Genomic DNA, 226,342 nt, shown 5'->3' with positions numbered 1-226,342 from the left:
TCGGGCCTCGGCCAGCTCGCCGACAAGGTCGAGGATGCGCTGACGATCCCCTATGCCGAGGTCGCGGGCTTTCCGGTGTCCACGGCGCCCGGCCACAAGGGAGCATTCGTCATCGGGACGCTGCACGGCAGCCGCGTCGTGATGATGCAGGGTCGCCTGCATCTCTATGAGGGCTGGGCGCCGCGCGACATAGCGCTTGCGGTCTACCTGCTGCAGCGTCTCGGTGCAAAAACGCTGGTCGTCACCAACGCGGCGGGTTCGCTCAATCCGGATTATGCGCCCGGCGACGTGATGCTGATCGAGGATCACATGAACTTCACCGGCCTCAATCCTTTGGTCGGCCAGAACGACGACGCCATTGGCATCCGCTTTCCCGACATGTCGCGCGCTTACGATCCCGAGCTTCTGGTCGTGGCGCGTGCGGCAGCGAAGGCGGCGGGGATCGCCCTCCGCCAGGGCATCTATGCTGGTGTGCTGGGTCCCTCGCTCGAGACCTCCGCCGAGCGCCGCTTCTACCGGGCCTCCGGCTCCGACGCCGTGGGCATGTCGACCGTGACCGAGGTTATCGCCGCCGGTCATTGCGGGCTGCCGGTGATCGGCCTGTCAGCCATCACCAACGAAGCGACCGGCGGGCCCGACCAGCAGGTCGATACCATCGAACATGTCTTCGCCAATGCCGAAACGGCAGGCCGCAAGATCGAGGCGATCCTCGGGCACTTATTGCCTGCTTTGAAGGGAGCCTGACCCATGTCCGGTTCGATCCCGCCCGTCGCCGGCCTGCTGGACCTGACGGGCCGCACGATCATCGTCACCGGCGCGAGCGGGGGGATCGGCGGCGGCATTGCCGGCCGGCTGGCCGAAGCCGGGGCGAACCTGGTCTGCCACTATCACGGCAATCGCGCGGGCGCCGAGGCAGTCGCGGCGGCGCTCGGCGAGCGTGCCATCATCGCGGGCGGCGATCTGTCCGGTGAAGCGGATGTCGCCGCCGTGATGGCGACCGCGCTGGAGCGGTTCGGCACGGTGCATGGCCTCGTCAACAATGCCGGCTTTCAGCCCGTCGCCGCGCTCGCGGACATATCGCAGCAAGACTGGGCGCGCATGATGGCGATCAACACCGCCGCTCCGTTCCTGCTGACGCGGGCCTTCGCCGCGCATGTCGCGACGCGGGAGGGCGGCGGCGCGGTCCTCAACATCGCGTCCATCGAGGGGCATCAGCCGGCGTCCGGCCATGCGCATTATGCTGCCTCTAAGGCAGCGCTGCTGATGTTTACCAGGGCGGCCGCGCTGGAACTCGGTGCGCTTGGCATCCGCGTCAACGCCATCTCCCCCGGCCTCGTCCATCGCGACGGGATCGAGGAAGGCTGGCCGGAAGGCGTCGGTCGCTGGAGGGCGGCGGCGCCGCTCGGGCGCCTCGGCCAGCCGCAGGATATCGGCGACGCGGCACTGTTCCTCCTCTCCGACGCTGCGCGCTGGGTGACCGGCGCCGATCTTGTCGTCGACGGCGGCGTGAGCACCCGTCCGACCTGGTGAATTGGATTCACGATCAAGCACTTGGGGCGAACACCGGAATCACCGTCTGAAACAGTTGAATCATTCCGGGAGCAACCGACGCCCGGCCATTTGAGGGCAGGGCGGCTCGGTCGCTTTTCGGCGCTATTGTCCTGGGTTTCCTGACCGCCGGAACGGCCGGCGCCTCCTGCCCCGAGCGCCGGACCCTCGACGAAAGCGATTCAGAATCAGTGCGTTTCGCCCCGGACCTGAATCACGTTGCGAGGTTCAGGCCGCGTCTGCCTTGGCCCGGTCGGGGAAGAGCTTGGCGAGGCCATCGGCCGAGGCGGTGGCGATGCCGCGCTCGGTGATCAGGCCGGTCACGAGCCGCGCCGGGGTCACGTCGAAGGCGGGGTTTCCGGCGGGCGTCGCCTCCGGCGAGATGCGTACCTGGCGCACCGCACCCGCCTCGTCCTTGCCCCAGACCAGAGAGACCTCGTCGCCCGACCGCTCCTCGATCGGGATTTCCTTCACCCCGTCGCGCACCGTCCAGTCGATGGTCGGCGAGGGGAGCGCGACATAGAAGGGCACATCGTTATCCTTCGCCGCCAGCGCCTTCAGATAGGTGCCGATCTTGTTGCAGACGTCGCCGTCGGCGGTCGTCCGGTCGGTGCCAACGATGACCATGTCGACCATGCCGTGCTGCATCAGGTGGCCGCCCGCATTGTCGACGACGAGCGTGTGCGGCACGCCATGGCCGGCCATCTCCCAGGCGGTGAGCTGGGCGCCCTGATTGCGCGGACGTGTCTCGTCCACATAGACATGCACCGGAATGCCTTCTTCCATCGCATGATAGATCGGCGAGGTCGCGGTGCCGTAGTCCACGGTGGCGAGCCAGCCGGCATTGCAATGGGTCAGGATGTTGACCGGCTCGCCGGGTTTCTTGCGCGCAGCGATCTGGCGGATGATCTCGAGCCCGTGCCTGCCGATGCTCCGGTTGAGCTCGACGTCCTCGTCGGCGATCTCCGCCGCGCGGGCATAGGCCGCCGCCGCGCGCTCCGCCTCGGGCAGCTTGCGCAGCAGGTCGCGCATCGCGTCGAGCGCCCAGCGCAGGTTGATCGCCGTCGGGCGCGTCTCGTGCAGCGTCTCCCAGACATCGTCGAGCGCCTTGTCCGAGGGATCCTCGGCCATGCGGATCGCCACGCCATAGGCGGCGGTGACGCCGATCAGCGGCGCGCCGCGCACCCACATGTCGCGGATGGCGGTGGCGACGCCCTCGACCGTGCCGACGGTCTCGACGCGCAGTTCGTGCGGCAGCCAGCGCTGGTCGATCAGGTCGACGGAGCGGCCGTCCTTGCTCAGCCAGATGGTGCGGTAGTGCTTGTCGGCGACCTTCATGACAGTTTCCTCTGGTCCAGTGCCTGCGCCAGCGCGTCGAGCTCGGCCAGCGATTGTATCGTGTTGCGGTTGACGGTGACGTGGCGGCCGAATTTCAGCGCGGCTGCTTCGCAGGTGGCGTGCAGCGTTTCGTCGGCGATCTCCTCGAAATCGGCATTGTGGGCGAGACCGAGGATGCGCCGATGCATCTCGATGCCGGCGAAGCCCAGCATGTCCGTCCACAGATCGTGGATGACATGGTTCAGCGCCTGCTCGGCGGCAAGCCCGTCATCCTGGTCTTCATATAGGGCGGCTTGATAGAGAATCCCGTTGCGCTCCGTACGCCAAAGCCGCGCGAACTCGTCGCGGAAGACGTGCCAGGTCTCGTCGACGACGCCGAGCAGATAGGCGCGCATCGCGTTGCGGCTCTCGTCGCCCTCGTGGCCGCGCTGCGCGAAATAGGCCATCCAGTAATTGGCGAGCAGCATCCCGACATCGAACGCCATCGGCCCGTAGAAGGCGAATTCCGGATCGATCACCTTGGTCTCGTCGTCGGTCACCATGACGGAACCGGAATGCAGATCGCCGTGCACCAGCGTTTCCGCCCTCGTGGCGAAGGCATGCTTCATGCGCTGGGCGGCGACCTTGAGGTCGCGGTCGGCGCGCAGTTCCTTCACCAGACCGTCGAGGCCCGGCGTGTGCCGGTTCATCGGCGCTTCGAAATAGGGATCGGAGAAGACCAGGTTCTCCGTGATGTCGCACAGCTCCACATTGTCGGCGAACAGCGCCAGATCCGCTTTGCGCTCCGACGCCTTCATGGAGAGGTCGGAGCCACGGAACAGCGTGCGGGCCATGAACAGGCCGAGGTCCCGGCCGATCTTCGGCAGCTGCCGGCCCTCGATCAGCGCGCGCCGCAGGATGATGTGCGGCGAGAGGAACTCCATGACGATCAGCGCCTGCGTCTCGTCGAAATAGTGAAGCGCCGGAACCGTGCCCGGCGCGCGCGCCTGCTGGCGGGTCAGCGCGTGATACTCGAAGAACGACCGCTTCAGCGGCAGCGGCCAGCTGTCGCCGACGAGCCGCACATAGGGCAGCGCCTGCTTGACGATGACGGTTTCCTTGGCGCCTTCGACGATGAAGACCAGGTTGAGATTGCCGTCGCCCACCTCGCGGACCTTCCAGCCGGAAGGCGCGCCGCCGACGCGCGTGGCGATCTCGGGGATGGCGCTCAGCCGAGCCGGCAGGGTCTCTACCGTGAGGGCCTCGAAGGCGTCGTCTTTCATGCTTCCCGTCTCCTCCATGCGCGCTCGAACGCGTGACGCTCGCCCCTCACCCTTACCCTCTCCCCGCCTGCGGGGAGAGGGGGGCGTCCACGTTGCGGCCATCCTCCTTCTCCCCGCAAGCGGGGAGAAGGTCCCGGCAGGGGGATGAGGGGCGCACGCCACCATAGCCGTCACGCTACCAAGGCTCTGTCATTTGTCAATGATGTTGACAAATGCTTGCCAACTGGTAGCGTCACGATGGGAGGAGCGCATGGGCGACGACGCCGTCTTTCGCATTGCCGGCCTGACCAAGGCCTTTGGACCCAACGCCGTGCTGCGCGGCGTGGCGCTGGACCTGTGCGCAGGCGAAGTCACGGTGCTGATGGGCGCCAACGGTGCGGGCAAGTCCACCCTCGTCAAGATCATGAGTGGCGTTCATCGGGCCGACCGTGGCGCGATGATGCTCGGCGACAAGCCGTTTTCGCCGGCGTCCCCGGCGGAGGCGATGCGCGCCGGCGTGGTGACGGTGCATCAGAACATCAATGACGGCGTGGTCGGTGCGCTCGACGTCGCCAGCAATCTCGTGCTCGACCGGCTGAACGGCGCCGGCCGCGGCCTGTTCTTCAATCCGCGTCGCGTCCGGCGCGAGGCGCGCGAGGTGGCCGACCGCATGGGGCTCGGCATCGATCTCGGCGCGGAAGTAACCAATCTCCCGCTGGCCGACCGGCAGATGGTCGCCATCGCCCGCGCTATGGCGCACGAGCCGCAGGTGATGATTCTCGACGAGCCGACCTCGTCGCTCTCCAGCAATGAGGCGGAACGGCTGTTCGCCCTGATCGACCGCCTGCGGGCGCGGGGCGTCGCCATTCTCTACATATCGCACCGCATGTCCGACATCCGCCGGTTGGCGGATCGCATCGTCAGCCTGCGCGACGGGGCCATCGCCGGAAAGTTCGAGGACAAGCCGCTCGACTACGAGGGCGCGGTGAACGCCATGCTCGGCCAGAATCTCGCTCAGAATCTTGGCCGCCACAGCATCGACGCGCGCGATGCGGCAGAGCCGGTGTTCTCGGCCTCCGACATCAGGATTGCGCCAGGCGCTAGGCCCCTGTCGCTGGCGCTGGGCGCCGGCGAGGTGGTTGCGGTAACGGGTCTGGTGGGCGTCGGCAAGACGCGGCTGGCGGAAACCCTGTTCGGCATCCATCGACCCGTGGCGGGTACCATGACGCTCGATGGCCGCAGCTACGCGCCGCGCAATGCGGCTGATGCCATCGGCCGCGGCGTGTTCCTGGTCGCCAAGGACCGCGCCTCGACCGGCATCGTGCCGGAGTTCAACATATACGAGAACATGAGCCTGCCCTTCCTGCCACGTTTCTCGCGCCTCGGCGTCGCCAGCCGCCGCGTCGAGCGGCAGACCGCGCGCGATCAGATCGGCGATCTGAAGATTGTCTGCCGGTCCGAGCGCGACGATCTGGCGACCCTGTCGGGCGGCAACCAGCAGAAGGTGACGGTGGCGCGCTGGCTGACCCAGCCGTCGCGGCTGCTGATCCTCGACGAGCCGTTCCAGGGCGTCGACATCGCCGCCCGCCACGACATCGCCGCCAAGCTGCGCGAGGGTGCCGGCGGCCGGGCGACCCTTCTTTTCCTGACCGAGCTGGACGAGGCGCTGGAGACGGCTGACCGCATTCTGGTGATGTCGGAGAACACGGTTGTCGGCGAGCACCGCAACGCCGACGTGGACATGGACAGGTTGCTGGCGGACGTCGCCGGAAGGCATCACGAAACCGCAAGGAGCGTTTAGAGAATGGACAGCCGCATGGCGGAAAAATCCTCGGTCGAAGCACCCCGGCCGTCGCCGCGCCTCTCGGCGCGCGAAGTTGCGATCCGCTACGGCTTCCTGACGCTGCTCTTCGGCCTGATCGTTTTCTTCTCGCTCGCCACGCGTGGCTTCACCTCGCCGCAGGCGGCGGTGTTCATCCTGCAATCGGTGTCCATCACGGGCATTCTGGCGCTCGGCGTGACCGCCACGCTGGTGGTGGGGGGCTTCGATCTTTCCATCGGCTCCATCGCCACCAGCTCGATGATGGCGGCGGCCTATGTGATGGTAGTGCTGGAGCAGAACGCGCTGGTCGCGGTTCTGGTATGCCTTGCCATCGGTGCTCTGGTGGGACTGATCAACGGGCTGATCATCTGCTACATGCGCGTGCCCGACCTGCTCGCCACGCTCGGCATGATGTTCCTGCTGATCGGCCTGCAGCGCATTCCGACCGAGGGGCGCTCCATCGCCACCGGCATGACCATGCCGGACGGCTCGACCGCTGAAGGCACGTTCAGCCCGGCCTTCCTGGCGCTCGGGCGGCACCGCTTCGACCTCGTCATCGACAATCTCGTGCCGGCCTCGGTGGTGGTGCTGATCGTGCTCGCCATCGTCATCTGGTTCTTCCTCGAATACACGCGCTTCGGCCGCATGATGTATGCGGTCGGCTCCAATGAGCGGGCGGCGGAATTCGCCGGTGCGCCGGTCAGGGCCTACCGCATCTGGGCCTATGTGATCTCCGGCGTCTTCGCCGCCATCGGCGGCATCCTGCTCGCCGCGCGGCTCGGCCGCGGCGACATCGCCTCCGGCAACAACCTGCTGCTCGACGCCGTCGCCGCCGCGCTGATCGGCTTTGCCGTCCTGGGCGCGGCCAAGCCGAACGCCTTCGGAACCGCCATCGGGGCGCTGTTCGTCGGCGTCCTGCTGCAGGGGCTGACGATGATGAACGTGCCGTACTACACGCAGGATTTCGTCAAGGGCGCGGTGCTGGTCATCGCGCTCATCTTCACCTTCGCGCTTCTGGGGAGGAGAGCCCGGTAGGCGCCCGGCTAAGGCCGCACCACATCGACTGCAACAAACGTAACGGAGTGGAGGAAAACATGGAAATTTCACGCAGACTGCTGGGCAAGATGGCTGCTGCTCTGGCCGGCGCCACGATGCTCCTGCCGGCGGCGGCGATGACGCAGGACAAGCCGGCCCCGTTCGACAATCCGGGCGACGTCGAGATCGCGCTGGTCCGCTACCTGTCGACCGGCGATTTCTTCCAGGCCTATCTGTCGGGCGTCGAGGCGCAGGCCAAGGCGCTCGGCGTCAATCTGCGCGTGCTCGACAGCCGCCAGGACGCCGCCCTTCAGGCCGATATGGTGGACCAGGCGATCGCGCTCGGCGTGGACGGCATCATCATCCAGCACGGCCTGACCGAATCGATGAAGGAGGCGGCCCAGCGCGCGGTCGATGCCGGCATCAAGGTCGTCGCCTTCGACGTCAATGTCGAGAACGAGGCCATTCCGCAGATCGAGCAGTCCGACCGCGATCTGGCGCGCCTGGCGCTCGAGCAGGCCATCGCCGACAATGGCGAGAGCTGGAAGGCAGGCTACGTCTATGTCGCCGGCATCGCGCCGCTCGACCGCCGCGACGAGACCTGGCGCGAATTCAAGGAGAAGTATGCGGGCATCGAGGAAGTGGCGATGTTCGGCACGCTCGACAATCCCATCGCCAACTCGGTCGCCAACCAGGCCCGTTCGGTGGTGACGGCGAACCCGGACATCCAGGTGATGTTCGCGCCCTATGACGAGTTCGCCAAGGGCGTGAAGATCGCCGTGGATGAGGCGGGCCTGTCGGACAGCGTCAAGATTTATTCGGCTGACGTATCGACCGCCGACATTTCGGCCATGCGCGAGCCGGGCAGTGCCTGGGTGGCGACCGCTGCGACCAATCCGGCGGTGGTCGGCGAGGTATCCGTGCGCGCGCTCGCCATGCTTCTGGCCGGCGAGGAGCCGGGCAAGAGCGTCATCGTTCCGCCGACCCTGATCACCCAGAAGGCGCTCAACGACGGCGACATCAAGAACATGGAGGAACTGGCGCAGAAGCTGCCGCAGTTCGCCCATGCGGATGTCGCGGTGCCCGCCTGGATGCCGCTTCCACCGCGCGACTAAGGCGCGAGGGGGTTGAAATGGAAAGGGCGGCTCTCGGGCCGCCCTTTTTGTTTGTGCTGATTGTCGGGGCACGCGCCGACGCCGCTGCTCCTACCGCAACGCCGCCGCGATGTTGCCGCCATCGACGGTGGTGACGTCGGCCGTGGTGCGCTCGGCGAGCGCCTGGTGCAGGAAGGCCTGCGCCACGTCCTCGGCGCGCACTTCGAGGCCGAGCAGGTTGCCGCCCATATAGTCCTTCTCCGACAGGCCGCGCGAGGTGGAGCGGCTGGCGATCATCGCGTCGGTCAGGAGGCCGGAGCGGATGCGGTCGGCGTTGACGGCGTTCGAGCGCACGCCGATCGAGCCGTAGTCCAGCGCGTACTGCCGCGACAGGAACAGCGTCGCCGCCTTCGGCAGGCCGTAGGCGCCGAAATTCGCCCCCGGATTGACCGCCTGCTTCGAGGCATTAAACAGGAGCACACCGCCCGTGCCCTGCTGCTTGAACAGCCGGACCGCATTCTGCGCGACGCTCTGATGGGCGAAGAAGTTCAACTCGAAACTCTTGCGCAGCGTGGCGTCTTCCAGCTCGCCGATCTTGCCTTCCCAGGCGGCGCCGGCATTCGAGATGACGATGTCGACGCCGCCGAAGGTCTCGCGCGCCTTGTCGAAGGCGGCGCGGACCGCCGCCGGGTCCGTGACGTCCGCGCCAAGGCCGATCGACGCGTTGCCGGCTGCCTTGGCGACATCCTTCGCCTTGTCGCCGTCCAGGTCGACCACCACCACATGCGCGCCCTGCGCGGCGAACAGCTTCGCCGTCGCGGCGCCGATGGCGCCCGCGCCGCCGGTGACCAAGGCCACCTGGCCGGAGAGCGGCTTCGGCTTGTTGGAGGCGAGCTTGGCCTGCTCGAGCGACCAGTATTCAAGCTCGAACAGATCGGACAGCGCCAGCGGGTGGAACGAGCCGATGGCCTCGGCGCCCGTCACCGCCTCGACGAGCATCTCGCCGACATCGGCGGCGATCTTCGCTTCCTTCATGCTGCGGCCATGGCCGAACAGGCCAAGCCCGCGCACGAGCGTCAGGCGGGGCATCGTGTCGAGCATGGTCCGCTCGACATCGTCGGCGGCGTTGTTGGTCTCGAAATAGTCCTTGTAGCGGGCGGCGTATTCCGCGACCTTCTCGCGGATCATCTTGCCGTACTGATCGAGCTTTCCCGCTTCTGGTGCGGGCAGGACCATCGGCCCGGTCTTGATGCGGATCGACAGGTCCGGGGTCGAGACGCCGCGCTTGGCGAGATCGTCCGCCGTGTCGGCATTGACGTAGTCGAGGATCTTCGGCGAGGTGCGGAAGTCGCAGACCATGCGGCCGAACTTGCCGTCGCCTTGGGAAACAGCGATGGCGCCGCGCAGATAGGGTTCGATCTCGGCCGGCGAAGCGAGCTGGGCGGGCAGGGCGACCGGCTTGAACGGCGCCTTGCCGTTATGCGCGACATAGTCTTCGGCCATGGTCACGTAGTCGATCATCAGATCATAGGCCTCCTTCGCGGTCTCGGCGAAGGTGAAGATGCCGTGCTTGTCGAGGATCAGTCCGTCCACGTCCGGATTGGCGTCGTAGATGTCGGCCGCCGCCTTTGCGAGGTCGAAGCCGGGCTTGATGTAGGGAACGAAGCCCATCTTGGCGCCGAACACCTTCTTGCACAGGGCTTCGCTCTCCTCCTGGTCGACCAGTGCCAGGATTGCCGTCGAGTGCGTGTGATCGACGAATTTGTGCGGCAGGAAGGCGTGCAGCAGCGTCTCGATCGACGGGTTGGGAGAGCCAGGGTCGATCAGGCTGGCGCGCTGCATCGCCACCATGTCCTCGTCGCCGAGCGCGTCGAGCCCGCGGGCGGCCAGCAGTGCGTCCATCTTCACCGCCGGCAGGCCCGCCGGCTCGATGACGCCCATGTCCCAGCCGCTGCCCTTGACGCACAGCACGTCCCATTCGCGGCCCAGAATGTCGGTCGCCCTTGTCTTCAGCGAGGTGTTGCCGCCGCCATGCAGCACCAGCCGCGGCTCGCCGCCCAGCAGGCGCGTCGTGTAGACCCGCAGCGCCAGATCGCGGGCGACGCCCTTCTTCGCATAGTCCTCGACCAGTTTTTCGGCGTGGCTGTCGTTCCAGAGATTCTGCATGGTCTTCCCGTGTGCTGATTTGCGTTTGCTTGCCGCCCCGAGCAGATCGACGATCAGGCCGGCATCGGTTGTGTGTGATGCTCGACAAGCCGCGCGGCCATCGAGGATGTGGTCACCAGATGGGTGAAGAACCCGCCGGCGATGGCCGCCAGCAGCGGCTCGAACTTCTCGTCTTCCTGAACGACCATCAGGCGTCTGGGAATGGCCCGGATCGCGTCGAAATCGGCGGAGATCATGCGCCGGTTATAGTCGCAATCGAGCAGCTTGCCGTCGGCGCCGATGATCTGCCCGGCGATCACGCCGGTGGCGCCCATGGCTTTCAGCCTGGCCAGTTCCTCGACGCTGAGCGCGCCGCATTTGATGACGTGGCTGTCCGTGTCGAGCGCGCCGACCGTGAACAGGGCCAAATCGCAATCGCCGATGCCGTCGAGTTGTTCGCGGATCACCGGTTCTTCGCGCAGCTCGCGCGCGAGCTTTTCCGTGCTGAGCACCAGCGGCGCGTAGAAGTTCAGCCCCCTGGCATTGAGGCGCCGGGCGATCTCCATCGTGCACTGGTCGGGGCGGTAGGAATAGGGAGAGCCGAGATTGCCGCACATCTCGACGACGGTGACGCCTTCCCGGTCGGCATAGTTCATCGCATCGGCGATGGCATAGACGGTGCGGCCCCAGGCGACGCAGACCCGTCCGCCGTTCTCGACCATCTCGACGAACACATTGGCGGCGAGGGAGGGGATCTCGGCAGCGGGCGTGGCATGGAGGCCCTCATTGCCGGTCAGCCAGACCGTGTCCAGCCCGAACGCATCCTCGACGCGGCGCGCCAGACGGTCGTCGCGGAAGAGATGGGTCGATGTGGAGATGTTGACGATGCCGGCCTCGCGCGCCTTGCGCAGATACAGCGCGACGGAAGCACGCGAAATGTTCAGCCGCTGCGCCACTTCGTCCTGACGCAGGCCATGCGTGTAGTAAAGCCAGGCGGCTTTATGAATGATCTGATCCGTGGGACGATAAGCCATTCCGCTCCCAGCCGCGCCGCTTCTTGTCTCGACATTATTCATGTCGATTGACAAAAGTCAATTCGACGCAGTGCACAGCGGTTGAGGCGTGCGCATGTGATGAAGACAGGGATGCGAGAAGACAGGAATATGAAAAGGCCGGGATGCGGAACATCCCGGCCTTTTGCTTCAGGCCGTCCTGAGACGGTTTCTGATGCTGCGATCAGTAACCGCGCGGGCAGCGCGCTTCATAACGGCGGCCATACTCGTCGCGGTAGATGCAGCGGTTCCTGTTCTCGGAAGCGCGACCGACAAGGGCGCCCGCGACGGTGCCGATGGCGCCGCCGATGATTGCGCCCTCGACCTTGTTGCCGGAGGCAAGTGCGCCAATGGCCGCGCCGCTTGCGCCGCCGAATGCCGCGCCCTGTTCCGTTGGCGTGCAGGCTGCGATGCCGAGAAGCAGTGCCGGTACGAGAAGAATGCTCTTTTTCATGGGTCCTCTCCAGGTGTCCTTCAGTCGTAAGTCGCATGCGGCGATTTGGTTCCGCAAGCTGTTCAGTCTCAACACATGTCCCTATAGCGACATAGTTTAGGAATTAAATCAGGCCAAATTCCGACCCACAAGCACAGTTTGCCTCGACTTGTAGGCATTGCCGCTGCGTTAGCAGTCGGTTGAGCCGATTCTTCGGTTGGCGGAATTTTGGCAAGTTTTAGGCAGATTTTTGTCCGTCGGGGGTTCCATCCCGGCTCCATATGTCCGAGTCTGGTCTCAATCCACACCTTCGAAGTCGCATTCAGGCCATGCGCGATGGCGCTTTTCGGCCACGCTTTGATTTGTGGAGGAATGTTCCGGCGGCGGGCGGCTTTAAGAGTCGTTTGCCTCCAGCCATCGGACAGAAATGGAGTAAAAAATATGTCTGAGACAACCCTCGAGGAGGATCACGGACTAGAAGCCGGGCAGGACAATGTGCGTGTTCTCGGCCTCGATGTTCATAACCCCGTTTTCTTCGTCTCCGCCGTTCTCATCGTCGCGTTCGTGATCGTGACGCTGATCTTTCGCGACGCGGCCGGCGACGTACTGGGCGGGTTACGCACCTGGCTGACATCGACCTTCGATTGGGTCTTCATGTTGTCGGCCAATCTTTTCGTACTGTTTTGCCTGGTGGTAGCACTGTCGCCCTTCGGCAAGGTCAGGCTTGGCGGCAAGGATGCGGTTGCCGAATATTCCTATTCCGGCTGGTTTGCCATGCTGTTTGCGGCCGGTATGGGCATTGGCCTGATGTTCTTCGGCGTGCTTGAGCCGATGTATCATTTCAACAATCCGCCCCTCGGGCTGGAAGCGCCGGTCGTCGATGGTGCGCTCGTTGCCGAGGCAGTGCCCGCGGCGCGGGAGATGGGCATGGCGGCCACGATCTTCCACTGGGGACTGCATCCCTGGGCGATCTACGCCGTTCTCGCCCTGGCGCTGTCGCTGGCGACCTACAACAAGGGGCTGCCCCTCTCGATCCGCTCGGCCTTCTATCCGATCTTCGGCGAGCGCATCCGGGGCTGGGTCGGTCATGTGATCGACATCATGGCGGTCTTCGCCACGCTGTTCGGTCTGGCCACATCGCTGGGGTTCGGCGCCTCGCAGGCGCTTGCCGGCCTGAATGAGCTCTACGGTGTGCCCAACACGGACACGATGAAGGTGCTGCTGATCATGGGCATCACCGGCGTCGCCCTGATTTCGGTCGTCGCCGGTCTCGACGCGGGCGTGAAGCGCCTTTCGGAGATCAACATGGTGCTGGCCCTGCTTCTGCTGGCCTTCGTCATCATTCTGGGGCCGACGCTGGCCATCGTGACGGGCTTCTTCTCCAACACCTGGTCCTATGTGAAGGAACTGCCGGCGCTGTCCAACTGGATCGGCCGCGAGGACACCGGCTTCATGCATGGCTGGACCACCTTCTACTGGGCCTGGTGGATCTCCTGGTCGCCCTTTGTCGGCATGTTCATCGCCCGCGTCTCGAAGGGGCGCACGGTGCGCGAGTTCATCACCTGCGTGCTGATCATCCCGACCCTGGTGTCGATCCTGTGGATGACCACCTTCGGCGGCACGGCGCTCGAGCAGTACCTGACGGAGGGATACAACGGCGTGCAGCAGACGGTCGTCGATTATGTGCCGGAGCTGTCGCTGTTCGCCATGCTGGCGGACCTGCCTCTGGCCGGCGTAAGCTCGCTGATCGGCATCATCCTGGTGATCGTCTTCTTCGTGACCTCGTCGGATTCCGGCTCGCTGGTGATCGACACGATCACCGCCGGCGGCAAGATCGACGCTCCGGTCGCGCAGCGTGTGTTCTGGGCGCTGTTCGAAGGACTGGTGGCGATCGTGCTGCTGCTGGGCGGCGGGCTTGCGGCCCTCCAGGCGGGAGCGATCGCGACGGGCTTCCCCTTCGCCATCCTCCTGATGGTCATGCTCTACGCCACCTACAAGGCGCTGCTTTCCGAGCACCGGGCCTGACCCTGGCGACATTGGAAGAAACGGCCCCGGCGCTCTGCGCCGGGGCTATTCGTTTCACGGTCAGGTGCCGCCGTTCGCGGCGGTTCCGGCCTGCCGGTCGAGATAGTCGCGATAGCTCACGCAGCGCACGTCCTTCCTGATGCAGACATCGCGCGCGAAACGCTCCATCGCGTTCCAGTAGGCGCCATCGTTCATCAGGGTGAAGTGGAAGCCCAGTTGCACGGGCGTCCGTTTCCCGGCGTATTCTTTCTCGAAGCTCGTCATGAAGGCCTGGTAGGCGCGTTCCTCGAAGGCCGACGCATTCTCCGGCTTCTCCTTGCCGCCCGAATGGCGGACATAGAGATTGTAGTCCATCGCGATGACCTGCTTTTCACGCGGCCCCTCGGGAATGAGCGGCAGGGAGAAGCGCGTGACGCCGCCGCGCGTCCTGGGAAGAACGGGACCGCTTGAGACCGTGCTGGCATCGTAGTCGAAGCCGCGCGCGCCCAGCGCCGCGAACAGGGCGGGGCTGGACGAGAGATAGGGTGCCCGAAACCCGCGGATGTCCTTGCGGACAAAATCCTGCCAGCCCTTGGGTTCGCCGTCGATCCCGTTCAGCTTCCATGCATTGGCGGCGATCGCCGTGAACTGGTCGAACTCGGCCTCCCAGTCTGCGGCGCTCCAGTCCTTCCCGTCGAAATGGCCGCAGGCGTGACTGGCGATCTCGTGGCCTTCCGCGCGCGCCGTCCATATCTGCGAGAGCCGTCCTTCCACATCGGCGCGGGAATAGCCGCTGCCGACATTCGAGCGCCCGCGTGCCATGCCGGGCGCCTGATACGCGCGCCGCGTTTCCGGCGACAGCAGATAGACGCAGGACAGGAAGAAGGTGAAACGGGCGCCCGTCTCCTGTCCCAGCGCCCGGCTGCGCTGCCACTGCTCCAGATGCAGCGCGCCATCGAAGGAGATGATCACATATTGCGGGGGAGGGGCTGGCGGAGCCGAGGCGTCATTGGCAAAACAGGACCCCGTGAACGCCAGTGCCGCTGCGCCGGCGCAAAATGATCTCAACATGAAATGAACTTCCGGAAAACGCTGATTCTTCTGAACCTTGTGTATCGTGAGAATATGGCCGAGTTTGGAGCGGACGCGCCTTCGGCGAAAACCGTCCTTGCAAAGGCCGCAAATCGGCGGAATACCCATGAAATGCCCGCGCCCCCTTCCATGGCGGCGAATTTCGTCTAAAAAGCCGGGCGATGAAGTCATTGCGGGGGAGACCCTGCCAGAAGCGGTTCGCACATGTCCGACGACAGTTTCATTCGCGAAGTCAACGAAGAGCTCCGCCAGGATCAGCTCAAATCCATCTGGCGCCGTTTCGGGCCGATCGCCATCGGCGCGGCGGTTGTGCTCGTCCTGGCGACCGCGGCCTATGTCGGCTACGAGCGCTGGACCGCCTCGCGGGCCAACGCGTCGGGCGATGCCTTCTCCCAGGCGTTGGACCTGGCGCGCCAGGGCGAGAACGACGAGGCACTGGCGGCTTTCAAGGAACTGGAGGCATCCGGCCATGGCTCCTATCCGCTGCTGGCGCGCATGCGCGCCGCCACGGTGCTGGCCGCCGATGGCGACCCGCAGGCAGCCGTCGCTGCCTTCGACGCCATCGCCAACGACAGGGCGATCACCGACGTCATTGCCGATGTCGCGCGGCTGCGGGCCGGCCTTCTGCTGGTCGATCACGGCTCCTATGCCGATGTGGCGGCGCGGGTCGAGACGCTGACGGCAGACGGCAATGCGCTGCGCCACTCGGCGCGGGAGGCCCTCGGCCTGTCCGCCTGGAAGGAGGGCAAGCGCGAGGACGCCCTGCGGCTGTTCGGGCAGATCTCCGGCGATGCGGCCGCGCCCCGCAACATTCGCCAGCGCGCCGAGCTGATGTCGGAACTGATCGCCGGGTCAGGCCCCGCCGAGTGATACCCGGAGCCGGGGTGACCCCATGACATTCAAGCTCGCGATCATTGGCAGACCCAATGTCGGCAAGTCGACGCTGTTCAACCGCCTGGCCGGTCGCCGCATGGCGATCGTCGACGATACGCCGGGTGTCACGCGCGACCGCCGCTCCCATCCCGCACGCCTGCAGGATCTGCGTTTCGAGGTGATCGACACGGCGGGTCTCGAGAGCGCCGCCGCTCCGACGCTGGAGGGGCGCATGCGCGCCCAGACGGAACTGGCCATCGACGAGGCCGACATTGCGGTCTTCATGATCGATGCGCGCGCCGGCATCATGCCCGACGATTCCACCTTCGCCAATCTCCTGCGCCGCAAGGGCAAGCCGGTCATCCTTGTCGCCAACAAGATCGACGTGAACGCCGCCGCGGCCGGTGTTCTGGACGCCTGGGAGCTTGGCCTTGGCGAGCCGGTCGCCGTCTCGGCCGAGCACGGCCTCGGCATGTCCGACCTGCGCGACGCCATCGTTGCCGGGCTCGGCGAGGAGGTGGCGCTGGCGGAGGACCCGGAGCCCGTCGCCCTGCCGGGCGAGGAGATCGCCGTCGGCGAGGACATCGACCCGGATGCTGAGCAAGTCCCCTACGATTCGGGCAAGCCCCTGCGCATCGCCGTCGTCGGCCGGCCGAACGTCGGAAAATCGACTCTCATCAACGCGCTGATCGGCCAGGACCGCATGCTGACCGGCCCCGAAGCGGGCATCACGCGTGATTCGATCTCGGTCGACTGGCTGTGGCGCGAGCGCAAGATCAAGCTGTTCGACACGGCCGGCATGCGGCGCAAGGCGCGGGTGCAGGAGAAGCTGGAAAAGCTCTCCGTCGCCGATGGCCTGCGCGCGATCCGTTTCGCCGAAGTGGTGATCGTCGTCTTCGACGCCACGATGCCTTTTGAAAAACAGGACCTGCAGATCGCCGACCTCGTGATGCGGGAAGGCCGCGCGCCGGTGCTGGCCTTCAACAAATGGGACCTGATCGAGGACCGTCAGGAAACCCTGGCGGAGCTGCGCGAGAAGACCGAGCGCCTGCTGCCGCAGGTGCGCGGCCTGCAGGCCGTGCCGATCTCGGGCGAGACCGGCCGCGGGCTCGACAAGCTGATGGAGGCGGTCGAGCGCACGCACCGGACCTGGAACAGCCGCGTGTCCACCGCCCGGCTGAACCGCTGGCTGGAGGCGGCCACCGCGCAGCATCCGCCGCCCGCGGTTGCGGGCCGTCGCCTGAAGGTGAAGTACATCACGCAGATCAAGGCCCGCCCGCCGGGCTTCGTGGTCTCCTGCTCTCGGCCCGACGCGATGCCGCAATCCTATGTCCGCTATCTGGTCAACGGCCTGCGCGAGACCTTCGGCCTGTTCGGCGTGCCGATCAGAATCGCCCTGCGCACTTCCGAAAACCCCTATGCGGGACGCGCGAAGAAGCGCGGCTGACACAACTTTTCCTGCAACGTCCGCGTTTCCTGAGCCAACGGGCGGAGTGCGTTCCGCATTGCCGTTAACCAGCGGTCAAGGTTAACCAATTATCTTGACGGCAACTGGGTCGAGTTGCGTTGCGGAGAGTGCGGGTGCTTCGTCGGAGTGGAAGAACGTCGCGTGCGGCGAAGGGGGATCATCGTTCTGTTCTGGCTCCGGCGCTGGTCGCGCTTGGCTTCTGGATCGGCTTTCCCGGCATCGTCGCGCATCAGGACATGGCGAGTTTCATCTCCGGTGACGAGCGCGGCGCCGCCCGCTGGTCGAATTTCGTCGAACGTTCCGTCGCAGGTTCCGTGCACAAGGCCGAAATGCCCTTCGTGGACAGCGGCCTGAAGACCGCCGGCATCTCCGGCTCGGGCATGCGCGCGCCCGGCATCGGTGCCGTGGCGCTACGCAGCGAGAAACGAGTCGCGCCCGAGACACCGGACGAGGAGCGGATCAACCGCGCGGAGAAGAGCGGCCGTCTGGTCGAGGTGGCGCCGATGCTGCCCCCCAAGCTGTTCAATGCGGGATCGATCTTCGAACAGCACACGTCGCTGCTGCGGCAGATGCCCACGGATGGTGTCCGCATGACTTTCGTCAAGCCGGAGATCAAGGGCAAGGAAGTCAGCATCGCCTCCGCCTTCTACATGAAGCGGGAGAAAAAGAGCGCGGGCGGCCTGCCGACGGCGATCGCCGAACTGGTCAACAACGACCGCCCCGATATTCTCGCCACGGCCTATGCGCCGGTGAAGCCGGACTATGCGAAGGCCTCGCCCTTTGCCAGCATCCTGCGCGAGGAGCAGCCCGATGCCGGCCGCTTCATTCCGCCGGTCGGCGCAAAGGACCATCCCTGGGCGCGCAAGGCCCTTCCGGCCAGCGTCTTTTCGGAGAGCGAGCAGCGCTGTCTCGCCGCCGGAATCTATTTCGAGGCGCGCGGCGAGAGCGTGAAGGGCCAGGCCGCCGTTGCGCAGGTGATCCTCAACCGCGTGCGCAACCCGACCTATCCCGGCAGCATCTGCGGGGTGGTCTATCAGAACGAGAAATGGCGCAATCGCTGCCAGTTCTCCTTCGCCTGCGACGGCATTCGCGACCGCGTCCAGAGCCCGGCGCATTTCAAGATGGCGCAGGACGTCGCCATGGCCACCACGGCGGGCAAGATCTGGCTGCCGGAGGTGGGCTCCGCCACGCATTACCACGCGACCTATGTGCATCCGCGCTGGGCGAATGCGATGGAGCGCATGAAGAAGATCGGCCAGCACATCTTCTACCGCACCTATGGCGGCGGCTGGAACTGATCCGCGGGAGGAAATGCCTCCGCCGGCATCTGGAAACCGCCGAAGTTCCGTCGCGATTCCCGCCTGCTCGGCCCGCTGACGCGGCGCGCGCTTTGTCGCACTTGTGTAATATTCTGATTTTATTGATTTTTCTGCCTTTGTTGATGGCGATATCAGCGGCTTGACTGGGGCGAGGGCGCTCACTATGTTGCGCGCGACTTTTAAGCGGAGAGCTGCTGACCAGCAAACCCGGTACGGAGATTGCAGTGGCCAATCAGGATCGACCGGACGATTTGGAACGTCGGAGGCGCGATCTGGAGACAGCCCTCGCGTCGAAGATGCCGGACAAGCCAGATGGCAGCGCGGGGAAGGCACAAGGTGGCATGGCGGGCTTCGGCAATGCGCTGAGGCTGTCCAGTGAGTTCATTGCCGGCGTCGCCGTCGGCGCGGGGCTTGGCTGGTTCATCGACCGGATGGCCGGGACGTCTCCTTGGGGCCTGATCATTTTCCTGCTTCTCGGGTTTGGGGCAGGCGTTCTCAATGTCCTGCGCTCCGCGGGGCAGATTGCAGAATTCGGGGCCAAGCCGCCTGCCGGCGGCAAGGGTTCCGACAGGAAATAGTCGGCGCCAGGCGCCAGCCAGAAACGAGGGGGTCCCGGTGGCCAACGATCCGATCCATCAATTCCAGATTTCCAAATGGATTCCGATCGAGATCGGCGGGCTGGATTTCTCGTTCACCAATTCCTCAGCCTTCATGGTGGCAACTGTTGCCGCCGCGGGCGCCTTCCTGTTTTTGACCACGTCGAGCCGCGGCCTGGTGCCGGGCCGGCTTCAGTCGATCTCGGAAATGGCTTACGAGTTCGTCGCCTCCATGCTGCGCGACGCGGCGGGATCGCAGGGGATGCGCTTCTTTCCCTTCGTGTTCTCCCTGTTCATGTTCGTTCTGGTGGCCAACCTGCTTGGCCTGTTCCCCTACTTCTTCACGGTGACCAGCCACATCATCGTCACCTTCGCGCTGGCGCTGCTGGTGATCGGCACGGTTCTCGTCTACGGCTTCTGGAAACACGGGCTGGGCTTCCTGAAGCTCTTCGTGCCCGAAGGCGTTCCCGGAGTCCTGATTCCGCTGGTCGTGCTGATCGAAGTGGTTTCGTTCCTGTCGCGTCCCATCAGCCTCTCGGTGCGTCTCTTCGCCAACATGCTGGCGGGCCACATCACGCTGAAGGTCTTCGCCGGTTTTGTCACATCGCTGAGCGCGCTCGGCGCGGTCGGCATTACCGGCGCGGTGCTGCCGCTCATCATGACGGTGGCGATCACCGGCCTCGAGTTCCTCGTGGCTTTCCTGCAGGCCTATGTCTTTGCGGTGCTGACATGCATGTACCTCAATGACGCCCTGCACCCGAGCCACTGATGCATGATGTGAGAGGCGAGGGACATCCGACGCTGCCCGGCGCAGGAAAAACTGAGTTCACCGGCGGTTATCGCCAAGTCTGAAGAAAACGCATTTAATACGGATCACAAGGAGTTTCAAAATGGAAGTAGAAGCAGCAAAGGCCATTGGCGCGGGCATCGCCTGCCTCGGCATGGGCGGCGCCGGCATCGGCCTCGGCCACATCTTCGGCAACTACCTGGCGGGCGCGCTGCGCAATCCGTCGGCTGCCGACGGCCAGTTCGGCCGCCTGATCTTCGGCTTCGCCGTGACCGAGGCGCTCGGCATCTTCTCGCTGCTCGTCGCCCTGCTCCTCCTCTTCACCTAAGCGCACCTGGCGTGCGGGGCCGGTCGCACGGATGCGCGGCCGGCCGGTTTTAAAAGAGGTAGACTATGTTTGTGGCATCGGCATTCGCAGCCTCGGCGCAGGGCGCCGCGGACGCGACCCATACGGAGACCGGCGTCGCGTCGGAAGGCGCACACGCGCCGAACTTCCCGCCGTTCGATTCGTCGACGTTTCCTTCGCAGCTTCTGTGGCTGGCGATTACCTTCGGGCTGTTCTACCTGTTCCTGAAACGCGTCGTGCTGCCACGCATCGGCGGCATTCTGGAAGTGCGGCGTGACCGCATCGCCCAGGATCTCGACCAGGCGGCGCGCATGAAGGAAGAGGCCGATCAGGCGGTCGCTGCCTACGAGCAGGATCTGGCGGAGGCCCGCAAGAAGGCGAATGTCATCGGCCAGGAAGCGCGCGATGCCGCGAAAGCGGAAGCCGATGCCGAACGGCATGGCGTCGAGAAGGAACTCGAGGCCAAGCTCGCCGACGCTGAAAAGCGCATCGGCGCGATCAAGGACGCCGCCATGAAGGACGTCGGTGCGATCGCGGAGGAAACCGCGGCATCGATCGTTCAGGAACTGGTTGGCGGACGTCTCGACAAGACCGCCGCGGCAGCCGCCGTCAAGGCTGTGAAGCAGTAAGGGAGAACGCCAATGGACGCGACATTCTGGGCTTTCATCTCCCTCATTCTTTTCCTGGCCGTGCTCGCCTATTACAAGGTTCCGGCGATGATCAACGGTGCGCTCGACGCGCGCGCCGACCGGATCCGCAACGAGCTGGACGAAGCGCGCAAGCTGCGTGAAGACGCCCAGCAGCTGCTGGCCGAGTATCAGCGCAAGCGCCAGGAAGCCGAGCAGGAGGCGCAGGACATCGTCGGCGCCGCCAAGCACGAGGCCGAGCTGATCGTCAAGGAAGCCAAGGAGAAGACGGACGAGTATGTTGCTCGCCGGACCGCCCTGGCCGAACAGAAGATCGCCCGGGCCGAGCAGGAGGCTGTCAACGAGGTGCGCGCCAGCGCGGTCGATCTGGCCGTGGAGGCAGCCCGCAGTGTGCTGTCCGACAAGGTCGACGCCAAGACCGGCGGCGACCTGTTCAAGGCCTCTCTTCAGGACCTGAAGGCGAAGCTCAACTGATTTCGGGCAGACCGCAACGAATGTGAAGGCCGCTGGTTCTCCGGCGGCCTTTTCGTTTCTGCCGAAGCGTTTTGCAGCCGGGTGGAATGACCTGAGCCCGCGTAAACGCGGCAATGGGCCCGTTCATCGTTGCGCAAGACTTGAGGGCCTGCGTCAGCCGTCTGGCGGCGCATAGGCGATGTCGAGCAGGCGGCAAAGCTCCTGCAGGCATTCCTCGTAGATCGGCGTCATGTCCGCATAGGCGAAATCGATCTGCCGGAAGATCTCCATGCAGAGAAGCCCGTAGAGCCGCATCCAGCACGCGAGGTAGACGGACGCGGCCTCGGCCGGTAGGCGCCCGCCAAGCCGCTCGCTGAAGGCACGCAGCTGTTCTGCTTGTATCGCCGGCATGTCCTCGATGCTGGGAACGGGAAAACGCTTTGCCTCCCAGATGGCCAATACCTGCTCGAGGAACACCTGGCCGAAAGCATGTCCCATCTCGCTCTTGATGGGATCGCATGCGCCGGGTTCCCGGTTGGCCGTCGGACTGGCGAACAGCCAGCCGAACTCGGCGGGGTGCGCCAGCGCCCAGCCGCGCAAGGACCGGGACATTGCGAGCAGGCCGCTGCCGGGCGCATCACCGGCACCGTGTGACGAGGCCTGCCGCATGGCCGCGATCAACTCGCCGTAAAAATCCGCGCGCAGCGCGTCGATGAGCGCAGCCTGGCTCGGATAGTACCTGTAGAGGGCCGGACCGCTCAGGCCCATCCGGCGGGCGATGGCATTGATGGTGACGGCGGCCCCGCCCTCATCGACGAGCAGCCCGCGCGCCGTCGCTCGGATCTCCGCCTGCATCGTCTGCCGCTGCCTTTCCTTGCGGTCCACCGGCGCGGTTTCCTGCGAATCATCGACAGTCTGCATCTTGACTCGTTATTCCCTCTAACTTTAGTTAGAGTATATAAATTTCCACTCTGCTGCAAGCGATCCGGAGGCTCCTGGCGGGGCTTTCACGGCTCGACTGGGGGCTTTCATGTCGGTGCTCATACTCGGTCTCGTCCTGTTTCTGGGCATCCATTCGCTTCGCATCGCAGCGCCGCAGATGCGGGCGCGGGTCATCGCGCAGAGGGGTCTTCGTGCCTGGCTGCTGCCTTATGCGCTCGTCTCCTTCGCCGGCCTGGCGCTGATCGTCTGGGGCTATGGGCTGGCGCGGCTCGATCCGCTCGTCCTTTATGCGCCGCCGCCGTCGTTGCGGCACCTGGCGCTGCTCCTGCTCCTGCCGATCTTCCCCCTGCTGATCGCTGCCTATGTGCCCGGGCGGATCAGGAGGGCGATCGGCCATCCGATGCTCGCGGCGACCGTACTCTGGGGCCTGGCGCATCTGCTAGCCAACGGCACGCTGGCCGATCTGCTCCTGTTCGGCGGCTTTGCCCTCTGGGCCGTGATCGACTGGGGCTCGGCGTCGGGTCGGCCTGCCACGACGCAAGCCTCCGCCGGCGGAAGCTGGAGCGGTGATGCCATCGCCATTGGCGGAGGACTGATCCTCTATGTCCTGTTCGTGGGCTGGCTGCACCGATGGCTGATCGGCGTTGCGCCGATATAGGGCGTTTGCAGTCTGGTAAAATCACCTGACGTCTGCATGAACGCGGAAAGACGAGGGGATAGGTCCGCTGCTTTCAGGCGGAAGCCTCCGCGCCGCATGCCTGCGGGAACCTGCCCCGGTCACGCAGTCTGCTTCAGTGGAGCAAAGCTCATCCTGTGCAGGCGGACGATCGGACCGTGCTCGGTGATGGCCAGACGGTGGCGCTTGGTGGCGTAACCCATATGCGCCTCGAAGCCGTGGTGCGGGGCGACCTGGGCGGCGCGCGCCATCATTCGGTCGCGCGTCACCTTGGCGATGATCGAGGCGGCGGCAATCGACTGGCTGCGCTGATCGCCCTTGACCACCGAGCGCGCGGGGCAGGGCAGGCCGGGGGGGATGTCACGCCCGTCGGCGAGTGCGAAGCGCGGCGCGACGCACAGGCCGAGCGCCGCCCGCCGCATCGCCTCCAGGCTGGCGCGCAGGATGTCGGAACCGTCGATACTCGAGGCGGACAGCGACGCCACGGAGACGCTGAGCGCTGTATCGATGATCATCTGGAAAAGCAGCTCGCGCGCTTCCATGGACAGGCGCTTCGAATCGTCCAGCCCCTCGGGCAGGCGGTCGGCATCGAGAATGACCGCCGCGGCCACCACCGGGCCAGCGAGCGGGCCGCGACCGGCCTCGTCAAGGCCCGCCACAGGCATCTGTCCCTCACGCATCAGGCCGGCTTCCATGTGGAAGTCGGGGCGCACGGGCAGGTCGAAAAGAGCAGGAGAATCGGAACGCGTACGAGCCATGGTGCGGCGATGCTCGCATCGGTTCCGATTCTCCGCAAGGTCTTCCCGGCAACGAGGGGCGGAAGGCGCCGGGAAGCTTCCGTCAGTCTTGCGGGGACAAGAACCGGACGGGAACCCTGCGCCGCCTTGCGGCGGCGATAATTGTAGGACTACAGAAGAACGAGCTGTTTCCCCTGTGGCTGCGGCGGTGTGAACAGATCATGTCGAAGCTTGCGCTTCTCGACATTGAGGCCGAGCCGCCTTGCAGCGATCTCGAAACGGCGGCCGATCTGCCAGGCGTAAGGGCCGCTTCCCTTCATCCGTTTGCCCCATTCGGCGTCGTAATCCTTGCCGCCGCGCATGGAACGGATGAGCGACATCACATGCCGGTAACGGTCCGGCGCATGGCGCAGCAGCCAGTCCTTGAAGATCGGGCTTACCTCCAGCGGCAGCCGCAGGATGATGTAGCCAGCCTCGCGCGCGCCGGCGACCGCCGCCGATTCCAGGATGCGCTCGATTTCGCAATCGGTCAGGCCCGGAATGACGGGGCCGATCATCACAGAGGTGGGAATGCCGGCGTCCGTCAGCGCCCGCACCGTCTCCAGCCGGCGCGGCGGCGTCGCCGCGCGCGGTTCCATCGTGCGCGCCAGCTTGCGGTCGAGCGTGGTGACGGACAAGGCCACCTTGGCAAGTCCCTGTTCGGCCATGCGCGCCAGAATGTCGATGTCGCGCAGCACCAGCGCCGATTTGGTGACGATGCCGACCGGATGCTTGTGCGCTTCCAGCACCTCGAGAACCTCGCGCATGATGCGGAACTTCTTCTCGATCGGCTGGTAGGGATCCGTATTGGTGCCGATGGCGATGGTGCGCGGCTGATAGCCTTCCTTCGCCAGCTCGCGCTCCAGGAGACGCGCCGCGTCCGGCTTGGCGAACAGCCGGGATTCGAAATCCAGTCCCGCCGAAAGCCCCATATAGGCGTGGGTCGGACGCGCGAAGCAGTAGACGCAGCCATGTTCGCAGCCCCGATAGGGATTGATCGAGCGGTCGAAGGAAATGTCCGGCGACGTGTTGCGGGTGATGATGGTGCGCGGACGCTCCACCTGCACTTCCGTCTTGAAGGCCGGCAATTCCTCGATGGAACCCCAGCCATCGTCGAAAACATGCCGCGACACCGGCTCGTAGCGGCCGGACGGATTGATGCCGGCGGCCCGCCCGCGGCGGCGCTCCGCATCGATGCGAACCCCCGATTGATCGATCATTGCATTGGCCATGGCGGCACCGCCGCTCTCGAAGGCTGCAACGTCCGCGCTGACAATCTGTTCCATTGGGGGCTCCATGCTGGGCAGGGTCGAAACCGCCGGCTTTCCTCAACGCGGGACCTGAAGCGGGCGGATCGGCTCTGCCGCCGATGAATCTATTCCTATTTCAGGAATGAGAACAAAGCAAGAACTTTATGCGCGATGCGATGCCTGCCCGGCTTATCCACAGGCGGACAGGGGACGTTGAAAAGGGAAAGCGAAATGGGAGGTAGCGAACGGATCGGTCAGGCAGGCTTGCCGGCGCCGCGCTTCAGGTGCTCGGCCAGCCGCGGCATGATCTCCACGAAATTGCAGGGCATGTGCCGGTAGTCGAACTGATCCTTCAGGATCCCGTCCCATGCGTCGCGGCAGGCGCCGGGCGAACCCGGCAGGGCGAAGACGAATGTCTGATCGACCAGCCCGGCGGTGGCGCGGGACTGGATCGTCGATGTGCCGATCTTGTCGAAGGACAGGCGATGGAACACCTGCGAGAAGCCGTCCATGCGCTTATCGAACAGCGGTTCCAGCGCCTCGGGCGTCACGTCGCGTCCGGTGAAGCCCGTTCCGCCCGTCGCGATGACGGCGTCGATCTCCGGGTCGGCGCACCACAGGCTGACCGCCATGCGGATCGCTTCGATGTCGTCCGGCACGATCTTGCGGTCTGACAGCAGATGGCCCGCCGCTTCGATCCGCTCCGCCAGGGTCTGGCCGGAGCGGTCGTCCTCCAGCTGGCGCGTGTCGGAAACCGTGAGCACGGCAAAGCGGACGGCGATGAAGGGGCGTTCCGTCCTATCCTGCATGCTATGCCTCCGCCGCCTGCGTTTCCGTCGCCAGAATGAACCAGTCGGGATGCGCCTCGCCCAAGGTTTTCTCGGCACGCCTTGCCATGAACAGCGAAGGGAAGATGCCGAAACAGGTGGCGCCCGAACCGGACATGCGCGCCGTCAGCGCGCCGGCATCGGCAAGCGCCTCGAGCACCTCGCCCACCTGGGGCACCAGGCTACGCGCGGCGGGTTCCAGATCGTTCCGCGCCATGTTCAGCCACGCAGCGGCGCCGGCGATGTCGTCCAGCGCCTCCAGCGCCTCCAGCGCGGGCAGGGGGGCGTTGTCGCGCTTCTCGAGCGCGGAGAACACATCGGCGGTCGCAAGCGGAATGCCGGGATTGACCAGAACCAGCGGCAGCGGCGGAAAGCGCGGCAGTTCTTCTATGGCGTCGCCGATGCCGCGCGCCATCAGGGGCCTGGCGGCGAGGCACATGGGCAGGTCGGCACCGAGCCGCAGGCCGAGCGCTGAAAGCGTGGCTGGATTGGCCGGGATGCCCCAATGCGTGCACAGCAGGCGCAGGGCCGTCGCAGCGTCGCTCGACCCCCCGCCAACGCCGGACGCGACGGGAAGGTTTTTCTCCAGATGCAGGCGGACCGGCGCGCCCGCGCCGAACGATCCGCGCAGAAGATCGCGCGCCCGGGCGATGAGGTTGCCGCCGCCGATCGGCACATGGGCGGCGAAGGGACCCGACACGACGATCTCGTCGGTCTCCGCCGCTTCGACGTCGATCCGGTCCCCCGCATCGGTAAAGGCGACGAGGCTGTCCATCAGATGATAGCCGTCCTCGCGCTGCCCGGTGATGTGCAGCGCCAGATTGACCTTGGCCGGTGCGGTCATGCTCGCGCGTGGAGGCAAGGCGTTCACGCCGCGCTCGTCAGTCCTTGGCGAGACGGTATTCGCCCGTCTCGGGGTCTTTCACGAGCGTCCCCATGCTGCCGTTCGCCGCTTCCTGCCTGGCGCGGCGCGCCTTGGCGGTGACGCGTTCCGCCTCGCGGACGAATTTCCGGTAGCCCATAAAGGCGACCACGCCCACCAGTGCGAAGAAGATCAGTTGCGGCATCGCAGAGCCTCCGGTTTCATGCCACATAGCATTTTGCAGTCAGGTGGAACCACCTGACGTCCGCATAAATGCGGAAGCGTAAAGAAATAGGGCGGAGCAGCGTTTCCCTGAAACGATGAGCCGATCCGATACTATTCGTGCTGGCTTCGGGATCAAAGCCCGAAGCGCCGCCACAATGCCTGTTCCTCGACCGCTTCCAGAAGCCCGGCCGCCGCGCCGCTGGCCAGCGATGCGCCGAACTCCGGCGAGGCGGGGCCGCTGCCGAACACGCCGAGCTTGCGGCCGAACAGCCCGCGCGGCTGGGTGATCAGGCTGAGGCGCGTCTTCTCGCCATAGCGTTCCTTGAGGAAGGAGCGCATGTCGCCGATGCCATCGACCAGGCCGAGCGCCACGCCGCGCCCGCCGGTCCAGAACAGGCCAGTGAAGAGGTCCGGATCGTCCGCAAGCCTGGCGCCGCGGCGCGCCTTGACCATGTCGATGAATATCTCGTGGATCTCGAGTTGCAGCGCCTTCAGGCGCTCCACATCGGCTTTCTTCTCCGGCTGGAACGGGTCGAGGATCGCCTTGTTCCGGCCGGCCGTGTGCACGCGCCGCTCGACGCCGATCTTCCGGATCATTTCCTGGAAGCCGAAGCCGGCCGACACCACGCCGATCGAACCGACGATGGAGGAGGGATCGGCGATGATCTCGTCGCCGGCGAGCGCGATCATGTAGCCGCCGGAGGCGGCGACATCCTCGACGAAGACGAAGACCTTCTTGTCCTTCTCCTCCGCCATATCGCGGATGCGCTTGTAGATGAGCCGCGCCTGCACCGGCGAACCGCCCGGCGAGTTGATGGCGATGGCAACGGCCGGCGCCTCGGAGACCGCGAACGCCTTTTCGAGGACGCCCGCGACGGAAGCCAGCGACAGGTTCTGCCGCATCGGGCTGTTCGACGGCATGATCGCGCCGGCGAGCCGCACGACGGGGATGGTGACCGCATCGCCGCGCAGGCGCTTGGGAACAACTCGGCTGAGAATGCGTCGCACGGTCTGGCTGTCTCCTGCGGGTTTGCTGCTGTTTGCGTGCAAAGCATGTAGGCATTCGCGCCGGTAGCGCAATGGCGCAGCGCCGGTGGACCGGCAAAAACGCTGCTCAATCGGCAAAAAGCGTTGCGCGCCCGTTGGTCAGCGCATCGGCGCGTGCGGTAACCGCCCCGTCCGCCTCATGCAGGATCAACGGCGGCGCGAGCGCCAGGCCGGCGCGGCTTCCCTTTCGCGCCCGGAGCAGGATGCGGATGGCCGCCCGTTCGGCGTCCGGATGCACCGGCATCACCAGTGCGCCGCCGAAACGCCGCTCGAGCGCCGCCAGGATCGGCGCCAGCGAGGCGGGGCGGGCGATCAGCGCCAGCAGGCCGCCCGGCCGGACGATGGCCGCGGCGGTCCGGATCCAGCGTTCGAACAGGTCGTCCGGCATGACATGCGCGGCCCGTTTCAGCGCGTCGGGCGTCGCCCGGTCGCTCGCCTTGTTGAAGGGGGGATTCATGATGGCGGCGTCGAAGGCATTGCTGGGAAGGCCGGCTGCGCCTCGCTGCGTCCCCGACAGGGTCACGTCCGCCTCGAGCACGGTGAGGCGTTGCCCGAGATCGGCATTGTGCGGCAGGGCGATGCTCCTGCGCGCGCAGTCGGCCATTGTCGCGGCCTGCTCGACCAACGTCACGCGGACCCCAGGGCAGCGCGCGGCGACGGCGAAGCCGGCAGCGCCCGCGCCCGCGCCGAGGTCGGCGACCGTTCCCGAAAACCCGTCCGGCAATGCGGCAGCCAGAAGCATCGCGTCGATGCCCGCGCGATGGCCGTTGCGGACCGGCTGCACCAGGCGAAACGCATCACGATGAAAGGAATCGACGCTGAAACGGTCGTCGGCGTCCGGATCAGCCATCGCCGTGCGGTGGCCTTGCCTCGTCGCCGATCCCGGCATCCTTCAGCAATTGCCGGGCGCGCTCGGCGTCGTCCTTGTCGATCATGACGCGGCGCGGCAGGATCCCGAGCGAGCCTTCCATGATGCTCATGTTCTGGTCGGCGACGAAGAAGCCGATGTCGGAATCCCGCAAGAGGCTTTCCACGAAGGAAATCAGCACGGGGTCGTTGGTGCGGATGAGTTCGAACATGCGGCGACGTTGACAGTTTGCGTGCCGGCTGTAAACGGTCTCGTGACGGCGGCAGGCTGCCGCCGCGCGCATTCGCCGCTTGCCCCGAGTGGTACGCCGGCTCTAAAGTCGCGGTGAGTTCGTCGATCCTGTTCCGGTTGCGATTGGAGGTCCCTCTGTGGGTGTTGTGTTGAATCTCGATGGCAAGCGTGGAGCGGCCTCCGTCGCCAGTCTGGTGGGGCTCACCAGTGACGAGATGGGCCGCGTCAACGAGCTGATCCTGTCCAAGGCCGGCTCCGACGTGGATCTGATTCCGGAACTCGCCAAGCACCTGATCGATTCCGGCGGCAAGCGCCTGCGCCCGATGGTGACGCTCGCCGCCGCCCAGATGTTCGGCTATGCCGGCGAGGGCCATGTCAAGCTGGCGACCAGCGTCGAGTTCATGCACACGGCGACCCTGCTGCACGACGACGTGGTGGACGAGAGCGACCTGCGCCGCGGGCGCAAGACCGCGCGCATGATCTGGGGCAATCAGGCCAGCGTCCTAGTCGGCGATTTCCTGCTCGGCCAGGCCTTCCGCATGATGGTCGACGTCGGTTCGCTGGAGGCGCTGGACATTCTTTCCGCCGCCGCCGCGGTCATCGCCGAGGGCGAGGTGATGCAGCTCGGCGTCGCCAAGAATCTCGAGACGACGGAGGACGACTATCTGGCGGTCATCAAGGCCAAGACGGCGGCGCTGTTCTCGGCCGCGGCCGAGGTCGGCCCGGTGATCGCCGAGGCGTCGCGCAACGACCGCGCCGCGCTGCGCTCCTACGGCACCAATCTCGGCCTCGCCTTTCAGCTTGTCGACGATGCGCTCGACTATGGCGGCAAGAGCAGCGATCTCGGCAAGAATGTCGGCGACGATTTCCGCGAGGGCAAGGTGACCCTGCCGGTGATCCTCAGCTACCGGCGCGGCAGCGCCGAGGAGCGCGCCTTCTGGAAGGGCGCCATCGAGGAGAACCAGTCCGACGACGCGGCGCTGGAAAAGGCGATCGGGCTGATGAAGCGCAACGGCGCGATCGGCGACACGATCGCCCGGGCGCGCCATTTCGGCGAGATCGCCCGCGACGCGCTGGCGCCCCTGCCGCAGACCCCGCAGAAGGACGCTTTGCTGGACGTCATCGATTTCTGCATCAGTCGGGTGATGTAGGGCCATTCCTTAATCGGCGCGGGCGGCATTGAAGCGCCACCGCAAAAAGGCCATGCTTGTCTGCAAGTAGAGCGACAGATTCCTTTCGTCTTCGCATCTGCGGAGAGAAGAAGACACGAGGACCGCATGCGGCAGGACGGCATATGAGCAGGCGCTACAGTTCCAGATTGCTGGCGACGGTCGGCATGGCCGGTATGCTGGCCTTTTCCATGCCGGCGGGCTTTGCCAAGGAGGGAACCGGGGCCAAGGATGTCCTGGCGATTTCCTCCTTCTCCGGCGCATTCCTGGCCGCGCGCGCGGCGGAAGCCGACAACGATCTCGACAGCGCCATCAGCTATTACGAGCGCGCGCTGACCTATCAGCCGGACAACCGGGCGATCCAGCAGAGCCTTCTGCTGGCGCTCATATCGCAGGGCCGTTTCGAGGCGGCGCTGCCGCATGCGCAGGCGCTGAAATCGGTGCCGGAAGTCGAACGGTTCTCGCGCCTCGGCCTGGCGGTCGATGCCCTGCGCAAGGAGCAGTTCGCCGATGCCGAGAACTGGCTGAAGCTCGTTCTGGAATCGGATTTGGACAGGCTCATCACGGAAGTGATGACCGCGTGGGCCAAGGCCGGACAGGGCGAGACGGAAGCCGCTTTGGCCGATCTCGAAAAGCTCGAAGGTCCTGAATGGTACGGGCTTTTCCTGCGCTACCACCGGGCGCTGATGGCCGCGCAGAAGGGCCTGGACGACCGTGCGGGCGAGGAATTCGAAGCGCTGGTCAAGGCTCCGGCGGCGGGGTCCGCGGCGCCCGATACCTATATGCGGGCTGCCGAAGCCTATGCCGCCTGGCTTGCAAGCCGCGGCGAGAGGGACAAGGCCCTGGCCGCCCTCAATGAATCGGAAGAGTTCATCACCGGTCGCGCCGCCACCGAGATGCTGCGCGAGACCATTCGCTCGGGCGGGAAGGTGGAACCCCTGATCGCCGATCCGCGCGCGGGCGCGGCCGAGATCCTGCTGAACATTGCAACCGCGCTCAATCGCGGCGGCGGCGAGCCTTTCGTCAAGCTCTATCTCAACTACGCTCTGGCGCTGCAGCCGGACAGCGACGACGTGCTGATCCAGCTCGCTTCGGTGGCCGAGCAGCAGAGCGAGCCCGAACAAGCCATCGCCTATTACGAGCGCATCGAGGCGGATTCGCCCTGGCGGCGACTGGCCGAGTTGCAGACCGGGCTGAACCTCGCCGATCTCGACCGGCACGACGAGGCGGTGGCCTTCCTGGATGCGGCGGTCGCCAAGGACCCCGACGACATGCGGGCCTATCTGTCGCTCGGTCGGGTGCATGCGGTGCGCAAGGACTATCGCGCCGCAGCCGACGTGTTCGACCGGGCCGTCGCGCGGCTGAAGGACCCGCAGCGCGAGGACTACGCGATCTACTATCAGCGGGGCATCGCCTATGAGCGGCTGAAGGAGTGGGACAAGGCGGAGCCGAATTTCCACAAGGCGCTCGAGCTCTATCCCGACCAGCCGCAGGTGCTGAACTATCTGGGCTATTCCTGGGTCGACATGAACATCAAGCTTGAGGAGGGGCTGGCCCTGATCCGCCGTGCGGTCGAACTGCGCCCGAACGACGGTTACATCGTCGATTCGCTCGGCTGGGCGCATTACCGGCTTGGCAGCTACGAGGAAGCGACCCGCGAACTGGAGCGCGCGGTCTCGCTGCGGCCCGACGACCCGGTGCTGAACGATCATCTGGGCGATGCCTACTGGCGCGTCGGCCGGCGGCTGGAGGCGACGTTCCAGTGGTCGCATGCGCGCGACCTCGACCCGGAGCCGGATCTCCTGGCCGAGGTGGAGAAGAAGCTGAAGGACGGGCTGCCCAAAGCGGAAGTCAGGAAACTGGCCGAGGCGGCAACCCCCGAAACGGCGGTGACGGACGGCAGCACGCCGGCCGTGGGCGATCGGGCGGCAGCGGACGCGCCGGCGGTTCAGGAGCCTGCGCCGTCCTCCGAAGCGACCGGGGCCGGCGCCGCCTACGTCATCAAGCCCGGCGAGACATTGTGGTCGATCGCTGTCGATCAGCTCGGCAACGGCGAGCGCTTCCGGGAGATCCTGGCGATCAATCCGGCGTTGCGGCGCAATCCGGACCTGCTGCGCGCGGGCCAGGAAATCCGGCTGCCGGAATAGGTCTGGCGGCTTCAGCCGTGTCGCAAATGGCCGGGCACCGGGCTGCCCGCCTTGACGCTCGCCGGGGCGCGGAATAGGACGGGCCTGCATCCATCCGGAGAAGCGCCGTGAACGCCCCCAGCACCAGCCTGCCCAACACCCATCCGACCCGTTCCTTCCAGGGCCTGATCCTGACCCTGCACAATTACTGGGCCGCGCATGGCTGTGTCATCCTCCAGCCCTACGACATGGAGGTGGGCGCCGGCACGTTCCATCCCGCGACGACGCTGCGCTCGCTGGGGCCGAAGCCGTGGAACGCGGCCTATGTCCAGCCCTCGCGTCGACCAAGCGACGGTCGTTATGGCGAAAACCCCAACCGGCTGCAGCACTATTACCAGTATCAGGTGATCCTGAAGCCCAACCCCTCGAACCTACAGGAGCTCTATCTCGGCTCGCTGGAGGCGATCGGTCTCGACATGGCCGTGCACGACGTCCGCTTCGTGGAGGACGACTGGGAAAGCCCGACGCTCGGCGCCTGGGGGCTTGGCTGGGAATGTTGGTGCGACGGCATGGAAGTCTCGCAGTTCACCTATTTCCAGCAGGTCTGCGGCATCGAATGCGCTCCGGTCGCCGGCGAACTGACCTACGGCCTCGAGCGGCTGGCCATGTATGTCCAGGGTGTCGACAATGTCTACGACCTGAACTTCAACGGCCTCGAGGGCGATGCCAAGGTGACCTATGGCGACGTCTTCCTGCAGGCCGAGCAGGAATATTCGCGCTTCAACTTCGAATACGCCGACACCGACCTCCTGTTCCAGCATTTCAAGGACGCCGAGGGCGAATGCCGGGCGCTTCTTGCGGCCGGCGCGCCGGGCGAGAGCGACGACCGGCGCCTGCACAAATGCGTCCTGCCGGCCTACGACCAGTGCATCAAGGCCAGCCACATGTTCAACCTGCTCGACGCGCGCGGCGTCATCTCGGTGACTGAGCGGCAGAGCTACATCCTGCGGGTGCGCGAACTGGCCAAGGCCTGCGGCGAGGCGTTTTTGATGACGGACGCCGGCGGGGCGACGCGGGTCGAGGCGGCGTGAGGGACGGCGCCATTTCCCCCTCACTTGCGATTTCTAACACTTAGCCTTCGGCTAAGATGTTGAAATCACTTTCTCTCCCGCAAGGGGAGAGAGCGCGCACAACCCTTGATGCCGGCATATCTCTCCCCTTGCGGGAGAGAAAGCAAATTCCCGGGCTTAGCGAAGCTAAGTCCTTGGAATTTGCAAGAGAGGGGTAAAAGCCTCGCGCTTGGCATCCGAGGCGGAAAGCGCGTGTTGCGCACCGTCCACCTCGACAATCAGATGCGCCTGGAAGCAGATGAAATCGGCGACATATCCATCGAGTGGAACCTGACGGCGGAACTTCAGCCCCTCAAGCTGTCTGTTGCGTAGTGCTTGCCAGAGCATGTTCTCGGCTCGCGTCGCATCAGCCCGCATCGTACGGGCAAAGCCGCGGTGTGACGGTGGAACGGATTGATGCGGCATTGGTGCTTTTCGCCGGTTGATACCCCTCTCTTGCAAATTCTAGGACTTAGCTCCGCTAAATCCCAGAATTTGTTTTCTCTCCCGCAAGGGGAGAGATAGGTGCGTATTCCGTCTATGACGGCGTCTCTCTCCCCTTGCGGGAGAGAAAGCGATTTCAACATCTTAGCCGAAGGCTAAGTGTTAGAAATCGCAAGTGAGGGGGAAGCAACGACGATGACGAAGACGGTCGACTTGTCCATCGTCTGAAGGGCGCGGCGGATGCCGGACGGCTGCTCGGCGGCGCCGGGAACTGCCTGGATTGTCAGGCAGGCGCTGAGCGCGAGGGAGTGCAGAAGGTTCGTTGCGGTTGTCATTGTTCCGATCCGGTGGTGAACTGATGACCGTCAGTCGCCGCCGGAGACGAAAAGGTTCATTCGCCACCCCCCGCCGGGTGACATTGCCCGGCGGAGTTGCTATTGCCGCAGCCGACGCAGCCTTCCTGTCCGAGACCCCGATGCCCGATCTTCTTCTTGAACTTCGCTCCGAAGAAATTCCCGCCCGCATGCAGCGCAAGGCCGCCGGCGATCTGAGGAAGCTGGTCACCGACGGTCTGGTGGACGCCGGGCTGACCTACGAAGCAGCGACCGAATACTGGACGCCGCGCCGGCTGGCGCTCGACATTCGCGGCGTCACCGCCCGCTCGAAGGACGTGCGCGAGGAACGCAAGGGCCCGCGCACCGACGCGCCGGAGAAGGCCATCGAGGGATTTCTGCGCGGCGCCGGACTTTCCTCCGTCGATCAGGCCGAGATCCAGTCGGACCCCAAGAAGGGCGATTTCTACGTTGCGGTAATCCAGAAGAAGGGCCGCGCGGCGGAAGAGATCGTGGCGGACATCATGCCCGGCATCATCCGCGATTTCCCCTGGCCGAAATCCATGCGCTGGGGCGCCGCATCGGCGAAGCCCGGCAGCCTGCGCTGGGTGCGGCCGCTGCAATCGATCCTGTGCACCTTCGGCCCGGAGACCGAGGAGCCGCTGGTGGTCGATTTCGAGATCGACGGCATCCGCGCCGGCAACGTCACCTATGGTCATCGTTTCCACGCGCCCGGGGCCATCGCCGTGCGCCGCTTCGAGGACTATGTGGAGAAGCTCGAAACCGCCAAGGTGGTGCTCGATCCCGACCGCCGCAAGCGCATCATCCTCGACGACGCCAAGAACCTGGCCTTCGCCAGCGGTCTCGAACTGGTCGAGGACGAGGGGCTGCTGGAGGAGGTGTCGGGGCTGGTCGAATGGCCGGTGGTCCTGCTCGGCGCGTTCGAGGAAGACTATCTGTCGATCCCGCCCGAAGTGATCAGGCTCACGATCCGCGCCAACCAGAAATGCTTCGTCTGCCGCCCGCAGGGCGAGACGGAGAAGCTCGCCAACCGCTTCGTCATCACCGCCAACATCGAGGCGACGGACGGCGGCGCGGAAATCGCCCACGGCAACGGCAAGGTGGTGCGGGCGCGCCTGTCGGACGCGCTCCATTTCTGGAAGACCGACCAGAAGAACCTGCCGGACCTCGGCAGGCTGGAAGGCTCGGCGGAGAAATTCGGCCTCGACCTGGCAAAGCCGCTCGACCAGCGCATGGCGCGGCTCGACCATCTGGGCGTGACCTTCCATGCGAAGCTCGGCACGCAAGGGCAGCGCGTGACGCGGATTGCCGCGCTGGCAGCGGAACTGGCGCCTGCGGTGGGCGCCGATCCGGCGCTGGCGGTGCGCGCCGCGCATCTGGCCAAGGCGGACCTCCAGACCGAGGTGGTGGGCGAGTTTCCCGAACTGCAGGGCTTCATGGGCCGCAAATATGCCGGCCTCCAGGGCGAGGCGGAGGCGGTGGCGGCCGCCATCGAGGATCACTACAAGCCGCAGGGCCCGAACGACGCGGTGCCGACCGAGCCGGTGGCGGTGGCCGTCGCGCTGGCGGACAAGCTCGACATGCTGACGGGCTTCTGGGCCATCGACGAGAAGCCGACGGGCAGCAAGGACCCCTATGCGCTGCGCCGGGCGGCGCTCGGCGTGATCCGGATCGTGATCGAGAACAAGGTGACGCTGGGCCTGTCCAGATGGGCCGATGCAGACCTGCTTTCCTTCTTCCATGACCGCCTGAAGGTCTATCTGCGGGATCAGGGCATGCGCTACGACCTGATCGACGCGGTGATCTCGCAGGATACGGACGACCTCCTTCTCATCGTGCGCCGCGTCGAGGCCCTCTCGGAGTTCCTCGCCACCACCGACGGCGAGAACCTCGTCGCCGGCACCAAGCGGGCGGCCAACATCGTCGCCGATGCCGAGAAGAAGGGCACGAAGATCGCCGGGACCGTCGATGGGAAGCTGTTCGAGACCGACGAGGAGCGGGCGCTGTTGGACAGTCTTGAAGAAGCGGAGCGCTTCGCGGGGGACGCCATCGCCGCCAACGATTATGTCAAGGCGCTGTCCTTCCTGGCGCGGCTGCGTCAGCCGGTCGATGCGTTCCTCGACGGGGTGATGGTCAATGCGGAGGACGAGTCTTTGCGCGCCAACCGGCTCGGCCTGCTCTCCCGCATCCGCGGCGCCACCGCACAGGTCGCGGATTTTTCAAAAATCACCGGCTGAGGCGGCGAGCCTCAGCCAAATCCATAGAATCTGAGGCGGCGAGCCTCAGCGAAAGCCATAGAATCCGACGCGTCGCACCTCAGCCGAACACATAGACCGCCAGCGCGACCGCCAGATAGGACGCAAGGCCGGCCAGCGGCCCGAGTTTCTGCAGCAGGGCGGGCGGCGGGCTCCCCGGCTTGGCGCGCCTGATGGCCAGGAACCCGGCGACGGCGACTGCCAGGATGAAGGCGGCCGCAACGAGCTTGGCGATGAACGCGCCGCTCAGGAACGCCCCGTCATAGCCCACCAGCCACAGCCAGAGGCCGGTCAGCCAGAGCAGCAGGACGCCGGCCAGCGTGATGGTGGAGAAACGGGGCCTGAGCGCCAGAAGCGCGGGCGCCGGCGCGCCCTCGGCGCGCTTGGCCTGGATCGCCACCATCATCCCGCCCAGTCCACCGGCGGCCCCCAGCATCAGGCCGAAGAAATGCAGGATTTTCACGAAGGTCATCATGGGTCTCTCCTTGCGGCTCAAGCGCGCGGAAGGTGATGCGGAACGGCAGGAACGTCAAGCTGCCCACGGCAGGATGCTGTCAGTCTGCGTCAGGAGCCTCAAAGCGGCGCTCCCGGTTTCGTTGCCGGCCGGGTGGGTTCTTCCTTCTCCACGTCGTCCTCATCCGTCTCCGGTTCCACTGGTTCCTGTGCCTGGGCGGCCCTGCGTGGCGGGGTGATGGCGTGCAGCACCGGTTCGCTCTTGACGCCGGGGCGGATGAGCACAGGCGGCAGGACGAAGCCGCGTCTGTGCTTCGCTGCGACGGCGCCGGTCACGTCGTCGGTGGCGATGGGAGCATCCGGCAGCCCGGCGCCCGCGGCGATCATCGACCGGGTGAGGCGGAACGGGTCGGCATGCGGCGCGGCGGCGAGCGAGGGCGTAGGATAGGACAGGGGAGCGGCTTCGTTCGATGCCGGACGATCAGCGGCCTCGCTTTCGAGCGCGATCATGGAGCCGCCATGTTCGGGCGACGATTGGGCGATGGACAGGATCGACGATGCCCGCGGGCTTCCCGTGGCAAGCATGACGGCCAAAAGTGCAAGTCCAAGCAGCCGCATCCCGACCCCCCGTGAAGCGTTGATGCCGACAGCAGATCGTGAGCCGGCAAGCTTTATACTTCCGTTTCGCAGACCTTTAGCATCTCAGGAATTAACAAATGGGTGACGCCGCGGAACTTGCCGCGGCCGCGCTGGCGCTATAGGCAGCTTGCGGGATGTGACAGGAGAAAGTGTTGGCGGAGATCCTGCCTGAAAGCGAAGCGCTGCCGCGCGCCCTCGATCTGCTGGGCGCGGGCGCGGTCGTTGCGATTCCGACCGAGACGGTCTACGGCCTGTCGGCCGACGCCACCAATGGCGAGGCGGTGGCGCGCATCTACGAGGCCAAGGGCAGGCCGCGCTTCAACCCGCTGATCGCCCATGTCGCCGACATCGCGATGGCCGAGCGGCTCGCGCATTTCAGCCCGTTGGCACGAAAGCTTGCGGAGGCCTTCTGGCCGGGGCCACTGACCTTGGTCCTGCCGCATCGCGGGGGTTCCGGCATCCATCCGCTGGTGACGGCGGGCTTGGACACGATCGCGCTGCGCTGCCCGCGCGGTTTCGCGCCCCGGGCCATCGCCGCGCTCGACCGACCTCTGGCCGCCCCCAGCGCCAATTCGTCGGGCCGCATCACCGCCACCACGGCGGCGGCTGTGGCGGCCGATCTGGGCGATCGCATCCCGCTGATCGTCGATGGCGGCGCGACGTCCGTCGGACTGGAATCGACCATTCTCAAGGTCGAGGATGAGAAACTGACTTTGCTGCGCCCGGGTGGCGTCGCGGCGGAAGACATCGAGCGGGCGGCCGGAATGAGCGTGGCGCGCGGGGCGACAGGCATACAGGCTCCGGGCATGATGGTCTCGCACTACGCCCCCCGCGCGGCGATGCGGCTGAACGCCGGTGCGGTGAATCCCGGAGAGGCGTTGCTGGCCTTCGGGCCGCGCCGCGCCGAGGGCGCCGAACGGGCGGCCGCGATGCTCAATCTTTCCGAGGGCGGCGATCTGCGCGAGGCGGCCGCCAACCTGTTCTCACACCTGCTGGCGCTCGACCGGGTGGGCGCGGCGTTGATCGCCGCGGAGCCGGTGCCGCCGGAAGGGCTGGGCGAGGCGATCAACGACCGCCTCGCGCGCGCCGCCGCGCCGCGCGGTTCCTGAAGAGAGGCTTGCCAGCAGATGACCATCGACCCCGCACTGCTCGACCGGTTCGCCGCCATCGTCGGAGCTGCGCACGCGCTGCGCCAGGCGGACGACATCGCGCCCTACCAGGAAGAGCCGCGCGGCCTTTTCGGTGGGGTGACGCCGCTGGTGCTCCGGCCGGGCTCGGTGGACGAGGTGTCCCGCATCATGGCGCTGGCGAGCGAGACGGGAACGCCGATCGTGCCGCAGGGCGGCAATACCGGGCTGGTCGGCGGCCAGATGCCGGATGAGAACGGCGAGGAGATCGTCCTGTCCCTGTCGCGTCTCAACCGCATCCGCGAGATCGACACCAGTTCGAACACGGCGACGGTCGAGGCCGGCGTCGTCCTGCAGGTCCTGCAGGAGGCGGCGGCGGAAAAGGACCGGCTGTTCCCGCTGGCGCTCGGTTCGCAGGGATCGTGCCAGATCGGCGGCAATCTGTCGTCGAACGCAGGCGGGGTCGGCGCGCTGGCTTATGGCACGGCGCGCGACCTGTGCCTCGGCGTCGAGGTGGTGCTGCCGACGGGCGAGGTGTTCGACGATTTGCGCAAACTGAAGAAGGACAACACCGGCTACGATCTGAAGGATCTTTTCGTCGGCGGCGAGGGAACGCTCGGCATCATCACGGCGGCGGTGGTCCGGCTGTTTCCCATGCCCAGGGGGCGTGAGCTTGCCTGGGTGGCGCTGTCCTCGCCGGAGGATGCGCTCGCGCTGTTCGCCATGGCCAACGACCGGGCCGGCGGTGGCCTGACCGCGTTCGAACTGATCGAGCGGACGCCGCTGGCCTTCACGCTGGCGCATGTGCCGGGAACGAGCGATCCGCTGGCGGAGGCGCATCCCTGGTATGTGATGCTCGAAATCTCCTCCGGCCGCTCCGCCGAAGACGCCCGGGCATCGATGGAGGACCTTTTGACCGGCGCCTACGAGGCGGGACTGGTGGCCGACGCGGCGATCGCCCAGAACGAGACGCAGGCGGCTTCGTTCCGCCATCTGCGCGAATCCATGTCGGAAGCCCAGCGCCCGGAGGGCGGTTCGATCAAGCACGACATATCGGTTCCCGTCGCCGCCATCCCCGCATTCATTGCGCGGGCGGGCGAAGCGGTGCAGGCCGTGTCGCCCGGCTGCCGGGTCGTCTGCTTCGGCCATATGGGCGACGGCAATCTGCACTATAACATCAGCCAGCCGGTGGGCGCCGACAAGCGGGACTATTTGGCGCTGTACCGACCGATGAACGACGCTGTCCACGCCATCGTGCGCGATTTGGGTGGCTCCTTCTCCGCCGAGCACGGCATCGGCCGGATGAAGCGCGACGAGCTGATCGCCACGCAGCCCGCCATCGCCACCGACCTGATGCGCCGCGTCAAGCGTGCCTTCGATCCGGCGGGCATCATGAACCCCGGGAAAGTGATCTAGCCGCACGCCGGTTAACGCCCCGGTGACGTGTCTTGCCAGCCGGTTAAGCCCGGTGTCAAACCGCTAACCAATTGTATGATCAGCAAAATTTAACCGACTTTCTAAGCCTGACGGTAACGCCTCCGCGCTAGGGTGATCTCCATAACGAGGCCGCAAAAGGCCCGGCGAGAGAACCGGAAAACCGGCTCTCAGGAGTAACAGGAAGGCTAACGATGAACAGTGGGCTCAAGCCAGTCTGGGCGGGCCGCGCAATGCGGCTCGACCCGTTTCGCCTGCCGCAGGCCGTCAGCTACGCGGCGATGGACGATTTCGGCGAAATATCCTTCAGCATAGACAAGCGCGGCGTGCGCATGAAGCGCGTCCTGAGCCGCAGCGGCCTGCCGGTCACCTTCGCGTTGCCGCCGCGCGCCTTTCGTGGCGTCGCGGCTCGCGCCATCGAGGATGATTTCGGCGACGTCACGGTGACGCTCGAACTCCACCATGTGGACCCGATGCTGTGCGTGCCGCTGCTCGTGGCCGGTGATCTGGACGACGTGGCGGCGGACTGGCGCGCCTGGTCGGATGCCTACGGCCTGCCGATGCTTCTCATCGAGGCCGACGGCATTGCCCGGGCTCTCGAGGAGTCCATCGGCGAGGTGAAGGCCGGCCCGCCCGCCGAGCGCCGCCAGGGACGACCCGTCCGCGCCCGCCGCCCGCGCTTCCTCGCGCGGCGCAAATGCGGCACGCTTGGCGTCCGCGTTGTCGTCGGCGGCGACGAGATCATCGCCCGCGACTGACCCGGATTCGGCTGTTGCTCAGAAGTGTGGGCTGATCACGGCCCACACGCCGCCGCCGATCAGTCCCAGGAAGATCAGCCAGCCAACCACATTGTTCGACTTGAACAGCGCCAGGCACTGGTCGGGATCGTCGATGTCGAGCACCCGGACCTGCCGCGCCATGTGCGCGCCGGCGGCGACCAGCCCGGCAAGCGCCGGCATCGGTACTTCCGCCAGGGCGAAGGCGACCGCGAAGAACAGCAGCGCGCCGCCGTAAAGCGCGATCAGCCACTGCTTCGTCTTGTCGCCGAACAGGCGCGCCGTCGAGCGGACACCGACCAGCGCGTCGTCCTCCTTGTCCTGATGGGCATAGAGCGTGTCATAGCCGATCACCCAGAGGATCGACCCGCAATAAAGCAGCAGCGGCGCGAGCGTCAGGCTTTCGAAATGCGCCGCCCAGCCCATCAGCGCGCCCCAGGAAAAGGCGAAGCCGAGGAACAGTTGCGGCCAGTCGGTGAAGCGCTTGGCGAAGGGATAGATGGCGACGGTCGCCAGCGAGGCGAGGCCGAGCGCGATGGCGAAGCCGTTGAACTGCACCAGCACGAGCAGGCCGGCCAGCGCCTGCGCCATGAGAAAGGCGACGGCCTGGCCGCGCGTCACCTGGCCCGAGGGCAGGGGGCGCGAGCGCGTCCGCTCCACGGCATCGTCGATCTTCTCGTCCACCAGGTCGTTATAGGTGCAGCCCGCGCCGCGCATGGCGATGGCGCCGACGAGGAACAGGGCGAGGTGCCACAGCGAGGGCAGCACGTCGAGCAGCGCCGCGCCGGGCCTGGCGAAGGCGCTCGCGGCAAGCGCCGTCGACCACCAGCAGGGCCAGAGCAGCAGTTGCCAGCCGATCGGCCGATCCCAACGGGCGAGCTGTGCATAAGGCCACAGGCCGCGCGGCAGCATGCGGTAAACCCAATGTCCGGACGGTGCATCGGCGACGCGCCCTTGGCCCTGCCGGGACTGGATCTCTTCCATGCTGCGCCTTTCGACTTCACGCTCGTGATATCTTAGCATGGAGTGGCAAGGCGGGCGCGGTGCGTCAAGCCTTTCTCTTGAGGGAAGTTGCGTTCAATGCCTTGACCTGCGGCAGGATCGGCCATAGCCCCAAGCGACCATTCAAGGAGCGGGAATAGTAAGCATGAAGGTTCTTCTCATCGGGTCCGGCGGTCGCGAGCATGCGCTGGCATGGAAGCTTGCCTCCTCTCCGGTGCTGACCGCGCTGTATGCCGCGCCGGGCAATCCGGGCATGCAGGCGGACGCCGAATGCGTTGCGCTCGACATTACGGATCATGCGGCGATCGTCGATTTCTGCCTCGGCAAGGCCATCGACCTGGTCGTGGTCGGCCCTGAGGCTCCGCTCGTCGCAGGACTGGCCGACGCGCTTGCCGATGCGGAGATCCGCGTCTTCGGGCCGAGCGCGGCCGCCGCCCAGCTCGAAGGATCGAAGAGCTTCACCAAGGAAGTCTGCGACCGCTTCGGCATCCCGACCGCTGCCTATGGCCGGTTCGACAACGCGCTTGCCGCTCGCGAATACGTTCGCAAGCATGGCGCCCCGATCGTCATCAAGGCCGACGGGCTGGCCGCTGGCAAGGGCGTCACCGTGGCCGCGACCGTCGATGAGGCGCTGGCGGCGGTCGACGACTGCTTCGACGGCAGCTTCGGTGCGGCGGGCGCCTCGGTGGTGGTCGAGGAATGCCTGGTCGGGGAGGAGGCGAGTTTCTTCTGCCTGTGCGACGGCACGACGGCGCTGCCCTTCGGCACCGCGCAGGACCACAAGCGCGTCGGCGAGGGCGATACCGGACCGAACACCGGCGGCATGGGCGCCTATTCCCCGGCGCCGGTGTTGAGCGAGGCGCTCATCGCGCGCACGATGAAGGAAATCATCGAACCGACGATGCGGGGCATGGCGGAGATGGGGATGCCCTTCACCGGCGTTCTCTACGCCGGCCTCATGCTGACCGAGGACGGTCCGAAGCTGATCGAATACAATGTCCGTTTCGGCGACCCCGAATGCCAGGTGCTGATGCTGCGGCTGAAGGAGGACCTCCTGCTGCTGCTCAACGCCGCGGTCGACGGACAGCTGGCGCACATGTCGGCGCGCTGGCGCGACGAGGCGGCGCTGACCGTCGTCCTTGCGGCCAAAGGCTATCCGGAGAACCCGCAGAAGGGCAGCGTCATCGGCGGTGTGGCGCAGGCGGCGGAGGGCGACGACACGGCGATCTTCCATGCGGGCACGGCGTTACGCGACGGGGCGCTGGTCGCCAATGGCGGGCGCGTGCTCAATGTGACGGCGCTGGGCAAGACCGTAACCGAGGCGCAGAAACGCGCCTATACGGCGGTCGACAGGATCGACTGGCCCGAAGGCTTCTGCCGCCGCGACATCGGCTGGCGGGCGGTGCAGCGCGAGGAATAGCCCGTCACGGGAGCGTTCCGCGCCGGCACTGGCTGGCGGCGCGAAAACCCGATGCTCAGTCCCGCCGGAAGACCGGGTCCGTTTCGAAAGGATCGGGCGCGGGCTTGTCCGGCACCGTTCCCTCGGCAAGCCGCTTGCGGTGATGCGCCAGCGAGCACTGGATCGAGCACAGCACACCGCGATCCGCCCAGTAGGCCGGGCCGTTCTCGATCAAGCCTTCATGATAGGCGAAGCCGGGCGCGCCGAACGCCTTTCCGCATTCGATGCAACAATGCTTGTCCGGGCGTGTCAGCATCTGCTTGTCCTCTTTGCCGGTGCTTTACCCGGAGCGGCTGCCGCAGGCAATCATCGCAAGATTGACGTTTACGTAAAAAGGAATTAGCACTCTTGCGCGAAGGTATCATGGCGAGCCGCGTTCCCGGCGGTTGAAGCACTCTGCGGTTGGTCGGGATCACCTGACATCCGCATGGCCGCGGAACGGGAGGGTGGAGCGGGCCAGGGTTTCCGTGAGACGATGAACCGGTTCAGGTTCGCTGACGCAGCCAGGAGGAGAACAGCATGTATAGTGCGCCGGTCGATGAAATCGCCTTCACCCTCAAGCATGTGACGGGTTTCGCCTCCGATCTGGAGGCCGGCCGCTTCGGCGACCTTTCCGACGATCTCGTCGACGCCATTCTGGGCGAGGCTGGACGTTTCGCCGCCGAGGAGATCGCGCCGCTCGCCAGGATCGGCGATGAGAAGGGCGCCGTGCTCGAGGACGGCGCGGTGACCACGCCGCCCGGCTGGGCCGATCTCTACCGCCGCTGGTGCGAAGGCGGGTGGAACGGTCTCTCGGCGCCCGAGGAATTCGGCGGTCAGGGCCTGCCGACCCTCTTGGCCGTCGCCGCGATCGAGATGTGGAACTCCGGTTCGATGGCGTTCGCCATCGGCCCGACGCTGACCATCGGCGCCATCGAGGCGCTCGACAGGCACGCGACGCCCGAACTGCAGGCGGCCTATCTGGAAAAGCTCGTTTCCGGCGAGTGGATGGGGACGATGAACCTGACCGAGCCGCAGGCCGGCTCCGACCTCAACGCGCTGAAGGCGCGCGCCGAGCCGGCGGGCGACGGCACCTACCGGATTTTCGGTCAGAAGATCTTCATCACCTATGGCGAGCACGATTTCACCGACAACATCGTGCACCTGGTTCTGGCGCGCCTGCCGGATGCGCCGGCGGGAACCCGCGGACTGTCGCTGTTCCTGGTGCCCAAGTTTCTGGTCAACGAAGACGGCTCGCCGGGCGCACGCAACGACGTGTTCTGCGCCTCGCTCGAGCACAAGCTCGGCATTCACGCTTCGCCGACCTGCACCATGATCTATGGCGACGGAAAGTTCGGCGATGCGCCGGGCGCCATCGGCTGGCTGATCGGCGAGGAGAACCGGGGTCTGGCCTGCATGTTCACAATGATGAACAATGCGCGCCTGGCTGTCGGCATGCAGGGCGTCGGCATCGCCGAGGCAGCGACGCAACGCGCGCTGGCCTATGCCCATGAGCGCCGGCAGGGCCGCGCGCCGGGCGCCTCGGGGGGGGCGGGGGACAGCATGAGCCCCATCGTCGGCCATCCGGACATCCAGCGCATGCTGCTCACGATGAAGGCGAAGACGCAGATGGCGCGGGCCATCGCCTATTGCTGTGCCCATGCCATCGACATGGCGCGCATCGCGGAGGGCGATGAGGCAAAAACCTGGCAGGCGCGCGCCGACATCCTGACGCCGATGGCCAAGGCGTTCTCGACGGATATCGGCGTCGAGGTGGCCTCGCTGGGCGTTCAGGTACATGGCGGCATGGGCTATATCGAGGAGACGGGCGCGGCGGTGTTTTATCGCGATGCCCGGATCGCGCCGATCTACGAGGGCACCAACGGCATTCAGGCCATCGATCTCGTGATGCGCAAACTGCCCCTGCAGGGCGGCGAGGCGATCGCCGCATTCCTCGCCGGACTGCGCGCCGACCAGAAGGCCATCGCGGAAAGCGGCAATGAACGGCTTGGCGCCACGGCGGAACGGACCGCCGCAGCCCTCGACGATCTGGAAGCGGCGACGGCGTTCCTGATGAAAACCGCCGGTGAAGGCGGGGTTGAAACCGCGCTCGCCGGAGCGACGCCCTATCTGCGGCTGTTCGCCCTGACTATCGGCACGATCTTCAACGCGCGCGCCGTGGCCGGAAACGACGATCCGGGCCGCGCGCTGCTCGTCCGCTTCATGGCGGAAAACCTGCTGGGCGAAACCACGGTGCTGAAAGAGCGCGTCGTCGGCGGCGCGGACAGCCTGATTGCCGCTGCTGAAGCGGTTCTCGGAAACTAGGCGCGTCAGGAGGAGATGGCGGTGAACGACCATGTGACGACCGAGCGGCGCGGCGCTCTGCAGGTGATCCGGCTCAACCGGCCCGAGAAGAAGAATGCGATCACCCGCGCCATGTATGCGGCGATGGCGGCGGCGCTCAAGGCCGGCGACGCCGACGATGAGGTCCGCTGCCATGTGATCCTGGGACGCGAGGGCGTCTTCTCGGCCGGCAACGACCTGGCCGATTTTCTCGCGGTTGCGACCGGCGGAGAGGGCGGGCAGGAGGTCTATGACTTCCTTCTGGCGCTCGCCAATGCCGAAAAGCCGCTCGTCTCGGGCGTGGACGGGATCGCCGTCGGCATCGGTACGACGATCCACCTGCACTGCGACCTGACTCTGGCGACGCCCGGCACGGTCTTCTCGACGCCGTTCGTCGATCTCGGCCTCGTGCCGGAGGCCGGTTCCAGCCTGATCGCGCCGATGATCCTCGGTCACCAGCGCGCCTTTGCCCTTCTGGCGCTGGGGCAGGGTCTGCCGGCCGCGGAGGCTAAAACCGCAGGCCTGATCCACGCCGTGGTCGAGCCCGATGCGCTCGAAGGCGCCGTCTTCGCGGCAGCCGAAGCGCTGGCCGCCAAGCCGCCAGAAGCGCTGCGCATCGCCCGCGACCTCATTCGCGGTCCGCGCGAGGCGGTCGTCGCGCGCATTCAGGAGGAGGCCACGCATTTTCGCGCGCGCCTCAAGTCGGACGAGGCACGCCAGGCATTCATGGCCTTCATGAGCCGGAAATAGCTCGGGGCACCGCGCTCTACGGATAAAGCCGCTCCGTCCGCCATCCACCGTCCTCGCCGCGGCTGAACACGACGCGGTCGTGCAGGCGGAAGGGGCGGTCGTGCCAGAATTCGATGGTCTGCGGCAGGATGCGGAAGCCTGACCAGTAGGCCGGGCGCGGGATCGTCCCGACGGCATATCTCGCCGTGTATTCGGCGACCGCCTTCTCCAGCGCGAATCGGCTTTCGAGCGGGCGCGACTGTTTCGATGCCCAGGCGCCGATGCGGCTCCCGCGCGGCCGGGAGGCATAGTAGGCGTCGGCCTCTTCGTCGCTGACCTGCTCGACGGGGCCGCGCACCCGCACCTGGCGCCGCAGGCTCTTCCAGTGGAAACACATGGCCGCCTTGCCCCCCGACAGGAGTTCGCGGCCCTTGGCGCTTTCGAAATTGGTGTAGAAGACGAAGCCGCGCTCGTCGAACCCCTTCAGGAGCACCATGCGCACATTCGGCAGGCCCTCCGGATCGACGGTCGCGAGCGCCACCGCGTTGGGGTCGTTCGGCTCCGACTGTCCGGCATCCTCCAGCCACTCGGCAAACAGCCGGTAAGGCTCGTTGCGCTCCGTGAAGTCACCGGATTTTAACCTGTCGTCAATCATGATGAATGCCTGGATCATTGAATCGTACGGGGAGCATGCCGATTGCCGGGGGCAACGCAAGCGCCAGTTTGGGGCAGAGCCTTGGGTCTGCGTTTTCCGGGCAGCGTCGTGTTGCTGTCCCTGCTGCCGCTCATGGCTGGCTGCACGACGGGTGCACTGGATCTCGGGCGGCAGGATGTGGACCGCACGATGGTGACCGGCGCGATTCCCCCGGCCGTGCCGAAGACCTCTCCTTCTCCCGCCATTTCCGGAACGCCGGCCCTTATGGCGGCGCTTGCCGGGGCCAGCGCCGATGATGCGGTCCCGATGCCACTCGCATGGAACGATCCCGAGAGCGGCGCGCGCGGCGCGGTAACGCATCTCGCCGGCGGTCCGGGGGATGTCTGCCGCACCTTCGTCACCACCCGCGAGAGCTTCGACGGGGTCGGCCTTTACCGGGGAGAATTCTGTGCCGCCGGCACCGACGGTTGGCAAATCCACGGATTTGCGCCTCTATAGGGCCGAACATGCCGCTCGGTCTGGAATTTCTTCCTAGCCGACCGCATATTATGGGCGATATCCCGTTTTCACGACCTTCTTGCCGTCCGACATGCGACGGTCAGCGACAGAGCAGCAGATGCGCGATCCATACGACATACTCGGTGTGGCGAAGAATGCCCCGGCCAAGGACATCAAATCGGCTTATCGCAAGCTGGCGAAGAAGTATCATCCCGATCAGCAGCCGGACGATCCGAAGGCCAAGGAACGTTTCAACGAGATCGGCCAAGCCTACGAGATTCTCGGCGACGAGAAAAAGCGCGGGGCTTTCGACCGTGGTGAGATCGACGCCGAGGGCAAGCCGCGCTTCCAGGGATTTGAGGGCGCCGGCGGCGATCCCTTCGCCGGCTTCCGCCGTTCCGCCCGCGGCGGCCCGGGCGCGCAGCATTTCGAGTTCCGCACGGGCGGCGCCGATGGCGCGGGCTTCGGCGGCGCGGATATTTTCAGCGAGATCTTCGGCCAGGCCTTCTCGCAGGGTGGCGGCCGGTCCCGCCAGCCCGGCGGCGGGCGTCCGAGCGGCATGGGCGATCTCAACGCCACGCTCGACATCGATATCGAGGATGTGGCCCAGGCCGCGAAGGTGACCGCCGTTTTCCCCGGTGGCCGCCGCATCGCCGTCAAGCTGCCGCACTATGTCGAGGATGGCCAGACGATCCGCCTGAAGGGGCAGGGCGACGAGACACCGTTCGGCGAACGCGGCGATGCCCTGGTCAAGCTGCGCTTCAGAAAACACCCGCGCTACAGGATCGAGGGCCGGGACCTGCATGTCGATCTGCCGGTCAGCCTGCGCGACGCCGTTCTGGGCGCCAAGGTGGCGGTGGAGACCCCGACCGGCAAGCTTGCCGTGACGGTGCCGGCCTGGTCGAGTTCCGACCGCACGCTGCGGGTTAAGGGGCGTGGATTGCCGCGCAAGACGGAGGGGAATGGCGACCTCTACGCCCATGTGCAGATCATGTTGCCCGACGGCGGCGACCCCGCTCTGGAGGCTTTGTTCCGCCAATCCGCTTGATGCGGCCACTGGGCTATGCGATAGGGCTGCCGGCTTGTAGCATCGCCGGCGGGGGAATCGCCTCGCCCGCGGATGCAGGGATACGGAGTGAAGAAGCGCTGCGCTGCCGGATCGGCGCCGTGTGCTTCTGCAGGAGATTTCGGAGAACCATTCCATGGCAAACGGCAATGGCCTGATGGCCGGAAAGCGCGGCCTCGTTCTGGGGGTTGCCAACAATCGCTCGATCGCCTGGGGCATTGCCAAGGCGTGCGCGGCGGAAGGCGCGGAACTGGCCCTGACCTATCAGGGCGATGCCCTGAAGAAGCGCGTCGAACCGCTGGCCGAAGAGCTGGGCGCGATCGTCGCCGGCCATTGCGACGTGACCGACATGGACAGCGTCGATGCGGTGTTTAGGACGATCGAGGAGAAGTGGGGCAGGCTGGACTTCCTCGTCCATGCAGTCGCCTTTTCCGACAAGGACGAACTGACCGGCCGCTATGTCGAAACGACGCGCGACAATTTCCTGCGCACCATGGACGTCTCGGTCTATTCGCTGACGGCGGTGGCCAAGCGCGCCGAGCCGCTGATGACCGATGGCGGCTCGATCCTGACGTTGACCTACTACGGCGCCGAGAAGGTGATGCCGCATTACAACGTGATGGGCGTCGCCAAGGCAGCGCTCGAGGCGAGCGTGCGTTATCTGGCGGTCGATCTCGGCGGCAGCAACATCCGCGTCAATGCCATTTCGGCCGGTCCGATCAAGACGCTGGCTGCCTCCGGCATCGGCGACTTCCGCTACATCCTGCGCTGGAACGAGTACAACTCGCCGCTGAAGCGCGTCGTCACCACGGACGAGGTAGGGGATTCGGGCCTCTACATGCTGTCGCATCTGTCGCGCGGGGTCACCGGCGAGGTGCTGCATGTGGATTCGGGCTACCACGTGGTCGGCATGAAGGCCGTCGATGCACCGGACATCTCCGTCGTGACGGAATAGAAGCGGCCGCATCTTGCTTCCACTCCTGTACATCATTCGCCACGGGCAGACCGACTGGAATGCGGAGGAGCGTCTCCAGGGCCGGGCCGACAAGGACATCAATGCCGTCGGCAGGGCACAGGCCGATCGCAACGGCGAGCGGCTGGCGGAACTGCTGGGCGACGCATCGGGTTTCGACTTCGTATGCAGCCCGCTGCGGCGGACGCGTGAGACGATGGAGCGGGTGCGTGCGGGGATGGGGCTCGATCCTGCGGGCTACCGCACCGATCCCCGGCTGATGGAGCTGCATTTCGGCGACTGGCAGGGCCTGACCTACAAGGAACTGGAAGCCGCAACGCCGGGCAGCACTGCGGCGCGCTCGACGGACAAATGGCGGTTCGTGCCACCCGGCGGAGAAGCCGAGAGCTACGAGATGCTGGCCGTGCGCGTGAAGACCTGGCTTGACGAAGTGCGACAGCCGACGGTGTGCGTGACCCATGGCGGCGTGATGCGCGCGCTGCTCTACCTGAACGGTTTGGTGTCGTCGGACGAGGCGTCCGGCCACGAGATTCCGCAGGACCGGTTCCTGCGGCTTCGGGACGGCCGGGCCGAGTGGCTTTGAAGCATCTTGCAGCCGGGGATCGCTGATTCTCCGCTTGAGCGCGGAGAACGGGAAGATCGGGGCGGCGCTTCCTCGAGAGGATGAATGGCCTAGCTTCTATTCCGGAAGCAACATATCCGTGATCTGTTTCACGCCGTTCTCGACCTCGCGATAGGCGACCACCACGTCCATGCCCTGCTCGATCACCGAGACGTCCATTTCCGTCGGCAGTTTGTAGGTCTGGCCGTTCTCTAGCGTGATCGTCAGGTTCTCCTGGTCGATCTTCGTGATCTTGCCTTCCGCATCGGCGGCGAGCGCCGGAAAGGCGAAGGCACATAAGGCGAGTGCTGCTGCAAGCTTGCGCATTCGGAACCTCTTTGGATTTGGCTTCAGCGTCAAGCGCCCAAAGCGCGGAATCACTAACTCCTATAGGATAATTGAAATGTGTCAAAACTAACGCTGGGCGTGGGGATTTGCGCCCTGCCTTCCCTTCCCCGGCGATCACGTCTCGCAACGGGAAAGATCATGGTCGCGACGAAGCCGGGACGGCCTGTGCCACAGGGCGGCTGATGGCGGTCTGCGGGACGTAATCCGGTTTGACCGCGCGCGGAAAGGCCAATAGAAGCAGGGCAATCGGGCCTGGCCGGTCGGCTGGCTACCGAAAACCCCGCCTGCTGGATGCTCGTTCATGTCGCACAACACCTTTGGCCACCTGTTCCGCGTCACCACCTGGGGCGAGAGCCACGGGCCGGCGATCGGCTGCGTCATCGATGGTTGCCCGCCCGGCATCCGCTTCACGCAGGCCGAGATCCAGGCCGATCTCGACAAGCGCAGGCCCGGCCAGTCCCGCTTCGTCACCCAGCGCCGCGAGCCCGACGAGGTGCGCATCCTGTCCGGTGTCCTGCCGGACGAGGACGGCGAGACGCTGGTCACCACTGGCACGCCGATCTCGATGCTGATCGAGAATGTCGACCAGCGCTCGAAGGACTATGGCGAGATCGCCCGGCGGTTCCGGCCGGGTCATGCCGATTTCACCTACGAGACCAAATACGGGCTGCGCGACTATCGCGGCGGCGGCCGGTCCTCGGCGCGCGAGACGGCGACACGGGTTGCCGCCGGCGCGCTCGCCCGCAAGATCGTGCCCGGGATGCAGGTGCGCGGCGCGCTCGTCGCCATGGGCGACAAGGAGATCGACCGGGCCAACTGGGACTGGGATTTCATCGGCGATGCGGAAAACCCGTTCTTCACGCCCGACCCGCAATCCGTGCCGGTCTTCGCCGACTATCTGGACGGCATCCGCAAGGCCGGTTCCTCCGTCGGCGCCGTGATCGAGTTGGTGGCCGAGGGTGTGCCGGCGGGTCTCGGCGCGCCGATCTATGCCAAGCTCGACCAGGAGATCTGCGCCAACCTGATGTCGATCAACGCGGTCAAGGGCGTCGAGATCGGCAACGGCTTCGAGGCCGCCCGCATCACCGGCGAGGAGAATGCCGACGAGATGCGCATGGGCAATGACGGCCGGCCGCATTTCCTGAGCAACCACGCCGGCGGCATTCTGGGTGGCATCTCCACCGGCGAGCCGATCGTCGCGCGCTTTGCCGTCAAGCCCACCTCGTCGATCCTGACGCCGCGCCGGAGCGTCGACAAGGACGGCAACGAGGTCGATGTGCAGACCAAGGGGCGGCACGACCCCTGCGTCGGCATCCGCGCCGTTCCCATCGGCGAGGCGATGCTCGCCTGCGCCATCGCCGACCATTATCTGCGTCATCGCGGCCAGACCGGCCGTATCTAACGGAGTTTCACCGATGCCCTACGATCAGAAGAAGGTCGTCGAAGCCCTGCGCGCCTTCGAGCGCGGCGAGATCGTCGTGGTCATGGACGATGACGGACGCGAGAACGAGGGCGACCTGATCGTCGCGGCGGTGCATTGCACGCCGGAGAAGATGGCCTTCATCGTTCGCCACACGAGCGGCATCGTTTGCGCGCCGATGCCTCAGTCGGAGGCCAAGCGCCTCAACCTGGCGCCGATGGTCGCCGACAACGATGCGCCGCATTCGACGGCCTTCACCGTCAGCGTCGATTTCAAGCACGGCACGACGACCGGCATTTCCGGCGAGGACCGCACGCTGACCGTGCGCAACCTCGCCAATCCCAATGTCGGCGCCGGCGATTTCGTGCGCCCTGGCCACATCTTCCCGCTGGTCGCCCGCGAGGGCGGCGTGCTGATGCGCTCCGGCCATACGGAAGCGGCGGTCGATCTGTGCCGGCTCGCCGGCCTGCCGCCGGTCGGCGTCATCTGCGAGCTGGTCAATGACGACGGCACGGTCATGCGTGGCCCGCAGGTTTCGGCCTTCGCCGGGACCCACGGGCTGAAGCAGGTTTCCGTCGCGGACCTGATCGCCTACCGGCAGCGTCAGGAAACGCTGGTGGAACGGGTGGCGAGTTTCGACATCGACACGCCGAGCGGCCCGGCGAAGGCCCATGCCTACACGCTTCCCTGGGAATCCATGCAGCATGTGGCCGTGGTTTTCGGCGATATCCGGGATGGCGCGGACATTCCCGTCCGGCTGCACACCGAGGACGTGGTGACGGACGTGTTCGGCAGGGAGGAGCGTTTGCGGGAGGCGATGCAGCGCATGGCGGGCCTCGGGCGCGGCGTGCTCGTCTATCTGCGGGAAGGCTCGGTCGGCGTCGCCCACCAGAACCGCCGCCGCCCGGCGGGCGGCGAGGACCATGACGAGGCGTTGCGCCGTGAGAGCGAGTGGCGCGAGATCGGCCTGGGCGCCCAGATCCTGAAGGATCTCGGCATCTCGTCCATCAAGCTGATGGCCTCGCGCGAGCGCCACTATGTCGGGCTCGAGGGTTTTGGCATCGAGATCGCCTCCACGGACATTATGTAGAAAAAACCGCCCGCCTCGCGGCCGGCGGATTTTCCCAACAGGCCGGAACGGCTTTAGGCAATGGCTGCCTCTGGCGCCGCGGTGCGGCCCGGAGCCTGCAGCACGCGGTAGCCGAGGAGTGCGGTGGCGAAGGCCACGCCGCTGGCCGTGATCGAGACCCAGAAGCCGTTCTGCGCGCCAAAGGTGTCGATCACGAAGCCCGAAATGAAGGAGCCGGTCGCCATGCCGATGCCGATCCCGGTCATGGCCCAGGTGATGCCTTCCGTCAGCTTGGCGGGCGGCACCAGGCGTTCGATCAGGCCGAAGGCCGTGATGAAGGTGGGCGAGATCGAAGCGCCGCCGATGAACAGGACGACGGCCAATGTCGGAATGTTCCAGACGGCGAGGAGCGGCAGCGCCGCGACCATGGCGAAAGCGATCGCCAGCAGGAACTGCTTCGCGAGCGGCATCTTGAGCTTCAGAGCGCCGAACACCAGACCGACCAGCAGCGAGCCGGCGGCGTAACCGGCGAGCACCAGGCTGGCATATCCCTGCTGGCCGAGCTCCTCGGAAAAGGCGATGACGGTCACCTCGGCGGTCCCGAACATGGTGCCGACCGCGATCAGCGTGAAGGTGAGAATCTGCAGCGGCGCCAGCGCTATGGCCGAACCGCGGCTGATCGTTTCCGGCGCGTGAACCGGCGGTTCGGTCGATTTCTGCGCCACGAAAAGGACCGTGCCGATCGCCAGGAATAGTGTCGACAGCATCGGCCCCGCTTCGGGGAACAGCGCTACGCTGAGGCTGATGGCGAACACCGATCCCATCATGTAGATCACCTCGTCCAGCACGGATTCGAACGCGAAAGCCGTGTGGAGCATGGGCGTGTCGCGGTAGAGCGCGGTCCAGCGGGCGCGCAGCATGGCCGGCATGCTCGGCATCACGCCGGCCAGCAAAGCGAAGAGGAACAAGAGCCAGTTGGCCCAGCCGTAATGCGCGGCGGCAATGAGGCCGCTGAAAGCCAGCACCGATATGGTGACGGCCGGGGACAGGACGCGGCTTTGGCCGAACCGGTCGACGAGCCGCGACACCTGCGGCGCCAGCACGGCGTTGGTGAGGGCGAAGGTGGCCGAGACGGCGCCGGCCAGCCAGTATTCGCCATGGGTCTGCGAAAGCATGGTGACCGTGCCCATGGTGGCCATGGAAAGTGGCAGACGCGCGATGAATCCCGCTGCGGCAAAGGCTTTGGTGCCCGGTGCCTTGAAGATCTCGCTGTAGGGGTTTGGCATTGGTGTGGTCCTGGATGCGGAGTTGGGGCGGTTGGCGGAAATTGCTTGCGCCGGACGGTCGATGGCGAGTGCCGCCGCACCGGCCCCGAAAGGAACCGGTATTGCCGTCGCGGCGATGGGCGTTGTCAGGGGAAGGCTGGCCCCGGTTTGCCGGGGCCAGCAGGGAAAGGGCTTACTGTGCGGGCTGGGACGCGGCCGCTGGCGCGATGTCGGCGCGCTCGCCGGAGAGGGCGCGCTGGCCGATCAGCACCGTCAGGAACGATGCCGTTCCGGCCGCAACCGACACCCAGAAGCCGTTGCGCGGGCCGTAGACATCGACCACCCAGCCGGCGACGAAGGCGCCGAGCGCCATGCCGATGCCGATGCCCGTCATCACCCAGGTGATGCCCTCGGTCAGCATCGCTTCCGGCACGCGCCGCTCGATCAGGCCGAAGGCGGTGATGAAGGTCGGCGAGACGGCCAGGCCGCTGACGAATACGGTCAGGGCGAGCAGCGCCACCGTGTCGGCGAAGAGCAACGGCACCGTGGTCAGCGCGATGACGGAGACGGCGATGGCGAGCTGCCGCTGCAGTGGCGTCCTGAGGTTCAGCGCGCCGAGGATGATGCCGACGACGAAGGAGCCGACGGCATAGACGCCGATCACCAGGCTGGCGGCGCCCGGCTGGCCGAGTTCCTTGGTAATCGCCACCGCGCTCACCTCGGCCGTGGCGAAGATGGCGCCGACGAAGACCAGAGCGAGCGTGATGATCTGCACCGGCCGCAGGCGGATCGCCGAGCCGGCGCTGACGCCCCCGTACGGGCGCACGCGCGGTTCGGTCGAACGCTGCAGCACGAAGGAGGCGATGCCGAAGGCGAGGAACAGCGTGCTCGCCAGCATGCCCGCCTCCGGGAACAGGGAGACGCTCAGCCCGACCGAGAGCGACGCGCCGGCGATGTAGACCAGTTCGTCGGCGACGGATTCGAAGGCGAAGGCGGTGTTGAGCTCCGGCCGGTCGCGGAAGATCTCGGTCCAGCGCGCCCGGACCATGGCCGGGATGCTCGGCATTGCGGCGGCCAGAAGGGCCGAGGCGAACATCGTCCAGACGGGCCAGTCCTGGTTGGCGGCGAGGATCAGGATGAGGAAGGCGGCCACGGAGATGATGCTGCTCGGCACCAGCAGGGCGGTCTGGCCGTGCCGGTCGACGAGCCGCGAGATCTGCGGCGCGACGAAGGCGTTGGTGAGGGCGAAGGTCGCCGACACGGCGCCGGCCAGCCAGTATTCCCCGTGCGTCTGCGACAGCATGGCCACGATGCCGATCGGCGCCATGGCGATGGGGAGCCGGGCGACGAAACCGGCGGCGGCGAAGCCCTTGGTGCCCGGCACCTTGAAGATTTCGCGATAGGGGTTCGGCATTGGAGGGGTCCTTGATGCGGGGGTTGAACGAGTTTACATACGGTGCGTATGCAAACTCAGATAGTGACATACATGGCGTATGTCAATTGATATACGTAACGTATGTGAAAGAGAAGAAGATGGCGCGCAAACCACGCAGCGAAATGATCGCGGAAACCCGGGCCAAGCTCGTTTCGGCCGCCCGCCAGGCGTTCGGAACCGTGGGCTACGCCGCTGCTTCCATGGACGACTTCACTGCCGAGGCCGGCCTGACGCGCGGCGCGCTCTACCACCATTTCGGCGGCAAGGAAGGGCTTCTACGGGCGGTGATCGCAGAGGTCGACGCGGAGATGAGCGAAAGGCTGAACAGCATATCTGCCAGCCATGAGGACCCCTGGCGGGGCTTCGTCGCGGAATGCGTGGCCTATATCGAGATGGCGCTCGAGCCGGAGATCCAGCGCATCATGCTGCTCGATGGTCCGGCGGTGCTGGGCGATCCCTACAACTGGCCGAACCAGCCGGGCTGCATCCGCTCCCTGTCGCGGAGCCTGACCCGTCTTGAGGCGGCCGGGCTGCTCAAGCTGGTCGATGCGGAGGCGACGGCGCGGCTGATCAACGGTGCCAGTCTCTACGCGTCCCTGTGGATCGCCAATTCGGACGACCAGGAAGCCACATCGAAGAAGGCCGTCGAGGCGTTCACAATCCTGCTCGATGGATTGCTGATTCGATCGCAGCGCCTCCATTCGGACGTACGAGAGACGATCTGAACCATTGGGGAAGCCAAGAATCCGGTTGACGGAAACCGCCGGGGAAACCCGTTTCGGTTGACAATCCCGGCCCACGCTCCATCCTCGGCCAAAAGCCTGGGGGGCAGACCATGTGGGATTTCGACATCGGCAGGACGCTTGCGATCATGGCCAGGACATGGCCGTTCATCGCGTTCCGGATGATCGTCTATTTCGGCATCACCGCCGCCTACATCTTCGCCACCGGTGCCGGTGCGGGTGTCGGTTACGGCGTCGGCCATGTGACGAGCGATCCCGACGGCCCGACCTCGTTCGCGCTGTGGGGCGGCATCGCCGGCTTCGGCCTGGTGTCCGTCATCGTCTACTGGATCCGCGAATACATCCTCTATGTGGTCAAGGCCGGGCATATCGCCGTGATGGTGCATCTGATCGACGGGCGCGACGTGCCGGAAGGGCAGGGCCAGATCGCCTATGCGCGCGGCGTCGTCACCGAACGCTTTGCGGAAGCCAATGTGCTGTTCGTCCTCGACCAGCTGATCAAGGGCGTGATCCGCGTGCTGACGGGTCTGCTCGGCGGCGTCGCGGCCTTCCTGCCGATTCCCGGCCTCGACGCGCTGATACGCTTCGTCAACACGGTGATCCGCCTGTCGCTCACCTATGTGGACGAGATCATCCTTGGCTACAGCATCCGGATCGGCTCCAGCACCCCGTTCGACACGGCGCGGCAGGGCATTGTCCTTTATGCTCAGAACGGCAAGACCATGGTCAAGAACGCTGTCTGGCTGGCGCTGTTCATGTGGATCCTCGCCTTCGTCGTGTTCCTGGTGATGCTGGCTCCGGCAGCGGCCATTCTCTATGCGATGCCCGGCCAGCTCGCCGGCTGGAGCTTCGTTCTGGCGATCGTCTTCGCCTGGGCCGTGAAGGCGGCGCTGATCGAACCCTTCGCCATAGCCGCGCTGATGTCGGTCTATTTCAAGACCATCGAAGGGCAGACGCCGAACCCCGAATGGGACCGTCGCCTGAGCGACGCCTCGAAGCAGTTCCGGGAGCTGAAGGACAGGGCGCTGGGAGCGGCGGGTCTGGGCAGCGTCACTTAGAGTGTTTTTCAGTCGGGTGGAATCACCTGACGACCGCATAAACGCGGAAAAACAAGGAGACAGGCCCATCCATCGTTTCAGCGAAGCGCTGAACGGGTCTGGGATCAGGACCGTTTGGCGGGGGCCGGGCACACGAAGGCAAGCCAGAGGCTGAACGCCATCATGCCGCCGACGAGAAGAAACGTCGTGCGCATGCCTTCGGCGATTGCGGAGGCCGATCCGTGGCCTGAATCGCCGATGCCGGCGCTGACCGCAAAGACAGTGCTGATGACCGACGCCCCCGCCATGAGGCCCAGATTGCGCGACAGGCCGAGCAGGCCGGAGACGCTGCCGCGCGCTTCCTTCGCCACATCCGCCAGCACGGCCGTGTTGTTGGCAGCCTGGAAGAGTTGGTAGCCGGGCGTCAGCACGATGATCGCCAGGACGTAACCGGCAAGGCCGAGGGCATTGGGCAGCAGCGCCAGAAGGAACGATCCCGCAGTCAGCATGACGAGGCCGATGCCAAGCACCCGCCGGGTTCCCCAGGCATCGACCGCCTGTCCCGCGGGCAGGCCGCTGAGGATTGAGATCGCCGGCCCGACCGACATGACCAGACCGACCAGCGCCTCCGTCAGGCCCAGCCGGATTCCGAGATAGAACGGGCCGACCACCAGCGTCGTCATCATGACCGCGGCGACGAGGAGATTGACGAGCAGGCTCGCTGCGAGGCGCGGGATGAACATCGTCCGGATGCCGGAGCGCGACGCACCCTCCTTGCCCGCATGCGCGCGCTCGTCGCGCGGCAGGGCCATGAAAGCCGCGATAAGGGCGAGGATTGCCAGCGGCAGCGGGGCCAGGAAGACGCCCCGCCAGCCCACCGTAGCGACGAGCACGCCGCCCAGCGAGGGGCCGAGGGCCGTGCCGAGCGCCGAGACCGTGCCCAGCAGGCCCATCGCCCGCCCCAGGCGTTCCTCGCGGACGCTCGCGCGCATGAGCGCCATGCTGAGCGTCATCGCGAAGGCGGCTCCTGCCCCCTGAAGCACCCGCGCGCCGACGAGCTGCCAGATATCCGTTGCGAGGCCGCACAACAGCGATGCGCCGCAGAACAAGCCGAGGCCGGCAAGATGCATGCGCCGCAAGCCATGCACGTCACCCAGCCGCCCGACGACGACGGATACGGTAAGCGCCGCGAGATAGCCCGTGACCACCCACTGGACCTGATGGAATGGCGCGGTGAACGCCTCCGCCAGCGCCGGCAGCGCGATATTGGCGATGCTCGTGCCGAGTGAGGCCAGAAGCATCGACAGCGCCAGCGCTGCGACAATCACGCGATCCGTGCCCCGCGATGCGGCTGCTTCTACCGTTTCCATGGTCTTTCCCCTTGCCAGCGACGTTCCGGAAGGGCAGTTTGCGACTTGAAGTCAACTTGAGGTCAAGCGTGAAGTTTCTCGACATAGGAGAAGTGGCAGCGGCGACCGGGATACAGCCGTCCGCATTGCGGCACTACGAGAAGGTCGGGCTGATCTCCTCGGTTTCCCGGCACGGTCTTCGCCGCCAGTTCCCGCCCGAAGTGCTGATGCAGCTCCAGCTGGTCGCCATGGGCAAATCCGCCGGCTTCTCGCTCGAGGAGATTGCCGCGATGTTCGGCCGGAACGGCATGCCGGAGGTGCCGCGCGCCGCGCTCCATGCGCGGGCGGACGACCTGGACCGGCAGATCCATGAACTGGAGGCTTTGCGCGACACCCTACGCCATGTCGCGGACTGTCCGGCTCCGACGCATCTGGAGTGTCCCACCTTCAGGCGGCTGATGGACGTGGCGGGGCGGCGGCGCAAGGCATCGCGCCAAGCGCGCGGAAGGGGATGACCAAGGGGGGACTTGCCCCGCTGCTGCCGAACCCCGGGGTCGACGGCCGTCTGGTGCCCCGATTCGGCAGCGCTCGCGCTTCCCGCCCAAAACAGCAGCGGTCAGACGTCCGTCGCCGCCGTGAAGACAGCCTTTTGAGCGGCAAAGGCGCGTTGATAGGCCGGCCTGGCCTCGCCCCGGGCGACATAGGCGGCAAGGTTCGGACGCGCGTCGAGCAATTCCGACCCCGACAGCCTGCGCAGGACGGTCACCATCAGCAGATCGGCGGCGCTGAATGCGCCATCGAGCCAGTCGGAAGCGCCGAGGTGATCCGATAAGGCGTCGAGCCGCCTCCCGATGGTTTCTTCGAGGGCGCGCATGCGCGGCTCGAACCATGGCGCGTCACGCTCGAGGATGGAAGCGAGGCTGTGATCGAAGACCGGCGGCTCCACGGTGTTGAGCGCCGCGAACATCCATGAGATGGCGATGGCCCGGGCATCAGGCTCCTCCGGCAGCAGGCCCTCGTTGTGTTGCGCGATATAAAGGACGATCGCCCCCGACTCGAACAGGGTGAGATTGCCTTCCTCGTAGGTCGGGATCTGACCGAAAGGCTGACGCGCCATATGCGCGGCTTCCTTCATGGTGCCGAACGATACGAGGCGGACCTCGTACGGTCTGCCGACCTCTTCCAGCGCCCAGCGGACGCGCATGTCGCGGGCATGCCCCTGGCCGCCATCGGGTGAGCGTTCAAATGCGGTTATCGTTGGGATCATCGGACGGCTCCTGTTGGTTGTTTTTCCTGCGGGTGGTACCGGCCCGCCGTGCTGCCTCCACAGGACGAACGAGCCCTGCGCTTTCCGACAGCCCCCACATTTCCCGGGCTGGGGTGTCGGCACCGGATCTCCCGGTATGCTCAGCCGTTGGCGTTCGGGGCGATCCATGCAAGGATCGCCGCACCCGCGGTTCTGGCGGGCATGTGCAGGGGCGCTCTATCCCCTTGTTTTTCCGAATTCTCGCGGATGCCGGCTGTTTTCAGCCGACGTCAAGTTGCTCTAGAGTTATGGCATGAAAACCCGTTTCTATACGCACTCCATCTGCCGCGAACATCTGACGCCGCCCGGCCATCCGGAGCGGCCGGATCGCCTGCGCGTCATCGTCGACCGGCTCGACGACGAGCCCTTCGCCTATCTCGATCGGCGCGAGGCGCCGCAGGCCGATGAGGCGGCGGTTCTGCTGGCACACCCGCAATCGCATCTCGACAAGGTCAAGGCAGCGATCCCGGAGGAGGGGCTGGCGCGCATCGACGAGGACACCACGGTCAGCCCGAGGAGCCTCGAGGCGGCTCTGACGGCGATCGGCGGCGCGACCGCCGCCGTCGATGACGTGTTTTCCGGCGAGGCGGCCAATGTCTTCGTCGCGGCCCGGCCGCCCGGACACCATGCGGAGAAGACCCGGGCGATGGGCTTCTGCCTGTTCAACAACGCCGCCATCGCCGCCCGCCATGCGCAGCAGCGCCATGGCGCCGAACGGGTCGCCATCATCGATTGGGACGTCCATCACGGCAACGGCACGCAGGACATCTTCTGGGACGACCCTTCCGTTCTCTACTGTTCGACGCACCAGATGCCGCTCTATCCCGGCGGCGGCGCACGGGACGAGACGGGGGCGGGCAACATCGTCAACGCGCCGCTCGCGGCAGGTTCCGGGTCGGAGGCCTTTCGCGAGGCGTTCGACACCCTTGTCCTGCCCGCCATCGAGCGCTTCGCGCCGGACCTCATCGTCATCTCCGCCGGCTTCGACGCGCATCGTCGCGACCCTCTGGCGGAGATCAACCTGGAGGCCGAGGATTTCGACTGGGCGACGGGCGTGCTGATGGAGCGCGCCGAGCGTTTGTCACAGGGCCGCCTTGTCAGCCTGCTGGAAGGTGGCTACGACCTGCAGGGGCTTGCAGTCTCGGTAGCCGCGCATGTCGGCCGTTTGATGAAGGGATAAGAGATGGCCGAAGATGCCAACAGCGACATCAAGGGGATGAGCTTCGAGCAGGCGCTGGAGGCGCTGGAGAAGATCGTCGAGGACCTGGAGCGCGGCGATGTGCCGCTCGACCAGTCGATCCGCATCTACGAGCGCGGCGAGGCGCTGAAGAAGCATTGCGACGGTCTCCTGAAGGCGGCCGAGGACAAGGTGGAGAAGATCCGCCTGTCCCGCGAAGGGCAGCCGGCAGGCAGCGAGCCGCTCGACGAGGGCTGATCCTCCGGACGCCGGGCCGCACCGCCGGTTTGCGTTTACTTTGATCCCCCGAAGCCCTATGTCGGGATGACCATCAACAGCCGAGGTGATGCGCGTGAAATCGCCGCCCGACACGCCCCTTCTGGACGAGGTCGTCTATCCAGCCGATCTGAAGCGCCTCGCTGAGGAGAAGCTGCCGCAGCTTGCCGACGAGCTGCGGGCCGAGCTGATCGACGCGGTCTCCAAGACGGGCGGCCATCTGGGCGCGGGCCTCGGCGTGGTCGAGCTGACGGTCGCGTTGCACTATGTGTTCGACACGCCCGACGACCGCATCATCTGGGATGTTGGTCACCAGGCCTATCCGCACAAGATCATCACCGGCCGGCGCGACCGCATCCGCACCCTGCGCCAGGAGGGCGGCCTCTACGGCTTCACCAAGCGCGCCGAAAGCGAATACGATCCCTTCGGAACGGCCCATTCCTCCACCTCGATCTCGGCGGGCCTCGGCATGGCGGTGGCGCGCGACCTCAGGGGCGAGAAGCGCAATGTCATCGCCGTCATCGGTGACGGCGCCATGTCGGCCGGAATGGCCTATGAGGCGATGAACAATGCCGGCGCGCTCGACGCGCGGCTGATCGTCATCCTGAACGACAACGACATGTCGATCGCCCCGCCGCAGGGCGCGATGAGCGCCTATCTGGCGCGCCTCGCCTCCGGCCGCACCTATCAGGGCGTGCGCGAACTGGGCAAGAAACTGACCTCCTATCTGGGCAAGGGGGTCGACCGCGCCGTGACCCGCGCGGTGGAGCACGCGCGCGGCTACGTGACAGGCGGCACGCTGTTCGAGGAGATGGGCTTCTTCCACATCGGCCCCATCGACGGCCACAATCTCAAGCATCTCGTGCCGGTCCTGAAGAACGTCCGCGACAATGGCGATGGGCCGGTGCTGATCCATGTGGTGACCAAGAAGGGCAAGGGCTATCCGCCGGCGGAAGCCGCCGAGGACAAGTATCACGGCGTCAACAAGTTCGACGTGATCACCGGTGCGCAGGCCAAGGCGCCGGCCAACGCGCCGAGCTACACCAAGGTGTTCGCCCAGTCGCTGGTACAGGAAGCGCGCGCCGATGAACGCATCGTCGCGGTGACCGCGGCCATGCCGTCCGGCACGGGGCTGGACCTGTTCGGCACGGAGTTTCCCGAGCGCACCTTCGATGTCGGCATCGCCGAGCAGCATGCCGTCACCTTCGCCGCCGGCATGGCGACGGAGGGGCTGCGGCCCTTCGCGGCGATCTACTCGACCTTCCTGCAGCGCGCCTATGACCAGGTGGTGCATGACGTGGCGCTGCAGAACCTGCCGGTTCGCTTCGCCATCGACCGGGCCGGTTTCGTCGGCGCCGACGGCCCGACCCATTGCGGGGCCTTCGACATCACCTATCTGGCGAGCCTCCCGAATATGGCGGTGATGGCGGCGGCGGACGAGGCGGAGCTGCGCCATATGGTGCGCACCGCCGCGGAATACGATGCCGGCCCCATTGCCTTTCGCTATCCGCGCGGCGACGGCGTCGGCGTCGATATGCCCGAGCGCGGCGAGGTGCTCGCGATCGGCAGGGGGCGCGTCCTGCGGGAAGGCTCGAAGGTGGCGCTGCTGTCGCTCGGCGGGCGTTTGCAGGACTGTCTGAGGGCCGCCGAGGAACTCGATGCCGCGGGCCTGTCGACGACGGTTGCCGACGCACGCTTCGCCAAGCCACTGGACGAGGCGCTGATTCGCCACCTGGCGCGCGAGCACGAGGTGCTGATCACTATCGAGGAAGGGTCGATTGGCGGTTTCGGCTCGCACGTGCTGAATTTCCTTGCCCATGAGGGGCTTCTGGAAAGCGGCGTCAAGGTGCGGCCGATGACCATGCCCGACCGCTTCATCAATCATGCCAAGCCCGAACGCATGATCGAGGATGCAGGACTGGACGCGGCGGCCATCGTGCGCACCGTGTTTGCGGCGTTAGGCCAGCACGCCGAGCGCGCGGCGCGCGCCTAGACCGATCATGCGGCTTGATCAGTTCCTCGTGGAACGCGGCCTCTTCGACAGCCGCGCCCGCGCCCGCGACGCGGTTCTGCGCGGCACGGTGCAGGTTGACGGCCTGCCTGCGAGGAAACCGGGACAGACGGTTCCGGCCGGCGCCGCGGTCGCGGTGGACGATCCGGCGAGCGGCTATGTTTCGCGCGCGGCGCTGAAGCTGAAGCACGCGCTGGACGTCTTCGCGCTCGACCCGGCCGGCGTCGAGGCTCTGGACATCGGGGCGTCCACGGGCGGGTTCACCCAGGTCCTCCTCGAGCGCGGCGCAGCGCATGTCACGGCCATCGACGTCGGCTCCGGCCAGATGGATGCGCGGGTCGGAGCCGATCCGCGCGTGACATCGCTGGAAGGGATCAACGCGCGGCATCTGACACTGGACGATCTGGGCGGCAGGCATCCCGATTTTCTGGTCTCGGATGTCAGTTTCATCTCGCTCAGGCTGGCCCTGCCTCCGGCCCTGTCCCTGGCCGCGCCGGGTGCGCGGGGCGTGTTTCTCGTCAAGCCGCAGTTCGAGGCGGGGCGCGCGGCGATCGGCAAGGGCGGTCTGCTAAGGGATCCGGCGCAGGCGCAAGCCATTGCCGGCGATCTCAGCGACTGGCTCGAAACCAATGCGGGGTGGCGGGCGCTCGGGCTGGCGCCGTCGCCCATTGAAGGCGGTGACGGAAACCGCGAGTTTCTTCTCGCAGGACAGAAGGCATGATGCGCGAGACACTGACCATCGATCATCTGGGCGCGCAGGGCGACGGCGTGGCACACACTGCCGCCGGATCGGTCTTCGTTCCCTTCGCGCTGCCGGGAGAGACGGTCGAGGCGGCCGTTCACAAGGGACGTGCGCAGAAAATGGTTCTGCGGACGGCCTCGCCGCACCGCGTGGATCCGGCCTGCCGCCATTTCGGCGCATGCGGCGGCTGCTCGGTGCAGCATCTGGACGACGCGTCCTATCGCGACTGGAAGCGCGACAAGGTAGCGCGGGCGCTGGCCGCGCGCGGCGTGGAGGCCGATGTCGCGCCGCTGATGGCATGTCCCGAGGGCGCGCGCCGGCGCGTGACGTTTACCGCAAGGCGCCTGGGGCCGGATATCCTGCTTGGTTTCAACGTCCCGCAATCGCACCATATCGTCGTTGTCGAGGAATGCCCGGTTTCGGCTCCCGCGATCACAGAAGCGCTCGGCGATCTCAGGCGGCTGGCGACGACCGTTGCGGCGACGCCGAAGGCGTTTCACATGGCGGTGACGGCAACGGGCGCCGGTCTCGACATTGCGGTGGACGGAGCCGGACAGCTTGGCGCCAAGCAGCGCCGCACGGCCATCGACCTCACCCTGTCGGCCGGCTTTGCGCGCCTCACCGTGAACGGCGAAGTGGTCGTCGAAGGCCGGAAGCCGGAGGTGAACTTCGGCGGTGTCGCCGTAGCGATCCCGCCTGCCGGCTTTCTGCAGGCGACCATGGATGCGGAAACGGCGATGGCGAAGCTGGTTCGTGAGCATCTCGACGGGGCAAGATACTGCGTCGATCTCTTCGCCGGCAGCGGCACCTTCGCGCTGCGCCTGGCGCAGGCCGGCCGCGTTCATGCGGTCGAAGGGGATGCGGCGGCACTTGCCGCCCTGGATCAGGCGGCGCGCCGGACGCCCTCGCTCAAGCCGGTGACCGTCGAGAAGCGCGATCTCTTTCACCGACCGATGACGGCGAAGGAACTGAACGCATTCGACGCTCTGGTGTTCGATCCGCCGCGCGCCGGAGCGGAGCTGCAGTGCTGCCAGATCGCAAAGTCGACGGTCCGCCGGGTGGCGGCGGTCTCCTGCAACCCGGGAACGCTCGCGCGCGACCTGGCGATCCTCGTCGATGGCGGCTACCGGATCGAACGCGTCGTCCCCATCGACCAGTTTCTATGGTCGCCGCATGTGGAAGCAGTGGCGTTGCTGCGAAAGCCCGCGCCCGGCAGGAACTGAACGATCCTGAAAGAAGCAGGCCGGGTTTGCTTTCTTGATCAGAGAATTGAAGTTTCTCGTGAAAAATCAATGGTGGTGAGATTCAAGCGCCCTTCAATTGCTTGACTCCAGATTCAAGTTTTCGCTCAAAAACTTGAATCTTCGGCGCATCGTTGGAAGCTGGCTTCAACCCCTATGCCTGCCGCCCGCCCACCGTCATCTGATCCATGCGCAGATGTGGCTGGCCGACGCCGACGGGCACGCCCTGACCGGCCTTGCCGCACATGCCGACGCCGTTGTCGAGCTTCATGTCGTTGCCGACCATCGACACCCGGTGCATGGCGTCCGGTCCGTTGCCGATCAGCATGGCGCCCTTGACCGGCCGGGTCACCTTGCCGTCCTCGATCATGTAGGCCTCGGTGCAGCCGAAGACGAACTTGCCGGAGGTGATGTCCACCTGACCGCCGCCGAAGGACACGGCGTAGATGCCCTTTTTCACCGAGGCGATGATCTCTTCCGGGGTCTTGTCGCCGCTGGTCATATAGGTGTTCGTCATGCGCGGCATCGGTTCATGCGCGTAGGATTCGCGGCGCCCGTTGCCGGTCGGCCGCATGCCCATCAGGCGGGCGTTCTGCCGGTCCTGCATGTAGCCGACCAGCTTGCCGTCCTCGATCAGCACGTTGCGCGCCGAGGGCGTGCCTTCATCATCGATGGTCAGCGAGCCGCGCCGCTCGGAAATCGTGCCGTCATCGACGACAGTCACGCCCCGGGCGGCGACCTGCTGGCCCATCAGTCCGGCGAAAGCCGATGTCTTCTTGCGGTTGAAGTCGCCCTCCAGCCCGTGGCCGACCGCCTCATGCAGCATCACGCCGGGCCAGCCATTGGCGAGAACGATATCGAACGTGCCGGCGGGCGAGGGGACCGCCTCCAGATTGACCAGCGCCTGCCGCAACGCCTCGCCGGCGGCGAACTGCCAGGAACCTTCCGCCAGAAAATCGCCGAAACTCTTGCGCCCACCCATGCCGTAGGACCCGGTTTCCTGCCGGTCGCCGTCGCCGACCATGACCGAGACGTTGACCCGCACCAGCGGGCGGATGTCGCGGGCAAGCTGCCCGTCGGCGCGCAGGATCTCCACCTGTTGCCAAGAGGCGGCGAGCGAGGCGGTGACCTGGCGCACACGCGGATCCCGCGCGCGCACCCAGGCGTCGATCTCCTGCAGCAGCTTGGCCTTGGCTGCGAAGTCCGGGTCGGCGATCGGATTCTCGTCGCCATAGAGCCGCAGGTTGGTTCCCGCAGGGGCTGCGGCAAGGCTGCCGGAATGGCCCGCCTTGACCGCCGAGACCGCATCGGCGGCGCGCCTTACGGCGGCCTCGGAGAGCTCGCTCGAATGGGCATAGCCGGATGCCTCGCCGGCCACCGCGCGCAGACCAAAACCCCGATCGGTGTTGAAATTGGCGGTCTTCAGGCGACCGTCGTCGAAAACCAGGGCCTCGCCTTCGCTGTATTCCAGAAAAAGCTCGCCGTCGTCGGCGCCGCGCAGCGTATCGGCGACAAGGGTGCGGAGGCGGTCGGTGGAGCAGTCGAAGGCGTCAAGCAGCGATTTGGGCATAGTGTCATCCTGTCCAGGCGTCCCCCTCATTTAGGCAGGGACCGCCCGTCTATCCAGTCCGGGGACTCTTGATGAGAAACTGCTCCGGCGGACAGGGCGCCGGCCGATCACCGCGGCAGGGCGTCGAAGCTCTCGGCGAAGCCGTTGAGATCGACGGGAATGCCGATGCCTTCCTCCGGTGTCTGAAAGACGATGAAGGTGGCGGCCTCGCCGGTCTTCAGCGTTTCGACCAGCTGTTCCTCGAGGATCACTTCCGCGTAGCAGCCGTCCTGGAAGCAGCGGACGAAATAGGCCCGTCCGATGTCCTTGCCGTCGACATTGAGACCAAGGCCGTTGGGAAGCAGCACGCCGAGGGGGGCAAGAACGCGCAGAATCTCGGCCTTGCCGTCCGCCGTGCGCAGAACCACCACGGAAAGACCCATTTCCGGGCGGTCCTCCGCGACGACATTCTGCATCATCGCGCACTGCTCGCTCGAGGCGCCGGCCGGTGTGTCGCACAGGATCGACCAGGCGCCGTGAGTCGATCGGACGGTTCCGCTCTGCTGCGCGTTGGCGCCCAGCACGGGAAGGACGGCGAGGGCGAGCACGGCTGCAGCGCGTGTAACAAAAGGCATGATCATGTTCCTGCTCCCCGACGAATCAGGGCAATTTATCCTGCGTTGGCTGCCGCCGAAAAGGGATTGTCTCGGCACGAGGCGGAAAAACCTGTTTATCCAGGCTCCAGCCCAACATTCTAGGGCAATTCCGACGGAAATGGGACCGCTTGACGCTTTGCACTATTGCGCAGGTCCGAGCGTCGGCGCTATGAGCCGGACCTGGCAGCGCGATCCTGCGGGGACGAGAGCAGATGCGATCCTTCGGGGCGAGCCGCCAGGGCGCAAAAATGCCGCACGTGACATCCAATGCCTTCCTTGCGGTTCAAATGAGAGTATGGTTTGAACGCGCCTATAAAAAGCCAGAATTCCCTTTGCGGCAAAATCGGACCGTCCGACTTGCCGTATCGCTACGGGAGATGACGAGGGTTATGAAGAATATCGCTGTTGGCCTTGCCACTCTGCCATTTCTCGCCACAGGTGCCGTTGCTGCGCAGCCGGAGCCTTGGCAGTACCGGTTCCAGCCGGCTGTCACGAGCATCATGCATGAGATCGCCTGGTTCGAGGAATACACGCTTTGGTTCATCGTGCCGATCACCATTCTCGTGATGGTGCTGCTCGGCTGGTGCATGCTGCGTTTCCGCGCCAGCGCCAATCCGACACCGTCGCGCACCAGCCATAATACGGCGATCGAAGTTATCTGGACCGTGGGTCCGGTCATCATCCTCCTGTTCCTTGCCGTTCCGTCGTTCCAGCTTCTGACGGCGCAGTACACCCCCAAGGAAGAGCCAGCGCTGACCATCAAGGCGACCGGCGTCCAGTGGTACTGGGATTACGAATACCAGCTCGAAGAGCCGCTTTCCTTCTCCTCTCTGCTTCTGCAGGAAGGTGACCGTCCGGGCTCCGGCAAGGAAGACATGGCTGCCTATCCGCGCCTGCTGGCCGTCGACAACGAGGTTGTCGTGCCGGTCAACACCACGGTGCGCGTTCTCGTGACCGCCAGCGACGTGATTCACGCCTTCGCAATGCCGGCTTTCGGCGTCAAGGTGGACGCGGTGCCCGGCCGGATCAACGAGACCTGGTTCAAGGCCGAGAAGGAAGGCCTGTACTATGGCCAGTGCTCGGAGCTTTGCGGCAAGGATCACGCCTTCATGCCGATTGCCATCCGCGTGGTGGCGCAGGACCAGTATGATACCTGGGTCGCGGCTGCGCGCGAGGATGTCGACGGCGCCAACAAGGCGCTGATGGCTGCGATCGAGGCAAAAACGAAAGTCGCGGCTGCCGCCCAGTAGGGCAGGCAGTCGTCTGAAACATCAAATGGAGCGGTAGGAAATGGCAGGCGCTGCAACCCATGACGCCCATGGCGAACACAAGCCATCAGGCTGGACACGGTGGGTCTATTCGACCAACCACAAGGACATCGGCACGCTCTACCTGATCTTCGCCATCGGCGCGGGCATCATCGGCGGCTTCCTGTCGGTCATGATGCGTTGGGAACTGGCTGAGCCGGGTATCCAGATCTTCCACGGCCTCGCGGCCATGGTCTATGGCTATGAGGGCGACGCCGCGCTCGATGCTGGCAAGCACATGTTCAACGTGTTCACGACGGCGCACGGCCTCATCATGATCTTCTTCATGGTCATGCCAGCGCTGATCGGCGGCTTCGCCAACTGGATGGTTCCGATCATGATCGGCGCGCCTGACATGGCGTTCCCGCGCATGAACAACATCTCGTTCTGGCTCCTGCCGCCGGCCTTCATCCTGCTGCTCATGTCGCTCTTCGTCCCCGGCCCTGCCGGCGGCTACGGCACGGGCGGCGGCTGGACGATCTACCCGCCGCTGTCGACCTCGGGCCAGCCCGGCCCGGCCATGGATCTCGCGATCCTGTCGATCCACGTCGCCGGCGCGTCGTCGATTCTCGGCGCCATCAACTTCATCACCACCATCTTCAACATGCGCGCGCCGGGCATGACCCTGCACAAGATGCCGCTGTTCGCCTGGTCGGTGCTGATCACGGCGTTCCTGCTGCTTCTGTCCCTGCCGGTCCTGGCGGGCGGCATCACCATGCTTCTGACCGACCGCAATTTCGGCACCGCGTTCTTCGCGCCCGAGGGCGGCGGCGACCCGATCCTGTTCCAGCACCTGTTCTGGTTCTTCGGACATCCGGAAGTGTACATTCTGATCCTGCCGGGCTTCGGCATCGTCAGCCACATCGTCTCGACCTTCTCGAAGAAGCCGATCTTCGGCTATCTCGGCATGGCCTACGCCATGGTCGCCATCGGCGCGGTCGGCTTCATCGTGTGGGCGCATCACATGTACACGACCGGCCTGTCGCTCGACACGCAGCGTTACTTCGTCTTCGCGACGATGGTCATCGCGGTGCCGACCGGCGTGAAGATCTTCTCGTGGATCGCCACCATGTGGGGCGGCTCCATCCAGTTCCGCACGCCGATGCTGTGGGCGATCGCCTTCATCTTCCTGTTCACCGTGGGTGGCGTGACGGGCGTGCAGCTCGCCAATGCCGGCCTCGACCGGGCCATGCACGACACCTATTACGTCGTGGCGCATTTCCACTACGTGCTGTCGATGGGTGCCGTGTTCGCGATCTTCGCAGCCTGGTACTACTGGTTCCCGAAGATGACGGGCTACATGTACAACTCGTTCGTCGCCCGCATCCACTTCTGGATCACCTTCATCGGCGTGAACATCATCTTCTTCCCGCAGCACTTCCTGGGTCTGGCCGGCATGCCGCGCCGCTACATCGACTATCCGGACGCCTATGCCGGCTGGAACCTGGTATCGTCCTACGGCTCGTATCTCTCGGCCTTCGGCGTTCTGGTGTTCCTCTACGGCGTGTTCGAGGCTTTCGCCAAAAAGCGTCCGGCCGGTGCCAATCCCTGGGGCGAAGGTGCGACGACGCTGGAATGGCAGCTTTCGTCTCCGCCGCCGTTCCACCAGTGGGAAGAACTGCCGAAGATCCGCTGATCCGGCAGAGAACCGAAAAGAACAGAGGCCGCGCCCCGTGCGCGGCCCCATCAATGGGTTGAAGGCAGAAATGGCGCTGGTTGAACAAGAGCACATGAATGAGGCCGGGTACCGCCTTTCCGAGGCGTCGCCGGGCGATTTCATCGCGCTGTTGAAACCGCGCGTCATGTCGCTGGTCGTCTTCACGGCTTTTGTCGGCATGGCGATGGCGCCGGGCGTGCCGAACCCGCTTCTGGCGATGATCGCGATCGCCGCGATCGCCGTCGGTGCCGGCGCCTCCGGTGCGCTGAACATGTGGTATGACGCCGACATCGACGCCGTCATGGGCCGCACCAAGAGCCGTCCCGTTCCGGCCGGACTGGTGACGCCCGGCGAGGCGCTGGCCTTCGGATTGGTGCTCTCGGCGCTGTCGGTCGTTACCCTCGGGCTGCTGGCGAATTTGGTCGCCGGCGCGCTGCTCGCTTTCACAATCTTCTTCTATGCCGTCGTCTATACGATTTGGCTGAAGCGCTCGACCCCCCAGAACATCGTCATCGGCGGCGCTGCCGGCGCCCTGCCTCCGGTGGTGGGCTGGGCAGCGGTCACGGGAACGGTGAGCATCGAGAGCCTCATCCTGTTCCTGATCATCTTTCTCTGGACGCCGCCGCATTTCTGGGCGCTGGCACTGTTCAAGTCCGCGGACTACGAGCGCGCCGGCATCCCGATGCTGCCGAACGTCGCCGGTCACGCGGCAACGAAGACCCAGATCTTCGTCTATGCGGTGTTGCTGGCTCTGAGCGGTCTGCTGCCGGTCTGGGCGGGTTTCGCCGGCCTGGCCTATGGCGCGGTCGCCACGGTGCTCGGCGCGGGTTTCCTCTGGTATGCCTGGCGCGTCCTGCGCATGCCGGAGGGCGATCAGGCGATGAAGCCCGCCAAGTCCCTCTTCGCCTATTCGCTGCTTTACCTGTTCGTGCTGTTCACCGCGCTTCTGGCGGAACGCCTTGCGGCAGGCCTCGGGTTTGGAGGCTAGACGGATGGAGCGCGAGTTCATCAAACCGACCGAGGCTCAGCTCAAGGCGCGGCGCAGGCGCTCTGTCGCCATCGCGCTTGCTCTGGTCGCCTTCGTCATCATCGTTTATGTCGGCAGCCTCGCGAAGCTCGGACCTGCCCTGTTCGAACGCGCCATGTGAGAAGACGGATGAGCGACAGCGAAACGAAAGCCGATCCGGCCAAGGGGAACAGGAACCGCAACGCGGCGGTCTTGTGCCTCGCCATGGTCGGCGGCATGGTCGGCATGGCTTATGCGGCGGTGCCGCTTTACCAGCTGTTCTGTCAGGTGACCGGCTATGGCGGCACGACGCAGCGCGTCGAGCAGTATTCGGACACGGTTCTCGACCGCAAGATCACCGTCCGCTTCGATGCGAACACCAATGGCGTGCCGTGGGAATTCAGGCCGGTGCAGCGCGAGGTGACGATGCGCATCGGCGAGACGATGCAGATTTCCTACATGTCGCGCAATCTGTCGAACCAGCCGACGAGCGGCACTGCGACGTTCAATGTCTCCCCGCCGCGGGCTGGCGCCTATTTCAACAAGGTCGAGTGCTTCTGCTTCACGGAGCAGGAGTTGCAGCCGGGCGAGTCCTATGACATGCCGGTGGTGTTCTTCGTCGATCCGGAGATCGTGAATGTGCCGGAGTTGAAGGACATCAAGACGATTACGCTTTCCTACACATTCTTCCCGTTGGAGAAGAAGGCGCCGGTTGCCGCCGCGCCGAAGATCAACGCAAATCAGAACGACAATCTCGGGGGCTGACATGGCCGACGCGCACGCCAAGAAACACGATTACCACATCATCGATCCGAGCCCCTGGCCCTTTCTGGGGTCCGTCGGCGCGCTGGTCATGTCACTCGGCGGTATCGCCTGGATGAAGTACCTCAAGGGCGCCGAGTTCAAGCTCTTCGGCGTCGATCTCGCGGCAACGCATTTCTGGCTGTTCCTGATCGGCCTCTTCATCGTGCTCTTCACCATGTATTCCTGGTGGGCGGACACGATCAAGGAAGCGCATGAAGGGCACCATACCCGGGTTGTGTCGCTCCATCTGCGCTACGGCATGATCATGTTCATCGCTTCGGAGCTGATGTTCTTCGTGGCATGGTTCTGGGCCTTCTTCGACGCCAGCCTCTTCCCGGGCGAAGCGATCCAGGTGTCGCGCGCCGAATATACGGGAGGCGTCTGGCCGCCGCAGGGCATCGAGGTGCTCGATCCCTTCCACCTGCCGCTCTACAACACGATCATCCTGCTTCTTTCGGGAACGACCGTTACCTGGGCGCACCACGCCCTTCTCGAGAACGACCGCAAGGGCCTGGTCTGGGGCCTCGTGCTGACCGTCGCGCTCGGCGTCCTGTTCTCCTGCGTGCAGGTCTACGAATACATGCACGCGCCGTTCTCCTTCTCCGATTCGATCTACGGCGCGACCTTCTACATGGCGACCGGCTTTCACGGCTTCCACGTGTTCATCGGCACGATCTTCCTTCTGGTCTGCCTGCTGCGCGCCATGGCGGGTCATTTCACGCCAAAGCAGCATTTCGGCTTCGAGGCGGCTGCCTGGTACTGGCACTTCGTCGACGTCGTCTGGCTGTTCCTCTTCGCCTTCATCTATGTGTGGGCGTCGGCGGGCGCGACCATCGCTCACTGATCGTCCAGCGAGACGAGACTTTCGAACGGCCGGGGAGACCCGGCCGTTTTCCTTTGCGGCAGGCGCGGGAACGTTTGCCGAGCGCCGCCGCTGTCTGCCCGTGGAAGCTGCGGCATCGCGCGGTGTCGACCCCGGGGGAACGGGCATGATAGAAGGCGCCGAACCGTCGGTGCCGCGAACGCCGGAGCATGCCGGCTGGCACGGTAGGACATGGGTGCGAACATGGCAGAAAGCAGCAAGCCGCCGGCGGAAGGCGACCGGGCGATCTGGCCGCCAGTGGATCCGGTTTCGGTGGGGCTTGGCGGACGCTGCCCGCGCTGCGGCGAGGGGCGTCTGTTCTCGGGTTTCCTGAGCATCGGCAAGGGATGTAGGAACTGCGGCCTCGACTACGGTTTCGCGGATGCCGGTGACGGCCCGGCCGTTTTCGTGATTCTCATCATCGGCTTTCTGGTGGTCGGATTGGCGCTGTGGATGGAAGTCTCGATGGGGCCTCCGCTCTGGGTCCACTTTTTGCTGTGGATACCGCTGACGCTGATCCTGTCGCTCACCGCGCTGCGCCTGATCAAGGGACTGCTGATCGCCTTGCAGTATCGCAACAAGGCCGAAGAAGGGAAACTGGACCGTTCATGACCGGGACAACGCAGGCTTCACCAGCGACGACCTCGGGATCAGCGAGGACCTGGCTTCTCCTGCTGCTCTGTGCGGTGGTGTTTGCCGTGCTGCTGGCGCTCGGCACCTGGCAGGTGCAGCGTCTGCACTGGAAGGAAGCGCTCATCGCCCGCATCGAGGAACGCATCGCCGCCCAGCCGATCGAACTCGAAGCCATGGAGCGCATCTACAGCGAGAACGGTGACGTGGAGTACCGTCCGCTCCGGGTCGGCGGCGTCTTCGTTCATGAAGGGGAGCGGCACTACTTCGCTACCTGGAAGGGGCAGTCGGGCTTCTTCATCCATACGCCGCTGAAACTGGCCGACGGACGCTATATCTTCGTCAATCGCGGTTTTGTCCCCTACGATCGCAAGGATGCGCAGACGCGCGGCGAGGGACAGGTCGTCGGCGGAGTGCGCATTGCCGGGCTTGCGCGCAACGCGCCGGAACGCAAGCCGTCCTTCATCGTTCCCGACAACGATGCGGATAAGAACGTGTTCTACTGGAAGGACATGGGGGTGATGGCGGCGAGCGCCGGGCTGCCTGAGAGCAGCGCCTTCGTGCCGTTCTACCTCGATGCCGGGAATGCACCCAATCCGGGCGGCCTTCCGGTCGGCGGTGTCACGCTGATCGACCTGCCCAACAGCCATCTGCAATACGCGATCACCTGGTACGGGCTGGCCGCGGCCCTGGCCGGCGTGCTGCTGGTCTGGTGGCGGCGAAATCGCGCGCGCTCTTGACATCCCGGATACATCACCCCCAATGCCTGCCACAAGCAAAGGACACGCAATGACGGCTGCCGACAAAGCGGACAGGAAACTCACCGTGCGACTGTGCGGGCCGCGCGGCTTCTGCGCAGGCGTCGACCGCGCCATCCAGATCGTTATCCTGGCGCTGAAGAAATACGGCGCGCCCGTCTATGTCCGCCACGAGATCGTCCACAACAGATATGTGGTCGAAGGGCTTCAGGAACGCGGCGCCGTCTTCATCGAGGAGCTCAGCGAGATACCGGAAGAGCACCGGGACGCGCCCGTCGTCTTCTCCGCGCACGGGGTGCCGAAATCCGTTCCCGCGGATGCGGTTTCGCGCAACCTGTTTTATCTCGACGCCACATGTCCGCTCGTCTCCAAAGTGCACAAGCAGGCCATGCGTCACCATCGCTTGGGTCGCCACGTGCTGCTGATCGGTCATGCCGGCCATCCCGAAGTGATCGGCACGATGGGACAATTGCCCGAGGGGACCGTCACCCTGGTGGAGACCGTCGAGGGCGCCATGGCGCTCAACCCGCCGGCGGACGCGGAACTCGGATTCGTCAGCCAGACCACGCTGTCGGTCGAAGATACCGCGGACATTCTCAAGGCCTTGGAGGAGCGCTTCCCCGCCCTTCACGCGCCTGCCGCCGAATCGATCTGCTATGCCACCACCAACCGTCAGGAAGCCGTGAAGATGGCTGCCCCCGGGGCCGATCTTTTCCTGATCGTCGGCGCGCCCAACTCGTCCAATTCCCGCCGCCTGGTCGAAGTGGCCGAGCGGGCGGGCGCGAAGCGATCCCTGCTGGTGCAGCGGGCCTCTGAGATCCCGTGGGATGAAATCGGAGACCTGACGGTGCTTGGCCTGTCGGCCGGCGCCTCGGCGCCGGAGATCATCGTCAACGAGATCATCGACGCCTTTGCAGAGCGTTACGACGTCACCGTCGATCTTGCGGTCACGGCCGAGGAGACGGAGAATTTCCCGGTCATGCGCGTGTTGCGCGATGTCGAACTCACCAGTGCCGACATGGCCTTCGTCAACGGAAACGCCTGAACACATGGCGGTCTATACGGATATTTCCGAGGTCGAGCTCGAGGCGCTTCTGGCCGCTTACGACGCGGGGTCGCTGCTGTCCTACAAGGGGATAGCGGAAGGTTCGGAGAACTCGAACTATTTGTTGCACACAACGAAGGCGGCATTCATCCTGACGCTTTACGAACGGCGCGTCGACAAGGCCGATCTGCCGTTCTTTCTCGGCCTGATGGAGCATCTGGCAGAGCACGGCGTGTCATGCCCGTTGCCGGTGCGCCGGCGCGACGGCGAGGTGATCAGCGAGATCGCCGAGCGGCCCGCGGCACTGATCACCTTCCTGGAGGGAATGTGGCTCAGGCGACCGGCGCCCCAGCATTGCCGGCAGGTCGGGCGGGCCATCGCCGGGCTGCATCTTGCGGCACAGGGCTTCGCGCTGTCACGCCCGAACGCGCTGGCGCTGGACGGCTGGCGCGATCTTTGGAGGAAGGCAGCTCCGCGCGCCGACGAGGTGGAGCCCGGCCTGAGCGAAGAGGTGGAGGCTGATCTGGCGACGCTCGGGCGGGCCTGGCCGGGCGATCTGCCGACCGGCATCATTCATGCCGATCTCTTCCCCGACAACGTCTTCTTCCTGGGTGGGGAAGTGTCGGGCATCATCGACTTCTACTTCGCCTGCAACGATCTCCTGGCCTATGATGTGGCCACCTGCCTGAATGCCTGGTGTTTCGAGAAGGACGGCTCCTACAATCTCACAAAGGGGACGGCCCTGCTGGCAGGCTATCAGGAGATCCGGCCGCTGGAGCCTGCGGAGATCGAGGCGCTGCCTCTCCTGGCGCGTGGCTCGGCCCTGCGCTTCATGCTGACGCGGCTGTACGACTGGCTGACCATTCCCGACGGGGCGTTGGTCAACAAGCGCGACCCGATGGAATATGTGCGCCGGCTGCGGTTCCACCGCCAGATCCGCTCGTCCTCCGAATACGGGATCGGCATCACGTGACGCATGTGGAGATCTTTACCGATGGAGCCTGCTCCGGCAATCCCGGCCCCGGCGGCTGGGGCGCCTTGCTGCGTCATGGCGGCGTCGAGAAGGAGCTGTCGGGCGGCGAGGCGGAGACGACCAACAACCGCATGGAACTGCAGGCGGCGATCGAGGCGCTGAACGCGCTCAAGCGGCCGTGCTCGATCGATCTCTACACGGATAGCGTCTATGTGCGTGACGGGATATCCGGCTGGATCGAGGGCTGGAAACGCAACGGCTGGAAAACCGCCGCCAAGAAGCCGGTGAAGAATGCCGAGCTGTGGCAGGCGCTGGACGAGGCCCGCCGCCGCCACAAGATCAACTGGCACTGGATCAAGGGCCACGCCGGCCATCCGGAGAACGAAAGAGCCGACGCGCTGGCGCGCGCCGGCATGGAACCCTTCAAGAAGAGGCGGTAGGCCGCCTCCGCCACAGCCACGAGCTACAGCTGTTCGAGGATGCGCGCCGCGCCGCTCGTCACGGCCTCGCCCGGGTTTTCCTCAATGTTGATCTTGGTGACGGTGCCGTTCTCGACGATCATCGAATAGCGTTTCGAACGGTTGCCGAGACCGCCCTTCGACAGATCGATGTCGAGGCCCAGCGCCCGCGTGAAGTCGCCATTGCCGTCCGCAAGGAAGGTGAGCTGGTCCTGCGCACCGGTAAAGCCCGCCCAGGCCTTCATGACATGGTGATCGTTGACCGAAACCACCGCAATGTCGTCCACGCCACGCGCCTGGATCGCCTGGCGGTTCTCCACGAAGCCGGGGAGGTGATTGTTGCTGCAGGTGGGCGTGAAGGCGCCGGGCACACCGAACACCACGACCTTGCGGCCAGCGAAGAAATCCGGAGCGGACCACTCCGTTGGACCATTGGCGCCGACCTGCTTCAAGGGAGCCGCAGGAATGCGGTCGCCGACTGAGATGCTCATTCAGGAATTCTCCTAGATCAAACCGGGGTGGGAGGACTGGCCTTCAGGGGATGTCGATTGCTCCTGAGACGGACCGGCCATTGGCGACCAGCGTATAGCGCAGGCTGCTTTCTGCAAGCCCGTCATCGGAGGCTTCATGGATTTCAACAGCGAATTCCGCTGTGCCGGAACCCTGTTTCACGAGGGTCGGCGTGCCGAACAGATGGCTCTTCTCGTGATCTATGAAAAGTTCCGGATTGCTCGTGTCCTGCGGCAGGTTCGCATCGAGGGTGAGCATGCTGCCGCTGCGGCTGACCGCGTTTACGCCGAAGGTGCCGGTCGCCGGCGAGGGGAGGGCGGCATGCGCCATCTGCACGGCAAAGGCATCGCTCTGGTCGTCCGCGCCCGATCCCGGATCGAACGAGAAGGAGGCCTGAAACGGGATGCATATGGTTTCGCAGATGCCGAGAAAAACATCGACGTCGATCAGGGTCACGACATCGGCCCTGTCGAGCGTGAACGTGACCGGCAGGCGGACGGACTGCTTGTAACCCGCCCACTGTGTGTCCCCGTCATGCACGCGCACGGGCGCGGGGAACGCCAGTTCCGCGGACTTTATGTGCGGGCTGCGGGACAGGTCGATCGAAGGGGGAATGCCCGACGGGCCGGGATTGCGCCAATAGGTTTTCCATCCGGGCTTCAGCTTTATGTCCAGCGCGCCATGCAGACGGCCGTCATCGTCCGGCAGTCCGCTGGTGACAATGCGCACCGAGCCGCCTTCGCTGGTCTGCCATTGGCTGGAGGCCGCAAGGGCGGGGCTGGCAGCCAGAAACGGGAGAATGAATGCGAGGTTCCTGATCATGCCGGGACATTGCCGAGCCTTTCGCCCGAAGGCAACGCGGCGATCGCGCACGGTCCTTCATAAATGCGTGAGCGGAGCCGTCTGCGCGGGCGCGTCGCCGCGCACATCCGTCTTTCATGCCCGATTGAAACGCGCTACCCTTCACGCATGAGCAGCGACACGAACGGCGGACGCGCAATGTCCGTCCCATACCTGGAAAATCACTTCCTGATCGCCATGCCCGGCATGCGCGACGAGCGGTTTTCACGTTCCGTGATCTATCTGTGCGCGCACAGCGACGACGGTGCGATGGGGCTGATCATCAACCGCCCCCAGCAGCTTGCGTTCCCGGACATTCTCGTACAGCTCGGGATCCTCGATCAGGAGGAGGCGATCCGCCTGCCGCGCGAGGCCCGTGATCTTCCCGTCCGCAATGGCGGGCCGGTGGACCGCAGCCGCGGCTTCGTGCTGCATACGGACGATGTGGTGGTCGAATCGTCCATGCCGGTTTCGGAGAGCATCTGCCTGACGGCGACGGTCGACATGCTGCGGGCGATTTCGATGGGCCGTGGCCCGCGGCATGCGCTGATGGCGCTCGGCTATGCCGGCTGGGGCGCCGGGCAACTCGAGAGCGAGATCAGCGGGAATGGCTGGCTGACCTGCCCCGCAACGCCCGAACTCCTGTTCGAGGGCGAGATCGAGCGGAAGTATGACGGCGTCCTGGCGGCCATCGGCATCGACGCCGCCCATCTGAGCCAGGCGGCCGGCCACGCCTGAAGCCCAGGCGCCGGGCGTTCCCACCCCGAGAAGAATATTTCTTACGCCTTGGCGGCTGTCGTCTGCTCGAACAGAAGTTTCTGGATTCCATCGGCGCTTTCGGGAAGGCCGAAGAGGAAGCTCTGGGCATATTCGCAGCCCATCTGCTTCAGCTGCTCCGCATCGTGCTCGTCTGCGACGCCCTCCGCCACGACGGAAAGACCCAGTTCGTGCGCCATCTTGACCACGGAGCGGACGAGCACTGCACCTCTCGGCGTCGTGTCCTCGAGAAAGCTCTTGTCGATCTTGATCGTGTCGAAGGGGAAGCTCGACAGATAGGAAAGCGATGAGTACCCGGTGCCGAAATCGTCGAGGGAAAGGCCGATGCCGATCTGCTTCAGCTTCTGCAGGACATGCGCCGACTGCTCGGGATTGTCCATGACCAGCGATTCGGTGAGTTCAAGGCGGAAACTCTCCGGCTGGATGCCTGAGCGGGCGATGACCGACCGCACGTCGCCGACAAGGTCGCGCCGGATGAGCTGGCGGCTGGACAGATTGACCGACATGGTGAGGGGCAGGTCGCCCGCCTGCTTCTGCCAGCGGTAGAGGTCTTCCGCGGCCTGCTGCATGGCGAACAGGCCGAGCGGCACGATCAGGCCGGAACTTTCGGCGACCGGGATGAAATCGGCGGGCGCGATGGTTCCGCGCCGCGGATGCTCCCAGCGCAGCAGCGCCTCGAAGCCTGCGATGGAATGATCCGAGAGCCGGATGATCGGCTGGTAGGCAAGCTTCATCTCCGAACGTTCGATGGCGCGCCTGAGATCGGACTCCACCCGCAGCCGGTTGTTGCCAATCGAGCGGAAGGCCGGCCGGAAAGGTTCGATCCTGTCGCCTCCGAAGCGCTTCGCCTGGTACATGGCGAGCTCGGCGTCCTTCAGCATCTCCTCGGCGGAGGTCTGCGCCGAGGTCCAGGAGATCAGGCCGATCGACGGCGTCAGGATGATCTCGCGGCGGGCAAAGGTGACGGGCGTGCGGATCGCCTGCTTCACCGCGTCGGCGACGGCGGCAATGCGCGCCGGCTCCTGCTCCGACAGGAGGATCATGGCGAACTGGTCGCCCGACAGGCGGCAAAGCGAATCGCGCGGCTTCAGCAGGCGGTGCAGCCGGCGCGCGATGGTCAGGAGAATGGTGTCGCCGACCGAGATGCCGAGCTCGTCATTGACCTGCTTGAAGCGGTCGATGTCGATGACGAAGGCGGTCGGCCGCACCTTCTGCTCCGTCCGCGCGATGGCGATGATCGCGTCGAGCCGGTTGAGGAACAGCTCGCGGCTCGGCAGGCCCGTGAGGTTGTCGTGCACCGCATCGTGCAGGAGACGCTCTTCCGCCTTCTTCTGCTCGGTCACATCGACCATCGTGCCGACGCAGCGGATGATCTGCCCGTCGGAACCGATCACCGGCCGCGCGCGAAGGGCGAACCAGTGATAGTGTCCGTCGGCACCGCGCAGGCGAAAGCTCTGCGAGATGCGGCCGCGCCGGTGTTCAAGAACCACGTCGAGCGTCGTGCGGAACGTGTCGCGGTCGTCGGTGTGGAGCAGCGACAGCCAGTTGCGGGCAGGGCCGTTCAGACTGCCGGCCGGCAGGCCGAGCTGCTTGCTGACGTCCGGCCGGGTGATGACGCGGTCGCGCGCCACGTCCCAGTCCCACACGGCATCGCCAGAGCCTGTGAGTGCCAGCGCCTGGCGCTCCATGTCGCTGAACAGGCCCTGGAAAATGGCGCCGCCGGCGAAGGCGTGCTGCATCACCGTGAAGCCGATCAGCAGGATGATCAGGATCAGGCCGCCGCCGATGGCCGGCTGCACGATGTCGTTGTCGAGCGTTCCGGTAATGGCCATCCATGACCCGACCAGCCAGGCGATGATCATCACCCAGCTCGGCACGAGCATGATCGCGCGGTCATAGCCCTGCAGGCTGAGATAGACGATGATGCACAGGCCCACCACGGCGGTGGCGGCGAAGGACAGGCGGGCGATGCCGGCGGAAGCGGCCGGGTCGATGATCGCGAAGCCGGCGATGATGAAGAGGCCGAGGATCCAGGCCAGAACGCCATAGCTGAAGTGATCGTGCCAGCGGTTCAGGTTCAGGTAGGCGAAAAGGAAGACGACCAGGGTCGCGGCGAGGCCGACCTCTGTTCCGGCGCGCCAGATCTGCTCGTTGCCGGGGGAGATCTCGATGACCTTGCTGAGAAAGCCGAAATCGATCGAGATATAGGCGAGCACCGCCCAGGCAAGCGCCGCCGTGGCGGGAAACATCGAGGTTCCCTTGACGACGAAAAGGATGGTCAGGAACAGCGCCAGAAGGCCGGCGATGCCGATCACGATGCCGCGAAACAGCGTATAGGCGTTGACGGTATCCTTGTAGGCGGCCGGGTCCCACAGATAGACCTGCGGAAGGTTCGGCGACGACAGTTCTGCGACAAAGGTGACGACCGAACCGGGATTGAGCGTGACCAGGAATTCGTCCGCGTCGGGGCTGTCCTGCCGGTCGAGCGTGAAGCCGGCGCTCGGCGTGATGGCGGCGATGCGCTGCGAGCCGAGATCCGGCCAGAACAGGCCGGAACCGACGAGGCGGAAATGTGGCGCGACGATGAGGCGGTCGATCTGCTGCTCGGTGGTGTTGGCGAGGGCGAACACGGCCCAGTCGCCGCTCGAACGCGCGTCCTGCGCCTCCACCTCGATGCGCCGCACGATGCCGTCGACATCGGGCGCGGTCGAGACCTGGAACACGTCGCCCTGTCCGCGATGGATTTCCACAGCTTTCGACAGGTCGAGAGCCACGTCATCGCGGGCGATCTTGATCGGCTCGATGGCCAGGGCCGACGTCGCGGTGACGGCCAGTCCGACGAGCACGGCAAGCATTGTCGCCAGGAAAGCGTGGATATGGGATCGTGACAAAAGATCAGCCCCGTTCTTCTGATGCAGGCACGCGACGCTCCTCGGCAACCAGCGCATAGAGATAGTGATCGCGCCAAGAACCGTTGATCCTGAGATAGGATTTGAGAAGGCCTTCGCGCTGAAATCCGGCTTTTTCAAGTAAGCCCACCGAACGATCATTGTCTGGAATACAGGCGGCCTCGAGACGGTGCAACCGCAACGTTTCGAAGGCGAAGGGAATGACCATCCGGACGGCCTCGAGCATCATGCCCCGGCCCGCGAAGCGCTGGCCCATCCAGTAGCCGATGCTGCCCGTCTGCGCGACGCCGCGGCGGATGTTCGACAGGGTGATGCCGCCCGTGAGGGTGTCGCTGCGCGCATCGAACAGAAAGAAGGCAATGCCCGTCCCCTGATCGAATTCGCTGCGGTAGCGGCGCAGCCTTTGCCGGAAGGCCGCCCGCGACAACTCGTCGGGCGCCCAGCGCGGTTCCCAGGGCTCCAGGAAGGAACGGCTCTCGTTGCGCAGCGCCGCCCAGGCGGCGTGATCGCCCATCGTGGGCATGCGCAGGATCAAACGCTCTCCCTTGAGCGCCGGGGGCTGGCGGCGAAGGAAGGGGACGTCCAGCATTCCGTCCGTATGCCTAGACGGCGAGCTTGCGCGGCATGGCCACCTGATCGGCAAGCGCGTCCCGGATGGCCTCGAACGGCGCCAGCGTGCCGACGGGGCCGATCGCCGTAACCGTCGGCTTCGAGCTGAACAGGCGCGACGACAGGTCGGTGAGCCGGTCAACCGTCAGGTTCGACAGGCGCTCCATGAGTTCGTCCACGTCGATGGGACGGCCGTAGAGCAGGAGCTGGCGGGCGATCTGCGAGGCGCGGCTCGCCGGATTCTCGCGTGCCATCATCAGCCCCGCGCGGTACTGGGCGCGCGCCCGGTCGAGCTCGTCCTGGCCGATCTCCTGGCCGACCTTCTGCAGTTCGCCGAGGATCAATGGCACGAGCGCTTCGATATCCTCCTTGCCGGTCGCCGCATGGACGCCGAAGATGCCGGTGTCGGAGAACCCCCAGTGGAAGGCATAGATCGAGTAGCAGAGGCCGTGCTTCTCGCGCACCTCCTGGAACAGGCGCGAGGACATGCCGCCGCCGAGGATCGATGACAGGACCTGCGAGGCGTAGAAGTCCCGCATGTGGTAGGCGCGCCCCTCGAAGCCGAGCATGATCTGCGCGTCCATCAGGTCGCGGTGCTCGCGATAGTCGCCGCCGACATAATTTGCGTATTGCGGCATCGCGCCGTCCGCCTTGGCGCGGAAACCGCCGAGGCGGCTCTCGATCTCGCGCACGAAATCGTCGTGCTTGAGGCCGCCCGCGGCGACGATGACCATCCGGTCGGCGGAGTACTGGCGCTCCAGAAAACCGCGTAACTGGTCCGAGGTGAAGGATTGCACGGTCTCCGGCGTACCCAGCACCGAACGGCCGAGCGCCTGATGGCGGAAAGCCGTCTCGGTGAAGCGGTCGAAGACGATGTCGTCGGGCACGTCATGCGCGGCGCCGATCTCCTGCAGGATCACGTGCTGCTCGCGTTCCAGCTCGCGCGGATCGAACTTGGAGTCCGTCAGGATGTCCGCGAGGATGTCGACCGCGAGCGGCATGTCGGCGCTCAGCACGCGGGCGTAGAAGGCGGTGGTCTCGACGCTCGTCGCCGCGTTGATTTCGCCGCCGACATCCTCGATGTCCGTGGCGATCTGACGCGCGGTCCGCTTGCCGGTTCCCTTGAAGGCCATGTGCTCGAGCAGGTGAGCGATGCCGTGCTCGTTGTCCTGCTCGTTGCGGGAACCCGACTTGACCCAGATCCCCAGTGCGACGGTTTCCAAATGCGGCAGGGTTTCGGTTGCTACCGTCAGGCCGTTCGACAGACGGCTTACCTCAACACCCATATTGACGTTACTCCCTGGACAGACTTAACGCGCCGCCCTTGCATGGCGGATCACATGATCTTCTATCATTTTCAGGTCCGATGGAAGGACCGTAAACGTTTCTTCGCGCTCCATCAGCCCGTCGAGCCAGTCGGGAAGCGGCGGTTCCACGCCGCTTGCCTGTTGTACGGCGAGCGGAAATTTTGCCGGATGCGCGGTCGCCAGCACGACCATCGGCGTCCGCTCCTCGGCGAGCGCGCGGGCGACCTTCACGCCGGTCGCCGTGTGCGGGTCGAGGAGATAGCCGCTCGCCGCGCGGACATCGCGGATGGTCGCCGCCGTCTCGTCCATGGTGGAGCTCTGCGCCGCAAAGTCGGCGCGGATTGCCGCCAGCGTCTGCGGAGCGACGGGAAAGCTGCCCGACTGCTTGAGCGTTTCCATTGAGCGGCGGACTTCGTCGGCATTCTCGCCGGAGGCGAAATACAGCAGGCGTTCGAAGTTCGACGAGACCTGGATGTCCATCGACGGCGACGTGGTGGCGATCACGCCGCGCGTGGAATACTCGCCGGTGGCGAGCGTCCGCGCCAGAATGTCGTTGTCATTGGTGGCGATCACCAGGCGACCGACGGGCAGGCCCATCCGCTTGGCGGCGTAGCCCGCGAAGATGTCGCCGAAATTGCCTGTCGGCACGGTGAAGGAGACGGTCCGGTCGGGAGCGCCGAGCGACAGGGCCGAGGTGAAATAGTAGACGATCTGCGCCATGACGCGGGCCCAGTTGATCGAATTGACGCCCGACAGCGAGACATGGTCGCGGAAGCGGTGATCGTTGAACATGTCCTTCAAGAGCGCCTGGCAATCGTCGAAATTGCCCTTGATGGCGAGCGCGTGGACATTGGCGGCATTCGAGGTGGTCATCTGCCGCTGCTGGACGGGGGAGACGCGTCCTTCCGGGAACAGGATGAAGACATCGGCCCGCTCGGTGTTGGCGAAGGCCTCGATCGCCGCGCCGCCCGTGTCGCCCGAAGTGGCGCCGACGATGGTGACCCGCTCGCCGCGGCTGGCGAGCACATGGTCCATCAGCCGGGCGAGCAGCTGCATCGCCACATCCTTGAAGGCGAGGGTGGGGCCGTGGAACAGTTCGAGGATGAATTCGTTCGGCCCGGTCTGCACCAGCGGGCAGACCGCCTCGTGACGGAACGTGGCGTAGCTTTCCTCGATGATGCGACGCAAGGTCGCGGCGTCGATCTCCTCTCCCACGAAGGGGCTGAGCACCCGGAAGGCGATTTCCGTATAGGGCAGGCCGCGCATGTCGCGGATGTCGTCGGCGGAGAAGCTTGGCCATTCGCGCGGCACGTAGAGGCCGCCGTCGCGGGCCAGCCCCGCCAGCATAGCATCGCAGAAACCCAGCGCCGGCGCATTGCCGCGCGTACTGATGTAGTCTATCGCCATTCTTCGCTTTGCCTCATGACTGCGAGGGAGAGCGGCCTTTGCGGATGCCTGGAGCCGGTCGCATTGTGGCCGCGCGTTTGGTATAGAGCATGTTTTGGACGGGTGGGAACCGGTTTTCCACTCACGCAGTGCGGAAATTGACGGGATGTGATGGGGATGTTGGCGTTTTGCCGCGAAATCTGTCACATGGTTTCAACTTCGCCGAGGTCGAGCAGTTTTACGGGGCGTGTCACTTGATCAACCATCGTTCTTTAATCGGTTCCTTCCTGCTTTCCGCAATCGCCGTCGTGTCGGGCTGCCAGTCGGGGGAGCCGCTCGGCGCCTTCAACATGGACAAGAGGAATGCCCAGGAGACCGCGCAGGTTGCGGAAGCGGCGCCTGATGCCGTGCGCGAGAGCGAGCTGAGGGCGTATTGTCCCCCGGCGACGCTTCGCGATGGAACGTCCTTCTTCCGCACCTATCAGAAGGGTGGGCAGGACGATCCGAGCAAGATCATCTACCAGGCCTCGATCACCGACATAACACGCACCTGCCGCTACAACGACGGCTCCTTCGGCATGACGGTCGCGGTTGCCGGCCGGATCGTTCCCGGGCCTGTGGGCACCACCGGTTCGGTCACCATGCCGATCCGCATCGTCGTGGTGCAGAGCGACCAGGTCGTCTACTCGCAACTCTTCCAGCACAACGTCGCGATCACCGAGACGGCCGGCGCGACGCAGTTCGTCTTCAGCGATTCGAACATCGTCGTTCCGGGTCAGGCCGACCGCAGCATCCAGGTGATCGTCGGCTACGACGAAGGCCCGGCGAGCAAGCGATAGGCGAGGGTCTCAGACCGCGCCATCCCATTCGGAGAGAGCGGCAAGCACGCCGGCCAGATCACGGAAGCGGTGGATCACCGTTTCCGCGCCCGCTTCCATCAGCCGGTCGGCGTGGCCGGGCTGGATATGCGCCCCGCCGGTGAACCCGATCACCCGCATCCCCGCTGCGCGTGCGCCGGCGACGCCATGCACGGAATCCTCGATGACAAAGCAGTGCGCCGGATCGGCGCCGTCCTTCTCCGCGGCGAACAGGAACACGTCCGGCGCCGGCTTCGGTAACCCGGATGGCGTATCCAGCGACGAATAGATCGCGCCCTCGAAGAACGGCAGCAGCCGGGTCTTGGTCAGCGTCGCCTCGAGGCGCTGGCGGCTCGAATTCGAGCAGATGCATTTCCTGCCGGTGACGCCGACAACGGCCTCATGCGCGCCTTCCACGGCGCGGATGTCGGTCTTCAGCTTCCGGTCGACCTCCGTTTCGGCCAGCTCGATCAGCGATGCCTGCAGCGGAAGCTCCGACTCCTTCTCGATCGCCAGCAGGATGTCCTTGAAGGTGAGGCCCGCATAACGTTCGGCCAGTTCTTCGGCGGTGATCTCGAACCCGGCTTCCGTCAGGAGGCGCGCCTCGACGCGCGCGGCGATGATTTCGGAATCGATCAGAACACCGTCGCAGTCGAAGATGACGAGTTCGGGAGCGGGCATGGCGACACCTGTGGTCTGGTGAAAGGAAAGCGGCTCCAGGGCATAGCCCCGAAGCCGTCTTCAAAGCAACCGGCCTTTGAGAGGCAATTGCTATTCCACCGTCACCTCGGTGCGCTCGCCTGCCGTGACGGTAACCTTCTGGCGCTTCTCCGCCTTGTCGCCTTCATAGATCACCAGCACTTCGTATTCGCCCGGATGCATCGTTTCCTGGGCCTCTTCGCCATAGGTGCCGCCGAATTCCTTCTGCTTGCCCTGGATGTCCTTCTTGGCGCTGTAAAACTCGATGCGGTACCCGCCCGGGGCGGCGACGGCGAGCACGCCGGCATTGATGTTGACCGACGCCTCGGTGCGTTCGCCTGCCTTCACGGTGATGGGCGCCTCGGCCTGCGCCAGACCGAGGCGGGCGGAGAGCACATAGTCGCCGGGCGGCACGTCCATGCCGCCTCCCGAGCCGTACTGGCCGGCCAGCGTGTCACGCTTGCCGCTGATGTCGGCCTTCGCCTCATGCACCTCGAAGCGGATGCCGCTGTCCTCGACCGCCGGTCCGCCCTCGGCATAGACGGCGGACGGCACGACGATGCCGGAAGCGATGACGAGATCGGTCCTCACGGTCTCGCCGGCCTTCACCGTCAGCGTCTGTTCAGCCTGTGCCGTGTCGATCCTGCCGGTGACGGTCACGGAACCTGCCGCGACATAGGCATCCATCGGGCCATAGCCGCCATCGTCGCCGCCTTCGAATGCGATGTCGATCCGCGCGCTGTCGTCGGGATCGCCGTCCGGCGTTCTCTTCGGCGTCACATGGAGCAGGCCGGCATCGAGCACGGCAACCAGTTCCGTCTGCTTGTCGTCGGTGAGATCGACGGTCAGCTCCCGGTGCACATTGCCGATCCTGACGCGCACCAAATAGCTGCCGGCGGGCGCGTTCTCCTCGATCACGCCGCCATAGGCGCCCGTGACGTTGTCCTTGCTGGCCTCGCCGTTCGCGCCGATCGGGAACAGGTCCCAGCGGACCGCGCCCACATCGACGAGATCATCCCCGCCTTCCACCAGTCGGGCGATCCCCTTGAAGTTGTGCTCGACAGCGGCGGGCTGCGCCGGTTCCGGCGCCGGCTCGGGAGCCTGCGCCACGGTCGTCGCCAGCGCATCGGCGAGCTGTCCCGCGTCGTCCGCCTTCAGATAGAGGCCTCCAGTGTTCTCCGCGAGGCAGGCCACCTGCCTGCCTTCCTCGTCGGACAGGCCGAAGCCGACCACATGGGCGGTGAAGTTCACGCCGGAAGCCTCCAGCTCGCGGCCGAGCGCGCAGGGGTCGGCATTGCAGGTCTCCAGGCCGTCGGTGACCAGGATGACCGTCGCCTCGTTCTCCTCGATGCGCAGCTCCGTCGCGGCGACCCGTACCGCGTCCGTCAGCGGCGTCTTGCCCTTCGGGTTGAGACCGTCGGCAAAGCTGCCGATGGCCTCCGCCGTTCCGGTGCCGGCGGGTACGGCGATCTCGATGTCGGCGCAGGAACCTTTCTCGCGATGCCCGTAGGCGACGAGGCCGAGCTCGGTTTCCGCGGGGATCGTTCCAAGCACCTGGCGCAGCGTGTCGCGGGCGATCTCGATCTTCGTCTTGCCGTCGATCTGCCCCCACATGGAGCCCGACGCATCGAGAACGATGATCGTCTTGCCCGCCGCCAGGACCGGCGTGACGCAGAACAGTGCTGCGACGAAAACGCAGATTCGTAAGCGCAACATGGGCAATCTCTCCATTCCGAGGGGTATCTGACGCTGGGGAAGATTGCATAGCTTTGCCCGAGCCGCAATTCGCACCGGGCCTTACGGAATATTTACCATCTTCCGTAACCATAACGGCAGGTTAACAGTCCGAGTGAGAGAGCAGCATATGTCCGCCGTGCGTCGTATCGAACAGCTTGCCCCGCAGCCCAAGAAAGCCGAATGGCTGGATACGATCATCAAGGGGGATTGCGTTGCCGCCCTCGAGCGCCTTCCGGAGAAATCCGTCGATGTCATCTTCGCCGACCCACCCTACAATCTGCAGCTCGATGGCACCTTGCACCGGCCCGATCAGTCACGCGTCGACGCGGTCGACGATGCGTGGGACCAGTTCGACAGCTTCGCCGCCTATGACGCCTTCACCCGCGCATGGATGCTTGCGGCGCGCCGCGTCCTGAAGCCGAACGGCACGATCTGGGTCATCGGCTCCTATCACAACATCTTCCGCGTCGGCTCGGTGATGCAGGACCTGGGATACTGGCTGCTGAACGACATCGTCTGGCGCAAGACGAACCCGATGCCGAACTTCCGGGGTCGCCGTTTCCAGAACGCCCACGAGACGATGATCTGGGCCTCGCGCGACAAGGCGTCGAAAAGCTATACCTTCAACTACGAGGCGCTGAAGGCGGCCAATGACGACCTGCAGATGCGCTCGGACTGGCTGTTTCCGCTGTGCACCGGCAAGGAGCGGCTGAAGAACGAGGACGGCGGCAAGCTGCACCCGACCCAGAAGCCGGAAGCGCTGCTCGCGCGCATCATGATGGCCTCCACCAAGCCCGGCGACGTGGTGCTCGACCCGTTCTTCGGCTCCGGCACGACGGGCGCGGTCGCCAAGCGGCTCGGCCGCCATTTCGTCGGCATCGACCGTGAGGAAACCTATATCGCGGCGGCGGCCGAACGCATCGCGGCCGTCGAACCGCTCGACGATATCGACCTCGCCCTGATGCAGGGCAAGCGCGCCGAACCGCGTGTCGCCTTCGGCAGCCTGATCGAGGCGGGCCTGATGAAGCCGGGAACGCTGCTGTTCGATGCCAAGCGTCGCTGGACGGCCAATGTGCGCGCCGACGGGACGATCGCCATCGGGGACGATGCGGGCTCGATCCATCGTGTCGGCGCCCGCGTGCAGGGTCTGGAAGCCTGCAATGGCTGGACCTTCTGGCACTTCGAGGAAGCGGGCAGCCTGAAGCCGATCGACGAGCTGCGCGCCACGGTGCGCAAGGGAATGCAGGTGGCTGCCGCCTGAGAAAGCCTGCCACCGGTTGCGGGCGACCGGCGTCGCCCGCCTAGTTCTGGGGCAACAGCCCCCGGTCGGCCAGCGCTGTCTCAAGCCCGCCGGCGCCGGTGAAATGCACCGCCTGCCAGCCGGCTGCCCTGGCACCCGCGACATTCGCCTCGCTGTCGTCGATGAACAGCGTCGCCTCGGGCTGAAGCCCGAATGTCTGCGCATGCGTGTCATAGATGACGCGGTCCGGCTTGAGCATGCCGACCTCGCCCGACACGGTGACCCCGCGCGGCCGGTTCAGGAACGAAAATCGTTCCCGCGCCTCGGCAAAGGTGTCGGCGGCGAAATTGGTCAGCATCGTCACGTCGTGGCCGCTGTCGATCAGCGTCTCGAGGAGGACGACCGTATCGTCATAGGCATGCGGCACCATCTCGTGCCAGTGGCGGCGATAGGCGCGGATGTTGTCGGCTTCCGCCGGATGCTCCGCGATCAGCAGTGCTTCAGCGTCGCTCCAACTGCGTCCACGGTCCTGCTCGATGTTCCATGCCCCGGTGCAGACCGTTTCCAGAAACCACCGCCGCTTGGCCGGATCGGGGATCAGATGCAGGTAGGGAATTTCGGGATCGTAGTGGACCAGCACCTTGCCGATGTCGAAGACGATGTGGCGGATGGAACTCATGGAGCTTGCTGTCCTCTCAGGATTTCGACGTGGCGCCCGGTATGGCAGCCTCGATTGCCTTTTTCATGACACTGGGCAGGGCTTCATGGGGAAGGTCGGCCGGACCGGACCACCAGCCGTCAGCGCCGGCGCGGGACACGGGTCCCGCCCTGAACACGGCGAGTTCCAGGGTGAAATGCGTGAAGACGTGGCGGATGGTTCCGCAGGAGCGCCACTCCGCCGCGAAGGGGGCGGCGGATGCATCCGCGACGCCGTCGGAACGGGCGTTCCAGCCGCTGGTGGGCACCTCGCTCATGCCGCCAAGCAGCCCGCGCGGCGGCCTCTTGCGCAAAAGCACCGCGCCATCCGCGCGCACCGCGACGAAGGCCGCCCCCTGCCGGGTCGGCTTCTCGATCTTGGCCGCCTTCAACGGAAAACGCTCCGCTTCGCCAAGTACGCGGCCTGCGCAATCCGTGCCAATGGGGCAAAGGACGCATGCGGGACGGCGCGGCGTGCAGATGGTGGCGCCCAGATCCATCATGGCCTGCGCGAAATCGCCCGGCCGGTGGTCCGGCACGGCGTTCGCCACGATCTCCCTGATCATCGGCTTGGCCTGGGGCAGGGGCGTTTCCATTGCGGCGCGCCGCGTGACGACCCGCTCCACATTCCCGTCGACCACGGCGGCCGGCCGGTTGAAGGCGATTGCAGCGATGGCCGCCGCCGTATAGTCGCCGATGCCCGGCAGGGCCTTCAGGCCCGCTTCCGTGTCCGGAAAGCGGCCCGCATGGTCGTTGGCGACCGCTTCGGCGCATTTCTTCAGGTTGCGCGCCCGCGAATAATAGCCCAGCCCCGCCCACGCCCGCATGACATCCTCGGTCTCGGCGGCTGCCAGCGCATCGACGGTCGGCCAGGCATCGAGGAAGTCGAGATAGTAGCGCTGGACGGCGCCGACGGTCGTCTGCTGGAGCATGACCTCCGACAGCCAGACGCGATAGGGATCGGGAAGGACCCCGTGCTTCGTCTCCGCCGGAGGCGTGCGCCAGGGCAGATGGCGATGATGCCGGTCGTACCAGGCAAGCAACGGTGCGGAGAAATCGTCGGAAGATGCGGTCGCGTCGATGACCGGCGCGTCTGGGCATGCCATACTGGACCCGAAACTCCGGTTGCAGGCAGATGTGAAGGCCAGTCATGGCAGGGAATAACACGTTCGGCAATCCCGTCGCGGTGAGCGACCTGGCTTCGGGCATCCTGGATCCCGTCATGCGCAAGCGCGCCGGCATCTCGGTCGAGCTGGTGCAGTGCTGGGGCGAGATCGTCGGCGAGCGGCTGGCGGCGAGCACGCGCCCCGAAAAGCTCGCCTGGCCGCGCCGCCGGCATGAGGACGATCCTTTCGAACCGGCGGCGCTGGTGATCGCCTGCGAGGGCGCCGCAGCTCTGCGGCTCCAGCACGAGACGGGGGAGATCATCTCCCGGGTCAACGCCTTTCTGGGTTTCGCGGCGGTCGGCCGCATCAAGATCGTGCAGAAGCCGGTTGAGCCATCCGGACGCCGGCCCGCGCCCAAGCCGCGGCCGCTGACCGGACGGGAGGAGGACAGGCTTTCGAAGCTGGTCCAGAAAATCGACGACGAGGGCCTGCGTGCCTCCCTTGCCAAGCTGGGGGCCAGCGTTTTGCGCACGGGCAAGTGACCACAATCACCAAAACGTGATATTGCGCTTGCTTCCGAAATTGGAATGCTTGACCCAAATTCGCCCGAAATGCCCGCTTGGTGATGCCCGGCGGAATACTGACAGCTCAAACAGGTGATTTCTCATGTCCGAACCGATCCAGCGCCGTAAGCTCCTTCTCTCCATGGCCACGTTGCCGGCCATCACCTTCGGGCTGGCGGCCTGCAGCGACAGCGGTTCGGGAACGGCCCAGGCCGAGGGCGCCGCAACCGACCCCGTGACCACCGCCGCGGTCGACGCACCCGCCTCGACGGGATCCGTCGACATGGCCAAGCTGCTCGAGGCCGGTGCGCTCGAGGACAAGGCGCTGGGCGAGGAGAGCGCACCGGTGACGATCGTCGAATACGCCTCGATGACCTGCGGCCACTGCGCGACCTTCCACAACACGACCTATCCGGCGCTGAAGGAAAAATACATCGATACCGGCAAGGTCCGTTTCATCATGCGCGAATTCCCCTTCGATCCGCGCGCCGAGGCCGGCTTCATGCTCGCCCGCTGCGCCGGCGACAACTACTTCGCCATGGTCGATGTGCTGTTTAAGCAGCAGAACAACTGGGCGCCGGTGCAGGACGCGCAGGCCGCGCTCCTGAAGATCGCCAAGCTTGCCGGCTTCTCGCAGGAGACGTTCGAGGCCTGCCTGACGAACCAGGAACTGCTGAACGACGTGCGTGCAGTCCGCGAGCGCGGCGCGAACGATTTCGGCATCGACGCCACGCCGACCTTCTTCATCAACGGGAAGAAATATTCCGGTGCAATGTCGATCGAGCAGATGTCGGCGCTGATCGATCCGCTGATCTGATAGCCTTCCTCAACCCGGGCCGAACCGGCGGAAGAGTGGCTGCGGCTCGCCGCAGCCATGACGGCTGTCGCCCGTGCTTGCCGCTCAGGTTTCCGCAGCCAGGCTGATTCGCGGCCTGCGCCAGCAGAAAAACGCTGGAAACGCGGGTTTTTCACAGGAGAGCTTCGCTGTTTGCTTGACGGACCGGCAACTTCCGGATGATGTCGAATGGATGCGCGACAAGGGTTTAGGGCCATTCGGCGCCCTGTCGTGCCAGGGTTCTTCATCGATGGGGTGAAGTGCACGGGAGCCATGTCGATTGACGGAATGTCGGCGATCAGCGACGGCATGCGGTAACGGGCAATCCTCTTGCCCGGCGGCCCGGCGCGCGCGTGATGGCGGCAGGCGCGCATGAAGTTCAACAAGCTGCGCCTTCTCGGCTTCAAATCCTTCGTCGAACCGAGCGAATTCATCATCGAGAACGGCCTGACGGGCGTCGTCGGGCCGAACGGCTGCGGCAAGTCCAACCTTGTCGAAGCCCTGCGCTGGGTGATGGGCGAGAACTCCTACAAGAACATGCGCGCCTCCGGCATGGATGATGTCATCTTCTCCGGCTCCGGCACGCGGCCGGCGCGCAACACGGCGGAAGTGTCGCTGTTCCTCGACAACAGCGACCGCACCGCGCCCGCCGCCTTCAACGACGCGGACGAACTCCAGGTGTCGCGCCGCATCGAGCGCGAGGCGGGGTCGGTCTACCGGATCAACGGCAAGGAGGCGCGCGCCCGCGACGTGCAGCTTCTCTTCGCCGACCAGTCGACCGGTGCCCGCTCGCCCTCGATGGTCGGTCAGGGCCGGATCGGCGAGCTGATCCAGGCGAAGCCCCAGGCGCGCCGCGCGCTTCTGGAAGAGGCCGCCGGCATTTCCGGTCTCCATTCGCGCCGCCACGAGGCGGAGCTGCGCCTGCGCGCGGCGGAGCAGAACCTGGAGCGCCTCGACGACGTGGTCGGCGAACTGGAAACGCAGATCGACAATCTGAAACGCCAGGCGCGCCAGGCCTCGCGGTTCAAGAAACTCTCCGCCGAGGTGCGCAAGGCGGAGGCCATCCTGCTGCATCTGCGCTGGTCCGCGGCGAAGACGCAGGAGGCCGAGGCGCAGTCGGCGCTTTCGCAGGCCACAGTTCAGGTGGGCGACAGCGCCGGCGCCCAGATGGAAGCGGCGAAGGAACAGGCGATCGGAGCGCGCAAGCTGCCGGAGCTGCGCGAGGCGGAGGCCGCCGCAGCCGCCGCCCTGCAGCGCCTGACCATCGCGCGGACGCAGATCGAGGACGAGGCGCGCCGCGTCCGCGCGCGCATCGACGAGTTGCGCAAGCGGGTCGAGCAGTTCGATGCCGACGTGGCGCGCGAGGAGCAGATGGTGCGCGACAACGCCGCCGCCCTGGCGCGGCTGGTCGAGGAAGAAGCGGCGCTGGCTGACGCCGAGGCCGGGGCGGACGAGCGGCAGGCCGCCCTTCTCGAAGCGTTCGAGGCGCATGCCGGCGCACTGGGCGAGGCCGAGGAGGCGCTTTCCCGGCTGACGGCGGAGAAGGCAGAGGCGTCGGCGGCGCGCAACCAGGCCGAAAGGGCGATCCGCGAACAGGCCGAAAGGCGCGACCGCCTGGCACGTCAGCTCGCCAACATCGACAACGAGCTACGCGACATTGCCGGCAGGATCGCCGGCCTGCCGGATCCCGCCGAGAAGAAAATCCTCGTCGAGGAGGCCGCCGCCTTGCTGGAGGAGGCGGAAGCGGTGGCCGCCGACTGCGAGCAGAGAGTGGCCGCAGCGCGCGAGACGGAGAACGCCGCGCGGCAGCCCCTGCAGGAAGCGCGCGCCGAGCACGGCAGGGTCGAGACCGAGGCGCAGACGCTGCGCAAGATCCTGACGGCGGGGGCGAACGAGCAGTTCCCGGCCGTGCTGGAACAGTTGCGCGTCGAACGGGGCTTCGAGACCGCGCTGGGCGCTGCTCTGGGAGAAGATCTCGATGTTCCGCTGGACGATGCCGCGCCCGCCTATTGGGGGCGGGTCGAAATCGCGGCGGACGATCCCCGATTGCCGGCGGAGGCGACGCCGCTCAGCAGCGTGGTGAAGGCGCCGGAGCAGCTGACGCGCCGGCTGGCGCAGATCGGCATCGTGGCGCCAGAGGATGGCGCGCGCCTGCAGGCTTTGCTGAAGCCCGGCCAGCGGCTGGTCGCCCGGGACGGCGCCCTGTGGCGCTGGGACGGCTATCGCGCCAGCGCCGACGCACCGACCGCCGCGGCGCAGCGCCTGGCGCAGAAGAACCGACTCGCCGAGCTGGACAACGACGCCATCGAGGCCATGGCGCGCGTGCAGGCGGCGGAGACCGCGCTTGCGGAGGCGGGGGCTGCCGTGACTGCGGCGGTCGAGGCGGAACGCCGGGCGCGCGAGGAAATGCGGGAGGCGCAGTCGGCTCTCGGCCGCGCGCGCGACGTCCTGGCAAGCGCGGAACGGGCCGCCGGCGAACTGTCGAGCCGCCGGGTCGGGCTGGACGAGGCGCGCCTGCGGCTGGCCGAGGATCACGCGGAAGCGGAGGCCGGTCTGGTCGCCGCGGAGGACGCGCTGGCGGAGGCTCCCGATCTCGGCGATCTGCAGGAAAGGCTAGACCGCCAGGGCGGCGAGGTTGCCGCCAAGCGGGCGGGTGTGGCCGAGGCACGCGCCGCGCATGAGGGGCTGAAGCGGGAAACCGAAGCCCGCCGTCGGCGACTGCAGGCGATCGCGGGCGAACGGCAAAGCTGGCAGGCGCGCGCGGAGAATGCCGACCGGCATACCGCCGCCCTGATCGAGCGCCGCGCCGAAGCGGTTGCGGAAATGGAGGAGCGCGCGGAAGCGCCGGACGAGATCGAGGCGCGGGGCCGTTCGCTCCTTTCGCAGATCGCCCAGGTGGAGACGGTGCGCAAGGAAGCGGCCGACCGCTTGCAGGAGGCGGAGAGCCGCCAGACGGTGCTCGACAAGAAGGCGACCGACGCGATCCAGCTGCTGGCATCGGCGCGCGAGCAGCGCGCCCGCAGCGAGGAGCGCGTGACGGCCGCCGAGGAGCGCCGCAAGGAAGCCGAGGCGCGCATCCAGGAAGTGCTGGCGGTTCCGCCGCACCGCGTGCTGGCGCTGGCCGAGCTGGAGCCGGACGCCCCGCTGCCGGACGTCGATGATGTGGAGCGCAGTCTGGAACGCTTCAAGATGGAGCGCGAACGGCTGGGCGCCGTCAATCTGCGCGCCGAGGAAGAACAGCAGGAGCTGAGCGAGCGGCTGGAAAGCATCGTTTCGGAACGCGAGGATGTGGTCGAGGCGATCCGCAAGCTGCGCACGGCCATCCAGAGCCTCAACAAGGAAGGCCGGGAGCGCCTTCTGGCCGCCTTCGACGTGGTCAACGTGCAGTTCCAGCGCCTGTTCACGCATCTGTTCGGCGGGGGCACGGCCGAGCTCCAGCTCATCGAATCCGACGATCCCCTGGAGGCGGGACTGGAAATCCTGGCGCGTCCGCCCGGCAAGCGTCCGCAGACGATGACGCTCCTTTCCGGCGGCGAGCAGGCGCTGACCGCGATGGCGCTGATCTTCGCGGTCTTCCTGACCAACCCGGCCCCAATCTGCGTGCTGGACGAGGTGGACGCACCGCTCGACGATCACAATGTCGAGCGGTTCTGCAATCTCATGGACGAGATGGCGTCATCGACCGAGACGCGCTTCGTCGTCATCACCCACAACCCGATCACCATGGCGCGGATGAACCGGTTGTTCGGCGTCACCATGGCCGAGCAGGGCATCAGCCAGCTGGTCTCGGTCGATCTGCAGACCGCCGAGCGCCTGCGCGAGGCAAGCTAGCATCACCTCGCGCTGTGGGGCGGTGTCGGAAACGCGATTTCCCGGGGCCATCCTCATTTGTCACTCCAGACCGCGAGCTCATTGCCGGCCGGGTCGGTGAAGTGAAACCGCCGCCCGCCGGGGAAGGTGAAGATCGGCTTGACGATGGTCCCGCCCGCCTCCTCGACGGCCTGGGCGGTCGCTTCCAGCTCCGCCGAGTAGAGCACCGGCAGCGGCGGCTTCCGCGCCGCCTCCGCGCTGTCGTCGAAGCCGCCGTCCAGTCCTTCGCTGAAGGCAGCGTAACTGGGTCCGTAATCGGTGAACGACCAGGAGAAGGCGCGGGCGTAAAACGCCTTGACGCTGTCGATCCTTCCGGCGCCCGCTGTCATTTCGATATAGTCGAGCTTGCCCGTCTCGCGCATGGGAACCTCCGTTGTTCATGATTTGTTCTTATCATGCCTGAGAAAATCCGCAAGCCTGAAGAGGTTGGACTTTCAACGGGTCTCGCTTAACGGCGTCCGTGGGCATTGCCAGAACGGCCGTCGCGTTTCACTCTCGGAAGACAAGGAAATGCGAAACTTGTCCTTGACGGAGGTTCCATGGTCGGCCGGCTCTCGCTCCGTCTTCTGGCGATCGTGGAGGCGCTGCCGCTGAAGCCCGGCATGCGGGTGCTCGAGATCGGGTGTGGACCGGGCGCGATGGCGCGCGAACTCGCCGGCCGCGTCGGTGATGGCCATGTGCTTGCCATCGACCGTTCGGCCAGGGCAATCAGCCAGGCCGAGGCCGCGTCACGGTCCGAGATCGCAGCCGGGCGGCTTTCCTTCCGGCTGGTCGCCGCCGAAGCATTTTCGTTGCTGCCGCACGAGGCGCCGTACGATCTGGCGGTCGCGGTGCGGGTCGGCGCTCTGGACGGAAGGCATCCGGAAATCGAGCGGCAGGCAAGGGAGCACATCGCCGCCGCCCTGACCGCAAGCGGCCGGTTTTTCATCGATGGCGGCGATCCGCTGACGGAACTGACCCTGCGGCCCTGACGGACCGGCCGGAGGGCGGCTGTCGATCACGTGGCGGACAGTTATTCGCTGCGGTGCAGCAATCGGTCCTGTGCGATGGGCAAAAAACCTGTCTCTTCAATCGATATAGCGACGGATCGAGGCCGTGTCGGTCTTGCCTTGACGCGCGCTGGCCCTTAACGCTGCCTCGCGTGGCCGGCGGTACCTTCCAGACGCCGGAACTGAGACCGGAGGGGTAAGCAGCATGACCAAATGGGTCTATGTGTTTGGCGATGGACGTGCCGAAGGCAGCGCGGGCGACAAGAACCTGCTCGGCGGCAAGGGCGCGAATCTGGCGGAGATGTGCAGCCTCGGGCTGCCCGTGCCGCCCGGCTTTACGGTAACCACCGAACTCTGCGCCCACTACTATGCCAATGACAGAACCTATCCGGACGAGCTGAAGCCCCAGGTCGAGGCCGCGCTGGAAGAGGTCGGCAAGGTCGCCGGCCGCCGGTTCGGCGATCCCGCGAAGCCGCTGCTGGTCTCGGTCCGCTCCGGCGCGCGCGCCTCCATGCCCGGCATGATGGATACGGTCCTCAATCTCGGTCTCAACGACAAGACGGTCGAGGCGGTCGCGGCGGAGGCCGGCGACGCGCGGTTTGCCTATGACAGCTACCGCCGCTTCATCCAGATGTACTGCAATGTGGTGCTCGGCCTGGACCACGACGTGTTCGAGGAAATTCTCGAGGAGGAAAAGGCGCGCCTCGGCTACGAGGTCGACACCGAGTTCACCGCCGGGGACTGGCAGAACGTTATCGCCCTTTACCAGTCGAAGATCGAGGCGGAACTCGGCGCGCCGTTCCCGCAGGACCCGTTCGAGCAGCTCTGGGGTGCCGTCGGCGCGGTGTTCTCCTCCTGGATGAACCATCGCGCGGTCACCTATCGGCGTCTGCACGACATTCCCGAGAGCTGGGGCACGGCCGTCAACGTGCAGGCCATGGTGTTCGGCAATCGCGGCGAGGATTCCGCCACCGGCGTCGCCTTCACGCGCAACCCCTCGACCGGTGAGAAGGCGCTTTACGGCGAGTTCCTGGTCAACGCGCAGGGCGAGGACGTGGTGGCCGGCATCCGCACGCCGCAGAACATCACCGAGGCGGCGCGGCTGGAAGCCGGATCCGACAAGCCGTCGCTCGAGAAGCTCATGCCGGAAGCCTTCGCATCGTTCATCGCGATCGCCGATGCGCTGGAGCGGCATTACTGCGACATGCAGGACCTGGAATTCACCATCGAGCGCGGCAAGCTCTGGATGCTGCAGACGCGTTCGGGCAAGCGCACCGCGAGCGCGGCGCTGAAGGTCGCCGTCGACATGGCGACCGAGGGGCTGATCACGCGCGAGCAGGCGGTAGCGCGCATCGACGCCGCATCGCTCGACCAGCTCCTGCATCCTACCATCGATCCCGATGCCCCGCGCGACGTCATCGGCATCGGCCTGCCCGCATCGCCGGGCGCCGCGACCGGCGCCATCGTGTTCTCGTCGGAAGCGGCGGAAGAGGCCAAGGCAGAGGGGCGTCCCGTCATTCTGGTGCGCGTCGAGACCAGCCCGGAAGACATTCACGGCATGCATGCGGCGGAAGGCATCCTGACCACGCGCGGCGGCATGACAAGCCACGCGGCGGTGGTCGCCCGCGGCATGGGCAAGCCCTGCGTCTCCGGCGCCGGTTCGCTCCGCGTCGACCACAAGACGGGCGTTCTGCTCGCCATGGGGCAAACCTTCAAGAAGGGCGACGTGATCACCATCGACGGCGCGACGGGGCAGGTGCTGAAGGGCGCCGTTCCGATGCTGCGGCCCGAGCTTTCGGGCGATTTCTCAACGATCATGGGATGGGCCGACGAGGCGCGCCGCATGAAGGTCCGCGCCAATGCGGAGACGCCGGCCGATGCGCGCACCGCGCGCTCCTTCGGCGCCGAGGGTATCGGCCTCTGCCGCACCGAGCACATGTTCTTCGACGACGGGCGCATCCTCGCCATGCGCGAGATGATCCTCGCCGATACGGAGAGCGAGCGCCGCGCCGCGCTCGACAAGCTGCTGCCCATGCAGCGCTCCGACTTCACCGAGATCTTCGAGGTGATGGCCGGCCTGCCGGTGACCATCCGCCTGCTCGATCCGCCGCTCCACGAATTCCTGCCGAAGACCGAGGAAGAGATCGCCGAGGTTGCCTCGGCGATGGGGGTTTCCGCCGAGAAGCTGCGTCAGAGGACCGAATCCCTGCACGAGTTTAACCCGATGCTCGGCCATCGCGGCTGCCGTCTGGCGGTATCCTATCCGGAGATCGCCGAGATGCAGGCGCGGGCGATCTTCGAGGCCGCTGCGGAAGCGGCCGCCAAGGCGGGTGCGCCGGTCGTGCCCGAGATCATGGTGCCTCTGGTCGGCATGCTGAGCGAACTCGACTTCGTCAAGGCGCGCATCGATGCGGTCGCCAAGAAGGTGATGGGCGAAAGCGGCATCGCCATTGACTATCTGGTCGGGACGATGATCGAACTGCCGCGCGCGGCACTGCGCGCCGACGAGATCGCCGGCAGTGCGGAATTCTTCTCCTTCGGCACCAACGACCTGACCCAGACGACGTTCGGGATATCGCGCGACGACGCGGCGTCGTTCCTGGAAATCTATCGCTCCCGCAACATCATAGAGCAGGATCCGTTCGTCTCGCTCGATGTGGACGGCGTCGGTGAACTGGTTCGCATCGCTGTGGAGAAGGGGCGGGCGGCCCGCGGCGATATCAAGCTCGGCATCTGCGGCGAGCATGGCGGCGACCCGGCCTCGATCCGCTTCTGCGAAACGGTCGGCCTCGACTACGTCTCCTGCTCGCCGTTCCGCGTGCCGATCGCCCGGCTGGCGGCGGCGCAGGCAGCCATCGGCAAGGCCTGATCGCCTGGGATAAGCTCCCTGCGCCGCTGGCGCACGGGGAGGATATCGCGCTCACGGGAGCGCTCCGGGCGGAGCGTTCTCTCCGCTGTGGAGGCCCGTCAGTGAGTCCGGTCGAGCGTCGCCATCAGGTCCGCATAGGTGCTAACGATCCGCGCCACCGGCAGCTGGCTCGTCTCGATGCCCTCGACCTCCAGAGAACCACTGTCAGCCTTCTGGACGACCAGCGCGAAGACCGGGCTTTCCGAGGTCTGCAGCGCGACGGCCGCGATCCAGTCGCAGTCGTCGGCCCCGTCGAGCCGCATCTGAAACAGAAGCCGGCCCTCGACCTGCTCGAGCGCGTGTCGCACCGTTCCCTCGAAGCCCAGGGCGACGCAGTCCTGATGTTTCAAGGCCAGTTCCAGTTCGACAAGTTCCAGCGGCGTGGAAAGTGTCTCTGTCGTTTCCAGGAGCGATGTTTCCATTTCAGGAACCTCACATCTTCTCCCACTCCCGCCCTTATGCCGGTATAACTGTGACGCCGAGCGTGGCCGCAATATGGCGAGGAAGCCGTGTCGTTCCGGAGCGATATGCGGATTTCGGGTCCGTTCAGGGCACCAGCCTGAATCAGTTTGCCAAGTATGGGGCGCAAGCCACTGAAGAATCAGGCATGTGCTTCAATTTTGATTCCCGTTTTCGCGCCGATGCCCTATGAGGACGGTTCCGTTCATTGCGCGGTTGGCAGGCAGGCTTCATGACGGCGAGATTGCAGCAGCGACAATCCTCCACGGGAGAGTGGAGTTTTCGGCTCGCGTCCTTCGCGGCAATCCTGCTGCTGGCCTCCGGCGCCGGGCACCGTTTCGGTCTTCTCGAAACGGTACCGTTCTGCTGGCTTCTCGGCCTTGCCGGTGTCATCGGCGGACTGGGACTGGCCGGCGGGTTTCTGGCGCTGGTGCAGGTCTGGGAACACGGGGTGACCGGTGCCGGACGGGCAACCGCAGGGATCTTCGTGGCGCTGTGCGTGCTGGCTCCCTATGGCGTCTCGCTGGCCCGCCTCATCGAGCATCCGCGGCTGATCGACATCTCGACCGATGTCTCCGACCCGCCGGCGCTGGATGCCGCGGCGGCGAAGCGAAGCGGCGCGATGAACCGCATCGCGGCGATCGCGCCGGAAGCGGCGGCTCTGCAGAAGGAACACTATCCGGAGGTCACGGGCCGGCGCTACGAACACACCGTCGAGAGCGTTCTGGAAACCGTGCGCGCCATGATGACGGAGCGGAACTGGCAGCCGCGGCAGTCGGTCTCGCCGGCACTGGCGGGCGGAGAGACGACGATCGAGGGAGAAGCGCGGTCCTTCTTCCTCGGCTTTCCGGCGGACGTGGCTGTCCGTATCGCGGATGACGGAGCCGCGACCTATGTCGATATGCGCTCCGCCTCGCGCTATGCGCTGCATGACCTTGGCGACAACGCGCTCAGGATCAACCGGTTTCTCGACGCGCTCGACCAGCGGCTGTCGGGCGAGAGCGGCGTGTAATCTCGCGGGTGTTGCAACGCACTCCGGGCGTGATGTCCAGTCAGCCCGGCAGATAGACCGCGTCGATCGACGGGTCGCCGTCCGTTTTCACGAGGCCGCGCGCGACCAGGTCTTCGAGGTGGGCTAGAACCGAAAGCGCCGCCGCGCCATGCAGGCGCGGATCCGTATCACGATAGATGCTCGCCACCATGGCGCCGACGGTGCGGTCTCCCCCGCGCACGATGCGTTCCAGGATGGCGCGCTCGCGCATCTTCCGATGCGCCTTGAGGCCGCGCAGGAAGCGGGGAGGGCGCGTCACCGGACCGCCATGGCCCGGCAGCAGCAGGCTGTCGTCGCGTTCAAGCAGGCGGTCGAGCGAGGCCATATAGTCGGACATTGCCCCGTCCGGTGGCGCGACGATCGTCGTCGCCCAGGCCATGACGTGGTCGGCGGAAAACAGGATGCCGGTGCCCTCCAGGGCGAACACGACATGGTTCGCCGCGTGTCCCGGCGTATGGATCGCGCGCAGCGCCCAGCCGTCGCCGTCCACGACGGCATTGTCGGGAAGGGCGAGCGCCGGATTGAAATCCGTGTCCGCGCTCGCGTCGAGCGGGTTGATCTCGCCGATTCTGAGGGCGCGGGCGGGCCGGTGCGGTCCCTCGGCGCAGACCAGAGCGCCCGTGGCGTTCGCGAGCCGCGCGGCCAGCGGCGAATGATCCCGGTGGGTATGGCTGACCAGAATATGGCTGACAGGCCGCCCGTCGATGGCCTTCAGCAGCGCCTGGTAATGCGCCTCGTCCTCCGGGCCCGGATCGATGACGGCCAGCGAAGAGCGTCCGACGATGTAGCTGTTTGTGCCGTGGAAGGTGAAAGCGCTCGGATTGTTGACGGTCAGGCGCAACACGTTGGGCGCGACTTCGATGCCCTTGCCATAGGCCGGGTCGAAGCGGGTTTCAAATTCGAGGGCCATGACTGGGATTCCGGAATGCTGGGAATGGGGTAGGCTACTCACCAATGCGGTTGCCGCATATCATGGAAGCGCTTATAGGAGAACCCGAACGCTTCACCCAATGAGCATGGACGGAGGAACGATGTCCCTGGCAATTGCTGCAAGACCCCTTGTTTCGATCACCCTGCCCGAGCGGGGCTATCGCCGCCTTGCCGCGCAGTTTTTCCTGGCGCTCGGCGCTACGCTGCTCCTCACGCTCTCGGCCAAGACCAAGGTCGTGCTCGGTCCGGTGGACATGTCGCTGCAGACGCTGGCGATCCTGCTGATCGCCGCCACGTTCGGCATGCGCCTCGGCATCGCGACCCTGCTTCTCTATCTCGCCGAAGGCGCGATGGGGCTTCCCGTCTTCCAGGGCACGCCCGAGAAGGGCATCGGCCTTGCCTATATGGCGGGTCCGACGGGCGGTTATCTCGCTGGTTTCGTGGCGATGGCTGCCATCGCCGGCTGGGCCGCCGACCGCGGCTGGGATCGCAATCCGCTGAAGCTCGCCGGAGCGATGCTGGTTGCCGAAGCGGCGCTGATGACGCTCGGTTTCGCCTGGCTGGCGGTGCTCATCGGCGCCGACAAGGCTTGGCAGTTCGGCGTCGTGCCGTTCATCGTGCCGGACCTGATCAAGGTGGCGCTCGCCGCCTGCCTGATGCCGGCGGCCTGGGCGCTGTTGCGCGGCCTCGGCTTTCCGCGAGGGTAGGAGCCTGCCCTTTAATTGCCGCTTTCGGTTCTAGAAATTGTGATCGGGTCAGATGGGGGTCTGGCCCGATTGCATTTGATGGGGGAATGAATGGCCGTTCTGGTAACCGGGGGCGCTGGCTATATCGGCAGCCATATGGTGTGGGAGCTGGTCGACAGGGGCGAGCAAGTCGTCGTCGTCGACCGTCTCAGCACGGGCTTCGATTGGGCCGTTGCCGAGGCAGCCACCCTTGTGGTGGGCGACATTTCAGACCAGGCGCTGGTGGAGGAGACCATCCGGCAGCACGAGGTCGATGCGATCATCCACTTCGCTGGTTCCATCATCGTGCCGGAATCGGTCTCCGACCCGCTTGGCTATTACCTCAACAACACGGTGAAGTCGCGCGATCTCATCGAGAGCGCGATCCGGTGCGGGGTGAAGCACTTCATTTTCTCCTCGACCGCCGCCGTCTACGGTAGCCCGGACAGTTTCCCGGTCGACGAGGGCGCGCGTTTGCAGCCCGAATCGCCCTACGGCACCTCCAAGATGATGACCGAGATGATGCTGCGCGACTGCGCGGCGGCGCACGACTTCGCCTATACGGCATTGCGCTATTTCAACGTCTGTGGAGCGGACCCGCAGATGCGGACCGGCCAGTCGACCCGGGGCGCCACACATCTGATCAAGGTGGCCTGCGAAGCGGCGACCGGAAAGCGGCCTCACATGGAGGTGTTCGGTACCGACTACGACACGCCGGACGGCACCTGCGTGCGCGACTACGTGCATGTTTCCGATCTCGTCAACGCGCATTACCTGGCGCTGCGCAGGATGCGTGCCGGTGGCGGCAGCCTTGTGGCAAACTGCGGCTATGGCCGTGGCTATTCGGTGCTCGAAGTGATCGACGCGGTGAAGAGGGTGGCCGGGACCGAATTCGAGGTTCGCACGGGCGGCCGGCGTCCCGGCGACGCGGTTGCCATCGTCGCCGGCGCCGAGCGCTGCCGCCGCGAGCTTTCGTGGCAACCGCGCTACGACGACCTGGACCAGATCGTCGCCCATGCGCTTGGCTGGGAAGAACAACTGAAGCGGCGCAACCGACAATGATGTATCGGGATGTCAACAGGCTTTTCACCTTCGCCTGTTTCGCGGCTCCTCCGATCCTCGGTTCCGTCGTCAGTTTCGTCTGGCATGGGGGGGCATTGTGGTGTGCCTTCGAGGTGCTGACCGGTCGCCGGCGGCTGAGCCCGGACAGGGCCATGCGCTTCATCGCGCTTGCGATGGCGGTCTATGCTGCCGCGAACATCATGTCATTCCTCGCCAACGACCCCTCTTGGGGAAGGGCCTTGCAGTTGTTGCCCCTGGCGACGTTCCTGCTGTTCTCGTTCTCCTATTCGATCTGGTCGATCTCCCAAAAGGATACGATCGCCCGCGCGGCCATCCTCGGCTCGGCGGTGGCGGGTTCCGGCGCGCTGGTCCTCGCCGTGATCCAGCATTATCTCATCGGCATGCGGGCCGAGGGGGGAGCCGGCAACGCGCTTGTCTTCGCGCATGTCGCCTGTCTCGCCGGGCTTGTCTGCCTTGCCGCCGCTCTGACGCTGGAAAGCGCGCGGTCGCGGTGGCTGCTGGTCATCTATGCCGCCAGTTTCCTGGCGGTGCTCTATTCGGGATCGCGTTCCGTCTGGGGCGTGATGATCGGGGTCACCGTCCTGCTGCTCCTGGTCTGCCGTCAAAGGGCCTGGGATATCTTCAAGGGGCGGCTGCTGGCCATCGTCATCGGCGTGGCCGTGATTGGCGTGCTGACGTCCGGACTGATCCTGCATCGCGTGGAACTGCTGAGTGCGAACTGGGAAGCGCTGGCCGAGACGTCAAATTATCGCACGTCTCTTGGCCAGCGTGTGGCGCTCTGGGAGATCGCGACGAAACTGTTCCTCGACCGGCCGATCCTCGGATACGGCATGCAGAGCACCGAAAGCCTGATCCGGGAGCACCTGATCCTGGATTACTCCCTGGATTCCGGCTTTACGCATTTCCACAACGGTTTCCTGACCGCCTTTGTCGAGGGAGGCATCTTCAGCGGCGGCGCCGTTCTGGTGATTCTTGCCGCCATGCTGGTGGTCGCAACCCGGATACTGCGTGGCGATGCTGATGAAACGGCACGCTTCGGTGCGTTGCTGCTTCTGGTCGTCTCGCTGGTCCATGCGGGAAGCGGCCTGGTGAACCTGATCTTCGGGCACGACATCATGGACAGCGTGTTCATGATCTTCGCCATCACGGGTCTTTACCTTGCCGCAGGAACGTCCATGCTGCCAGCCGAAGCCGGCGACCGGTCTCCCGCCGCCGGCGATGCCGCCGCTCAGACGCGGCCGTAGCGGTCTTCCAGTCGGACGATATCGTCCTCGCCCAGATAGGAACCCGACTGCACCTCGATGAGCTCCAGCGGGATCTTGCCGGGGTTCTCGAGGGCGTGGATCTCGCCGAGCGGAATGTAGGTGGATTCGTTCTCGCTCAGCATGATCGTCTCGGTGCCTTTCAGGACCTTCGCAGTCCCGCGCACCACGACCCAGTGTTCCGCCCGGTGATGGTGTTTCTGCACCGACAGTTTGGCGCCGGGCTTGACGGTGATCCGCTTCACCTGATGACGATCGCCGACATCGATGGAATCATAGTTGCCCCAGGGGCGGTAAACCTTGCGATGGTTGACGGTCTCGCTGCGCTTTCCGGCCTTCAGCTTCTCGACGATCTTCTTGACGTGCTGGACCGCGTCCTTGCGGGCGACCAGCAGCGCGTCGGCGGTGTCGATCACCACCAGGTCCTCGATGCCGACCACAGCGACCAGCCGCTTGTCGGCCGAGACGATGGAGTTCCGTGAAGCGACCTGCAACACGTCGCCGCTCAGCGCATTGCCGTCGGCGTCCTTGCCCATGGCATCCCAGATCGCGGACCAGGAGCCGATGTCGTTCCAGCCGGCATCCAGTGGAACGACCGCCGCCCGGTCGGTCTTCTCCATGACCGCGTAGTCGATCGAATCCTCCGGGCAGGCCTCGAATGCCGCGCGCTCCGGGCGAACGAACTGGGCGTCGGACTGCGCCCCCGCCATGGCGGTCTCGCAGGCATCGAGGATCGCCGGGGCGTACTGCCGTAGCGCCGCCAGATAGATGCCCGCACGGAAAAGGAACATCCCGCTGTTCCAGTAGTAGCCTCCATCCTTCAGGTAGGATCCGGCGGTCTCGAGATCGGGCTTCTCCTGGAAGCCCGCCACGGCAAACCCTTCCTCGCCGATAGCCGCGCCGCGGCGGATGTAGCCGAAGCCGGTCTCGGGCGCGTCCGGGACAATGCCGAACGTGACGAGGCGGCCGTCCGCGGCCAGCGTCTCGGCCTTTTTCAGGGCAGCGTGAAACGCGGGAATGTCCTGCAGCAGATGGTCGGCGGGCATGACCAGCAGCAGAGGGTCACCCCCGTTGCGGGTGGCGTGCAGCGCGGCGAGGGCGATTGCGGGCGCCGTGTTGCGGCCGGCGGGCTCGAGAAGGATCGGCGAATTCTCGATCCCGTCGAGGCGCAACTGCTCCGCCGCCAGGAAGCGGTGCTCCTCGTTGCACACGAGCAGTGGCGCGGAGGACTGGAGCCCGGAAAGCCGGCGCACCGTCTGCTGGAGCATCGTATCGTCGCCCAGAAGGCTGCAGAACTGCTTGGGATAATGTTCGCGCGAAACCGGCCATAGCCGTGTTCCCGATCCGCCCGCCATGATTACCGGCAACAACATGAAATATCCTTCTCAAAACGCGATCGTTCAAAGCACCCTCGGGTGTCCGAATTATGCTGGTTCACATGGCGTTGCCACAAGCCGAAATCCCGCCCGGGCCTCCTCGGTGCCGGTTGCATGACCCCAATCATGGATTTGAAGTGTTGATATGGGGTGTAGGCAAGCGCTCCATGGTGCGGCTTACCACTGCAAATGGGGATAGGGCGATACCACCGGACGGTTTTTTCTCCCCGCCGAACGCGCCAGGTCCGCCGCAAAGGCTTGGCCGCTCCGCCCTTTTTGGGATTCCTCGGGGTTCCGGCCGTGGAAAGGCTTGTACGCCGCCGGCCGCCCGGTCCCCACCTGCCGAACCGGACCTATGCTGACCTCGAGGAAAGCAGGGAACAGCGCGACATGGACCAGACCGCAAAGCTCGACCTACCCTACATCATGCCGTCGCAGGCGCAGAAGCACGTCACCCACAACGAGGCGCTCAGGCTTCTCGACGGGCTGGTGCAGTTGTCCGTGATCGACCGGGACCTGCCGGATCCGCCCACCGCGCCGGCGGAGGGCGACCGGTATCTGGTGTCGCCCGGCGGCAGCGGCGCATGGATGGGATGGGACGGTGCCGTCGCCCACCATGCCGACGGCGTCTGGCAGAAGCTCACGCCGCAACCCGGATGGCGCGCCTGGGTAGAGGACGAAGGGAAACTGATCGCTTTCGACGGCTCGTCCTGGCAGGTCGTGGGAGGGATTCCCGCAAGCGGGGCGCAGATCCAGAACGCAGCGCTTCTGGGCATCGGGACCGCCGCCGATGCGGCAAACCCGTTCTCCGCCAGGGTCAACAAGGCGCTGTGGACGGCGCTCTACACCGCCGAGGGCGGCAACGGGGATCTGTTCCACACGATGAACAAGGAGAATGCGGCCGGCGATGTCGGGATTCTGATGCAGAGCGGCTTCGTCACGAAGGCGCTGATGGGGCTGTTCGGCTCCGACAACTGGCGCCTCTCGGTTTCGTCCGACGGATCGGTCTTTCACGACGCCATCCGCGCCGAGGCCGGCAGCGGGCGGATCGCGTTGCCGTCGAACCCGAAATTCGTCGCCCATCTGAACTACGACCAGTATGTCGCGGCGGACAGCTGGACCAAGGTGGCCGTGAACAGCGCGGATTACAACGACCAGGGCGTCTTCGATGCAGGGACGAACCGGTTCACCGCGCCCGCCGCGGGTCTCTACGGCTTCGGCGCTGCCATCGGCTGGAAGCAGAACGGCGCCAACGTGCCCTCCGCTGCCAAGGCGAAGCTGGTGCGCAACGGGTCGCTCGACCTGACGGCGCCGCTGGTGATGCCGTCGCTTTCGGTGATCGCCACGGATGGGTCGGAGACTGTGCTTCATCTCCAGGCGATGGCACTGCTCGCAACCGGCGATACGGTCGAACTGCGGCAGCTCTTCGGCTCCTTCGACGGCTATGTGCCGCAGACGGTGACGCGCTTCTGGGGATGGTGGGTCGCCTGAGGCTGCCGTCCTCCACAAACACGTCGAAACCCGCGCTTGTCGCAGGCGCGGGCTTCTGCTATCCACCGCACGCCCGGCTTTTGGGGCGTCGCCAAGCGGTAAGGCAACGGTTTTTGGTACCGTCATTCGCAGGTTCGAATCCTGCCGCCCCAGCCAGCCCTGCCTTCCGGCAGGTCTGTCCGTGCCGTCCTTAAGCCTCTTTCTCGATCAGCCCGCGCAGTTCCGCGACCTTCGCCGCAAGCAGCGCCTCATCGCCGCGCGTTTCCACGTTGAGGCGCAGCAGCGGCTCGGTGTTGGAGGCGCGCAGGTTGAAGCGCCAGTCGTCGAAGACCATGCCGAGACCGTCAATGGTCTCAAGCTCGGGGTTCTTCGGCATGAAATGGTCCGAAACCCGGGCCTGCGCTGCCTTCGCATCATCGACGGTGAAATTGATCTCGCCGGAACAGGGATAGGCGGCGATGCGCTCCTCCAGCCGCTCGGCGAGCGTCGTTCCGCTCTTCGACAGTTCCGCGACGACGTCCAGCCAGGCCAGCATGCCCGAATCGCAATAGGAGAAATCGCGGAAATAATGGTGCGCGCTCATCTCGCCCCCATAGACGGCGTTCTCCTCGCGCATCATCTTCTTGAAATAGGCATGCCCCGTCCGGCACGGCTTGGCCACGCCGCCGGCCTGTTCGACCACCTCGATCGTGTTCCAGGTCAGGCGCGGATCGTAGAGGATGGTGCCGCCCGGATCCTTGCCGAGCAGGCTCTGGGCGATCATGCCGACCAGATAATAGCCTTCGACGAAGCGGCCCTTGTGGTCGTAGAGGAAACAGCGGTCGAAATCGCCGTCCCACGCGATGGCGAGGTCCGCGCCGTGCTCGATGACGGCCTGGCTTGCTCTGGCGCGCTTTTCCGGGAGCAGCGGATTGGGAATGCCGTTCGGCAGCGCCGGGTCCGGCTCGTGGTCGATCTTGATGAAGGTGAAGGGCAGGTGCTCTTCCAAGAGGTCGATGATCGGGCCGGCACAGCCATTGCCGGCATGGCAGACGATCTTCATCGGCTTCAGCGCCTGGCCCGCCACCTCGTTCAGCAGCCGCTCGATATAGGCGCCGCGGTCGCAGACGGGCTGCAGGCTTCCGCGCTCGTCATAGGTCGCGGCCGTGGCCAAGACGGCGTCGGAACGCATGATCGTCTCGATCGGATTGAAGGCGTTCTCGGGCGTTGCCGCCGCCGCGCCCTTAAGCACCATCTTGATGCCGTTATAGTCCATCGGGTTGTGGCTAGCCGTCACCATCAGGCCGGCATCCGCGCCGCTGGCGGCGGTGTGGAAATAGACTTCCTCCGTGCCGCAGCGCCCAACCGGCAGGACGTCGACGCCGCTGTCGAGCAATCCCTGCGTCAGGGCCTGGGCGAGGGCCGGGCTGTCGCTGCGCATGTCGTGGCCGACAACCACGGCCTTCGGCGAAAGACTTTGCCGCAGAGCCTGCGAGAAGCGGTAGGCGAAGGGAACATTGATTTCAGCCGGGATGCGGCCGCGAACGTCATACGCTTTGAAGGGGGCGCCCATGATGTGGTTCCGTGTTGGATTGTGCCGCCGAGGCCGAACAAGGCTGCTGTTGCCTGACCATTACAGCGATTGGTTGACTTTTTGTTAGATGCCGGATGGTTCGCTCGGCGTTCGTGACGGGATGAGGCAGTCTTGCATGACCACCGCCGCAACGGCACCGATACAGATTCGTTGCATCATTCCCATTCACCTCGTGTAACAGCAAAAGTGACAGTTTGAACGGCGCGGCGTGTTGCGCAACGCCGCGTGCATCCCTATTCAACGGGCGGGGTTTTCGCGGAATCATCCCCCGCATCTGATTGGGCAAACAATGCAATTCATCGATCTCGGCGCTCAGCGTGAGCGTATCAAGGACAAGCTCGCCACTGCAATCGACAAGGTGATCGCCGAAGGGCGCTACATTCTGGGACCGGAGGTCGCGGCTTTCGAACAGCAGATCGCCGCATATGTCGGCACCAAGCATGCGATCGCCTGCGCCAACGGCACCGACGCGCTGCTGATGCCGCTGATGGCCTATGGCATCGGCCCCGGCGACGCGGTGTTCTGCCCGAGCTTCACCTTTGCCGCCACCGCCGAGGTGGTTGTGCTGGCCGGCGCGGAGCCGGTCTTCGTCGAGATCGATCCCGACACCTACAATGTCGATGTGAAGAGCCTCGAAGCGGCGATAGAGCAGGTGAAGGCCGAGGGACGCCTGACGCCGAAGGCGATCATCCCCGTCGATCTGTTCGGCCTGGCTGCCGATTATCCGGCCATCGACGCCATCGCGGCGCGCGAGGGGCTGCGGGTGATCGAGGATGCCGCCCAGTCCATCGGCGGCACGCTCGGCAACAAGCGCTGCGGCGCGTTCGGCCATGTCGGCTCGACGAGCTTTTATCCCGCCAAGCCGCTCGGCTGCTACGGCGATGGCGGTGCGGTGTTCACCGATGACGACGAACTGGCCGAGGTTCTGCGTTCGATCGCCTTCCACGGAAAGGGCGCCAGCCAGTACGACAATGTGCGCGTCGGCCTCAACTCGCGGCTCGACACGATCCAGGCTGCGATCCTGATCGAGAAGCTCGCCATCCTCCCCGACGAGATGGACGCGCGCCAGAAGGTGGCCGCGCGCTATGCCGAGGGCCTGGGCGACGTGGTCAAGGTGGCGCGCATTCCCGATGGCTACCGCTCGGCCTGGGCCCAGTACGCCATCGAGACGGACAAGCGCGATGCGGTGCGCCAGCGCCTTTCCGCGGAGGGCATTCCCTCGGTCGTCTACTACGAGAAGGCACTGCACCTGCAGAAGGCCTATGAGATGTATGGCCGCGCGCCGGGCGGCCTGGCCGTTTCCGAGGAGCTGTCGCAGCGTATCCTGTGCCTGCCGATGCACCCCTATCTGAGCACTGCGGACCAGGATCGCATCATCGAGACGATCCGGGCAGCAGTCGCTGCCTGAGCGTCGCGCAACTTGGAATGAAACAGCAAAAAGGCCCGTGAAAACGGGCCTTTTTGCTGTTCTGAAATGCCTTTTCCCCATTGCCGGAAACAACGCAAAAACCGCCTCGCAAACCCGGGCCGGCTTGGGCGCCTGCGCCTTGAGAGCCCTGAAAGGCGCATGGTACCTCACTGTCAGGATCCGGCAGTGCCCATGCCGGCCGAACCCAAGCCATTTGCGAAGGCGAAGACATGCCGCTTGCCCTTACCCATCTCGACAGGCTGGAAGCCGAGGCGATCCACATCTTTCGCGAGGTTGCCGCGACCTTCTCCAATCCGGTGATGCTCTATTCCATCGGCAAGGATTCCTCCGTCCTGATGCATCTGGCGATGAAGGCGTTCTATCCCGCCAAGCCGCCTTTCCCCTTCCTGCATGTGGACACCACCTGGAAGTTTCGCGAGATGATCGCGTTTCGCGACCGGATGGCGGAGCATCTGGGCTTCGATCTTCTGGTTCACATCAACGAGGAGGGCGTGCGCGACGGCATCAATCCGTTCGATCACGGGTCCAATACCCATACCCATGTGATGAAGACGCTGGCGCTGCGCCAGGCGCTCGACAAATACGGTTTTGACGCCGCTTTCGGCGGCGCGCGGCGCGATGAGGAAAAGGCGCGCGCCAAGGAGCGCATCTTCTCCTTCCGCTCCGCCGGCCATGGCTGGGATCCGAAGAACCAGCGCCCGGAGATGTGGAAGATCTACAACACCCGCGTCGCACCGGGCGAATCGATCCGCGTCTTTCCCCTGTCCAACTGGACCGAGCAGGACATCTGGCAGTACATCCTGCAGGAAGAGATCCCCATCGTCCCGCTCTACTTCGCCAAGAAGCGGCCCGTGGTCGATCGCGGCGGCATGACGATCATGGTCGATGACGAGCGCATGCGCCTGCAGCCCGGCGAGAAGGTCGAGGAGCGGATGGTGCGCTTCCGCACGCTCGGCTGCTATCCGCTGACCGGCGCCATTCCCTCGGCGGCCACCACGCTGGAGGAGATCGTCGGCGAGATGCTGACGGCGCGCACCTCCGAGCGCCAGGGCCGCCTGATCGACCGCGACGAGGCGGGCTCGATGGAAAAGAAAAAGCGTGAGGGATATTTCTGATCATGCTCACAGCCAACAACGCGCTGCGGCGCGAAGACAATGTGGTCGACATCCGTGACTATGTGGCGGGGCAGGAGAACAAGGGTCTCCTGCGTTTTCTCACCTGCGGATCGGTCGACGATGGCAAGTCGACGCTGATCGGGCGGCTTCTCTACGACACGAAGCTGATCTTCGAGGACCAGCTGGCAACGCTCGAACGCGATTCGAGGAAGCACGGGACGGCCGGCGACGGGATCGACTTCGCTCTGCTGGTCGACGGGCTGGAAGCCGAGCGCGAGCAGGGCATCACCATCGACGTCGCCTACCGCTTCTTTGCCACGCCGAAGCGCAAGTTCATCGTCGCCGACACGCCGGGCCACGAACAGTATACGCGCAACATGGCGACCGGCGCCTCGACGGCCGATCTCGCCATCGTGCTCGTCGATGCGCGCCAGGGCATTCTGCCGCAGACGCGCCGTCATTCGATGATCGCATCCCTGCTCGGGATCCGGCACATCGTGCTGGCGGTCAACAAGATCGACCTGGTGGAGTTTGACCGGAGCGTGTTCGAGCGCATCGCCGGGGAGTATCGCGATTTCGCCGCCGATCTCGGCTTTGACACGATCCAGCCGGTTCCGATCTCGGCACGCCATGGCGACAACATCATCGACCCGTCGCCGAACACGCCCTGGTATGACGGCCCGTCGCTGATCGCCCATCTGGAAACCGTCGATGTGGATGCGCGGGTCGAGGACCGGCCGTTCCGCTTTCCGGTTCAGTATGTCTCGCGCCCCGACCTCGATTTCCGCGGCTTTTCCGGCACCGTCGCCTCCGGGCGCGTGGCACTTGGCGATGAAGTGACCATCGCCAAGTCCGGGCGGCGCTCGCGCGTCAAGCGTCTGGTGGCGCATGGCGGCGACCTCGCCGAAGCCGTCGAGGGGCAGGCCGTCACCGTCGTCCTCGAGGACGAGGTGGAACTGTCGCGCGGCAACATGCTCGTCGGTCCCGAGGCGCGCCCGCATGTGGCCGACCAGTTTTCCGCCAATCTGGTCTGGTTCGACGACAAGCCGCTGCTTCCCGGCCGGGCCTATATCCTGCGCACCGAGACCGACGAGGTGAGCGCCACGGTCAGCCAGCTGAAGCACCGGCGCAACATCAACAATTTCGCGCAGGAAGCGGCGACGAGCCTCGAGCTGAACGAGGTCGGTCACTGTCATTTCTCGCTGCAGGCGCCGATCGCCTTCGATGCCTTCGCCGACAACCGGGCGACGGGCGCCTTCATCCTGATCGACCGGCTGACCAACGCGACGGTCGGCGCGGGCATGATCCTGCGCCCGCTGCGCCGGGCGGCCAACATTCATTGGCAAGCGCTGGACGTCACGCCCCAGTCGCGCGCCGCGATCAAGCACCAGAAGCCGGCCGTGCTGTGGTTCACGGGCCTGTCCGGCTCGGGCAAGTCGACCATCGCCAGCCTGCTGGAGAAGAAGCTGCACGCCGCGGGTCGTCACACCTATGTGCTCGACGGCGACAATGTGCGCCACGGTCTCAACCGGGATCTGGGCTTCTCGGATGAGGACCGGGTGGAGAACATCCGCCGGGTCGCGGAGACGGCGAAGCTGATGGCCGATGCCGGGCTGATCGTGCTCGTCTCCTTCATCTCGCCGTTCCGCGCCGAGCGGCGCATGGCGCGCGAGCTGATCAATGACGGCGCGTTCGTCGAAATCTTCGTCGATACGCCGTTCGACGAATGCGCCCGGCGCGACCCGAAGGGTCTGTACGCCAAGGCACTGAAGGGTGAGATCCAAAACTTCACCGGTGTCGATTCCCCCTATGAGCCGCCGGAAAGGGCTGATATCCACATCCCGACCGTCGGCCGCGCGCCGGAGGAGCTGGTGGACGATGTGGAAGCCTGGCTCAAGGAACGCGGCTATTGCTGAAACCCGCGCTGCGGGAGAGATTGCGGCCCATGGGCATGGTGAGGGATGATGCGGCGCTTCTGGCGCTGTTCGAGGAACTGGCGCTTGCCGCCGGCAGCGCCATCATGGGCCATTACGCGGCGGGCTTCGCAGTCGAGACCAAACCCGACGCCTCGCCCGTCACCGTCGCGGACCGCGCCGCCGAGCGGGTCATTCTCGACGGGCTGGCGGCGGCCGGCCTCGGCACGCCCTGCGTTTCCGAGGAAGAGGCATCCGGCGGGGTGATCCCGGCCTGTGGCGACGGGCATTTTCTCCTCGTCGATCCCCTTGACGGGACGCGCGAGTTCATCGAGCGGCGGCCCGATTTTACCGTCAATATCGGCCTCATCCGCGCCGGCGAACCCGCGCTGGGCGTGGTCTACGCCCCCGCACGCGACCTTCTTTACGCCGCGCGGCCGGGCTTCGCTTGCGAGGCGGCGGTGGACAGGGGGAGGGTGGTCGCGCGGCGGGACATCCGCGCGCGCGCCATGCGCACGCCGCCGGCGATCCTTGCGAGCCGCTCGCACTGCACCGACGAGACGCGCGCCTTCATCGCGCGCCATCCCGGAGCCGAGACGGTGGCGATCGGCTCGTCCTTGAAGTTCTGCATGATCGCGCGGGGCGATGCGGACCTTTATCCGCGCTTCGGGCGCACCATGCAGTGGGACACGGCTGCGGGCGATGCGGTGCTGCGCGCCGCCGGCGGCATGGCGCGGACCCTGGATGGCGCGCCGCTGACCTATGGTCCGAAGGAAGGCGAGGGGCTGGAAGCCTTCGTCAGCCCGTCCTTCGTGGCCGAGGGTGCGTCGGCTTCAGACGGCCTCTAGCACCAGGCTCCCAGCTCCGCGCGCCAAGGCGGATTGGCGCCGGCCCGCGAGACGGTGACCGCCGCGGCGCCTGCGGCAAGGGCGAGAGCCGCTGAAATCTGATCCTCGTCGAGCGCCGCGATCTTGTCCTTCGCCAGGAGCCCGGCCATGTCGAGCGCCGCCAGAAGCGCGCCGTTGAACGTGTCGCCCGCGCCCACCGTGTCGACAACCGTGACCGGGCTGGCAGCGACGAACATTTTTTTACCGTTCGCGTAGGCGGTCGCGCCCTTGCCGCCATCGGTCAGGATGACGAGGCTGGGGCCGCCCGCAAGCCAGCGTCGGGCGATGGCGTCCACATCGCCTTCCTCGCCGAACCAGGCGAGATCGTCGGCGGATATTTTTACGATGTCGGCCATTTCGATCACGCGCTGCATGCGCGCCCGGTGCGCCGCTGCATCGGTGATGAAGGCCGGGCGAATGTTCGGGTCGAGCATGGTCACGCGCGCAGCACTTTCACGCGCCATCAGTGCCTCATAGGCGGACCCGCACGGCTCCGAGACCAGGCTGATGCCGCCGAAGAGGAGCGCCCGCACATCCGGCCCGAGGGCCGGCAGATCGGCCGGCGCGATCATGCGGCCGGCGGTGTTCTCATCGTAGAAACTGTATTCGGCATGGCCATCAGTAAGCGTGACGAAGGCTAGCGTCGTGGGGCGGCTGGAGAAGCGCGCCAGCGAGAGGTCTACCCGGCTTTCCTCCAGCCTGCCGCGCAGCATCGTGCCGAAGAGATCGTCCGACAGGCCTGAGAAGAAGCCGCAATCCACGCCGAGCCGGCCGATGGCGATGGCGCTGTTGAACACGGAGCCGCCCGCATGCGGGGCGAACAGCGGCTCTCCGGAAGCCGATTGTCGCGGCAGCATGTCGATCAGGGCTTCGCCGCAGCAAAGGATCATGAAACGCCTCCCGTTTTCCTGGGCTTAGGCAGTAGCGGGACGCGGCGTGGTTGGCAACGGCGAAGAGGTGGCTCAATGGAAGTTGCGTCCCTTCGGGAGCACACGCACGTCGCGCGGGTGACGCCAGAGATTCTGCGCGGTCGGGTGTTTTTCCTCCGCTCCGGCCTGCGCGGCCGGATCGGCCATGGCGGCCATCAGTTCCGGCGTCGTGTCGGTCAGCTTGCGCGCAACCACGTGGATGACCTCCTTCTCCTTCTGCAGGATGCCCTCGACCATCACCATGCGCGCGCCGAAGACGACACGGCGAAAGCGCTCGAAGACACGCGGCCAGATAATGGCGTTGGCGATACCGGTCTCATCTTCCAGCGTCATGAAAATGACGCCGCTTGCCGTGCCGGGCCGCTGGCGCACCAGGACGAGGCCTGAGACGCGCACGAAGCGGCCCGCCGGCGTGTCGGCGAGCATGCGGGTTTCCAGGACGCGGCGTTTCCTGAGTTGCGGGCGCAGAAAGGAAACGGGATGCGCCTTCAGCGACAGGCCGAGCGTGCCGTAGTCCTCGACCACATGCTCGCCGGGCAGGAGCGCGGGAAGGGCGACGCTCTCCTCGGCCTGGAGGGGCGTGGCGGCTGCGCTGCGGGCGCTGGCGAAGAGAGGCAGTTCCTCGGCGGCCGCGCGTACGCCCTGATGGCCGCTCAGGCCGCGCACCTCCCAGAGGGCGGCGCGTCGGTCGAGGCCGATGGAGCGGAAGGCGTCGCTCTCCGCCAGCCGGCGCAGGGAGAACATGTCGATGCCCGAGCGGAAATAGAGGTCGCGCACATTGGCGAAGCCCGCGCCGCGCGCATCCACGATCTTCAGTGCCGCCGCCTCGCGGATGCCGTCCACCTGGCGCAGGCCGAGCCGCAGCGCATGGCGGATGGCGCCGGGCTTCGAGGCCGGCTCGAGCGCGTGGTCCCAGCCGCTGTGATTGACGTCGACCGGCCGCGTCTCGCCGCCATGGTCGCGGAAGTCGCGGACGATGGAGGAGGCGGAATAGAAGCCCATCGGCTGCGAGTTCAGGAGCGCGCAGGCGAAAACATCCGGATAGTGGCATTTGAGCCAGGAGGAGGCATAGGCAAGCAGCGCGAAGCTGGCCGAATGGCTTTCGGGAAAGCCGTAATCGCTAAAACCCTTCATCTGGTTGAAGCAGCGCTCGGCGAAGTCGGGCGCGTAACCCTTGGCGAGCATTCCGCCGATGAAATCGTCGCGGAACTGGTCGATGTCGCCATTGCGGCGGAAGGTGGCCATGGCGCGGCGCAGCCGGTCGGCCTTGTCGGGCGAGAAGCCGGCGCCGACGATGGCGATCTTCATGGCCTGCTCCTGGAACAGCGGGACGCCGAGGGTCTTTTGCAGGACGGCCCTGAGTTCCTCCGACGGGTAATCGACATCCTCCTCCTTGTTGCGCCGGCGCAGATAGGGATGCACCATGTCGCCCTGGATGGGACCCGGACGGACGATGGCGATCTCGATGACGAGGTCGTAGAAATTCTTCGGCCTGAGGCGCGGCAGCATCGACATCTGCGCCCGGCTCTCGATCTGGAAGACGCCGATCGTATCGGCCCTCTGGATCATCGCATAGGTCGGCTCGTCGTTACGCGGCACGGTGGCGAGCGTGCGCTCTTCGCCGTAATGGTCGCGCAGGAGATCAAAACTCTTGCGCAGGCAGGTGAGCATGCCGAGCGCGAGCACATCGACTTTGAGGATTTTCAGCGCGTCGAGATCGTCCTTGTCCCATTCCACGATGGTGCGATCCTCCATGGCCGCGTTGGCGATGGGGACCATCTCGTCGAGGGGACCGCGCGTCATGACGAAGCCGCCCACATGCTGCGACAGGTGGCGGGGGAAACCGATCAGCTGGCTGACGAGCACGAGGGTCTGGCGCAGGCGCGGGTCGCCGGGGTCGAGACCCGCCTCGCGGATGCGGTCGCCAGCCGGCGTCTTCTCCGAATGGCCCCAGACGAGGCCGGTCATGGCGGCGACGACATCGGGCGACAGGCCCATCGCCTTGCCCGCCTCGCGCACGGCGCTGCGGGTGCGGTAGGAGATGACGGTGGCGGCGAGGCCGGCGCGGTGGCGGCCATATTTGCCGTAGATATACTGCATCACCTCCTCGCGCCGCTCATGCTCGAAATCCACGTCGATGTCCGGCGGCTCGCCGCGCTCGGCGGAGATGAAGCGCTCGAACAGGAGGTCGACCTCGGTCGGATTGACCGAGGTGACGCCGAGGCAGAAACAGACGACGGAATTGGCCGCCGATCCGCGTCCCTGGCACAGGATCGGCGGCTCCTGCGCGCGGGCGAAGCGGACGATGTCATGCACGGTCAGGAAATAGGCGGCGTAGTTCAGATGGCCGATGAGCTGAAGCTCATGGAGGATCATCGCGCGCGTCCTGTCGCTCAGACCCTCGGGGAAGCGCTCCTGCGCGCCGAGCCAGGTGAGGCGGACGAGCTCTTCCTGCGGGGTGGCGCTCTCACCGGCCGATTCCTCGGGATATTCGTAGGACAGTTCGTCGAGCGAGAAACGGCATTCGGCGGCCAGGGCCGCCGACCGGGCGATCGCGTCCTCGTGGCCGGCGAGCAGCCGGGCCATCTCCTCCGGCGCCTTCAGATGCCGCTCGGCGTTGCGCTGCAGGCGGAAACCGGCCTCATCGATGGTGCAATGCTCGCGGATGCAGGTGACGAGATCCTGCAAGGGGCGCCGCGCCGGCGTGTGATAGAGCACGTCGTTGGTGGCGACGAGCGGCGTGGCGCAGGCGAGCGACAGCGCATGAAGCCGCTGCTGGCGCCGAACATCATTGGCGCGTCGGTAAGGGGTGAGCGCGAGGAAGACGGCGCCGGGGAATGCCGTGGCCAGCCGGCGCAGGCCCTCCTCGAAACCGGCGCCGAAATCATAGGGTGGCATGGCGATAAGGCGCTGGCGGTCGCCAAGCAGGGAGAGGTCTTCGAAGTGCAGATGGCATTCGCCCTTCGCGGCGCGGCGGTTGCCGATGGTGAGCAAGCGGGCGAGGCGGCCATAGGCTTCGCGGTCGGTCGGGAAACAGAGCGCCTCGAACCGGTCCATCAACACCAGCCGGGTGCCGACGACGAGGCGCATGCCCCGTTCCCTGGCTTCCACATGCGCCCGCACCACGCCGGCCAGCGTGTTGCGGTCGGCAATCCCGATCGCGGCATGGCCGAGCCGCGCCGCTTCGGCGACCAGTTCGCGTGGATGCGATCCGCCGCGCAGGAAGCTGAAATTGCTGGTGACGCCGAGTTCGGCGAAGGGCGGGGCGCTTCTCATGCGAACACCCCGTGGATGAACCAGCGCGGCGTGTCTTCGCCGCGCTCGTAAAGCCCTTCACGGAACAGCCAGAAGCGGCGGCCGGCCTCATCCTCGACGCGGTAATAGTCGCGTGTCCTGCGGCTTGCCCCGACGGGCGCCAGCCACCATTCGGGCGCGATGCGCTCCGGCCCCTCTGCAGAGGCCACGCGATGCGCCACGCGCCGCCATTCGAAGCGCGTCGGCGGACCGTCCGGCACGCCCGCCAGCGTGGTGACCGGCTCGGGAACGGCCAACAGGAACAGCGGCCGGGCAAAGGGCGCGCCGTCCTGGACGATGCGCGCATGGGCGCACCAGTCATGGGATTTCGCGGGTTTCAGGACCGAGACGGCGCGGGCGGCCCGCTCGGGAACGTAGCTCGCATGAGGCTCTGCCCGCATCACATGGCGTGCGCCGAAGCGGTTGACCAGGCGGTCGAGGAGAGGCGCAATGTCGCCGCGCGCGCCGACCAGTGCCTCGTCGCCCAGATCCTCCTGCCGGCCGGTCAGGTTTTCCACCTGAAGGGCGCTCAGGCTCGCCGCCTCGAAGCCGAAGCCGGCACGGTCCTCGATCCGGTCGAGCCGCTCGCCAAGCAGACGGGCGAGGTGGGGGGCGTCGCGTGTGGCCGTGCTGGTGGCAAGCGGCAGCGCTTCGAACCAGCCATCGACGCGGAAAAGGCGCAGCTCCACGCGCCGCACGCCCCTGGCGGCGCGTTCGAGATCGGCCGCCAGGTCGGCGGTCAGCCGACCGATGGCGATCTCGATCGCCTCGCGGGTGATGATGGGCTCGGCAAAACGGCATGTGACAGCATGAAGAACCGGCGGGCTGAGCGGACCGAAACTCGCCTCCTCATGGCCAAGCGCCTCGTCCAGCCGGCGCAGGACCAGCGGGCCGAAGCGGGCGACAAGGGGCGCGCGCGGCTTGTCGAGAAGGTCGTCGATGCGCTTCAGGCCGAGCTTTTCGAGGGCGGGCAGGCTTGCCGCATCCAGGCAAAGGGCGGCGACGGGCAGCGGCGCGAGGGCGGAACGCAGGTCTTGGCGCGGGACGACGAGGCGGGGGCTGGCGGCATGCCGCGCCAGTCCCCAGGCCGCGCCGACGGTCGGCGCAATGGCCAGCTTCGCCGTCAGGCCGAAACCGCCGAGTTTTCGGGACAGCATGTCGAGAAGGCCCGCCTCACCGCCGAACAGATGGGCGCAGCCGGTGATGTCGAGGCTCACGCCATCGGGCGCGTCGGCCCGGGTGAAGGGAGAGAAACACTGGCACCAAAAGGCCAGCCGCATGAGCGCCCGATGATCGCCTGCGAGGTCCGCGCGGTCCACGCGCAGGGCCGGGTGGATAGCGCGCGCATCGGCCAGCGTCATGCCGGGCAGGAAGCCGAGCTGCTCGGCAGCCCGGTTGAGGGCGGTGATGCGTTGACCGCTGTCCGAGGTGGTGACGAGCACCAGGGCTTCCCCGTCACGAGGCTTCTGCCCAGGAACTGTCGATGCCGGACGCCCATGCCGGCGCTCGATCGGCCAGCGGGGGAGGAAGACGGAAAGAAAGCGTTTCATGATCCCATTCGACATCCCAGTTATCGGGCCGGCCACCGTGCCAGCCAGCAGACCAGCCATCGGACCTGCCGCCGGATGTTCCTTTCCTGCATTTGGTGAGCTTGATCTGCCAGCGCGGCGCTCCTGGCCCGAACCCCGCTCCAGCCCGGGACGTCATTCCCTCAAGCCGGCTGGGCAGGGAGGCGATTGACCAGCGCGTTTCGGCGGCCGTGGACATGCCCGGAACCTCCCGTTCGCGGAGGATGAGGGCGGTGACGCCCTGTGCCGCCGCGCGCAGGGCAAGCCGCCGGCTGGCGGGAAAATCATAGTCCCGGGCCTTCTCCGGAAGGACGCCGACCACCGCGGCCAGGGGCGCATGCCCGAGCGCTTCCTCGAGCGCCCATAGGATGTCGATCGGCTTGCGCGCCGTGACCTGGATCAGCCGGCCGGGATCGAAGCCGAGTGCGGCCAGCCCCGGCGGATAAAGCCCGCCTTCACGATGTTCCAGATGTGCCGGCACCGCCCAGAGGACCTGGCCGGCCCGGCTGCGGGCAATGCGCGCCAGCAGGCAAAAGCCGAAGCCGATGCCGGCGGCGAAATCGCCATGCGCGGCCGGCACCAGCTCATGCAGGGCACCCGTTGCAAGGCCATGCGCGGGGAGAGCGGCGTCGAGCGCCGCCGGGCCGAGGGGAACGGCCGGCCGCCTGACCGGCGTCAGGCGCTCCTGGGTGGCGATGCGTCGTCGCAGGGCTTCGATGTCAAAGGCGTGTTTCATGATGCAGATCCAGAACGCACATCATGTCGGAAGGGCAGGCGCTGGAGCATCGGACCGAAAAATGGAATCCGGTTTTCGGCTGTTCCGATGCTCTATCAATGTTTCAGATCGTCCTTTGTGCGTCCGAAAGGACGCATGGCGATCTGATGCCGGGCGCGCGGCTGCCGCGTCATGTTCGTGGATGCCGGAGAATTTTTCCGGTTCTGCGGTTTCGGCTCCCGTCTTCCCGTGCCTGGACAGGACGCTCATATCCTGTGGGGCGGCCAGCCATGCTTCGAGGCGGCGCTCCCGCCGCTCCGGCGAAGCGGCGGCTCCGGCCTCCGCACAGACGGCCCGAAACGGGCAGGCGGCGGAAAGACCTTTGGCGCAGAACTCTCTTCCGAGCTGCTGCATCAGGACATGATGATCCTCCATGTCGGCAGCCTCCCAGCGGTCCGGCGCCTGACGGTTGAGCGACCGCACCGCGCGCTCCAGCCCGGTTTGGCCGGAAAACAGGCCGAGGCAGCGGGCGGCGCGCCAATGCGCCGTGTCGACGACGAGGACACGTTTCCTGAGCGTGCTGAGATTGAGCGTGGCGGTGCTGGTCTTGGGGCCGACGCCGTAAATCCGTTCCAGCCAGACGAGGGCCGGTCCGACCGCCCAGGATTTCAGGAAATCGAGCGTCAGCTCGCCGCGCAGAGCGGTAATCTCCTGCAAGGCCCTGGGCAGGGCAACGGCCTTCCTTTCCGCGTGGTTGATACCGTCGAGCAGCGGGTCGATCTCATGGAACGATGCCGTGGCCAGCGCGATCCATCGCCCCTTGTGCTGCACCACATCGAAACGCTGAACCAGCAGGCCAAAGACGCGCAGGGCGATCTCGCTGTGCGTTCTGGCGCTGAGGATCGCGAGGATCATCTGGCTCACGGGATCGAGGCGGTGACAGGCCGGCGGCGGACCGAACGCCGCCAGCAGGCGCTGGTGAAGGCGCTCAAGCCGATTGAACGAGGCAAGGGGCAGGGTGTATTGCATCCCTCATGATAAGAACAAAAAGAGAACAAATCAATCGTCTTGCGCACCCGATCGGCTTCGCTGACGGAAACCGAAGACCGCCGCAGATTTCAGTTTGCGGTTCGCGGAGACAAAAATGCCGGGATCCCGGCACGTTCGAGAAACTGGAGACCGGGAAGAACCGTGCTGCGGAAGAAATCCACCGGGGCAGGGCTTCAGACGGCGACCTTCAGGCGGTTGCGGCCCGCTGCCTGCGCGTCGTTCAAAGCGGTATCGGCCTGCCCGAGAGCCGTCCAGAACCCTTCCTTCTGCGGCAGCGGCGTGTGGAGACCAACGCTGATGGTGAGCGGAAGGGTGACGCCGTCGATCAGGAAGGGCGCCTCGGCGACCGCCCGTTGCACGCGCTCTGCGAGGCCGAGCGCCCGCTCGGCATCATAGGCGGGAAGCACCAGCGCAATGGCCTGGCCGCCGAAACTCGCCACCATGTCCGTCTGCCTGACATTGGCCTGGATGACCGCCGCGACATGGCGCAGCGCGAGTTCTCCGACCGTACGCCCGTGATTGTCGAGAAGATTGTCGAAAGCATCGATATCGATGACCGCCATCGAGTAGGGCTGGCCGGCCCAGTTCATGGCTTCAGCCAGTTCCGGCCCCAGCTTGTCGAAGACACGCCGGTTCAGAAGGCCGGTCAACGGATCGGTGGCCGCCTCCGCGGAACGGCCGTCGCGGGACTGGAAACGACTCCGCTGCAGCCCGAGCATCTGTCCGACGATCACGACGCTTGCGGCGACGGCAAGAGTGGCGGGAAGCGTGACGGATGGGGCTGCCGCCAGAACGGAATCGACGGGCAGGACAAGGATCGCCATCAATCCGACCGCGGAGAGCAGGCCGGCGGCGGCCAGCATGCCGAGCGATATCGGCCGGCCTTTCGCCACCCGGGCAAAAACGAAGCCGATGATCGCGCACAGAACGACGCCGAGGAGCCCGCTCGCATCGCCGAGCCAGAACCGGCCGGCGGCCGCGGCGAGAATGGCGCAGATCGCCGCCCACCATCCGCCAAATGCCATGGCCAGCACGACGAACACGTTTCCGACGCCGAAGGAGAGTGCGACCGCCGGCGTGGCGGACAGGAACATGGGGATAACGCTGGCCGCGGCGAAAAGCGCGGCGAGCAGCACCTTCCTGTATGCCGCCGAGGTCGGAAGCTGAAGGAACAGCCCGTAAAACAAGGACGCAATCGCGGCAACACCCAGACCTGTCAGGAAATGGGACGCCACGGCAATCATGCTCATCAGGACAACTCCTCGGACCGTACCGATGCAGGCCCAATAGCGGCCTCAACGATACAAAGCACCAACCCCGTAATGGTTCCCATAATGCAGTATGGCCGATAGCCGAGGTCGAAAACAAGCAACCCCAATCACATATCGGCGTCCGGCTTTCAACGCCTAGGTCCTGACCCTGGATAGTGCGCGTCCATTCTGATGCACGGATGGTGATCTGAACGGTCGATTGGGCATCGGCCGAAAAGACAGCCGCGGCAGCCTTCCACAGCCGCCACAAGGCCCGATCGGCACGGGTAACGGCATCTTTACGTAGCGGAAGTATGAATGGGTCTCGGTAAGGCGATGGCGATGGGGCAAGATGCGGGCGTTATTTGATCGGTTCTACAAGCTTCGCCTCTGGGCGCAGGCGCTCATCGTGACCGCTTTCGCGGTCGCCTCCGCCGATCTTCTGACGCTGTTCTTCTACGCGATCTTCTTCTCCGACCGCCTCGCGCTCGACATTGTCCTGACGGCGATCATTACCGTTCTGGTTGCCTATCCGACGAGCTATGTCTTCCTGAGCAAGACGGCGACGGTTGCGCGCCTGGCGGCGGAACTGGACAAGGCGGCGACCACCGACTTCCTGACCGGCCTGCGCAACCGCCGTGATTTCATGCAGGCGGCACAGGATGAGATCGACCGTACGGACGGATCCGCCGGGGCGGTTCTGTTCGTAGACATCGATCACTTCAAGCAGATAAACGACCAGTTCGGCCATGCCGAGGGAGACCGCGTCCTGGTGCTTGTCGCCGAGGCGATCCGCGCCAGCGTGCGGGAGACGGACATCGCAGCGCGCGTTGGCGGCGAGGAATTCGCCATTTTCATGCCGGGCGCCGACCTGCCGACGGCGCGGCGCGTTTCGGAACGCATCTGGCTGAACTGCCGTCTGGTGGCGCGTGGCACCGACCGGGGAGGAATCACCACGACCGTCAGCATCGGCCTGTCTTTGCATCGTGTGTCCCAGTCGCTGGACGATCTGCTGAAGGAGGCCGATTCGCTTCTCTACAAGGCCAAGAAGGCCGGCCGGGACCGGGTGGTCCACACCCTGCCGCACGAGGTCGTGGCATAGGCTGACCGGCCTCGAATCGCCGTGCGTCAATTCGGATGTGGGAAGGACGATCTGGGCGATCGATGAAACCGTCTTCCCAAAAGGGAAAACGCAAAACGCAGAAGGAAATTGCCGGGAGGAAACTGGTCGGAGTGGCAGGATTCGAACCTGCGACCCCCTCGTCCCGAACGAGGTGCGCTACCAGGCTGCGCTACACTCCGTGACCAGACCGCGGGCTTATAGCGGCCACGCCGGTTCTCTGCAAGATGAAACCGTCATCAATAGGGGCTTTCGACGTCGCCCATTTCCACATAGACGGATTTGAGCTGCGAGTAGTGGGAAAGCGCGGCAAGCGCGTTCTCCCGGCCTATGCCCGATTGCTTGACGCCGCCGAAGGGAAGCTCGACCGGCGTGAGGTTGTAGGCGTTGATCCAGCAGGTGCCTGCCGACAGCGCCGCGATCACCCGATGGCCGCGCGCGAGATCGCGCGTGAAGACGCCGGCGGCGAGGCCGAAGGGCGTGTCGTTGGCCCGCGTAACGACTTCATCCTCTTCCTCGAAAGCCAGAATGCTCATCACCGGTCCGAAAATCTCCTCGCGGGCGATGCGCATGTCGTCGCGGACGCCGGTGAAGATGGTCGGCGAGACGTAGAACCCGTCCTCAAAACCCTGCAGCCGTGGCGCGTCGCCGCCCAGATGCAGCGTCGCGCCCTCATTCCTGCCGATCTCGATGTAGTGCATCACCCGGTCGTGCTGGGCGCGGCTGATCAGCGGGCCGAGATGGGTTTCGGGATCGAGCGGGTTGCCAAGGCGAATCGCCTTGGTGCGCTCGGTCAGGCGGTCGAGGAAGCGGTCGTGAATGCCCTTCTGGACGAAGACGCGGGTGCCGTTCGAACAGACCTGCCCCGTCGAGTAGAAATTGCCGAGCATGGCGCCGCCGACGGCGTTTTCCACATCCGCGTCGTTGAAGACGATCAGCGGCGACTTGCCGCCGAGTTCCATCGTCGCCTGCTTCATGTGCCCTCCGGCGAGCGCCTGGACCTTCCTGCCCGTGTCGACCGAGCCGGTGAGCGAGACCTTGGCGACCGAGGGATGCGCGACCAGCGCCGCGCCGACCGCGCCGAGCCCCTGGACGACGTTGAACAGCCCGTCCGGCAGGCCGGCCTCCGTAAAAATCTCGGCGAGCTTCAGCGCAGAAAGCGGCGTCAGTTCCGAGGGCTTGAAGACCATGGCGTTTCCCATGGCGAGCGCCGGGGCCGACTTCCAGCCGGCGATCTGGATCGGGTAGTTCCAGGCGCCGATGCCGACGCACACGCCGAGCGCCTCGCGCCGCGTATAGCCGAAGGACTGGCCGAGATCGACCTGATCGCCGCCGAAGCCGGCCACCGCACCGCCGAGAAATTCCAGCGCGTCGGCGGCGGATGGGGCGTCGGCCACCAGCGTTTCCTGCAGCGCCTTGCCGGTGTTGAGGGTCTCGAGCCGGGCAAGGTCCTCGTTGCGGTCGCGGATCAGGTCCGCGGCCCGGCGCAGGATGCGGCCGCGCTCGACGGGTTTAAGGCGCGCCCAGGCTGGCTGCGCGGCGCGCGCCGCCTCGACGGCCAGCGCCACGATGTTCTCGGTCGCCGAATGGACGCGGGCGATCAGTTCGCCGGTGGCGGGGTAGAGCACGTCGATCGCCGCGCCCCGTTCGTCCTCGACGTAGCGGCCGTTGATGTAATGGGATGCCTTGGGTTGCGCGCGCATGGTTGCTCCGCTTCAGTGTTCATTGTTGGACGATGACGGGCGTTGGCGCCTGCCCCTCATCCGCCTGCCGGCACCTTCTCCCCGCAAGCGGGGAGAAGGAAGATGGCCGCTAGGTTCAAGTCTCCCTCTCCCCGCCTGCGGGGAGAGGGTAAGGGTGAGGGGCGAGCGCCATAGCCAATCCCGTCTCGCATCACCGGTCCGCTTCCCGCCAGCGCGGGTTGATCCAGGGCTGCTGATTTGACGGGCTGAGGGGCGTCTTGTCCAGAATGTGGTCGGCGGCCTTCTCGCCGACCATGATCGAGGGGGCGTTGAGGTTGCCGTTGGTGATGCGCGGGAAGATCGACGAATCGGCGACCCTGAGGCCCTCGAGGCCGATCACCCGGCACTTCTCGTCCACCACGCTCGCCGGGTCGTTCGCCGCGCCCATGCGGCAGGTGCCGCAGGGGTGATAGGCGCTTTCGGCATGCGCCCGGATGAAATCGTCGAGTGCTTCGTCCGACTGTACGCTGGTCCCCGGCGCGATCTCGCGGCCGCGATAGGGATCGAAGGCCGCTTGCGCGAAAATCTCGCGGGTGAGGCGGATGCAGTGGCGGAAGTCGCGCCAGTCGTCCGGGTGCGACATGTAGTTGAAACGGATTTCTGGACTGGTCCGGGGATCGGGGCCGGCAAGGCGCACCGTGCCGCGTGATCTGGAGCGCATCGGCCCGACATGCGCCTGAAAGCCGTGGCCCCTGGCAGCGGCCTTGCCGTCATAGCGGATGGCGACCGGAAGGAAGTGATACTGGATGTCGGGATAGTCGACCCCGGCGGCGGAACGCAGGAACGCGCCCGCCTCGAAATGGTTGGAGGTGCCGAGCCCGCTGCCGAGGAACAGCCATTGGGCGCCGATCAGCGCCTTCGAGAAGAGATTGAGTTTTGAGTAGAGCGTGATCGGCTCGATCGATTCCTGCTGGATGTAGAGTTCCAGATGGTCCTGAAGATTGCCGCCGACGCCGGGCCGGTCGGCCACCACGTCGATGCCATGGTGGCGCAGATGCGCGGCCGGGCCAATGCCCGACAGCATCAGGAGTTTTGGCGAATTGACGGCCGAGGCGGCGATGACGACCTCGCGCCGCGCCCTTATGGTCCTGACCTTTCCGCGTGTTTCGATCTCGACACCGACGGCGCGTTGATTCTCCATGACAACGCGCCGCGCGAAGCCATTGACGAGACTCACGTTCCGCCGTTTCAGCGCCGGCTTCAGATAGGCGTTGGCCGCAGACCAGCGCCGGCCGCGATAAATGGTCTGTTCGAGCGCGCCGAACCCTTCCTGCTTCTCGCCGTTGTAGTCCGCCGTCAGTTCGAAACCGGCCTGGCGGCCCGCCTCGATGAAGGCGGCGTAGAGCGGATTGTCGCGCGGCCCGCGCCGCACATGCAGGGGCCCGTCAGTGCCGCGCCAGCCGGCCTCGCCCTCGGGTGCGTTTTCCATGCGCTTGAAATAGGGCAGAACGTCCGCATAGCCCCATCCGGCGGCACCCTGTTCGGCCCAGTGGTCGAAGTCGCGGGCATGGCCGCGCACATAGACCATGCCGTTGATGGAGGAGGAGCCGCCGACCACCTTGCCGCGCGGCGTTGCAAGGACCCGTCCGCCCAGATGCGGTTCCGGCTCGCTCTGAAAACCCCAGTCGTAGCGCGCCATGTTCATCGGGAAGGAGAGGGCGGCGGGCATCTGGATAAAGGGACCGAAATCGCTGCCGCCATATTCGATGACGATGACGGAGTGCTTTCCGTCCTCCGACAGACGGTAGGCGAGGGCCGAGCCGGCAGAGCCGGACCCGACGACGACGAAATCCGCCTCAGCCATCGCGTCCACCGCGCGCGAGCGCCATGTCCAGATAATCCTCGACCAGAGAGACGGCGCCGGACGCGTCCGCAACGCCCTCGCCCAGGGCGCGGCGCAGATAGAGCCCGTCGATCAGCGCGGCGATCCCCTGCGCAGTGCGGATGGCGTCCATCCTTTCGAGAGAGCCGAGGCCGCTCATCAGGTCGCTGTTCAGCCGCCGCACATAGATGCGGAACAGCCGGCCGAGCGCCGCATTGCGCCGCGCCTCGACATAGAAGGCGAGCCATGCCGCGATGATCTCGGGGCGGAACTGCTCGGGCGAGAGATTGACCCGGATCAGCGCCCGCACGCGCTCGGTTCCCGAAAGAGGCGCGATGGCGGGGCGGACCTCGGCTCCCAGCGCAGCCAGCACGTGGCGCATGGTGGCGAAGAGCAGGTCGTCCTTGCCGCCGAAATAGTGATGGGCGAGCGCCGTCGAGACGCCGGCCCGCCCGGCAATGTCGGACATGGTGACGTCGAGCGCGCCGCGCTCGCCGACAGCGCTGATGGCCGCGTCGATCAGCGCGCGGCGGCGTATGGGTTCCATTCCGATCCTGGGCATGGGGATGTTTTTATTATTGATTGATGAGTCAATCAAGAAAAATGGCGAACGAGAATCCGCACTGCCGCTGTGCATTTCGTTCATGCTTGAACAATATCGTGATCGTCTCTATGGTCCCTTCCATGCTATCAACCCAGGGCGGTCGGCAGGGCCGCAGGCGCCGGGAGACAGACAATGACCGCATGCATCGTCGGATGGGCTCATTCCAGTTTCGGCAAGCTCGCTGAAGAGACGCTGGAAGGGCTGATCGTCAAGGTGGCGCGCGAAGCGCTCGATCATGCGGGCATCGGTCCCGACGATGTCGACGAGATCGTTCTCGGTCATTTCAATGCGGGCTTCTCGGCGCAGGATTTCACCGCCAGCCTGGTGCTGCAGGCGGACGCCCGCCTGCGCTTCAAACCGGCAACGCGCGTTGAGAACGCCTGCGCCACGGGATCGGCGGCGGTGCGGCAGGGCACACGCGCGATCGCCGCAAGATCGGCGCGCGTGGTGCTGGTCGTCGGCGCCGAGCAGATGACGACGACGCCGGGACCGGAGATCGGCAAAAACCTCCTGAAGGCGTCCTACCTGCCCGAGGATGGCGACATTCCCGCCGGCTTCGCCGGCGTCTTCGGCAAGATCGCCGCCGCCTATTTCCAGAAACATGGCGACCAGTCCGACGCTCTGGCCCGCATCGCCGCCAAGAACCACAAGAACGGCGTCGACAATCCCTATGCGCAGATGCGCAAGGATCTGGGCTATGATTTCTGCCGGCAGGAGAGCGAGCGCAATCCCTATGTCGCCGGTCCGCTGAAGCGCACCGACTGTTCGCTGGTTTCCGACGGAGCGGCGGCGATCGTCCTTGCCGACACGCAGACCGCGCTCTCCATGCGCCGCGCCGTCGCCTTCCGCGCCAATGAGCATGTGCAGGACTTCCTGCCCATGTCGAAGCGCGACATCCTTCTTTTTGAAGGCTGCGAGCAGGCCTGGGAGCGGGCGCTGAAGAGCGCCGGGGTGACGCTGGGCGACCTCTCCTTCGTGGAGACGCATGACTGCTTCACCATCGCCGAGCTGATCGAATACGAGGCGATGGGACTGGCCAAGCGCGGGCAGGGAGCCAGCATCGCGCTCGAGGGGCAGACCGAGAAGGACGGCCGCCTGCCGGTCAACCCGTCGGGCGGGCTGAAGGCGAAGGGGCATCCCATCGGCGCCACCGGCGTTTCCATGCATGCGCTGACCGCGATGCAACTGACCGGCGAGGCCGGCGGCATCCAGGTGCCCGGCGCAAGGCTCGGCGGCATCTTCAACATGGGCGGCGCGGCCGTCGCCAATTACGTGTCGATCCTCGAGCGGATCAAGTAGGCGCGGACAGCGTCAGACCGATCCGGCCGACGCGTCCGCCGGGCTCCAGAGCTCAAGCCGTCCGAAGCCCGGTATCTTCAGCGCGGGCCGCAGCAGGTCGATGCCCGCGACCAGCCCGAGGAAGTGCAGTTCGATGCCGGTATTGAGGCCCGCGGCAAAGCCGGCAAGCCCGCCGAGCGACAGGTGGATGTCCGACCAGTTCGGCGAATGTTCAAAGGCGATGATGCCGGGGCGGTAGTCACGCCCGATGGCGGTCGGCGGCAGCTCCGCATGCAGCTCCGGCACGGCGCGCAGCACATGGGCGGCGAAGGAATTGGAGTTCGGCCCGGGCCAGAGACCGTAATCGCCGCGCCTGGAGAACGGATAGGAGGCGATCGCCGCCTCGACCCGGGGAATGAGGCGTTCCGCCTCCGGGCCCCTGACCATGGCGACGATGAACGGCGTGTTGGAATACCAGCGCGCATCCGCGGCGTAGGCGTTGCGGCGGACGGGAAGGCCCCAGCCCACCTTGTCGTAACGGTCGTAGCCGGATGCTCCGGCCTTCTTCGTCACGATCCAGCTATGCACCGAGAGGGCGCCCTTCATGCCGCCGGTGCGCGCGGCAAGGACATAGACGGCGGCTTCATCGTCCGATATGGCCGCCGGGAGAACCCCGCTGGCCGACCAGTCAGCATCCCACCACGACCCGGGACGATCCTGAAGCGCCCACCAGCCGGCGGAAGCCGCCGACGGCAGGATGAAAACCACGATCAGGAAAACGATTGCCCGCTTGAAATTTCGCATGAGGATCAGTTTATCTGGTTCCGGAACCCATCCTCAAAGACAATCCAGTCAATTACGGTGAAAACATGAACAACCCTGTTCTGGTGGAAGTGTTGCGCGGCGCCGTGGTTGAGAGCCGCCATCGCGGCGCGGCGGCGGTGCTGGACGCGGACGGCACGGTGATGGCCCGATGGGGCGACATCGACCAGCCGGTCTTTCCCCGCTCGGCGGTGAAGGCCATCCAGGCGCTGCCGCTGGTCGAAAGCGGGGCGGCGGATGCCTATGGTTTCGGCGACCGGGAGATCGCGCTCGCCTGCGCGTCGCATTCGGGAGAGCCGGAGCATGTGCAACTGGCGGCGGCGATGCTGGACAAGGCGGGGCTTGCCGTCGACGACCTGGAATGTGGCGCGCACTGGTCGTTCCGCCAGGATGTCGCGGTCGCGCAGGCGCGCGCCATCGACCAACCGACCGCCGCGCACAACAACTGCTCCGGCAAGCATGCTGGATTTCTCTGCACCTGCAGGCACCTGGACCGCGATCACCGCGGCTATGTGGCGCTCGGGCATCCGGCGCAGGACGCGGTGCGCGAGGCGATGGAGGTGGTGACGGGCGCGGTCCATTCGGTGGATTCCTGCGGCACGGATGGTTGTTCGATCCCTACCTACGCCGTGCCGCTGCGCAGCCTGGCGCTGGGCTTCGCCCGGCTCGCGACGGGTGCGGGACTGGGGCCGGAGCGTGGCCGCGCCGCACGGCGCATCTTCTCCGCCTGCATGACCGAACCCTTCTACGTCGCCGGCACCGGCCGGGCCGACACGCGGATGATGGCGGCGGGGAAGGGGCGGGTCTTCACCAAGACGGGGGCGGAGGGTGTTTTCTGCGCGGCCATTCCCGAACTTGGGCTGGGCATCGCGCTGAAATGCGACGATGGCGCCGACCGGGCGTCGGAGGTGATGGTGGCCACCGTCTTGGCGCTCGTGCTGGGGGAGGGCGATCCCCTGGCGCAGGAATTGCGCGCCATGGCGCGCCCGACGATCACCACGCGGCTGGGTTTCGACGCTGGCGGCCTGCGCCCCAGCGAGGCGTTGTCGGCATTGCCGCGCTGAAGAAGGGCAGGGTAGGCGCCACGCGCGCCCGTCAGGACGTGCGATTCCCTGCGACGGTCAGGTGGTGAATGGCCTCGCCGCCGGCAACGGCCAGATCCCCGGTGACCGCTTCGGCCCAGCGATAGCCGACGATAGCGCCGGCGGGCGTATCCTCGAAGATATTGTTGCTGACGACGGCCGAACCCGAGCCTTCCACGACGGAAACGACGACGCCGACCGGCGCCTTGCGCACGACATTGCCGGTCGCCGCGACATTGCGCAGGAACGGCCCCCAGCCCATGCGGATGCCGCACAGGGGCACATTTTCGATGACATTGCCGGTGACGGCGCTGTCCGCCTCGACATTGATGCCGACGCCGAAGCCTGCGAGCGGTGAAGGATAGGGGCCGCGCGCCGACAGGTTGCGGATGAGGTTGCCGCTGCACACGCACAGGCGCCCGCCCTTGTCGAAATTCGCCATGGAGATGCCATGCGCGCCGCCATCGACGATGTTGTCGGCAATGACGGCGCCCTGGAAGGCGAATTCGGCATAGATGGCCGTTTCGCCCGAGCGCAGGCAGGTGTTGGCGCTGACCCGGATGTTGCCGGCGCTGTTGCCGCGGATGGCGGAGAAGGCGCAATCGCTGATCTCGTTGCCGCTCACCCGGACATTGTCGGCGCGATAGGCATTGATGCCATTGCCATACTGCCCAGTGCCGCCGCGGTCTGCGCGGATGCGGGCAATGCGGTTGCCCGAAACCGATGTGCCGTCCTCGCCGGGCGCGCTGCGATGCACGAGGATGCCGCCATTGCCGCAGTCGGCGACCCGGTTGCCGGAAATGTCGAGGCCGCGCCCGTCGAGCGTGTAGAGGCCGTATTCGGCGACGTTCGCGATCCCGGTGCGCTCGATGCGGCCGGCGGCGCGTTCCAGGGCGATGCCGCTGCCGCCGCTGCCGGTGACGGTGCAGCGGTCGATGGCGAGCGCGGCGATGCCCCTGACATCGAGCAGCGCCCTTGCGCCGCCTGCGAGCGGAACACGGACGCCGTCGAGGGCGAGGCCCTCAAGGGAGAGAAGCTCGAGGTCACGGCCGGAAAGGAAGGCGGCGTTGCCGCCATGGATCAGCCGTGTGGCGCCCGGGACGCCGAGAAGCCGGGTGCGCCGGGGCAGGTCGAGCCCGGCGACCACATAGTGGCCGGGCGGCAGGAAGACGGGCAGATCCTCGCCGCTGGCGCGGTCCAGAAGCGCCTTCAACGCCGCTGTCTGGTCGCTGCCCGCATTCGGCGCGACGCCGAACTCCCCCGCGTTGACGGCACTCGCAGCGGCGAGGCCGAGGCCCGCTCTGCCGGCGGCAAAGGCGCGGGGCATGGCGAGGCCGAGGACGGCAAAGCCCGCGCTGGCCTTGAGGAGGTGGCGGCGGTTCATTCTGGCACAGCTCCCGTTGTTCTCCGGTGATCAAGCAGGTTTTATGCCGCCCTACAGCGCAACGGTATGGTCGCGGAAGAAGGCGGCCGCGCCCGTCTCGTCGATTTCACCGGCGGCGACCATCAGAACAAGCTGGATCACTTCTTCCTGCTCCGCTTCCATGCTCAGGCCATTGAAGATCAGGAAAAGGTCGGCGGCGGCAAGCCCGGTCCGCTTGTTGCCGTCCACGAAAGGGTGGTTCTTCACGATGCCGAAAAGATACGCGGCCGCAAGCGTGCAGAGATCGGGCTCTTCATAGGCTTGCTTCTGCAACGGGCGGTGCAGCGCGGATTCCAGCGCCCCCTCGTCCCGGATGCCGCTGGCACCGCCGTGCAAGCGCAATTGCTCAAGGTGAAGCGCTTCGACAAAGCTGCGCGAATGGAACTCGGTCACTTGGCGAGTACGCGATACGCAGCTTCATACTTCTTCATGCGCTCGCGGGCGATCTTCATCTTGCGTTCGAACTCTTCCGGATCGTCCGCGGGCGGGCGAAGACGCAGCTCCTGCCCGTCTTCCAGCAGGTTGAGCGTATCGCCGGCACGCAGATTATGCCGCTCCAGGACCTCCTTCGGCAGGATGACGCCCTCGGAATTGCCGATCTTGCGGATGGTGACGTTCATGGCTTTGCTCCACATGTTATAACAAAAGATATAACATGCGGCGCCGAAGAGCAAGATAACCGGTCTCGGGATGATCCCGCGGTGCTGGAACTCCCTTGATGATCCCGTCTCAGCTCTCCGCGAGCAACCGGTCGAGCAGCTTCTCCGCTGCTTCGGGAATGACCGTGCCGGGGGGGAATATCTCCGCCGCGCCGGCCTTGCGCACCGCGTCGAAATCGTCCGGCGGGATGACGCCGCCGGCGACGAGCAGGATGTCGCCGTGACCGCGCTTTTCGAGCGCTTCCTTGAGCTCGGGGATCAGCGTCAGATGTCCGGCCGCGAGCGACGAGGCGCCGATGATGTGAACGTCGTTCTCGATGGCAAGCGCCGCCACCTCCTCCGGTGTCTGGAACATCGCGCCGACGGTGACCTCGAAGCCGAGATCGCCGAAGGCGGTGGCGATGACCTTCTGTCCGCGATCGTGCCCGTCCTGTCCGATCTTGGCAACCAGGATGCGGGGAGCGGAGCCGGTCTTCTTGCGGAACCGCTCGACCTTGTCCTGCGTGCGCTCGACCGAAGCGAGTTCGCCCACCTCCTTGCGATAGACGCCCGAAATGGTGCGGATATCTGCGACATGGCGGCCAAAGACCTTTTCCAGCGCGGAGGAGATCTCGCCCACTGTCGCTTTCGCGCGTGCCGCCCGCACGGCGAACTCCAGCAAATTGCCGTTCTCCTCGGCGGCACGGGTGAGGGCGGCCAGCGCGCTTTCGGTTTCGGCCACGTCGCGCGTGCCCTTGAGCTGCTGCAGCTTGGCGAGCTGGCGCGCGCGCACCTCTGCGTTGTCGACCTTGAGGACATCGACCTCGATATCCGCCTCGGGCTTGTAGCTGTTGACGCCGACCAGCACCTGCTCGCCGGAATCGATGCGCGCCTGGGTCCGCGCCGCAGCTTCCTCGACGCGCAGTTTCGGCACGCCCTTCTCGATCGCCGCCGCCATGCCGCCGAGGCTTTCCACTTCCTCGATATGGGTCAGCGCGCGATTGGCGAGGTCGTGCGTCAGCCGCTCGACGAAGGCCGAACCGCCCCACGGGTCGATCAGCCGCGTGGTGCCGGACTCCTTCTGCAGGACGAGCTGCGTGTTGCGGGCGATGCGCGCCGAATGGTCGGTCGGCAGCGCCAGCGCCTCGTCGAAGGCGTTGGTGTGCAGCGACTGGGTGTGCCCCTGGGTGGCGGCCATTGCCTCCACCATGGTGCGCACGATGTTGTTATAGGGATCCTGCGCCGTCAGCGACCAGCCGGAGGTCTGGCAATGGGTCCTGAGCGACAGGGAGCGCTCGTTCTTCGGCGCAAAGTTCTTCTTGATGAGGGTAGCCCAGAGCAGGCGCGCGGCACGCATCTTCGCGACTTCCATGAAGAAGTTCATGCCGATCGCCCAGAAGAAGGACAGGCGCGGTGCGAAGCGGTCGATGTCGAGGCCTGCGGCGATGCCGGCGCGCGCGTATTCGATGCCGTCGGCGATGGTGTAGGCGAGCTCCAGATCGGCCGTCGCGCCCGCCTCCTGCATGTGGTAGCCGGAGATCGAGATGGAGTTGAACTTCGGCATGCGCTCCGCGGTGTAGGAGAAGATGTCCGAAATGATCCGCATCGACGGCTTGGGCGGGTAGATGTAGGTGTTGCGGACCATGAACTCCTTCAGAATGTCGTTCTGAATGGTGCCCGCGAGGTCCTTGTGGGCGACGCCCTGTTCCTCCGCCGCGACGATGTAGAGCGCCATGATCGGCAGGACCGCGCCGTTCATGGTCATGGACACGCTCATCCTGTCGAGCGGGATGCCGTCGAAGAGCTGGCGCATGTCAAGGATGGAATCGATGGCGACGCCGGCCATCCCGACATCGCCGGCGACGCGCGGATGATCGCTGTCATAGCCGCGATGGGTGGCGAGATCGAAGGCGACCGACAGGCCCTTCTGGCCTGCCGCCAGATTGCGCCGGTAGAAGGCGTTCGATTCCTCGGCCGTGGAGAAGCCCGCATACTGCCGGATCGTCCATGGCTGGCGGACATACATGGTCGGATACGGGCCGCGGATGAACGGCGCGGCCCCCGGATAGGTGTCGAGGAAACGCAGTCCCCTGAGATCGTCCTCGCCATAGGCGGCGCGAATCTCGATGCCCTCCGGTGTCGTCGCCGGAGCGGAGGAGGGGGCGGCGGATGAGGATGCGGGGACCGACCAGTCGATGCTGGAAAAGTCCGGGATCATGCACTGCCTCCGGCGGCTTCATCAATCCGCTGCGCCAAAAGCGGCCGGCACTTGACGGCGGCTTCAAACGCCAGCGATGGCGATTGCGCGGCGAGCGTCGTCACCGGCCGTTCCTGATCTGCCGGGTAGAGCGTCGTGCCGATGATCGTCTTCTCGCCCTCGTTGACATGCTCCTGCCGCCGTTCGCGCATGGCCAGCACGCGCTCCTGGATATGCCCGCCCATCAGGCTGCGCAGCACGCCGCCTTCGCTCTCGATGCGGCGAAATTCCTCCCAGGCCTTCTCGCACAGAGCGCCCGTCAGTTTCTCGATGCCGCCCGAGCCGGCGGCGGGGTCCATCACCAGGCCAAGATGGCTCTCGCCGGCAAGGATCAGCTGCGTGTTGCGGGCAAGCCGCCGCGCGGTCGCATCGGGCAGGCCATGCACCACGGTGTGCGGCAGGAGGGACAGCGTGTCCGCGCCGCCCACCACGGCCGCGAAGGCGGCGATGGTCGTCCTCAGGATGTTCGTCTCCGGATCCTTGGCCGTCATCATCCGGTAGGAGGTTTCGGCGTGGATCGTCGCCGGCGTCGGCTCGATGGAGCAGGTTTCCTGGACCCGCGCCCAGAGCCGTCGCAAGGCACGGACCTTGGCGACCGACAGGAACTGGTCCTGATCGACGGACAGCGAGAAGCCGATATGCGGCGCGGCATAGACGAGCGGTTGGCGGGCCTGCTCGAACATGCGCAGATGCGACACGGCGGAGGCGAGCATAATGCCGAGTTCCTGCGCTTCGGAAGCGCCGGCATTGTGGAACACGCGCCCGTCGCCCTCCAGCAGGATGCCGGGCAGATCCATGGCGAAGAACCCGGCGAAGGACTGCGGCATCGACGCTTCGAGCGCTTCGATCGACATGCGCAACGCGCCCGTTCCGGCGAAGGTGGCCGCGGGCGAGATGCCGAAGGATAAGGTCATGCGCGCCGGGTTGATGCGCCGCTCGGTGAAGAGCTGCGTCAGCCAGTCGACGGCGGCTCGGCTGCTGGGGTTGGAATCCATGCGCAGATGCATGTTGTGCAGCGAGATGCCTTCCAGGGCCGTGGCGAGCGCCTCGGGCGTGGCAGGAAGGCCGAAGCCGAACGCGTTCGGCGCGCCGGCCAGCACAAGCGACAGGCCCTTGGCGCCCTGGGCGATGTCCTCGCGCGCCTGCCGGTTGGCGCGGGCGGGATCGGGATCGTCGATGCGCTGGACCGCCGTCCAGCCGGGCGCGGCGCGGCCGCGCGAAAGCGGCCTGGCACCCTGCGTGCGCTGATAGAGGGGCTGCATGGAGATGCCGTCGTCGGTCTGCCAGGCAAGGGAATCGGCGTCGCCCTCGCCCTTGAGGCTGTCGGTCACCACGGCACGCCACCGCTCCTCGTCGATCTGTGGGAACTCCACCTTCTTAAGGATCGAGCGATCCATCATGCCTCCCGCTTGCCGAGTTCGAGGCGCATGCACACCCATTGCGTGTATGCGCAGCCCTGAGCAACATCCAACAGTAAACCGAGTTTATGACGCTGGATGCCGGGTCGCAATGCACCGTTGGCCGAATAGCCGTTGTGCGTTGCAAGAATGACGCGCCGGCCCCTGGCGGCAGAACGTCGTTGAGACTTTGCCAATGGCTGATTATACCGGATGTCATTGCGCCGCAGCGCGGCATGGACAGAACGAGGCGATTTTCGATGACCGCGGACGACAGACTATTCCTCGGCGCCAGCCGGCGCCCGGACGACAGCTACCAGCAGGCCGAAGAACTTCTGCTCAAATATGCAAATCGCCATGGCCTCGTTACAGGCGCAACCGGCACGGGCAAGACGGTGACGCTGCAAGTGCTCGCCGAGGGCTTCTCGAACGCCGGCGTGCCTGTCTTCTGCGCCGACGTGAAGGGCGACCTTTCCGGTATCGCCATGATGGGCGAGGCGAAGGACTTTCTCGCGAAGCGGGCGGAGACCATTCAGCTCGATCCCTACGAGTTCCAGGAGTTCCCGGTCATCTTCTGGGACCTGTTCGGTGAGAAAGGGCACCCGATCCGCACGACCATCTCGGAAATGGGGCCGCTTCTGCTGTCGCGGCTGATGAACCTGTCCGAGGCGCAGGAAGGCGTGCTCAACATCGCCTTCCGCATCGCCGACGAGGAAGGGCTGCTGCTGCTTGACATGAAGGACCTGCAGGCGCTGCTGACACACGTCGCCGAGCGGTCCGACGAGATCGGCGCGCGATACGGCAATGTGTCAAAGCAGTCCGTCGGCGCGATCCAGCGCACGCTGCTGGTGCTGGAACAGCAGGGGGCCGAGCACTTCTTCGGAGAGCCGGCGCTCAACATCGCCGACATCATGCGCACGACGCGCGACGGCCGCGGCGCGATCAACGTGCTGGCCGCCGACAAGCTGATGATGAATCCGCGCCTCTACGCAACGTTCCTGCTCTGGCTTCTGTCGGAACTGTTCGAGGAACTGCCGGAGGTCGGCGATCCAGACCGGCCCAAGCTGGTCTTCTTCTTCGACGAGGCGCATCTGCTGTTCGACGAGGCGCCGAAGATCCTGGTGGACCGGGTCGAGCAGGTGGTGCGCCTGATCCGCTCGAAGGGCGTCGGCGTCTATTTCGTCACGCAGAATCCCGTCGACGTGCCCGAAACCGTGCTGAGCCAGCTCGGCAACCGCATCCAGCACGCGCTGCGCGCCTACACGCCGCGCGAGCAGAAGGCGGTGAAGACCGCCGCCGACACGTTCCGTCCCAATCCCGATTTCGATTGCTTCGAGGCGATCACCCAGCTCGGTGTCGGTGAGGCGCTCGTCTCGACCCTCGAGGCGAAGGGCGTGCCATCCATGGTCCAACGCACCCTGATCAGGCCTCCCGCATCGCGGCTCGGCCCGATCACGGAAGCCGAGCGCGGCGCGCTGTTGAAGGAGAGCCCGGTCGCCGGCCAGTATGACAAGGAGATCGACCGCGAGTCGGCCTTCGAGATCCTGCAGAAGCGCGCGGAGGAGAAAGCCAAGGCGGAAGCCGCCGCGCAAGAACGGGAAGAACAGGAGGAGGAGGGCGAACGCGGCTCACGCTGGTCGATGCCCGATTTCGGCGACAATGGCACTTCGCGCCGGACGAGCCGAAGCAGAACGACACGGCCCAGAACCCGCACATCGAACCGGCAGACGGTGACCGAGGCGGCGATGAAATCCGTGGTGCGCTCGGTCGGCTCCTCGCTCGGTCGTGCCCTGGTGCGCGGCATTCTGGGAAGCTTGAAGAAGGGGTTCTGAGCGACCGCATTTTTTCTGCCGCGGTTGTCAGGGACAGACGATCCGTCCGACCCCCCAAGTGAAAGATCGCCGTGCGTCGTTTCCGACACACGGCGATCCAGACTGTTGGTGGAGCGGCCGAAACCGGCTTTCGCTCCGATGTTCAGTCAATGACTTAGACGCTGGGCAGGCCGGAGGTCACGAGGATCGGCGAGCCGTCCGGCACGCGGTTGTAGAGATCGATCACGTCCTGGTTGATCATGCGCACGCAGCCCGACGACACGGACTTGCCGATGGTCCACCATTCGGGCGATCCGTGGACGCGATACAGCGTGTCCTTGCCGTCCTGGAAGATGTAGAGCGCGCGTGCACCGAGCGGATTTGCCACGCCCGGCTGCATCCCGCCCAGCCACTGGTCGTTGGCCTTGTCGTACTCGGCGCGATATTTTTCGAGTTCCGGCCGGCGGTCGATCATCTCGGACGGCGGGAACCAGCGGGGCCACTGCTGCTTGAACTTGATCTCGGCGCGGCCGGCCCATTCGAAGCCGGCGCGGCCCAGGCCGACGCCGTAGCGCAGCGCACGGCCCTTGCCGCGAACGAGATAGAGGAAATGGTTTGCCGTATCGACGACGATCGTTCCTGCGCGCTCGCCCGTCGGGTCCGCCACTTCCTGGCGGTAGTAGCGGGGATTGATCTTCTGGATCGGCACCTCGGGAATGTCGAAGCCGGCATCCGTAACGGCCGCATACATGTTGGAGGTGGTGGTGATCTGCGGCTCTGGCACGCGGCTTTCGACCACGGACGGCCTGTTGTCGGCCGAGCTGACGCAGGCCGACAGGGTCAGCGACGCGGCACCCGCCGCGCTTGCGGAAAGAAACGTGCGACGGGACATCGCTTTTGCGGCACTGGGGGAATTGGACATCGGTCTCTTCGTTACTCTAGCGTTGTCAGGTGGGTGAATCCGTGCGCTGATCGATGGCGCCCGGCCTCTCCCGGGAAGGGAAAACTCCCAACGATCCTCCCTGGCACCGAATTAATCGGCATGCGTTTGATAGACCGGCCAACCGTGTCTGAAAGGTGGAAAATGGATGCCACATATAAGTTATTGGTCAACTGTGTTATAACTGCATCATTTCCCGCTATGGCGACGATCAGGAACCCAATCCGCTCAGCGAGGGCAGAATGAGGTCGGGCGGAAAGTCCTCGTACTCGTCCGGCTGGCCGGTGCGATTGAGCCAGACCGTGTGGAAACCGAAGCGCCGCGCGCCGGCGATGTCCCAGCGATTCGACGACTGGAACGACACGGCATCGGGATAGATGCGCCAGGCGTTGGTGACCATTTCGTAGACGGATTGGTCGGTCTTGAAGCGGCGCACGGTTTCGACGGAGAGGACATCGTCCAGAACCGTGTCGAGCGCGGAGGACCGGATCGCGGATTCGAGCATTGCCGGCGACCCGTTCGACAGGATGGCGAGGCGGGCGCCGCTGGCTTTCAGCGCTTTCAGGACACCCGGCACTTCCTCGTAGCAATCCAGCTGCCAGTACGCGTCGAGCAGGGGCTGCCGCAAGCGCCGGTCGACGCCCGGCATCTTCGCGAAGGCGAAATCCAGGCCGCGTTCGGTCAGCGTCCAGAAGTCGGCATAATGGCCCATGAGGGTCGAGACCCAGGAATATTCAAGCTGTTTGGCGCGCCAGAGTTCCGAGAAGAGCTGGCCCTGCGGCCCGATCTCGCCCGCATGCCGGCGCACCGCCGCATGCACGTCGAACAGCGTGCCATAGGCATCGAATACATAGGCTGCGTGTCGCATGAACACTCCCCATACCACAATGCACTTGACCGCAGACCCGCGCGACGGTCAAGAACGGCTCCTGGCCTCATCGATAGATGAACGGTAGCGATTGACGCCACCGCGCAAAGTCATTTCGATGCATGGCAGCAATGCGTTAACGTTTCGCGGCCACTGCGCGGCCACTGCGCGGCCACTGCGCGGCCAGATGCGGACATCGAAGGGAAGAAGAGGCAGAGCATGACCGTGTTGAGCAGCGTCCAGTCGACGACGTGGAACTATGTTGATGGCGACTGGCACGAGGGAAATGTTCCGCTCGTCGGGTCGCGCAGTCATGCCATGTGGCTCGGCTCGACCGTTTTCGACGGCGCGCGCTGGTTCGAGGGCGTGACGCCGGACCTCGACCGTCACGCCGCCCGCATCAATGCCTCGGCGACCAATCTCGGGCTGAATCCGACCATGACGGCGGATGAAATCGTCGGCCTGACGCAGGACGGACTGAAGAAGTTCGACGGCAATGCTGCCGTCTACATCCGCCCGATGTACTGGGGCGAGCACGGCGGCTACATGGGCGTGCCGGCCGACCCGGAATCGACCCGCTTCTGCCTGTGCCTCTACGAGGCCCCGATGATCGCGCCGTCCGGTTTCTCGGTCACCGTTTCGCCGTTCCGCCGGCCGAGCCTGGAGACCGCGCCGACCAACGCCAAGGCTGGCTGCCTCTATCCCAACAATGGCCGCGCGATTCTCGAGGCGCGCAATCGCGGCTACGACAACGCGCTGGTCCTCGACATGCTGGGCAATGTCGCCGAGACGGGCAGCTCCAACATCTTCATGGTCAAGGACGGCGTCGTTTTCACACCGGCGCCGAACGGAACGTTCCTGTCCGGCATCACACGCAGCCGCATCATCGGGCTGCTGCGCGAAGCCGGCGTGGAGGTGGTCGAGAAGACGCTCTCCGTTGCCGATTTCCTCGGCGCCGACGAGGTGTTCTCCACCGGAAATCATTCGAAGGTCGTGCCGGTCAACCGGGTCGAGGAGAATGATTTCCAGAGTGGACCTGTGGCCAAGAAGGCGCGCGACCTTTATTGGGAATGGGCCCATTCATAACCTCGATTGTGAGGTCTTTCCGGGAACAAAGGGGCGGCGCGGCTATTGTCACCACACGGGCATGACCCCATCTGCCTTCTGTAGATTTTCAACCACCTGTACGAGGGAGTTACCCCATGGCTTTTGAACTGCCTGATCTGCCTTACGATTATGAGGCGCTGCAGCCCTACATGTCGAAGGAGACGCTGGAATACCATCACGACAAGCACCACAAGGCTTATGTCGACAACGGTAACAAGCTGGCAGCCGAGGCAGGCATGGACGGCTTGTCGCTCGAGGAAGTGGTGAAGCAGTCCTTCGGCAAGCATGCAGGCCTGTTCAACAACGCGGCCCAGCACTACAACCACGTGCACTTCTGGAAGTGGATGAAGAAGGGCGGCGGCGGCAAGAGCCTGCCGGGCGCTCTCGCCAAGGCCATCGACAGCGATCTGGGCGGCTACGACAAGTTCCGCGCCGACTTCATCAATGCAGGCACGACGCAGTTCGGCTCGGGCTGGGCATGGCTCGCGGTCAAGGGCGGCAAGCTCGAGATCATGAAGACGCCGAACGGCGAGAACCCGCTCGTGCACGGCGCCGCACCGATCCTTGGCGTGGACGTGTGGGAGCACTCCTACTACATCGACTACCGCAATGCGCGTCCGAAATACCTGGAAGCCTTCGTCGACAGCCTCATCAACTGGGACTACGTCCTGGAGATGTACGAAAAGGCTGCCTGAAGCGGCAATCGCCTGATTTCACTATAAAGACAGACTGGTTCTGTATCGGAGGCCCGGGTTCGTCCCGGGCCTTTTTGTGCCTGTACCGGCTCACGAAACCGTGAACGCGGGCGCAGGAATATTCATCAGCGCGTGCTGTTGATGCAGGTATTGTCGGGAGAAATCACTGGAGAGGATTCCTATGAAGAAGCTTGCACTCGTTGTTTCCGCGATCTGCTTGTCGGTCTCCGCCGTTGCGGCCTCCGATGAACCCGTTGCCGCGCGCAAGGCGTTGATGGATGCGAATGCCGCATCGGCGGGCCTTGCCGGCGCGATGATGAAGGGCGATCTCGCCTACAATCCGGCGATCGCGAAGGCGGCGCTTCTGACGCTGAACGCGAGTGCGAAGACGTTCGGCAGCTTCTTCCCCGAGGGGTCGCAGGAAGGCGACACCACCGCGTCTCCGAAGATCTGGGAGGATGCGGCCGGCTTCCAGGCGGCGCTCGACAAGTACATGGCCGATACGTCCGCGGCCGTGGCCGCCGCCGGACGGGACGGGCCGGCCGATCTGGACGCCTTCAAGGCCGCTGTGGGTCCGGTGCTCGGCAACTGCCGCAGCTGCCACGAGAATTTCCGGGTACAGCAGAACTAGACGACGCCATGCGGAAGAAACTGCTCGTCGCCACGCTCGCCGTCTTCCTGGGCGGCGGCGTGGTTTTCTGGACCCTGAGTGCGCCGGCCTCGATCGAAGCCGGTGCTTTGCCGGACACGACCGACGCAGCGCGTGGCGAGCAGATCTTCTGGGCGGGTGGCTGCGCCTCCTGCCATGCGAAGCCGGGCTCCGATGGCGCGGAGCGCCTCGCTCTCGGCGGTGGTCTCGAACTGAAGACTGAATTCGGCACATTCGTCGCCCCCAACATCTCGTCCGATCCGGAGGACGGCATAGGCGCATGGAGCGATGCGGACTTCGCCAACGCCATGCTGCATGGCGTATCGCCGCGCGGCGAGCATTACTATCCGGCCTTTCCCTATCCGTCCTATGCGCGCATGACGACGCAGGATGTCGGCGACCTGTTCGCCTTCATGAAGACGCTGCCGGCCATCGAAGGCACAGCACTTGGTCACCAGCTGTCGTTTCCGTTCACGTTGCGCCGCGGGATCGGCCTTTGGAAGCAGCTCTACATGCAGGAGGAGCCTGTCGTCACGCTCGCTACCGATGCAAGCGACCCTGTAAAGCGCGGGCAGTATCTGGTGGAGGGGCCGGGGCACTGCGGCGAGTGTCACACGCCGCGCAGTTTCACCGGCGGTCAGGACTACGGCCAGTGGCTGGCCGGCGCGGTGGCCGCGGAAGGGGATGGTGTCGTGCCCAACATCACTCCGGGCGAGGGCGGTCTCGACTCCTGGTCAGCCAGCGACATCGCCTATTATCTGGAAAGCGGCTTCACGCCGGATTTCGATTCCGTCGGCGGGGCCATGGTCTCCGTTCAGAAGAACATGGCCGAGCTTTCCAAGGACGACCGCGACGCGATCGCCGCCTATCTGAAATCCGTGCCGGCCAGACCTAACGGCTATCCCGCTTCCCGGTGACTTTCAGCACGAAGGCATAGGTCAGCGCCTTTTCGTCGAGCCGCGAGAAGCGGCCCGACGCGCCGGCATGGCCCGCATCGAGATTGGTCTTGAACAGGACGGGATTGTCGCTTCCGCCGAGCGCGCGCAGCCGCGCCACCCATTTCGCCGGTTCCCAATAGGTCACGCGCGGGTCGGTCAGTCCGGCGAGCGCCAGGATCGGCGGATAGGGATGCGCGGCGACGTTGTCGTAGGGCGAATAGGCGGCGATGGTGTCGTAATCCTCCTTCGAGGTGATGGGATTGCCCCATTCCGGCCATTCGGGCGGGGTCAGCGGCAGCGTGTCGTCGAGCATGGTGTTGAGCACATCGACGAAGGGCACCGCCGCGACGATGCCGCCGAACGCCTCCGGCGCCAGATTGGCCACCGCGCCCATCAGCATGCCGCCGGCCGAACCACCCTCGGCGACGATGCGGTCATGGCTAGTATAGCCCTCGGCGACCAGATGGCGGGCGCAGGCGATGAAATCGGTGAAGCTGTTGACCTTCTTCTCCCGCTTTCCATCCTCGTACCAAGCATAGCCCTTTTCCTTGCCGCCGCGGATATGCGCGATGGCGTAGACGAAGCCGCGGTCGACCAGAGACAGGCAATTGGTGTTGAAAGAGGCGGGCATGGCCATGCCATAGGCGCCGTAGCCATAGAGCAGGCAGGGCGCCGAGCCGTCGAGCGCCAGGCCACGGCGGTGCACCAGCGAGATCGGCACCAGCGCGCCATCGGGAGCGGGAGCCATCAGGCGGCGGGTGACGTAATCTTCCGGATTGTGGCCCGACGGCACCTCCTGGGTCTTGAGCAGCGTGCGTTCGCGCGTGCCCATGTCGTAGTCGAAGACCTGCTCCGGCGTCGTCATCGACGAATAGGAGAACCGCAGCGTGTCGGTCTCGTATTCATAAGATCCGTGCAGGCCGAGCGAATACGCCTCCTCGTCGAAGGCGATCATGTGCTCGTCGCCGGAGGCGCGTTCGCGCACGATGATGCGCGGCAGCCCGTCCTTGCGCTCGAGCCGCACCAGGAAGCGGGCGAAGGCCATGACCGAGAGGATCAGCCGGCCTGGCTCGTGCGGCACCACATCCTTCCAGTTGGCCCGGGCCGGATCGGCGACCGGGGCGCTGACGATCTTGAAATCCTTGGCATCATCGGCGTTGGTGAGAATGAAGAAGACGTCGCCGCCTTCCTCCAGTTCATATTGCAGGCCCGCTTCGCGCGCGGCGACGAGACGGGGCGCGGCTGAAGGATCACCGGCGGGGATGACATGGCATTCGGAGGTTTCGTGGTCGTGCGCCGACACGTATATCCAGTCGTGCAGCCGGCTGCCGGAAACGTTGACGAAGAAGCCGGGATCAGTCTCGTCATAGATCAGGCGGTCTTCCGCCGGATTGGCACCGACGGGATGGTAGAACACGCTCGAGGGGCGGTGATTGGCGTCGAGCCTGGCGTAGAAGAAGCCGTGACCCTTCGCATCCCATTCGCCTGAACCGCCGGTTTCCGTGACGGTGTCGTCGAGATCCCTGCCGGTGGCGAGATCACGGATGCTCAGCGTGTAAAGCTCCGAGCCCATGTCGTCATGGCCCCAGAGCAACTGACTGTGATCGGGCGAGTGGTCCGCTCCGCCAAGGCGGAAATAGCTCTTGCCCTCGGCCTCCCTGTCGCCGTCGAGCAGCAACTCCTCTTCCCCGCCGTCACGGGGAACACGGAAAAAGCGGGGATACTCGCCGCCGGTGCGGAAGCCGCCCGCATAGGCATAGGGACCGTCGCGCGAGGGCACGGAGGTCTCGTCCTCCTTGATGCGGCTGCGCATCTCGGCGGCCAGGTCTTTCTGCAAAGCCTCCGTGTCGCGCATCAGTTCGGCCTGATAGGCATTCTCGGCCTCGAGATGGGTGCGGATCGCACCGTCCAGGACCGAAGGATCCCGCAGCACTTCCTGCCAGTTGTCCGCGCGCATCCATGCATACTCGTCCGAGCGCTCGACGCCGTGCCGCGTGTCGGTGACCGGACGGGCCTCGGGCAGCGGCGCGGCGATGTTTGAGGGGAAGGCTTTCGACGGCATGGATGTTCTTTCCTGATGATCTGCATGCAGAGCGGTTTTAGGATAGGCGCTGGATGAACAGGCCCTTCATGTCCCGTTCAAGCGGGCGGAGGCAATGGTTAAACGGTAATTGCATTCGGATATCGCTGTTGGAGGACAGGATTATGATGAAAACAAGCCCGTTGTTCGCTGCCGCGCTCCTGCTGCCGCTCGTCGCCGGGGAAGCCCGGGCGACGGTGTTTGCCGCCTGGCAGGTGGAAGGCGTGTCGTGGGGCGATACGCTTAACGTGAGAAAATACCCGGCCAGCCATTCACAGAAGCAGACCGCCTATCCCAACGGCACCGTGCTGCAGATGACCGGCCGCTGCACGCGCGGCATCAATCTGTTCGACATCGCGCGGCAGCCGGAATGGCGGCAGAAGCAGGCCGTCCGCTATTCCTGGTGCGAGGTGTGGCACGACCCGAGGCGCGACGGCGGTTTCGTCACCGGCTGGGTCTACGGCAAGTACATCGCGCCGGCGGACTGAGACGGGTCACTCCTTCTCGAAGCGCAGGGCGTGGCCGTTCATGCAGTAGCGCTGCCCCGTCGGCGCCGGCCCGTCGGGGAACACGTGCCCCAGATGCGCATCGCAGTCTGCGCAGCGGATTTCCGTGCGGCTCATGAACCAGGAGCGGTCCTTGTGGGCGCTGACCGCTTCCTCTTCGAGCGGCGCATAGAAACTCGGCCAGCCCGTGCCGGAATCGAACTTCGTCTGCGATGAGAACAACGGCCTGTCACAGCAGACACAGCGATAGGTGCCGTCTTCCTTGTTGTCCCAGTTCGGACCGGTGAAGGCGCGTTCGGTCCCGTGCTCCCTGGTGATGCGGTACTGCTCGGGGGTCAGCGCGGCCCGCCACTCCTCGTCGGTCTTGTGCACTTTCGGATCTGCTGTCTGGCTCATGCGGGACTCCGGATATCAGTATGTTGGCCATGGTCTTCGCCGCCTAATGTAGGCTCGGCGACGGGGCTTGTCAGCGGCTGTCATCCGTCACTCTCTCGTGAAAAGGCGTCAATTCACCGCGCGCAACAGTTGCGTGTGCACCTTGTTCCGCCCAAAGTGAACGTCTATGTCACGCGTATGAAACGAAGGATGTCCTGAAGCATCTCAACCTCTTGAGGAGAGTCCATGACGGCTGACAGCCAGTGGCTGACATTTCTCGCACTGATGCTGCCATTCGCAGCCGCCGCCTTGGCGCCTTTCCTGACCAAGCTTCTGCGTCACAACGCCGCCTGGGTGCTGGCGATCGCGCCGGCCTTGATGTTTCTGCATTTCAGCGGGTTTCTCGATCCCGTTTCCGAAGGACGGGCGCTGGCGGGCGGTTATGCCTGGATCCCGAGTCTCGATGTCGACTTCTCGTGGTACCTCGATGGTCTGTCGGTCACCTTCGCGCTGCTGATCACCGGCATCGGCACGCTGATCGTCCTTTATTCGGGCGGGTATCTGAACGGCCATGAGCATCAGGGGCGCTTCTTCTCCTTCATTCTCATGTTCATGGGGTCGATGCTCGGGCTCGTCGTCGCCGATTCCTTCCTGACCCTGTTCGTGTTCTGGGAACTGACGTCGATCACGTCGTTCCTGCTGATCGGCTTCGATCATTCGCGCAGCGGCTCGCGGCGGGCCGCGCTGCAGGCGCTGATCGTGACCGGCATGGGCGGCCTTTCGCTGCTCGCGGGCCTTCTCGTGATCTGGGGGGCGACGGGCGCAAGCTCGCTTTCGGCGCTGCTGGCGACCGGCGATGCCCTGCGCGAGGCGCCGCTCTATCTGGCCGCGCTTCTCCTGATCCTCGGCGGCGCGTTCACCAAGTCGGCGCAGTTCCCGTTCCATTTCTGGCTGCCCAACGCGATGGAGGCGCCGACGCCCGTTTCCGCCTATCTCCATTCGGCGACCATGGTGAAGGCCGGCGTCTATCTGGTCATGCGGCTCAACCCGGTTCTCGGCGAGACCGTGGCCTGGGAGACGATCCTGCCCGTTTTCGGTGGCACGACGCTGATCGTCGGCACGTTCCTCGCGGTACGGCAGACCGATCTCAAGCTGATGCTGGCCTATACGACGGTCGCGTCGCTCGGTCTCCTCGTGATGCTGACCGGTTTCGGCTCGCACAAGGCGGTCGAGGCGGCGGCGCTGTATCTGGTGGCCCACTCGCTGTTCAAGGGCGCGCTGTTCATGGTCGCCGGGCTGGTCGATCATGAAACCGGCACCCGCGATGTCACGCGGCTCGGCGGATTGCGCTCCGCGATGCCGGTCACCTTTGCCGCCGCCGTTCTCGCGGCCTGCTCGATGGGCGGGCTGCCGCTGTTCTTCGGCTTCCTGGCCAAGGAGGAGATCTACGCGGCCCTGGGCTTTGCGAGTGGCTGGAGCGCGGCACTGACCCTCGTCGCCATCGTCGGCAACGGACTGATGTTCGCCATCGGTTTCGCCGTGGCGCTGAAACCTTTCCTTGGCGCGCCGGTGGAAACACCCAAGCACGCCCATGAGGGACCGGTTCTCCTGTGGCTGGGGCCACTCGTCCTGGGCGGCCTGGGCCTGATCGCGGCGCTGATCTCGACGGTCAGCCACCGGCTGATTTCCAGCCCGATGTCGAGCGCGATCGCCGGGGAGCCGGTGACGGTGACGATCTCGACCGTGCCGCATATAGGAATGCCGCTCGCGCTTTCGCTGGTCACCGTCGGTTTCGGCGTTGCCGCCTTCCGGATGCTCGGCCGCCTGCGCGGCGTGATGGCCAGTGTTCTGAATGCCATCGGCTGGGGGCCGGACAAGGGCTTCGACCAGGCGCTGGCGGCGACGACGAAGCTGTCGTTCGGCGTCACCCGCATCATCCAGAGCGGCCGGCTCGACTACTACATGACGGCAACCTTCATCGCGCTCGCCGCCGCATTGCTCATCCCGATGATCGCATTCGGCGAGTTCCCCGCCGCGCCGGCGTTCCCTGCCATGCCGTTCTACGAATGGATCGTCCTTCTGATCGGCGTGATCGGTGTGGGCGCGGTGATCTATGCCCGCGACCGGCTGACGGCGATCGTGTCGCTTGGGATCCAGGGCTTCGCCGTGGCCCTGCTGTTCATGCTGCTTGGCGCGCCGGATCTCTCCTTCACGCAGTTCATGGTCGAGACGCTGTCGGTCGTCATCCTGGCCCTTGTGATGACGCGGCTGCGCCTTTCGCCGACGGACCACAGGCCCACCTCGGAGAAGATCGGCGACGTGCTGGTCGCCGGCACCTGCGGCGCGGCGCTCGGCCTGATGCTGCTGCGCGTGACCCAGGTTCCATTCAATGCGGAGCTGAGCGAATTCTTCGCCGCAAATTCGCGGGTGATCGCCCACGGGCGCAACATCGTCAACGTGATCATCGTCGACTTCCGCGGAATGGACACGCTGGGCGAGATCGCCGTGGTGATGATCACCGGCCTGGCGATCCTGGCGCTGGTGCGCATCCGCAGCGCCAAGCCTGCGAAAGCGGGGCAGGAGAGCTGACATGCGAACGCTGATCTTCCGGACCATCGCGCCCTATCTGACCAGCCTGATGGTGCTGTTCTCGATCTTCGTGCTCCTGCGCGGCCACAACGATCCGGGCGGCGGCTTCATCGGCGGGCTGATCGCGGCCTCGGCGTTCGCCATCTACGGCATCGCCTGCGGAGTCTCGCCAGTGCGTCGCGCCCTCTACTTCCATCCGATGGCGATTTCCGGCTTCGGCCTGCTGTTGGCGGCACTGGCCGGGTGGATGTCGCTGTTCTTTGAAGTGCCGTTCCTGACGGGGCTCTGGACGACCGTCAGCATTCTGGGACTGCCCGTGGACCTGTCGACCGTGCTGTTCTTCGACATCGGCGTCTATCTGGTCGTGGTCGGTGCGATCACCTCCATCGCGCTGGCGCTGGAAGAAAGGGAGCATGGCTGATGGAAGTGGCTCTTTCCGTTTTCGTCGGCATCTTCTTCGCCGTCGCCATCTATCTGATGCTGTCGAAGCACATCATCCGGATCCTGCTCGGCGTCTCGATCTTCGGCAATGCTGTCAACCTGACCATCTTCACCGTCGGACGCGTGGTGCGGGAGGTCCCGCCGATCATCCCGGAAGCACTGCAGACGCCCGACACGATAACCGCCAATCCGCTGCCGCAGGCCCTGATCCTGACGGCGATCGTGATTTCCTTCTCCTTCTTCGCCTTCCTTCTGGTTCTGGCTTTCCGCACCTATCAGGAACTGGGCACCGACGACACGGACGGTATGCGCGTGGCTGAGCCCGAGGGCGAGCCGCTGCCGCCACTGGGATATTGAGACGCCGATGGCCGCAGAGACAGTAGACATTTCCAATGCCATGGTGACCGCGCCGGCGACGCTGGGCGACTGGCTGGTCGTAGCGCCTGTAGCGATCCCGCTCGTCTTCGGCGCGGTTCTCCTGATGGTCCGGCACGAGACCCGTTTCCATGCAGGCCTTGCCATCGCCGGCCTGATGGCGACCTTCGCAGCGAATGTCGGCCTGCTCGAACGGGTGCTCAGTGAAGGTCCGCAGGCGATGACGATGGGGCGCTGGCTGCCGCCCTTCGGCATTTCCTTCGCGGCCGACGCGCTCGGCGCCTCGCTGGCGCTGGTGGCGACGCTGGTGGCGATCGTCTGCGCCATCTATGCGACGAAGGAGATCGACGCGACGGGCCGGCGCTACGGCTTCTACCCGTTCATGCTGTTGATGATGGCGGGCGTCGGCGGTTCGTTCCTGACCGGCGACGTCTTCAACCTCTATGTCTGGTTCGAGGTGTTCCTGATCTCGTCCTTCGGCATGCTGGTGCTCGGATCGACCCATCGGCAGCTCGACGGCGCGACGAAGTACGCGATCCTCAACCTGGTCGGAACGACCCTGTTCCTGACGGCGACGGCGTTCCTCTACGGCACCTTCGGCACGCTCAACATGGCCGACATCGCCGGCAAGGTCGACGCGATGCGCGATACCGGCCCGCTGATGACGCTGACGGTTCTCTACCTGCTCGCCTTCGGCATGAAGGCGGCCGCCTTTCCGCTGAACTTCTGGCTGCCTGCGTCCTATCATACGCCGAGCATCGTGACGGCGGCGCTGTTCGGGGGCGTTCTGACCAAGGTCGGCGTCTACGCGATGATGCGCATCCTGGTCATGCTCTTCCCCGTCGAGCGCGCCGTGCTGGCCGACCTGATTGCCTGGGTGGCGGCGGGCACGATGGTGCTCGGCATCATGGGCGCGCTGGCCCAGTCGGACATCCGCCGCGTGCTCGGCTTCGTGGTCATCTCCGGTGTCGGCGTGATGATGGCCGGCGTTGCCCTCGGCACCGAAGCGGGGCTGACCGGCACGGTGCTTTACGCGTTTCACTCGATCATCGCGATGACGGCGCTGTATCTGCTCGCCGGCGTGATGAACGGGCTGGGCGGCAGCTATTCCCTGCATGAGTTGTCGGGTCTGTACCGGAATTATCCGTTGCTGGCGGCTTTCGCGCTGCTGCTCGTGCTCTCCGCGGCGGGATTGCCGCCGGCTTCCGGTCTGTGGCCGAAAGTGATTCTCGTTCGCGCCTCGCTCGACGCCGGTTTGCCCTGGCTTTCCTTCGCGATCCTTCTGACCGGACTTCTCACCACCGTGGCCATGGGGCGCGTCTTCATCCTGACCATCTGGCGCCAGACGGCCAAGCCTGCGGAGAATGACACCGTGGTGGCAGGACGCCCGGCGGTCGGTTACGCGGCGCTTGCCATGCTGTCCCTGCCGATCCTTCTGCTGGGACTGTATCCCGAGCCGCTCATTCGCATCGCGACGGTTTCGGCAACTGGGCTCCTCGAGGCATCGTCCTATCTGGGCGCGGTCTTTCCGATGGAGGCGCAGCCATGAGATTGCCGCTGATCAACATCCTCCTCGCGCTGACCTGGACCGCGGTGAGCGGCTCCTTCACCCTGGCGAACTTCATCTTCGGTCTGATCCTGGGGGCGGGCACGCTCTATCTCATTCGCGAGCAGGTCGGGTCGCTCGGCTACTTCGCCCGCAGCTTCCGGCTGATCTCGCTGATGCTGCTTTTCCTGTATGAACTTGTCCTTTCCGCATGGCGTGTGGCGGTGCTGGTCCTGTCCCCGAAGATGGATCTGAAGCCCGGCATTTTCGCCTATCCGCTGAAGGTCGACCGCGATTTCGAGATCACGCTCCTCGCGAACCTGATCACCCTGACGCCCGGCACTCTTTCGGTCGATGTGTCGGAGGACCGGCGTTTCCTCTACGTTCATGCGATCGACTGTTCGTCGCCCGAGGCGTTGCGCCGCGACATCGCGGAAGGTTTCGAACGCAAGATCATGGAGGCGTTCCGATGAGTGCCAGCCAGGAATTCCTGAACTTTGCCGAACTGGTGGCGCTGGCGCTGCTCAGCCTGTCGTTTCTCCTGACGGTGGTCCGCGTGATCGTGGGGCCAAGCCTGCCGGACCGGGTTCTGGCGCTCGACATGCTGGTGACCATAGCCATCGGTTTCATCGCCGTGATCGGCATCCGGACGGGCTTTACGCTCTATCTCGACATCGCGATCGCCCTCGGACTGGTGGGTTTCCTCGCGACCGTGGCTTTCGCACGCTTCGTGCTCAGCCGCCGCTACGAGCAGGAATTCGTCAACCAGGACACGCGCGGCATCTTTGGAGAGAAGGAACAATGATGGGCGCGGCGCAGGACCTGATCACCGGAGGGCTGATCGTCATCGGCGCAGCGTTCACGCTGATCGCCGCCATTGGCCTGCTGCGTCTTCCCGATCTCTATACGCGCATGCATGCCGCCTCCAAGGCCGGCACGCTCGGTTCGGGGGTGATGCTGATCGCGCTGGCGGTCTTCGCGCATGACCAGGCGGTGGTGACGCGAGCGCTGGCGGCGGTAGTGTTCTTCCTGCTGACCGCGCCGATTTCGGCGCATCTTCTGGCGAAGGCGGCCTACGCGGCGGGCTACAAGCTCTGGGACCGTTCGGTCCATGACGACATGGCGCATGCCGAACGGAAGGATGCGTCTCAGGAACCGTCCGACGATCTCTGAACGGAGCGCGCCGGGACGGCAGCGTATCGCGTACCGCGCCTGGTATCGGCCAACCATCGATGCGGGGATTCTGCCGCGATGGAGCAGGGAACTGTCCAGAGCAAGTATTGATGAGAAACACCCATGCGGTTTGCCCGCTTGGGTCGGTCTCATTTCCCGCCGATCGATCCAGGCTCAGCAATGATCTCCAGGTGATAAATATACAACAGCCTCTGTTCACCCGCCGATGAGGCGCTGGGCGCTTCGGCGGAAGCGCGGATTCTTCTGAAATTCTGACCTATCAGGTCAATCAAAGCAGTTTGGAGACTTGGGAGCGGATTATTTCTGGAATAGAATCCCCATTTTTGATGCGCGATAAACAAATCAATTTTTGAATCACCTTGTCTTAAGCTGCAAAAAGTGAGTTGACCCCGCCTGGCAAAAGCCCGATATGATCACCCACTCTCGGGAATCATAAAAAGATAATGAAAACAACATTTCTGAGTAAGGCCTCCTAAAAAATCAAGATGGGGCCCGAAAGCAAAACTGACGTTGGGGCAAGGTAACCGAAATGAACGAAGAACTGATCAAGAACGACAATATGCTTATTGAGCTGACGGCAGAGGTCGTGGCTGCCTATGTTAGCAATAATCCAGTTCCTGCTTCTGAACTTTCCAATCTGATCGCGGATGTGCATGCGGCGCTCGGTCGTGTGAGTGGCTCGTCGGAGCCTGCGCCAGCCGAGAAGCAGAAGCCGGCCGTCAATCCCAAGCGGTCTGTGCACGACGATTACATCATTTGTCTGGAAGACGGTAAGAAGTTCAAGTCGCTGAAGCGTCATCTGATGACCCACTACGGCATGACGCCCGAGCAGTATCGCGAGAAGTGGGGTCTCGATCCGAATTATCCCATGGTTGCGCCGAGCTACGCGATCGCGCGTTCGCAGCTCGCCAAGCAGATGGGTCTCGGCCGCAAGCCAAAGGGAAAATAGGCGTTCTCCCGAGTGTATCTTGCGTAGCTTTGACTGATTGACGGCGCCTCCGGGCGCCGTCTTTTTTTGCGGGTGCCGGTCACGACCCGTGCCGGGGAGGACGGTGTCTGGAGCGTCGCCGGACCGGTGCGCGATCGCCGACAACGATGTCCGACGGCGGAGACAATCGCTGCAGTGCCTGGCCGAGCGCGATGTGACGATTGAGATCGTAGCTCCAGTGGCCTCGCGCGCCCTTGAGCCGCTCGCGCTCGATCATGCGTTTCAGTCGCTGCTGCAATGCGATCCGGTCGGTTCCCGAGGATCGCAGGGCCGAAGGCAGATCTATTCCGCAAACGAGCGCCAGTGCCGCCGTCTGCCGCGCGTCGACGCCACGCGCCTCCTTTGCCCTACGGAACGCGTCGATCTCGCTTTTTACCACCATTATGCCGGACCTCGGTTTCTGATCTCGTCCGACTATGAGGGGCTTCGAAGGGGCGGGGATAAACAGTGCTGAAGAAAATTATCTCGGCCGGTTTTTATTCTTTTCGTTCAATGTGTTGATGTCGCGATCAACAATTATGTGTTCACAATTTGTTCCCGCAGGCGGCCGCGTAGGATATAAGAATTTATTCCTCTTTTCGGGAAGGGATGAATTCAGTGCCGTCAAATGCGACGAAGCAAGCAGACATCAAGCTGACGGGGGCGGTCCGCATGGCGGACGGGCCGGCGCTATCGCTGGAGCGCCGCCTCAGCCCCATAGCAGACGAGCGGGTCACCGAGGTCTGCGAATGCGTTCTGGATATCATTGCTGCGTTGTTCAATGTCAGCGGAAGGGAGTTGCGCGGAACAGGGCGGTCGTCGACGAGCGTGACGAGGGTGCGCCAGATCGGCATGTATGCCGCCCATGTGACCCTCGGACTGAACATGGCGGAAGTCGGCCGCGGTTTCGGGCGCGACAGGACGACGGTTCAGTATGCCTGCCATCTCATCGAGGACATGCGCGACGACGAGGAGTTCGACAGCGTCGTCAGCATGACGGAGCGGGTCGTCACCGTGGCGTTCCGGCACACGGAGGTGCGCTGACCGTGCTCAGGCAGGACAAGATCAATGCCGATATGCAGCGCCAGCTCCTCCGCGCCATCCGTTTTCTGCGAGGCGGTCCGGCCGAGAGCCGCATCGCTGCCAAGAAGGACCACAGGCTGCTGAGCAATGGCGACGGCGCGACCATCGCATTGCACATGAGCGTGCTGGATAGGCTCGCCCGCGAAGGGATCTTGGTGCGCGATGAGGACGGGCGGGTAGCGCTGAGCGACGTCGGAGAGGCCCGCGGAAGGCGTGATGAGGCGGCGGCCGAACCGTTCCGGGCGCAGCACTGGCAGATCGAGCATCGCGTCATCATGGCGGAGCGTTGCCGGCAGCATGTGGCGGCCAATCTTGCCGAATCGCCGCTCGGACAGCTCGCCAGGAGGCGCACGCGCAACGGCGCGCCGTTTCTGACGGCGGCCGAGTTCGATGCGGGCGAGCGGCTGCGGGCGGACTATACGCGGGGGCAGGTGATGCCCCGGTTGAGCGCGAACTGGATCGCGGCCATATCGGCGGGCAGGCGCGGCAGCGGGCCGGGCGGCGGCACCGAACTGACGGACGCGGCGCTCTCGGCCCGGCAGAGGGTGGACCAGGCTCTGACCGCTGTCGGGCCCGAGCTGGCGGGCGTGCTCGTCGACATCTGCTGCTTCCTGAAGGGTTTTGAGCAGACCGAAATCGAACGGGGATGGCCGGTGCGTTCGGCGAAGGTCGTCCTGAAGACGGCGCTCGGCGCGCTGGCGCGCCACTATGATCCGCGGGCCGGGAGCAGCGGGACCGGAAAGCGGCCGATCCTGCATTGGGGAGCGGAGGACTATCGTCCCAGAATTTCCTAGGTCCGTTCAGCGTTCATCGAAGCGGTGGACGGCTCATGCTCAGCCCGCCGTTGCGGTGACCGACTTCGCCTCGTCCTGTATCCGCTTGACCATGGCGCGCAGGCCGTTGGCCCGCTGCGGCGTCAGATGCTCGTCGAGGCCGAGCCGGCGCAGCACGCTTTCCGCATCGATCTCAAGGATTGCGCTGGCCTTCTTTCCCGAGAAGACGAGCAACATGATGGCAACGAGCCCACGCACGATATGCGCGTCGGAATCGCCCTTGAACTGGAGGACCGGGTCGCTGCCTTCGCCATGCTGCGTGTGCAGCCAGACCTGGCTGACGCAGCCCCGTACGCGGTGGGCCTCGTCGCGCGCCGTCTCCGGATAGGGCGGCAGGGCGTTGCCCAGCTCAATGATGTAGCGATAGCGCTCCTCCCAGTCGTCCAGGAAGGCGAAATCGTCGAAGATGGAGTCGAGTGTCGTGCTCATGCCCCGGATATAGTCCTTGTCCCGCCACCCGTCACGGAAAAACGGGCCGCATCCGGACATCTTCCGGCCGGTTGAAGGGCTATTGCGCCGGAGGAATGCTGCCGGTGGTGAGCGGCTGCTCGCCGGCGGGCGTTTCTTCCTCGATCATCTCGTAGGCGATGCGGGCACTCTCGCGGGCGCGCACGCCGATCGTCTGAAGAGCGGCCTTCCCGGTGGCGCAGACATCGGGCCTGCGCTCGCAGATGCCGGCCATGTCGCTGACAGCGTCACGCGCCGCGCTGATCGCCTGGAGCGCCCCGACCTGCCCGGTTTCCGCCTCGTCCCCGCCGCCGATCGGCAGGAACAGCAGAACCAGTGAGAGCCAGAAGGCGGATCGAATGAGAAAACCCATGATGTCGCTGTTCCCGTTTCAAGGCCCGCAGGCCATGCCCTTTCGAGCGTCCCGGGAAGACAATGCCATCGGCGCACGAAAGGGCTGTTGAGATTTTTGTTCAAATTTGAGGTTCTTTTTTGAAGAAACCGCAAACGCCGGCCTTTGAAACAAGTGCCGATCAAAGGCATGCAGACGCGTTGACCAATATTTTACCACCTAAGGCGTTGATCGGATTGGGATCTGCAGGCCGGGACGTGCCGCGGACATGGAAAACGAGGGGCCGGGGCAGGGTGCGAATCCGGTGACGGGCTGTTAACCATGACAGGATTTCTGCATCGGAACCGCTGATTTCGGCCGGGCTGAAGCGCCGCCGGCACCGTCGTTTATCGTTTCCTTAAACGCTGGGTGCGAGGTTCTTTCAGAACAAGAACACGTCAAACGGACAAAGCGAGAGCGCGTCGAGTTGAGTGCACGAGCATCTCTATATCTGGAGTGGTCCTCTGCTGTTGCGGCGGCCTGCGGCCGCCTCATCCACCCATCGGTGGACGAGGCCGGTGAGCGCCGGCGCCAATCGCGCATGGTCGCCGTGCTGTTCGGCGCGCCTTTCCTCTTCGCCGCCGCCTCGGTGCAACTCCTTTCCGACGTTCTGGATATGGCGCAGGCCATGGCGCTCGGCTGCGCGGCCTTCGGTCTTTGCTGGATGCTTGCAACGGCGATCCTGGCGACCGCGCGACGCGGCGCCGCCGAAATCGCCGCTCTGGCGCTGGGTACGCTCTCCCTTGCGGGCCTGATCGCGGCCGCCGGCGGTCTCTCCTCGCCCATGGCGATCGTGGCTTTCGCCCTGGCGGCGGAGGCGTTCTGGGTGGCAGGCACACGCCGTGCGCTGCTCCTGGGGGGTGGTGCATCGCTGGCTGCGGCAGCCCTCGGCGGCGCGCTGACGGGCGCACTGGCTCAGGGCGGAATAGCAGTGCCGCCATCCGCCGCGCACTGGTTCGTGCCGGTCGTCTATCTCGCGACGCTGCTTGCGCGCCTGCCTGGCCTCCGGCCGGAGAGCGGCCGGGAGACGCCGGCCGACGACGACGCCATACTGGCCGACCGGATGAACGCATTGATCCTGCGGATGAACAGGGCGGGCGAGGTCAGCAGCGCATCCCGGCAGGCCGGCGATCTACTGCAGGTGCGTAGCGACATCCTGCTTGGTTCGGGCTTCTTCGAGCGCGTTCATGTCGCCGACCGGGTCGCCTATCTGTGCGCCCTGTCGGACATCGGTTCGGGCGCCCGGTCTCGCCAGTTGAGCATTCGTCTGCGCATGCCCGCCGAGCAGGGGGATGCGCGCGTATCGGGCTACAGGCGCTTCGGCGTCGAGTTCGTCTCCGGCGCAGAACCCGGCGAGGCGCTGGCCGTCATCCGCGACGAGGGCGACAAGGCCCAGTTGGAGGATGAGATCGCGTACATGCGCGAGCGTGAGCGCGCGACCAGGGCGGAAAGCCGGCGCGTGCTGGCCGCGGTGAGCCATGAACTGCGCACGCCGCTGAACGCCATTCTGGGCTTCTCCGACACGCTCCAGATGGAGATCTTCGGCCGGTTCGCCGACGAGCGACAGCGCGAATATGTGCGCCTGATCCACGAGGCGGGCGCGCACCTCCTTTCGGTCGTGAACGCGACGCTCGAGGTGTCGAAGGTTGAATCGGGCACCTATGTGCTGCATCCCGAAGCCTTTTCCTTCGCCGACGTCGTCGAGGCGAGCTTGGCGCTGACGATCCCGCAGACGACGGAGCGCCCGATCGCGGTCAAGCTTTCCATCGCGGATGACGTTGGCGTCGTCCATTGCGATCGCCGCGCGGTACAGCAGGTGCTGATCAACCTCCTGTCGAACGCGGTCAAGTTCACGCCCGAGAACGGCGAGATCGTCATATCGGCGGAGCGGACAGGCGACCGCATCGACTTCAGTGTGGCTGACAACGGCGTCGGCATCGCGGCCGACGACCTGCAGCGCATCGGCGAGCCGTTCATGCAGGTGCGCAGCGAAGCGACACGCCATGTCGAGGGAACCGGCCTCGGCCTCGCCCTGGTGCGCGGCCTCGTCGGCTTGCAGGGCGGCGGCGTGATGATAGACAGTGCGCCCGGCGAGGGGACGCGGGTAACCGTTTCATTGCCGGTAGGCGCGGGCACGACAAAGGAAATTGCGAACCGGACCAAGGCACCGGTGATCGACGAAGAGTGGACGGATGAAGAATACCGCAAGACGGCCTGAGCCGCAGATCACGTTCGCCGGCATTCTGCGCGCGGGACTGGCGGGTACGGGCATGGCCATCGCCCGGAACCCGCTGGCGGTCGGCGGCACCACCGCGTTCCTCGTCTCGTTCGCCTTCGTTTCGGCAAACGCGCTCTGGTACCAGCCGCATTTCCATGCCGGGGCGCTCATCTCGACGCGTGAGCCGGTCTATGTCGACAGGACGCCGGAAGACGCGGCAGTACCGGGCGCCGTCCGCCGCACGGCCGATCCCGTGCCGGTTCGGAGCGAGCCAGGCGCAGTGGCGCCAGGCACGATCAAGCCGAGCAACGACATGACCGGCGCCATCCCGTCGGACCGACCGGATGTCGCGGAGGGTGGTGACGCCACCCTGCGCGAGGTGCAGCGCGTGCTGGGCGATCTCGGTCTCTACCAGGGTACGGTGGACGGCCTGCAGGGACCGCAAACCCGTACGGCCATCAGCAATTACCGGCGCATTGTGGGCTTGGAAGCCTCGGAAGCAGTGGACGATCCGCTGCTGCGCCAGCTCGGGCTGAGGGAAGCACCCGCCGCCGCGCCCCAGATGCCGCCCGCGCAATCCATCCCGGCGCCGACGCCGCGCCCGCAGGTCGTCCAGCAGGTGTCGCAGGCGGGCAGCGAACCAGCGCAGCCCATACGCACCGCCGCTCTGCAGACCGCCGAAGCTGACGCCACGGTGATGCGCATCCAGGCCGGCCTGAAGGCGTTCGGTAACGACGCTATCGAGGTGGACGGCGTCCTGGGGCAGGATACCGAGGCGGCGATCCGCGAGTTCCAGAGCCTGTTCGGCCTGAACGTGACCGGCCAGCCCGATCCCGCATTTCTCGCCAAGATGCGTGAAGTCGGCCTGACCAATTGACATGCGCCTGACCAGCGAGTTCTGGGTTTCAGCCCTGACGAAGCGGATTTTCGCCGAGGGCGGTTTCGCCGCGGTGGGACAAAGAGGCGCACGCGAAGCGGGCTCCATCTTCATCGTCGTGCGCGACCGGATGGGACGGCAGGCCCTGTATGGACCGGCGATGCAGGCTAGCTACGCCGAGACGCGCCCCGCGGGCCGGCAGTTCACGCTGATCGTGGTGGACGAAGGGCAAGAGATCGAGCAGCGCCTCGACAAGGAACGGCGTTTCGATCCGGATTTCTGGGTGGTCGAGATCGAACTGAACGATATCGGCCAGGCAGGCGGCTACTTCGACGTCGCCGCCGAGTGATGGTGCGGCTGCCCGCCGCCCGCTGAAGGCGACGACGGCAACTGGCGCCACCGTTGCAGCCGCGTCTTCGCCAGCTCGGCGGAGATCGCGCCGTAGCGTGCGACGAACAGACGGATTGTGGCGCGATCGGAAAGCTGCGCCGGGAAATGCGCCGCGGTGATCAGCAGTGCTTCGGCGGCATCAAGTCCGAGCAGGCGGAGCGCCGTCATCAGCTCGCTCGGCATGGCGAAGCCGATGATAAGCCGCGCCCGGTCGATCGACACGCCAAGCTTATCGGCCAGGATCGAGGCAAATGCCGCATCGTCTCCCGAAAGCGCTGCGGCGCTGAGCTCCATCGCCGTCTGCCGGCCGTCGCTGCCTGCGTTGTCCGTCAACGGCAGCACATCGGGTTTCGCCGCGTCGCGCATCATCGCACGGAGTTTTTCCCGCACCGCCTGCTCCGGCATGTCGAGGCGCGATGACGGCTGCGGCCCGTCGGCAGCCGTACCGCCAGGCGTTTCGTCATGCAGCGCCGAAATGGCGCGGATCAGCGCGGCGATGGCCGGGTTCAGGTTTGCCCGGCGCCCGATGAGGCGCGCATGCGGCAGACCGTGTTGCGCGATCAGGCCGATCAGGTCGACATCCGTCAGGGCCATTGAGCGGACCAGAAGCGGCGCGGAGATGTCGATCGGTTCCTCGCAAAGACGGCGCAGCAAGCGGGGCGGTGGCGTGTTGCATTCGCACAGCGCTGCCGCGGCGTAACGCCTTGTCTCGACCGGAACGCGGGGAAGGAGGGGCAGGGTGAGGTCGTCCAGACGCACGATCTCGCCGGCCGTCGGACGCGCGAGGGCCGCGAACGCCGAGACGGCCGCGCGAAAGACCCGTTCCGGCTTATACGCGTCCCCGCCCGACGCGAGCTCTCTGAAAATTGCGGACGACACGCGGACCCAACACTCGCAAGAGACACGATGAACAACGCCGCACTTGCGGACTGCGACGCATCCGGGTGGGCATTGCACACGATAGGCCCATTCCCTTAGCAAGCTGTTAACCGGTTTCTTTAGAATTCCGTTCAGCATTGCGGTCCGCGCCGGAGCGGGCGGTAACGAAACGTTAACCATATGCGGGCTCTACTTCCGCAAAGGAGGCGTTGCGTACCACTCCAGCCCAGAAAGGGAACGCAATGTCATGGCAGTCATCTTGAACTTTGTGCCACGGCCGCGACGCGCGCCGACAGGCTCATCGAGCCAGCGGCGGAGCGGCGCATCGGTGATCATCTTTCCCGGCGTGCGCTATGAACGGCGCGACGAACCGCTGAAGGACGACGGTGGAGACGACCACCCGCGCGATACGCGCCGGCTGAGCAAGTCCTGATAGCCCAGTATCGCGGCGGCATTGCCTGCAGTGGCGGCCGCCTACGCGGCCAGCGCCTCAAACGGGCGTGCAGCTCATGCTGTCGAGGAATGCCGAAACGGCGCCACGCCAGCTCTCATCGGGAACGAAGACCCGGACGAGGGCCATGCCTTCCGTCACATCCGCCTGCACCAGCACCGACTGGGCGAGCGTTTCGGGAAGGCCGTTCCTGAGTTCCAGCATCTGCGGCGGGTCGGCGACCAGCACGTCGAGAACACGTTGCTGCGCACTGCGGTCGTTCAGGCTGAAGACATTCAGGCCGTCGCGGTCGTAGACCGAGATCGACCAGAACGGAACGCGTCCGGAGGCGACGATCCGCGTCATGCCGGTGGAGAGATCGAACCGGCAGACCGACGCCTCGAACAGCGGATTGTCGATGAACGGCCGCTCGGCATCAGTGCCTCCCGCACTGTGACGGAGCGGTACGGCGGTGTACAGGTCGGCCCTGGCGGCGAGCGCGGCCCAGACGTCGCGTTCCGAATAGACCGGCAGCAGGAACAGGATGGAGATGTGCACCATCGCCGCGCCGAAGACGCCGAGAAGAAGGACGCGCAGCGTATCAAGCATCGCAGCCCATCCTCCTGATGCGGGGCAGGGCGATCTCGTCGACCCGTCCGCCGGTGGAGATCGGCGTGTCGAACAGGGTAAGCACCAGCAGCATCGGCCCGCGCCCCTCGAGGGCCAGCCAGTTGCCGGGATGGGCGCTTGTGCTGACGGAGATGCGCAACTGCTGCTTCTGTTCCCACAGCAGGGATTGAGAATGCAGCGCCGAGGAGAACCGTTCGGGAGCGGAGAGGGCGCGCCGCGCCGGGTCCGCCGCATAGAGCGTGAAGAAGCGTACCGGCGGCACGGAACCCTCGACCAGGTAGTCGCACTGGCGCAACAGCGGCGCTCCGGTGTCGTCCTGGTCGGCGACAAAGCCGATGCCCTCCGCCTGTCCGAGGGCCAGTTCGCCAAGCCGCGCAGACCGCGCGCGCGCATAGGGATCGGCGTCGCGGGTTCCGCTTCTGGGAAAGGCGGTCCAGGCGCCGATATCGACCGAACCGACCGATCGGGTGGTTTCGAGCGCGAACCAAGCGCTGCCGGCCCCCGCGCCAAGGGCGATCAGCAAGACGATGGCGACCTGAAGGACTGTTCTCAGCATTTGGATTCTGATCTGGCGTGGGCTATCCCCGATACCCCGGATGCCGCGCAAGGTTCAAGGGGCGGGGCCGTGAGAGCAATGCTCACAGAGCGGACAGGGTTTCGTTCTTCCGGGGCGACTTCAGCGGCGGGGCTTTCTCGAAAGCGCTCGAAAGCTCCCTGAGGAACGAAGCCGTGCCGGCGGAAAGCGCCAGGGGCAGGGCATCTCCTGCCGACGGCTGCCCGTTCTCCGCAACCTCTCCGGAATCGGAGCTTTCCGTCTCGATGCGCATGGGGCCTTCGATGCCGGGCAGGGGCTTCAGCTCGACATTCTGGTGTGCGTAGGTCATGAAGCGCTGCCAGACCATCGCCGGCAGGGAGCCACCCGTCATGCGGCGCGTCGGGTGGAAATCGTCATTGCCGAGCCAGACGGCGGCGACGTAGTTGCCGGTATAGCCGACATACCAGGCATCGCGATAGGACTGGGTCGTGCCGGTCTTGCCCGCCGACCGGGTCATCGGCAATGCTGCGCGGCGGCCGGTGCCGCTTTCCGGCACATGGATCAGCATCTGGTTCATGGACGCCGTGGCTTTCTCCGACAGCACGCGGCGCGGCGGCGGCGCGTCCCGCGCCTTGTCATAGACGAGATCGCCGGAATGGCTGAGAAGCTGCGAGATGCCGTAGCGCGTCCCGGCGAAGCCGCCATTGGCGAAGACGGAGAAACCGGTGGCCTGGTCGAGCGCCGTCATGCCTGATGTGCCGAGCACCATCGTCTTGTGACCATTGAGCGGCGATTCGATGCCGAACGACTTGACCAGATCAATGATCGGGTCGATTCCGGTATGGTCGCGCGCCAGCCTGACCGGAACGGTGTTGTAGGACTTGATGAGGGCCGTGGTGAGCGTGACCCGGCCAGCATAGCTTCGGCCGTAATTGCGCGGCGACCAGTTGCCCCAGGAGATGGGGCCGTCGGAGATGAGGGAGTTGGGCTCGAACCCGTTCTCCATTGCCACGGCGTAGACATAGGGCTTGAACGATGAGCCGGTCTGGCGTTCGGCGCGCGTGGCGCGATTGAACTGGCTGGCGCCGTAGTCGCGCCCGCCGACGATGGCGCGTACTGCGCCTTCGGCCTCCATCAGCACGATGGCCCCTTCGGAGACGTCGTAATCCTTGCCGTACTGGCGCAGGTGGAACTCGAGCGATTCCTCGGCGGCACGCTGCAGGTTGGGATCGATGGTCGTGCGCGCCACCAGAGAATGGGTGACGCCCCTTGGAACGATCTTCTTGACCTCCTCGAAGGCCCAGTCGAGGAAATAGTCCGGACTGTCCGCGCCGCCACGGTCGACGGCGGTGGCCGGGCGCAGCCGCGCGGAGAGGATCTGCCCCTCGCTCATGAACCCGGCCTGCACCAGATTGGTCAGAACCTCGTTGGCGCGCGCGCGCGCCGCCGGCAGGTTGATGTGCGGGGCGTAGCGCGCCGGAGCCTTGAACAGGCCGGCGATCATCGCCGCCTCCGCAAGCGAGAGATCCTCGACCTGCTTGTCGAAATAGAAATCGGCGGCAGCCGCGATGCCGAACGTCCCGCCGCCCAGATAGGAGCGGTCGAGATAGTATTGCAGGATCTCTTTCTTCGACAGGTTCATCTCGAGCCACAGGGCGAGATAGGCTTCCTTGACCTTGCGCTCGAAGGTGCGCTCATTGCTGAGGAACAGGTTCTTCGCGAGCTGCTGGGTGAGGGTCGAACCGCCCTGGACGACGGAATTGGCGCGTACATTCTCCGTCAGGGCGCGGGCGAGGCCGAAGAAGTCGATGCCGAAATGCTCGAAGAAACGGCGGTCTTCCGTCGCCAGGATCGCCTTGATGACATGATCGGGAATGGCATCGACCGGGATGGAGTCGCGCTGGATGATGCCGCGCTGGCCGATCTCGTTGCCGTAGCGGTCGAGAAAGGTGACGGCATAGTCGTCCTGAGCGCGCCAGTCGCCGGCCGTTTCCTCGAAGGCGGGCATTGCCAGAGCAAGCATGACGACGCTGCCTGCCGCACCGATGGTGAAGCCCTCGCTGAGCAGTTCGACGAGGGCGCGTTTTGCGCCGTAGACGCGAAAGCGGCGAAAGAAGATCGTTATCGATTCCCAGGCTTCGCCGGCCTTGAAGCCAGCTTCGTAGAATGCGGAATCAAGCCAGGCATCGACGGCCAGAAACCTGGTCGCCCGGGGTGCCTTCGCCTGTCGTTTCGCGCGTGGTTTCTTCACCCAAACTCCCGTCGGCCCGTCACGGGCTGCCCTGGCGCCGCTTCGTCGCGCAACGCACCCGCCCGAAAACGCCGCAGCGTGCGAATGTAGCACCGTAACGGCTTGTTTTATAGGATTTTCCGGATTTTTCAGCCTTCCGCATGAAGTTTCCCACCAGCATGACTAACGCACCCGGCGGCCACATGATGGAAATAGGAAAATATTCTTGACACCGTGACGGTCGCCTGATAGGGTTCAGATAGTGTCGCAGAGTTGCGGCCGCGGGAGCCAGAGCAGCCGGCGGCCCGGATTTCACACCCCTCAAAATCAATGGATTTCACCGATGGGCGAAAGCGCTTCGATCGCTTTGGCGGCGCTGCGAGCGCTCTACGAGGGCGCGCCGGCGACATTCGACATGCTGGCGCTCGCCGCCGGCCGCTCCGAGGCGCGGCTGCGGGCGACTGCGGACAGGGAAGGCTGGAGGACGCCGGAGCCCGTGGCGCATGCCGCCGACCCGGAAGCGCGGCTGAGCCTGCTTTCCGACCGGTTGATCGGGGAACTCGAGAAGGTCAGCAGCGAGGGAGAGGAAACGGGCGCCTACGACAAGGTGAGCCTCGACGCGCTGGCGGCGATGCTGCGCATGGTCGAGAAGCTCGGCGAAATGGGACGCGGCACGCAGAGCGCGCGCGAGGAACAGATGAGAAGCGATGAAGAAATGGCCGCCGCACTTGCGCGCATCGACGCGCGCATCCTCGAGCTTGCCGAGGACCTTGCAGGCCGGTTGGCAACGCAGATGGGCGTTGACAAATCTGCCGAGGAGGCTGGCACCGGAGATTGAGGCGGAGTGGATCGGCGCGGCGCGGCTCTCGCAATATCCGCTTCTGCCGATCTTCGACACTTGGCTGGTGACCGGCGGCCGCGGCGCCGGCAAGACACGGCTGGGCGCCGAATGGGTAAACGCCCTGGTGCGCGGCTTCCCGCCCTTCTCCGGAGGGCGGCGCTATGGCTGCCTGGCGCTTGTGGGTGAAACGCTGGCGGATGTGCGCGAGGTGATGATCGACGGCCCGTCGGGACTGTCCGCCGTGGCGCGCCGGCATCGGCCGCGTTTCGAAGCGAGCAGGCGCAGGCTGGTCTGGGACAATGGCGCGCTGGCGCAGATGTTCTCCGCCGAGGATCCGGAGAGCCTGCGCGGCCCGCAATTCGATGCCGCCTGGTGTGACGAGGTGGGCAAGTGGCGGCATGCGGATGCGACCTTCGACATGCTGCAGTTCGGCCTGCGGGTCGGCGAGCGGCCGCTGCAGCTTCTGACCACGACGCCGCGGCCCATCCCGCTGATCCGCCGGCTGATGGACGACCCGCTGGTCACGGTGACGCGCATGCCGACGGCGGAGAACGAGAAGAACCTGGCGAAGGGTTTTCTGCGGGCGATCGAGCGGCGCTACGCCGGGACACGGCTTGGCAGGCAGGAACTGGACGGCGAACTGATCGCCGACCGGCTCGACGCGTTGTGGACGCGGGGAATGCTGGAGACGGCGCCTGCCGCATCCGGTGCGTTGCGGCGCATCGTCGTGGCGGTCGATCCTCCGGCTGCCGCGCACCGGACGTCGGACGCCTGCGGACTGCTCGTCGCGGGCATCGACGCGGCCGGCAACGGGCTGGTCCTGCATGACGGGACCGTCAGGGCGGCCAAGCCGCAGGAATGGGCGAGCCGCGCGGTGGCGCTCTATCACCGGTTCGGCGCCGACTGCATGGTGGCGGAAGTCAACCAGGGCGGCGACATGGTGGCGGCGGTGATCGCCACGGTGGATGCCACCGTGCCGGTGAAGCCGGTGCGGGCGACGCGCGGCAAATGGCTGCGCGCCGAACCCGTGGCGGCGCTCTACGAGCAGGGGCGCGTGCGCCACGCGCAGCGCTTTCCCGAGCTCGAGGACGAGATGTGCGATTTCGGCCTCGACGGATTGTCGGGCGGTCATTCGCCGGACCGGGTGGATGCGCTGGTCTGGGCGCTGACGGAGCTGATGCTTGGCAAACGACGCGAGCCGCGCATCCGGGATTTGGGATAGGGGCGCAGGCCCCGGCAACGAAACGCTCGATCGGGAAGACGATATGGCTTGGAACTGGCCCTGGGCGAGGCGTCCGGGAGGCGCCGACGCGTCCGTGGAAACGAAGGCTGCGCAGGCGGCCGGCTTCGTCGCACTGCACCGCGAGGCCGAGGCGCGCTGGTCGCGCCGCGACTATGCGGCGCTGGGGCGCGAGGGGTTCATGAAGAACCCCGTCGCCCACCGCGCCGTGCGGCTGGTGGCGGAGGCGGCCGGCGCCGTGCCCTGGCTCTTGTACGAAGGCGCGCGGGAGCACGATGCGCATCCCGTGCTCGACCTGATGGCGCGACCCAACCAGCGGCAGGCGGGCGGCAGCTTCATGGAGGCGCTCTACGGGCATCTGCTCCTGGCCGGCAACGCCTATGTGCAGATGCTGGAGACCGGGACCGGAACACGCGAGCTGCATCTCCTGCGGCCCGACCGGGTGACCGTGGCGGCCGACGCCGCCGGCTGGCCGGTTGCGCTCGACTATCGCGAGGGCAGGGCGCGCCAGAGGATCGCGCTCGAACCGGGCGCGGCCCTGCAACTCGGCCTGTTTCACCCGCTCGACGATCACTACGGTTTCGCGCCACTGGGCGCGGCGCTGATGGCGCTCGATACGCACAACCAGGCGGCGCGCTGGAACAAGGCGCTGCTCGACAATTCGGCGCGTCCCTCCGGCGCGCTGGTCTATGCACCGAAGGAAGGCGGCAATCTCTCGGAGGACCAGTTCGACCGGCTGAAGGCGGAACTCGAACAAGGCTATGGCGGCGTGGCGCGGGCCGGACGGCCGCTGCTGCTCGAGGGTGGGCTCGACTGGAAGGCGATGAGCCTGTCGCCGCGCGACATGGACTTCATGGCGGCAAAGAACGGGGCGGCGCGCGACATCGCGCTGGCGCTCGGCGTGCCGCCCATGCTGCTCGGCATTCCCGGCGACAACACCTACGCCAATTACCAGGAAGCGAACCGGGCCTTCTACCGGCTGACCGTGCTGCCGCTGGTGGGGCGGGTGGCGAAGGAGTTTTCGGCCTGGCTCGAGCCGGTGTTCGGAGCGCCGTTGCGGCTGTGGTTCGACGCCGATGCGATCGAGGGACTGGCGGCGGAGCGCGAGGCGCTGTGGAGCCGGGTGGGCGCCGCCGATTTCCTGAGTGATGAGGAAAAACGCCGGGCTGTGGGCTATGGCCCGCGTGGCGAATGAGGCGCGTTCTGGAGGATACGGGGATGCTTGCCACGCGGCTGCGTGGGGAGGCGACATGGTTCCGGCTGCTGGCCTCCGCCGCGCGGCTGGAGCTAGCGCTAAAGTACAACCCCGGATGGCGTCTTCAGCCGCGTGTCCCAGCGGGAAGTCCTGGTGGTGGTCACTGGACGGATGGGGGTGGAGGCAGCGCCATTGACGAAAGCACCGTCCATCGTGTGCAGGCCGAGCCTGGACGAGGTCAGCAGGTTGACCTTTTGGAAGAGGAGGCGGCTGGCGGACATGCGATCAGAAAACATGTTGGCCGAAGCGGTCAGTATCTCCTGGATTACGTTCGTGCGCATCAGGACCGGGGGCTCTTTGTTCGGCACGGCGTGCGGCGTAGCGGGTCTTTTCCTTCTCTGGTTGCAGCGAACGGGCTTGTAAACGCAACCTTGGATCGCAACCGTGCTATTGCAGATGCGGTTGCGAAAGGCGAACTTGACGAGGCGTTTGTTACCGCAGTCTTTAATTAGAAAACCGGGATGGACGCAGTTACAGATGGTTATGTGCAACCTTACCTGCGTGATACTTATGGCGTTGGTGTATATATTGTCCATGATGATAAAGTTCGCAAAGGATTAAGGGTTCACACAGCCTATCCAAGAAACGAGTGAGAGATCAGATGAACGTACCAAGTGCGTTTTCTCGCATGGCGCGCCATATGCATGCCGACGTAGAGCTTGTCGTTCGATCTGATGACGAACTGACAGCCTATCTCGCTCGCTCTTTGACCGCGCAAGAAAAGAATATTGTATCCGGTTTTATCGAACGGTTGCTGGCGGCCGGACTGAACGATGAGGGTTTGGTGAAAATCTGGTCGGAAACAGGGTCCGATTGCTATCTTCGAAAAGGGTATGCAGAACTCTTTTATCGGGACCTCTTGGCGGCACTGCGCGCGCAGTAGATCAAGGATGCCGGGAAACGTGATGCAGGGGCGACAGCTGGACCATGGATGTTCCGAAGGTCCTTATCGGCGAGGCCGGCGCACTGATCGGCCAGAAGCTCGAATATGAACGTGGCACCCAATGGTGGACGGCGCGCAGCCAGACGCTCGGCCGCATCCTGTGCATCCTTCTGGCGGAGTGGAAGCCGGAACTGGTGGACGACCTCACACGGGTCGGCAGTCTCTACACCGACCAGATGTGGGCCTTCTACGGCGGGCTGGAAGACGGCATTTCGCCGGGTGACCTGAAACATCGTCTGCTCGTTGCGGAGCACATGCTTCCGGATCTTACGCCGGACCCGCAGAGGATCGACCGGCTGGCCGGGCAATTGCTGCAGGTCGAAATCCCCGAGGATCGGTGGAAGAGGCATTCAGGGTGACGGCGGGTCGTCCGGCTCATGGGCAAGGGGCGCCTGGCTGCAAAACGCGAATGCATGTAGCATCCGGACGAACTCATTTGAATGACAGCTAACATGCATGATTTCAATGTGTTAAAGCGTCCTTTGCGTGCCGTATAGGACGCGCGGCGCTGTAAAGAGCTTGAGCCGCGTGGCCTGACGGACGGCAACCCAGACCCGAGCAATGACGCGTTGGAGCATCGGCCCGAACGTGGCCTGCAGTTTGCGGTTCTTCCGATGCTCTTTCCAACCTTCGGGTCGTCCCTTGCGCGTTCGAACGGGCGCATGACGATCTGAAAGCACGATCCCACATACGAGGATTTTTCGATGACCGACCTGACCCAGGCGGGCTGGATATGGCTCGCCAAGGGGGCTGGCGCTGTGGCCGGCTCCGCGATCTCGCTCGCCTATATCCTGCCCAAGCACCGGCGCGACGCGGCCATCCGCTTCGCGGTCGGTGTTACCTGCGGCATGATCTTCGGCGGCGCGACCGGTTTGAAGCTCGCCGAGCAGATCGGGCTCACCGGAGAACTCGGCCCGGCTGAGACCATGCTGATGGGGGCCGCCGCGGCGAGCCTGTGCGCCTGGAGCGCCATCGGGCTTGTGCTGCGCTATTTCCACGGCCGCGCCCTCGATCGCATGCCGGCCGAGGCCGCCTCCCGTCTTCCAGACCAGAAAGGACGCTAGCCATGCGGGATGCGGAAACACCGGCGCTGGACGAGTACAAATATGCCGGCCTTGACATCGAGACGGTGGAAACCGACGGGACGTTCTCGGGCTATGCGAGCCTTTTCGGCAAGGTGGACCTGGGGCGCGACGCGGTGGAGCGGGGGGCTTTCGCGCGCTCGATCGAGCGACGCGGGGCCGCCGGCATCCGCATGCTGTTCCAGCACGACCCGGCTCAGCCCATCGGCGCCTGGGAGGAGGTGCGCGAGGACGCGCGCGGCCTATTCGTGCGCGGCCGTCTGGCGCTGGGCGTCGCCAAGGGGCGCGAGGTGCGCGAACTGATGCGCGACCGCGCGCTGGACGGGCTTTCCATCGGGTTTCGCACCGTCAGGGCGCGGACGGAGGCCAAGACCGGGGTGCGGCGCATCCTGGAGGCCGATCTTTGGGAGATCTCGGTCGTCACCTTTCCCATGCTGCCGGAGGCGCGCGTGGACAATGTGAAGACCGCTGGGAATGGCGCGCCCCTGCCCACGGCGCGCGAATTCGAGCGCTGGCTGACGCGGGATGCGGGCCTGACGCGGCGCGAGGCCCGGGTGGTGATCGCCAAGGGGTTCGCGGTCTTGACGCGCGAGCGGGACGCCGCGCGGGGCGACGACGGGCAGCTGGCGGCGGTAATCCGCCGGGCGGCCCGCATGTTCAACGATCAGGGAAAGAAACGATGACGGAACAACGGAAAATGCGCGCGCCGGAGGTGAAGTCGGCGGCGGACCAGGGTGACGTGACAGCGGCGTTCGAGGAATTCATGACCTCGTTCGAAGCCTTCAAGGAAGCCAATGACGAGAAGCTCGGCCAGCTGGAGCGGCGCGGCGCCGACCCGGTCACGGTGGAGAAGGTGGAGCGCATCTCGCGCGCCCTCGACGCGCAGAAGCAGGCCATCGACGGGCTGGCGCTGAAGAAGGCGCGCCCGGCGCTGGGACGCGGCGGCGGCGGCCTGGCGGAGCTGGAGCGCAAGCAGGCCTTCGACGCCTATATGCGCTCCGGTGACGAGCGCAGTCTGCGGGCGCTGGAGGAGAAGTCCATGTCCTACGGCTCCGGCCCGGACGGCGGCTATCTGGTGCCCGACGAGACGGAGGCGGCGATCGGCGCGCGGCTTGCCGATCTCTCGCCGATCCGCTCCATCGCCTCGGTACGCCAGGTGTCGAGCGCTGTGCTGAAGAAGCCTTTCGCGATCAGTGGCCCGGTGGTGGGCTGGGTGGCCGAGACGGCGGCACGGCCCGAGACGGCCTCCAGCACGCTCGACGAGCTGCAGTTCCCGACGGCGGAACTCTACGCCATGCCGGCTGCGACGGCAGCACTTCTCGACGACAGTGTGGTCGATCTCGACCAGTGGATCGCCGGCGAGGTGGAAGCCGCGTTCGCCGAGCAGGAGGGCGCGGCCTTCGTCAACGGCAACGGCGTCAACAAGCCGAGAGGCTTTCTCAACTACACGCAGGTGGATGACGGAAGCTGGAACTGGGGCAATGTCGGCTACAACGTAACCGGCGTCAGCGGCGCGCTGCCGGCGTCGGATGCTTCCGACGTTCTGGTGGACCTCGTCTATGCGCTGAAGGCGGGGTACCGCCAGAACGCAAGCTGGGTGATGAACCGGAAGACGCAGGCGACGCTGCGCAAGCTGAAGGACGCGGACGGCAATTATATGTGGCAGCCTCCCGCCACCCCCGGCAGCCGCGCCATGCTGATGGGTTTTCCGCTCGTCGAGGCGGAGGACATGCCCGACATCGGCGCGGACACGACGCCGATCGCTTTCGGTGATTTCCGCCGCTTCTACCTGGTGGTGGATCGCATGGGCATCCGGGTGCTGCGCGATCCCTACTCGGCGAAGCCCTACGTGCTGTTCTACACGACCAAGCGGGTCGGCGGTGGTATCCAGGACTTCGAGGCAGCCAAGCTGCTGAAATTCGGCATCGCATGACGGCAGACTGACAGGCGGTGCATTGCTGCCCCCGGGGGCGGCCCCGGGGGCGGCTCCGGCCTCTTTGTCCGCAGCCGCCCTGTCTCCAGCGACGGGATTTCATTCATGACGCTTTTTCGAACGGTCGACCCGGCGGTCGAACCGGTGACGCTCGTCGAGGCGAAGGCGCATCTGAGGATCGCCCATGCCGGTGAGGACGAGTTGCTGAACGGGTTGATCCGCGCGGCGCGCGAGGAGGTCGAGACGACCACCGGCAGCGCGCTGATCAACCAGTCGTGGCGGATGGTGCTCGACGACTGGCCGCGCGATGCGCTGCTCCTGCTGCGCCGGCCGCCGGTGCGCCAGATCATCTCGGTGACGGTGTTCGATGCGGACGGGGCGGGATCGGTTCTCGACCCGGCGCGCTACCATCTGGACCCCGTCTCGAGCCCGGCCCGTCTGTATCTGGGCGAGCGCCCCCCGTCGGGCGGGTGCTGAACGGCGTGGAGGTGGATTTCACCGCCGGTCACGGCGAGGCGGGAACGGATGTTCCCGATCTCTTGCGCCGGGCGATCCTGCTTCTTGTGGCGCACTGGTTCGAGTTCCGCGCCAGCTACGGCGCGGCGCACCAGCCGGTGTCCCTGCCGGAAGGCTATCGACGCCTTCTCGGCGCCTACAAGACCCCGAGGCTGTGATGCGCATGCAGTTCATCGAACCCGGCTCTTTCCGGCACGAGATGCGCCTGCAGCAGGCGGCGCTGACACCGGACGGCGCCGGCGGACACTTCGAGAGCTGAACCGAGATCGCGACGCCGTTCGCCGTGGTTGAGCCAGTTGTAAAAAGGGGAGCCGGCGTGCCGGCGCAGCGCTCGGTGACGATGTGAGGAAGAATGTTTGAAAGGAAAGGGCAACGCATGACACAAAGCAAACCTTGGTATCTCTCGCGCACCATCTGGGCTTCGCTGGTGACGATCGCCACGGCCGCCGCCGGGATGCTCGGCTATCCGGTCGACGGGATCGACGGCCCCGCCGTTTCGGACAGCGTTTTACAGGCGATCACCGCAATATCGGGCCTTGTCGCGATCTTCGGACGCGTGCTGGCGAGCAACCGGATCGGCTGAGCAGTGCAAGGCGGCCGGTTCGGGCCGGCCGCCTTGCATGCGGGAGGAAGCAGAAACGGGAACCTTGTTCATTTCCTATTCAGTCTCGCTGGGTTAAACCGGTCTCATGTTGAGGCATCATGCAAACAGAATTGGACGTGGCGCGGCGCTCGGCTTGTCGATGACAATCGCCGCGCTCGGCGTGCCCGGCGCACCCGCCCTGGCGGACGAACCGTTTGCCGTGGCGCAATCCGGCGCCGACTGCTATTCGGTCGGTTCCAGGGTCGCCGCTGAAAACGGCGGCCAGCTGGTGCAGGCGACCGCCGAACAGCGGGGGGGACAAACCGTTTGCCGCATCGTGGTCGTGATCCCGGGCGACGGCGGGCAGCGTCCCAAACGTGCCGAGTTCGTTGTTCCGGCGAATTGATCCGTGCCGGAGGGGCGTGGTTCGCGCCTCTCTCCAGCGATCCGAAACGGGCGAGTGAGGGACTGATGCGCATTCTGGTTGTCGAAGACGACAAGGATCTCAATCGGCAGATCAGTGATGCGCTGAGCGATGCCGGTTATGTGGTCGACAAGGCATTCGACGGCGAGGAGGGCCATTTCCTCGGCGATACGGAGCCGTACGACGCGGTCGTGCTCGACATCGGCCTGCCGCAGATGGACGGCATTAGCGTACTGGAACGATGGCGCCAGGACGACCGGAAGATGCCGGTCCTGATCCTGACGGCGCGCGACCGCTGGAGCGACAAGGTGGCCGGCATCGACGCCGGCGCCGACGACTACGTGACCAAGCCGTTTCACATCGAGGAGGTTCTGGCGCGGCTTCGGGCGCTGATCCGGCGCGCGGCGGGGCACGCATCGCCTGAGCTCCATTGCGGTCCGGTGCGCCTGGACACGAAATCCTCCAAGGCAGATATCAACGGCGTTCCCCTCAAGCTGACCTCGCACGAATACAGGCTGCTCGCCTATCTCATGCACCACCGGGATTCGGTGGTATCCCGCACAGAGCTGGTCGAGCATCTCTACGATCAGGATTTCGACAGGGATTCCAACACCATCGAGGTCTTTGTCGGCCGTTTGCGCAAGAAGCTGGGCGACGTCGACCTGATCGAAACCGTTCGGGGTATGGGTTATCGTTTGCGCGAGCCGCGCGACCCCTAGGCCGCAGCCGATGCCCGACAGCACGCCCCCGTCATCCTTCTGGACCTTCGCCGCACGGTCGCTCACCGTGCGCGTCGTCGCATTCTCCTCGTTCTGGGCCATCATTGCGCTGGTGGTCATCGCAACGATCATCTCCGCCCTTTTCAGGCAGGTCTCCGAGCGCGGTTTCGACAGCGTGCTGCTGGCCCATCTCAACAACGTCATCGGTTCCGTCGGCGTTTCGGAAGAAGGCGTGCTGGAGGGCAATCCCAATCTGGATGACCTCCGGTTCTCGCAACCCAGATCGGGCTGGTACTGGGCCGTGGAGCCCCTGACCGAAGATCTCGGTGCCGCTCTGAGATCCGCTTCCATGACGGCGCCTGTCCCGGCGCCGAGCACTGCACAGGTGCCGTTCAGCGATTCGTTCCAGCGCAACTATCTGGGGACCGGCGCGGGCGGCGAGGCGATCGAGGTGTTCGAGGCCGAGCTTTTGATCGGCGACGGTGGCCAGGTGGCGCGCTTCCGGGTGATGGGCAACCGGACGGAGCTGGAAGACGAGGTTGCACGCTTTGCCCGCAAGCTGTTCGGCTACCTGACGGTGTTCGGCATGGGGATGATCGCCATCAACGTGTTCGCCATCCTCTACGGGTTGCGTCCGCTCAACCATGTCCAGCAGGCGCTGGCCGACATTCGTGCGGGCACCGCGCGCCGGCTCGAAGGACCGTTCCCGCGCGAGATCGCATCGCTCGCCGACGAGACGAACGCGTTGATCGAGAACAACCGGCGCATTCTGGAGCGCTCGCGCAAGCAGGTCGGCAATCTGGCGCATTCGCTGAAAACCCCTCTCGCCGTCCTGATGAACGAGGGGCGTGCCGTCGGTGGCGAGCGCGGCGAACTGATCACGGCGCAGGCGACGGCCCTGCAGAAGCAGCTCGATCACTATCTGCAGCGCGCCCGGGCCGCCGCCCAGCGTGACAGCCTGGTGTTCCGCACGCCGGTTCGCGCTTCTCTGGAGCGGATGGCGCGGGTGATGAGCAAGCTCAATCCCCGCATCGACTTCCGGGTGGACCTGCCGGACGAGGCGCTGGTGTTCGCAGGTGAGCGCGAAGATCTGGAAGAGATCAGCGGCAATCTGCTCGAAAACGCCATGAAATGGGCGCAGGGCAGGGTGGTGGTGCGCATTGAGGACGGGAGCGACGCGAAAGGCGCTTCGGGATTCACGATCGTCATTGAGGATGACGGCCCGGGGATCCCGGAGGAGCGGGCGCGCGAAGCGCTGAAGCGCGGACGGCGCCTGGACGAAAACAAGCCCGGAACCGGGCTGGGCCTTGCGATTGTGACCGACCTGGTGGAAGAATATGGCGGTTCGCTCGCGCTCGAGCGGTCAAGGCTGGGCGGGCTGAAGGTGCTGGTCGGCCTGCCGCGTGCGGAAAGCTGAGCGCGCGCGGCGAGCACGCTGCCAAAATTCGAACAAACGGACCCAATAAGGGCCTTCTGCGTCCGGGATTTATTCAAGGGATCATAGAACCCAATGAGATTTGCGCCAGTTGCCCTGATTGCCTTCGCCGCCGCATTGTCCGGCTGCGTCGGCGGCAGCCTTTCGCAAGCGGAGCTGCAACCCAACCAGTTCGCGCCCGCGCCCGCGAAGGCGAATGTGATCGCGGGGATCGAAGGGGGAGGCCTGGTCAACGGCACGCTGGGCACCGCGCTGTCGCGCCAGCAGCGCCGCCTGGCCATGGAAGCCGAGTATCGCGCGCTGGAAAGCACGCCGGCGGGGCAGGACGTGGCCTGGCGCGACGGCGGCTCGGGCAGGGCCGGAACGGTTCGCGCTGCGCAGCCTTACCGCGTCGGCTCGCAGGATTGCCGCCAGTACACGCACACGATCGAGATCAACGGGGCCAGCCGCGCCGCGCGTGGCACGGCATGCCGCAACCCCGATGGAAGCTGGACGCTCCTGGGATAATACCGCCTCGGGCGGCTAGCCGGACGACGTGCCTGTTGCCAAATGGCCGCAGGTCCTGCGAGTTGGCAGGACCGCGCATGGCGGCTAATGAAGAACGATGCTGTTCTGGATCTTCGCTGCAATTCTGACTGTCGCCACCGCTCTTGCGGTGATGCGGCCGTTCATGACGCGCAAAGGGGCGTCGGCAGGCGGCGCCGCCCACGATATCGAGGTGTATCGCGACCAGCTGGACGAGCTCGGCCGGGATGTCGAGCGCGGCTTGATCGGCAAGACGGAAGCGGAGCAGGCGCGGGCCGAGATCGGCCGCAGGATTCTGAAGGTTTCAGAGACCACCGAGGGGGTGGCCGGGGACGACAGGAACCGCACCGTGGTTCGTCTGGTCGCGGTTGTCGCCATTCTGGCGGTGCCGCTTGTGAGCTGGGGCCTGTACCTGGTTACCGGCTCGCCGGAGATGCGGTCGCAGCCCCTGCAGGCACGGCTCGAGCAGGACCCTTCGAATGCCTCCGTCGATGATCTCATCGCGCGCGCCGAGGCGCATCTGGCGAACAATCCGCAGGACGTCCGCGGCTGGCAGGTACTGGGGCCGATCTACATGCGTCTCGGGCGGTTCGCCGACGCCGAGACCGCCTTGCGCAACATCATGCGCCTGTCAGGGGAAAGCGCCGATCTGCAGGCGTCTCTTGGAGAGGTGATCGTCGGCAAGGCGCAAGGGCTGGTGACGGCCGAGGCAGAAGCCGCCTTCAGGGCTGCCCTGGAACTGGAAGCAGGCAATCCGAAGGCACAGTTCTTCGTAGCATTGGCCCGCGCGCAGGAAGGCCGCATGCCGGAAGCGCGCGCCGCCTGGCAGGCGCTTGCCGCCGGTCAGCCGGAAGGCTCGCCCTGGCGCGAAGCCGTGGCGCAGGCGCTGGCCGGTTCCGAAAGCGCCGAGGAGCAGGGCGAGAAGGAAACGCCTCCGGGACCGAGCAGCGAGGAGGTCGCCGCGGCGGCTGACATGACACCGGAAGATCGACTGGCAATGATCTCCGGCATGGTGGCGCAACTCGATGCAAGGTTGCGGGACAATCCTGCGGATGCCGACGGTTGGCGCAGGCTGATCCGCTCCTATACGGTGCTGAACCGGCCTGATGATGCGCGCGCCGCACTGGGGCGGGCCATCGAGGCCCTTGGAGCGGATACGCCGGAAAGCGCTGAACTCGTGGCGTTCGCGGCGGGTCTCGGCATAGCGGTCGAATAGGTGTGACGTGACACGAAAGCAGAAACGACTGGCGATCATCGCAGGCGCGCTGGGCTTCCTCGGAGCCGCGGCGGGACTGACGCTCTATGCGCTGGGACAGCAGACATCCTATTTCTACATGCCCAGTGACCTGCAGGAACGGCCGGTGGCTTCGGGCCAGCGCATCCGTCTCGGAGGACTGGTCGAGAAGGATTCGATCATGCGCGGGGACGACACGCAAGTGCGGTTCGCCGTGACCGATGGCGATCATACCGTCAAGGTGACCTATGCGGGCATCCTGCCGGACCTGTTCCGCGAGGAGCAGGGGGTCGTCACCGAAGGGATCTTCGGCGCCGATGAGGTGTTCGTCGCCGACACGGTGCTCGCTAAGCACGACGAGAACTACATGCCGAAGGAAGTTGCCGACAGCCTGAAGGAAAAGGGCGTCTGGAAGGAGAACTAGATCGCCGTGCGTCCTTTCGGACGTACAATGGACGATCTAAAACACTGATGGAGCACCGCGTCGCCTTCGGTGTCGAAGGGCACCGCATGGCACAGCAGCGATGCCTCGCAACGCAGACGGATCGCCACGGCCCTTCACGACACCGTGTGACGATCCGCCAACCGCAGCCTCTTGGGGAGCGCCCTGTCTGATGAGCATTGAACTCGGTCACTTCGCCCTCGTCCTGTCTTTCGCGCTGGCGCTGGTTCAGGCGACCGTGCCCATCATTGGCGGACGGCTGAAGAGCGAGGCGCTCATGCGGGTCGGTGAGCCGGCGGCGATCACCGGATTCGCCCTGGTGGCGCTCTCGTTCGCCGCGCTGACAGTGGCCTATGTGCAGTCCGATTTCTCGGTGCTGAACGTCTGGGAGAATTCGCATTCGGCCAAGCCGCTTTTGTTCAAGATCACCGGAACCTGGGGGAACCATGAGGGCTCGATGCTCCTGTGGGTCGTGATCCTCGCCTTCTTCGGGGCGCTTGTCGCCGTGTTCGGGCGCAACCTCCCGCGTTCCCTGCGCGCCAATGTGCTGGGCGTCCAGGGAGCGATCGGCAGCGCCTTCATCCTGTTCATCCTGGCGACGTCCAATCCCTTTGCCCGTCTCGACCCGGCGCCGATGCAGGGACGCGACCTCAATCCGATCCTGCAGGATATCGGCCTCGCCGTTCATCCGCCGCTGCTCTATCTCGGCTATGTCGGTTTCTCGATTGCCTTCTCCTTTGCCATTGCCGCGCTGATCGAGGGGCGCATCGACGCGGCATGGGCGCGCTGGGTGCGGCCATGGACGCTCGCGGCGTGGCTGTTCCTGACGGGCGGCATCGCCATGGGCTCCTACTGGGCCTATTACGAACTCGGCTGGGGCGGGTTCTGGTTCTGGGACCCGGTGGAGAATGCCTCGCTGCTGCCCTGGCTGGGCGGAACGGCGCTGCTTCACTCGGCGCTGGTGATGGAGAAACGCTCGGCGCTGAAGATATGGACGGTGCTGCTCGCGATCCTGACCTTCTCGCTGTCGCTTCTGGGCACGTTCCTCGTGCGCTCCGGCGTGTTGACCTCGGTCCATGCCTTTGCCACCGACCCGACACGCGGCGTCTTCATCCTGATCATCCTGATGATCTTCATCGGCGGGTCGCTGGCCTTGTTCGCCTGGCGCGCGCCCACCCTGTCCGCGGGCGGGCTGTTCCAGCCCGTGTCGCGCGAGGGCGCGCTGGTCCTGAACAATCTTCTTCTCACCACCGCCACCGCGACCGTCCTGGTCGGCACGCTCTATCCCCTGCTGGTCGAGGCGGTGACCGGCGACAAGATCTCCGTCGGCGCTCCCTTCTTCAATCTCACCTTCGGACCGCTGTTCCTGCCGCTCCTGGCCATCGTCCCGTTCGGTCCCCTGCTTGCGTGGAAGCGGGGCGATCTGGCCGCAGTCGCGCAACGCCTTTTCGCGGCGTTCGGCGCAGCGCTGGCAGTGACGCTTCTCGTCTACGTGATCGTCGACCGGACCTCCGTTCTTGCCGCGCTGGGCATCGGGCTGGGCCTCTGGCTGGTGTTCGGCGCCCTGACCGACCTGGCGCTCAAGTCGGGTCTCGGCAAGGTCGCCGCGCCTGTCGCGTTCCGCCGGTTCACGGGTCTGCCACGCTCGGTGTTCGGCACCGCGCTGGCCCATGCGGGATTGGGATTGACCACAATCGGGATCGTTGCCGTGACGACGCTCGAGGTCGAGCGGGTCGTCGCGATGCAGCCCGGCGAAAGCGTCGAGGTGCAGGGTCATGTGCTGCGTTTCGACGGTCTGCAACCGTTCACCGGTCCGAACTACACGGAAGATCAGGGCAGGTTCGTCCTGTCGCGGGCCACCGGCGCGAAGCTCGGCGAGATCGTTTCGTCGAAGCGCTTCTACCCGGCGCGGCAGATGCCGACCACCGAAGCGGGCATCCGCACGCTCGGCCTCAGCCAGCTCTACGTTTCGCTCGGCGACAAGACGCCAAGCGGCGCGCTGATCGTGCGTGTCTGGTGGAAACCGATGGTGACCCTGATCTGGCTCGGGGCGCTGGTGATGATGGCTGGCGGTGCGGTCTCGCTCCTCGATCGCCGTCTGCGCGTCGGCGCACCCATGCCGCGCAGCAAGCCGGTTACGGCAACGCAGGGAAACCGCGCATGACGGCTTCCCTGAAACTGGCGGGCTGCGCTTTCCTCGTCATGACGGCCCTGTGGTCGTCGGCCGCGCTGGCGGTGCAGCCGGACGAGGTGTTGAGTGACCCGGCCCTGGAAGAGCGTGCGCGCGACCTTTCGGCTCAGTTGCGCTGCATGGTCTGCCAGAACCAGTCCATCGACGATTCCGATGCGGAACTGGCGCGGGACCTGCGTGTCCTCGTGCGCGATCGCCTGAAGGCCGGCGACGACAATGAGGAGGTGCTGGACTATGTGGTCGCCCGCTACGGCGAGTTCGTCCTGCTGAAACCCCGGTTCAGCGTCCGAAACGCGCTGCTCTGGGGAACGCCGTTCCTACTGCTCCTGATCGGCGGTTCCGTGATCTACGCCAATGCGCGCATGCGCAGGGCCGAGGGGCCGAAGGCTCTCGACACGGAAGAGGAAGCGCGGCTTGACCGAATCTTGAACAGGTGTGATTGAGCCGCCGCCCCGGAGCCTTTGCCAAACAGGCGAGAGGTCCCTACGCTGCCGGAACGTTTTCTGGAGGCGATGCCATGGCGATCAAGATTCAGCGGCTCGAATTCCCCGGACATTCCGGAGCAACGCTCGCCGCCCGGCTTGATCTGCCGAACGGCCATGTGCGTGGCTATGCGCTGTTCGCCCACTGCTTCACCTGCTCGAAGGATCTGGCCGCGGCACGGCGGATCGCGGCAGAACTGGCGCGCGAGGGCATCGCCGTCCTGCGCTTCGACTTCACGGGACTAGGGTCGAGCGAAGGCGAGTTCGCATCGACGAATTTCTCCACGAATCTCGGCGACCTCGTCTGCGCGGTCGATTTCCTGCGCACCCATTATGCCGCCCCCTCGATCCTGATCGGCCATTCTCTGGGAGGCGCCGCCGTGCTGGCCATCGCCGGCACGATTCCCGAGGTGAAGGCGGTGGCGACGATCGGTGCACCCGCCGACACCGCGCATGTGCTGAAGAACCTGCGGGGACTGCCGCAGGACATCGACGCCGAGGAAACGGTGGACGTATCGATCGACGGCCGCCCTTTCCGCGTCAGCGGGCGTTTCGTCGAGGATGTCAAGGCGCAGAACCTGCTCGACGCCGTCGCGATGATGCGCAAGCCGCTGCTGATCCTGCATGCCCCACGCGACGAGATTGTCGGCATCGACAACGCCACGCGTCTCTTTCTCGCGGCCAAACACCCCAGGAGCTACATCTCCCTCGACGACAGCGATCATCTGCTGAGCAGGCCGCAGGACGCCGTTTTCGCCGCCCGCGTGATCGCCGGCTGGGTATCGCGCTATTGCGACGCCGACGACCCGCAGGGCAATGCGCCCATCGAGCATGTGCGGGTCATGGAAACCGGCGAGGGCCGGTTCCAGAACGCGGTCCAGGCCGGCCGGCACCGGCTCTTCGCCGACGAACCCGAAAGCGTCGGCGGCCTCGACACGGGGCCGTCTCCCTATGATTTCCTGTCCATCGCGCTCGGCGCCTGCACGGCCATGACCCTGCGCATGTATGCCGACCGGAAGGGGCTCGACCTCGGCCGCGTAAGCGTCGACGTGTCTCATGCCAGGGTCCATGTGGACGATTGCGCCGATTGCGCCGAGGAATTGAAAGGGACGGGGCGCATCGACCGCTTCGAGCGCGTCCTTTTCGTCGAAGGCGCCATCGACGACACGCTGCGCGACAAGCTGATCGAGATCGCCGGCAAATGCCCTGTCCACCGTACGCTGGAACGCGTCGCGCATGTGCATACATCCGTCAGCGCCCGGCAGGCCGTCGCGGACGGATGATCCGGCCCGGCCATCGTGAAACATTACGAAAATTTCATCGGCAGGAAATGGCGTCGTAATGTCTTCCTGACTACTTCTGCTTCCGAAACGCTTCGATTTGCGTTGAGATAGGCAGAGTTTCAAAGGAAAGGTCACCATGCACCAGGATGCGAAAAGCCCAGCAACGGAGAAGGGCAGGATTGGCAGGGGACGCAGGCGCCTGATGGCGACGATCGCCTCTGCTGCCATTGCCGGCGCTGTCGGCTTCGGCGTCGTGACCGGCGGCACCGCGCCGGTTCTCGCCGAAGCGGTCCGGCTCCAGCAGCCGGTCCAGGCGCCGAGTTTCGCCGACATTGTCGAGATCGTGTCGCCGGCCGTCGTCAGCGTTCGCGTGAAGGCCAATATCGAGGCCGCTTCCGATGATGGGGGCAGCTCGATGTTCTTCGACATGCCGGGTTTCGACACCCTTCCCGATGGTCATCCCCTAAAACGCTTCTTCCGGGAGTTCGGCGGCAAGCCTGACGCGCGGCAGGACCGCCGCTTCGAGCGCCGCAAGCGCGCCCGCCCGGTATCGCAGGGATCCGGCTTCTTCATTTCGGAGGACGGTTATCTCGTCACCAACAACCATGTGGTCGAAGGCGGCGGCGAGTTCACCGTCGTCATGGACGATGGCACGGAGATCAACGCCAAGCTGGTCGGCACCGATCCGCGCACGGACCTCGCCGTCCTCAAGGTCGACGAGAAACGCACCTTCACCTATGTCGATTTTGCCGACGACGCCAAGGTGCGCGTCGGCGACTGGGTCGTCGCGGTCGGCAATCCGTTCGGCCTCGGCGGCACCGTGACGGCCGGCATCGTCTCGGCGCGCGGCCGTGACATCGGCGCCGGCCCCTATGACGACTTCATCCAGATCGATGCGGCCGTCAATCGCGGCAATTCCGGCGGCCCGGCCTTCAACCTCACGGGCGAGGTGGTCGGCGTGAACACCGCCATCTTCTCGCCCTCCGGCGGCAATGTCGGCATTGCCTTCGCCATTCCCGCCTCCATCGCCAAGCAGGTGGTGCAGGACCTGATCAAGGACGGGTCCGTCGAGCGCGGCTGGCTCGGCGTGCAGATCCAGCCGGTCTCGAAGGATATCGCCGAATCCGTCGGGCTCGACGAGGAGAAGGGCGCACTGGTCGCCGACGCCCAGGAGGGCGAACCTGCGGCCAAGGCCGGCATCAAGTCGGGTGACATCATCATCGCGCTCGATGGCGAAACCATCGCCTCGCCGAAGGAGCTGGCGCGCGCAGTCGCAGGCTATGCGCCCGGCAACGAGATCGATGTGACTGTCTGGCGTGACGGCAAGACCGAGAGTGTCAAGGTCGAGCTGTCGGAGATGCCGGGCGTCGAGACCATGGCTTCGGCGAGGGGCGAAACCCCGCAGTCCAGCCCCATGGCCGCGCAGTTCGGCCTGACGGTGACGCCGGCCGAGACGGGCACGGGCCTCGTCGTCACGGATGTCGAACCCGGCAGCGCAGCCGACGAGCGCGGCATTGCGCCCGGCGACGTCATCCTCTCGGTCAACTCACGCGCGGTGAAATCGGGCAAGGATGTCGAGGACGCCGTCGCTGCCGCCGTCAAGGCCGGCCGCAAGGCGGTTCTCGTCCAGATCGAGCGCGAGGACGCCAGCCGCTTCGTCGCCCTGCCGACCGGCGAGGGCTGACCGCGCAACCCGTCAGGACCCTCTCCGGCGCCTGCGGGGAGGGTCTTTTCGTCCCATCTTGTGCTCGTGCGCCCGCCTGAAAACACCGCATCGCCCGAGGCAAACCGGGTTATAAGAAGCCTATGAAGATTCTTGTCATCGAAGATGATCGGGAAGCGGCGGACTATCTGAAGAACGCTCTCTCCGAGGCCGGGCACACCGCCGACATCGCCCGCGACGGCGACAGCGGCTTTTCGATGGCCGAGACCGGCAGCTACGACATCTACGTCATCGACCGCATGCTGCCGCGCCGCGATGGCCTGTCGATCATCGCCGAACTGCGCGGGACCGGCAACGACACACCGGCGCTCATCCTCTCGGCGCTCGGCGAGGTCGATGACCGGGTGACCGGCCTGCGCGCCGGCGGCGACGACTATCTCACGAAACCCTATGCCTTCTCCGAACTCCTGGCGCGCATCGAGGTGCTGAAGCGCCGCGCCGGCGCCAAGGAGATCGAGACGGTCTATCAGGTGGGCGACCTCGAACTCGATCGCCTGTCCCATGCGGTCCGCCGCGCGGGGCAGGAGATCGTCCTCCAGCCGCGCGAATTCCGGCTTCTGGAATACATGATGCGCCATGCCGGCCAGGTGGTCACCCGCACCATGCTTCTGGAGAATGTCTGGGACTATCATTTCGATCCCCAGACGAACGTCATCGACGTGCATATCTCGCGCCTGCGCGGCAAGATCGAAAAGGGCTTCGACAAGCCGCTTCTGCACACGGTGCGCGGCGCCGGCTACATGCTGAAGGACTGATGGCCCGGCTCGTCGCGATCATGAAGACGACGGCGGCGCGTCTTTCGGCGCTCTACCTGATCCTGTTCGCCGTCTGCGCGACCTTTCTCGTCATCTACATGACCTCGCTTTCGGCGCGGATGCTGGCGGTGCAGACGCGCGACACGATCAACGAGGAGGTGCGGGGCCTCGATCGCGCCTATCAGCGCGGCGGCCTGCCGTTCCTGGTTCGGGTGATCGAATCGCGCGCGCGCCAGCCCGGCGCCAATCTCTACCTCCTGGCCGACACCAACGGGCGCATCCTGTCGGGCAATGTCGAGAGCCTGCAGCCCGGCATCCTGGATGTGGTCGGCTGGACCGAGCGGCCCTTCACCTATAGCCGTTTCGGTGAGGCCGAGACGCGGCTGTCGGCGGGACGTCCCCCGCCGCATGAAGCCATGGCGCTGGTCTTCCGTCTCCCCAACCAGATCATCGTTCTCGTCGGCCGCGATCTCGGCGAACCCGAGCAGTTCCGGCGCGTCATGCAGCGCGCCCTGGTGGTGACGCTCGCCATCATGTGCCTGGGCGCGCTCCTGATCTGGTACTTCGTCGGCCGCCGCGCGCTGAAGCGCATCGACCGCGTGTCGGCCGCGAGCCGGCGCATCATGGCCGGCGACCTGACGCGCCGCCTGCCGGTGTCGGGCGCCGGCGACGAGTTCGACCGTCTCTCCGAGAACCTCAACAAGATGCTCGACAGGATCGCCGCGTTGAACGAGGGGCTGCGGCAGGTGTCGGACAACATCGCCCATGATCTGAAGACGCCCCTGACGCGCCTGCGCAACAGGGCCGAAGCCGCGCTGGCGGGGAACCCGAAGGCGAGCGGCTATCGCGAGGCGCTGGAGCGCAACATCGCCGAATCCGATCAGCTCATCCGCACCTTCAACGCCATATTGATGATCTCGCGCCTGGAGGCGGGCTATTCCGCCGAAGCGGTCTCGGCCATCGACCTGCGCGCCATCGTCGCCGATGTGGTCGAGCTCTACGAGCCGGCGGCGGAAGAGCAAGGCGTGACCCTGGAGGCCGTCCTCAACGGGCCGGTGAAGCTGCAGGGCAACCGCGAGCTGATCGGCCAGGCGCTGTCGAACATCGTTGACAACGCGATAAAATACTCGGCCGGCGCCACCGGGGCGCCGTGCGTCGGCGTGGCGCTCGAAACGGCGGCCGGCGGCGAGGTTCGCCTGACCGTCAGCGACAACGGACCCGGCGTTCCTTCGCAGGACCGCGAGCGCGTGACGGAGCGTTTCGTCCGGCTCGAGGAAAGCCGCACCCAGCCCGGTTCGGGCCTCGGTCTCAGTCTTGCAAAGGCGGTGATGACATTCCATGGTGGGCATCTCGCGTTTGCCGACAACGACCCCGGTCTTGCGGTGACAATGGTGTTTCCCGCCAGCGCACAGGCCTGATTTTCGGAAGCGTTTCCGCCGGGTCCTGCGTCTGGCCCGAAGGCTCCCGAAAGGATGCGTGAATGGCGCCCAGCGCTGCGGACGGACATGTGTGGTTCGGACAACCGGTCGTCGCGTTGCCGCCGATCGAGGCGGAGGACGGAACGGAGGCGCTGGAGATCGTCGCCGAGGCCGCCCGCGATGGTGGCTGCGAGAGGCTCGCAGCCCTGCTCGGCGGCAAGGCGCTGCTGGCATCCTTCCTGTCCACCGTGTTCGCGCTGTCGCCCTTCCTGCGCGATTGCGCGCGGCGCAACCCTGAGGCGCTCGAGGCCCTGTTCGACACGCCGCTCGACCGGCGTCTGGAGAGCCTGTTCGGCGACATCGAGGCGTCCTCCTTCGTCGAGGGGCAGAGCGAGGGCGGGATGATGAAGGCGCTGCGCGGCTTCAAGGCCGAGGCGCATTTCCTGATCGCCCTTGCCCGGCTCGCCGGTGCCGCCGACACGGCGCTCACCACGCGGCGGCTGAGCAGGCTCGCCGACGCCTGCGTCGGCGCGGCGGTGAACTATCTCCTGCTCGATGCGCACCGCGCCGGCAAGCTCACGCTGCCCGATCCCGCTCATCCCGCAAACGGCAGCGGCTGGGTGCTTCTCGCCATGGGGAAGCTGGGCGCCGACGAGCTGAACTTTTCCTCCGACATCGACCTGATCGTGCTGATCGACCCGCAGGCGCCGGCGATCCCGGAACCCTATGAAGCGGTCGACCTGTTCGTCCGCCTGACGCGCCGGCTGGTCCGCATCCTCCAGGACCGCACCGAGAACGGCTATGTCTTCCGTACGGATCTGCGGCTGCGCCCGGACCCGGGCTCGACGCCGCTCGCCCTGCCGGTGGAGGCGGCGCTGCACTATTACGAGAGCCGCGGCCAGAACTGGGAACGCGCGGCGATGATCAAGGCCCGGCCCATCGCCGGCGACCTGTCCGCCGGCGCGGCCTTCCTGAAGGAGCTGCAGCCCTATGTCTGGCGCAAATATCTCGACTACGCGGCCATCGCCGACGTCCATTCGATCAAGCGCCAGATCCACGCGCACAAGGGCCATGGCGAGGTCGCGGTCAAGGGACACAACGTCAAGCTCGGGCGCGGCGGCATCCGCGAGATCGAGTTCTTCGTCCAGACCCAGCAGTTGATCGCGGGCGGCCGTTTTCCTGCCCTGCGCGGCCGCCAGACGGTCGGGATGCTGAAGGAACTCGCCGCCTGCGGCTGGATCGACGCCGAGGCCTGCGAAGCGCTGACCCGCCAGTACTGGTTCCTGCGCGATGTGGAGCATGCGCTGCAAATGGTCGCCGACGAGCAGACCCATACCCTGCCGGAAGACGATGAAGGGCTGGAGCAGATCGCCCGGTTGCTCGGCTTCGAGAGCGCCGACGCCTTCTCGGACGTGTTCCGCCAGTCGCTGCGTCTGGTGGAAAAGCACTATGCGGCGCTGTTCGAGACCGCACCGCAGCTTTCGCGCGGCATCGGCAATCTGGTGTTCACCGGCGACGTCGACGATCCCGGCACGCTGGAAACACTGAGCGAACTCGGCTTCGAGCGCCCCAGCGACATGTGCCGCGTCATCCGCGGCTGGCACTACGGGCGCTACCGGGCGACCCAGTCGGCCGAGGCCCGCGAGCGGCTGACCGAGCTGACCCCGGCGCTGCTCGAGGCGTTCGGGCGCACGCGGCGGGCCGACGAGGCGCTGCTGCGCTTCGATGCCTTCCTCGGCGGCCTGCCGGCCGGCATCCAGCTCTTCTCCCTGCTCCAGTCGAACCCGGCGCTGCTGGAAATGCTGGTCAGCATCATGGGGGCGGCGCCGCGCCTTGCCGCCATCATCACCAAACGGCCGCATGTCTTCGACGGGCTGCTCGATCCCGCTTTGCTGTCGGAACTCCCGGACCGCGCCTATCTCGGCGAGCGGCTGGAGGCGTTCCTTGCCGGCGCGCAGCTCCATGAGGAGATCCTCGACCGGCTGCGCATCTTCGCCGCCGAGCAGAAATTCCTGATTGGCATCCGCCTCCTGACCGGCGCCATCGATGCCACCCGGGCCGGCAAGGCCTTCTCCGACCTGGCGGATCTGACCGTCGGCGCCGCGCTCGATGCGGTGATCGCCAACTTCGCCGTGCGCCATGGCACCGTCCCCGGCGGCAAGGTCGCCATTCTCGGCATGGGCAAGCTCGGCAGCCGCGAGCTGACGGCCGGCTCCGACATCGATCTGATCTTGCTCTACGACCACGCGCCGGACGCCGAGCAGTCGGACGGCGAGAAGCCGTTGGCCCCGTCCGAATATTTTGCGCGCCTGACGCAGCGCCTGATCGCGGCCGTCTCGGCGCCGACCGCCGAGGGGGTTCTCTACGAACTCGATCTCCGGCTGCGCCCCTCCGGCAACAAGGGGCCGGTGGCGACGCAGATCGAGGCCTTCGGCCGCTACCAGCGCCAGGACGCCTGGACATGGGAGCACATGGCCCTGACGCGGGCGCGCGCCGTCGCCGGCGACGCCGAGCTCCGCGCGGCAGTCGAGGCCGAAGTGGCGGCCATACTCGCCACTCCCCGCGAGCGCGGCGCGGTCTTCGCCAAGGCGGTGGAGATGCGCGCGCTGCTGGAAGAGGAAAAGCCGCCGCGCGACCTCTGGGACCTGAAACTCGTCCCCGGCGGCTTGATCGATCTGGAGTTCATCGCCCAGGCGGCGGTGCTGGCGGGATGCTGCGAGGAGGGAACCGTTTCGACCGCGACGGTCGATGTCCTCGTACGGCTTTCGCCCGGTTTCTGCGCGCCGCAACCGCGTCAGGAACTGGTCGATGCCCACCAGCTCTACACGATGCTGACGCAGACGACGCGCCTGTGCCTCGAGGGCGGGTTTGACCCGGAGGAAGCGCCGCCCGGTTTCGCCGATCTCCTGCTGCGCCAGACGGATCTGCCCGAACTGACGGTGCTGGCTGCCCATGTCGAGGAGACCGCGGCACGCGTGCGCGGCCATTTCGAGAAACTGCTGGGCGCTGTCGGCTGAATGGCGCCAGAGGGCGCCGGGGGCTGAGCGGTGTCAGGCGGCGGCCGGCGCCTTGCGCTTCTCCTGGGTGGGGATGCGCACGGAAACCACCGTGCCGACGCCTTCGGTGGAGCGGATCTTGAGGATGCCGCCATGCAGCTCGGCCAGCGAGCGGGAGATCGCGAGGCCGAGACCAGAGCCGGTATGGTTCTTCGAGAACTGGTTCTGCACCTGTTCGAACGGGCGGCCGAGCTTCTTCAGCGCCTCGGGCGGGATGCCGCAGCCCGAATCCTCGATGGTCAGCGTCACCGCCCGGCCGACCTTGCGCGCCCGCATCGTGATGTGTCCGCCTTCGCCGGTGAATTTCACCGCGTTGGAGAGGAGATTGATGACGATCTGCTTGATCGCTCTGCGATCGGCGAACAGCGTCATCGTTTCGGGGATGTCGGCCTTCACCTCGATCGACTTTTCCGCCGCCTGCAGCACGATCACCCGCATCGTCTCGCGGATCATCGGGCACAGGTCGATCTCCTCGCAATCGACCGAGAACTGGCCTGCCTCGATCTTCGACATGTCGAGAATGTCGTTGATGACGCCGAGCAGATAGGAGCCGCTCGAGCAGATGTCGCGCACATACTCCTCGTAGCGTTCCGAGCCGAGCGGCCCGAAAAGCCCCGATTCCATCACTTCCGAGAAGCCGATGATGGCGTTGAGTGGCGTCCTGAGCTCGTGGGACATGTTGGCGAGGAATTCCGATTTGGCGCGGTTCGCCGCCTCGGCGCGCTCGGTCTCGCGCATGTATTTGCGGTTCAGTTCGCTCAGCTCCCGCGTGCGTTCCTGCTCGGCCCGGCGCGCGATGCTGAGATCGTGGATCGTCGCCATCAGGCGGCGCTCGCTGTCCACCAGCTTGCCCTGATGCTGCTTCAGCTGCGTGATCTCGGTTCCGACCGACACGGTGCCGCCGTCGCGCGTCTTCAGCTCGGTGACCTGCAGCCAGCGCCCGTCCGAAAGCTGCCGCTCATAGGTGGCGCTGTTGTTGGTGCCGGATGCATTCACCAGGCGCCGCTCGGAGCGGTAGGCCGGGATCAGCGCTTCGATGTCGCGCCGCCGCGCGCCCGCCACGATCACCGACGGATCGATCCCGGTATCCTGCTGGAACTTGCTGTTGCACATCACCAGCCGCTCGGCATAGTCCCACAGAACGAAGCTCTCGGTGATGTTCTCGATCGCGGTGCGCAGCCGCTGGTCGGCCGCTTCCGATTTCTGGACCAGCGTGCGCTGCTCGGTGACATCGACCGCGATGCCGATCAGATGCAGCTCGGGCGCCTGCGGATCGACCACCTGCGCGCGGGCGCGCATCCAGACCCAGTGACCGTCCGCATGGCGCATGCGGAAGACGCGGTCCACATGGTCGATCTCGCGCGCCATGATGCGGTTGGCGAGGTCGAACAGGTCGCCGTCCTCGGGATGGATGATCGTCGACACCTCGCCGAAGGATAGCACCTCCTCGGTCGGCTCGTAGCCCAGCATGTCGAACATCGACCGCGACCAGAACATCTTGCCGCGCACCATGTCCCAGTCCCACAGGCCGCATTTGCCACGCACCATGGCCATGTCGACGCGCTGATGCGCCTCGAGATAGATGCGGTCCGCTGCCTGCGCGCGGGCCGCCTGGCTGAAATAGGCGTAGAGGATGACCATCAGTATCCCTGCGGTCAGCGCGAACAGGGTGACGTTCAGCGAAACGGCGCGCCGCCATTCGGCGAACAGCGCGTCGCGCGAGGTCAGCGCCACGGCAGCGCCGTCCTGGCCCGGCACGTGCACCAGCGAGACCAGCCATGGCGCGCCGTTGATCGTCACGTCCATCACGCCGGCACGGGCGCCGAACAGGAACAGCGGCTGGCCGCCGGTCAGCACGTCTTCGAGCGCGCGGCCCATCAGGCTCTGGCCGTTGGCCGAACTGGCGATGACGCCGAACCCTGCATCGGTCACCGCGAGCACGTGCCGCTCCGTCGAGCCGGTGCGCCGCGCCGCGTCCTCGATCAGCATGCGGGCGCGGTGCGTCTGGTTGTCGCCCTCGGCGGTTTCGATCGCCAGCGTCGCGGCCAGGGAGTCGGCGGCCAGCGCCAGCATCGTGCGCGCGTCACGCTCCATGTCGTCCCGCCAGGTCAGCAGCGACAGGAACCGTGCGGCCGCGACGACCAGCAGGAAGATGATGATCAGGATCGGGATTGAACGGCGCAGATAGGGCTCGACCGCCAGCAGGCGTTCATAGGCCGGGGCAGCAATGATTTTGGCGTTTCCGGCCAGTCCCATGCGCGGTTTGCGTCGGGGTCGTGAAAAGGCAGAGATACCCCCGATCAGGGGTACAGCCCATCCCTGCGCCTTCGCCATCCGACGGGCTCCCTCGTTCCTCGTTAAGTCAGGTGATTCGGTACCGCCTACAGCCGAATCATCCATAAGGAATCAAAGGTGATTCGCCTTGTCCAGTAGCGATCGTAAAAAACTACCTAACGGGCTCCGTATTGGCTGTCCTCAGGCCAGGGTCCGCTCGACGATGTCGGCCAGGTCGCGCGACAGGTTCTTGCGCTGGGCCATATCGGCGAGCACGAGCCGGGCGTGCTCGCGCCGGCCGCTTTCCAGCGAGCGCCAGGAGCGGAACGCGGTGGCGAGCCGGGCCGACACCTGCGGGTTGTGCTTCTCGAGCGCCATCACCGTATCGGCCACCAGCCGGTACCCGGAGCCGTCCGCACTGTGGAAGGCGGTTTGGTTAGCCATGGCGAATGTGCCGATCAGCGCCCGCACCCGGTTCGGATTGGTCAGCGAGAAATGGGCATGTCCCATCAGCTCGCGCATCAGCTCCACCGTATCGGAGGAGGGGATCATCGCCTGGATCTGGAACCATTTGTCGAGCACCAGCGGATTGTCGCGATACTGTGCTTCCAGCCTGGCGAGCGCCTCGCGGCTGTCCCCGTGCTTCGGGAAATGATGCGCCAGGACGGTCAGCGCCGCCGCCCGCTCGGTCATGTTGTCGGCCGTGTCGAACTGCTCGCGGGCGGGGCCGGGGTCGCCGGCCGCCAGCGCCATGTACTCGATTAGCGCATTGCGCAGGGCACGCCGCCCGGCGCCTGCCGCGTCGGGCGCGAATGGCGCATTGTCGTGCAGGCTGGCGTGAAGGCCGGCGAAGTCCCCGCGTCCCGCCTCGGCGATCGTCGAAAGCAGCGCCATGCGGGCCGCGTAGATGGCATCCGGGTCGATGTTCTCGCCGATCTCGCGCGCGATGTCGGCCTCCGCGGGCAGCGTCAGGGCCAGCGCCCGGAACGCCGCTTCCAGCGCGCCGTCGCCGGCAAGCTCGACCGCCAGACCCACCAGCTCGTCGGGGAAGGCGAGCTGCCGCCCGCCGCGCTTGCGCCGGGTCGCAGAGATCAGCGCCTCGGTGAAGAGCGTATTGAGCGCCTGCCAGCGCGAATAGGGGTCGCGGTCGTGCCGGGCGAGGAACAGCCGCTCCTTCGCCACGCTGCTGGCAGCCATGGTGACGGGGGCCGAGAAGCCGCGGTTGATCGACAGGACCGGCCGCGCCTTCAGGCCGCTGAAGCGGACCGTATGATGCCGCTTGCGCAGATGGATGACGCCGTCCTCGACAGTCGCGCCTTCAGCGCTTTCATAGGCCATGTCCTGGCCGTCCGGCCCGACCAGCCCGAAGGCGAGGGGGATGTGCATCAGCCGCTTGCGGCTTTCGGAAGGGGTGGGCGGCACGGACTGCTCGATTTCCACCGTCAGCGTGCCCTCCCTCGCGTCGTGGCGCGTGGCGATCGCGACATTGGGCGTCCCGGCCTGATGGTACCACAGGGAGAATTGCGCCAGGTCGCGGCCGGACGCGTCCTCGAAAGCCTTGATGAAATCCTCGATGGTGACGGCCTGCCCGTCATGCCGCTCGAAATACAGATCCATGCCGGCGCGGAAGGCGTCCTGGCCGAGCACGGTACGGATCATCCGCACCACCTCGGAACCCTTTTCGTAGACGGTCGCCGTGTAGAAATTGTTGATCTCGCGGAAGCGGCGCGGCCGCACCGGATGCGCCAGCGGTCCCTGGTCCTCCGGAAACTGGTGCGCGCGCAGCGCCCGCACCTCCGCGATGCGCTTGACGGCTCGCGAGCGCTGGTCGGCGGAGAACTCGTGGTCGCGGAAGACCGTCAGGCCCTCCTTCAGGCAAAGCTGGAACCAGTCGCGGCAAGTGATTCTGTTACCTGTCCAATTATGGAAATACTCGTGCGCGATGATCGCCTCGATATTGGCGAAATCCAGATCCGTCGCCGTGTCCGCGTCGGCGAGCACATATTTGTCGTTGAAGACGTTGAGGCCCTTGTTCTCCATCGCGCCCATGTTGAAATCCGACACGGCGACGATGTTGAACACGTCGAGATCGTATTCCCTGCCGAACCGCTCCTCGTCCCAGCGCATCGAGCGTTTCAGGGAATCCATCGCATAGGCCGCGCGCTCCTCCTTGCCGTGCTCGACATAGATCGCCAGGTCGACCGCGCGGCCCGAGGCGGTGGTGAAGCTGTCGGTCACCGCGCCGAGGTCACCGGCCACCAGCGCGAACAGATAGGAGGGCTTCGGATGGGGATCGTGCCAGACGGCAAAGTGCCGCTCCGCGTCGAGCGCGCCCTTCTCGACCGGATTGCCGTTCGACAGCAGGAGCGGCGCCTCCTTGCGGTCCGCTTCGATGCGCACCGTGTAGACGCTGAGGACGTCGGGCCGGTCGAGGAAATAGGTGATGCGACGGAAACCCTCCGCCTCGCACTGGGTGCAGAACACCCCGTTCGAGACGTAAAGCCCCATCAGCGCCTTGTTCTTGGTGGGCGAAAGCCGCGTCTCGATGGTCAGTTCGAACCGCGCGGCATGCGGCGTCTTGCGGAGGATCAGTCTGTCGGGGGAGGCCTCGAAGGTCGTCGCATCCGCCTTGGCGCCGTTCACCGCCAGCCCCGCCAGCACCAGGCCGTCGCCGTCCAGCGTCAGCGGCGCCGTCACCGCGACGCCCTGCCGGCGTTCGACCTTCAGCACCGCCGTGACCAGCGTTTCCGCGGGCCCGAGCTGGAATGTGAGGGTCACCTCGGGAATGAGATAGTCGCTCTCGCGATAATCCTCGAGCCGAAAAACCTGGCCGTTGTCCTTGAGCATCATGTTTCTTCCTACGACCTCGCCCGGGTGACCGCAATTTGTCCCGTCGCTGGTCCAACAAATTTGGATTGTTGCTCTTTACACAATCATATGCCTCGACAAAACTAAGGTTGCGAATATCGCCGACTGTTTCCAGCCCGCAAACGCGACGTCGGCCAGGCTGCCCTTGGCCAGAAGGAATTCCCCATGACTGTGATGACGCCGAAATTCGGAATGGGCGCTTCCGTTCGCCGTAAGGAGGACGCCGCCTTCATCACGGGAAAGGGCCGCTACACGGACGACTTCTCGCCCGAGGGCACGCTGCATCTCTATGTGCTGCGCTCGCCGGTCGCCAAGGCGGGTTTCACCATCGCCTCGACCGACGAGGCAAGCGCCGCGCCGGGCGTGCATCTGGTGTTGACCGGCGCTGATCTGGCACATCTGGCGGATCTCAAGTCCGGCGCGATGCAGAAGCAGCCGGATGGTACCCGCGCCCCTACGCGCGACATTCCGATCCTGTGCCGCGACCGGGTCCACTATGTCGGCGATGCGGTGGCGCTCGTCGTTGCCGAGACCCGCGCCCAGGCGCAGGACGCTGCCGAGATGATCGACATCGATTTCGAGGACGAGGAGGCGATCGCCAGCACCGCGGACGCCCTTTCCGACGAAGCGCCGCTGGTCTGGCCTGAACTCGGCTCCAACCGCGCCTTCCTCTACCAGATCGGCGACAAGGCGAAGTCGGACGCCGCCTTCGACCGGGCCGGGCATGTGACGCGCATCGAGTTCGTCAACAACCGGCTGGTGTGCAACTACATGGAGCCGCGCGCCGCGCTTGCCGAATGGCGCGCCGACGAGGACCGCTTCGTCCTGACCACCGGCTCGCAGGGCGTCCATTCCATGCAGGGCATTCTGGGCCGCGTCTTCGGCATCGAGCCGCGGCAGCTGCGCGTCGTCACGCCCGATGTGGGCGGCGGCTTCGGCCCGAAATCCTTCGTCTATCGCGAATACGCCATGGTGATGGAGGCTGCCCGCCGGCTCGGCCGCCCGGTCAAGTGGACCGGCGATCGCAGCGAGCATTTCATGACCGACGCGCAGGGGCGCGACAATGTCGTCACCGCCGAGATGGCGCTTGATGGGGAAGGGCGCTTCCTCGCGCTGCGCGCCAGCCTGACCGCCAACATGGGCGCCTATATCTCGCAATACGCGCCGTTCATCCCCTATGTCGGCGCGAGCATGTCGACCGGCGTCTACGATATCCAGGCGCTCGACGTGGCGATCCATGGCGTCTACACGAACACCTGTCCCGTCGATGCCTATCGCGGCGCCGGCCGCCCGGAAGCCGCTTTCCTTTTGGAAAAACTGGTCGATGCCTGCGCCCGTGATCTGAATGTCGGACGCGAGGAAATCCGCCGCCGCAACTTCATCAGGCCCGAGCAGTTTCCCTACCGCACCCAGACCGGCCGGCTCTACGATGTCGGTGAGTTCGAGGCGCATATGGACCTCGCCATCGAGCGTTCGGGCTGGCGGGATTTCGACGCCCGCGCTGCCGAAGCGAAGACGCGCGGAAAGCTGCGCGGCATCGGCATGGCCACCTATATCGAGGCCTGCGCCTTCGCCGGGTCGGAGCCCGCCCATGTGCGGCTTGAGGGCGATGGCTCGGTGACGCTGCTGATCGGAACCCAGTCGAACGGCCAGGGTCACGCCACCGCCTATGCGCAGTTCGTTGCCGAGAAGCTGAACATCGACATCGACAGGATCACCGTGCGTCAGGGCGATACGGACGAGCTCGCCTCCGGTGGCGGCACCGGCGGTTCGCGCTCGATCCCGCTCGGCGGCGTTTCGGCCGCCCGGGCCGGCGAGGACCTTGCCGAGAAGATCCGCCGGGTTGCTGCCGATGAGCTGGAAGCGTCGGTTGACGATATCGAGCTGGTCGGCGGGGCCGCGCGGATCGTCGGGACGGACCGGCAGGTCGATTTCGCGGGCATCGCCCGGGCCGCCCGGCAGCCGGAGGACCTGCAGGGCTTTGGCGAGTTCGTGCAGGAGGAGGCGACCTATCCCAACGGCACCCATGTCTGCGAGGTCGAGATCGACCCCGCGACCGGCAAGGTAGTCGTTGCCGGGTACTGGATCGTCGATGATTTCGGCGCGACGGTGAACCCGATCCTGCTGGCCGGCCAGGTGCATGGCGGCGTTGCCCAGGGACTGGGCCAGGCGCTGACCGAGGACACAGTCTATTCCGACGACGGGCAATTGGTGACGGCGAGCTTCATGGACTACGCCATGCCACGCGCCGACGACCTGCCCTTCATCCATTTCGAAACGCGCAACGTGCCGTCCACCACCAATGCGCTGGGCATCAAGGGCGCGGGCGAGGCCGGCACCATCGGCGCGACGCCGGCGGTGCTCAACGCCGTGACCGATGCGCTCTACCGCGCTCATGGCGTGCGCCACATCGACATGCCCACGACGCCGTCGCGCGTCTGGCAGGCGATCCGCGAGGCCGAGAGCCGATCGTGAGCGATGCTTCTTCTTCCGTCCCGCCGTTACCTGCGGCGGGCATTGCCTCGATGAGGTCGTAGACCATGCCCGCCGTGACGGAACTTGGCGTCGAACGCCAGCCTCTGATTGGCATCGCGCTCAAGATCGTTTCGGTTTCCATCTTCGTGGTCATGTCCTCGCTGATCAAGTCGGCGGGGACGCTGCCGGCGGGGCAGATCGTCTTTTACCGGTCCTTCTTCGCCATCTTCCCGATCCTTGCCATGCTCGCCTGGCGGCGTGAGCTTGCGACCGCTTTCCGCACCACGCACCCCGTCAGCCACATCATGCGCGGCCTGGTCGGCGTCACCGCCATGGGGCTGGGCTTCTTCGGCCTAACGCGCCTGCCATTGCCGGATGCGATCACCCTGAACTATGCGCAGCCGCTCATCGTCGTGGTCTTTTCCGCGATCTTCATGGGCGAGGTGGTGCGCGTTTATCGCTGGAGCGCGGTCATCGTCGGCTTTGTCGGCGTGATCATCATCGCCTGGCCGAAGCTGACGCTCCTGACGGGCAGCGCCGGGATGGGAGCCGGGGAGGCGGTCGGCGTGATCGCCATCCTCTGCGCAGCGGCCGGCTCCGCCGTCGCCATGCTTCTTGTGCGCAAACTGGTCCAGACCGAGAAGACGGCGACCATCGTGCTCTGGTTCTCCGTGACGGCGACGGTTCTGGCGCTGTCCACCATTCCGTTCGGCTGGGCCGATCTGTCACGGGATCAGTACTTGGCGCTGGCGGGCGCCGGCGTCTGCGGCGGCGTCGCGCAGATCCTGATGACCGAGTGCTACCGCCATGCGGAGCTGTCGACCATCGCGCCTTTCGAATACACCTCGATGATCCTGGCGATCATCGTCGGCTATTTCGTCTTCGGCGACATCCCGACGCTTTACACGCTGATCGGCGGCGTCGTCGTCATCGGGGCCGGCCTTTTCATTATCTGGCGGGAACGCCAGCTCGGCCTGAAGAACCTCGCCGCCCGGCGCTTCGTGCCGCCCAGCTCATGAAGTCGCTTCGTGCCGCCCAGTTCATGAGATCGCCTCATGCTGCCGCCGCAGATAGGCGGCGGTGGCGTGGTCGGTCGGAAAGAAGCTCTCGATCGCCAGTTCGGACAGGCTGACATCGAGCGGCGTGCCGAAGACTGTGGTCGTCGTGATGAAGGACAGTTCCTCGCCGCCGATCCTGAGGCGCAGCGGAATGGCGATCCGCTCGGCCTCCGTCGATTGCGGCTGGGGTCCCGGATCGCGCCGCGGATAGGCGGCCAGCTCCTTCTCCAGCGCCGCCAGGGCCGGATCGGCATAGCGGTCGTTCAGCTCCTTCAGCCGTCCCAGCGCATGGCCGCGCCATGCCTCCAGGTTGACGATGATGGAGGCAAGCCCCTCGGGATGGAGGCTGAGCCGCAGGACATTGACCGGCGGCTGCAGAAGCGCCGCGTCGCGCACATGGGCGAGCAGCGGCTTCAGCGCGCTGTTGGCTGCGACCATGGTCCAGTGGCGGTCGATGGCGAGGGCCGGGTTCGGCGCATGGCCGTCCAGCACGAGCTGCACCGCATCCATCGCCGGCTTCAGGGCGGGGTCGTCCAGCGACCGCTCGGAGAAGCCGGGCGCGTAGCCCGCCGCCAGAAGCATCTGGTTGCGTTGCCTGAGCGGCATCGACAGGCACTCCGACAGATGCAGGACCATCTCACGCGACGGCGCGGAACGGCCGCTTTCGACGAAGCTCAGGTGGCGCTGCGAGATTCCTGCCTCCAGCGACAGGTGCAGCTGGCTCATCCGGCGGCGCTGTCGCCATTCGCGCAACAGGTCGCCGACCCCGGTGATGCTGCGTGTCGTGTCCATCTCGATCATGCGGGGAGATTAGCGCATCGATATCATCGTTTCGATTACCTTAAGCGTAATCGACCAAGATCGCGTGGGAAACCGCGCGCGGCGGGGGCGAGCGCCCGGCATTGCCGGGCTGCTGCATCACTCCCCCCAGGCTCAGAAGCCGTCGTGCCGGCTGGACCAAAGCGGTCCCGTGCGTTCCTCGTCCTTGAGGCTCTCGGAGCCGAAGTGATATCTGAGGCCGACCAGAAACCCATGCGTCTTGCCGCCGAAGACGGCACCGTTCCGCTTGCCGGAAAACCCCTCGAAGCGGTAGCCGCCAAAAGCGCTGATCGGGTTGTTCGGCAGCCGGTAGTTCGCGGTGGTTCCGATGGACAGCACGTTTGCCTTCACGTGGTCCGTCCGCCGGTGCCGGAAACCGCCCTCCAGGTCCAGACGGAGATTGTCGGTGAAGTAGTAGCGCGCGCCCGCATCCAGTGCGGATTGGTCGAGATCCGGACCTTCAGCGAGGATTTTCCCGAACCCGATCCGTGCGAAAACCGTCGCCTGCGAGAGGAAGTATGCGGTCTCCAGCCCGCCGGAAACGATCTTTGCTTCCTGCGAGAGGTTGATCGCGGCGAGCTGCGGCAGCGCGCTGGACTCGGACAGTCTCGTCATTCCGGCATAGACGCCGACCGCATACTTTTCCGGTTGCCGGAAATAGCCGTGCCCGGTCACCGAAAAGCTGTTGGCCTTGGCCCCTGCCTGGGACGCCCTTTGGTAGGTCCCGTCCATCTGCAGGTTCCAGTCGCTGCCGGCGCCCCAGTTGCCGGTGCCGCGCAACTCCCAGTGCCGGCCCTTGCTGTTGGCGTCGTCGCCGCGGAGGGTCGTGCCGGCGCGGCTGACCTCGACGAAGCCCGACAGTTCGGTCCTGAGAGGAAGAACTGGGGCGTTTCTGCCAGCTTTTTCGTCGCTGGATGGGAATGGAGGCGGGGTGGGGATGTCGAGATCCGCTGCGATGGCGGACAGACTGCTGCCGAGCAGGGCGGCGAACAAGAGCATGTGCCCCCCGGAAGCAACGCTGTTACGCATTTTCGTCTCCGGGATGTGATAAAGCGCAACTTTCGCGCGAATTATCTAATATTGACTTAACTTAAGGTGACAAGTCGGATCACGCGCTCCCGACGGCGTCGAGCTTTGCCCTGATCTCCAGAAAATCGCGCCAGGCGAGCGCCTTGTGCGCGGGATTGCGCAGCAGATAGGCGGGATGCAGGGTCGGCATGGTCGGGATCTCGCTTCCCGACGGTGTGCGATGCACGGCCCAGTTGCCGCGCATGCGCATGATGCCGGTCTGGGTGCGCAGGAGGAGCTTCGTCGAGGGATTACCCAGCGTTACCAGCACCTTCGGCGCCACCAGCTCGATATGCCGCTCGATGAACGGGCGGCAGATCTCCGTTTCGAGCGGCGAAGGATCGCGGTTGCCCGGGGGGCGCCAGGCTATGACGTTGGAAATGTAGACCGAGCTGCGGTCGAGGCCGATGGCCGCGAGGATGCGGTCGAGCAGCTTGCCCGACCGGCCGACGAACGGCAGGCCCTGCAGGTCCTCGTCGCGTCCCGGCGCCTCGCCGACAAGCATGATCGACGCCTGCGGGTTGCCGTCGGCGAAAACGGTGCTTTTCGCCGTGGTCTTCAGGTTGCAGCCATCGAATGCCTCGAGCTGGGCGCGCAGCTCATCGAGGTTCGCGGCGCCGGCCGCGATCTCGCGCGCCCGTGCCGCCTGCGCGTCGTCGGGAACCGCCGCTTTCGGCGTGGCGGGAGAAGGGGCGGGGCGATTGCCCGCCGAGGCGGCGGCCGGGCGTGCGGGCTGCTGCCTGCCGGCGGCCCGCTGTTCGGCTTCCTGCTGCGTCTCGGCAAACCGGTCTGCCGGCATGTCCCACAGGGGTTCGTCCACGCCGGCATCGGCGTAAAACGTCAGAAGCTCCCTGAGACCTGCGGAATCCATTCCGTCCTGTTCCTGCTGTGGTGAGGCCGCAATGTCTCCCCGTTTGGCCGCCGATGCAAGTTCACGACGATGGAATGCGGGGATCCTGCACCAGATAAAACTCCGGCTGCGGTGTCAGGTCGGTGATCAGCAGGCGAAACGCCACGCTTTCGCCGGGGTCCACCTTGCCGTCCTGGAACAGGAGCCGGTCATAGGGCTCGAACTTGCGGTCATAGGCGGCGAAGCGGTTCGATCCCAGCTGCTCCCGCCCGATGTCGCGCTGGTTGAACGACAGCCCGTCGCTGTAGATGCTCGGCTGCCCACGCTTCTCCTGCAGCTCGAACTCGAATTCGATCCAGGCAAGACCGCTGCCGTTGATGGTCTCGATCTCCATGTAGAGGAAACCCTGGCCGGAGCGTTCATCGGCCGCATAGCGGGAAACCTCGCCGGTCGCGCGGATCACCAGGACGACCGCGGCGCTGGTGGACAGTTCCTGGGTCAGGATCACCGGGTCGGCGCGGGTGCCGCTGCCCTCCACCGCGCGGATGCGGAAACCGCCCAGCTCGTCGGAAAAGGAGTACCCGCCGGCGTGCCAGCGCCCGTCATCGCCGGGTCCCGCGCCGAGCAGCAGCGGGATGAGCGACAGGGCGAAAAGTGGCGCGACGCGAGGCAGGGGGACCTCCCTTGATCTCCCTATTCTACCCCCAATGCGTGTGGAGGAAAATCGGAATCACGCCGGCGCGGGATCAGCCGCCGACCTGCCAGCGGGAGACGGCTTCCGAAGGGTGGACCAGTTGGAGGATGTTGAGCGTCAGATTGTCCCGGATCATGTAGGCCATGAACACCTCCGTCGCCACCACCAGAAGGATACTGAGCCACAGGGGTGAAACGCGGGCGAGGACGAAGCCAGCGATCATGGCGAGCGTGTCCGAGAGCGAGTTGAGGATACTGTCGCCGAAATAGCCCTCGGCCAACGCCGACTGGCGGTAGCGGTCGATCACCATCGGCGTGTTCTCGGCCATCTCCCAGGCCGCTTCCAGCCCGACCGCCAGCGCCAGCCGGAAGCCGATGGGCAGGCGTCGGGCGACCAGCCAGAGCAGCGCGTAGAAGATGAGTCCGTGCAGGACATGCGAATAGGTGTACCAGTCGCCGATATGCTGCGATGTTTCCGGCCCTGACGGGTCCGAGTACCAAAGCTTGACCGTTCCGCAGTCGCAGATCGTCGTCTGACCCATGACCTTCAGGAAAAACGCCTGTACCGCGAGGATCGCGAGCACGCAGAAACCGGTGACGGCAACTGGATTCCTTCGATAGGCCGCCAGCAGCCTGTTCTCGGTCGCGTCCACGCGCAGCGCCCTCCTTGATGAAACGGCGCGAGACTGCGCGGATTCGGTCCCGCGGGCAAACGGGAATTGCCTGCGGACCCATTCTCAGTTATTTACGTTTACGTTAAAGTAATATTGAATTCGGCAGCAATCGGGAATGGGTTGATGCAACTTCTCTGGTTCCGATAGGGCCGGGGATGCGCTATAGCCCGGCGTTGAAACACTTGTGCGGACTGGCTGGTATCCGGATCGCGCCGGCGTTCGAGCTGATCGAGAGCACGGCGCGCGAGAGAAAAAGACTGCGGAGGGTGGAATGAGCGAAGCGGAACGCGAAAGCATGGAATTCGATGTGGTGATCGTCGGCGCCGGCCCGGCGGGACTTGCCGCGTCGATCAGGCTCAAGCAGCTTGACCCCGAGCTTTCCGTCGTCGTTCTCGAGAAAGGCGGCGAGGTCGGCGCGCATATCCTGTCCGGCGCCGTGGTCGATCCGGTCGGCATCGATCGCCTCCTTCCCGACTGGAGGCAGGAGGACGACCACCCTTTCAGGACACCGGTCACCGAGGATCGTTTCCTCGTGCTCGGGCCGGCCGGTTCGCTCCGCCTGCCGAACTTCATGATGCCGCCGCTGATGAACAATCACGGCAATTTCGCCGTCTCGCTGGGCAATGTCTGCCGCTGGCTTGCCGGCCACGCCGAGGCGCTGGGCGTCGAGATCTATCCGGGCTTCGCCGCGGCCGAGGTGCTGTACAATGACGAAGGCGCGGTGATTGGCGTCGCGACGGGCGATATGGGCGTCGAGCGCGACGGCTCGCACGGCCCGAACTACCAGCCCGGCATGGCGCTGCTCGGCAAATATGTGCTGATCGGCGAAGGCGTCCGCGGGTCGCTCGCCAAGCAGCTGATCGCCAGGTTCGGCCTCGACGAAGGCCGCGAGCCGCAGAAATTCGGCATCGGCCTGAAGGAACTCTGGGAGGTGAAGCCGGAGAACCACAAGCCCGGCCTCGTCCAGCATTCGTTCGGCTGGCCGCTCGACATGAAGACCGGCGGCGGTTCCTTCCTGTACCATCTGGAAAACAACCAGGTGGCGGTCGGCTTCGTCGTTCATCTGAACTACAAGAACCCCTTCCTCTCGCCGTTCCAGGAATTCCAGCGCTTCAAGACGCATCCGGCGATCCGCGGCGTGTTCGACGGCGCCAAGCGCATCTCCTACGGCGCCCGTGCCATCACCGAGGGCGGTTTCCAGTCGGTGCCGAAGCTGGTCTTCCCCGGCGGCGCGCTGATCGGCTGCTCGGCCGGCCTCGTCAACGTTCCGCGCATCAAGGGATCCCACAACGCGGTCCTGTCGGGCATGATGGCTGCCGAGCACGTGGTCGAGGCGTTCGCCGCCGGCCGTAGCAACGACACGCTCGAAGCCTATGAGAACGCCTGGCGCGCCTCCGACATCGGCAAGGACCTGAAGAAGGTGCGCAATGTGAAGCCGCTCTGGTCGCGCTTCGGCACCCTGCTCGGTGTCGGCATCGGCGGGTTCGACATGTGGATGAACACCCTGTTTGGCTTCTCGCCGTTCGGCACCATGAAGCACGGCAAGACCGATGCGGCGTCGCTGGCGCCGGCGGCCGGCTACAAGCCGATCGACTATCCGAAGCCGGATGGCGTCCTGACCTTCGACCGCCTCTCCTCGGTGTTCCTGTCCAACACCAATCACGAGGAAGACCAGCCGGTTCATCTGCACGTCCGCGACATGGACCTGCAGAAGGCGTCGGAATATGCGGTCTATGCGGGGCCGTCGTCGCGCTATTGCCCGGCGGGCGTCTATGAGTGGGTCGATGCGGACGGCAACGCGCTGACCGACGGCAGCGATGCGGCCGATGCCCGGTTCGTGATCAACGCGCAGAACTGCGTCCACTGCAAGACCTGCGACATCAAGGATCCGAACCAGAACATCAACTGGGTTCCGCCGCAGGGCGGCGAAGGACCGGTCTATACGGGAATGTGAGCGACGTGTCCGACGAGCATACCGCGCCGATCGACGAAGAAGCGCTGGCCGAAGCCTATAACCGCGCCCTGGCGCTGGAGAAGTCCGGCGATTTCGACGCCGCGGCGATTGCCTATGCCGAGGTCCTGCGTCTCGATCCGGCCGACCACGGCGGGGCCGCCGTGCGGCTTGCCAGCATGGGGCGCGGCGAGACCCCACCCAAGGCGCCCGATGCCTATGTGACGACGCTGTTCGACCAGCACGCCGGCGATTTCGAGAGCATCCTCGTCGACCAGCTCGGCTACGATGTCCCGCTCCTGGTCCGCGAGGCCCTTCTCGTTCACGCGCCGGGGCCTTATGGCCGCATGCTCGATCTCGGCTGTGGCACCGGCCTCAGCGGCGAGACCCTGCGCGACATGGCCGGTCATATCACCGGCGTCGATCTGTCAGAGACCATGCTCGAGGTCACCGACGAGAAGGACGTCTACGACGCCCTCTACGCCGGCGAGGCGGTGGACTTTCTGGAGAATGCGGATGTCGAGCCGTTCGACCTCATTACCGCGACGGACGTCCTCCCCTATCTCGGCCATCTCGAAGCGTTCTTTGCCGGCGCGGCCTCCTGCACCGTCGCCGGGGCCATCCTTGCCTTTTCCAGCGAGACGCTCCCCGACGAGACCATGAAGGGCCGCGCGTTCATGGTCGGTCCACACCAGCGCTTCGCCCATGCGGAGAGCTATGTGCGCGAAACACTCGCCGCCGGCGGCTTCGCCTGCCTCTGTTTCGAACCGATCACGGTGCGTCACGAAATGGGGCAGCCGGTGCCGGGGCATCTGGTGCTCGCGCGCAGGCAGTAGGGCGGCTCAGGCCGGTGCGCCGCTTCCGGCCTGGGCCTGCAGGACGTCCTCGCCATGGTCGCGCGGGCGTGGCAGGACGCCGAATTCGAACAGGACCGGCAGATGGTCGGAACCGGCACTGCCCGGTCGCTTGACCGTGATGGGCACGATACGGCCCTTCGTAAAAATGTTGTCGATCGGCAGGCCGACGAGCCGGCGGATGCTTTCGGGAAAGAAGGGCAGGAACCAGGTCGGGCCGATGCCGCCGAGCGTGGTCAGTTCGCCGGCGGCGGCCAGTCGCCGGGCGGTCACGCTCCACGGCGTCGCGTTGAGGTCGCCCGCCAGGATCGCCGTGTCGCCCAGTTGCGCGACGGTCGGCGCGACCCTGCCGAGCTGATTGCGCTGTTCGAACGGCCAGGGCCATCCGAGATGCAGGGCGGCGATGTCGATGGCGCTGCCGCCGAAGCTGATCGTCGCCGTCGCCATCGCTCCCCGGTCGTGGCACGCCGCTGCCGAGGGATGAAGGAACGGCCGGCGCGACAGGATCGCGACGCCGCCGATCCGAGCTGGCGGCGGACAGATGATGCGATAGGGGTAGGTCGCCTCGAGAAACTTCAGCTGCCCGACCCACATGCGCGACACTTCGTTGAGCGTCACCACATCCGGGCGCGTTTCGCCGATCAGCGAGAACACCTTCTTCGGCGTCGCGTTGTCGTAGCGCAGGTTCATCTGCAGGAGCCTGTACTGCGCCGCCGGCATGGTCTCCGCATGGGCTGCTGCCTGACCGGCGCGCATTCCGGGCGCCAGCGTGGCGCTGATCGCCGCCAGGCCCAGAACCGTGCCGGCCGCGCCGATCTGCCGCCAGCCCCGGACAAAGAGCAGCGGGGCGGCCGACAGCGCCAGCAGCGCCGCCAGGTGAAGACGGAAATGCGCCATGGAATCGAATGCCGGATGAAGGCTGCCCCAGTAGCCTGCCACCAGCGGGAGGCTGATGGCGGTCGCCAGGATGGCGAGAAGGGCAGGGAGCAGGCGGCGGAAATCAGGCATGGTTCGCTTCGGTCCATCGTGGGTCCGCTGGCATCGCCTTACGACCGCATGCCTGCGGAACTCCAAGGAGATCGACAGGTCCTGACCCTAAAGGATGTTGCCCGAAAGTGGAAACCGGTTTCGGGCGGCATGCGATAAAACAAGGACCTGAAGCGTGGCACGCTCATCGGAAAGATTGCGACACGCTTTAACGGCTGAAATGTGGTGGGAGCAAGGTCGGGGAGGGGCGTTCAGGCTTTCTGGGCCCCCGACGCGCTCTCCGACAGGATCCAGTCGCGGAAGGCGCGGACGCGGGCATCGTCGAGCTGTTCCTTCTGATAGACGAGGTAATAGGCGCTCTTGGCCGGCACTGTCAGCGCGAACGGCTGGACGAGCGTGCCAGCGGCAAGCTCCTCGTCGGCGAAGCTGGAATAGCCGATCATCACCCCCTGGCCATGGACGGCGGCGGCCGCGGCCATGGAGCAGTCGGGGAAGTTGAGGCGTTTCGCCGGTTCGACGCCCGTTGCCTCCGCCGCATCGAGCCAGATGCCCCAGTCGTCATCCGTGCATTCGAGCATCGTGGCCTCCGCCAGTGCTTCTGTCGGCGGTCTGCCCGCCAGTCTCTCCGCGACCGAGGGCGCGCAGAGCGGGGTTACGGTGCATTCGAGGATCAGGTCCGCGCACAGGTTCGGCCAGGCGCCCTTGCCATAGCGCAACGCCAGATGCGCGTCGCCGGCGGCGAGGTCGGCCAGCCGGTTGGTGCTGAGGATCGCGATTTCGATGTCGGGATGGCAGGTGCGGAAGCGGTCGAAGCGCGGCATCAGCCATCGCACGCCGATGGAGGTTGACAGGCTGACCGTCAGCGGCCGCGACAGGTCGGGGCCGACAAGCGCGCTTGTCGCCTCCGCCAGCCTGGCGAAGGCGTCCCCGACGCCGACGCGGTATCGTCGTCCCGCCTCGGTCAGGCTGAGGCCGCTTGCGCTGCGCTGCAGCAACTGCTTGCCGAGTTCTTCCTCGAGGCTGCGCAGCCTGTGGCTGACGGCGCTTGGCGTGATCCCCAGCAATTCCGCCGCATTGGCCAGGCTGCCCGCCCGCGCCACCGCTTCGAATGCCTGCAGTCCCCGCAGGGAAGGAAGTCGCCGCATGATCCGCTCCGGTTGAGGAAAATTCAAAAGCCAACTGAGATCTTCGCGTTTGCCGGAAGCTTAGTTTGGTCTGATCTTCCGGCAATGTGTAGAAAATTCTTCAAGAAGCTTTTTGTCTCCTACCATCGCGCGAAGACGTCTTCACCGGCGGGCGGCTGCGCCCCCGGTCGCGGGCTCGTGGGGTTGCTGATCCCCGGCCCGCCCGGGGCGGTCGATCATTTGATGGGGTCGCTGCTGGTCCGGGACAGGCTGGCTAGTGGAAGGCCGCGGGGCAGGCGCCGGTGAAAACGGCACCGGAAACCTGCCTCATGCCCGCGATCCGATCTCATTGCTTGCCGTGTTTATGCGGTCGTCAGGTGATTCCACCTGACTGCAGAACGCTCTACTGGAAGGCCGTCTCGAAGAAGCTTCTGAGCTTGCGCGAATGCAGACGCTCCGGCGGCATGGCGGCCAGCTTCTCGACGGCGCGCATGCCGATCTTCAGGTGCTGCGAGACCTGCCGCTTGTAGAACTCGGTCGCCATGCCGGGCAGTTTCAGCTCGCCGTGCAGCGGCTTGTCGGAGACGCACAGCAGTGTGCCGTAGGGCACCCGGAAACGGAAGCCGTTGGCGGCGATGGTCGCCGATTCCATGTCGAGCGCGATGGCGCGCGATTGCGACAGGCGCTGCACCGGCCCGCGCTGTTCGCGCAGTTCCCAGTTGCGGTTGTCGATGGTGGCGACCGTGCCGGTGCGCATGATGCGCTTCAGCTCGTAGCCGGACAGGCCGGTGATTTCCGCCACCGCTTCCTGCAGCGCCACCTGCACCTCGGCCAGCGCCGGCAGCGGCACCCAGACCGGCAGGTCGTCGTCGAGCACGTGGTCCTCGCGCACATAGGCATGCGCCAGCACATAGTCGCCGAGCGCCTGCGTGTTGCGCAGGCCGGCGCAATGGCCGAGCATCAGCCAGGCGTGGGGCCTCAGCACCGCGATGTGGTCGGTGATGGTCTTGGCGTTGGAAGGCCCGACGCCGATATTGACCATGGTGATGCCGCAATGGTCGTCGCGCGTCAGGTGATAGGCCGGCATCTGCGGCAGGCGGGCCGGCGCGGTGCTGCTCGGGCTGGTCTCACCCGCCAGCGTCACGACATTGCCCGGCTCGACGAACGACGTGTAGCCCTGTCCGCCCTCGGCCATCATCTCGCGCGCCAGCGCGCAGAACTCGTCGATGTAGAACTGGTAGTTGGTGAACAGGACGAAGTTCTGGAAGTGATCGGGCGTCGTCGCCGTGTAGTGCGCCAGCCGGTGCAGCGAATAGTCGATGCGCTGGGCCGTGAAGGGTGCCAGCGGCAGCGGTTCGCCGGGCGGCGCCTCGTAGGTGCCGTTGGCGATGTCGTCGTCGGTCGAATTCAGGTCGGGCACGTCGAACAGGTCGCGCAGCGGCCGCTTCAGCCGGTCCGCCACCGAAGCCTCGACATAGGTGTCCTTCAGGAACGCGAAATGCAGCGGGATCGGCGTTTCCGATTCCGAAACCGTTATCGGCACGCCGTGATTGCGCAGCACGAGGCCGAGCTGGTCGGTCAGATAGGCGTCGAACAGGTCGGGCCGCGTGATGGTGGTCGTGTAGACGCCGGGAGCCGCCACATGGCCATAGGCCAGCCGCGTGTCGATCTGTGCGTAGGAACCGGTCGCCAGGCTGATCTCGGGATAGTAGGCCCGGTAGCGCCGGTCGCTCTCGCCGGTCTCAGCGACCTCGGCAAAGGCCTGCCGCAGGAAGCCGGTGTTGCGCTCGTACAGCGCCTTCAGCGCGGCCACGGCTTCGCCGGCGTCCATGAAGCTCTTCCGCGCGAAAGGCTCGGGACTCGATATTGTCTGGATGGGTTGTGGGTAGATTCGCTTTTCCATGACCTTTTATATGGAAATTCTTCGGCTTCTCAAGTCCCGCCGGCGCGTTCTCCTGCCCTGCCGAAAAACACCGCATCAGCGCGCCCGCTTCAGGCTGACCATCAGGACGAACCCGGCGCCGCTTGATCTGGAATAGTCGCCTTCGATGATGCTTTCATGGCCGGCGCGGACATTCTGCACCGCAAGCAGCGGCGAACTGACCACCGCGGCAACGGCCAGGCCCTTGGCCAACTGCATCAGCGCCTGAAACATGCCTGTCTTCGCCCCGCGCCTCATGTCACCGGCCTCTCGCGGGCAGGCAACTGCCGCCGGTTTCCATCGTGCAGGCGAAGGGGCGGTTGTCCCGCCAGTCATGCGACGGCCGTCCGGCCTCGGCGACCAGGATGGCGAGCCCCATTCCGAACAGGGCGGTGATCAGGCAGACAATGGTAAAGCGGCGCGTCAGCATGGCGTTCTTCTCTCATTCTTGCCGCAATCATGCCGCGCGCCGGCTGAACCGGCTCTGAGAGGGGCGTTCATCCGTCGTTCAGCAACGTTAACCGGCCGGCGCGTGGCGGTAACGGATGGTTTATTGACGCCCTTGTTGCAAATTCATTGAACTTTGCTTACCTGCCTTGCGCTGCCGTTTTTGGGGCAGTATGGCCCGCAACCTGGAGGCAAGACGCATGACCACCCAGACCAAGCCGATCGAACTGCACTACTGGCCGACCCCCAACGGATGGAAGATCACCATCTATCTGGAGGAGACGGGGCTGCCCTACGAGGTGCACTATGTGAATATCGGCAAGGGCGAGCAGTTCGAGCCGTCTTTCCTGAAGATTGCGCCCAACAACCGCATGCCGGCCATCGTCGATCCGGAAGGGCCGGGCGGCGAGCCGATCTCGGTCTTCGAATCCGGCGCCATCCTGCAGTATCTCGGCCGCAAGACCGGACAGTTCTATCCGAGCGACGAGCGGGCACGCGTCGAGGTGGACCAGTGGCTGTTCTGGCAGATGGGCGGGCTGGGTCCGATGGCCGGGCAGGCGCATCATTTCCGCCAGTACGCGCCGGAGAAGGTCCCCTATGCCATCGACCGCTACACCAACGAGGTCAACCGTCTCTACGGCGTCATGAACCGGCGGCTGGCCGATCGTGAATTCCTGGCTGGTGAATACTCGATCGCCGACATGGCGTCGATCGGCTGGGTGAAGCCGCACCAGAACCAGGGCCAGGACCTGAACGACTTCCCGCATCTGAAGCGCTGGTTCGAAACGCTGATGGCGCGTCCGGCGATCGTCCGGGCGCTCGAGGTCGGCCAGGAGCACCGCCGAAACATAGCCGAGGACAAGGACGCGCAGAAGGTCCTGTTCGGTCAGCGCGCCCGCTGAATTTCTTCTCCGGGAATGCGCAAAGTGGACGCTTGTAGTGTTTTGCAGTCAGGTGAAAACACCTGACGACCGCATAAACGCTCAATGAGTCCAGGCGTCCGCTTTGCCGTTCAGCCGAGGCGTATCAGCAGGATCGCCAGGATCAGTATGCCGACGCCCGCCCAGCTCGTCAGGTTTAGGCGGTGGCCGAAGACCAGCCAGACGGCGATGGCCGTTCCGAGGATCGACAGCACGCCCCACACCGCATAGGCGATGAACAGGTCCATTCCCGTGACGGCGAGCGACAGCAGCGCGAAGGCTGCCATGATCAGGAGGACGGCCGCGGCGCCCCAGCCTTTCCGCGCGAAGCCGTCCGACTTCTCCAGCGCCAGGTTGGCCATGATGTCGAGCGCCACCGAGCCGAGCACATATCCCATGTATATTGTCATCGGACATGCTCCTGCCGGTAATGGCCGACATTGATCACGGCGATGCCCAGCAGGGCCGTGCCGATGCCGACGGCCTGCATCGCGGAGATGCTCTCATCGAGCAGATGGAGCGAAACAAGCGCGATCAGGATCATGCCGAACCCTTCCCAGAGGGCGTTGGCCAGCGCCACCGGTATGCGATGCGTCGCCTTACCGAGCAGGAGATAGGCGAGGCCGACCATGATGATCGCGGCGAGCGTCCCCTGCGCCAGATGGCCGGCGGAGACCAGGAGCTTCATGAGCGTGGTCCCGACAACTTCTGCGGAGACCGCAGCGATCAGATAAAGCCAGTGCAATTTCATCCTCGTTCATTAAATCAAGTTTCATGTCACTCGATTGAAATATCTGCATCCGAAGCGTAAGAAAAATCGCTGAGTGACAGGAATTTTGACGAAAGCGCCGCCCCGATGCGTCTGGACTATCTGGAGTATTTCGAAGCTGCCGCGCGGGCCGGCTCCATCTCCGAGGCCGCGCTCCGGCTCGGCCGCAACCGCTCGACGGTGAGCATGGCGATCGCCGCGCTGGAGGATGAGCTCGGCGTGGAGCTCTTCGTGCGGCGCGGCAACAGCCTCGCCCTGTCGGCGGTCGGCGAGCACATCCTGGACGATTGCGCTCGCATCATCGCGCTCTCCAACAGCATCATCGAACGTTGCGCGCGCGGCGGGGAAACCGCCGGCCGGGAGTTGCGGATAGGGCGCGACGATGTCCTGCCGGAGAATTTCTGGCGCCAGGTGATCAGGGCCATCCGCCGCACGCGGCCGGATGTGCGCTTGAGCATGCGCTATGCGGAAAGCGATGTGCTGCCGGAGCTGGTGCGCGACGGGCAGCTGGACATCGCCTATTTCATGGCCTCCGGCCGGTCCGGTCCTGCCGGCGGTCTGTACAGCCGCGTCATTGCGCGGATCGGCATGCGGATGATGGTCGCGCGCGGGCATCCGCTGCATGCCATGAGCTACGTCGCCGACGCGGATCTCTCCGTTCTGCCCCAGATCACCTATCTCGACAGCACCCAGCAGGAGCGCTTCCACCTCGACGCCATGGGCAGCGAGCGCATCGCGCTCAGCAGTTTCGAACTCGGCAAGGACGCGATCTGCGACGGGCTGGGCTGGGGCTATGTGCCGGAATCCCTGCTGTCGGAGGAGGACGAAGCGCAGCTTGGCCAGATCAATCACGGTCTGGGGGCTGCTTGGTATCCCTATCTGGTCTGCAGCCGGGAGCCGCTGGTCGCTGCGGCGCAGGCGGAGGGATTGCTGCCGCGGCACGCGCATGACATCGTCCTCGCGCAGATGCGCAGCGACGGTCTGATCGCCGAGTGAGGCTTCACGCGCTCCGCAGGGGAGGGCGCGTGGAGACGCAAAGACTGGAGGTCATGCCCGCCGTTCGGACTGCCGCGCGTCTTGATCGACGCACGGTGATCCAGACGCATTCAGCTCTCATGGAAACTCTGAATGGTCTATCTCGTTGCTTTTCGCGTCTATGCGGGCGTCAGGTGATGCCGCCTGACTGCAAAACGCTTCCTAGATCCGCGACCAGGTCTGGTTGCGGCAGATCAGCCCGCCGAGCACGCAGCCGCCCATCTTCAGGCTGTTGCCGGAAAGCGTTCCCTTGCCGGAATAGGTCTTGTCGTTTGCCGGGTCGGTGATCTTGCCCTTGTACTGGCTGCCGCCGGCCGACTGGAACGTGCCGATCTTCTTGCCGGCATGCTGTCCGGTTTTCAGCGTGATGCAATAGGACCCGCCGCAGGGCACGATCTGCGCGGTCGCGCCGGATTCCGTCTTCCAGTTGCCCTCGATCGGATCGGCCATGGCGACGCCGCCGGCCAGAAGCAGGGCCGCGCTGCTCAGAAAGAGTTTGCCAAGCATCATTCTTCCTCCCAATGACGTTGCGGCCATGAATTTACGCGAACGTAAAAGTAATACAATACTTTTCTGCGGCCGTTCGCCCCCCCCCCGATACAATGGGACGTCCCCGTCCGGGGCGGGGACGGAGATGCTACTCGACGCCGTAGATCCTGGCGATGTCGTCCAGCATCAGCTTGGCGGCCAGGACGCCGCCCGCCGTGTTCCAGATCGTGTCGTCGACGGCATAGACCTTGCCCGCCTTGACCGCGCTCAGCGTCTGCCAGAGCGGGTCGGAGAGGACCTCGCCGGAAAGCTTCGTCGCCTCGCCGTCACCTGGCTCGTAGGTGAAATGGAACAGCCGGTCGCCATCCATGTCCGGAATGCTCTCCTTGCCGACCTTCAGCACGAACGCGTCGACATCCTGGTTCGCCGGCCGGGCAAAGCCCAGCTTGTCCAGGATGAAGCCGGAGAAACTGTCCTTCTGATAGATGCGGATATGGCCCGGCATGAAGCGGATGACCGAAACCTTCTCCTTGATCTGATCGCCCAGGCTCGTCGTCAGCTGCCCTGCGCGCGCGTCGAAGTCGGCCAGAACCTTCTCGCCCTCAGCCGTCTTGCCGACGGCCTCGGCCCAGAGCTTGAAATTGATGCGCCAGTCGCCGCGCAGCCGCTCGGAGATCACCGTCGGCGCGATCGCCGACAGCTGCTCGTAGACCGCCTCATGGCGCAGCTTTGTGCCGAGGATCAGATCGGGCTGCAGCGCCGCGATCAGCTCGAGATTGACCGCACTCTCCTTGCCGACGGGTTCGACGCCCTCCATCTGCGAGGCGATGTGGTCATACCACGGATCGCCGTTCCAGGAATTGACCGCGCCGACCGGCTTGATGCCCAGCGCCAGGAGCGCCTCGGTGCCTTCATTGGTCAGGACGACGATCTTCCGCGGTTCGTCGGGCACCGTCGTCGTGCCCATGGAGTGCTCGATGTCCGCCGCCGCCGCGCCATGCGCCACGGACAGAAGAATGCTCATGATCGCCAGTCGTAAGATACGCATGTCTGCCTCCTGCCTTGCCGGGGGATCCGGAATGGCCTGTTCAATCGAAAAGCTGCACTGGATTGTCAAGTTTGAAGTTGACATCGCTATTCAACTTCTGAAATGCCGGGCCTCCGAGGGATCGAAATGAGAGGACAATGCCCCGCTACGCTCTGAGCCTGGGCCTCATCGTGCTGATCGCGCTTCTGGCGACGGCCAGCCTGCATCTGGGAATCCGCTACACCCCGACAGGCGAGGTCTGGCGCGCGCTCACCCAGGGCGGGGACGATCAGGCGGCATTGATCGTCAACACCCTGCGACTGCCGCGCACCCTGATAGCGCTGGTCGTCGGCGGCGCCCTCGGTCTGTGCGGACTTCTGCTGCAGACGGCGACGCGCAATCCGCTGGCCGAACCCGGCCTTTTGGGTATCAACGCGGGCGCGGGGTTCGCTGTCGTCCTGCTCATCGTCTTCACCGACGTCTACTCGCTGAGCGTGATTGCGCTGGTCGCCTGCATCGGAGCGCTGCTCTGCGCCGCGCTGGTCTTCGGTCTCGCCCTTTCGGCCGGCGGCATGTCCTCGCCCGCGCATCTCCTGCTTGCCGGGGTCACAATCGCTGCCCTGTTCGCCTCCGGCATCCAGATCGTCATCGTCGCCGATGAGCGCACCATGGAGGAGCTTCTGTTCTGGCTGTCGGGCGGCTTCGCCGACCGCGACCTGCGGCTGCTGGCGCTCGCCGCACCCGCCAGCCTGGTGCTCGCGCTGCTTTCCTGGCAGTTCTCGCCGGCGCTCGATGCGCTGATGACCGACGACGCCACCGCACAGTCCCTCGGTGTTCCTGTGCTGCGGACGCGGTTTCTGGTTCTGGTCCTGGCCGCGCTGCTGGCCGGGGTCAGCGTCGCCGTCGCCGGCCCCGTCGTCTTCATCGGCCTCGCCGCGCCTCATCTCGCCCGCCTGAGCGGCGAGCAGAACCACCTCGTCCTGATACCGCTTTCCGTGCTCACCGGCAGCGCGCTTGCCCTTGGCGCCGATATCGCCGCGCGTTTCGTGATCTATCCGTCCGAGGCGCCGGTCGGTGTCCTGCTGGCGGTGATCGGCGTTCCGACCCTGATCTACCTCCTGCAGCGCAAGCGCCTGGGAGTTTCGGCATGAGCCTTGTCGCGGGCGCGTCCCGGCCTGCCGCCATCCTCGAGCGCGGCGGCAAGTTCGCGATTCTGGCGCTGGTCCTGGCGGCGCTCGCGATTGCCAGCATCGGCTTCGGCAGTTCGGCCATGTCGGTCGGCCGGGTGCTTCTGGCGGTGGTTGGCGAGGGGCAACGCACCGACACGGTGATTGTCTGGTCGCTGCGTATGCCGCGCATGCTGATGGCGGCGCTCTGCGGAGCGGCCCTGGCTTTGGCGGGATTCGCGCTGCAGCGCGCGACCCGGAACGCGCTCGCCGCGCCCTCTGTGCTCGGCATCGTCGATGGTGCGGCCCTGGGCGTCATGGTCTTCCTGCTGCTCTTCAGCAATGAATCGAATGCGCTCATCGTCAGCATCCTCTGGCAGCCCCTTGCCGCGGCCTCCGGCGCGCTCCTGTTCGCGCTGACCGTCGTCCTTCTGGCGGTCAGGACGGGCGCGCCGCCTTTGCGGGTGATCCTCTACGGCGTGGCGCTCGGCGCGCTCGCCAAGGCTGGCGTCACCCTGTTCATGATCGACGGACCGGTGCACCGCGCCAGCCAGGCCGCGGTATGGCTGGCCGGCTCGGTGCATCAGGCGCGCTGGAGCGACCTGTCGACGCTCGCCGGCGCGCTGGCGCTTCTGGTCCCGCTGGCCTTCCTGCTCACCCGGCGCATGGACCAGCTCGAGCTCGACGAGCAGAGCGCCGCCGCCACCGGCCTGCCGGTGCGCGCGACGCAGCTCATGCTGTTCGCGCTCGCCACGTGCCTGACCGCGGCGGCGGTCTCGTTTGCCGGCGCGATCGGCTTTGTCGGACTGGTCGCGCCGCACGCCGCGCGGCTCCTCGTCGGCGGTCGCGCCTTCGGACAGGCGGTGGCCGCGGCGCTCCTTGGCGCGGCGATGGTGACGGCGGCCGATCTTGTCGTGCGCCTGGCTTTCGCCCCTCTCGAAGTGCCGGCCGGCGCTGTCACCGCGGTGATCGGCGCTCCGTATTTTCTGTTCATCTTGCTACGCGCGGGAAGAGTTCATGCCTGACAGTGAAAAACCCGACCGTACCGAAATCGAGTTACGCCGCGCCGCGCTCGGCTACGCCGGCAAGCGCGTCTTCGAATCCCTCGACCTGTCCATCGCCGCCGGTCGCCTGACCGCGCTTTGCGGTCCCAATGGCTGCGGCAAGTCGACGGCGCTGCGCGCCATGCGCGCCACGCTGCCGGCGGAGGCCGGCGATGTCCTGCTCAGGGGCCGTCCCATCTCCGCCTTTCCCGCCAGGGCGCTGGCGCGCGAGGTCGCCATGCTCACGCAAAGCCCCAGCGCACCGGAGGAGATGACCGTCGAGCATCTGGTGTCTCTCGGCCGCTACGCCCATCGCCGCGGCTTCTCCGCCGATGCGCGCGCCGACCGCGAGGCCGTGGCGGGCGCGCTGGAAAGCACAAATCTGGCGCATCTCGCCGACCGCGCCATCGGCACCCTGTCGGGCGGGCAATTGCAGCGGGTCTGGATCGCCATGGTCCTGGCGCAGGCGGCTCCCGTCATTCTGCTCGACGAGCCGACCAACCATCTCGACATCGCCCACGCGCTGGAAGTCCTCTCGCTGGTGCGGCGCCTCGGCACCGAGGAAAGCAAGACTGTGGTCGTCGTGCTGCACGATCTCAATCTGGCCGCCCGCTTCGCCGACGAGATCATATTCTTCAGCGGCGGCCGTGTGGCTGGTTCCGGGCCGGTGGATGAGGTCTTCCGCCGGGAGCTGATCGAGGAGGTCTTCGGCATCGAGTGCATCGTGCGCCGGGAGGAGGCCTCGGGAAGACCCTATTGCATCCCGCTCGCAGCCGTTCCGACGCGCCGCGACCGCCTGGGGCATGGCTAGAAATTTCAGAAAACTGTCTCCTTTAGCCGCGCGCGTGGTTAGCGGAATCTTGCTGCCGGAGTTAACGGGAAATCCGACCTGAACGCTGCGAAGCCCACGCCGCCGCGGATTTCGATGCTTAACGAAATCAGGCATTTACTGAAAATTTGAACTTTATTTTCCTCCAGTTAAGCACAAGATTTAACGGCGATTTCAGGCGGTCCCGTCATTCTCGCAACCATCGAAGAGCAAGCCCGGATGCGGGAAACAAAAGCTCTCGGGAGAGAAAACAGGGATCTTGGATTATGGCACGTTATGACGTTCAGGAAGCAGGCTTCGGCACGGCCGGTTCGTCCACCCAGGCCGATGTGCTGTTTCAACTGGGAATGATGTATGCGACCGGCCGCGACTGCGATGTCGATCTGGTGGCGGCTCACAAATGGTTCAACATCGCCGCCATCAAGGGCTCCGAGCGCGCCGCGGAGCTGCGCTCGGAAGTAGCCGGAACCATGTCGAAGACCGATCTGGCGAAGGCGCTGCGCGGCGCCCGCGAATGGATGACCACGCATTGACCGGATTTGAGGCGGCGAACGGGGAGCAGAGACCCCGCTCGCGGGTGCCGTGGCGGCGTTCTCGCTGAACGGCCCGCAATGCTATCTGTCCGGCAGGACCCACGGGGGAACTGCTCTGTCGCCTCCATCGCCGTGCCGGCGTCCAGCCGGCCGGGGAACGCAATTATTCCTCGAAGCGCACCAGCGTCGCGCCGTCGTTCACCTGCGCTCCCTCGGTGGCGATCTCGGCGATCACGCCGTCATGCGGCGCCGTGATCGTGTGCTCCATCTTCATCGCCTCGAGAACCAGCAGCGGCTGACCCTTCTTGACCGTCTCGTTTATGGCGGCCCGCACCAGCTTGACCAGTCCGGGCATCGGCGCGCTCAGCCGGTCGCCCGCCGCCGCGTCGCCCGCCATCTGCAGCGGGTCGGGAACCTGGAAAGTCAGCCCGTCGGCGCGCTCGAACACCGTCACATGACCGGGCCAGCGGGCCACGCGGCCGGCGTCGCCGCGCGGCACGATGATCGGCCGCGTGCGCTCGTCGTCGCCCACCGAGATGGAAAGCGCCCCGTCCGGCCGTGCGGTGACCGAAGCGCTGATCGTCTCGTCGCCGCGTTGCAGCACGCGCCGATGCGCGATGGCGCCGAAATGTCCGTATCCCGAAATCCCCGAGAACGGATCGGCTTCGTGGCCGGCTTCCGGACGCTGGCTGGTGGCCGCGACCGCGCTTGCCACATGCCGGGCGAGGGGCGGGGCCATCGTCGTGAGCGCCGCCTGCTTGCGGCCGATCAGCCCCGTCTCGAGATTGGCGGCGACGAAATCCTCGTCGCGCGCCAGCCGTGCCAGAAACCCGAGATTGACCGTCGAGCCGGCCACTTCGGTCGCCTCGAGCGCCGTCGCCAGGGCCTCGAGCGCCGCTGTCCGCGATCCGGCGTGGACGATCAGCTTCGCGATCATCGGGTCATAGTAGGGAGAGATCGTGTCGCCCGCCGTCACCCCGGCATCGACCCGCAGCGCCGCTCCGTCGACGCGGGCGGGAAATTTCAGATGGTGCAGCGTGCCCGTCGCCGGCAGGAAGTCGCGGGTCGCGTCCTCGGCATAGATCCGGGCCTCGACCGCATGACCGGTCGCCGTGATCTCCTCCTGCGCCAGCGGCAACTGCTCGCCGGCGGCGACGCGAAGCTGCCATTCCACCAGATCGATGCCGGTGATCATCTCCGTCACCGGATGCTCGACCTGCAGGCGGGTGTTCATCTCCATGAACCAGAAGCGGTCGGGGCGCAGGCCCTCCGAGGCATCGACGATGAACTCGATCGTGCCGGCGCCGCTATAGGAGATCGCCTTTGCGGCCTTTACAGCGGCTTCCGTCATGGCTTGGCGCGTCGCCTCGTTCATGCCGGGCGCCGGCGCTTCCTCGATGACCTTCTGGTGGCGGCGCTGCGCCGAGCAGTCGCGTTCGAAGAGGTGAACGGCATTGCCGTGATTGTCGCCGAACACCTGGACTTCGATGTGCCGCGGCGTCTGGATGTATTTCTCCACCAGCACATGCTCGTCACCGAAGGCGGCCTTCGCCTCGCGCTGGGCGGCCGCCAGCGCCTCGGGAAAGGCATTCGGATCGCTGACCAGCCGCATGCCCTTGCCGCCGCCGCCGGCGCGCGCCTTGATCAGCACCGGATAGCCGATCTCGTTGGCCTTGGCGGCCAGCGCGACCAGCGCCTGCGTGTCGCCGTGATAGCCCGGAACGACCGGCACGCCGGCCCGCTCCATCAGCCGCTTGGCGGCGTCCTTCAGTCCCATGGCGCGGATGGCCTTGGAGGAGGGGCCGATGAAGATCAGGCCTGCCGCTTCCACCTTCTCGACGAAGTCGGGGTTCTCCGAAAGGAAGCCGTAGCCCGGGTGTATCGCCTGCGCACCGGTGTCGAGCGCTGCCCGAATGATCCGGTCGCCGTCGAGATAGCTCTCGCCGACGGGCGCCGCTCCGATATGCACCGCTTCGTCGGCGGTTCTCACATGCAGCGCCGCACGGTCGGCATCCGAATAGACCGCCACCGTGGCGATGCCCAATCGCTTCGCGGTCTGCATCACGCGAACGGCGATCTCGCCGCGATTGGCGACCAGGATTTTCTCGAACATCGGCGATTTTCCCCCTGCGATGGAAGCGGCTGTCGGTCCTGGTGGCTTTATAGACGGTTTCGGGATGCGAAGTCAGTGAAATCCCGCAGCCAGCACCGCCATTTCCCTTGCTTCGGTCGGCCTCGGCGCGCCGTGAAATGCACCGAACGCCGAGCCGCCTGCGGCCCGATGCGTATCGAGATGATGCGCGAATAAGCGGGTTTCCGCAGTATTCATGGAAGATAATAGAATAAAAACAGTGCCTTAAGATCAGGCATGCGCTCCGTTTACCGTAACGATGCCTATAGAAACTGCTCAGCAGGTCCCTTTCCGCTTATCCCTTTCAGCAGTGCTCTGGCCGGCCGGTCGGTGCCGGTTTGTCCCGTGTCTAGCGCGTACAGAAATTGCGGCGGTCGACCAATGCGACGCCTCGCAAGCATTGAACGGGCTGATCATGATCGAAACGCACTGCCGACCGCATTCCTTTTCCATTGCGGGGACGAGAACGCAGCTTCGGAGTTTCCGAGGAGGGACCGGCAGCTTTTGCCTAGGAGCGCAGGTGCGGCTTTCCCGCGCCTGTATCCCCTGTCGGCCAGGCACCGCAGCCCGGCGCGCGCAGCCCCGAGCAGGGAACGCCCCCAGTCAAACCTATTCGACCCGCCGCCTTTGAACTGGCCGCCCGGCGCGCGGCGTCCGTCAGCACAACGCACCAGAACGTTGTGGCGAAGATCGTGAAACGTGGATGCGTCGAGATGGAGCTGGCCGTCAACACCGTCAGCAGAAAAGATATTGGAAACGTCACAATGAAACGTTCACGAACTCGCATTCTTCTTGCAACCAGCGCCATGTCCTTCGCCATGGCGATGTGCGCTGATCCGGGCGTTGCTGCTGATCTCCGCGATGGTTACGAACCAATACCGGAACCACCGATCCATGAACCGGAGCCCGGCTCGGCGAGAGCCGCGATTTTCGACGGGCAGCCCGTATACGATGGTGCTGGGGAACTGCCGGTCTACAAGGGAGAGGAGGTTCCGTCGCTTGTCGATCTGGGACATCTCTGCCAGGGCGTCGCCTGCGCGAGCAATCTGCGGGGCAAGGCGCTCGACAACAGCGAAACCGGCCGGTTGCGCATCGGCGAGAACACGGAATGGGCGCCTTCGGGCGACAGGGCGTCGATTCCCTTCAGCATCTCGGTGGATGGCCAGGTGGTCGATGAGAATGGCGTCATCCACAACGAGGGCGCCTTTGGCGTCGATGCAGACGGACGGCCGGTCGACAAGCAGCGCAAGACGGATGTCGATCTCAATGCGGTGGACATCCAGGTGAAGTTCGACGGCCTCGATCAGGAGCCGCTGCTGAACGTTTCCACCGTGTCGATGCGCAACGCCTATCGCCCCGGCGAACCCGTGCAGTTCTACGCGACATCCAACTATCCGGCTTTCGTGAAGCGCGCGGAAATCCGCGTCTACGACAATCGTCGCAAGCACTCCAGCAGCCCCATCATCGTGCTGCCCGTCCGGGTCAACTCGGAAGCGGGATGGGTGATGCCCGCCGATCCGGGCGGCGACTACAGCTACGTTCTGCGCGTTTACGATGACCGGGGTCGTTTCGACGAGACGGTTCCTCTGCCCCTTTCCGCCGGCTACAACGAGGTCGATCCCTATCGGGGCGACGCGATCGCGCCGGGACGGGCGGAAGACAGGACTGCCTTCCGCAACATCCCGGTATATGGCGGTGCGGTCACCATCTACGGTCGCAACGTGCCGGAGGGATATGGCATCGTCGCCTTCGACGAGATGGTTCCGCTCGATGCGAACGGCGCCTTTGTCACCCAGCGCATCCTGCCGCCCGGCCAGCATGTCGTCGAGATCGCGGTGGATGGCGCGTCGAAGGGCGGCGGCCTCTACTTCAGCCGCGACGTCAACATTCCGACCAACGACTGGTTCTATGTGGCACTCGCCGATTTCACGGTTGGCAAGCGCACGGGCGACATCGGCATCGAGGATGTCCGCTCCGGCGAGTACGACAAGGTCTGGCAGAGCGGCCGCCTGGCCTTCTATCTGCGCGGCAAGATCAAGGGGAAATTCCTGCTGACCGCCGCCGCGGATACCGGTGAGAACGAGATCAAGCGGCTGTTCAGGGACCTGGATGCGCGCGATCCGAGAGAATTGCTGCGGCGCATCGATCCGGACAAGTACTATCCGGTCTATGGCGACGATTCCAAATCGGTCGACGACGCTCCGACCAACGGCAAGTTCTACGTCAGGCTCGAGCGTGGCGACAGCCACGTCATGTGGGGCAATTACAAGACCAGGATCTCGGGAACCCGCTATCTGCAGGTGGACCGTGGACTGTACGGCGGCAGCACCGTGCTGCGGTCGTCCGGCAACACCGCGTTCGGGGAACCCAGGTTCCAGGCGACGGCCTTCGCCGCCCAGCCGGAAACCCTGCCGCAGCGCGACGAGTTCCTGGGCACCGGCGGTTCGGCCTATTTCCTGAAGAGACAGAGGGTCATTGAGGGATCGGAGACCCTGCACCTGGAGTATCGCGACAAGATTACGGGACGCGTCATCGATCGTCGTGCCCTGGCCTATGGCGAGGACTATTCCATCGACTACCTGCAGGGCGTGGTGATCCTCAGCAGACCGCTCTCCCAGGCCAGCGCCGCCCGCGGACCGGTGCGCGACGGCGCGTTGGGCGGTGATGCGGCCTATATCGTCGCCCAGTATGAATACCGGGCGCGCGCCGGGGAAACCGACGACTATGTGTTCGGCGGGCGCGCCGAACGCTGGCTGCGGAACAGCCTGCGGTTCGGCGTGACCGGCATGATCGACAGGACCGGGGTTGCCGATCACAAGGCCTATGGCGCGGACGTGCGCATTCGACGCTCCGAAACGACCTATCTCGACGGCGAGATAGCCTATTCGCAAGGTCCGGGCTTCGGCATTTCGCGTTCGACCGATGGCGGCCTGACGATCTCCGATACCCCGAGCGCCGGCCTCGCCGGCCGGAAGGCTGCCGCCTGGATCGTCCGCGGACAGATGGACATGAAGGATATCAATGCGGCCCTGCCGGGCAAGATCGGCGGGTATTACGAGAGCAAGGAAGCCGGGTTCTCCAGCGTCACCGAGCAGATCACGGTCGATGAGCGGGTCTGGGGCGCCCATGCGGAACTTCCGCTGACTCAGAACATCGATTTCAACCTGAACTATGACGATTATCGCAATGACGAGGGCCGTCGTCGCAAGGAGGTCGAGACGTCCTTCAGCTGGGTCTTCGACGCCTATTGGAAGGCCGCATTCGGCATCTCTTACTCCAAGCTCTGTTCGCCGAGCTCTATTCTTGCCGGGAAGTCCGGACAGGACGGCTCGCGGATGGATGCGGGTGTCCGGATCGACTACCGCGAGAGCGCCGACACGCTGTACTACGGCTTCATGCAGGCGACCTTCGATCGGAAGGGCGACGTCAAGAAGAACGACCGCTACGGTGTCGGCGCCGAAATGATGCTTACGGAAAGGATCGGCGCCGAGGCCGAAGTGTCCTGGGGGCCGAGCGGCTTTGGCGGCCTGGCCGCCCTGACCTACGATCCGACCGTCGACGACCACTACTATCTCGGCTACCGGCTCGACCCGGACCGCTCCAACGACGACAATTACGGTTACGATCTCGTCGGCCATGACCGTGGCGCGATCGTCGCGGGCGTGAAGAAGCGCCTCAACGACGTCACCTCGGCCTATTCGGAGGCGAATTACGATCTGTTCGGGCGTCGCACGACGCTCGCCCAGACCTATGGCGTCGTCTATACGCCGGACCCGGTCTGGACCATCGACGCCGGTTTCGAAGCCGGCGATGTCGAGGACAGGCGCATCAACGCGACGACCGGTCGGGAGTATGCCGATTTCGAGCGCTACGCGGGTTCGCTCAGCCTGGGATACCGGGAGGAGGAACTCGGCCTGAGTTCGCGTCTGCGCGGCGAGGCGCGTTTCGAGCGTTCCGACGACGCCAGCCGCAACCGCAACGTCTATCTGGTCAGCGCCGGCGGCACCTGGCAGCACGATGAAAGCGGCCGGGTGCTCGCCAATGTCGATGCCGTCATCACGGATACGGATGCCGGCGGATACTACCATGGCGACTATATCGAAGGGTCCGTCGGCTATGCTTACCGGCCCATCGACAACGACCTGGTCAACGCCCTGTTCCGCTACACCTATCTGCACAACCTGCCGGCCAGAGACCAGATCAGCGGGCTGTCGCGGTCGACCAACGGACCGGAACAGCGCAGCCACATCGTTTCGGCGGACGTGAATTACGATCTGTTGCCGTGGCTGACGATCGGCGGCAAATACGCCATGCGCATGGGCGAGATTCGCCTGCGCAACAGCGGCGGGGCCTTCGGCGCCTGGGAGGAATCGACCGCCCATCTCGGCATCGTGCGGACCGACCTGCATATCGTGAAGAACTGGGACGCGCTGCTCGAGGGCAGGGCCTTCTTCCTGCCGGACATCAAGTCGACGGACTATGGCGCCCTGGCTGCGGTCTACCGGCATGTCGGAAACAACTTCAAGGTCGGCGCGGGTTACAATTTCGGACGCTTCTCCGATGATCTGCGCGATCTGACGCTCGACGACAGGGGACCGTTCCTCAACATCGTCGGGAAGTTCTGACGGCGGAGCACGCCTTCCGGGCAAATGAGTATCGGTCATTTCCAGCCATGCTCCGGGCTTCATCGCCCGGAGCATCGGCATGCCAAGCTTCTCCATTCCCGCGCGGCGGTCCGCCGGGTGATGTCAAAGAACGCTCCCTTTGGGGAGACCGGGAAGACGGGCGGCGAAAGCGTC

Annotated in this window: 213 protein-coding genes, 2 tRNA genes and 1 pseudogene (1 of these 216 cut by a window edge); 127 read left to right on the top strand and 89 right to left on the bottom strand. The window is 65.6% G+C overall.

Going from position 1 to position 226,342, the window contains the following annotated elements; all coding sequences use genetic code 11:
• Positions 1-744, top strand: the 3' portion of a protein-coding gene (locus NA2_RS06415; protein ID WP_008595507.1) for a purine-nucleoside phosphorylase. It extends 93 nt beyond the left edge of the window; 744 of the gene's 837 nt are visible here — the last part of the coding sequence; its start codon lies off the left edge, out of view; it ends in the stop codon at positions 742-744.
• A gap of 3 nt (positions 745-747) precedes the next feature.
• Positions 748-1,530: an SDR family NAD(P)-dependent oxidoreductase gene (locus NA2_RS06410; RefSeq protein ID WP_008595505.1), complete on the top strand. Its 783-nt coding sequence runs from the start codon at positions 748-750 to the stop codon at positions 1,528-1,530.
• A 246-nt stretch (positions 1,531-1,776) separates the two neighbouring features.
• On the opposite strand, the gene mtnA is transcribed toward NA2_RS06410, so the two are convergent.
• Positions 1,777-2,886, bottom strand: a complete 1,110-nt coding sequence (gene mtnA, locus NA2_RS06405) for an S-methyl-5-thioribose-1-phosphate isomerase (RefSeq protein WP_008595502.1) — start codon at positions 2,884-2,886, stop codon at positions 1,777-1,779.
• Positions 2,883-4,148, bottom strand: a complete 1,266-nt coding sequence (gene mtnK, locus NA2_RS06400; RefSeq protein WP_008595501.1) for an S-methyl-5-thioribose kinase — start codon at positions 4,146-4,148, stop codon at positions 2,883-2,885. Before mtnK ends, mtnA begins: the two co-directional genes overlap by 4 nt.
• 250 nt (positions 4,149-4,398) lie before the next feature.
• On the opposite strand from mtnK, the gene NA2_RS06395 reads away from it, so the two are divergent.
• From NA2_RS06395 to NA2_RS06385, 3 genes are read left to right on the top strand one after another with little or no spacing between them, the layout of a single operon-like run.
• The gene (locus NA2_RS06395) at positions 4,399-5,928 is read left to right on the top strand and encodes a sugar ABC transporter ATP-binding protein (RefSeq protein ID WP_008595498.1); all 1,530 of its coding nucleotides are present in this window, start codon (positions 4,399-4,401) and stop codon (positions 5,926-5,928) included.
• Positions 5,929-5,943: 15 nt separating this feature from the next.
• Positions 5,944-6,984, top strand: coding sequence for an ABC transporter permease (locus NA2_RS06390; RefSeq protein ID WP_086005954.1), 1,041 nt, complete (start codon positions 5,944-5,946; stop codon positions 6,982-6,984).
• A 59-nt stretch (positions 6,985-7,043) separates the two neighbouring features.
• Positions 7,044-8,099 carry a substrate-binding domain-containing protein gene (locus tag NA2_RS06385; RefSeq protein ID WP_008595494.1) on the top strand — a complete coding sequence of 352 codons (1,056 nt, stop codon included), beginning with the start codon at positions 7,044-7,046 and terminating at the stop codon, positions 8,097-8,099.
• Between the two features lie 90 nt (positions 8,100-8,189).
• Here the strand turns inward: NA2_RS06385 and NA2_RS06380 are convergent, their stop codons facing one another.
• The 3 genes from NA2_RS06380 to NA2_RS06370 all read right to left on the bottom strand — a co-directional run bounded on the left by NA2_RS06380 (position 8,190) and on the right by NA2_RS06370 (position 11,729).
• A complete protein-coding gene (locus tag NA2_RS06380; protein ID WP_008595493.1) occupies positions 8,190-10,244 on the bottom strand; it encodes a bifunctional aldolase/short-chain dehydrogenase in 2,055 nt (684 codons plus the stop codon).
• Between the two features lie 53 nt (positions 10,245-10,297).
• Positions 10,298-11,257, bottom strand: a complete 960-nt coding sequence (locus NA2_RS06375; protein WP_008595492.1) for a sugar-binding transcriptional regulator — start codon at positions 11,255-11,257, stop codon at positions 10,298-10,300.
• Positions 11,258-11,459: 202 nt separating this feature from the next.
• The gene (locus NA2_RS06370; RefSeq protein WP_008595491.1) at positions 11,460-11,729 is read right to left on the bottom strand and encodes a YMGG-like glycine zipper-containing protein; all 270 of its coding nucleotides are present in this window, start codon (positions 11,727-11,729) and stop codon (positions 11,460-11,462) included.
• A 420-nt stretch (positions 11,730-12,149) separates the two neighbouring features.
• Between NA2_RS06370 and NA2_RS06365 the strand changes: the two genes are divergently transcribed.
• The gene (locus NA2_RS06365; RefSeq protein ID WP_008595489.1) at positions 12,150-13,733 is read left to right on the top strand and encodes a BCCT family transporter; all 1,584 of its coding nucleotides are present in this window, start codon (positions 12,150-12,152) and stop codon (positions 13,731-13,733) included.
• A 60-nt stretch (positions 13,734-13,793) separates the two neighbouring features.
• Here NA2_RS06365 and NA2_RS06360 read toward each other — a convergent pair whose 3' ends face one another.
• On the bottom strand, positions 13,794-14,783 hold the full coding sequence (locus NA2_RS06360) for a polysaccharide deacetylase family protein (protein WP_040676981.1): 990 nt from the start codon (positions 14,781-14,783) through the stop codon (positions 13,794-13,796).
• Between the two features lie 225 nt (positions 14,784-15,008).
• Here NA2_RS06360 and NA2_RS06355 point away from each other — a divergent pair, with 225 nt between their 5' ends.
• From NA2_RS06355 to NA2_RS06320, 8 genes are all read left to right on the top strand, one after another.
• A complete protein-coding gene (locus NA2_RS06355) occupies positions 15,009-15,674 on the top strand; it encodes a tetratricopeptide repeat protein (protein WP_008595484.1) in 666 nt (221 codons plus the stop codon).
• A 22-nt stretch (positions 15,675-15,696) separates the two neighbouring features.
• Positions 15,697-17,124, top strand: a complete 1,428-nt coding sequence (gene der / locus NA2_RS06350; protein ID WP_008595482.1) for a ribosome biogenesis GTPase Der — start codon at positions 15,697-15,699, stop codon at positions 17,122-17,124.
• A 134-nt stretch (positions 17,125-17,258) separates the two neighbouring features.
• On the top strand, positions 17,259-18,443 hold the full coding sequence (locus NA2_RS06345) for a cell wall hydrolase (RefSeq protein WP_008595479.1): 1,185 nt from the start codon (positions 17,259-17,261) through the stop codon (positions 18,441-18,443).
• A 245-nt stretch (positions 18,444-18,688) separates the two neighbouring features.
• Entirely contained in the window at positions 18,689-19,042 is a 354-nt protein-coding gene (locus tag NA2_RS06340; RefSeq protein WP_040676902.1) for an AtpZ/AtpI family protein, read from the top strand.
• Between the two features lie 37 nt (positions 19,043-19,079).
• A complete protein-coding gene (locus tag NA2_RS06335) occupies positions 19,080-19,829 on the top strand; it encodes a F0F1 ATP synthase subunit A (protein ID WP_008595476.1) in 750 nt (249 codons plus the stop codon).
• A gap of 121 nt (positions 19,830-19,950) precedes the next feature.
• Positions 19,951-20,175 (top strand): F0F1 ATP synthase subunit C, encoded by a 225-nt coding sequence (locus NA2_RS06330; protein WP_008595464.1) that lies wholly within the window; start codon positions 19,951-19,953, stop codon positions 20,173-20,175.
• A gap of 65 nt (positions 20,176-20,240) precedes the next feature.
• Positions 20,241-20,822 (top strand): F0F1 ATP synthase subunit B, encoded by a 582-nt coding sequence (locus tag NA2_RS06325; RefSeq protein ID WP_008595462.1) that lies wholly within the window; start codon positions 20,241-20,243, stop codon positions 20,820-20,822.
• A gap of 12 nt (positions 20,823-20,834) precedes the next feature.
• A complete protein-coding gene (locus NA2_RS06320) occupies positions 20,835-21,314 on the top strand; it encodes a F0F1 ATP synthase subunit B (RefSeq protein ID WP_008595460.1) in 480 nt (159 codons plus the stop codon).
• A gap of 153 nt (positions 21,315-21,467) precedes the next feature.
• Here the strand turns inward: NA2_RS06320 and NA2_RS06315 are convergent, their stop codons facing one another.
• Entirely contained in the window at positions 21,468-22,214 is a 747-nt protein-coding gene (locus tag NA2_RS06315) for a TetR/AcrR family transcriptional regulator (protein WP_008595458.1), read from the bottom strand.
• A 109-nt stretch (positions 22,215-22,323) separates the two neighbouring features.
• Between NA2_RS06315 and NA2_RS06310 the strand changes: the two genes are divergently transcribed.
• Positions 22,324-22,893: an NnrU family protein gene (locus NA2_RS06310; protein WP_008595456.1), complete on the top strand. Its 570-nt coding sequence runs from the start codon at positions 22,324-22,326 to the stop codon at positions 22,891-22,893.
• 119 nt (positions 22,894-23,012) lie between these two features.
• Here NA2_RS06310 and NA2_RS06305 read toward each other — a convergent pair whose 3' ends face one another.
• From NA2_RS06305 to NA2_RS06270, 8 genes are all read right to left on the bottom strand, one after another.
• Positions 23,013-23,669, bottom strand: coding sequence for a ribonuclease HII (locus NA2_RS06305; protein WP_008595451.1), 657 nt, complete (start codon positions 23,667-23,669; stop codon positions 23,013-23,015).
• 149 nt (positions 23,670-23,818) lie between these two features.
• A complete protein-coding gene (locus NA2_RS06300) occupies positions 23,819-24,973 on the bottom strand; it encodes a PA0069 family radical SAM protein (RefSeq protein WP_008595450.1) in 1,155 nt (384 codons plus the stop codon).
• A 218-nt stretch (positions 24,974-25,191) separates the two neighbouring features.
• Entirely contained in the window at positions 25,192-25,746 is a 555-nt protein-coding gene (moaB, locus tag NA2_RS06295) for a molybdenum cofactor biosynthesis protein B (RefSeq protein ID WP_008595448.1), read from the bottom strand.
• Between the two features lies 1 nt (position 25,747).
• The gene (locus NA2_RS06290) at positions 25,748-26,608 is read right to left on the bottom strand and encodes a 4-(cytidine 5'-diphospho)-2-C-methyl-D-erythritol kinase (RefSeq protein ID WP_008595447.1); all 861 of its coding nucleotides are present in this window, start codon (positions 26,606-26,608) and stop codon (positions 25,748-25,750) included.
• A gap of 37 nt (positions 26,609-26,645) precedes the next feature.
• Complete coding sequence (locus tag NA2_RS06285; protein ID WP_008595446.1) at positions 26,646-26,831, bottom strand: NfeD family protein; 186 nt, start codon at positions 26,829-26,831, stop codon at positions 26,646-26,648.
• A gap of 152 nt (positions 26,832-26,983) precedes the next feature.
• Positions 26,984-27,859 carry a S49 family peptidase gene (locus NA2_RS06280; protein ID WP_008595444.1) on the bottom strand — a complete coding sequence of 292 codons (876 nt, stop codon included), beginning with the start codon at positions 27,857-27,859 and terminating at the stop codon, positions 26,984-26,986.
• Between the two features lie 106 nt (positions 27,860-27,965).
• The gene (locus NA2_RS06275; RefSeq protein WP_008595437.1) at positions 27,966-28,748 is read right to left on the bottom strand and encodes a tRNA1(Val) (adenine(37)-N6)-methyltransferase; all 783 of its coding nucleotides are present in this window, start codon (positions 28,746-28,748) and stop codon (positions 27,966-27,968) included.
• On the bottom strand, positions 28,741-28,977 hold the full coding sequence (locus NA2_RS06270) for a putative signal transducing protein (RefSeq protein WP_008595432.1): 237 nt from the start codon (positions 28,975-28,977) through the stop codon (positions 28,741-28,743). The genes NA2_RS06275 and NA2_RS06270 overlap by 8 nt, the downstream gene beginning before the upstream one ends.
• A 157-nt stretch (positions 28,978-29,134) precedes the next feature.
• Between NA2_RS06270 and NA2_RS06265 the strand changes: the two genes are divergently transcribed.
• From NA2_RS06265 to NA2_RS06255, 3 genes are all read left to right on the top strand, one after another.
• Positions 29,135-30,148, top strand: a complete 1,014-nt coding sequence (locus tag NA2_RS06265; protein WP_008595431.1) for a polyprenyl synthetase family protein — start codon at positions 29,135-29,137, stop codon at positions 30,146-30,148.
• 143 nt (positions 30,149-30,291) lie between these two features.
• Positions 30,292-32,313 (top strand): tetratricopeptide repeat protein, encoded by a 2,022-nt coding sequence (locus tag NA2_RS06260; protein ID WP_040676899.1) that lies wholly within the window; start codon positions 30,292-30,294, stop codon positions 32,311-32,313.
• Between the two features lie 107 nt (positions 32,314-32,420).
• Positions 32,421-33,383, top strand: a complete 963-nt coding sequence (locus NA2_RS06255; protein ID WP_008595423.1) for a glycine--tRNA ligase subunit alpha — start codon at positions 32,421-32,423, stop codon at positions 33,381-33,383.
• Positions 33,384-33,548: 165 nt separating this feature from the next.
• On the opposite strand, the gene NA2_RS21455 is transcribed toward NA2_RS06255, so the two are convergent.
• Together NA2_RS21455 and NA2_RS06250 are read right to left on the bottom strand one after the other, a co-directional pair.
• Positions 33,549-33,827: a DUF559 domain-containing protein gene (locus tag NA2_RS21455; RefSeq protein WP_081582618.1), complete on the bottom strand. Its 279-nt coding sequence runs from the start codon at positions 33,825-33,827 to the stop codon at positions 33,549-33,551.
• 173 nt (positions 33,828-34,000) lie between these two features.
• A complete protein-coding gene (locus NA2_RS06250; RefSeq protein ID WP_040676897.1) occupies positions 34,001-34,180 on the bottom strand; it encodes a hypothetical protein in 180 nt (59 codons plus the stop codon).
• A gap of 140 nt (positions 34,181-34,320) precedes the next feature.
• Here NA2_RS06250 and glyS point away from each other — a divergent pair, with 140 nt between their 5' ends.
• On the top strand, positions 34,321-36,435 hold the full coding sequence (glyS, locus tag NA2_RS06245) for a glycine--tRNA ligase subunit beta (RefSeq protein ID WP_008595420.1): 2,115 nt from the start codon (positions 34,321-34,323) through the stop codon (positions 36,433-36,435).
• Positions 36,436-36,514: 79 nt separating this feature from the next.
• Here glyS and NA2_RS06240 read toward each other — a convergent pair whose 3' ends face one another.
• Positions 36,515-36,925 (bottom strand): hypothetical protein, encoded by a 411-nt coding sequence (locus NA2_RS06240; protein WP_244423592.1) that lies wholly within the window; start codon positions 36,923-36,925, stop codon positions 36,515-36,517.
• Positions 36,926-37,026: 101 nt separating this feature from the next.
• The gene (locus tag NA2_RS06235; protein WP_040676896.1) at positions 37,027-37,524 is read right to left on the bottom strand and encodes a hypothetical protein; all 498 of its coding nucleotides are present in this window, start codon (positions 37,522-37,524) and stop codon (positions 37,027-37,029) included.
• 173 nt (positions 37,525-37,697) lie between these two features.
• On the opposite strand from NA2_RS06235, the gene NA2_RS06230 reads away from it, so the two are divergent.
• From NA2_RS06230 to NA2_RS06220, 3 genes are all read left to right on the top strand, one after another.
• Entirely contained in the window at positions 37,698-38,654 is a 957-nt protein-coding gene (locus NA2_RS06230) for an L-threonylcarbamoyladenylate synthase (RefSeq protein WP_008595414.1), read from the top strand.
• Positions 38,655-38,672: 18 nt separating this feature from the next.
• A complete protein-coding gene (locus NA2_RS06225; protein WP_008595412.1) occupies positions 38,673-40,088 on the top strand; it encodes an FAD-binding oxidoreductase in 1,416 nt (471 codons plus the stop codon).
• A gap of 212 nt (positions 40,089-40,300) precedes the next feature.
• The gene (locus NA2_RS06220) at positions 40,301-40,864 is read left to right on the top strand and encodes a DUF6101 family protein (RefSeq protein WP_008595411.1); all 564 of its coding nucleotides are present in this window, start codon (positions 40,301-40,303) and stop codon (positions 40,862-40,864) included.
• An 18-nt stretch (positions 40,865-40,882) separates the two neighbouring features.
• Here NA2_RS06220 and ubiA read toward each other — a convergent pair whose 3' ends face one another.
• Positions 40,883-41,866, bottom strand: coding sequence for a 4-hydroxybenzoate octaprenyltransferase (gene ubiA / locus NA2_RS06215; protein ID WP_008595404.1), 984 nt, complete (start codon positions 41,864-41,866; stop codon positions 40,883-40,885).
• A 163-nt stretch (positions 41,867-42,029) separates the two neighbouring features.
• Between ubiA and purD the strand changes: the two genes are divergently transcribed.
• On the top strand, positions 42,030-43,304 hold the full coding sequence (gene purD / locus NA2_RS06210; protein WP_008595403.1) for a phosphoribosylamine--glycine ligase: 1,275 nt from the start codon (positions 42,030-42,032) through the stop codon (positions 43,302-43,304).
• 55 nt (positions 43,305-43,359) lie between these two features.
• Here purD and NA2_RS06205 read toward each other — a convergent pair whose 3' ends face one another.
• Positions 43,360-43,599, bottom strand: coding sequence for a hypothetical protein (locus NA2_RS06205; RefSeq protein ID WP_008595402.1), 240 nt, complete (start codon positions 43,597-43,599; stop codon positions 43,360-43,362).
• A 263-nt stretch (positions 43,600-43,862) separates the two neighbouring features.
• Here NA2_RS06205 and NA2_RS06200 point away from each other — a divergent pair, with 263 nt between their 5' ends.
• Positions 43,863-45,647, top strand: coding sequence for an acyl-CoA dehydrogenase family protein (locus tag NA2_RS06200; RefSeq protein WP_008595401.1), 1,785 nt, complete (start codon positions 43,863-43,865; stop codon positions 45,645-45,647).
• 15 nt (positions 45,648-45,662) lie between these two features.
• Entirely contained in the window at positions 45,663-46,415 is a 753-nt protein-coding gene (locus NA2_RS06195) for a crotonase/enoyl-CoA hydratase family protein (protein WP_420798695.1), read from the top strand.
• Positions 46,416-46,431: 16 nt separating this feature from the next.
• Here NA2_RS06195 and pdxH read toward each other — a convergent pair whose 3' ends face one another.
• Complete coding sequence (pdxH, locus tag NA2_RS06190) at positions 46,432-47,049, bottom strand: pyridoxamine 5'-phosphate oxidase (RefSeq protein WP_008595399.1); 618 nt, start codon at positions 47,047-47,049, stop codon at positions 46,432-46,434.
• A gap of 81 nt (positions 47,050-47,130) precedes the next feature.
• Between pdxH and NA2_RS06185 the strand changes: the two genes are divergently transcribed.
• The 4 genes from NA2_RS06185 (at position 47,131) to NA2_RS06170 (ending at position 50,169) form a co-directional block, all read left to right on the top strand.
• Positions 47,131-47,547 carry an RT0821/Lpp0805 family surface protein gene (locus tag NA2_RS06185; protein ID WP_008595392.1) on the top strand — a complete coding sequence of 139 codons (417 nt, stop codon included), beginning with the start codon at positions 47,131-47,133 and terminating at the stop codon, positions 47,545-47,547.
• A gap of 118 nt (positions 47,548-47,665) precedes the next feature.
• Positions 47,666-48,595, top strand: coding sequence for a DnaJ C-terminal domain-containing protein (locus NA2_RS06180; protein WP_008595385.1), 930 nt, complete (start codon positions 47,666-47,668; stop codon positions 48,593-48,595).
• Between the two features lie 154 nt (positions 48,596-48,749).
• Positions 48,750-49,568, top strand: a complete 819-nt coding sequence (gene fabI / locus NA2_RS06175) for an enoyl-ACP reductase FabI (protein ID WP_008595382.1) — start codon at positions 48,750-48,752, stop codon at positions 49,566-49,568.
• Between the two features lie 13 nt (positions 49,569-49,581).
• Positions 49,582-50,169 (top strand): histidine phosphatase family protein, encoded by a 588-nt coding sequence (locus tag NA2_RS06170; protein WP_008595381.1) that lies wholly within the window; start codon positions 49,582-49,584, stop codon positions 50,167-50,169.
• Positions 50,170-50,265: 96 nt separating this feature from the next.
• On the opposite strand, the gene NA2_RS06165 is transcribed toward NA2_RS06170, so the two are convergent.
• Positions 50,266-50,514 (bottom strand): DUF1344 domain-containing protein, encoded by a 249-nt coding sequence (locus tag NA2_RS06165; RefSeq protein WP_008595380.1) that lies wholly within the window; start codon positions 50,512-50,514, stop codon positions 50,266-50,268.
• Between the two features lie 322 nt (positions 50,515-50,836).
• On the opposite strand from NA2_RS06165, the gene aroC reads away from it, so the two are divergent.
• Together aroC and ribB are read left to right on the top strand one after the other, a co-directional pair.
• On the top strand, positions 50,837-51,937 hold the full coding sequence (gene aroC / locus NA2_RS06160) for a chorismate synthase (RefSeq protein WP_008595379.1): 1,101 nt from the start codon (positions 50,837-50,839) through the stop codon (positions 51,935-51,937).
• Between the two features lie 13 nt (positions 51,938-51,950).
• Positions 51,951-53,045 (top strand): 3,4-dihydroxy-2-butanone-4-phosphate synthase, encoded by a 1,095-nt coding sequence (gene ribB, locus NA2_RS06155; RefSeq protein ID WP_008595378.1) that lies wholly within the window; start codon positions 51,951-51,953, stop codon positions 53,043-53,045.
• A gap of 53 nt (positions 53,046-53,098) precedes the next feature.
• Here ribB and NA2_RS06150 read toward each other — a convergent pair whose 3' ends face one another.
• On the bottom strand, positions 53,099-54,310 hold the full coding sequence (locus NA2_RS06150) for an MFS transporter (RefSeq protein ID WP_008595377.1): 1,212 nt from the start codon (positions 54,308-54,310) through the stop codon (positions 53,099-53,101).
• A gap of 172 nt (positions 54,311-54,482) precedes the next feature.
• Entirely contained in the window at positions 54,483-55,703 is a 1,221-nt protein-coding gene (locus NA2_RS06145; RefSeq protein WP_008595376.1) for an MFS transporter, read from the bottom strand.
• A 119-nt stretch (positions 55,704-55,822) separates the two neighbouring features.
• Here NA2_RS06145 and NA2_RS06140 point away from each other — a divergent pair, with 119 nt between their 5' ends.
• The gene (locus NA2_RS06140; protein ID WP_008595375.1) at positions 55,823-56,449 is read left to right on the top strand and encodes a TetR/AcrR family transcriptional regulator; all 627 of its coding nucleotides are present in this window, start codon (positions 55,823-55,825) and stop codon (positions 56,447-56,449) included.
• Between the two features lie 110 nt (positions 56,450-56,559).
• Entirely contained in the window at positions 56,560-57,525 is a 966-nt protein-coding gene (locus tag NA2_RS06135) for a hypothetical protein (RefSeq protein ID WP_008595373.1), read from the top strand.
• Between the two features lie 104 nt (positions 57,526-57,629).
• Here the strand turns inward: NA2_RS06135 and NA2_RS06130 are convergent, their stop codons facing one another.
• Complete coding sequence (locus NA2_RS06130) at positions 57,630-58,874, bottom strand: MFS transporter (protein WP_008595372.1); 1,245 nt, start codon at positions 58,872-58,874, stop codon at positions 57,630-57,632.
• Between the two features lie 68 nt (positions 58,875-58,942).
• Between NA2_RS06130 and NA2_RS06125 the strand changes: the two genes are divergently transcribed.
• Entirely contained in the window at positions 58,943-59,368 is a 426-nt protein-coding gene (locus NA2_RS06125) for a helix-turn-helix domain-containing protein (RefSeq protein ID WP_040676890.1), read from the top strand.
• Positions 59,369-59,469: 101 nt separating this feature from the next.
• Here the strand turns inward: NA2_RS06125 and NA2_RS06120 are convergent, their stop codons facing one another.
• Entirely contained in the window at positions 59,470-60,120 is a 651-nt protein-coding gene (locus NA2_RS06120; protein WP_008595370.1) for a glutathione S-transferase family protein, read from the bottom strand.
• Positions 60,121-60,412: 292 nt separating this feature from the next.
• Here NA2_RS06120 and NA2_RS06115 point away from each other — a divergent pair, with 292 nt between their 5' ends.
• The 5 genes from NA2_RS06115 to NA2_RS06095 all read left to right on the top strand — a co-directional run bounded on the left by NA2_RS06115 (position 60,413) and on the right by NA2_RS06095 (position 65,588).
• A complete protein-coding gene (locus NA2_RS06115; RefSeq protein ID WP_008595369.1) occupies positions 60,413-61,339 on the top strand; it encodes a histone deacetylase family protein in 927 nt (308 codons plus the stop codon).
• A 3-nt stretch (positions 61,340-61,342) separates the two neighbouring features.
• The gene (locus NA2_RS06110) at positions 61,343-61,594 is read left to right on the top strand and encodes an exodeoxyribonuclease VII small subunit (RefSeq protein ID WP_008595368.1); all 252 of its coding nucleotides are present in this window, start codon (positions 61,343-61,345) and stop codon (positions 61,592-61,594) included.
• Positions 61,595-61,688: 94 nt separating this feature from the next.
• Complete coding sequence (dxs, locus tag NA2_RS06105) at positions 61,689-63,605, top strand: 1-deoxy-D-xylulose-5-phosphate synthase (RefSeq protein WP_040676967.1); 1,917 nt, start codon at positions 61,689-61,691, stop codon at positions 63,603-63,605.
• Between the two features lie 7 nt (positions 63,606-63,612).
• Positions 63,613-64,344, top strand: a complete 732-nt coding sequence (locus tag NA2_RS06100; protein WP_008595356.1) for a TlyA family RNA methyltransferase — start codon at positions 63,613-63,615, stop codon at positions 64,342-64,344.
• Positions 64,344-65,588, top strand: a complete 1,245-nt coding sequence (locus tag NA2_RS06095; protein ID WP_040676964.1) for a class I SAM-dependent RNA methyltransferase — start codon at positions 64,344-64,346, stop codon at positions 65,586-65,588. Before NA2_RS06100 ends, NA2_RS06095 begins: the two co-directional genes overlap by 1 nt.
• 172 nt (positions 65,589-65,760) lie before the next feature.
• Here the strand turns inward: NA2_RS06095 and tldD are convergent, their stop codons facing one another.
• The gene (gene tldD / locus NA2_RS06090) at positions 65,761-67,176 is read right to left on the bottom strand and encodes a metalloprotease TldD (RefSeq protein ID WP_008595352.1); all 1,416 of its coding nucleotides are present in this window, start codon (positions 67,174-67,176) and stop codon (positions 65,761-65,763) included.
• Between the two features lie 107 nt (positions 67,177-67,283).
• Entirely contained in the window at positions 67,284-67,796 is a 513-nt protein-coding gene (locus NA2_RS06085; protein WP_008595349.1) for an invasion associated locus B family protein, read from the bottom strand.
• A gap of 404 nt (positions 67,797-68,200) precedes the next feature.
• On the opposite strand from NA2_RS06085, the gene coxB reads away from it, so the two are divergent.
• The 11 genes from coxB (at position 68,201) to rnhA (ending at position 77,293) form a co-directional block, all read left to right on the top strand.
• Positions 68,201-69,061, top strand: a complete 861-nt coding sequence (gene coxB, locus NA2_RS06080) for a cytochrome c oxidase subunit II (protein ID WP_008595347.1) — start codon at positions 68,201-68,203, stop codon at positions 69,059-69,061.
• Positions 69,062-69,101: 40 nt separating this feature from the next.
• Positions 69,102-70,754, top strand: coding sequence for a cytochrome c oxidase subunit I (gene ctaD, locus NA2_RS06075; RefSeq protein WP_008595345.1), 1,653 nt, complete (start codon positions 69,102-69,104; stop codon positions 70,752-70,754).
• A gap of 70 nt (positions 70,755-70,824) precedes the next feature.
• Positions 70,825-71,763, top strand: a complete 939-nt coding sequence (locus tag NA2_RS06070; protein ID WP_008595343.1) for a heme o synthase — start codon at positions 70,825-70,827, stop codon at positions 71,761-71,763.
• 4 nt (positions 71,764-71,767) lie between these two features.
• The gene (locus NA2_RS22140) at positions 71,768-71,923 is read left to right on the top strand and encodes a hypothetical protein (protein ID WP_008595341.1); all 156 of its coding nucleotides are present in this window, start codon (positions 71,768-71,770) and stop codon (positions 71,921-71,923) included.
• 8 nt (positions 71,924-71,931) lie between these two features.
• Positions 71,932-72,546, top strand: a complete 615-nt coding sequence (locus NA2_RS06065) for a cytochrome c oxidase assembly protein (protein WP_008595339.1) — start codon at positions 71,932-71,934, stop codon at positions 72,544-72,546.
• A gap of 1 nt (position 72,547) precedes the next feature.
• Positions 72,548-73,429, top strand: coding sequence for a cytochrome c oxidase subunit 3 (locus NA2_RS06060; RefSeq protein WP_008595336.1), 882 nt, complete (start codon positions 72,548-72,550; stop codon positions 73,427-73,429).
• 210 nt (positions 73,430-73,639) lie between these two features.
• Positions 73,640-74,059 (top strand): DUF983 domain-containing protein, encoded by a 420-nt coding sequence (locus NA2_RS06055; protein ID WP_244423591.1) that lies wholly within the window; start codon positions 73,640-73,642, stop codon positions 74,057-74,059.
• Positions 74,056-74,817, top strand: a complete 762-nt coding sequence (locus NA2_RS06050; protein ID WP_008595331.1) for an SURF1 family protein — start codon at positions 74,056-74,058, stop codon at positions 74,815-74,817. Before NA2_RS06055 ends, NA2_RS06050 begins: the two co-directional genes overlap by 4 nt.
• 49 nt (positions 74,818-74,866) lie before the next feature.
• Positions 74,867-75,880 (top strand): 4-hydroxy-3-methylbut-2-enyl diphosphate reductase, encoded by a 1,014-nt coding sequence (ispH, locus tag NA2_RS06045; protein WP_008595329.1) that lies wholly within the window; start codon positions 74,867-74,869, stop codon positions 75,878-75,880.
• Between the two features lie 4 nt (positions 75,881-75,884).
• A complete protein-coding gene (locus NA2_RS06040) occupies positions 75,885-76,853 on the top strand; it encodes a homoserine kinase (RefSeq protein WP_008595327.1) in 969 nt (322 codons plus the stop codon).
• Positions 76,850-77,293, top strand: a complete 444-nt coding sequence (gene rnhA, locus NA2_RS06035; protein WP_008595325.1) for a ribonuclease HI — start codon at positions 76,850-76,852, stop codon at positions 77,291-77,293. The genes NA2_RS06040 and rnhA overlap by 4 nt, the downstream gene beginning before the upstream one ends.
• 23 nt (positions 77,294-77,316) lie before the next feature.
• Here the strand turns inward: rnhA and NA2_RS06030 are convergent, their stop codons facing one another.
• On the bottom strand, positions 77,317-77,802 hold the full coding sequence (locus NA2_RS06030; protein ID WP_008595322.1) for a peroxiredoxin: 486 nt from the start codon (positions 77,800-77,802) through the stop codon (positions 77,317-77,319).
• A gap of 43 nt (positions 77,803-77,845) precedes the next feature.
• Complete coding sequence (locus NA2_RS06025; protein ID WP_008595320.1) at positions 77,846-78,643, bottom strand: protein-disulfide reductase DsbD domain-containing protein; 798 nt, start codon at positions 78,641-78,643, stop codon at positions 77,846-77,848.
• 147 nt (positions 78,644-78,790) lie between these two features.
• Between NA2_RS06025 and NA2_RS06020 the strand changes: the two genes are divergently transcribed.
• Positions 78,791-79,399, top strand: coding sequence for a YqgE/AlgH family protein (locus NA2_RS06020; protein ID WP_008595318.1), 609 nt, complete (start codon positions 78,791-78,793; stop codon positions 79,397-79,399).
• A 41-nt stretch (positions 79,400-79,440) separates the two neighbouring features.
• Here NA2_RS06020 and NA2_RS06015 read toward each other — a convergent pair whose 3' ends face one another.
• Genes NA2_RS06015 through thrC form a run of 4 tightly spaced genes read right to left on the bottom strand, consistent with a single transcriptional unit; the run spans position 79,441 to position 85,664 of the window.
• Positions 79,441-82,293, bottom strand: a complete 2,853-nt coding sequence (locus NA2_RS06015) for an EAL domain-containing protein (protein ID WP_008595316.1) — start codon at positions 82,291-82,293, stop codon at positions 79,441-79,443.
• Between the two features lie 40 nt (positions 82,294-82,333).
• Complete coding sequence (locus tag NA2_RS06010; RefSeq protein WP_008595314.1) at positions 82,334-82,936, bottom strand: GNAT family N-acetyltransferase; 603 nt, start codon at positions 82,934-82,936, stop codon at positions 82,334-82,336.
• A gap of 13 nt (positions 82,937-82,949) precedes the next feature.
• Complete coding sequence (locus NA2_RS06005) at positions 82,950-84,242, bottom strand: M16 family metallopeptidase (protein WP_008595312.1); 1,293 nt, start codon at positions 84,240-84,242, stop codon at positions 82,950-82,952.
• 24 nt (positions 84,243-84,266) lie between these two features.
• Positions 84,267-85,664 carry a threonine synthase gene (thrC, locus tag NA2_RS06000; protein ID WP_040676951.1) on the bottom strand — a complete coding sequence of 466 codons (1,398 nt, stop codon included), beginning with the start codon at positions 85,662-85,664 and terminating at the stop codon, positions 84,267-84,269.
• 239 nt (positions 85,665-85,903) lie between these two features.
• On the opposite strand from thrC, the gene NA2_RS05995 reads away from it, so the two are divergent.
• Entirely contained in the window at positions 85,904-86,488 is a 585-nt protein-coding gene (locus NA2_RS05995) for a hypothetical protein (RefSeq protein WP_008595307.1), read from the top strand.
• A 9-nt stretch (positions 86,489-86,497) separates the two neighbouring features.
• On the opposite strand, the gene NA2_RS05990 is transcribed toward NA2_RS05995, so the two are convergent.
• Both NA2_RS05990 and NA2_RS05985 read right to left on the bottom strand, forming a co-directional pair.
• A complete protein-coding gene (locus NA2_RS05990; protein ID WP_008595305.1) occupies positions 86,498-87,187 on the bottom strand; it encodes an HAD family hydrolase in 690 nt (229 codons plus the stop codon).
• Between the two features lie 90 nt (positions 87,188-87,277).
• On the bottom strand, positions 87,278-88,921 hold the full coding sequence (locus NA2_RS05985) for a vWA domain-containing protein (RefSeq protein WP_008595302.1): 1,644 nt from the start codon (positions 88,919-88,921) through the stop codon (positions 87,278-87,280).
• A 148-nt stretch (positions 88,922-89,069) separates the two neighbouring features.
• Between NA2_RS05985 and NA2_RS05980 the strand changes: the two genes are divergently transcribed.
• A complete protein-coding gene (locus NA2_RS05980) occupies positions 89,070-90,203 on the top strand; it encodes a site-specific DNA-methyltransferase (protein ID WP_008595300.1) in 1,134 nt (377 codons plus the stop codon).
• A 40-nt stretch (positions 90,204-90,243) separates the two neighbouring features.
• On the opposite strand, the gene NA2_RS05975 is transcribed toward NA2_RS05980, so the two are convergent.
• Both NA2_RS05975 and mutY read right to left on the bottom strand, forming a co-directional pair.
• Positions 90,244-90,861, bottom strand: a complete 618-nt coding sequence (locus NA2_RS05975; protein ID WP_008595298.1) for an HAD family hydrolase — start codon at positions 90,859-90,861, stop codon at positions 90,244-90,246.
• A gap of 16 nt (positions 90,862-90,877) precedes the next feature.
• Entirely contained in the window at positions 90,878-91,984 is a 1,107-nt protein-coding gene (gene mutY / locus NA2_RS05970; RefSeq protein ID WP_008595296.1) for an A/G-specific adenine glycosylase, read from the bottom strand.
• Positions 91,985-92,028: 44 nt separating this feature from the next.
• Here mutY and NA2_RS05965 point away from each other — a divergent pair, with 44 nt between their 5' ends.
• From NA2_RS05965 to smc, 3 genes are all read left to right on the top strand, one after another.
• Positions 92,029-92,526, top strand: a complete 498-nt coding sequence (locus NA2_RS05965) for a DUF721 domain-containing protein (RefSeq protein WP_008595293.1) — start codon at positions 92,029-92,031, stop codon at positions 92,524-92,526.
• Between the two features lie 124 nt (positions 92,527-92,650).
• Positions 92,651-93,364, top strand: a complete 714-nt coding sequence (locus NA2_RS05960; protein WP_008595290.1) for a DsbA family protein — start codon at positions 92,651-92,653, stop codon at positions 93,362-93,364.
• Between the two features lie 390 nt (positions 93,365-93,754).
• Entirely contained in the window at positions 93,755-97,213 is a 3,459-nt protein-coding gene (gene smc, locus NA2_RS05955) for a chromosome segregation protein SMC (RefSeq protein WP_008595289.1), read from the top strand.
• 53 nt (positions 97,214-97,266) lie between these two features.
• On the opposite strand, the gene NA2_RS05950 is transcribed toward smc, so the two are convergent.
• Entirely contained in the window at positions 97,267-97,614 is a 348-nt protein-coding gene (locus NA2_RS05950) for a VOC family protein (RefSeq protein WP_008595287.1), read from the bottom strand.
• 177 nt (positions 97,615-97,791) lie between these two features.
• On the opposite strand from NA2_RS05950, the gene NA2_RS05945 reads away from it, so the two are divergent.
• Positions 97,792-98,223 carry an SAM-dependent methyltransferase gene (locus NA2_RS05945; RefSeq protein WP_008595285.1) on the top strand — a complete coding sequence of 144 codons (432 nt, stop codon included), beginning with the start codon at positions 97,792-97,794 and terminating at the stop codon, positions 98,221-98,223.
• Between the two features lie 223 nt (positions 98,224-98,446).
• Positions 98,447-101,110, top strand: a complete 2,664-nt coding sequence (ppdK, locus tag NA2_RS05940) for a pyruvate, phosphate dikinase (protein WP_008595283.1) — start codon at positions 98,447-98,449, stop codon at positions 101,108-101,110.
• A 98-nt stretch (positions 101,111-101,208) separates the two neighbouring features.
• On the opposite strand, the gene NA2_RS05935 is transcribed toward ppdK, so the two are convergent.
• The gene (locus NA2_RS05935) at positions 101,209-101,571 is read right to left on the bottom strand and encodes a hypothetical protein (RefSeq protein WP_008595281.1); all 363 of its coding nucleotides are present in this window, start codon (positions 101,569-101,571) and stop codon (positions 101,209-101,211) included.
• Positions 101,572-101,840: 269 nt separating this feature from the next.
• Between NA2_RS05935 and NA2_RS05930 the strand changes: the two genes are divergently transcribed.
• On the top strand, positions 101,841-102,620 hold the full coding sequence (locus NA2_RS05930; RefSeq protein ID WP_008595280.1) for a DUF1499 domain-containing protein: 780 nt from the start codon (positions 101,841-101,843) through the stop codon (positions 102,618-102,620).
• Between the two features lie 40 nt (positions 102,621-102,660).
• Here the strand turns inward: NA2_RS05930 and NA2_RS05925 are convergent, their stop codons facing one another.
• The gene (locus NA2_RS05925) at positions 102,661-103,569 is read right to left on the bottom strand and encodes an MBL fold metallo-hydrolase (RefSeq protein ID WP_008595278.1); all 909 of its coding nucleotides are present in this window, start codon (positions 103,567-103,569) and stop codon (positions 102,661-102,663) included.
• A gap of 121 nt (positions 103,570-103,690) precedes the next feature.
• Between NA2_RS05925 and NA2_RS05920 the strand changes: the two genes are divergently transcribed.
• The 3 genes from NA2_RS05920 (at position 103,691) to NA2_RS05910 (ending at position 106,641) form a co-directional block, all read left to right on the top strand.
• The gene (locus NA2_RS05920; RefSeq protein ID WP_040676946.1) at positions 103,691-104,296 is read left to right on the top strand and encodes a biotin transporter BioY; all 606 of its coding nucleotides are present in this window, start codon (positions 103,691-103,693) and stop codon (positions 104,294-104,296) included.
• Positions 104,297-104,386: 90 nt separating this feature from the next.
• Positions 104,387-105,376, top strand: coding sequence for a UDP-glucose 4-epimerase GalE (gene galE / locus NA2_RS05915; RefSeq protein WP_008595272.1), 990 nt, complete (start codon positions 104,387-104,389; stop codon positions 105,374-105,376).
• The gene (locus NA2_RS05910) at positions 105,376-106,641 is read left to right on the top strand and encodes an O-antigen ligase family protein (protein WP_008595269.1); all 1,266 of its coding nucleotides are present in this window, start codon (positions 105,376-105,378) and stop codon (positions 106,639-106,641) included. Before galE ends, NA2_RS05910 begins: the two co-directional genes overlap by 1 nt.
• Here NA2_RS05910 and NA2_RS05905 read toward each other — a convergent pair.
• A complete protein-coding gene (locus NA2_RS05905; protein ID WP_008595267.1) occupies positions 106,626-108,032 on the bottom strand; it encodes a mannose-1-phosphate guanylyltransferase/mannose-6-phosphate isomerase in 1,407 nt (468 codons plus the stop codon). The genes NA2_RS05910 and NA2_RS05905 overlap by 16 nt on opposite strands.
• 393 nt (positions 108,033-108,425) lie before the next feature.
• Here NA2_RS05905 and NA2_RS05900 point away from each other — a divergent pair, with 393 nt between their 5' ends.
• Both NA2_RS05900 and NA2_RS05895 read left to right on the top strand, forming a co-directional pair.
• Positions 108,426-109,526: a DUF2793 domain-containing protein gene (locus NA2_RS05900; protein ID WP_008595265.1), complete on the top strand. Its 1,101-nt coding sequence runs from the start codon at positions 108,426-108,428 to the stop codon at positions 109,524-109,526.
• A gap of 81 nt (positions 109,527-109,607) precedes the next feature.
• Positions 109,608-109,682, top strand: a tRNA-Gln gene (locus tag NA2_RS05895).
• Positions 109,683-109,716: 34 nt separating this feature from the next.
• On the opposite strand, the gene NA2_RS05890 is transcribed toward NA2_RS05895, so the two are convergent.
• On the bottom strand, positions 109,717-111,078 hold the full coding sequence (locus NA2_RS05890; protein WP_008595263.1) for a phosphohexomutase domain-containing protein: 1,362 nt from the start codon (positions 111,076-111,078) through the stop codon (positions 109,717-109,719).
• Positions 111,079-111,388: 310 nt separating this feature from the next.
• Here NA2_RS05890 and NA2_RS05885 point away from each other — a divergent pair, with 310 nt between their 5' ends.
• The 4 genes from NA2_RS05885 (at position 111,389) to cysQ (ending at position 116,404) form a co-directional block, all read left to right on the top strand.
• Positions 111,389-112,507, top strand: a complete 1,119-nt coding sequence (locus tag NA2_RS05885; protein WP_008595261.1) for a DegT/DnrJ/EryC1/StrS family aminotransferase — start codon at positions 111,389-111,391, stop codon at positions 112,505-112,507.
• A gap of 230 nt (positions 112,508-112,737) precedes the next feature.
• On the top strand, positions 112,738-113,643 hold the full coding sequence (gene cysD / locus NA2_RS05880) for a sulfate adenylyltransferase subunit CysD (RefSeq protein WP_008595258.1): 906 nt from the start codon (positions 112,738-112,740) through the stop codon (positions 113,641-113,643).
• A gap of 2 nt (positions 113,644-113,645) precedes the next feature.
• Positions 113,646-115,559, top strand: coding sequence for a sulfate adenylyltransferase subunit CysN (gene cysN / locus NA2_RS05875; RefSeq protein WP_008595256.1), 1,914 nt, complete (start codon positions 113,646-113,648; stop codon positions 115,557-115,559).
• Positions 115,560-115,588: 29 nt separating this feature from the next.
• Complete coding sequence (gene cysQ, locus NA2_RS05870) at positions 115,589-116,404, top strand: 3'(2'),5'-bisphosphate nucleotidase CysQ (protein ID WP_008595254.1); 816 nt, start codon at positions 115,589-115,591, stop codon at positions 116,402-116,404.
• Here the strand turns inward: cysQ and NA2_RS05865 are convergent.
• The 6 genes from NA2_RS05865 to NA2_RS05840 all read right to left on the bottom strand — a co-directional run bounded on the left by NA2_RS05865 (position 116,401) and on the right by NA2_RS05840 (position 125,249).
• On the bottom strand, positions 116,401-117,333 hold the full coding sequence (locus NA2_RS05865; RefSeq protein WP_008595252.1) for a carbohydrate kinase family protein: 933 nt from the start codon (positions 117,331-117,333) through the stop codon (positions 116,401-116,403). The two genes, cysQ and NA2_RS05865, sit on opposite strands and share 4 nt — an antisense overlap.
• A 72-nt stretch (positions 117,334-117,405) precedes the next feature.
• Positions 117,406-120,648, bottom strand: coding sequence for an error-prone DNA polymerase (locus NA2_RS05860; protein ID WP_008595250.1), 3,243 nt, complete (start codon positions 120,646-120,648; stop codon positions 117,406-117,408).
• Positions 120,645-122,108: a Y-family DNA polymerase gene (locus NA2_RS05855; protein WP_008595248.1), complete on the bottom strand. Its 1,464-nt coding sequence runs from the start codon at positions 122,106-122,108 to the stop codon at positions 120,645-120,647. Before NA2_RS05855 ends, NA2_RS05860 begins: the two co-directional genes overlap by 4 nt.
• A gap of 13 nt (positions 122,109-122,121) precedes the next feature.
• Positions 122,122-122,970 (bottom strand): ImuA family protein, encoded by an 849-nt coding sequence (locus NA2_RS05850; RefSeq protein WP_008595246.1) that lies wholly within the window; start codon positions 122,968-122,970, stop codon positions 122,122-122,124.
• A gap of 21 nt (positions 122,971-122,991) precedes the next feature.
• Positions 122,992-123,978 carry an endonuclease III domain-containing protein gene (locus NA2_RS22135; RefSeq protein ID WP_008595244.1) on the bottom strand — a complete coding sequence of 329 codons (987 nt, stop codon included), beginning with the start codon at positions 123,976-123,978 and terminating at the stop codon, positions 122,992-122,994.
• A 194-nt stretch (positions 123,979-124,172) separates the two neighbouring features.
• Positions 124,173-125,249 carry a GGDEF domain-containing protein gene (locus tag NA2_RS05840; protein WP_008595242.1) on the bottom strand — a complete coding sequence of 359 codons (1,077 nt, stop codon included), beginning with the start codon at positions 125,247-125,249 and terminating at the stop codon, positions 124,173-124,175.
• Positions 125,250-125,601: 352 nt separating this feature from the next.
• Between NA2_RS05840 and NA2_RS05835 the strand changes: the two genes are divergently transcribed.
• Entirely contained in the window at positions 125,602-126,351 is a 750-nt protein-coding gene (locus NA2_RS05835; RefSeq protein WP_008595240.1) for a GGDEF domain-containing protein, read from the top strand.
• Between the two features lie 123 nt (positions 126,352-126,474).
• Here NA2_RS05835 and NA2_RS05830 read toward each other — a convergent pair.
• The 4 genes from NA2_RS05830 to betI form a co-directional block, all read right to left on the bottom strand.
• Positions 126,475-126,551, bottom strand: a tRNA-Pro gene (locus NA2_RS05830).
• A 57-nt stretch (positions 126,552-126,608) separates the two neighbouring features.
• Complete coding sequence (gene betB, locus NA2_RS05825) at positions 126,609-128,072, bottom strand: betaine-aldehyde dehydrogenase (RefSeq protein ID WP_008595238.1); 1,464 nt, start codon at positions 128,070-128,072, stop codon at positions 126,609-126,611.
• A 190-nt stretch (positions 128,073-128,262) separates the two neighbouring features.
• Positions 128,263-129,915, bottom strand: coding sequence for a choline dehydrogenase (gene betA, locus NA2_RS05820; protein WP_040676879.1), 1,653 nt, complete (start codon positions 129,913-129,915; stop codon positions 128,263-128,265).
• Positions 129,908-130,495: a transcriptional regulator BetI gene (gene betI / locus NA2_RS05815; protein ID WP_008595234.1), complete on the bottom strand. Its 588-nt coding sequence runs from the start codon at positions 130,493-130,495 to the stop codon at positions 129,908-129,910. Before betI ends, betA begins: the two co-directional genes overlap by 8 nt.
• Between betI and NA2_RS22225 the strand changes: the two genes are divergently transcribed.
• Together NA2_RS22225 and NA2_RS05810 are read left to right on the top strand one after the other, a co-directional pair.
• Positions 130,470-130,673, top strand: coding sequence for a hypothetical protein (locus NA2_RS22225; RefSeq protein WP_210161288.1), 204 nt, complete (start codon positions 130,470-130,472; stop codon positions 130,671-130,673). The genes betI and NA2_RS22225 overlap by 26 nt on opposite strands.
• Complete coding sequence (locus tag NA2_RS05810; protein ID WP_008595231.1) at positions 130,670-131,836, top strand: acetyl-CoA acetyltransferase; 1,167 nt, start codon at positions 130,670-130,672, stop codon at positions 131,834-131,836. The genes NA2_RS22225 and NA2_RS05810 overlap by 4 nt, the downstream gene beginning before the upstream one ends.
• A gap of 12 nt (positions 131,837-131,848) precedes the next feature.
• Here the strand turns inward: NA2_RS05810 and NA2_RS05805 are convergent, their stop codons facing one another.
• Positions 131,849-132,619, bottom strand: coding sequence for a DUF3750 domain-containing protein (locus NA2_RS05805; RefSeq protein ID WP_008595230.1), 771 nt, complete (start codon positions 132,617-132,619; stop codon positions 131,849-131,851).
• A gap of 65 nt (positions 132,620-132,684) precedes the next feature.
• Here NA2_RS05805 and NA2_RS05800 point away from each other — a divergent pair, with 65 nt between their 5' ends.
• Positions 132,685-133,701 (top strand): asparaginase, encoded by a 1,017-nt coding sequence (locus NA2_RS05800; protein ID WP_008595227.1) that lies wholly within the window; start codon positions 132,685-132,687, stop codon positions 133,699-133,701.
• 31 nt (positions 133,702-133,732) lie between these two features.
• Here NA2_RS05800 and NA2_RS05795 read toward each other — a convergent pair whose 3' ends face one another.
• The 5 genes from NA2_RS05795 to NA2_RS05775 all read right to left on the bottom strand — a co-directional run bounded on the left by NA2_RS05795 (position 133,733) and on the right by NA2_RS05775 (position 139,437).
• On the bottom strand, positions 133,733-135,103 hold the full coding sequence (locus tag NA2_RS05795; protein WP_008595225.1) for a TIGR03808 family TAT-translocated repetitive protein: 1,371 nt from the start codon (positions 135,101-135,103) through the stop codon (positions 133,733-133,735).
• Between the two features lie 51 nt (positions 135,104-135,154).
• Positions 135,155-135,535, bottom strand: coding sequence for a type II toxin-antitoxin system death-on-curing family toxin (locus NA2_RS05790; protein ID WP_008595222.1), 381 nt, complete (start codon positions 135,533-135,535; stop codon positions 135,155-135,157).
• Complete coding sequence (locus NA2_RS05785; RefSeq protein ID WP_008595219.1) at positions 135,532-135,762, bottom strand: AbrB/MazE/SpoVT family DNA-binding domain-containing protein; 231 nt, start codon at positions 135,760-135,762, stop codon at positions 135,532-135,534. The genes NA2_RS05790 and NA2_RS05785 overlap by 4 nt, the downstream gene beginning before the upstream one ends.
• Positions 135,763-135,871: 109 nt before the next feature.
• A complete protein-coding gene (gene scpA, locus NA2_RS05780; protein ID WP_008595217.1) occupies positions 135,872-137,998 on the bottom strand; it encodes a methylmalonyl-CoA mutase in 2,127 nt (708 codons plus the stop codon).
• On the bottom strand, positions 137,995-139,437 hold the full coding sequence (locus tag NA2_RS05775; protein WP_008595215.1) for a methylmalonyl-CoA mutase family protein: 1,443 nt from the start codon (positions 139,435-139,437) through the stop codon (positions 137,995-137,997). The genes scpA and NA2_RS05775 overlap by 4 nt, the downstream gene beginning before the upstream one ends.
• 257 nt (positions 139,438-139,694) lie before the next feature.
• On the opposite strand from NA2_RS05775, the gene NA2_RS05770 reads away from it, so the two are divergent.
• Positions 139,695-141,266, top strand: coding sequence for a helicase HerA-like C-terminal domain-containing protein (locus NA2_RS05770; protein ID WP_008595213.1), 1,572 nt, complete (start codon positions 139,695-139,697; stop codon positions 141,264-141,266).
• Positions 141,267-141,420: 154 nt separating this feature from the next.
• Here the strand turns inward: NA2_RS05770 and NA2_RS05765 are convergent, their stop codons facing one another.
• Together NA2_RS05765 and NA2_RS05760 are read right to left on the bottom strand one after the other, a co-directional pair.
• On the bottom strand, positions 141,421-142,137 hold the full coding sequence (locus tag NA2_RS05765) for a L,D-transpeptidase (RefSeq protein ID WP_008595211.1): 717 nt from the start codon (positions 142,135-142,137) through the stop codon (positions 141,421-141,423).
• Positions 142,138-142,396: 259 nt separating this feature from the next.
• The gene (locus tag NA2_RS05760) at positions 142,397-143,053 is read right to left on the bottom strand and encodes a haloacid dehalogenase type II (RefSeq protein ID WP_008595210.1); all 657 of its coding nucleotides are present in this window, start codon (positions 143,051-143,053) and stop codon (positions 142,397-142,399) included.
• Positions 143,054-143,272: 219 nt separating this feature from the next.
• Here NA2_RS05760 and NA2_RS05755 point away from each other — a divergent pair, with 219 nt between their 5' ends.
• The 4 genes from NA2_RS05755 (at position 143,273) to NA2_RS05740 (ending at position 146,421) form a co-directional block, all read left to right on the top strand.
• Complete coding sequence (locus tag NA2_RS05755) at positions 143,273-144,139, top strand: branched-chain amino acid aminotransferase (RefSeq protein ID WP_008595207.1); 867 nt, start codon at positions 143,273-143,275, stop codon at positions 144,137-144,139.
• A gap of 116 nt (positions 144,140-144,255) precedes the next feature.
• Positions 144,256-144,855 (top strand): superoxide dismutase, encoded by a 600-nt coding sequence (locus NA2_RS05750; protein WP_008595205.1) that lies wholly within the window; start codon positions 144,256-144,258, stop codon positions 144,853-144,855.
• Between the two features lie 181 nt (positions 144,856-145,036).
• Positions 145,037-145,486, top strand: a complete 450-nt coding sequence (locus NA2_RS05745; protein ID WP_008595202.1) for a c-type cytochrome — start codon at positions 145,037-145,039, stop codon at positions 145,484-145,486.
• Between the two features lie 8 nt (positions 145,487-145,494).
• Positions 145,495-146,421, top strand: coding sequence for a c-type cytochrome (locus tag NA2_RS05740; protein ID WP_008595199.1), 927 nt, complete (start codon positions 145,495-145,497; stop codon positions 146,419-146,421).
• Here the strand turns inward: NA2_RS05740 and NA2_RS05735 are convergent.
• Positions 146,396-148,504, bottom strand: coding sequence for a S9 family peptidase (locus NA2_RS05735; RefSeq protein WP_008595197.1), 2,109 nt, complete (start codon positions 148,502-148,504; stop codon positions 146,396-146,398). The two genes, NA2_RS05740 and NA2_RS05735, sit on opposite strands and share 26 nt — an antisense overlap.
• Before the next feature lie 143 nt (positions 148,505-148,647).
• On the opposite strand from NA2_RS05735, the gene NA2_RS05730 reads away from it, so the two are divergent.
• The gene (locus NA2_RS05730; protein WP_008595195.1) at positions 148,648-149,010 is read left to right on the top strand and encodes an SH3 domain-containing protein; all 363 of its coding nucleotides are present in this window, start codon (positions 148,648-148,650) and stop codon (positions 149,008-149,010) included.
• Positions 149,011-149,016: 6 nt separating this feature from the next.
• Here the strand turns inward: NA2_RS05730 and msrB are convergent, their stop codons facing one another.
• On the bottom strand, positions 149,017-149,424 hold the full coding sequence (msrB, locus tag NA2_RS05725; protein WP_008595193.1) for a peptide-methionine (R)-S-oxide reductase MsrB: 408 nt from the start codon (positions 149,422-149,424) through the stop codon (positions 149,017-149,019).
• 225 nt (positions 149,425-149,649) lie between these two features.
• Between msrB and NA2_RS05720 the strand changes: the two genes are divergently transcribed.
• From NA2_RS05720 to NA2_RS05685, 8 genes are all read left to right on the top strand, one after another.
• Positions 149,650-151,992 (top strand): putative monovalent cation/H+ antiporter subunit A, encoded by a 2,343-nt coding sequence (locus tag NA2_RS05720; protein ID WP_008595190.1) that lies wholly within the window; start codon positions 149,650-149,652, stop codon positions 151,990-151,992.
• 1 nt (position 151,993) lies between these two features.
• A complete protein-coding gene (locus NA2_RS05715) occupies positions 151,994-152,413 on the top strand; it encodes a Na+/H+ antiporter subunit B (RefSeq protein WP_008595187.1) in 420 nt (139 codons plus the stop codon).
• Complete coding sequence (locus NA2_RS05710) at positions 152,413-152,790, top strand: Na+/H+ antiporter subunit C (protein ID WP_008595185.1); 378 nt, start codon at positions 152,413-152,415, stop codon at positions 152,788-152,790. Before NA2_RS05715 ends, NA2_RS05710 begins: the two co-directional genes overlap by 1 nt.
• 7 nt (positions 152,791-152,797) lie before the next feature.
• Positions 152,798-154,357 (top strand): Na+/H+ antiporter subunit D, encoded by a 1,560-nt coding sequence (locus NA2_RS05705; RefSeq protein WP_008595183.1) that lies wholly within the window; start codon positions 152,798-152,800, stop codon positions 154,355-154,357.
• Positions 154,354-154,827, top strand: coding sequence for a Na+/H+ antiporter subunit E (locus tag NA2_RS05700; RefSeq protein ID WP_008595181.1), 474 nt, complete (start codon positions 154,354-154,356; stop codon positions 154,825-154,827). The genes NA2_RS05705 and NA2_RS05700 overlap by 4 nt, the downstream gene beginning before the upstream one ends.
• A complete protein-coding gene (locus NA2_RS05695) occupies positions 154,824-155,159 on the top strand; it encodes a cation:proton antiporter (protein ID WP_008595180.1) in 336 nt (111 codons plus the stop codon). Before NA2_RS05700 ends, NA2_RS05695 begins: the two co-directional genes overlap by 4 nt.
• Entirely contained in the window at positions 155,156-155,527 is a 372-nt protein-coding gene (gene mnhG, locus NA2_RS05690; protein WP_008595178.1) for a monovalent cation/H(+) antiporter subunit G, read from the top strand. The genes NA2_RS05695 and mnhG overlap by 4 nt, the downstream gene beginning before the upstream one ends.
• Before the next feature lie 550 nt (positions 155,528-156,077).
• Entirely contained in the window at positions 156,078-156,497 is a 420-nt protein-coding gene (locus NA2_RS05685) for a Ros/MucR family transcriptional regulator (RefSeq protein ID WP_008595176.1), read from the top strand.
• A gap of 79 nt (positions 156,498-156,576) precedes the next feature.
• Here the strand turns inward: NA2_RS05685 and NA2_RS21450 are convergent, their stop codons facing one another.
• Positions 156,577-156,918, bottom strand: coding sequence for a hypothetical protein (locus NA2_RS21450; RefSeq protein WP_081582617.1), 342 nt, complete (start codon positions 156,916-156,918; stop codon positions 156,577-156,579).
• A 206-nt stretch (positions 156,919-157,124) separates the two neighbouring features.
• Between NA2_RS21450 and NA2_RS05680 the strand changes: the two genes are divergently transcribed.
• A complete protein-coding gene (locus tag NA2_RS05680; RefSeq protein ID WP_008595175.1) occupies positions 157,125-157,559 on the top strand; it encodes a helix-turn-helix domain-containing protein in 435 nt (144 codons plus the stop codon).
• A 2-nt stretch (positions 157,560-157,561) separates the two neighbouring features.
• Positions 157,562-158,392 carry a DUF6456 domain-containing protein gene (locus tag NA2_RS05675; RefSeq protein ID WP_008595173.1) on the top strand — a complete coding sequence of 277 codons (831 nt, stop codon included), beginning with the start codon at positions 157,562-157,564 and terminating at the stop codon, positions 158,390-158,392.
• A gap of 39 nt (positions 158,393-158,431) precedes the next feature.
• On the opposite strand, the gene NA2_RS05670 is transcribed toward NA2_RS05675, so the two are convergent.
• Positions 158,432-158,860, bottom strand: coding sequence for a SufE family protein (locus NA2_RS05670; protein ID WP_008595171.1), 429 nt, complete (start codon positions 158,858-158,860; stop codon positions 158,432-158,434).
• 79 nt (positions 158,861-158,939) lie between these two features.
• Positions 158,940-159,251, bottom strand: coding sequence for a DUF5330 domain-containing protein (locus NA2_RS05665; RefSeq protein WP_008595169.1), 312 nt, complete (start codon positions 159,249-159,251; stop codon positions 158,940-158,942).
• Positions 159,252-159,810: 559 nt separating this feature from the next.
• Between NA2_RS05665 and NA2_RS05660 the strand changes: the two genes are divergently transcribed.
• From NA2_RS05660 to NA2_RS05650, 3 genes are read left to right on the top strand one after another with little or no spacing between them, the layout of a single operon-like run.
• The gene (locus NA2_RS05660) at positions 159,811-161,487 is read left to right on the top strand and encodes a sensor histidine kinase (RefSeq protein WP_008595167.1); all 1,677 of its coding nucleotides are present in this window, start codon (positions 159,811-159,813) and stop codon (positions 161,485-161,487) included.
• Positions 161,462-162,364, top strand: a complete 903-nt coding sequence (locus tag NA2_RS05655; RefSeq protein WP_008595165.1) for a peptidoglycan-binding domain-containing protein — start codon at positions 161,462-161,464, stop codon at positions 162,362-162,364. Before NA2_RS05660 ends, NA2_RS05655 begins: the two co-directional genes overlap by 26 nt.
• A 1-nt stretch (position 162,365) precedes the next feature.
• The gene (locus NA2_RS05650) at positions 162,366-162,713 is read left to right on the top strand and encodes a DUF1491 family protein (protein ID WP_008595163.1); all 348 of its coding nucleotides are present in this window, start codon (positions 162,366-162,368) and stop codon (positions 162,711-162,713) included.
• Here the strand turns inward: NA2_RS05650 and NA2_RS05645 are convergent.
• Positions 162,689-163,771 carry a hypothetical protein gene (locus NA2_RS05645; protein WP_157188145.1) on the bottom strand — a complete coding sequence of 361 codons (1,083 nt, stop codon included), beginning with the start codon at positions 163,769-163,771 and terminating at the stop codon, positions 162,689-162,691. The two genes, NA2_RS05650 and NA2_RS05645, sit on opposite strands and share 25 nt — an antisense overlap.
• 109 nt (positions 163,772-163,880) lie before the next feature.
• On the opposite strand from NA2_RS05645, the gene NA2_RS22220 reads away from it, so the two are divergent.
• A complete protein-coding gene (locus NA2_RS22220; protein WP_210161287.1) occupies positions 163,881-164,066 on the top strand; it encodes a hypothetical protein in 186 nt (61 codons plus the stop codon).
• A 57-nt stretch (positions 164,067-164,123) separates the two neighbouring features.
• Here the strand turns inward: NA2_RS22220 and NA2_RS05640 are convergent, their stop codons facing one another.
• The 3 genes from NA2_RS05640 to NA2_RS05630 form a co-directional block, all read right to left on the bottom strand.
• Complete coding sequence (locus NA2_RS05640) at positions 164,124-164,672, bottom strand: DUF1254 domain-containing protein (protein WP_008595158.1); 549 nt, start codon at positions 164,670-164,672, stop codon at positions 164,124-164,126.
• Positions 164,665-165,249 (bottom strand): DUF1214 domain-containing protein, encoded by a 585-nt coding sequence (locus tag NA2_RS05635; RefSeq protein WP_008595156.1) that lies wholly within the window; start codon positions 165,247-165,249, stop codon positions 164,665-164,667. The genes NA2_RS05640 and NA2_RS05635 overlap by 8 nt, the downstream gene beginning before the upstream one ends.
• 82 nt (positions 165,250-165,331) lie before the next feature.
• Positions 165,332-167,479 carry a transglycosylase domain-containing protein gene (locus NA2_RS05630; RefSeq protein WP_008595154.1) on the bottom strand — a complete coding sequence of 716 codons (2,148 nt, stop codon included), beginning with the start codon at positions 167,477-167,479 and terminating at the stop codon, positions 165,332-165,334.
• Between the two features lie 322 nt (positions 167,480-167,801).
• Between NA2_RS05630 and NA2_RS22280 the strand changes: the two genes are divergently transcribed.
• From NA2_RS22280 to NA2_RS05615, 3 genes are read left to right on the top strand one after another with little or no spacing between them, the layout of a single operon-like run.
• A complete protein-coding gene (locus NA2_RS22280; protein ID WP_008595152.1) occupies positions 167,802-168,296 on the top strand; it encodes a hypothetical protein in 495 nt (164 codons plus the stop codon).
• Positions 168,259-169,521: a DNA-packaging protein gene (locus NA2_RS05620; RefSeq protein WP_008595149.1), complete on the top strand. Its 1,263-nt coding sequence runs from the start codon at positions 168,259-168,261 to the stop codon at positions 169,519-169,521. The genes NA2_RS22280 and NA2_RS05620 overlap by 38 nt, the downstream gene beginning before the upstream one ends.
• A 43-nt stretch (positions 169,522-169,564) precedes the next feature.
• Positions 169,565-170,734, top strand: coding sequence for a phage portal protein (locus NA2_RS05615; RefSeq protein ID WP_008595146.1), 1,170 nt, complete (start codon positions 169,565-169,567; stop codon positions 170,732-170,734).
• Between the two features lie 98 nt (positions 170,735-170,832).
• Here NA2_RS05615 and NA2_RS21885 read toward each other — a convergent pair whose 3' ends face one another.
• A complete protein-coding gene (locus NA2_RS21885; protein WP_157188144.1) occupies positions 170,833-171,075 on the bottom strand; it encodes a hypothetical protein in 243 nt (80 codons plus the stop codon).
• A 180-nt stretch (positions 171,076-171,255) separates the two neighbouring features.
• Between NA2_RS21885 and NA2_RS22385 the strand changes: the two genes are divergently transcribed.
• The 21 genes and pseudogenes from NA2_RS22385 (at position 171,256) to NA2_RS05510 (ending at position 191,499) form a co-directional block, all read left to right on the top strand.
• Positions 171,256-171,387, top strand: a complete 132-nt coding sequence (locus NA2_RS22385) for a hypothetical protein (RefSeq protein WP_274531968.1) — start codon at positions 171,256-171,258, stop codon at positions 171,385-171,387.
• Between the two features lie 8 nt (positions 171,388-171,395).
• Positions 171,396-171,677 carry a hypothetical protein gene (locus NA2_RS05605; RefSeq protein WP_157188143.1) on the top strand — a complete coding sequence of 94 codons (282 nt, stop codon included), beginning with the start codon at positions 171,396-171,398 and terminating at the stop codon, positions 171,675-171,677.
• 44 nt (positions 171,678-171,721) lie between these two features.
• Positions 171,722-172,096 carry a hypothetical protein gene (locus tag NA2_RS05600; protein WP_008595141.1) on the top strand — a complete coding sequence of 125 codons (375 nt, stop codon included), beginning with the start codon at positions 171,722-171,724 and terminating at the stop codon, positions 172,094-172,096.
• Positions 172,097-172,441: 345 nt separating this feature from the next.
• Positions 172,442-172,801, top strand: coding sequence for a DUF6107 family protein (locus NA2_RS05595; protein ID WP_008595140.1), 360 nt, complete (start codon positions 172,442-172,444; stop codon positions 172,799-172,801).
• A 2-nt stretch (positions 172,802-172,803) separates the two neighbouring features.
• Positions 172,804-173,502: an HK97 family phage prohead protease gene (locus tag NA2_RS05590; RefSeq protein ID WP_008595138.1), complete on the top strand. Its 699-nt coding sequence runs from the start codon at positions 172,804-172,806 to the stop codon at positions 173,500-173,502.
• A complete protein-coding gene (locus NA2_RS05585) occupies positions 173,499-174,752 on the top strand; it encodes a phage major capsid protein (RefSeq protein WP_008595136.1) in 1,254 nt (417 codons plus the stop codon). The genes NA2_RS05590 and NA2_RS05585 overlap by 4 nt, the downstream gene beginning before the upstream one ends.
• Before the next feature lie 105 nt (positions 174,753-174,857).
• A pseudogene (locus NA2_RS05580) lies at positions 174,858-175,426 on the top strand (head-tail connector protein).
• Positions 175,427-175,644: 218 nt separating this feature from the next.
• Positions 175,645-175,851 (top strand): hypothetical protein, encoded by a 207-nt coding sequence (locus NA2_RS05575; protein WP_008595130.1) that lies wholly within the window; start codon positions 175,645-175,647, stop codon positions 175,849-175,851.
• A gap of 160 nt (positions 175,852-176,011) precedes the next feature.
• Positions 176,012-176,257 (top strand): hypothetical protein, encoded by a 246-nt coding sequence (locus tag NA2_RS05570; protein ID WP_244423594.1) that lies wholly within the window; start codon positions 176,012-176,014, stop codon positions 176,255-176,257.
• 65 nt (positions 176,258-176,322) lie between these two features.
• Positions 176,323-176,994, top strand: coding sequence for a response regulator transcription factor (locus tag NA2_RS05565; protein ID WP_008595125.1), 672 nt, complete (start codon positions 176,323-176,325; stop codon positions 176,992-176,994).
• A gap of 10 nt (positions 176,995-177,004) precedes the next feature.
• Positions 177,005-178,411, top strand: coding sequence for an ATP-binding protein (locus tag NA2_RS05560; protein WP_008595123.1), 1,407 nt, complete (start codon positions 177,005-177,007; stop codon positions 178,409-178,411).
• A 93-nt stretch (positions 178,412-178,504) separates the two neighbouring features.
• Entirely contained in the window at positions 178,505-178,936 is a 432-nt protein-coding gene (locus NA2_RS05555; RefSeq protein ID WP_008595121.1) for an RT0821/Lpp0805 family surface protein, read from the top strand.
• 97 nt (positions 178,937-179,033) lie between these two features.
• Positions 179,034-180,170: a c-type cytochrome biogenesis protein CcmI gene (ccmI, locus tag NA2_RS05550; RefSeq protein WP_008595120.1), complete on the top strand. Its 1,137-nt coding sequence runs from the start codon at positions 179,034-179,036 to the stop codon at positions 180,168-180,170.
• Between the two features lie 7 nt (positions 180,171-180,177).
• A complete protein-coding gene (gene ccmE, locus NA2_RS05545; RefSeq protein ID WP_008595118.1) occupies positions 180,178-180,612 on the top strand; it encodes a cytochrome c maturation protein CcmE in 435 nt (144 codons plus the stop codon).
• 190 nt (positions 180,613-180,802) lie between these two features.
• Positions 180,803-182,794 carry a heme lyase CcmF/NrfE family subunit gene (locus tag NA2_RS05540; protein ID WP_008595116.1) on the top strand — a complete coding sequence of 664 codons (1,992 nt, stop codon included), beginning with the start codon at positions 180,803-180,805 and terminating at the stop codon, positions 182,792-182,794.
• Entirely contained in the window at positions 182,791-183,264 is a 474-nt protein-coding gene (locus tag NA2_RS05535) for a cytochrome c-type biogenesis protein (protein ID WP_008595115.1), read from the top strand. Before NA2_RS05540 ends, NA2_RS05535 begins: the two co-directional genes overlap by 4 nt.
• 74 nt (positions 183,265-183,338) lie before the next feature.
• Positions 183,339-184,586, top strand: coding sequence for a bifunctional alpha/beta hydrolase/OsmC family protein (locus tag NA2_RS05530; RefSeq protein WP_008595113.1), 1,248 nt, complete (start codon positions 183,339-183,341; stop codon positions 184,584-184,586).
• Between the two features lie 136 nt (positions 184,587-184,722).
• Complete coding sequence (locus tag NA2_RS05525) at positions 184,723-186,270, top strand: Do family serine endopeptidase (RefSeq protein WP_008595111.1); 1,548 nt, start codon at positions 184,723-184,725, stop codon at positions 186,268-186,270.
• A 122-nt stretch (positions 186,271-186,392) separates the two neighbouring features.
• Entirely contained in the window at positions 186,393-187,064 is a 672-nt protein-coding gene (locus NA2_RS05520; protein ID WP_008595109.1) for a response regulator transcription factor, read from the top strand.
• Positions 187,064-188,482 (top strand): sensor histidine kinase, encoded by a 1,419-nt coding sequence (locus NA2_RS05515; RefSeq protein ID WP_008595106.1) that lies wholly within the window; start codon positions 187,064-187,066, stop codon positions 188,480-188,482. The genes NA2_RS05520 and NA2_RS05515 overlap by 1 nt, the downstream gene beginning before the upstream one ends.
• A gap of 62 nt (positions 188,483-188,544) precedes the next feature.
• Positions 188,545-191,499 carry a bifunctional [glutamine synthetase] adenylyltransferase/[glutamine synthetase]-adenylyl-L-tyrosine phosphorylase gene (locus NA2_RS05510; RefSeq protein WP_008595104.1) on the top strand — a complete coding sequence of 985 codons (2,955 nt, stop codon included), beginning with the start codon at positions 188,545-188,547 and terminating at the stop codon, positions 191,497-191,499.
• 33 nt (positions 191,500-191,532) lie between these two features.
• On the opposite strand, the gene NA2_RS05505 is transcribed toward NA2_RS05510, so the two are convergent.
• Together NA2_RS05505 and pepN are read right to left on the bottom strand one after the other, a co-directional pair.
• Entirely contained in the window at positions 191,533-193,872 is a 2,340-nt protein-coding gene (locus NA2_RS05505; protein WP_040676869.1) for a PAS domain-containing sensor histidine kinase, read from the bottom strand.
• Between the two features lie 141 nt (positions 193,873-194,013).
• Entirely contained in the window at positions 194,014-196,659 is a 2,646-nt protein-coding gene (pepN, locus tag NA2_RS05500; RefSeq protein ID WP_008595099.1) for an aminopeptidase N, read from the bottom strand.
• 186 nt (positions 196,660-196,845) lie between these two features.
• Between pepN and NA2_RS05495 the strand changes: the two genes are divergently transcribed.
• Together NA2_RS05495 and NA2_RS05490 are read left to right on the top strand one after the other, a co-directional pair.
• The gene (locus NA2_RS05495; protein WP_008595097.1) at positions 196,846-199,155 is read left to right on the top strand and encodes a xanthine dehydrogenase family protein molybdopterin-binding subunit; all 2,310 of its coding nucleotides are present in this window, start codon (positions 196,846-196,848) and stop codon (positions 199,153-199,155) included.
• Positions 199,156-199,220: 65 nt separating this feature from the next.
• Entirely contained in the window at positions 199,221-200,174 is a 954-nt protein-coding gene (locus NA2_RS05490) for a DMT family transporter (RefSeq protein WP_008595096.1), read from the top strand.
• A 21-nt stretch (positions 200,175-200,195) separates the two neighbouring features.
• Here NA2_RS05490 and NA2_RS05485 read toward each other — a convergent pair whose 3' ends face one another.
• The 5 genes from NA2_RS05485 to NA2_RS05465 all read right to left on the bottom strand — a co-directional run bounded on the left by NA2_RS05485 (position 200,196) and on the right by NA2_RS05465 (position 204,296).
• Positions 200,196-201,014, bottom strand: coding sequence for a helix-turn-helix domain-containing protein (locus NA2_RS05485; protein WP_008595094.1), 819 nt, complete (start codon positions 201,012-201,014; stop codon positions 200,196-200,198).
• Between the two features lie 132 nt (positions 201,015-201,146).
• Positions 201,147-202,031, bottom strand: coding sequence for a hypothetical protein (locus NA2_RS05480; RefSeq protein ID WP_008595092.1), 885 nt, complete (start codon positions 202,029-202,031; stop codon positions 201,147-201,149).
• A 109-nt stretch (positions 202,032-202,140) separates the two neighbouring features.
• Positions 202,141-202,971 (bottom strand): uracil-DNA glycosylase, encoded by an 831-nt coding sequence (locus tag NA2_RS05475; RefSeq protein WP_008595089.1) that lies wholly within the window; start codon positions 202,969-202,971, stop codon positions 202,141-202,143.
• A 61-nt stretch (positions 202,972-203,032) separates the two neighbouring features.
• On the bottom strand, positions 203,033-203,488 hold the full coding sequence (locus NA2_RS05470) for a hypothetical protein (protein ID WP_008595087.1): 456 nt from the start codon (positions 203,486-203,488) through the stop codon (positions 203,033-203,035).
• A gap of 208 nt (positions 203,489-203,696) precedes the next feature.
• On the bottom strand, positions 203,697-204,296 hold the full coding sequence (locus NA2_RS05465) for a DUF2585 family protein (RefSeq protein ID WP_008595086.1): 600 nt from the start codon (positions 204,294-204,296) through the stop codon (positions 203,697-203,699).
• 292 nt (positions 204,297-204,588) lie between these two features.
• Between NA2_RS05465 and NA2_RS05460 the strand changes: the two genes are divergently transcribed.
• Together NA2_RS05460 and NA2_RS05455 are read left to right on the top strand one after the other, a co-directional pair.
• The gene (locus NA2_RS05460) at positions 204,589-206,271 is read left to right on the top strand and encodes an electron transfer flavoprotein-ubiquinone oxidoreductase (protein WP_008595084.1); all 1,683 of its coding nucleotides are present in this window, start codon (positions 204,589-204,591) and stop codon (positions 206,269-206,271) included.
• Positions 206,268-207,104: a methyltransferase gene (locus NA2_RS05455; protein ID WP_008595082.1), complete on the top strand. Its 837-nt coding sequence runs from the start codon at positions 206,268-206,270 to the stop codon at positions 207,102-207,104. Before NA2_RS05460 ends, NA2_RS05455 begins: the two co-directional genes overlap by 4 nt.
• A gap of 6 nt (positions 207,105-207,110) precedes the next feature.
• Here NA2_RS05455 and NA2_RS05450 read toward each other — a convergent pair whose 3' ends face one another.
• From NA2_RS05450 to NA2_RS22130, 5 genes are all read right to left on the bottom strand, one after another.
• Positions 207,111-208,130 carry an endonuclease/exonuclease/phosphatase family protein gene (locus NA2_RS05450; RefSeq protein ID WP_008595079.1) on the bottom strand — a complete coding sequence of 340 codons (1,020 nt, stop codon included), beginning with the start codon at positions 208,128-208,130 and terminating at the stop codon, positions 207,111-207,113.
• A 230-nt stretch (positions 208,131-208,360) separates the two neighbouring features.
• Positions 208,361-209,254, bottom strand: coding sequence for a LysR substrate-binding domain-containing protein (locus NA2_RS05445; RefSeq protein WP_008595077.1), 894 nt, complete (start codon positions 209,252-209,254; stop codon positions 208,361-208,363).
• Between the two features lie 382 nt (positions 209,255-209,636).
• On the bottom strand, positions 209,637-211,136 hold the full coding sequence (locus NA2_RS05440) for an AMP nucleosidase (RefSeq protein ID WP_040676866.1): 1,500 nt from the start codon (positions 211,134-211,136) through the stop codon (positions 209,637-209,639).
• A gap of 75 nt (positions 211,137-211,211) precedes the next feature.
• Complete coding sequence (locus NA2_RS05435) at positions 211,212-211,388, bottom strand: hypothetical protein (protein WP_157188140.1); 177 nt, start codon at positions 211,386-211,388, stop codon at positions 211,212-211,214.
• Between the two features lie 25 nt (positions 211,389-211,413).
• Positions 211,414-211,584: a hypothetical protein gene (locus NA2_RS22130; RefSeq protein ID WP_008595074.1), complete on the bottom strand. Its 171-nt coding sequence runs from the start codon at positions 211,582-211,584 to the stop codon at positions 211,414-211,416.
• A gap of 217 nt (positions 211,585-211,801) precedes the next feature.
• Here NA2_RS22130 and NA2_RS05430 point away from each other — a divergent pair, with 217 nt between their 5' ends.
• Positions 211,802-212,503, top strand: coding sequence for a glutathione S-transferase N-terminal domain-containing protein (locus NA2_RS05430; RefSeq protein ID WP_008595072.1), 702 nt, complete (start codon positions 211,802-211,804; stop codon positions 212,501-212,503).
• A gap of 110 nt (positions 212,504-212,613) precedes the next feature.
• Here the strand turns inward: NA2_RS05430 and NA2_RS05425 are convergent, their stop codons facing one another.
• Together NA2_RS05425 and NA2_RS05420 are read right to left on the bottom strand one after the other, a co-directional pair.
• Positions 212,614-212,931: an SMR family transporter gene (locus tag NA2_RS05425; protein ID WP_040676860.1), complete on the bottom strand. Its 318-nt coding sequence runs from the start codon at positions 212,929-212,931 to the stop codon at positions 212,614-212,616.
• A complete protein-coding gene (locus NA2_RS05420; protein WP_008595068.1) occupies positions 212,928-213,272 on the bottom strand; it encodes a DMT family transporter in 345 nt (114 codons plus the stop codon). The genes NA2_RS05425 and NA2_RS05420 overlap by 4 nt, the downstream gene beginning before the upstream one ends.
• Positions 213,273-213,377: 105 nt before the next feature.
• On the opposite strand from NA2_RS05420, the gene NA2_RS05415 reads away from it, so the two are divergent.
• A complete protein-coding gene (locus tag NA2_RS05415) occupies positions 213,378-214,286 on the top strand; it encodes a LysR family transcriptional regulator (protein WP_008595066.1) in 909 nt (302 codons plus the stop codon).
• A 201-nt stretch (positions 214,287-214,487) separates the two neighbouring features.
• Here NA2_RS05415 and NA2_RS05410 read toward each other — a convergent pair whose 3' ends face one another.
• Positions 214,488-214,832, bottom strand: coding sequence for a DUF2147 domain-containing protein (locus NA2_RS05410; RefSeq protein WP_040676911.1), 345 nt, complete (start codon positions 214,830-214,832; stop codon positions 214,488-214,490).
• Between the two features lie 130 nt (positions 214,833-214,962).
• Positions 214,963-215,862: an ABC transporter substrate-binding protein gene (locus NA2_RS05405; RefSeq protein WP_008595062.1), complete on the bottom strand. Its 900-nt coding sequence runs from the start codon at positions 215,860-215,862 to the stop codon at positions 214,963-214,965.
• Positions 215,863-215,999: 137 nt separating this feature from the next.
• On the opposite strand from NA2_RS05405, the gene NA2_RS05400 reads away from it, so the two are divergent.
• From NA2_RS05400 to NA2_RS05385, 4 genes are all read left to right on the top strand, one after another.
• On the top strand, positions 216,000-216,992 hold the full coding sequence (locus NA2_RS05400) for a FecCD family ABC transporter permease (protein ID WP_008595060.1): 993 nt from the start codon (positions 216,000-216,002) through the stop codon (positions 216,990-216,992).
• Positions 216,989-218,032, top strand: coding sequence for a FecCD family ABC transporter permease (locus NA2_RS05395; RefSeq protein ID WP_008595058.1), 1,044 nt, complete (start codon positions 216,989-216,991; stop codon positions 218,030-218,032). The genes NA2_RS05400 and NA2_RS05395 overlap by 4 nt, the downstream gene beginning before the upstream one ends.
• The gene (locus tag NA2_RS05390) at positions 218,025-218,861 is read left to right on the top strand and encodes an ABC transporter ATP-binding protein (RefSeq protein WP_008595056.1); all 837 of its coding nucleotides are present in this window, start codon (positions 218,025-218,027) and stop codon (positions 218,859-218,861) included. The genes NA2_RS05395 and NA2_RS05390 overlap by 8 nt, the downstream gene beginning before the upstream one ends.
• Positions 218,862-219,145: 284 nt before the next feature.
• Complete coding sequence (locus tag NA2_RS05385) at positions 219,146-219,412, top strand: SEL1-like repeat protein (RefSeq protein WP_008595054.1); 267 nt, start codon at positions 219,146-219,148, stop codon at positions 219,410-219,412.
• A gap of 163 nt (positions 219,413-219,575) precedes the next feature.
• On the opposite strand, the gene NA2_RS05380 is transcribed toward NA2_RS05385, so the two are convergent.
• The gene (locus NA2_RS05380) at positions 219,576-221,525 is read right to left on the bottom strand and encodes an acetyl/propionyl/methylcrotonyl-CoA carboxylase subunit alpha (protein WP_008595053.1); all 1,950 of its coding nucleotides are present in this window, start codon (positions 221,523-221,525) and stop codon (positions 219,576-219,578) included.
• A 782-nt stretch (positions 221,526-222,307) separates the two neighbouring features.
• Here NA2_RS05380 and NA2_RS05375 point away from each other — a divergent pair.
• Positions 222,308-226,168, top strand: a complete 3,861-nt coding sequence (locus tag NA2_RS05375; protein ID WP_040676909.1) for a TonB-dependent receptor — start codon at positions 222,308-222,310, stop codon at positions 226,166-226,168.
• The last annotated feature ends 174 nt before the right edge of the window (positions 226,169-226,342 follow it).

It is taken from the genome of Nitratireductor pacificus pht-3B, assembly GCF_000300335.1.
In the GTDB taxonomy this organism is placed as follows: Bacteria; Pseudomonadota; Alphaproteobacteria; order Rhizobiales; family Rhizobiaceae; genus Nitratireductor; species Nitratireductor pacificus.
Note: the sequence above shows the minus strand (reverse complement) of the source record. Positions and strands in the feature narration are given on the sequence as shown.

Coding starts and splice junctions, on each gene's coding strand:
- NA2_RS06015 (WP_008595316.1), bottom strand. CDS start 82,293: ATGCTTGCCGTGCTCGTCGGACTGGCCGTCACCGCGACGTCGGCCCTG.
- ppdK (WP_008595283.1), top strand. CDS start 98,447: ATGACCAAATGGGTCTATGTGTTTGGCGATGGACGTGCCGAAGGCAGC.
- NA2_RS06375 (WP_008595492.1), bottom strand. CDS start 11,257: ATGGCTTATCGTCCCACGGATCAGATCATTCATAAAGCCGCCTGGCTT.
- NA2_RS05960 (WP_008595290.1), top strand. CDS start 92,651: ATGTCCGAACCGATCCAGCGCCGTAAGCTCCTTCTCTCCATGGCCACG.
- NA2_RS06195 (WP_420798695.1), top strand. CDS start 45,663: ATGGCGGTGAACGACCATGTGACGACCGAGCGGCGCGGCGCTCTGCAG.
- NA2_RS06285 (WP_008595446.1), bottom strand. CDS start 26,831: ATGCCGCAACTGATCTTCTTCGCACTGGTGGGCGTGGTCGCCTTTATG.
- NA2_RS05910 (WP_008595269.1), top strand. CDS start 105,376: ATGTATCGGGATGTCAACAGGCTTTTCACCTTCGCCTGTTTCGCGGCT.
- betA (WP_040676879.1), bottom strand. CDS start 129,915: ATGGCTGAGGCGGATTTCGTCGTCGTCGGGTCCGGCTCTGCCGGCTCG.
- NA2_RS05750 (WP_008595205.1), top strand. CDS start 144,256: ATGGCTTTTGAACTGCCTGATCTGCCTTACGATTATGAGGCGCTGCAG.
- NA2_RS05515 (WP_008595106.1), top strand. CDS start 187,064: ATGGCCCGGCTCGTCGCGATCATGAAGACGACGGCGGCGCGTCTTTCG.
- NA2_RS05375 (WP_040676909.1), top strand. CDS start 222,308: ATGAAACGTTCACGAACTCGCATTCTTCTTGCAACCAGCGCCATGTCC.
- NA2_RS06145 (WP_008595376.1), bottom strand. CDS start 55,703: ATGCCGAACCCCTATCGCGAAATCTTCAAGGTGCCGGGCACCAAGGGC.
- NA2_RS06115 (WP_008595369.1), top strand. CDS start 60,413: ATGAAAACCCGTTTCTATACGCACTCCATCTGCCGCGAACATCTGACG.
- NA2_RS06025 (WP_008595320.1), bottom strand. CDS start 78,643: ATGATCAGGAACCTCGCATTCATTCTCCCGTTTCTGGCTGCCAGCCCC.
- msrB (WP_008595193.1), bottom strand. CDS start 149,424: ATGAGCCAGACAGCAGATCCGAAAGTGCACAAGACCGACGAGGAGTGG.
- NA2_RS05660 (WP_008595167.1), top strand. CDS start 159,811: ATGGTCGCCGTGCTGTTCGGCGCGCCTTTCCTCTTCGCCGCCGCCTCG.
- NA2_RS05635 (WP_008595156.1), bottom strand. CDS start 165,249: ATGCTGAGAACAGTCCTTCAGGTCGCCATCGTCTTGCTGATCGCCCTT.
- fabI (WP_008595382.1), top strand. CDS start 48,750: ATGGCAAACGGCAATGGCCTGATGGCCGGAAAGCGCGGCCTCGTTCTG.
- NA2_RS05685 (WP_008595176.1), top strand. CDS start 156,078: ATGAACGAAGAACTGATCAAGAACGACAATATGCTTATTGAGCTGACG.
- NA2_RS05935 (WP_008595281.1), bottom strand. CDS start 101,571: ATGGAAACATCGCTCCTGGAAACGACAGAGACACTTTCCACGCCGCTG.
- NA2_RS05420 (WP_008595068.1), bottom strand. CDS start 213,272: ATGAAATTGCACTGGCTTTATCTGATCGCTGCGGTCTCCGCAGAAGTT.
- NA2_RS06290 (WP_008595447.1), bottom strand. CDS start 26,608: ATGACCGCACCGGCCAAGGTCAATCTGGCGCTGCACATCACCGGGCAG.
- NA2_RS05655 (WP_008595165.1), top strand. CDS start 161,462: ATGAAGAATACCGCAAGACGGCCTGAGCCGCAGATCACGTTCGCCGGC.
- NA2_RS06060 (WP_008595336.1), top strand. CDS start 72,548: ATGGCCGACGCGCACGCCAAGAAACACGATTACCACATCATCGATCCG.
- NA2_RS05590 (WP_008595138.1), top strand. CDS start 172,804: ATGCGGGATGCGGAAACACCGGCGCTGGACGAGTACAAATATGCCGGC.
- NA2_RS05595 (WP_008595140.1), top strand. CDS start 172,442: ATGACCGACCTGACCCAGGCGGGCTGGATATGGCTCGCCAAGGGGGCT.
- NA2_RS06205 (WP_008595402.1), bottom strand. CDS start 43,599: ATGCTGACACGCCCGGACAAGCATTGTTGCATCGAATGCGGAAAGGCG.
- NA2_RS06135 (WP_008595373.1), top strand. CDS start 56,560: ATGTGGGATTTCGACATCGGCAGGACGCTTGCGATCATGGCCAGGACA.
- NA2_RS06330 (WP_008595464.1), top strand. CDS start 19,951: ATGGAAGTAGAAGCAGCAAAGGCCATTGGCGCGGGCATCGCCTGCCTC.
- NA2_RS05740 (WP_008595199.1), top strand. CDS start 145,495: ATGCGGAAGAAACTGCTCGTCGCCACGCTCGCCGTCTTCCTGGGCGGC.
- NA2_RS06110 (WP_008595368.1), top strand. CDS start 61,343: ATGGCCGAAGATGCCAACAGCGACATCAAGGGGATGAGCTTCGAGCAG.
- mtnA (WP_008595502.1), bottom strand. CDS start 2,886: ATGAAGGTCGCCGACAAGCACTACCGCACCATCTGGCTGAGCAAGGAC.
- moaB (WP_008595448.1), bottom strand. CDS start 25,746: ATGCAGGATAGGACGGAACGCCCCTTCATCGCCGTCCGCTTTGCCGTG.
- NA2_RS05640 (WP_008595158.1), bottom strand. CDS start 164,672: ATGCTTGATACGCTGCGCGTCCTTCTTCTCGGCGTCTTCGGCGCGGCG.
- NA2_RS05730 (WP_008595195.1), top strand. CDS start 148,648: ATGATGAAAACAAGCCCGTTGTTCGCTGCCGCGCTCCTGCTGCCGCTC.
- NA2_RS05760 (WP_008595210.1), bottom strand. CDS start 143,053: ATGCGACACGCAGCCTATGTATTCGATGCCTATGGCACGCTGTTCGAC.
- NA2_RS06300 (WP_008595450.1), bottom strand. CDS start 24,973: ATGGAACAGATTGTCAGCGCGGACGTTGCAGCCTTCGAGAGCGGCGGT.
- NA2_RS06120 (WP_008595370.1), bottom strand. CDS start 60,120: ATGATCCCAACGATAACCGCATTTGAACGCTCACCCGATGGCGGCCAG.
- NA2_RS06150 (WP_008595377.1), bottom strand. CDS start 54,310: ATGCCAAACCCCTACAGCGAGATCTTCAAGGCACCGGGCACCAAAGCC.
- NA2_RS06005 (WP_008595312.1), bottom strand. CDS start 84,242: ATGGGTGTTGAGGTAAGCCGTCTGTCGAACGGCCTGACGGTAGCAACC.
- NA2_RS05705 (WP_008595183.1), top strand. CDS start 152,798: ATGGCCGCAGAGACAGTAGACATTTCCAATGCCATGGTGACCGCGCCG.
- NA2_RS05440 (WP_040676866.1), bottom strand. CDS start 211,136: ATGGAAAAGCGAATCTACCCACAACCCATCCAGACAATATCGAGTCCC.
- NA2_RS21455 (WP_081582618.1), bottom strand. CDS start 33,827: ATGCCGCATCAATCCGTTCCACCGTCACACCGCGGCTTTGCCCGTACG.
- scpA (WP_008595217.1), bottom strand. CDS start 137,998: ATGATCCCGGACTTTTCCAGCATCGACTGGTCGGTCCCCGCATCCTCA.
- NA2_RS05415 (WP_008595066.1), top strand. CDS start 213,378: ATGCGTCTGGACTATCTGGAGTATTTCGAAGCTGCCGCGCGGGCCGGC.
- NA2_RS21885 (WP_157188144.1), bottom strand. CDS start 171,075: ATGCGCACGAACGTAATCCAGGAGATACTGACCGCTTCGGCCAACATG.
- NA2_RS05565 (WP_008595125.1), top strand. CDS start 176,323: ATGCGCATTCTGGTTGTCGAAGACGACAAGGATCTCAATCGGCAGATC.
- NA2_RS06370 (WP_008595491.1), bottom strand. CDS start 11,729: ATGAAAAAGAGCATTCTTCTCGTACCGGCACTGCTTCTCGGCATCGCA.
- NA2_RS05905 (WP_008595267.1), bottom strand. CDS start 108,032: ATGTTGTTGCCGGTAATCATGGCGGGCGGATCGGGAACACGGCTATGG.
- purD (WP_008595403.1), top strand. CDS start 42,030: ATGAAGGTTCTTCTCATCGGGTCCGGCGGTCGCGAGCATGCGCTGGCA.
- NA2_RS06410 (WP_008595505.1), top strand. CDS start 748: ATGTCCGGTTCGATCCCGCCCGTCGCCGGCCTGCTGGACCTGACGGGC.
- NA2_RS06220 (WP_008595411.1), top strand. CDS start 40,301: ATGAACAGTGGGCTCAAGCCAGTCTGGGCGGGCCGCGCAATGCGGCTC.
- NA2_RS05805 (WP_008595230.1), bottom strand. CDS start 132,619: ATGCGAAATTTCAAGCGGGCAATCGTTTTCCTGATCGTGGTTTTCATC.
- NA2_RS06260 (WP_040676899.1), top strand. CDS start 30,292: ATGAGCAGGCGCTACAGTTCCAGATTGCTGGCGACGGTCGGCATGGCC.
- cysD (WP_008595258.1), top strand. CDS start 112,738: ATGCCGCTTGCCCTTACCCATCTCGACAGGCTGGAAGCCGAGGCGATC.
- NA2_RS05430 (WP_008595072.1), top strand. CDS start 211,802: ATGACCACCCAGACCAAGCCGATCGAACTGCACTACTGGCCGACCCCC.
- NA2_RS06130 (WP_008595372.1), bottom strand. CDS start 58,874: ATGGAAACGGTAGAAGCAGCCGCATCGCGGGGCACGGATCGCGTGATT.
- NA2_RS06065 (WP_008595339.1), top strand. CDS start 71,932: ATGAGCGACAGCGAAACGAAAGCCGATCCGGCCAAGGGGAACAGGAAC.
- ispH (WP_008595329.1), top strand. CDS start 74,867: ATGACGGCTGCCGACAAAGCGGACAGGAAACTCACCGTGCGACTGTGC.
- NA2_RS05395 (WP_008595058.1), top strand. CDS start 216,989: ATGAGCCTTGTCGCGGGCGCGTCCCGGCCTGCCGCCATCCTCGAGCGC.
- NA2_RS06250 (WP_040676897.1), bottom strand. CDS start 34,180: ATGACAACCGCAACGAACCTTCTGCACTCCCTCGCGCTCAGCGCCTGC.
- mnhG (WP_008595178.1), top strand. CDS start 155,156: ATGATGGGCGCGGCGCAGGACCTGATCACCGGAGGGCTGATCGTCATC.
- NA2_RS05785 (WP_008595219.1), bottom strand. CDS start 135,762: ATGAACGTCACCATCCGCAAGATCGGCAATTCCGAGGGCGTCATCCTG.
- NA2_RS05720 (WP_008595190.1), top strand. CDS start 149,650: ATGACGGCTGACAGCCAGTGGCTGACATTTCTCGCACTGATGCTGCCA.
- NA2_RS05710 (WP_008595185.1), top strand. CDS start 152,413: ATGGAAGTGGCTCTTTCCGTTTTCGTCGGCATCTTCTTCGCCGTCGCC.
- NA2_RS05555 (WP_008595121.1), top strand. CDS start 178,505: ATGAGATTTGCGCCAGTTGCCCTGATTGCCTTCGCCGCCGCATTGTCC.
- NA2_RS05670 (WP_008595171.1), bottom strand. CDS start 158,860: ATGAGCACGACACTCGACTCCATCTTCGACGATTTCGCCTTCCTGGAC.
- NA2_RS05410 (WP_040676911.1), bottom strand. CDS start 214,832: ATGCTTGGCAAACTCTTTCTGAGCAGCGCGGCCCTGCTTCTGGCCGGC.
- NA2_RS05945 (WP_008595285.1), top strand. CDS start 97,792: ATGGTCGGCCGGCTCTCGCTCCGTCTTCTGGCGATCGTGGAGGCGCTG.
- NA2_RS06200 (WP_008595401.1), top strand. CDS start 43,863: ATGTATAGTGCGCCGGTCGATGAAATCGCCTTCACCCTCAAGCATGTG.
- NA2_RS05800 (WP_008595227.1), top strand. CDS start 132,685: ATGAACAACCCTGTTCTGGTGGAAGTGTTGCGCGGCGCCGTGGTTGAG.
- NA2_RS05570 (WP_244423594.1), top strand. CDS start 176,012: ATGACAATCGCCGCGCTCGGCGTGCCCGGCGCACCCGCCCTGGCGGAC.
- NA2_RS06070 (WP_008595343.1), top strand. CDS start 70,825: ATGGCGCTGGTTGAACAAGAGCACATGAATGAGGCCGGGTACCGCCTT.
- betB (WP_008595238.1), bottom strand. CDS start 128,072: ATGCGCGCGCAACCCAAGGCATCCCATTACATCAACGGCCGCTACGTC.
- NA2_RS06225 (WP_008595412.1), top strand. CDS start 38,673: ATGACCATCGACCCCGCACTGCTCGACCGGTTCGCCGCCATCGTCGGA.
- ctaD (WP_008595345.1), top strand. CDS start 69,102: ATGGCAGGCGCTGCAACCCATGACGCCCATGGCGAACACAAGCCATCA.
- mtnK (WP_008595501.1), bottom strand. CDS start 4,148: ATGAAAGACGACGCCTTCGAGGCCCTCACGGTAGAGACCCTGCCGGCT.
- NA2_RS05900 (WP_008595265.1), top strand. CDS start 108,426: ATGGACCAGACCGCAAAGCTCGACCTACCCTACATCATGCCGTCGCAG.
- betI (WP_008595234.1), bottom strand. CDS start 130,495: ATGCCCAGGATCGGAATGGAACCCATACGCCGCCGCGCGCTGATCGAC.
- NA2_RS05525 (WP_008595111.1), top strand. CDS start 184,723: ATGCACCAGGATGCGAAAAGCCCAGCAACGGAGAAGGGCAGGATTGGC.
- NA2_RS05890 (WP_008595263.1), bottom strand. CDS start 111,078: ATGGGCGCCCCCTTCAAAGCGTATGACGTTCGCGGCCGCATCCCGGCT.
- NA2_RS06085 (WP_008595349.1), bottom strand. CDS start 67,796: ATGATCATGCCTTTTGTTACACGCGCTGCAGCCGTGCTCGCCCTCGCC.
- NA2_RS05485 (WP_008595094.1), bottom strand. CDS start 201,014: ATGATCGAGATGGACACGACACGCAGCATCACCGGGGTCGGCGACCTG.
- NA2_RS06270 (WP_008595432.1), bottom strand. CDS start 28,977: ATGTTCGAACTCATCCGCACCAACGACCCCGTGCTGATTTCCTTCGTG.
- NA2_RS05985 (WP_008595302.1), bottom strand. CDS start 88,921: ATGTTGCGCTTACGAATCTGCGTTTTCGTCGCAGCACTGTTCTGCGTC.
- smc (WP_008595289.1), top strand. CDS start 93,755: ATGAAGTTCAACAAGCTGCGCCTTCTCGGCTTCAAATCCTTCGTCGAA.
- NA2_RS06095 (WP_040676964.1), top strand. CDS start 64,344: ATGCGCGAGACACTGACCATCGATCATCTGGGCGCGCAGGGCGACGGC.
- NA2_RS05505 (WP_040676869.1), bottom strand. CDS start 193,872: ATGGCGAAGGCGCAGGGATGGGCTGTACCCCTGATCGGGGGTATCTCT.
- NA2_RS22135 (WP_008595244.1), bottom strand. CDS start 123,978: ATGCAATACACCCTGCCCCTTGCCTCGTTCAATCGGCTTGAGCGCCTT.
- NA2_RS05460 (WP_008595084.1), top strand. CDS start 204,589: ATGAGCGAAGCGGAACGCGAAAGCATGGAATTCGATGTGGTGATCGTC.
- NA2_RS06100 (WP_008595356.1), top strand. CDS start 63,613: ATGCGGCTTGATCAGTTCCTCGTGGAACGCGGCCTCTTCGACAGCCGC.
- NA2_RS06325 (WP_008595462.1), top strand. CDS start 20,241: ATGTTTGTGGCATCGGCATTCGCAGCCTCGGCGCAGGGCGCCGCGGAC.
- NA2_RS05495 (WP_008595097.1), top strand. CDS start 196,846: ATGACTGTGATGACGCCGAAATTCGGAATGGGCGCTTCCGTTCGCCGT.
- tldD (WP_008595352.1), bottom strand. CDS start 67,176: ATGCCCAAATCGCTGCTTGACGCCTTCGACTGCTCCACCGACCGCCTC.
- aroC (WP_008595379.1), top strand. CDS start 50,837: ATGTCGCACAACACCTTTGGCCACCTGTTCCGCGTCACCACCTGGGGC.
- NA2_RS05575 (WP_008595130.1), top strand. CDS start 175,645: ATGACACAAAGCAAACCTTGGTATCTCTCGCGCACCATCTGGGCTTCG.
- der (WP_008595482.1), top strand. CDS start 15,697: ATGACATTCAAGCTCGCGATCATTGGCAGACCCAATGTCGGCAAGTCG.
- NA2_RS06310 (WP_008595456.1), top strand. CDS start 22,324: ATGTCGGTGCTCATACTCGGTCTCGTCCTGTTTCTGGGCATCCATTCG.
- NA2_RS05850 (WP_008595246.1), bottom strand. CDS start 122,970: ATGAAACACGCCTTTGACATCGAAGCCCTGCGACGACGCATCGCCACC.
- ribB (WP_008595378.1), top strand. CDS start 51,951: ATGCCCTACGATCAGAAGAAGGTCGTCGAAGCCCTGCGCGCCTTCGAG.
- NA2_RS05950 (WP_008595287.1), bottom strand. CDS start 97,614: ATGCGCGAGACGGGCAAGCTCGACTATATCGAAATGACAGCGGGCGCC.
- mutY (WP_008595296.1), bottom strand. CDS start 91,984: ATGGCATGCCCAGACGCGCCGGTCATCGACGCGACCGCATCTTCCGAC.
- NA2_RS05860 (WP_008595250.1), bottom strand. CDS start 120,648: ATGAGAAGCGCCCCGCCCTTCGCCGAACTCGGCGTCACCAGCAATTTC.
- NA2_RS05450 (WP_008595079.1), bottom strand. CDS start 208,130: ATGCCTGATTTCCGCCGCCTGCTCCCTGCCCTTCTCGCCATCCTGGCG.
- coxB (WP_008595347.1), top strand. CDS start 68,201: ATGAAGAATATCGCTGTTGGCCTTGCCACTCTGCCATTTCTCGCCACA.
- NA2_RS06140 (WP_008595375.1), top strand. CDS start 55,823: ATGGCGCGCAAACCACGCAGCGAAATGATCGCGGAAACCCGGGCCAAG.
- NA2_RS22140 (WP_008595341.1), top strand. CDS start 71,768: ATGGAGCGCGAGTTCATCAAACCGACCGAGGCTCAGCTCAAGGCGCGG.
- NA2_RS05925 (WP_008595278.1), bottom strand. CDS start 103,569: ATGGCCCTCGAATTTGAAACCCGCTTCGACCCGGCCTATGGCAAGGGC.
- NA2_RS05745 (WP_008595202.1), top strand. CDS start 145,037: ATGAAGAAGCTTGCACTCGTTGTTTCCGCGATCTGCTTGTCGGTCTCC.
- NA2_RS06315 (WP_008595458.1), bottom strand. CDS start 22,214: ATGCAGACTGTCGATGATTCGCAGGAAACCGCGCCGGTGGACCGCAAG.
- NA2_RS05665 (WP_008595169.1), bottom strand. CDS start 159,251: ATGGGTTTTCTCATTCGATCCGCCTTCTGGCTCTCACTGGTTCTGCTG.
- NA2_RS05585 (WP_008595136.1), top strand. CDS start 173,499: ATGACGGAACAACGGAAAATGCGCGCGCCGGAGGTGAAGTCGGCGGCG.
- NA2_RS05770 (WP_008595213.1), top strand. CDS start 139,695: ATGACCGCGGACGACAGACTATTCCTCGGCGCCAGCCGGCGCCCGGAC.
- NA2_RS05965 (WP_008595293.1), top strand. CDS start 92,029: ATGGCAGGGAATAACACGTTCGGCAATCCCGTCGCGGTGAGCGACCTG.
- NA2_RS05695 (WP_008595180.1), top strand. CDS start 154,824: ATGAGTGCCAGCCAGGAATTCCTGAACTTTGCCGAACTGGTGGCGCTG.
- ccmI (WP_008595120.1), top strand. CDS start 179,034: ATGCTGTTCTGGATCTTCGCTGCAATTCTGACTGTCGCCACCGCTCTT.
- galE (WP_008595272.1), top strand. CDS start 104,387: ATGGCCGTTCTGGTAACCGGGGGCGCTGGCTATATCGGCAGCCATATG.
- NA2_RS22130 (WP_008595074.1), bottom strand. CDS start 211,584: ATGCTGACGCGCCGCTTTACCATTGTCTGCCTGATCACCGCCCTGTTC.
- cysN (WP_008595256.1), top strand. CDS start 113,646: ATGCTCACAGCCAACAACGCGCTGCGGCGCGAAGACAATGTGGTCGAC.
- NA2_RS06055 (WP_244423591.1), top strand. CDS start 73,640: ATGGGTGCGAACATGGCAGAAAGCAGCAAGCCGCCGGCGGAAGGCGAC.
- NA2_RS05560 (WP_008595123.1), top strand. CDS start 177,005: ATGCCCGACAGCACGCCCCCGTCATCCTTCTGGACCTTCGCCGCACGG.
- NA2_RS22385 (WP_274531968.1), top strand. CDS start 171,256: ATGGACGCAGTTACAGATGGTTATGTGCAACCTTACCTGCGTGATACT.
- NA2_RS21450 (WP_081582617.1), bottom strand. CDS start 156,918: ATGGTGGTAAAAAGCGAGATCGACGCGTTCCGTAGGGCAAAGGAGGCG.
- NA2_RS05520 (WP_008595109.1), top strand. CDS start 186,393: ATGAAGATTCTTGTCATCGAAGATGATCGGGAAGCGGCGGACTATCTG.
- NA2_RS05480 (WP_008595092.1), bottom strand. CDS start 202,031: ATGCTCTTGTTCGCCGCCCTGCTCGGCAGCAGTCTGTCCGCCATCGCA.
- NA2_RS05835 (WP_008595240.1), top strand. CDS start 125,602: ATGCGGGCGTTATTTGATCGGTTCTACAAGCTTCGCCTCTGGGCGCAG.
- NA2_RS05775 (WP_008595215.1), bottom strand. CDS start 139,437: ATGATGGATCGCTCGATCCTTAAGAAGGTGGAGTTCCCACAGATCGAC.
- NA2_RS05615 (WP_008595146.1), top strand. CDS start 169,565: ATGGCTTGGAACTGGCCCTGGGCGAGGCGTCCGGGAGGCGCCGACGCG.
- glyS (WP_008595420.1), top strand. CDS start 34,321: ATGCCCGATCTTCTTCTTGAACTTCGCTCCGAAGAAATTCCCGCCCGC.
- NA2_RS05605 (WP_157188143.1), top strand. CDS start 171,396: ATGAACGTACCAAGTGCGTTTTCTCGCATGGCGCGCCATATGCATGCC.
- NA2_RS06390 (WP_086005954.1), top strand. CDS start 5,944: ATGGCGGAAAAATCCTCGGTCGAAGCACCCCGGCCGTCGCCGCGCCTC.
- NA2_RS05385 (WP_008595054.1), top strand. CDS start 219,146: ATGGCACGTTATGACGTTCAGGAAGCAGGCTTCGGCACGGCCGGTTCG.
- NA2_RS06010 (WP_008595314.1), bottom strand. CDS start 82,936: ATGCTGGACGTCCCCTTCCTTCGCCGCCAGCCCCCGGCGCTCAAGGGA.
- NA2_RS06385 (WP_008595494.1), top strand. CDS start 7,044: ATGGAAATTTCACGCAGACTGCTGGGCAAGATGGCTGCTGCTCTGGCC.
- NA2_RS05930 (WP_008595280.1), top strand. CDS start 101,841: ATGACGGCGAGATTGCAGCAGCGACAATCCTCCACGGGAGAGTGGAGT.
- NA2_RS05535 (WP_008595115.1), top strand. CDS start 182,791: ATGACGGCTTCCCTGAAACTGGCGGGCTGCGCTTTCCTCGTCATGACG.
- NA2_RS05700 (WP_008595181.1), top strand. CDS start 154,354: ATGAGATTGCCGCTGATCAACATCCTCCTCGCGCTGACCTGGACCGCG.
- NA2_RS06235 (WP_040676896.1), bottom strand. CDS start 37,524: ATGCGGCTGCTTGGACTTGCACTTTTGGCCGTCATGCTTGCCACGGGA.
- NA2_RS05530 (WP_008595113.1), top strand. CDS start 183,339: ATGGCGATCAAGATTCAGCGGCTCGAATTCCCCGGACATTCCGGAGCA.
- NA2_RS06395 (WP_008595498.1), top strand. CDS start 4,399: ATGGGCGACGACGCCGTCTTTCGCATTGCCGGCCTGACCAAGGCCTTT.
- NA2_RS05650 (WP_008595163.1), top strand. CDS start 162,366: ATGCGCCTGACCAGCGAGTTCTGGGTTTCAGCCCTGACGAAGCGGATT.
- NA2_RS06320 (WP_008595460.1), top strand. CDS start 20,835: ATGGACGCGACATTCTGGGCTTTCATCTCCCTCATTCTTTTCCTGGCC.
- NA2_RS05540 (WP_008595116.1), top strand. CDS start 180,803: ATGAGCATTGAACTCGGTCACTTCGCCCTCGTCCTGTCTTTCGCGCTG.
- NA2_RS05755 (WP_008595207.1), top strand. CDS start 143,273: ATGACCGTGTTGAGCAGCGTCCAGTCGACGACGTGGAACTATGTTGAT.
- NA2_RS06360 (WP_040676981.1), bottom strand. CDS start 14,783: ATGTTGAGATCATTTTGCGCCGGCGCAGCGGCACTGGCGTTCACGGGG.
- NA2_RS06355 (WP_008595484.1), top strand. CDS start 15,009: ATGTCCGACGACAGTTTCATTCGCGAAGTCAACGAAGAGCTCCGCCAG.
- pdxH (WP_008595399.1), bottom strand. CDS start 47,049: ATGATTGACGACAGGTTAAAATCCGGTGACTTCACGGAGCGCAACGAG.
- NA2_RS05715 (WP_008595187.1), top strand. CDS start 151,994: ATGCGAACGCTGATCTTCCGGACCATCGCGCCCTATCTGACCAGCCTG.
- cysQ (WP_008595254.1), top strand. CDS start 115,589: ATGGGCATGGTGAGGGATGATGCGGCGCTTCTGGCGCTGTTCGAGGAA.
- NA2_RS06305 (WP_008595451.1), bottom strand. CDS start 23,669: ATGGCTCGTACGCGTTCCGATTCTCCTGCTCTTTTCGACCTGCCCGTG.
- NA2_RS06030 (WP_008595322.1), bottom strand. CDS start 77,802: ATGAGCATCTCAGTCGGCGACCGCATTCCTGCGGCTCCCTTGAAGCAG.
- NA2_RS05865 (WP_008595252.1), bottom strand. CDS start 117,333: ATGATCCTTTGCTGCGGCGAAGCCCTGATCGACATGCTGCCGCGACAA.
- NA2_RS05425 (WP_040676860.1), bottom strand. CDS start 212,931: ATGACAATATACATGGGATATGTGCTCGGCTCGGTGGCGCTCGACATC.
- NA2_RS05490 (WP_008595096.1), top strand. CDS start 199,221: ATGCCCGCCGTGACGGAACTTGGCGTCGAACGCCAGCCTCTGATTGGC.
- NA2_RS22220 (WP_210161287.1), top strand. CDS start 163,881: ATGGCAGTCATCTTGAACTTTGTGCCACGGCCGCGACGCGCGCCGACA.
- NA2_RS05475 (WP_008595089.1), bottom strand. CDS start 202,971: ATGGATTCCGCAGGTCTCAGGGAGCTTCTGACGTTTTACGCCGATGCC.
- NA2_RS05990 (WP_008595305.1), bottom strand. CDS start 87,187: ATGCCCGCTCCCGAACTCGTCATCTTCGACTGCGACGGTGTTCTGATC.
- NA2_RS05980 (WP_008595300.1), top strand. CDS start 89,070: ATGTCCGCCGTGCGTCGTATCGAACAGCTTGCCCCGCAGCCCAAGAAA.
- NA2_RS05405 (WP_008595062.1), bottom strand. CDS start 215,862: ATGCGTATCTTACGACTGGCGATCATGAGCATTCTTCTGTCCGTGGCG.
- NA2_RS05840 (WP_008595242.1), bottom strand. CDS start 125,249: ATGAGCATGATTGCCGTGGCGTCCCATTTCCTGACAGGTCTGGGTGTT.
- pepN (WP_008595099.1), bottom strand. CDS start 196,659: ATGCTCAAGGACAACGGCCAGGTTTTTCGGCTCGAGGATTATCGCGAG.
- NA2_RS06365 (WP_008595489.1), top strand. CDS start 12,150: ATGTCTGAGACAACCCTCGAGGAGGATCACGGACTAGAAGCCGGGCAG.
- NA2_RS05885 (WP_008595261.1), top strand. CDS start 111,389: ATGCAATTCATCGATCTCGGCGCTCAGCGTGAGCGTATCAAGGACAAG.
- NA2_RS05680 (WP_008595175.1), top strand. CDS start 157,125: ATGAATTCAGTGCCGTCAAATGCGACGAAGCAAGCAGACATCAAGCTG.
- NA2_RS06240 (WP_244423592.1), bottom strand. CDS start 36,925: ATGACCTTCGTGAAAATCCTGCATTTCTTCGGCCTGATGCTGGGGGCC.
- NA2_RS05380 (WP_008595053.1), bottom strand. CDS start 221,525: ATGTTCGAGAAAATCCTGGTCGCCAATCGCGGCGAGATCGCCGTTCGC.
- NA2_RS06180 (WP_008595385.1), top strand. CDS start 47,666: ATGCGCGATCCATACGACATACTCGGTGTGGCGAAGAATGCCCCGGCC.
- NA2_RS05510 (WP_008595104.1), top strand. CDS start 188,545: ATGGCGCCCAGCGCTGCGGACGGACATGTGTGGTTCGGACAACCGGTC.
- NA2_RS06275 (WP_008595437.1), bottom strand. CDS start 28,748: ATGGCTGATCCGGACGCCGACGACCGTTTCAGCGTCGATTCCTTTCAT.
- NA2_RS22280 (WP_008595152.1), top strand. CDS start 167,802: ATGGGCGAAAGCGCTTCGATCGCTTTGGCGGCGCTGCGAGCGCTCTAC.
- NA2_RS05435 (WP_157188140.1), bottom strand. CDS start 211,388: ATGTTTCAGGCGCTGATGCAGTTGGCCAAGGGCCTGGCCGTTGCCGCG.
- NA2_RS06380 (WP_008595493.1), bottom strand. CDS start 10,244: ATGCAGAATCTCTGGAACGACAGCCACGCCGAAAAACTGGTCGAGGAC.
- NA2_RS22225 (WP_210161288.1), top strand. CDS start 130,470: ATGGGTTCCATTCCGATCCTGGGCATGGGGATGTTTTTATTATTGATT.
- NA2_RS05735 (WP_008595197.1), bottom strand. CDS start 148,504: ATGCCGTCGAAAGCCTTCCCCTCAAACATCGCCGCGCCGCTGCCCGAG.
- NA2_RS05975 (WP_008595298.1), bottom strand. CDS start 90,861: ATGAGTTCCATCCGCCACATCGTCTTCGACATCGGCAAGGTGCTGGTC.
- NA2_RS06020 (WP_008595318.1), top strand. CDS start 78,791: ATGAGCAGCGACACGAACGGCGGACGCGCAATGTCCGTCCCATACCTG.
- NA2_RS05810 (WP_008595231.1), top strand. CDS start 130,670: ATGACCGCATGCATCGTCGGATGGGCTCATTCCAGTTTCGGCAAGCTC.
- NA2_RS05795 (WP_008595225.1), bottom strand. CDS start 135,103: ATGAACCGCCGCCACCTCCTCAAGGCCAGCGCGGGCTTTGCCGTCCTC.
- NA2_RS06165 (WP_008595380.1), bottom strand. CDS start 50,514: ATGCGCAAGCTTGCAGCAGCACTCGCCTTATGTGCCTTCGCCTTTCCG.
- NA2_RS05920 (WP_040676946.1), top strand. CDS start 103,691: ATGTCCCTGGCAATTGCTGCAAGACCCCTTGTTTCGATCACCCTGCCC.
- NA2_RS05765 (WP_008595211.1), bottom strand. CDS start 142,137: ATGTCCCGTCGCACGTTTCTTTCCGCAAGCGCGGCGGGTGCCGCGTCG.
- NA2_RS05400 (WP_008595060.1), top strand. CDS start 216,000: ATGCCCCGCTACGCTCTGAGCCTGGGCCTCATCGTGCTGATCGCGCTT.
- NA2_RS05445 (WP_008595077.1), bottom strand. CDS start 209,254: ATGCGGCGACTTCCTTCCCTGCGGGGACTGCAGGCATTCGAAGCGGTG.
- NA2_RS05390 (WP_008595056.1), top strand. CDS start 218,025: ATGCCTGACAGTGAAAAACCCGACCGTACCGAAATCGAGTTACGCCGC.
- ubiA (WP_008595404.1), bottom strand. CDS start 41,866: ATGGAAGAGATCCAGTCCCGGCAGGGCCAAGGGCGCGTCGCCGATGCA.
- NA2_RS05600 (WP_008595141.1), top strand. CDS start 171,722: ATGGATGTTCCGAAGGTCCTTATCGGCGAGGCCGGCGCACTGATCGGC.
- NA2_RS06040 (WP_008595327.1), top strand. CDS start 75,885: ATGGCGGTCTATACGGATATTTCCGAGGTCGAGCTCGAGGCGCTTCTG.
- NA2_RS05645 (WP_157188145.1), bottom strand. CDS start 163,771: ATGCTGAACGGAATTCTAAAGAAACCGGTTAACAGCTTGCTAAGGGAA.
- NA2_RS06050 (WP_008595331.1), top strand. CDS start 74,056: ATGACCGGGACAACGCAGGCTTCACCAGCGACGACCTCGGGATCAGCG.